The organism is Akkermansia biwaensis (assembly GCF_026072915.1).
GTDB lineage: Bacteria > Verrucomicrobiota > Verrucomicrobiia > Verrucomicrobiales > Akkermansiaceae > Akkermansia > Akkermansia biwaensis.
The window spans coordinates 1,268,308-1,498,993 of the sequence record NZ_AP025943.1 but is presented as its reverse complement, the minus strand read 5'-3'; the positions used below and the strand labels follow the sequence as shown (position 1 = coordinate 1,498,993).

General features: G+C 55.9%; 194 protein-coding genes, 3 tRNA genes, 1 other RNA gene and 1 pseudogene (1 of these 199 cut by a window edge). 103 read left to right on the top strand and 96 right to left on the bottom strand.

Features of this window, described 5'->3' with window-relative positions; translation table 11 throughout:
- Positions 1–11 precede the first annotated feature (11 nt).
- The 5 genes from rplL to OQH67_RS06105 all read left to right on the top strand — a co-directional run bounded on the left by rplL (position 12) and on the right by OQH67_RS06105 (position 10,530).
- Positions 12–386, top strand: coding sequence for a 50S ribosomal protein L7/L12 (gene rplL, locus OQH67_RS06125; RefSeq protein WP_067570727.1), 375 nt, complete (start codon positions 12–14; stop codon positions 384–386).
- 203 nt (positions 387–589) lie between these two features.
- Complete coding sequence (rpoB, locus tag OQH67_RS06120) at positions 590–4,528, top strand: DNA-directed RNA polymerase subunit beta (RefSeq protein ID WP_067570729.1); 3,939 nt, start codon at positions 590–592, stop codon at positions 4,526–4,528.
- Between the two features lie 72 nt (positions 4,529–4,600).
- Positions 4,601–8,794, top strand: a complete 4,194-nt coding sequence (rpoC, locus tag OQH67_RS06115) for a DNA-directed RNA polymerase subunit beta' (RefSeq protein ID WP_215434223.1) — start codon at positions 4,601–4,603, stop codon at positions 8,792–8,794.
- Between the two features lie 295 nt (positions 8,795–9,089).
- Positions 9,090–9,794, top strand: a complete 705-nt coding sequence (locus tag OQH67_RS06110; RefSeq protein WP_215434225.1) for a PEP-CTERM sorting domain-containing protein — start codon at positions 9,090–9,092, stop codon at positions 9,792–9,794.
- A gap of 100 nt (positions 9,795–9,894) precedes the next feature.
- Complete coding sequence (locus tag OQH67_RS06105) at positions 9,895–10,530, top strand: GyrI-like domain-containing protein (RefSeq protein ID WP_215434227.1); 636 nt, start codon at positions 9,895–9,897, stop codon at positions 10,528–10,530.
- Between the two features lie 18 nt (positions 10,531–10,548).
- Here the strand turns inward: OQH67_RS06105 and OQH67_RS06100 are convergent, their stop codons facing one another.
- Positions 10,549–10,752: a hypothetical protein gene (locus OQH67_RS06100; protein WP_067570482.1), complete on the bottom strand. Its 204-nt coding sequence runs from the start codon at positions 10,750–10,752 to the stop codon at positions 10,549–10,551.
- A gap of 261 nt (positions 10,753–11,013) precedes the next feature.
- Here OQH67_RS06100 and lepA point away from each other — a divergent pair, with 261 nt between their 5' ends.
- The 12 genes from lepA to OQH67_RS06040 all read left to right on the top strand — a co-directional run bounded on the left by lepA (position 11,014) and on the right by OQH67_RS06040 (position 24,393).
- A complete protein-coding gene (lepA, locus tag OQH67_RS06095) occupies positions 11,014–12,813 on the top strand; it encodes a translation elongation factor 4 (RefSeq protein WP_067570480.1) in 1,800 nt (599 codons plus the stop codon).
- Positions 12,814–13,031: 218 nt separating this feature from the next.
- On the top strand, positions 13,032–13,355 hold the full coding sequence (locus OQH67_RS06090; RefSeq protein ID WP_215434229.1) for a hypothetical protein: 324 nt from the start codon (positions 13,032–13,034) through the stop codon (positions 13,353–13,355).
- A 44-nt stretch (positions 13,356–13,399) separates the two neighbouring features.
- Complete coding sequence (locus OQH67_RS06085) at positions 13,400–13,798, top strand: hypothetical protein (protein WP_215434231.1); 399 nt, start codon at positions 13,400–13,402, stop codon at positions 13,796–13,798.
- Positions 13,726–14,139: a hypothetical protein gene (locus OQH67_RS06080; protein WP_215458921.1), complete on the top strand. Its 414-nt coding sequence runs from the start codon at positions 13,726–13,728 to the stop codon at positions 14,137–14,139. The genes OQH67_RS06085 and OQH67_RS06080 overlap by 73 nt, the downstream gene beginning before the upstream one ends.
- Complete coding sequence (locus tag OQH67_RS06075) at positions 14,136–15,083, top strand: hypothetical protein (protein WP_215720005.1); 948 nt, start codon at positions 14,136–14,138, stop codon at positions 15,081–15,083. The genes OQH67_RS06080 and OQH67_RS06075 overlap by 4 nt, the downstream gene beginning before the upstream one ends.
- Before the next feature lie 90 nt (positions 15,084–15,173).
- Entirely contained in the window at positions 15,174–16,148 is a 975-nt protein-coding gene (locus OQH67_RS06070) for a thioredoxin fold domain-containing protein (RefSeq protein ID WP_215458920.1), read from the top strand.
- Positions 16,149–16,417: 269 nt separating this feature from the next.
- Positions 16,418–18,160 carry a sulfatase family protein gene (locus tag OQH67_RS06065; protein ID WP_215434237.1) on the top strand — a complete coding sequence of 581 codons (1,743 nt, stop codon included), beginning with the start codon at positions 16,418–16,420 and terminating at the stop codon, positions 18,158–18,160.
- A gap of 109 nt (positions 18,161–18,269) precedes the next feature.
- Complete coding sequence (locus tag OQH67_RS06060) at positions 18,270–19,826, top strand: beta-N-acetylhexosaminidase (protein ID WP_215434238.1); 1,557 nt, start codon at positions 18,270–18,272, stop codon at positions 19,824–19,826.
- Positions 19,827–19,945: 119 nt separating this feature from the next.
- Entirely contained in the window at positions 19,946–21,361 is a 1,416-nt protein-coding gene (gene cysS, locus OQH67_RS06055) for a cysteine--tRNA ligase (protein WP_215434239.1), read from the top strand.
- Between the two features lie 448 nt (positions 21,362–21,809).
- Positions 21,810–22,604: a LamG-like jellyroll fold domain-containing protein gene (locus OQH67_RS06050; RefSeq protein WP_215458919.1), complete on the top strand. Its 795-nt coding sequence runs from the start codon at positions 21,810–21,812 to the stop codon at positions 22,602–22,604.
- Positions 22,605–22,802: 198 nt separating this feature from the next.
- Positions 22,803–23,690, top strand: a complete 888-nt coding sequence (locus tag OQH67_RS06045) for a DMT family transporter (RefSeq protein WP_215434242.1) — start codon at positions 22,803–22,805, stop codon at positions 23,688–23,690.
- Positions 23,691–23,952: 262 nt separating this feature from the next.
- Entirely contained in the window at positions 23,953–24,393 is a 441-nt protein-coding gene (locus tag OQH67_RS06040; protein ID WP_215434244.1) for a PEP-CTERM sorting domain-containing protein, read from the top strand.
- A gap of 103 nt (positions 24,394–24,496) precedes the next feature.
- On the opposite strand, the gene OQH67_RS06035 is transcribed toward OQH67_RS06040, so the two are convergent.
- The gene (locus OQH67_RS06035; protein WP_215434246.1) at positions 24,497–26,473 is read right to left on the bottom strand and encodes an ABC-F family ATP-binding cassette domain-containing protein; all 1,977 of its coding nucleotides are present in this window, start codon (positions 26,471–26,473) and stop codon (positions 24,497–24,499) included.
- A gap of 88 nt (positions 26,474–26,561) precedes the next feature.
- A complete protein-coding gene (locus OQH67_RS06030) occupies positions 26,562–27,065 on the bottom strand; it encodes a peptidylprolyl isomerase (RefSeq protein WP_215434248.1) in 504 nt (167 codons plus the stop codon).
- Between the two features lie 526 nt (positions 27,066–27,591).
- On the opposite strand from OQH67_RS06030, the gene OQH67_RS06025 reads away from it, so the two are divergent.
- The 9 genes from OQH67_RS06025 to OQH67_RS05985 all read left to right on the top strand — a co-directional run bounded on the left by OQH67_RS06025 (position 27,592) and on the right by OQH67_RS05985 (position 33,842).
- Positions 27,592–28,380, top strand: a complete 789-nt coding sequence (locus tag OQH67_RS06025; RefSeq protein ID WP_251828201.1) for an Hsp33 family molecular chaperone HslO — start codon at positions 27,592–27,594, stop codon at positions 28,378–28,380.
- Between the two features lie 117 nt (positions 28,381–28,497).
- Positions 28,498–29,070, top strand: coding sequence for a hypothetical protein (locus tag OQH67_RS06020; RefSeq protein WP_067570456.1), 573 nt, complete (start codon positions 28,498–28,500; stop codon positions 29,068–29,070).
- Positions 29,067–30,125 (top strand): hypothetical protein, encoded by a 1,059-nt coding sequence (locus OQH67_RS06015; RefSeq protein ID WP_215434250.1) that lies wholly within the window; start codon positions 29,067–29,069, stop codon positions 30,123–30,125. Before OQH67_RS06020 ends, OQH67_RS06015 begins: the two co-directional genes overlap by 4 nt.
- The gene (locus tag OQH67_RS06010; RefSeq protein ID WP_215434252.1) at positions 30,122–31,159 is read left to right on the top strand and encodes a GDSL-type esterase/lipase family protein; all 1,038 of its coding nucleotides are present in this window, start codon (positions 30,122–30,124) and stop codon (positions 31,157–31,159) included. Before OQH67_RS06015 ends, OQH67_RS06010 begins: the two co-directional genes overlap by 4 nt.
- On the top strand, positions 31,156–31,563 hold the full coding sequence (locus tag OQH67_RS06005) for a hypothetical protein (RefSeq protein WP_215434254.1): 408 nt from the start codon (positions 31,156–31,158) through the stop codon (positions 31,561–31,563). The genes OQH67_RS06010 and OQH67_RS06005 overlap by 4 nt, the downstream gene beginning before the upstream one ends.
- Positions 31,564–31,657: 94 nt before the next feature.
- Positions 31,658–32,167 (top strand): GNAT family N-acetyltransferase, encoded by a 510-nt coding sequence (locus tag OQH67_RS06000; RefSeq protein WP_215434257.1) that lies wholly within the window; start codon positions 31,658–31,660, stop codon positions 32,165–32,167.
- Positions 32,168–32,203: 36 nt separating this feature from the next.
- Entirely contained in the window at positions 32,204–32,809 is a 606-nt protein-coding gene (locus OQH67_RS05995) for a MarC family protein (RefSeq protein ID WP_067570446.1), read from the top strand.
- Positions 32,810–32,824: 15 nt separating this feature from the next.
- Entirely contained in the window at positions 32,825–33,529 is a 705-nt protein-coding gene (locus tag OQH67_RS05990; protein ID WP_215434258.1) for an alpha/beta fold hydrolase, read from the top strand.
- Positions 33,522–33,842, top strand: a complete 321-nt coding sequence (locus tag OQH67_RS05985) for a DUF3820 family protein (protein WP_067570442.1) — start codon at positions 33,522–33,524, stop codon at positions 33,840–33,842. Before OQH67_RS05990 ends, OQH67_RS05985 begins: the two co-directional genes overlap by 8 nt.
- 420 nt (positions 33,843–34,262) lie before the next feature.
- Here the strand turns inward: OQH67_RS05985 and OQH67_RS05980 are convergent, their stop codons facing one another.
- The 9 genes from OQH67_RS05980 to OQH67_RS05940 all read right to left on the bottom strand — a co-directional run bounded on the left by OQH67_RS05980 (position 34,263) and on the right by OQH67_RS05940 (position 46,606).
- Positions 34,263–38,174 (bottom strand): TIM-barrel domain-containing protein, encoded by a 3,912-nt coding sequence (locus OQH67_RS05980; protein ID WP_215434259.1) that lies wholly within the window; start codon positions 38,172–38,174, stop codon positions 34,263–34,265.
- Between the two features lie 49 nt (positions 38,175–38,223).
- Positions 38,224–38,394 carry a hypothetical protein gene (locus OQH67_RS05975; protein ID WP_215434263.1) on the bottom strand — a complete coding sequence of 57 codons (171 nt, stop codon included), beginning with the start codon at positions 38,392–38,394 and terminating at the stop codon, positions 38,224–38,226.
- Positions 38,395–38,569: 175 nt separating this feature from the next.
- Positions 38,570–39,283 (bottom strand): GTP-binding protein, encoded by a 714-nt coding sequence (locus OQH67_RS05970; protein ID WP_215434264.1) that lies wholly within the window; start codon positions 39,281–39,283, stop codon positions 38,570–38,572.
- A 22-nt stretch (positions 39,284–39,305) separates the two neighbouring features.
- Positions 39,306–40,112: a phosphoadenosine phosphosulfate reductase domain-containing protein gene (locus OQH67_RS05965; protein ID WP_215434265.1), complete on the bottom strand. Its 807-nt coding sequence runs from the start codon at positions 40,110–40,112 to the stop codon at positions 39,306–39,308.
- Between the two features lie 6 nt (positions 40,113–40,118).
- On the bottom strand, positions 40,119–40,925 hold the full coding sequence (locus OQH67_RS05960) for a sulfotransferase family protein (RefSeq protein ID WP_215434266.1): 807 nt from the start codon (positions 40,923–40,925) through the stop codon (positions 40,119–40,121).
- Positions 40,926–41,074: 149 nt separating this feature from the next.
- Positions 41,075–43,324 (bottom strand): alpha-1,2-fucosyltransferase, encoded by a 2,250-nt coding sequence (locus OQH67_RS05955; RefSeq protein ID WP_215711665.1) that lies wholly within the window; start codon positions 43,322–43,324, stop codon positions 41,075–41,077.
- A 14-nt stretch (positions 43,325–43,338) separates the two neighbouring features.
- Positions 43,339–44,385, bottom strand: coding sequence for a glycosyltransferase (locus tag OQH67_RS05950; RefSeq protein ID WP_215437886.1), 1,047 nt, complete (start codon positions 44,383–44,385; stop codon positions 43,339–43,341).
- Between the two features lie 533 nt (positions 44,386–44,918).
- A complete protein-coding gene (locus OQH67_RS05945) occupies positions 44,919–46,331 on the bottom strand; it encodes a sulfatase-like hydrolase/transferase (RefSeq protein WP_215435597.1) in 1,413 nt (470 codons plus the stop codon).
- Between the two features lie 198 nt (positions 46,332–46,529).
- Positions 46,530–46,606, bottom strand: a tRNA-Met gene (locus OQH67_RS05940).
- 123 nt (positions 46,607–46,729) lie between these two features.
- Here OQH67_RS05940 and hpf point away from each other — a divergent pair.
- Positions 46,730–47,548, top strand: a complete 819-nt coding sequence (gene hpf / locus OQH67_RS05935; protein WP_306511719.1) for a ribosome hibernation-promoting factor, HPF/YfiA family — start codon at positions 46,730–46,732, stop codon at positions 47,546–47,548.
- A 212-nt stretch (positions 47,549–47,760) separates the two neighbouring features.
- The gene (locus OQH67_RS05930) at positions 47,761–47,889 is read left to right on the top strand and encodes a hypothetical protein (protein ID WP_257227018.1); all 129 of its coding nucleotides are present in this window, start codon (positions 47,761–47,763) and stop codon (positions 47,887–47,889) included.
- A 213-nt stretch (positions 47,890–48,102) separates the two neighbouring features.
- On the opposite strand, the gene OQH67_RS05925 is transcribed toward OQH67_RS05930, so the two are convergent.
- Positions 48,103–48,702 carry a hypothetical protein gene (locus OQH67_RS05925; protein ID WP_215435599.1) on the bottom strand — a complete coding sequence of 200 codons (600 nt, stop codon included), beginning with the start codon at positions 48,700–48,702 and terminating at the stop codon, positions 48,103–48,105.
- A gap of 239 nt (positions 48,703–48,941) precedes the next feature.
- On the opposite strand from OQH67_RS05925, the gene OQH67_RS05920 reads away from it, so the two are divergent.
- From OQH67_RS05920 to OQH67_RS05895, 6 genes are all read left to right on the top strand, one after another.
- Positions 48,942–50,552 (top strand): ABC-F family ATP-binding cassette domain-containing protein, encoded by a 1,611-nt coding sequence (locus tag OQH67_RS05920; RefSeq protein ID WP_215435600.1) that lies wholly within the window; start codon positions 48,942–48,944, stop codon positions 50,550–50,552.
- Between the two features lie 58 nt (positions 50,553–50,610).
- On the top strand, positions 50,611–51,141 hold the full coding sequence (locus OQH67_RS05915) for a hypothetical protein (RefSeq protein ID WP_215435601.1): 531 nt from the start codon (positions 50,611–50,613) through the stop codon (positions 51,139–51,141).
- Positions 51,142–51,473: 332 nt separating this feature from the next.
- On the top strand, positions 51,474–52,220 hold the full coding sequence (gene fabG / locus OQH67_RS05910) for a 3-oxoacyl-[acyl-carrier-protein] reductase (RefSeq protein ID WP_067572333.1): 747 nt from the start codon (positions 51,474–51,476) through the stop codon (positions 52,218–52,220).
- A 20-nt stretch (positions 52,221–52,240) separates the two neighbouring features.
- Positions 52,241–53,443, top strand: coding sequence for a formylglycine-generating enzyme family protein (locus OQH67_RS05905; protein WP_215435602.1), 1,203 nt, complete (start codon positions 52,241–52,243; stop codon positions 53,441–53,443).
- Positions 53,444–54,064: 621 nt separating this feature from the next.
- Positions 54,065–54,784 (top strand): PEP-CTERM sorting domain-containing protein, encoded by a 720-nt coding sequence (locus OQH67_RS05900; RefSeq protein WP_215435603.1) that lies wholly within the window; start codon positions 54,065–54,067, stop codon positions 54,782–54,784.
- A 410-nt stretch (positions 54,785–55,194) separates the two neighbouring features.
- Entirely contained in the window at positions 55,195–55,746 is a 552-nt protein-coding gene (locus OQH67_RS05895) for an N-acetylmuramoyl-L-alanine amidase (RefSeq protein WP_215435604.1), read from the top strand.
- A 195-nt stretch (positions 55,747–55,941) separates the two neighbouring features.
- Here OQH67_RS05895 and OQH67_RS05890 read toward each other — a convergent pair whose 3' ends face one another.
- Both OQH67_RS05890 and OQH67_RS05885 read right to left on the bottom strand, forming a co-directional pair.
- Positions 55,942–56,760 carry a TatD family hydrolase gene (locus OQH67_RS05890; protein WP_215435605.1) on the bottom strand — a complete coding sequence of 273 codons (819 nt, stop codon included), beginning with the start codon at positions 56,758–56,760 and terminating at the stop codon, positions 55,942–55,944.
- 5 nt (positions 56,761–56,765) lie between these two features.
- Positions 56,766–57,038: a hypothetical protein gene (locus tag OQH67_RS05885; protein ID WP_067572321.1), complete on the bottom strand. Its 273-nt coding sequence runs from the start codon at positions 57,036–57,038 to the stop codon at positions 56,766–56,768.
- A 233-nt stretch (positions 57,039–57,271) separates the two neighbouring features.
- Here OQH67_RS05885 and OQH67_RS05880 point away from each other — a divergent pair, with 233 nt between their 5' ends.
- The 3 genes from OQH67_RS05880 to OQH67_RS05870 are packed head-to-tail and all read left to right on the top strand — an operon-like array spanning position 57,272 to position 60,727.
- Positions 57,272–57,940 (top strand): succinate dehydrogenase cytochrome b subunit, encoded by a 669-nt coding sequence (locus OQH67_RS05880; RefSeq protein ID WP_167506753.1) that lies wholly within the window; start codon positions 57,272–57,274, stop codon positions 57,938–57,940.
- Between the two features lie 20 nt (positions 57,941–57,960).
- Entirely contained in the window at positions 57,961–59,919 is a 1,959-nt protein-coding gene (locus OQH67_RS05875) for a fumarate reductase/succinate dehydrogenase flavoprotein subunit (protein ID WP_067572317.1), read from the top strand.
- Positions 59,920–59,959: 40 nt separating this feature from the next.
- Positions 59,960–60,727, top strand: a complete 768-nt coding sequence (locus OQH67_RS05870) for a succinate dehydrogenase/fumarate reductase iron-sulfur subunit (RefSeq protein ID WP_067572315.1) — start codon at positions 59,960–59,962, stop codon at positions 60,725–60,727.
- A gap of 333 nt (positions 60,728–61,060) precedes the next feature.
- Here the strand turns inward: OQH67_RS05870 and dtd are convergent, their stop codons facing one another.
- From dtd to OQH67_RS05840, 6 genes are all read right to left on the bottom strand, one after another.
- Complete coding sequence (gene dtd, locus OQH67_RS05865; RefSeq protein ID WP_215435606.1) at positions 61,061–61,513, bottom strand: D-aminoacyl-tRNA deacylase; 453 nt, start codon at positions 61,511–61,513, stop codon at positions 61,061–61,063.
- Positions 61,510–62,286, bottom strand: coding sequence for a LysM peptidoglycan-binding domain-containing protein (locus OQH67_RS05860; protein WP_215435607.1), 777 nt, complete (start codon positions 62,284–62,286; stop codon positions 61,510–61,512). Before OQH67_RS05860 ends, dtd begins: the two co-directional genes overlap by 4 nt.
- A complete protein-coding gene (locus OQH67_RS05855) occupies positions 62,243–62,785 on the bottom strand; it encodes a hypothetical protein (RefSeq protein WP_067572309.1) in 543 nt (180 codons plus the stop codon). Before OQH67_RS05855 ends, OQH67_RS05860 begins: the two co-directional genes overlap by 44 nt.
- A 99-nt stretch (positions 62,786–62,884) precedes the next feature.
- Complete coding sequence (locus OQH67_RS05850; RefSeq protein ID WP_012420022.1) at positions 62,885–63,127, bottom strand: acyl carrier protein; 243 nt, start codon at positions 63,125–63,127, stop codon at positions 62,885–62,887.
- Between the two features lie 135 nt (positions 63,128–63,262).
- Positions 63,263–63,991: a type III pantothenate kinase gene (locus tag OQH67_RS05845; protein WP_215435608.1), complete on the bottom strand. Its 729-nt coding sequence runs from the start codon at positions 63,989–63,991 to the stop codon at positions 63,263–63,265.
- A gap of 5 nt (positions 63,992–63,996) precedes the next feature.
- Positions 63,997–65,097: an MGDG synthase family glycosyltransferase gene (locus tag OQH67_RS05840; protein WP_215435609.1), complete on the bottom strand. Its 1,101-nt coding sequence runs from the start codon at positions 65,095–65,097 to the stop codon at positions 63,997–63,999.
- 212 nt (positions 65,098–65,309) lie between these two features.
- Here OQH67_RS05840 and fmt point away from each other — a divergent pair, with 212 nt between their 5' ends.
- The 3 genes from fmt (at position 65,310) to OQH67_RS05825 (ending at position 69,237) form a co-directional block, all read left to right on the top strand.
- Entirely contained in the window at positions 65,310–66,254 is a 945-nt protein-coding gene (fmt, locus tag OQH67_RS05835; RefSeq protein WP_215435610.1) for a methionyl-tRNA formyltransferase, read from the top strand.
- Entirely contained in the window at positions 66,255–68,261 is a 2,007-nt protein-coding gene (locus OQH67_RS05830) for an ATP-dependent helicase (RefSeq protein WP_265145695.1), read from the top strand.
- Between the two features lie 679 nt (positions 68,262–68,940).
- A complete protein-coding gene (locus OQH67_RS05825) occupies positions 68,941–69,237 on the top strand; it encodes a hypothetical protein (RefSeq protein ID WP_215435612.1) in 297 nt (98 codons plus the stop codon).
- Between the two features lie 216 nt (positions 69,238–69,453).
- Here the strand turns inward: OQH67_RS05825 and OQH67_RS05820 are convergent, their stop codons facing one another.
- The 3 genes from OQH67_RS05820 to OQH67_RS05810 all read right to left on the bottom strand — a co-directional run bounded on the left by OQH67_RS05820 (position 69,454) and on the right by OQH67_RS05810 (position 74,543).
- Positions 69,454–71,511, bottom strand: a complete 2,058-nt coding sequence (locus tag OQH67_RS05820; RefSeq protein WP_343195908.1) for a sodium:solute symporter family transporter — start codon at positions 71,509–71,511, stop codon at positions 69,454–69,456.
- Positions 71,512–71,766: 255 nt separating this feature from the next.
- Positions 71,767–72,945, bottom strand: a complete 1,179-nt coding sequence (gene galK, locus OQH67_RS05815; RefSeq protein ID WP_215719876.1) for a galactokinase — start codon at positions 72,943–72,945, stop codon at positions 71,767–71,769.
- A 221-nt stretch (positions 72,946–73,166) separates the two neighbouring features.
- Positions 73,167–74,543, bottom strand: a complete 1,377-nt coding sequence (locus OQH67_RS05810; RefSeq protein WP_265145694.1) for a sugar transferase — start codon at positions 74,541–74,543, stop codon at positions 73,167–73,169.
- 398 nt (positions 74,544–74,941) lie between these two features.
- On the opposite strand from OQH67_RS05810, the gene OQH67_RS05805 reads away from it, so the two are divergent.
- On the top strand, positions 74,942–75,592 hold the full coding sequence (locus OQH67_RS05805) for an RNA-binding protein (protein ID WP_067572290.1): 651 nt from the start codon (positions 74,942–74,944) through the stop codon (positions 75,590–75,592).
- Between the two features lie 131 nt (positions 75,593–75,723).
- Here OQH67_RS05805 and OQH67_RS05800 read toward each other — a convergent pair whose 3' ends face one another.
- From OQH67_RS05800 to OQH67_RS05785, 4 genes are all read right to left on the bottom strand, one after another.
- Positions 75,724–76,458: a L,D-transpeptidase family protein gene (locus OQH67_RS05800; RefSeq protein ID WP_215435615.1), complete on the bottom strand. Its 735-nt coding sequence runs from the start codon at positions 76,456–76,458 to the stop codon at positions 75,724–75,726.
- A gap of 83 nt (positions 76,459–76,541) precedes the next feature.
- Entirely contained in the window at positions 76,542–78,446 is a 1,905-nt protein-coding gene (locus OQH67_RS05795) for a tetratricopeptide repeat protein (protein ID WP_215435616.1), read from the bottom strand.
- 18 nt (positions 78,447–78,464) lie between these two features.
- Positions 78,465–78,896, bottom strand: a complete 432-nt coding sequence (locus OQH67_RS05790; RefSeq protein WP_215435617.1) for a hypothetical protein — start codon at positions 78,894–78,896, stop codon at positions 78,465–78,467.
- Positions 78,897–78,949: 53 nt separating this feature from the next.
- The gene (locus OQH67_RS05785; protein ID WP_215435618.1) at positions 78,950–80,773 is read right to left on the bottom strand and encodes an ABC transporter ATP-binding protein/permease; all 1,824 of its coding nucleotides are present in this window, start codon (positions 80,771–80,773) and stop codon (positions 78,950–78,952) included.
- 358 nt (positions 80,774–81,131) lie between these two features.
- Between OQH67_RS05785 and OQH67_RS05780 the strand changes: the two genes are divergently transcribed.
- Entirely contained in the window at positions 81,132–81,584 is a 453-nt protein-coding gene (locus OQH67_RS05780; RefSeq protein ID WP_215435619.1) for a GNAT family N-acetyltransferase, read from the top strand.
- A gap of 30 nt (positions 81,585–81,614) precedes the next feature.
- Here OQH67_RS05780 and OQH67_RS05775 read toward each other — a convergent pair whose 3' ends face one another.
- From OQH67_RS05775 to OQH67_RS05765, 3 genes are all read right to left on the bottom strand, one after another.
- A complete protein-coding gene (locus OQH67_RS05775) occupies positions 81,615–81,839 on the bottom strand; it encodes a hypothetical protein (protein ID WP_215435620.1) in 225 nt (74 codons plus the stop codon).
- Positions 81,840–82,049: 210 nt separating this feature from the next.
- Positions 82,050–83,807: a 4Fe-4S dicluster domain-containing protein gene (locus tag OQH67_RS05770; RefSeq protein WP_265145693.1), complete on the bottom strand. Its 1,758-nt coding sequence runs from the start codon at positions 83,805–83,807 to the stop codon at positions 82,050–82,052.
- Positions 83,808–83,882: 75 nt separating this feature from the next.
- The gene (locus tag OQH67_RS05765) at positions 83,883–84,797 is read right to left on the bottom strand and encodes a DUF362 domain-containing protein (RefSeq protein ID WP_215435622.1); all 915 of its coding nucleotides are present in this window, start codon (positions 84,795–84,797) and stop codon (positions 83,883–83,885) included.
- Positions 84,798–84,962: 165 nt separating this feature from the next.
- Here OQH67_RS05765 and mnmM point away from each other — a divergent pair, with 165 nt between their 5' ends.
- On the top strand, positions 84,963–85,538 hold the full coding sequence (gene mnmM / locus OQH67_RS05760) for a tRNA 5-(aminomethyl)-2-thiouridylate-methyltransferase MnmM (RefSeq protein ID WP_215435623.1): 576 nt from the start codon (positions 84,963–84,965) through the stop codon (positions 85,536–85,538).
- A gap of 61 nt (positions 85,539–85,599) precedes the next feature.
- Here the strand turns inward: mnmM and OQH67_RS05755 are convergent, their stop codons facing one another.
- Both OQH67_RS05755 and OQH67_RS05750 read right to left on the bottom strand, forming a co-directional pair.
- Positions 85,600–86,211 carry a non-canonical purine NTP pyrophosphatase gene (locus tag OQH67_RS05755; RefSeq protein WP_215435624.1) on the bottom strand — a complete coding sequence of 204 codons (612 nt, stop codon included), beginning with the start codon at positions 86,209–86,211 and terminating at the stop codon, positions 85,600–85,602.
- Between the two features lie 27 nt (positions 86,212–86,238).
- Complete coding sequence (locus OQH67_RS05750) at positions 86,239–87,000, bottom strand: exodeoxyribonuclease III (RefSeq protein ID WP_215435625.1); 762 nt, start codon at positions 86,998–87,000, stop codon at positions 86,239–86,241.
- Between the two features lie 254 nt (positions 87,001–87,254).
- Here OQH67_RS05750 and nusA point away from each other — a divergent pair, with 254 nt between their 5' ends.
- The 3 genes from nusA (at position 87,255) to rbfA (ending at position 91,177) form a co-directional block, all read left to right on the top strand.
- A complete protein-coding gene (gene nusA / locus OQH67_RS05745) occupies positions 87,255–88,550 on the top strand; it encodes a transcription termination factor NusA (protein WP_067572275.1) in 1,296 nt (431 codons plus the stop codon).
- A gap of 43 nt (positions 88,551–88,593) precedes the next feature.
- Positions 88,594–90,654, top strand: coding sequence for a translation initiation factor IF-2 (gene infB / locus OQH67_RS05740; RefSeq protein ID WP_215435626.1), 2,061 nt, complete (start codon positions 88,594–88,596; stop codon positions 90,652–90,654).
- 145 nt (positions 90,655–90,799) lie between these two features.
- Positions 90,800–91,177 (top strand): 30S ribosome-binding factor RbfA, encoded by a 378-nt coding sequence (gene rbfA / locus OQH67_RS05735; protein ID WP_067572272.1) that lies wholly within the window; start codon positions 90,800–90,802, stop codon positions 91,175–91,177.
- A gap of 451 nt (positions 91,178–91,628) precedes the next feature.
- Here rbfA and OQH67_RS05730 read toward each other — a convergent pair whose 3' ends face one another.
- Positions 91,629–95,885 carry a sulfatase-like hydrolase/transferase gene (locus tag OQH67_RS05730; protein WP_215435627.1) on the bottom strand — a complete coding sequence of 1,419 codons (4,257 nt, stop codon included), beginning with the start codon at positions 95,883–95,885 and terminating at the stop codon, positions 91,629–91,631.
- 193 nt (positions 95,886–96,078) lie between these two features.
- Complete coding sequence (locus OQH67_RS05725; protein WP_265145692.1) at positions 96,079–96,837, bottom strand: PEP-CTERM sorting domain-containing protein; 759 nt, start codon at positions 96,835–96,837, stop codon at positions 96,079–96,081.
- A gap of 395 nt (positions 96,838–97,232) precedes the next feature.
- On the opposite strand from OQH67_RS05725, the gene OQH67_RS05720 reads away from it, so the two are divergent.
- The 7 genes from OQH67_RS05720 to OQH67_RS05690 all read left to right on the top strand — a co-directional run bounded on the left by OQH67_RS05720 (position 97,233) and on the right by OQH67_RS05690 (position 104,322).
- Positions 97,233–98,702, top strand: coding sequence for a carbon starvation CstA family protein (locus tag OQH67_RS05720; protein WP_215435629.1), 1,470 nt, complete (start codon positions 97,233–97,235; stop codon positions 98,700–98,702).
- Positions 98,703–98,981: 279 nt separating this feature from the next.
- A complete protein-coding gene (locus OQH67_RS05715) occupies positions 98,982–100,325 on the top strand; it encodes an MFS transporter (RefSeq protein ID WP_215435630.1) in 1,344 nt (447 codons plus the stop codon).
- Between the two features lie 160 nt (positions 100,326–100,485).
- Complete coding sequence (locus OQH67_RS05710; protein ID WP_215435631.1) at positions 100,486–101,079, top strand: peptidylprolyl isomerase; 594 nt, start codon at positions 100,486–100,488, stop codon at positions 101,077–101,079.
- Positions 101,080–101,110: 31 nt separating this feature from the next.
- Positions 101,111–101,368 (top strand): hypothetical protein, encoded by a 258-nt coding sequence (locus OQH67_RS05705; protein WP_215435632.1) that lies wholly within the window; start codon positions 101,111–101,113, stop codon positions 101,366–101,368.
- A gap of 62 nt (positions 101,369–101,430) precedes the next feature.
- Entirely contained in the window at positions 101,431–102,579 is a 1,149-nt protein-coding gene (gene nagA / locus OQH67_RS05700; RefSeq protein ID WP_215435633.1) for an N-acetylglucosamine-6-phosphate deacetylase, read from the top strand.
- 84 nt (positions 102,580–102,663) lie between these two features.
- A complete protein-coding gene (locus OQH67_RS05695; RefSeq protein ID WP_215435634.1) occupies positions 102,664–103,707 on the top strand; it encodes a biotin/lipoyl-containing protein in 1,044 nt (347 codons plus the stop codon).
- Between the two features lie 51 nt (positions 103,708–103,758).
- Positions 103,759–104,322: a DJ-1 family glyoxalase III gene (locus OQH67_RS05690; RefSeq protein ID WP_215435635.1), complete on the top strand. Its 564-nt coding sequence runs from the start codon at positions 103,759–103,761 to the stop codon at positions 104,320–104,322.
- Positions 104,323–104,394: 72 nt separating this feature from the next.
- On the opposite strand, the gene OQH67_RS05685 is transcribed toward OQH67_RS05690, so the two are convergent.
- From OQH67_RS05685 to OQH67_RS05675, 3 genes are read right to left on the bottom strand one after another with little or no spacing between them, the layout of a single operon-like run.
- Positions 104,395–105,501, bottom strand: a complete 1,107-nt coding sequence (locus tag OQH67_RS05685) for a glycosyltransferase family 2 protein (RefSeq protein WP_215435636.1) — start codon at positions 105,499–105,501, stop codon at positions 104,395–104,397.
- On the bottom strand, positions 105,488–106,642 hold the full coding sequence (locus OQH67_RS05680; RefSeq protein ID WP_215435637.1) for a glycosyltransferase family 2 protein: 1,155 nt from the start codon (positions 106,640–106,642) through the stop codon (positions 105,488–105,490). Before OQH67_RS05680 ends, OQH67_RS05685 begins: the two co-directional genes overlap by 14 nt.
- A gap of 21 nt (positions 106,643–106,663) precedes the next feature.
- Positions 106,664–107,749, bottom strand: a complete 1,086-nt coding sequence (locus OQH67_RS05675; RefSeq protein WP_215435638.1) for a glycosyltransferase — start codon at positions 107,747–107,749, stop codon at positions 106,664–106,666.
- A gap of 439 nt (positions 107,750–108,188) precedes the next feature.
- On the opposite strand from OQH67_RS05675, the gene OQH67_RS05670 reads away from it, so the two are divergent.
- Both OQH67_RS05670 and OQH67_RS05665 read left to right on the top strand, forming a co-directional pair.
- Positions 108,189–109,277: a glycosyltransferase family 8 protein gene (locus tag OQH67_RS05670; protein ID WP_215435639.1), complete on the top strand. Its 1,089-nt coding sequence runs from the start codon at positions 108,189–108,191 to the stop codon at positions 109,275–109,277.
- 35 nt (positions 109,278–109,312) lie between these two features.
- Entirely contained in the window at positions 109,313–110,398 is a 1,086-nt protein-coding gene (locus OQH67_RS05665; protein ID WP_215435640.1) for a glycosyltransferase family 8 protein, read from the top strand.
- Positions 110,399–110,442: 44 nt separating this feature from the next.
- On the opposite strand, the gene OQH67_RS05660 is transcribed toward OQH67_RS05665, so the two are convergent.
- The 16 genes from OQH67_RS05660 to OQH67_RS05585 all read right to left on the bottom strand — a co-directional run bounded on the left by OQH67_RS05660 (position 110,443) and on the right by OQH67_RS05585 (position 128,619).
- Positions 110,443–114,159, bottom strand: a complete 3,717-nt coding sequence (locus OQH67_RS05660; protein ID WP_215435641.1) for a DUF2135 domain-containing protein — start codon at positions 114,157–114,159, stop codon at positions 110,443–110,445.
- A 170-nt stretch (positions 114,160–114,329) separates the two neighbouring features.
- Positions 114,330–115,625, bottom strand: coding sequence for a hypothetical protein (locus OQH67_RS05655; protein ID WP_215435642.1), 1,296 nt, complete (start codon positions 115,623–115,625; stop codon positions 114,330–114,332).
- A 324-nt stretch (positions 115,626–115,949) separates the two neighbouring features.
- Positions 115,950–118,040: a polyphosphate kinase 1 gene (ppk1, locus tag OQH67_RS05650; protein WP_215435643.1), complete on the bottom strand. Its 2,091-nt coding sequence runs from the start codon at positions 118,038–118,040 to the stop codon at positions 115,950–115,952.
- A gap of 33 nt (positions 118,041–118,073) precedes the next feature.
- Positions 118,074–119,630: a Ppx/GppA phosphatase family protein gene (locus OQH67_RS05645; protein WP_067572241.1), complete on the bottom strand. Its 1,557-nt coding sequence runs from the start codon at positions 119,628–119,630 to the stop codon at positions 118,074–118,076.
- Between the two features lie 164 nt (positions 119,631–119,794).
- Complete coding sequence (locus OQH67_RS05640; protein WP_215435644.1) at positions 119,795–120,862, bottom strand: acyltransferase family protein; 1,068 nt, start codon at positions 120,860–120,862, stop codon at positions 119,795–119,797.
- A gap of 21 nt (positions 120,863–120,883) precedes the next feature.
- The gene (gene map, locus OQH67_RS05635) at positions 120,884–121,681 is read right to left on the bottom strand and encodes a type I methionyl aminopeptidase (RefSeq protein ID WP_067572238.1); all 798 of its coding nucleotides are present in this window, start codon (positions 121,679–121,681) and stop codon (positions 120,884–120,886) included.
- 13 nt (positions 121,682–121,694) lie between these two features.
- Positions 121,695–122,345, bottom strand: a complete 651-nt coding sequence (locus OQH67_RS05630; protein WP_067572374.1) for an adenylate kinase family protein — start codon at positions 122,343–122,345, stop codon at positions 121,695–121,697.
- 35 nt (positions 122,346–122,380) lie between these two features.
- The gene (gene secY, locus OQH67_RS05625) at positions 122,381–123,859 is read right to left on the bottom strand and encodes a preprotein translocase subunit SecY (protein WP_251828244.1); all 1,479 of its coding nucleotides are present in this window, start codon (positions 123,857–123,859) and stop codon (positions 122,381–122,383) included.
- A 164-nt stretch (positions 123,860–124,023) separates the two neighbouring features.
- The gene (rplO, locus tag OQH67_RS05620; RefSeq protein WP_215435646.1) at positions 124,024–124,482 is read right to left on the bottom strand and encodes a 50S ribosomal protein L15; all 459 of its coding nucleotides are present in this window, start codon (positions 124,480–124,482) and stop codon (positions 124,024–124,026) included.
- Positions 124,483–124,545: 63 nt separating this feature from the next.
- A complete protein-coding gene (gene rpsE / locus OQH67_RS05615) occupies positions 124,546–125,217 on the bottom strand; it encodes a 30S ribosomal protein S5 (RefSeq protein ID WP_082770119.1) in 672 nt (223 codons plus the stop codon).
- Positions 125,218–125,233: 16 nt separating this feature from the next.
- Positions 125,234–125,596 (bottom strand): 50S ribosomal protein L18, encoded by a 363-nt coding sequence (gene rplR, locus OQH67_RS05610; RefSeq protein WP_130084394.1) that lies wholly within the window; start codon positions 125,594–125,596, stop codon positions 125,234–125,236.
- Positions 125,597–125,631: 35 nt separating this feature from the next.
- Positions 125,632–126,171 (bottom strand): 50S ribosomal protein L6, encoded by a 540-nt coding sequence (gene rplF, locus OQH67_RS05605; protein WP_067572230.1) that lies wholly within the window; start codon positions 126,169–126,171, stop codon positions 125,632–125,634.
- Positions 126,172–126,193: 22 nt separating this feature from the next.
- Positions 126,194–126,595, bottom strand: a complete 402-nt coding sequence (gene rpsH, locus OQH67_RS05600) for a 30S ribosomal protein S8 (RefSeq protein WP_067572228.1) — start codon at positions 126,593–126,595, stop codon at positions 126,194–126,196.
- A gap of 12 nt (positions 126,596–126,607) precedes the next feature.
- Complete coding sequence (gene rplE / locus OQH67_RS05595) at positions 126,608–127,189, bottom strand: 50S ribosomal protein L5 (RefSeq protein WP_067572227.1); 582 nt, start codon at positions 127,187–127,189, stop codon at positions 126,608–126,610.
- Between the two features lie 61 nt (positions 127,190–127,250).
- Positions 127,251–127,478, bottom strand: coding sequence for a 50S ribosomal protein L24 (gene rplX / locus OQH67_RS05590; RefSeq protein WP_067572226.1), 228 nt, complete (start codon positions 127,476–127,478; stop codon positions 127,251–127,253).
- A gap of 268 nt (positions 127,479–127,746) precedes the next feature.
- Entirely contained in the window at positions 127,747–128,619 is an 873-nt protein-coding gene (locus tag OQH67_RS05585) for an NAD(+)/NADH kinase (RefSeq protein ID WP_067982108.1), read from the bottom strand.
- A 149-nt stretch (positions 128,620–128,768) separates the two neighbouring features.
- Here OQH67_RS05585 and OQH67_RS05580 point away from each other — a divergent pair, with 149 nt between their 5' ends.
- From OQH67_RS05580 to OQH67_RS05570, 3 genes are all read left to right on the top strand, one after another.
- Positions 128,769–129,278, top strand: coding sequence for a septal ring lytic transglycosylase RlpA family protein (locus OQH67_RS05580; protein ID WP_215435647.1), 510 nt, complete (start codon positions 128,769–128,771; stop codon positions 129,276–129,278).
- A 41-nt stretch (positions 129,279–129,319) separates the two neighbouring features.
- On the top strand, positions 129,320–130,774 hold the full coding sequence (locus tag OQH67_RS05575) for a bifunctional metallophosphatase/5'-nucleotidase (RefSeq protein WP_215435648.1): 1,455 nt from the start codon (positions 129,320–129,322) through the stop codon (positions 130,772–130,774).
- Between the two features lie 178 nt (positions 130,775–130,952).
- Positions 130,953–133,694: a DEAD/DEAH box helicase gene (locus OQH67_RS05570; protein ID WP_215435649.1), complete on the top strand. Its 2,742-nt coding sequence runs from the start codon at positions 130,953–130,955 to the stop codon at positions 133,692–133,694.
- Between the two features lie 138 nt (positions 133,695–133,832).
- Here OQH67_RS05570 and OQH67_RS05565 read toward each other — a convergent pair whose 3' ends face one another.
- Positions 133,833–135,254, bottom strand: a complete 1,422-nt coding sequence (locus OQH67_RS05565) for a Gfo/Idh/MocA family protein (RefSeq protein ID WP_215435650.1) — start codon at positions 135,252–135,254, stop codon at positions 133,833–133,835.
- Positions 135,255–135,419: 165 nt separating this feature from the next.
- Here OQH67_RS05565 and OQH67_RS05560 point away from each other — a divergent pair, with 165 nt between their 5' ends.
- The 6 genes from OQH67_RS05560 (at position 135,420) to OQH67_RS05535 (ending at position 143,438) form a co-directional block, all read left to right on the top strand.
- Positions 135,420–136,436: a hypothetical protein gene (locus OQH67_RS05560; protein WP_215435651.1), complete on the top strand. Its 1,017-nt coding sequence runs from the start codon at positions 135,420–135,422 to the stop codon at positions 136,434–136,436.
- A 51-nt stretch (positions 136,437–136,487) separates the two neighbouring features.
- Positions 136,488–136,581, top strand: an RNA gene (gene ffs / locus OQH67_RS05555) — signal recognition particle sRNA small type.
- A gap of 62 nt (positions 136,582–136,643) precedes the next feature.
- Entirely contained in the window at positions 136,644–137,858 is a 1,215-nt protein-coding gene (locus tag OQH67_RS05550) for a bifunctional folylpolyglutamate synthase/dihydrofolate synthase (RefSeq protein WP_215435652.1), read from the top strand.
- Positions 137,859–137,880: 22 nt separating this feature from the next.
- Positions 137,881–140,382, top strand: coding sequence for a U32 family peptidase (locus tag OQH67_RS05545; RefSeq protein ID WP_215435657.1), 2,502 nt, complete (start codon positions 137,881–137,883; stop codon positions 140,380–140,382).
- Positions 140,383–140,610: 228 nt separating this feature from the next.
- A complete protein-coding gene (locus tag OQH67_RS05540) occupies positions 140,611–142,830 on the top strand; it encodes a ribonuclease R family protein (RefSeq protein WP_215435653.1) in 2,220 nt (739 codons plus the stop codon).
- Positions 142,831–143,099: 269 nt separating this feature from the next.
- Positions 143,100–143,438, top strand: a complete 339-nt coding sequence (locus OQH67_RS05535; protein ID WP_067572211.1) for a cupin domain-containing protein — start codon at positions 143,100–143,102, stop codon at positions 143,436–143,438.
- Between the two features lie 53 nt (positions 143,439–143,491).
- Here the strand turns inward: OQH67_RS05535 and pbpC are convergent, their stop codons facing one another.
- The 4 genes from pbpC to OQH67_RS05515 form a co-directional block, all read right to left on the bottom strand.
- Complete coding sequence (gene pbpC / locus OQH67_RS05530; RefSeq protein ID WP_215435654.1) at positions 143,492–145,786, bottom strand: penicillin-binding protein 1C; 2,295 nt, start codon at positions 145,784–145,786, stop codon at positions 143,492–143,494.
- A gap of 93 nt (positions 145,787–145,879) precedes the next feature.
- Positions 145,880–151,876, bottom strand: a complete 5,997-nt coding sequence (locus tag OQH67_RS05525; RefSeq protein ID WP_215435655.1) for an alpha-2-macroglobulin family protein — start codon at positions 151,874–151,876, stop codon at positions 145,880–145,882.
- 471 nt (positions 151,877–152,347) lie between these two features.
- Entirely contained in the window at positions 152,348–152,695 is a 348-nt protein-coding gene (locus OQH67_RS05520) for a hypothetical protein (protein ID WP_265145684.1), read from the bottom strand.
- 149 nt (positions 152,696–152,844) lie between these two features.
- Complete coding sequence (locus tag OQH67_RS05515; protein WP_265145683.1) at positions 152,845–153,330, bottom strand: hypothetical protein; 486 nt, start codon at positions 153,328–153,330, stop codon at positions 152,845–152,847.
- Between the two features lie 109 nt (positions 153,331–153,439).
- On the opposite strand from OQH67_RS05515, the gene OQH67_RS05510 reads away from it, so the two are divergent.
- The 4 genes from OQH67_RS05510 to OQH67_RS05495 are packed head-to-tail and all read left to right on the top strand — an operon-like array spanning position 153,440 to position 159,364.
- Positions 153,440–157,339, top strand: coding sequence for an RHS repeat domain-containing protein (locus OQH67_RS05510; RefSeq protein WP_265145682.1), 3,900 nt, complete (start codon positions 153,440–153,442; stop codon positions 157,337–157,339).
- 30 nt (positions 157,340–157,369) lie between these two features.
- Entirely contained in the window at positions 157,370–158,137 is a 768-nt protein-coding gene (locus tag OQH67_RS05505) for an RHS repeat domain-containing protein (protein ID WP_481168433.1), read from the top strand.
- Positions 158,095–158,694 (top strand): hypothetical protein, encoded by a 600-nt coding sequence (locus OQH67_RS05500; protein WP_215458894.1) that lies wholly within the window; start codon positions 158,095–158,097, stop codon positions 158,692–158,694. The genes OQH67_RS05505 and OQH67_RS05500 overlap by 43 nt, the downstream gene beginning before the upstream one ends.
- Positions 158,624–159,364 (top strand): hypothetical protein, encoded by a 741-nt coding sequence (locus tag OQH67_RS05495; RefSeq protein WP_215458895.1) that lies wholly within the window; start codon positions 158,624–158,626, stop codon positions 159,362–159,364. The genes OQH67_RS05500 and OQH67_RS05495 overlap by 71 nt, the downstream gene beginning before the upstream one ends.
- Positions 159,365–159,498: 134 nt before the next feature.
- Here the strand turns inward: OQH67_RS05495 and OQH67_RS05490 are convergent, their stop codons facing one another.
- Positions 159,499–159,993: a low molecular weight protein-tyrosine-phosphatase gene (locus OQH67_RS05490; protein WP_215435594.1), complete on the bottom strand. Its 495-nt coding sequence runs from the start codon at positions 159,991–159,993 to the stop codon at positions 159,499–159,501.
- A 532-nt stretch (positions 159,994–160,525) separates the two neighbouring features.
- Here OQH67_RS05490 and OQH67_RS05485 point away from each other — a divergent pair.
- The 12 genes from OQH67_RS05485 (at position 160,526) to OQH67_RS05430 (ending at position 173,453) form a co-directional block, all read left to right on the top strand.
- Positions 160,526–161,488: an NAD-dependent epimerase/dehydratase family protein gene (locus OQH67_RS05485; RefSeq protein WP_215458896.1), complete on the top strand. Its 963-nt coding sequence runs from the start codon at positions 160,526–160,528 to the stop codon at positions 161,486–161,488.
- The gene (locus OQH67_RS05480) at positions 161,485–162,294 is read left to right on the top strand and encodes a sugar phosphate isomerase/epimerase family protein (protein ID WP_215435514.1); all 810 of its coding nucleotides are present in this window, start codon (positions 161,485–161,487) and stop codon (positions 162,292–162,294) included. Before OQH67_RS05485 ends, OQH67_RS05480 begins: the two co-directional genes overlap by 4 nt.
- On the top strand, positions 162,291–163,439 hold the full coding sequence (locus OQH67_RS05475; protein WP_215435515.1) for an NAD(P)/FAD-dependent oxidoreductase: 1,149 nt from the start codon (positions 162,291–162,293) through the stop codon (positions 163,437–163,439). The genes OQH67_RS05480 and OQH67_RS05475 overlap by 4 nt, the downstream gene beginning before the upstream one ends.
- 4 nt (positions 163,440–163,443) lie before the next feature.
- Positions 163,444–164,439, top strand: coding sequence for a glycosyltransferase family protein (locus OQH67_RS05470; RefSeq protein WP_215435516.1), 996 nt, complete (start codon positions 163,444–163,446; stop codon positions 164,437–164,439).
- 111 nt (positions 164,440–164,550) lie between these two features.
- A complete protein-coding gene (locus OQH67_RS05465; RefSeq protein ID WP_215435517.1) occupies positions 164,551–165,387 on the top strand; it encodes a glycosyltransferase family 2 protein in 837 nt (278 codons plus the stop codon).
- A gap of 21 nt (positions 165,388–165,408) precedes the next feature.
- A complete protein-coding gene (locus OQH67_RS05460; protein ID WP_215435518.1) occupies positions 165,409–167,265 on the top strand; it encodes a hypothetical protein in 1,857 nt (618 codons plus the stop codon).
- Between the two features lie 95 nt (positions 167,266–167,360).
- Positions 167,361–168,812, top strand: coding sequence for an IMP dehydrogenase (guaB, locus tag OQH67_RS05455; protein WP_130084132.1), 1,452 nt, complete (start codon positions 167,361–167,363; stop codon positions 168,810–168,812).
- Positions 168,813–168,822: 10 nt separating this feature from the next.
- Positions 168,823–170,346: a glutamine-hydrolyzing GMP synthase gene (gene guaA / locus OQH67_RS05450; protein WP_215435519.1), complete on the top strand. Its 1,524-nt coding sequence runs from the start codon at positions 168,823–168,825 to the stop codon at positions 170,344–170,346.
- 75 nt (positions 170,347–170,421) lie between these two features.
- Positions 170,422–171,027, top strand: coding sequence for a sugar O-acetyltransferase (locus OQH67_RS05445; RefSeq protein ID WP_215435520.1), 606 nt, complete (start codon positions 170,422–170,424; stop codon positions 171,025–171,027).
- Complete coding sequence (locus tag OQH67_RS05440; RefSeq protein ID WP_215435521.1) at positions 171,024–171,653, top strand: HAD family hydrolase; 630 nt, start codon at positions 171,024–171,026, stop codon at positions 171,651–171,653. The genes OQH67_RS05445 and OQH67_RS05440 overlap by 4 nt, the downstream gene beginning before the upstream one ends.
- A 73-nt stretch (positions 171,654–171,726) precedes the next feature.
- Positions 171,727–172,713: an AEC family transporter gene (locus OQH67_RS05435; RefSeq protein ID WP_215435522.1), complete on the top strand. Its 987-nt coding sequence runs from the start codon at positions 171,727–171,729 to the stop codon at positions 172,711–172,713.
- 257 nt (positions 172,714–172,970) lie between these two features.
- Positions 172,971–173,453 carry a hypothetical protein gene (locus tag OQH67_RS05430; protein WP_215435523.1) on the top strand — a complete coding sequence of 161 codons (483 nt, stop codon included), beginning with the start codon at positions 172,971–172,973 and terminating at the stop codon, positions 173,451–173,453.
- 134 nt (positions 173,454–173,587) lie between these two features.
- Here OQH67_RS05430 and OQH67_RS05425 read toward each other — a convergent pair whose 3' ends face one another.
- From OQH67_RS05425 to OQH67_RS05390, 8 genes are all read right to left on the bottom strand, one after another.
- On the bottom strand, positions 173,588–174,655 hold the full coding sequence (locus tag OQH67_RS05425; protein WP_067569344.1) for a 3-deoxy-7-phosphoheptulonate synthase: 1,068 nt from the start codon (positions 174,653–174,655) through the stop codon (positions 173,588–173,590).
- Between the two features lie 158 nt (positions 174,656–174,813).
- Positions 174,814–175,455, bottom strand: a complete 642-nt coding sequence (locus tag OQH67_RS05420) for a type II secretion system protein (protein WP_215435524.1) — start codon at positions 175,453–175,455, stop codon at positions 174,814–174,816.
- 167 nt (positions 175,456–175,622) lie between these two features.
- On the bottom strand, positions 175,623–176,099 hold the full coding sequence (gene secG, locus OQH67_RS05415; protein WP_082770191.1) for a preprotein translocase subunit SecG: 477 nt from the start codon (positions 176,097–176,099) through the stop codon (positions 175,623–175,625).
- A gap of 41 nt (positions 176,100–176,140) precedes the next feature.
- Complete coding sequence (locus OQH67_RS05410; RefSeq protein ID WP_067569353.1) at positions 176,141–176,479, bottom strand: aspartate 1-decarboxylase; 339 nt, start codon at positions 176,477–176,479, stop codon at positions 176,141–176,143.
- A gap of 73 nt (positions 176,480–176,552) precedes the next feature.
- A complete protein-coding gene (gene ribF / locus OQH67_RS05405) occupies positions 176,553–177,488 on the bottom strand; it encodes a riboflavin biosynthesis protein RibF (protein ID WP_215435525.1) in 936 nt (311 codons plus the stop codon).
- Between the two features lie 4 nt (positions 177,489–177,492).
- Positions 177,493–178,227, bottom strand: coding sequence for a tRNA pseudouridine(55) synthase TruB (truB, locus tag OQH67_RS05400; protein WP_215435526.1), 735 nt, complete (start codon positions 178,225–178,227; stop codon positions 177,493–177,495).
- Positions 178,224–179,237, bottom strand: a complete 1,014-nt coding sequence (locus OQH67_RS05395; RefSeq protein ID WP_215719873.1) for a DHH family phosphoesterase — start codon at positions 179,235–179,237, stop codon at positions 178,224–178,226. Before OQH67_RS05395 ends, truB begins: the two co-directional genes overlap by 4 nt.
- Before the next feature lie 86 nt (positions 179,238–179,323).
- On the bottom strand, positions 179,324–179,491 hold the full coding sequence (locus OQH67_RS05390) for a hypothetical protein (RefSeq protein ID WP_156469858.1): 168 nt from the start codon (positions 179,489–179,491) through the stop codon (positions 179,324–179,326).
- 220 nt (positions 179,492–179,711) lie between these two features.
- Between OQH67_RS05390 and OQH67_RS05385 the strand changes: the two genes are divergently transcribed.
- Both OQH67_RS05385 and OQH67_RS05380 read left to right on the top strand, forming a co-directional pair.
- On the top strand, positions 179,712–180,563 hold the full coding sequence (locus OQH67_RS05385; RefSeq protein WP_215435528.1) for a metallophosphoesterase: 852 nt from the start codon (positions 179,712–179,714) through the stop codon (positions 180,561–180,563).
- An 82-nt stretch (positions 180,564–180,645) separates the two neighbouring features.
- Positions 180,646–181,701 carry an SIR2 family protein gene (locus OQH67_RS05380; RefSeq protein WP_215435529.1) on the top strand — a complete coding sequence of 352 codons (1,056 nt, stop codon included), beginning with the start codon at positions 180,646–180,648 and terminating at the stop codon, positions 181,699–181,701.
- Positions 181,702–181,717: 16 nt separating this feature from the next.
- On the opposite strand, the gene OQH67_RS05375 is transcribed toward OQH67_RS05380, so the two are convergent.
- From OQH67_RS05375 to rfaD, 4 genes are read right to left on the bottom strand one after another with little or no spacing between them, the layout of a single operon-like run.
- Positions 181,718–182,695, bottom strand: a complete 978-nt coding sequence (locus OQH67_RS05375) for a glycosyltransferase family 8 protein (protein WP_215435530.1) — start codon at positions 182,693–182,695, stop codon at positions 181,718–181,720.
- An 18-nt stretch (positions 182,696–182,713) separates the two neighbouring features.
- Entirely contained in the window at positions 182,714–183,739 is a 1,026-nt protein-coding gene (locus OQH67_RS05370; protein ID WP_215435531.1) for a glycosyltransferase family 2 protein, read from the bottom strand.
- A 27-nt stretch (positions 183,740–183,766) separates the two neighbouring features.
- Positions 183,767–184,693, bottom strand: a complete 927-nt coding sequence (locus tag OQH67_RS05365) for a glycosyltransferase family 9 protein (protein WP_215435532.1) — start codon at positions 184,691–184,693, stop codon at positions 183,767–183,769.
- Between the two features lie 19 nt (positions 184,694–184,712).
- Positions 184,713–185,699, bottom strand: coding sequence for an ADP-glyceromanno-heptose 6-epimerase (rfaD, locus tag OQH67_RS05360; protein WP_215435533.1), 987 nt, complete (start codon positions 185,697–185,699; stop codon positions 184,713–184,715).
- Positions 185,700–186,001: 302 nt separating this feature from the next.
- Here rfaD and OQH67_RS05355 point away from each other — a divergent pair, with 302 nt between their 5' ends.
- The 5 genes from OQH67_RS05355 (at position 186,002) to OQH67_RS05335 (ending at position 191,970) form a co-directional block, all read left to right on the top strand.
- Positions 186,002–187,132, top strand: a complete 1,131-nt coding sequence (locus OQH67_RS05355; RefSeq protein ID WP_215435534.1) for a glycosyltransferase — start codon at positions 186,002–186,004, stop codon at positions 187,130–187,132.
- An 81-nt stretch (positions 187,133–187,213) separates the two neighbouring features.
- A complete protein-coding gene (locus OQH67_RS05350; RefSeq protein WP_265145678.1) occupies positions 187,214–187,987 on the top strand; it encodes a hypothetical protein in 774 nt (257 codons plus the stop codon).
- A gap of 173 nt (positions 187,988–188,160) precedes the next feature.
- The gene (locus tag OQH67_RS05345; RefSeq protein WP_215435536.1) at positions 188,161–189,447 is read left to right on the top strand and encodes a glycosyltransferase; all 1,287 of its coding nucleotides are present in this window, start codon (positions 188,161–188,163) and stop codon (positions 189,445–189,447) included.
- Between the two features lie 90 nt (positions 189,448–189,537).
- A complete protein-coding gene (locus tag OQH67_RS05340; RefSeq protein WP_215435537.1) occupies positions 189,538–190,536 on the top strand; it encodes a glycosyltransferase family 10 domain-containing protein in 999 nt (332 codons plus the stop codon).
- Between the two features lie 171 nt (positions 190,537–190,707).
- Entirely contained in the window at positions 190,708–191,970 is a 1,263-nt protein-coding gene (locus OQH67_RS05335; protein WP_215435538.1) for a glycosyltransferase family 10 domain-containing protein, read from the top strand.
- A 41-nt stretch (positions 191,971–192,011) separates the two neighbouring features.
- On the opposite strand, the gene OQH67_RS05330 is transcribed toward OQH67_RS05335, so the two are convergent.
- The 9 genes from OQH67_RS05330 to OQH67_RS05290 all read right to left on the bottom strand — a co-directional run bounded on the left by OQH67_RS05330 (position 192,012) and on the right by OQH67_RS05290 (position 199,564).
- On the bottom strand, positions 192,012–192,485 hold the full coding sequence (locus tag OQH67_RS05330; protein ID WP_215458900.1) for a hypothetical protein: 474 nt from the start codon (positions 192,483–192,485) through the stop codon (positions 192,012–192,014).
- A gap of 125 nt (positions 192,486–192,610) precedes the next feature.
- Positions 192,611–192,850 (bottom strand): hypothetical protein, encoded by a 240-nt coding sequence (locus tag OQH67_RS05325; protein ID WP_067569421.1) that lies wholly within the window; start codon positions 192,848–192,850, stop codon positions 192,611–192,613.
- 117 nt (positions 192,851–192,967) lie between these two features.
- Entirely contained in the window at positions 192,968–194,833 is a 1,866-nt protein-coding gene (locus OQH67_RS05320; protein ID WP_215711651.1) for an SLC13 family permease, read from the bottom strand.
- Between the two features lie 126 nt (positions 194,834–194,959).
- Positions 194,960–195,349 carry a response regulator transcription factor gene (locus OQH67_RS05315; RefSeq protein ID WP_215435541.1) on the bottom strand — a complete coding sequence of 130 codons (390 nt, stop codon included), beginning with the start codon at positions 195,347–195,349 and terminating at the stop codon, positions 194,960–194,962.
- A gap of 231 nt (positions 195,350–195,580) precedes the next feature.
- Entirely contained in the window at positions 195,581–195,754 is a 174-nt protein-coding gene (locus tag OQH67_RS05310) for a hypothetical protein (RefSeq protein WP_215435542.1), read from the bottom strand.
- A gap of 278 nt (positions 195,755–196,032) precedes the next feature.
- Positions 196,033–196,118, bottom strand: a tRNA-Tyr gene (locus OQH67_RS05305).
- A gap of 101 nt (positions 196,119–196,219) precedes the next feature.
- Positions 196,220–196,705, bottom strand: a complete 486-nt coding sequence (locus OQH67_RS05300; protein ID WP_215435543.1) for a bifunctional nuclease family protein — start codon at positions 196,703–196,705, stop codon at positions 196,220–196,222.
- A gap of 20 nt (positions 196,706–196,725) precedes the next feature.
- Positions 196,726–197,262, bottom strand: a complete 537-nt coding sequence (locus tag OQH67_RS05295) for a gamma carbonic anhydrase family protein (protein WP_215435544.1) — start codon at positions 197,260–197,262, stop codon at positions 196,726–196,728.
- A 139-nt stretch (positions 197,263–197,401) separates the two neighbouring features.
- Complete coding sequence (locus tag OQH67_RS05290) at positions 197,402–199,564, bottom strand: transglutaminase-like domain-containing protein (RefSeq protein WP_215435545.1); 2,163 nt, start codon at positions 199,562–199,564, stop codon at positions 197,402–197,404.
- Between the two features lie 418 nt (positions 199,565–199,982).
- On the opposite strand from OQH67_RS05290, the gene OQH67_RS05285 reads away from it, so the two are divergent.
- Positions 199,983–200,636, top strand: coding sequence for a nitroreductase family protein (locus tag OQH67_RS05285; protein WP_215435546.1), 654 nt, complete (start codon positions 199,983–199,985; stop codon positions 200,634–200,636).
- 106 nt (positions 200,637–200,742) lie between these two features.
- Positions 200,743–201,222 carry a fused DSP-PTPase phosphatase/NAD kinase-like protein gene (locus tag OQH67_RS05280; protein WP_215458901.1) on the top strand — a complete coding sequence of 160 codons (480 nt, stop codon included), beginning with the start codon at positions 200,743–200,745 and terminating at the stop codon, positions 201,220–201,222.
- A 68-nt stretch (positions 201,223–201,290) separates the two neighbouring features.
- On the opposite strand, the gene OQH67_RS05275 is transcribed toward OQH67_RS05280, so the two are convergent.
- On the bottom strand, positions 201,291–203,219 hold the full coding sequence (locus OQH67_RS05275; protein WP_215435548.1) for a beta-galactosidase: 1,929 nt from the start codon (positions 203,217–203,219) through the stop codon (positions 201,291–201,293).
- A 141-nt stretch (positions 203,220–203,360) separates the two neighbouring features.
- Between OQH67_RS05275 and gpmA the strand changes: the two genes are divergently transcribed.
- The 4 genes from gpmA (at position 203,361) to OQH67_RS05255 (ending at position 207,774) form a co-directional block, all read left to right on the top strand.
- Positions 203,361–204,125, top strand: a complete 765-nt coding sequence (gpmA, locus tag OQH67_RS05270) for a 2,3-diphosphoglycerate-dependent phosphoglycerate mutase (protein WP_067569449.1) — start codon at positions 203,361–203,363, stop codon at positions 204,123–204,125.
- Positions 204,126–204,137: 12 nt separating this feature from the next.
- Positions 204,138–205,157, top strand: coding sequence for a 2-hydroxyacid dehydrogenase (locus tag OQH67_RS05265; protein WP_215435549.1), 1,020 nt, complete (start codon positions 204,138–204,140; stop codon positions 205,155–205,157).
- Positions 205,158–205,311: 154 nt separating this feature from the next.
- Positions 205,312–206,202: a carbohydrate-binding protein gene (locus OQH67_RS05260; protein ID WP_215435550.1), complete on the top strand. Its 891-nt coding sequence runs from the start codon at positions 205,312–205,314 to the stop codon at positions 206,200–206,202.
- Between the two features lie 162 nt (positions 206,203–206,364).
- Positions 206,365–207,774 carry a DHA2 family efflux MFS transporter permease subunit gene (locus OQH67_RS05255; protein WP_215435551.1) on the top strand — a complete coding sequence of 470 codons (1,410 nt, stop codon included), beginning with the start codon at positions 206,365–206,367 and terminating at the stop codon, positions 207,772–207,774.
- Positions 207,775–207,798: 24 nt separating this feature from the next.
- Here OQH67_RS05255 and OQH67_RS05250 read toward each other — a convergent pair whose 3' ends face one another.
- On the bottom strand, positions 207,799–208,269 hold the full coding sequence (locus OQH67_RS05250; protein WP_215435552.1) for an acyl-CoA thioesterase: 471 nt from the start codon (positions 208,267–208,269) through the stop codon (positions 207,799–207,801).
- A gap of 239 nt (positions 208,270–208,508) precedes the next feature.
- On the opposite strand from OQH67_RS05250, the gene OQH67_RS05245 reads away from it, so the two are divergent.
- Positions 208,509–208,769, top strand: a complete 261-nt coding sequence (locus tag OQH67_RS05245) for a hypothetical protein (protein WP_067569467.1) — start codon at positions 208,509–208,511, stop codon at positions 208,767–208,769.
- Between the two features lie 270 nt (positions 208,770–209,039).
- Here OQH67_RS05245 and OQH67_RS05240 read toward each other — a convergent pair whose 3' ends face one another.
- Positions 209,040–209,276 carry a hypothetical protein gene (locus OQH67_RS05240; RefSeq protein WP_215435553.1) on the bottom strand — a complete coding sequence of 79 codons (237 nt, stop codon included), beginning with the start codon at positions 209,274–209,276 and terminating at the stop codon, positions 209,040–209,042.
- Positions 209,277–209,399: 123 nt separating this feature from the next.
- Between OQH67_RS05240 and OQH67_RS05235 the strand changes: the two genes are divergently transcribed.
- The 4 genes from OQH67_RS05235 (at position 209,400) to OQH67_RS05220 (ending at position 213,354) form a co-directional block, all read left to right on the top strand.
- Positions 209,400–209,969: a chromate transporter gene (locus tag OQH67_RS05235; RefSeq protein ID WP_215435554.1), complete on the top strand. Its 570-nt coding sequence runs from the start codon at positions 209,400–209,402 to the stop codon at positions 209,967–209,969.
- Positions 209,969–210,532: a chromate transporter gene (locus tag OQH67_RS05230; protein ID WP_288161574.1), complete on the top strand. Its 564-nt coding sequence runs from the start codon at positions 209,969–209,971 to the stop codon at positions 210,530–210,532. Before OQH67_RS05235 ends, OQH67_RS05230 begins: the two co-directional genes overlap by 1 nt.
- Positions 210,533–210,888: 356 nt before the next feature.
- A complete protein-coding gene (locus OQH67_RS05225; protein ID WP_218957811.1) occupies positions 210,889–211,788 on the top strand; it encodes an SDR family oxidoreductase in 900 nt (299 codons plus the stop codon).
- Positions 211,789–212,202: 414 nt separating this feature from the next.
- Positions 212,203–213,354: an acyltransferase family protein gene (locus OQH67_RS05220; RefSeq protein WP_215435556.1), complete on the top strand. Its 1,152-nt coding sequence runs from the start codon at positions 212,203–212,205 to the stop codon at positions 213,352–213,354.
- Positions 213,355–213,444: 90 nt separating this feature from the next.
- Here OQH67_RS05220 and OQH67_RS05215 read toward each other — a convergent pair whose 3' ends face one another.
- Together OQH67_RS05215 and OQH67_RS05210 are read right to left on the bottom strand one after the other, a co-directional pair.
- Complete coding sequence (locus OQH67_RS05215; protein WP_215435557.1) at positions 213,445–214,419, bottom strand: DUF8743 domain-containing protein; 975 nt, start codon at positions 214,417–214,419, stop codon at positions 213,445–213,447.
- A gap of 261 nt (positions 214,420–214,680) precedes the next feature.
- Positions 214,681–214,755: transfer RNA gene (locus OQH67_RS05210), tRNA-Asn, on the bottom strand.
- Positions 214,756–214,920: 165 nt separating this feature from the next.
- Here OQH67_RS05210 and leuB point away from each other — a divergent pair.
- From leuB to OQH67_RS05190, 4 genes are all read left to right on the top strand, one after another.
- Entirely contained in the window at positions 214,921–216,030 is a 1,110-nt protein-coding gene (gene leuB, locus OQH67_RS05205; RefSeq protein WP_215435558.1) for a 3-isopropylmalate dehydrogenase, read from the top strand.
- Positions 216,031–216,161: 131 nt separating this feature from the next.
- Positions 216,162–217,202 (top strand): NAD(P)/FAD-dependent oxidoreductase, encoded by a 1,041-nt coding sequence (locus OQH67_RS05200; RefSeq protein WP_215435559.1) that lies wholly within the window; start codon positions 216,162–216,164, stop codon positions 217,200–217,202.
- 83 nt (positions 217,203–217,285) lie between these two features.
- On the top strand, positions 217,286–218,158 hold the full coding sequence (locus OQH67_RS05195; RefSeq protein ID WP_215435560.1) for a rhomboid family intramembrane serine protease: 873 nt from the start codon (positions 217,286–217,288) through the stop codon (positions 218,156–218,158).
- Positions 218,159–218,231: 73 nt separating this feature from the next.
- Positions 218,232–219,758, top strand: coding sequence for a YifB family Mg chelatase-like AAA ATPase (locus OQH67_RS05190; protein WP_215435561.1), 1,527 nt, complete (start codon positions 218,232–218,234; stop codon positions 219,756–219,758).
- 127 nt (positions 219,759–219,885) lie between these two features.
- Here the strand turns inward: OQH67_RS05190 and OQH67_RS05185 are convergent, their stop codons facing one another.
- The 10 genes and pseudogenes from OQH67_RS05185 to OQH67_RS05135 all read right to left on the bottom strand — a co-directional run bounded on the left by OQH67_RS05185 (position 219,886) and on the right by OQH67_RS05135 (position 230,371).
- Positions 219,886–220,557 carry a PEP-CTERM sorting domain-containing protein gene (locus OQH67_RS05185; RefSeq protein WP_215435562.1) on the bottom strand — a complete coding sequence of 224 codons (672 nt, stop codon included), beginning with the start codon at positions 220,555–220,557 and terminating at the stop codon, positions 219,886–219,888.
- A gap of 466 nt (positions 220,558–221,023) precedes the next feature.
- Positions 221,024–222,313: an O-acetylhomoserine aminocarboxypropyltransferase/cysteine synthase family protein gene (locus OQH67_RS05180; protein ID WP_215435563.1), complete on the bottom strand. Its 1,290-nt coding sequence runs from the start codon at positions 222,311–222,313 to the stop codon at positions 221,024–221,026.
- A gap of 559 nt (positions 222,314–222,872) precedes the next feature.
- On the bottom strand, positions 222,873–224,120 hold the full coding sequence (locus OQH67_RS05175) for a radical SAM protein (protein WP_215435564.1): 1,248 nt from the start codon (positions 224,118–224,120) through the stop codon (positions 222,873–222,875).
- A complete protein-coding gene (locus OQH67_RS05170; RefSeq protein WP_215435565.1) occupies positions 224,113–225,174 on the bottom strand; it encodes a radical SAM protein in 1,062 nt (353 codons plus the stop codon). The genes OQH67_RS05175 and OQH67_RS05170 overlap by 8 nt, the downstream gene beginning before the upstream one ends.
- Positions 225,175–225,245: 71 nt before the next feature.
- Positions 225,246–226,064, bottom strand: a complete 819-nt coding sequence (locus tag OQH67_RS05165; RefSeq protein ID WP_215435566.1) for a hypothetical protein — start codon at positions 226,062–226,064, stop codon at positions 225,246–225,248.
- Positions 226,065–226,358: 294 nt separating this feature from the next.
- Positions 226,359–226,793 carry an exosortase system-associated protein, TIGR04073 family gene (locus tag OQH67_RS05160; RefSeq protein WP_067569511.1) on the bottom strand — a complete coding sequence of 145 codons (435 nt, stop codon included), beginning with the start codon at positions 226,791–226,793 and terminating at the stop codon, positions 226,359–226,361.
- 187 nt (positions 226,794–226,980) lie between these two features.
- Positions 226,981–227,901 (bottom strand): annotated as a pseudogene (locus OQH67_RS13125) (alpha/beta hydrolase).
- A gap of 38 nt (positions 227,902–227,939) precedes the next feature.
- Positions 227,940–228,962, bottom strand: a complete 1,023-nt coding sequence (locus OQH67_RS05145) for an NAD(P)H-dependent glycerol-3-phosphate dehydrogenase (protein ID WP_215435569.1) — start codon at positions 228,960–228,962, stop codon at positions 227,940–227,942.
- 1 nt (position 228,963) lies between these two features.
- Positions 228,964–229,620 (bottom strand): glycerol-3-phosphate 1-O-acyltransferase PlsY, encoded by a 657-nt coding sequence (gene plsY / locus OQH67_RS05140; RefSeq protein ID WP_215435570.1) that lies wholly within the window; start codon positions 229,618–229,620, stop codon positions 228,964–228,966.
- Positions 229,621–229,702: 82 nt separating this feature from the next.
- Complete coding sequence (locus OQH67_RS05135) at positions 229,703–230,371, bottom strand: hypothetical protein (RefSeq protein ID WP_215719996.1); 669 nt, start codon at positions 230,369–230,371, stop codon at positions 229,703–229,705.
- A gap of 287 nt (positions 230,372–230,658) precedes the next feature.
- On the opposite strand from OQH67_RS05135, the gene OQH67_RS05130 reads away from it, so the two are divergent.
- On the top strand, positions 230,659–230,686 hold the 5' portion of the coding sequence (locus tag OQH67_RS05130) for a DUF3313 family protein (RefSeq protein ID WP_215458902.1). The gene runs 704 nt beyond the window's last position; only the first 28 of its 732 coding nucleotides appear in the window; the start codon lies at positions 230,659–230,661; its stop codon lies beyond the right edge, outside the window.

Sequence of the window (230,686 nt, the reverse complement as noted above, 5' to 3'; positions counted from 1 at the left end):
AAAACAATACAATGGCTGATATTAATAAAATCGCTGAAGAACTCGGCACCCTGACCATTCTGGAAGCCGCCGACCTCGTCAAGCTCCTGGAAGAAAAGTGGGGCGTTTCCGCCGCTGCTCCCGTAGCCGCCGCCGGCGCTGCCGCCGCTCCTGCCGAAGCTGAAGAAGAAAAGACCGAATTCGACGTTGTGCTGACGGACGCCGGCGCCAACAAGATCGCCGTGATCAAGGCTGTTCGCGAAGTGAAGGCCGGCCTCGGCCTGGTGGACGCCAAGAAACTGGTTGAAGGCACTCCCGCCACCATCCTGGAAGGCGTTTCCAAGGACGAAGCCAACGCCGCCAAGGCCAAGCTGGAAGAAGCCGGCGCCAAGATCGACGTCAAGTAAGCTTTTTACTTCCCGCGCAACAGGAGAAATCCCGTTTTTTCTCCTGTTGCGCTTCCTCGTCTTCACATCCCGCGTGACCGACTAGAGGCTTTTTGCACATCAAATCGCTTCCAGTCGGTTCCGTCTCCCCAAGGAAGGAACCGTTCTGCCCCGCATCCGGGCAGCAAGGATGCACATTCATAACATCTCCGCCACAGCAGCCCATGTCAAAGCGACTCTACTTCGGGAATATCAAGGAAGTCATCGAACCTCCCAACCTTATTGAGATTCAACTGCAATCATACTTCGATTTTCTACAACAGGACACGCCGGCCGCGGCCAGGAAAAACATCGGCTTGCAGGGTGTTCTGAAGGAAATCTTTCCTATCAAGAGCTATGACGAAAACATTGAGCTCGATTTTCTTTCTTATGAAATAGAACAGCCCAAGATGAGCGACTACGAGGCTATCCGCGCCGGGGAAACCTACAGCGCCGCCCTCCAGGTCACCTTCAAGCTCAAATCCGACAACGAATCCAAGGAAGAAACTGTTTACATGGGTGAAATGCCCATGATGACCAACCGCGGCACCTTTGTGATCAATGGCGCCGAGCGCGTCATTGTGTCCCAGCTTCACCGTTCTCCGGGCATCTGCTTTGAAAGCGCCCAGCACCTGAACGGCAAGCTCCTGCATTCCTTCCGCATCATTCCGGACCGCGGTTCCTGGCTGGAAGTCCAGTTTGACACCAACGACCTGCTCTACGTCTATCTTGACCGCCGCCGCCGCCGCCGCAAGTTCCTTGCGACTACGTTCATGCGCTATCTGGGCTTCAAGACCGACCGCGACATCGTCAGCCAGTTCTATGATATCCGCACTCTTCCCCTGAGCGAGGACATGACGGAAGAAGACCTGCACAACCTCGTCGCCGTCGATACGATCAAGGACAAGGACCTGGTTCTTGCCAAAGCCTTCGAACAGCTCAACATGGGCGTCGTGCGCCAGTTGCTCCAGTTCGGCATCAAGGAAATCGACGTCATCAACCAGAACGAGGACGACGTGCTGATCAAGACCCTGAAGAAGGATCCCGCCCACGACGAGGAATCCGCCCTCAAGGAAATTTACAAGCGCCTGCGTCCCGGCGACCCCGCTACGGCCGCACAGGCCCGCACGCTTCTGAAGAGACTCTTCGACGATCCCAAGAAGTACGACCTCACCCGCGTGGGCCGTTACAAGATCAATCAGAAACTGGGTCTGGACACCAGCCTGGACCAGCGCCTGATGACTGCGGAAGATTTCCTGGCCGCCCTCAAGTATCTCCTGCGCCTCAAGAAGGGTGAAGGGATGGTGGACGACATCGACCACCTGGGCAGCCGCCGCGTGCGCGCCGTGGGCGAACTCATGGCCAACCAGTGCCGCGTGGGCCTCGCCCGCACGGAACGCCTGGTGAAGGAACGTATGACCCTCATCGACCAGAACATTGAAGGCGTCACGCCCAGCAAGCTGATCAACCCGAAGGCGCTCAGCGCCGTCGTGCGCGACTTCTTCGGCCGTTCCCAGCTGTCCCAGTTCATGGACCAGATCAACCCCCTCGCGGAACTGACGCACAAGCGCCGCCTTTCCGCCCTGGGGCCCGGAGGCCTGAACCGCGACCGCGCCGGCTTTGAAGTGCGAGACGTGCATCCTTCCCACTATGGCCGCATCTGCCCGATCGAAACGCCGGAAGGCCCCAACATCGGTCTGATCAACTCCATGTGCACCTACGCCCGCATCAATGAATTCGGTTTCATTGAAACGCCCTACCGCAAGGTGGAAAACGGACGGGTCACCAATACCATCGAATACGTCACCGCCGACCAGGAGGAAGGCTACCTCATCGCCCAGGCCAACAACCCGCTGGACGAACAGGGCAACTTCACCACTTCCCGTGTGACCGCCCGTGAAAAGGGCGAGTTCATCGAAGTGGACCCGGCCGACGTGCATTACATGGACGTGTCTCCCAAGCAGCTCGTCTCCATCGCCGCAGGCCTCATCCCCTTCCTGGAACACGACGACGCCAACCGCGCCCTGATGGGCTCCAACATGCAGCGCCAGGGCGTGCCTCTGATGGTGGCGGAATCCCCGTACGTGGGCACCGGCATCGAAGGCAAGTGCGCCCGGGACTCCCGTTCCGTCGTGCTGGCGGAAGCGGACGGCATCGTTGCCTCCGCCTCTGCGGAAGTCATCATCACCACGAAGGACGGCGAATTGCCCGTACGCCCGGAAGTGTACCTGTCCGATCCGGACAGCGTCCGCACCGACCGCGACAACGGCATTTACGTCTATCCCCTGCGCAAGTTCATGCGTTCCAACGCCGGCACCTGCATCAACCAGAGGCCGATCGTGCGCCGCGGGGACAAGATCAAGGCCGGCGACGTGCTGGCGGACGGCCCGAACACGGACCAGGGCGAACTGGCTCTCGGCCGCAACGTACTGGTGGCATATATGCCGTGGAACGGGTACAACTTCGAAGACGCCATCGTCATCTCCGAAAAGACGGTCAAGGAAGATACCTTCACCTCCATCCACATTTCCGAGTTTGAAGTGCAGGCCCGCGATACCAAGCTGGGCCCGGAAGAAATCACCCGCGACATTCCGAACGCCGGTGATGAAGCCCTGAAGAACCTGGACCATGACGGCGTCATCCGCATCGGTGCGGAAGTGAAGCCCGGCGACATCCTCGTCGGCAAGATCACTCCCAAGTCTGAAACGGAACTGGCTCCGGAAGAACGCCTGCTGCGCGCCATCTTCGGTGAAAAGGCTGCGGAAGTGAAGGATACTTCCCTTCGCGTTCCCTCCGGCTGCACCGGCATCGTGATGGACGTACGCATTTCTTCCACGGGTTCCGGCCATCACCGCGGCGACCTCGTGGTGGACAGCGCGGAGAAGAAGAAGCAGTTCAAGAAGATCAACGACGAGCACAAGAAGAAGAAGGAACAGCTTATTGACCAGCTGACCAAGAAGCTTTCCGACATTCTTCTGGGTGAAAAGATCCCGCTTGACGTCGTCAACGAACAGACCGGCGAAATCATCATTCCGGCCAACCGCAAGATCACCAAGACCCTGCTGCGCAAGCTGGCGCTGGTTCACGACCATATCGAAATCGAGCCCAGCCCGATCCGCAACAAGATTCTGGAAATCATCACCTCCTTCGAAGGCCGCTTCACCGAGCTGGACGACGAACGCGAACACAGACTGGACCAGATGGAATCCGGGGACGAATCCGAACCCGGCGGCCTGAAGGAAGTCAAGGTGTACATCGCCGCCAAGCGCAAGCTCGGCGTGGGTGACAAGATGGCCGGCCGCCACGGCAACAAGGGCGTGGTAGCCAAGATCGTTCCCGAACAGGACATGCCCTTCCTCGCGGACGGTACTCCGGTGGATATCGTGCTGAACCCCCTGGGCGTACCTTCCCGAATGAATGTGGGACAGGTGCTTGAAGCCCACCTCGGCATCGCGGCCCGGGCCCTCGGCTTCAAGGTGGCCACTCCGGTGTTCGACGGCATCAGTGAAGACACCATCTGGAACTACATGTCCGAAGCCAAGAAGGTGGACGGCTTCACCTGGATCGGCGACGGCAAGGACGGCACTGTGGGAGGCAAGAGCATCCTGTACGACGGCCTTACCGGCGAACCCTTCCACAACCCCGTTGTGGTAGGCCAGACCTACATGCTCAAGCTGAACCACCTGGTGGCGGACAAAATCCACGCCCGCGCCGTGGGTCCGTACAGCCTGGTCACGCAGCAGCCCCTGGGCGGCAAGGCCCAGTACGGCGGCCAGCGTTTCGGGGAAATGGAAGTGTGGGCGCTGGAAGCCTATGGCGCCGCCTACACCCTCCAGGAACTCCTCACCGTGAAGTCCGACGACGTGCAGGGCCGCACCCGCATTTACGAATCCATCGTGAAGGGGGACAACACCCTGGAAGCCGGCACTCCGGAATCCTTCAACGTTCTGATGAAGGAAATGCAGTCCCTGGGCCTGAACGTACGCCCCGGCAGCAAGGATGAACAACCTTCCCTGCAGCTCGGCGGTACGGACCTCGCCCCGGTGGACGGCATGACGGAAGGCTTTGACAGCGACGACATGGCCGGACTGGCGGATGTCGATTTCTCCGACCTTAAATTCTAACATCCATCGCATTCCCCTTCCGCCCCGCACGGTGCGGGAGGGGGCATCAACCCTTCTTAAGATTTTTAACATATGTCTGATACCCCTACCATTCGGGAAATGCACGGTCTGAGCGACAAGCCCAAGACCTTTGACCAGGTAGCCATCACCGTGGCTGATCCGGATACCATCCGCAGCTGGTCCCATGGCGAAGTAGTCAACCCGGAAACCATCAATTACCGCACGTTCAAGCCGGAAAAAGGTGGCTTGTTCTGCGAACGCATTTTCGGCCCCACCCGCGACATGGAATGCGCCTGCGGCAAGTACAAGCGCATCAAGCACAAGGGCATCACCTGCGACCGCTGCGGCGTGGAAGTGACCAACGCCCGCGTGCGCCGCGAACGCATGGGCCACATTGAACTGGCCGTTCCGGTGTCCCACATCTGGTTTTACAAGTGCATGCCCAGCCGCATCGGCCTCATGCTCGACCTGACGGCGCGCCATCTGGAACGCGTGATCTACTACGAAGATTACATCGTGGTGGACCCCGGCAACACTCCCCTGGAAAAGGGCGCCATTCTGACGGAAGAGGAATTCCGCAATGCGGAAGACGAATACGGCTATGACAGCTTTGAAGCCGGCATGGGCGCGGAAGCCATCCAGAAGATGCTTGCCTCCATTGACCTGCCCTCCCTCGTGGCCGATCTCCAGGAACAGCTGGACAACACCAACTCCAAGCAGAACAAGCGCAAGATCGCCAAGCGCCTGAAGCTGGCCCAGGGCTTCCTTCAGTCCAACACGCGCCCGGAATGGATGATCCTGAACGTGCTGCCTGTCATCCCTCCGGATTTGCGACCGCTGGTTCCGCTGGAAGGCGGCCGCTTCGCCACGTCCGACCTGAACGACCTGTACCGCCGCGTCATCAACCGCAACAACCGCTTGAAGACCCTCCTGAGCCTGAAAACTCCGGAAGTCATCATCCGCAATGAAAAGCGCATGCTCCAGGAAGCCGTGGACGCCCTGTTCGACAACGGCCGCCACGGCCGCGCCGTTACGGGAGCCGGCAACCGCCCCCTCAAGTCCCTTTCCGACATGCTGAAGGGCAAGGGAGGCCGTTTCCGCCAGAACCTGCTGGGCAAGCGCGTGGACTATTCCGGCCGTTCCGTGATCGTGATCGGCCCGGAACTGAAGCTCAACCAGTGCGGCCTTCCCAAGAAGATGGCGCTCATCCTGTTTGAACCCTTCATCATCCACCGCCTCAAGGAGCTGGGCTATGTGCACACCGTGCGCTCCGCCAAGAAGCTGATTGACCGCAAGACGCCGGAAGTGTGGGACATCCTGGAAGAAGTTACCAAGGGCCACCCCGTCATGCTCAACCGTGCGCCCACGCTGCACCGCCTTTCCATCCAGGCATTTGAACCGGTCCTGATTGAAGGTTCCGCCATCCGCCTGCACCCGCTCGTCTGTAACGCGTACAACGCGGACTTCGACGGCGACCAGATGGCCGTGCACGTGCCGCTTTCCGTGGAAGCCCAGATGGAAGCCCGCCAACTCATGCTGGCGCCCAACAACATCTTCTCCCCGGCATCCGGCAAGCCCATCGCCACGCCTACGCAGGACATCATTCTTGGCGCGTACTTCCTGACGCACACCCGTGCCGCGGAAGTGCAGAATTACCAGGACAACCACCAGCACCTGCCCCTTTTCGAATCCATCGATGAAGTGGAATACGCCATTGCCGCCCGCAAGATCGGCTACCATGACTGGATTCGCCTCCACAACCCGGACTACGGCAAGAAGCCGTCCGAAGTGGTGTACGGAGACGTAACCAAGAAGGTGATCGTGACTACGGCCGGACGCGTGCGCTTCAATGAAATCTGGCCCCGCGAACTCGGCTACATCAACCGCAACGTGGGCAAGAAGCAGATGGGCGACATCATCTGGCGCTGCTACCAGACGGTGGGCAAGGAACGTACCGTGCAGACCCTGGACGCCCTGAAGAACCTGGGCTTCAAGGAAGCTACCCGTTCCGGCTGCTCCATCGGCATTGTGGACATGGTCGTTCCGTCCCAGAAGAAGACGGAAATCGAAAAGGCCTACGCAGAGCTGGACAAGGTCACCAAGCAGTACAAGAACGGTATCATCACGGACGGCGAACGCTATCAGAAGGTGGTGGATATCTGGACCCAGACTACGGACGTGATCCAGGCGGCCCTGTACCGCAAGCTGGAACACAACGAAGGTTCCAAGATGGCCAGCCCGCTCTTCATGATGGTGGATTCCGGAGCCCGAGGCAACAAAGCGCAGATCAAGCAGCTCTCCGGCATGCGCGGTTTGATGGCCAAGCCCAGCGGCGAAATTATCGAACGCCCCATCACGGCCAACTTCCGTGAAGGCCTCTCCGTGCTGGAATATTTCATTTCCACCCACGGCGCCCGCAAGGGCCTGGCGGACACCGCCTTGAAGACGGCGGACTCCGGCTACATGACCCGCAAGCTCGTGGACGTGGCCCAGGACGTCATCGTTTACGCGGACGACTGCGGTACGAATAACGGCATCACCGTTCACGCCATCTATGACGGCGATGAAGAGGTGGCCTCCCTTTCGTCCCGCATTTACGGCCGCGTTTCCTGCGAGCGTATCGTCGATCCCGTCAGCGGCGAGATCATCGTGGACATCAACGACCTCATCAACGAGAAGCAGGCGGAACAGCTGGAAAAGATCGGCATTGAACAGCTGAAGATCCGTTCCGTGCTGACCTGCGAACTCAAGAAGGGCTGCTGCGCCAAGTGCTACGGCCTGAACCTGGCTACCGGCCAGGAAGTGAAGATCGGTGAAGCGGTCGGCATCATCGCCGCCCAGTCCATCGGCGAGCCCGGCACCCAGCTGACCATGCGTACGTTCCACGTGGGCGGCACGGCCACTACGGCGTTCAAGCAGCCTATCGTGAAGGCGAAGAACGACGGCCGCGTGATCTACACGGAAGACCTCCGCACGGTGGAAAACGTGGACGGCAACTTCGTGGTTCTGAACAAGAACTGCTCCGTTCGCATTGAAAACGAACAGGGCCGCGAGCTGGAATCCTACCAGCCCGTCATCGGCACCATCCTGTACGTTCCCAACGGCGGCTCCATCAAGAAGGATGAAACCCTCGCCACATGGGACCCGTACAACGTGCCCGTGATCGCTGAAAAGGGCGGGATGGTCGAGTTCAAGGACATGATCGTGGGGATCACCGTTTCCAAGGAAACGGACCGTGAAACCGGTACGTCCACCCTCGTCGTGATGGAACACAAGCAGGAACTCCACCCGCAGGTGGTCATCCGCGACGTCAAGACCCGCGAGGTTCTGGCCCACCACGCCATTCCCGCCGGGGCCAACCTGACCGTGAAGGACGGAGAGACCATTTCCGCCGGCACCATGGTGGCCAAGACGCCCCGCAAGGTGGCCAAGACGAAGGACATCACCGGCGGTCTTCCCCGCGTGGCGGAACTGTTTGAAGCCCGCAAGCCCAAGGACGCCTGCACCATCGCACGCGTGGAAGGCATTGTGCGCCTCAGCAGCAAGAACACCTCCCGCGGCAAGAAGGTCATCACCATTGAAACGCCCACGGGCGAACTGGTGGACCATCTGGTGCCGATGAACAAGCACGTGATCGTTCACGAAGACGACCACGTCCACATGGGCGACCAGCTTACGGAAGGCCCCGTTTCTCCGGAAGAAATTCTGGATGTCTGCGGCAAGGAACGCCTCCAGGAGCACCTCGTCAACGAAGTGCAGGAAGTGTACCGCCTCCAGGGTGTGGAGATCAACGACAAGCACGTGGAAATCATCGTGCGGCAGATGCTGCGCAAGGTTGTCATCACGGAACCCGGCAACACCGAGTTCCTGTGGGGCGACCAGGTGGACAAGACCACCTTTGACCGCATCAACGAACAGACGATCGCCCAGGGTGGCCAGCCGGCCGCCGCCAAGCCCGTTCTGCTCGGCATCACGAAGGCCTCCCTGGAAACGGAATCCTTTATCTCCGCCGCGTCCTTCCAGGACACCACGCGCGTTCTGACCGAAGCTTCCACCCTCGGCAAGACCGACACACTGGAAGGGTTCAAGGAAAACGTCATCATGGGCCACCTCATTCCCGCCGGTACCGGGTTCTCCCGCTACAGCAAGATTGAAGTGGATCCCGCGGAAGGAGCTGAAGAAATCGTGCTCGCCGGCGAAGATGATGAAATGGACTCCATTGAAGAAGTCCTGAACGATACCATCAACTTCGACAACGAACGCTAGTCCGTTCCCAAGTCATATTCCAGGGCCGCTTCCCTGCGGGAAGCGGCCTTTTTGCTGCCTTGAGATATCTTACAATCAAGGCATTTTTTCCAAAGACGGATTGCTAATCCGGCGTCAAGAAAATATTTTAAAACTTTGATCCTTGCTGTAAAAAAGCATGTTTGAAAAATCCGGGAACATTGTTCCAGGTCAGGGCATGTCCACGATAACTGTAACACATTGAATTGATTGAACCTGCTTATAGTCTCATGTGAATCCGAGCGGGTTAGCAATCCGGCATATTGAGGCTACAGCTATGAAGAAAATATTATATACCATCTGTTTGGGCCTGGTCTCTCTGGGAGCCTCCGTTTCCGCCGCAACCATTGAGCTGATGCCGGAAATCACCGCCATCACCGGCCAGAGCTACGATTCCGCAGGACGCCTTGCCAATAACACGATCAAAGCCGCCGACGTCAAGGGATGGCTGGGACGCGCCGGACGCGCGGACGGATGGTACACCACCACCGGAAACGGAAGCATGAGCTGGGGCAAAGCTTCCGTCAATACAGCCAACCAGACTATCAGCCTTCCCAACATGCCCGGCACGATCGGGGTTTGCGCCGGCCTGAAAATGACCATTGAAAACATCCAGGCTTATTCCGGACTCACTTTCAGCTTCAGCCTGACTCCTCCCGGAACGGGCCCCACGTACACCTATTCCGTCTGGTATGAAACCATGAACGGAGACCTGCTGGAACTCTGCAGGGGAAGCAGGGGCAACAACGCCTCACAGTGGAACGTTTCTTACGATGTGACCGACGAACAGCTTGCGGCCATGAAGGCAAACGGCAACGGCAAGGTTTACACTGTCATCGGAAGTTCGGGCGGCAGCGACAACTACAGCGGAACCATCCGCGATATTTCCCTGGAAGGAACGCTGGCCGTTCCGGAACCCGCTGCGGCATCCCTGAGCCTTCTGGGTCTGGCCGCCCTGATGCTTCGCCGCCGCAGGAATTGAACCGGCTCTTTCATTTTTCTTATATATGGAAGGCTGTCCCGTAAACGGGGCGGCCTTCTTTTTTCGTGCATAAGCTCCCCTCTGCCGTTAGCATGCCTCCATGCCCCCTTTGGATTACAAGAAACAGGCCAGGCGCCTTTACCTTCCCTCTGCCGTTCCCGCCGTGGTGGACGTGCCGGAAATGCAGTTTTTCATGGTGGACGGCACGGGCGATCCCAATGCTCCGGACGGAGAGTATTCACACGCCCTGGAATTATTGTACACCCTTTCCTACGCCGTCCGGATGGGAGGGAAAAAAGGAGCTTTCCCGGCTCCGGATTATCTGGAATACGTCGTCCTTCCCTTGGAAGGGCTCTGGTGGAATTCGGGGCAAAACCCTTCCGCAGATAAAAATACGTTCCGCTGGACTTCCATGATACGCCAGCCCGGCTTCATCACTGCGGAGGCATTTGAGTACGCACGCAGTAACGCCATGAAGAAAAAGCCCCATTTGAACGTGGAAATAGCGCGCATGGCCTCCTTTGCGGAAGGGCTCTGCGTACAATGCCTGCACACGGGTTCCTATGACGATGAACCAGCCACTCTGGCCCGCATGCATGTTTTCATGGAACAGTCGGGGCTGCGCCCGGATACATCAGGTGTGCGGGCACATCATGAGATTTATCTCTCGGACCCCCGGAAGACGCCTGCGGAACGGTTGAAAACCGTATTGCGCCTTCCGGTGCTGAAAGCGTAATGCCACGCTTCCCGCTTCCTATTCGTTGTCGATGAAGTAGGCCTGCAGGATGCAGATGATATGCAGGACAATGGGAACCAGGGCAAAGACGAACCAGTACAGCAGGCCGTAAGCCGCGCCCACCACCAGGAACCAGACAATGGCCTGGACGAAGTGGCCCTTGTACAATTGCCCCAGGCCGGGGACGAACAAACTTAAAACAGCTGCCAGGAATGATTTCATATGCTTAAAAAATAGAATTGATCCGGACGGCCTCTTCTGCACGCCCCTCACGCATTGAGAGCCGCTGTTCCGGCTTCCTGTTCAATATCACCGGACGCGCGCTGTCATGAATGACGGATTTCCTCCCCCGTACTGGAACGGGCATTCACGCCGCAGCCGGTGAAAACCGTGCAGCGGTCATGCTCCGGTCTTGACCGGGAGGAAGGCTGTGTTACCCTCGCCGCGCACAGGGCACTCACGTTAGAAGAGTAAGGAAGCATCATGTCCATTGAATTGACTCGCAATTTCTCCATCATCGCACACATCGACCACGGAAAGACCACCCTTTCCGACCGGTTGCTGGAAAAGACGAATACCATTTCCGACCGGGAAAAGCAGGACCAGCTTCTGGACGCCATGGACCTTGAACGGGAGAAGGGCATCACGATCAAATCCCACCCCGTCACCATCTTTTACAAGGCCAAGAACGGAAAAACCTACAAGCTCAACCTGCTGGACACTCCCGGCCACGTAGATTTTTCCTATGAGGTGTCCCGTTCCCTGGCCGCCTGCGAAGGGGCCCTGCTCATCGTGGACGCGGCCCAGGGCGTGGAAGCCCAGACGCTGGCCAACATGCACCTGGCCATGGATCTGAACCTGGCCATCATTCCGGTCATCAACAAGATCGACCTGCCGAGCGCCAACCTTCCCAATGTGTATCGCCAGCTGGAAGACATCGTTTGCATCCCCCATGAGGAAGCCATTCACGCCTCCGCCAAGATGGGAATCGGTATTGATGAAATCCTGGAGGCCGTCGTGGAACGGGTACCGGCGCCCAAAACGGAGGAAGACGGACTCCTGCGCGCCCTGGTGTTCGACTCCGTCTATGACGCCTACCGCGGCGTAGTGTCCTACGTGCGTGTCATCTCCGGCAGCGTGCAGCGGGGCATGAAGGTAAAGCTTTTCGCCACGGATGAAGTGTATGAGGTCAAGGAAGTGGGAATTTTCACGCCCAAAATGACAAAAACGGATACGCTGGAAGCCGGGGACGTGGGCTACATTATCGCGAACATGAAGTCCGCTTCCGACGTCAAGATCGGGGATACCTACACGGACTGCATGCGCCCGTGCCCCGAGCCTCTGCCCGGCTTCAAGGAAATCCGCCCCATGGTCTTTTCCGGCATTTACCCGGTTGATTCCTCTGATTTTGAAGCGCTGAAGGCCGCCATGGCCAAGCTCCAGATCAATGACGCTGCCTTTTCCTTCCAGGCGGAATCTTCCGTGGCCCTCGGCTTCGGCTTCCGCTGCGGCTTCCTGGGCCTGCTCCACATGGAAATCATCCAGGAACGCCTGCGCCGGGAATTCAACATGGATATTATTTCCACATATCCTTCCGTGATCTATGAAGTCACCAAGACCAGCGGCGAGGAAATGCAGGTGGACAACCCCAGCCTGCTTCCGGAACCCCAGGAAATCCAGGAGATACGGGAACCCATCGTCAAGGTGTTTATCATGCTTCCCGGCGAATACATTGGAGACATCATGCAGCTTGTTCTGGAGAAACGCGGCAGTGTGGACAATACGGAGACCATTGACGATACACGCGTCATGCTCACCTGCACCGTGCCGCTGGCGGAAATCCTGGTGGATTTCAACGACAAGCTCAAGTCCATGACCCGCGGCTACGGCTCCATGGATTATGAATACTCCGGCTACCAGGCCGCCAAGCTGATCAAGATGGACATGCTCATCGCCGGAGAGCCGGTGGACGCCTTCTCCATGATCGTTCACCAGGACAAGGCGGCCTCCCGCGGCCGGGAACTGGCGGAACGGCTGAAAAACGTCATTCCCCGCCAGCTTTTCACCGTCGCCATCCAGGCCTGCATCGGCGGCAAGATCATCGCCCGTGAAAGCATCTCTCCCATGCGCAAGGACGTTACCGCCAAATGTTACGGCGGTGACGTGACCCGCAAGCGCAAGCTTCTGGAAAAGCAGAAGGAAGGGAAAAAGCGCATGAAGGCCATCGGGAAAATCAATATCCCGCAGGAAGCTTTCATCAAGGTGCTGAAAACTGGGGACTAACTTGATTCCGGCTCCTGCTCTGTTTTTCCATTCCTGCGGTTCCAAATCATCCTGCCGTACAGGAAGCATGTCTTCTTGCAGATTTCATTTAAAAATCTTGATTTTATGAAAATTCAAGATAATATTCATGAAATAATAATTGAAATAAAAAATATTGATTTTTCTATTGTTTAATACCTTTTAAGAAAATTAGAGTTTTATCATAAGGCCAGATAAAAATGAAATTCATCTTTCCGTCAAGATTATTCATCATCTCGTTTTGCCTGTTATCTGGCCTCCATCATTTCGCCTTTGATGAAGAAGAAAAAGCCAAGTTGGAAATTGAATCGGAGCCGGATGAATTTTCCGCAGACTTGTGCATTGCCGAGGCCCAGGGAAAGCCTATCTCTGACGAAGAAAAAGAAAGGGAGCGAAAAAGGCCCCGCTTTGGGGCTGGTGAATTGGTAAAGTTAAGATTGTCAGGAAAGGAAGCATTAATTGAAGATCCCAAAAAACTGGTATGGAGAATTGAACCGAGAAAAGAGACAACTGGGCTCAAATAGAGGTAGACGATGGAAATAATCCCAGTTTATGGGTTCCTGTTGTTTTGACTATTAACAAAGACCTCGTTTTCGACACTTCTGAAGCACAGGATCCCGAAAAGGAAATAGGAGATACAGCTTTGCAAACGGAAGGAGAATTCAATGTGCAAGTCCTACAAGGAGAAGAAATTATAGCAAAAAAAACCTTCACTGCCGTTCTTCCCTCCAAAATTACTGCTGAACATGAAGGGCGTCCGGTTTCCGGTAAAGATGGAGAATACGGGGAAGGATTTCCGCAAGATGGAGATTGGGAGCCTGCCGGAGCATCCTCCGTTCTTAACCTGACTTTCATCCTACGGATGTCAGCTTCTGCAACCTCGCAAAAATTGAGGTGGACCATGGCTTCAAAAAATATGATGACAATGGCCAAGAGGTTGAATTTCATAAGATTCAGCCATCATTGATTGAAGTGCACCGGCCTACTCCATTTGCAACGCTCATCACAAAACAAAATGGAGGCAGGGATCATATAGGAGCACGCAAAAGCTTGGGCAAATTCATGAATCTGACGTTGCCTCTTCCCGTTGGTTGGACATGGTTGTGCGGTTTTTATACTGCCCTGGAGAATGCCGGCCATGAGGAGATCCGTTCCCGCATAGGAATTTACGAGCAAAGAATAGATTTTCTTCAACACAAACCGGGAGACGTCAAAACAATCGAAACCATTTTAAGCAAATTCGGTTGTAAAGTAAGCCGCGTTACAGGAGGAAACCATAGCTTCACAAAAGAAAAACAAGAGCCGTGAAATCTATCACTTATTGCATGCTTGCCCTGATACTTTCGCTTGCGACCGGCAGAGGAGAACCCGTCCAGTTGGCCAGGACAATTCCCATTCCATGGAACAAGGAGATTTTGAAAGATACGGAAACTGCATCCTCCCAATTAAAAAGTCTGCTTGAGGAATGGCGGCTGGAAGAATTTTATGTTTTGGCTAAAAAGAAACTGCATGATTCCCGCCAAGAACTGAAAGAAACAAACCGGTTTTCCGAGAAAGGCTATCTGGACAGACTCTGGATGCTATATTACATCACGGCAGTGCCTCTACTCACCGTGGATTATTCTCCAGATGTTCCTCATCCCCGGTTTAATAAAGACGACTATGTTTTAAAACGTGCCGCTCTCATGCAAATCGCGTTCGAGCTGATTTCCGACGAAGACTACCTCAGGTACGAACGACAGCATCACAAGGAATTAGTGTATTTATTCTCTTCCTATTCTGCAGGTCTATTAAAAAGAGTAAGGGAAAGCTACGACCCGGACCTGGGAGAAAAATTGAAAAAAATGAAATTCCAACCGCGCAAAGACGACCCTGCGGAAATAAGCAAACGCAATTATCTCTTTTTTATCAACAAACAAATTCTCAGGGATAACAGAAACAGTACCATTCCCAGTTACATCAACATGATGGAAGAGCTTTTAATGGGGCGCCTGTGGAGTTATTTTCACGGTCAGCCGCGGGAGGTGGAAAAGTATATCAAACTGGCAGGTTACCAGAGTGAAGAAGAGATTGACGAACTTATCTTCAGAACATTGGCAAGAACTCCAAAAACGGAATTCCTGTATCAAGGCGCCCGTGGGAAAAGATATGAAAGGAAGATACGTTCCGGAAAGGAGAGCAGCGTGAACGACCGGCATCTGCATTCAATTGACAGAGCTTTGAAAGCACAGAAAGCCAAAGCCGGACAATAAAAGCGGCTGACAAACGCCCCGGAACGCCAGAAGGTCGCCCGGGTAATTCCCGGATTGCATCTCCTTTCCCGTTATGTTATCAGATCGGGCATGAGTTTGTTCAGGCCCTTCATGCTCATAACGGCATCCCTCCTCCTGGCCTCCTGCGCGGGAACATCTCCGGATGCAAACAAGCCGAAAGTCCGGAAAAGCCTTTCCGAACAGTTGCAGGACAATCTGGCCGCATCCATCGCCAACGTTCCCCCTTCGCTCATGGGAAACGGCCCCGGAACGCAGCAGGCCACCCAGTTGACCGCCTCCACCCAGGAGGAAATGCTGGCAAGTGCGGACAGCGGCGCCGTGTTTTTCACGGACCCCTACAATTCAGACGCATCCATTCCCGGCCTGGATGAAGCCTTCACGCGGAAGAAGGAAAACCAGCGGTGGATACAAAGTTATTCGTCCGCCCTCCGGGAGGCCCAGAGAACCGGCTATCCCATCCTGATCTGGTTCCACCATTCCAAGGGAAGCCCCCCCAGCAGGAAACTGGCTGCGGACCTGCTCCACACGCGGGAGTTCGAGGAATGGGCCAAGGAAAATATTATCCGCGTCTGCTATGACCAGGCGGAAGAATTTGAAAGCGAGCCGAACGCCAAAAAGCGCAAGCGGATGAAGGATTATGTCAGCAAGGCCCCTTCCCTGTTCGGAGTCAGGGGGACGCCCGTCCTGCTGATCATGTCTCCGGACGGCACCAAGGTGGATACCCTCCGCGGTTATTACAACGGTCAAAGCCGCCTTTATTTCGACCAGATCAAGAACAGCGTCAAACTGGCGAACCAGCAGTATGAAAAATTCAAAGAAACCCTGATCCCCAAAGGCTACAGGACCTGGACCGGGGCAAACGGCAATACCCTGTTCGCCAAACTTTCCCGCTATTCGGAGAAGGATCAGGCCATCTGGCTTCAGGAATTCGACGGCCACCAGAATAAAACCTCCCTGAGAAGCCTTAGCGAAGAAGACAGGAAATGGGTTCTGGATCAAAAGGCGGCGCGGAAGGCTTCCGCACCCGCGACCGGAAGGCTCTAGTTTCTTTCATTCCCTCTTTTCCCAATTGAAATTTTCTCCGGAAGAGTTTCTCCATCCGGCTACTGGCTCCGGCCAATCAAACACATAGCCGGATATCGCTTCAGACTGGCCATGTCATTACAGCGTCCCTCTGGTCTGCTTTTTACCTTGCAAGAGAGAAGGGGAGTGCTAGTGTATTTCAAATGTCTCCATTTCATGGAGGACCGCGCGCCGGGAAATTCTCCGCACTGCCTCTTTCCTGGTATTTTTTCACTATATTGTCATATCCCATGCACCAATATCTAACGAACGGCCTGCTGCTGGCGGCCTGCTCCGCCTCCCTGGCATTCAGCGCCCAGACCAAGGAGGAAGACCAACGGCCCAATATTCTGGTCATTGTCACGGACGATCATTCCTACCAGACCCTGGGCACCTGTGAAAAAGATTCTCCCATGCCCTACCCGAATTTCCGCAAGCTGGCGGACGAAGGCATGGTGTTCGACCGCAGCTACTGCGCCAACTCCCTTTGCGGACCGTCCCGCGCCTGCATTTACACGGGCCGCCATTCCCACATGAACGGCTACCTGTTCAATGAACACGCCGCTCCTTTCGACGGTTCCCAGCCCACCTTTCCCAAAATGCTTCAGAAGGCCGGATACCAGACGGCCATTGTAGGCAAATGGCACCTGGAAGCCATTCCGCCGAATGCCAGGGGAGACATGTCCAAATATGAGTCCAATCCCACCGGATTCGACTACTGGGAAATTTTCCCCGGCCAGGGCAACTATTTCAACCCGGATTTCATCACGCCCGGCAAGGACGGCAAACGCGTGGTGAAGACGGAACCCGGCTATGCCACGGAGCTGGTCACGCAAAAGAGCCTCAAGTGGCTGGACCAGCGTGACAAGACGAAGCCCTTCATGCTTGTCGTGGGCCACAAGGCTCCCCACCGTTGCTGGTGCCCTTCCATCCAGAATCTGGGACGCGCCAAGCAGTATGCGGACCTTGCCGATCCGCCCGCCAATCTGGAAGACGACTTTGCCAACCGTCCGGAATTCCTGAAAATGACGGAACAGACGCTGCTCAACCATTTCAATGTCTGGTCCGACGAACACCTGATCAAGGAAGTGGTTCCGGAAGACATCCAGAAGATGCTGTCGTGCCCTGAATCCAAGACCCTGCACACCAAGTACGACTGGGAAATGCCGGAATGGGTGCGCATGGACCCGCAGCAGAAGGAAGCCTGGTATAATTACCACAAGGCTCGCACCCTCCAGCTTGTGAAAGACATCCGCAGCGGCAAGATCAAGACCAAGAATGATATCCTGCTCCGCCGCTGGCGCCATTACATGGAAGATTACCTGGGCACCGTGCTTTCCGTGGATGAAAGCATCGGGGAAATCATGGATTACCTGAAGAAGAACGGCCTGGAGAAAAACACCATCGTCCTCTATTGCGGGGACCAGGGTTTCTACATGGGAGAACACGGCCTGTACGACAAGCGCTGGATTTTCGAGGAATCTTTCCGGATGCCCCTCATCATGAAGTGGCCGGGGCACATCAAGCCCGGCGTGCGTTCCAACGCCATGGTGCAGGAACTGGACTACGCCCCCACTTTCTGTGAAGTGGCCGGAGCCGCCACCCCGGAAAACATGTCCACCTTCCAGGGGCGCAGCCTCACGCCGCTGTTCAAGACGGGAGAACACCCGGACTTCAAGGACCGTCCGCTGTATTACGCCTTCTATGAAAATCCCGGGGAACACAACGCTCCGCGCCACGACGGCCTCCGTACGGAACGCTATACTCTTTCCTACCTCTGGACCAGCGACGAATGGATGCTTTTCGACAACCACAAGGACCCCGCCCAGATGATGGACGTTCACGCCAAGCCGGAGTATGCGGAAACCATGAAGGAACTCAAAAAACTGTATCGGCAGCTCCGCAAGGATTGCCAGGTTCCGGAAGGTTTTCCCGGCGCCACGGGCAAGCTCTCCGTCACCCCCAGATGGGACTGCGGGACCGGCAAGAATTGAAAAGCCTCCGCACTCCATTGTTCCGCATCTGAAAAAGGCCGCATGGCGGCGCCCAATTTTTACAACAACTAAAATCAAACCAAACAAGACCTGACACCAGTCACTATATATGAAAGCATTCCTATTTGCGGCAGCGTTCCTCTGCTCCCTTTGCTGGGCAGGGACCAACCCCTATAACATCATTCCGGAGCCCGTCAAGGTGACGACCGCCTCCGGCACTACCAAGAACCTCAAAATCCTGAACGAACAGAAAGTTTCGGGGCTTGGCAGTGAAGGCTACACCATGAAGCTTACGCCCGGCGGCGTGGAGCTGCGCTACACCACGCCCAATGGAAAAGCCATGGCCATGGCAACCCTCCTCCAGCTTCAGGACCAGCTCTCGGATACTCCGTCCGGGTTGCCTTGCGGCAGCATCCAGGATGCGCCGGACTTCGGCTGGCGCGGCATGATGGTGGATGTGGGCCGCTATCACTACCCGATGAAGGAACTCTACAATTTTGTGGACGCCATGCACTACTACAAGTACAACGTCCTGCACCTGCACCTGACGGAAGACCAGGGCTGGCGCCTGCCCGTTCCGGGCTACGACAAGCTCCGTACCATCGGGGCCGTCCGCCCCTCCGCCCCGCCCAACCAGGGGAACGCCCTGCTGGCCAATGAAGGCATGTACACCAAGAAGGAGCTCCAGGATCTGGTGGCCTACTGCAATGCACGCGGCATCCAGGTACTGCCGGAAGTGGAAATGCCCGGCCATAATATGGCACTGGCGGCCTCCTACCCGGAATTCTGCTGCAATACCAAGCGCGCCCAGGTATGGACGCACGGCGGCGTTTCCTCCAAGCTGATTTGCCCCCAGAAACCTGGAACCAAAAAGTTCATCAAGGACACGTTTGACACGGTCAAACAAATCTTCCCCTTTGACTATGTGCACATCGGCGGGGACGAATGCCCCATGGGCGACTGGAAGAAGTGCCCGGACTGCCAGGCGGCACGCGCCAAGAAGGGCCAGGGAGACGATGTGGAAGCCCAGATGAGCGATTTCACGAAGAACCTGGGCGCCCTTCTGGCCAAAAACAAGAAAAAGCCCATCCTGTGGTATGACATCAACAAGGGTTACTACCACAAGGGAGAAACCGTCATGTCCTGGCTGCCGGGAGAATTTCCCCGGTGCATCGACAAGACGAAGGAACAGGGAATCGACCTGATCGTCACTCCCCAGTACAAGTATTACCTGGCTCGCACCCAGATGAAGTTCCCGAAGGACGACGTCCGCGCCAGGCCCGGCGGCGGCCCCATCCTGCTCAAGGACTGCTACAATTTCGATCCCCGCAACGGACGGGACAAAAACGACGTCAAGCACATCAAGGGCATCAACCTGTGCATGTGGGCGGAATGGATTCCTTCCGGGGAACTGCTGATGTACATGACCTATCCGCGGGCCATGGCCGTCTCTGAAACCGCCTGGGGCAACCACAAGAACCGCCCCAGCCTGGAAGACTTCGAGAAGAAGATGGAAACCCACAAGAAGCACTTCCAGAAGCGTTTCGGCTATACGCTGGAACGCACGGTCGAGAACAAGCCCTACCGTGAAAAGTTCATCACCCAGGAGCAGATCGACCGCATTAACGAGAACTACAAGAAGGGTCAGCAGAACGCGGACAAGTAGTTTTTCCACCCTTTCAGAGCCATTCGATTCATTCAGGACGGGGACACGGGCAACCGCATGTCCCCGTTCTTTTTTTCCCGCTTGACCGGACGCGGCTCTTCCCTTCTAATCGTCCCGCCATGTTACACCTTTACGATACCCGCACCCGGAAGGCACAGGAGATTTCCCCAATGGACGGAAAAACGCTGCGCTTCTACTGCTGCGGTCCCACGGTGTATGCTCCCGCCCACATCGGCAATTTCCGCACCTTCATCATGCAGGATGTGTTCCGCCGCGTTGTGGAACTGGGAGGAACGGCCACCACACATGTCCGCAACCTGACGGACGTGGATGACAAAACCATCCGCGACTCCCGCAAGGCGGCCGTCACTCTGGCGGAATTCACCGCCACATGGGCGGACAAGTTCCACCGGGACTGCCAGGCCCTCAACTGCCTCCCCCCGCATGTGGAACCCTCCGCCGTCGCCCACATTCCGGAGCAGATAGAAATGGTGAAAGCCCTTGTGGAAAAAGGCCACGCCTACCCTTCCGAAGACGGGTCCGTGTATTTCAGGATTTCCTCTTTCCCGGAATACGGCAGTCTTTCCCATCTGGACAAGCGGGAACTGGACCTCGGCAAAACCGCCAACGCCCGTTCCAATGCAGACGAGTATGAAAAGGATTCCGTGGCGGATTTCGTGCTTTGGAAAAGCCGCCGGCCGGAAGACGGAGACAACTACTGGCCGTCCCCGTGGGGAGAAGGACGCCCTGGCTGGCACCTGGAATGCTCCGCAATGATCCATAAATACTTCGGCAATGATTTCGACCTTCATTCCGGCGGTGTGGACCTCGTCTTCCCCCATCATGAGAACGAAGTAGCCCAATCGCGCTGCGCCTGCGGAGGCGGCTTTGCGCGCCTGTGGTTCCATATTGCCCACCTGCTGGTGGACGGCGGCAAAATGTCCAAGTCCCTGGGCAACATGTACACGCTGGAAGATCTGGCGAAGCTGGGTCATAAAGCGGAAGCCGTACGCTACGTGCTGGCCGGCGGCTACTACCGGCGGCCGCTGAATTTCACTCTTTCCTCCCTGGAGGATGCAAAAGCCGCCCTGAACCGCATGGCCAAATTCGACGCACAACTCCGGACCGCCGCGGGAACGGACACCGTCCCTTCCTATGACGAGTTCCGCACGCTGCGTTCCGAACCTGGGATTTTCCAGCCTGCCTGGGACAGCCTGAACGACGACCTGAACACTCCGGAAGCCCTGGGTCACGTTTTCACCGCCATAAAAAAGGCGGACGTTTCCTCCCTGTCTCCGGAAGAAGCGCTTCATATGCGGCACGCGTTCCATTTCATCCTGAATGCCTTCGGCATCATCCTGCCGGAAGAGGAGAAGGAAGAAGCACCGGAGGAAGTGCGCACGCTGGCGGAACAGCGCTGGCAGGCCAAGCAGAACAGGGACTGGGCGGAAGCCGACCGTCTCCGGGCGGAAGTGACGGCCCGGGGCTGGACCATCAAGGACCGGAAGGACGGCTACGACATCGTCAGGAACTAAGACGGGATATTCCTGACAATTCTTTAAGCACCAATCATGAATCCGGGTAATACTTTTCCAGTATTGCCCGGATCTTTTTCGATCAGGACAAAAAGAAGCTGACCTGCACCCTTCCTTTCGTATTCATTACTTAATTGATTACTTCAATTAAAACACTTTAAACGGGTTTTCAGGCTCATAACCAAAAAACAAAACCGTTCTTTTTCGGAAAGGTTCTCTTTTTCTTAAATATTAAAATCACTTTCCATCAACGAATTTGTAATCCGGAGTCAACGACAATTTTTGATGCAAAGCGCTTTAAAAAAGTTGGAAAAAGCAAAATAAAAAACTTGTGAAACAGGAAGGGATTATGGGGATGAATATTCAATAACATTATCATCAATGTTTTATATGTTTTTTAAATTAAGTTGAAATCTTTTCCGGATTACAAATTCGCTTTGATCCGGCCATGCGCAAAAGCTTGGTGACTATATTTTTCTCCAGCGTCATGGTGGCTGCAACATTCCTGGCTTCCAACGCCGATGCCTCCACCCTACTTTATGGTCTGGATTTCAATGATTTAAATGAACAAAATTTAACCAATCTGGGGAGCGGAACAACCGCCATAGGCAGAACAAACGGATACATCAACTGGAGTGGAGACGATCTTCCCCTTGCCGATGGAGGCTATGCCCACCGGGTCAACGGCGGAACATTCAATATCAGCAGCAGCAGCGGCATTGACGGCATCAACCTTTCCACCGGGTTCAGCGTCGGTCTCCATCTGAAAAACGGCAACAATCCCGTCTGGCAGAATGCCCTTTCCATCACATTCGGCACCACAACCATCAGGGTGGAAATGACTTCTTCCAACCAGTGGGTGATTTACAACGGGGCCGACATAGGTATTCCGCAAGGAACTCTTCTCTTCCAGGCAGACCCCGGCAACTGGGATTACCTGGGTCTGACCTTCCAAGGCGACAAAATGAATGTGTACAAAAACGGCCAGTTGACTAATTCCATCACGACCGGTCTTTCAGATTCCACCCTCGTTACCGGCATCAGAGGCGGAGGCGAACATGCCGCTACTAATTCCCAGGTCTATATAGACAACGTGGCCGTTTATGACGGCGTGCTCAATGGCAACGATTTCGCCTACCTGAGCCAGCATGCCATGCCTGCCGAGCTGGTTCCGGAACCGGCCTCCGCTTCCCTGAGCCTGCTGGGGCTGGCTTCCCTGCTTATGCGCAGGAGGAGAAAATAGATTCCCGTCTTTGAAAATTTCAACGCCGTTTTCTCCCACGGGAAAACGGCTTTTTCTTTTCCGTCAATAAAGCACTCCCTGACGAATATTCCGGGATGACTGAAATATCAGTGCCCTTTCCAGAGCTCAGGAATATTTGTGGTTGATCATGCCCGCAAGGGCCTACAGAATGCGCCGAGCTTTTTCCGCCCCTTTTTCATGCCGCGCCGCCAAAAAACCCTTGGGCACATTGCCGCCCTGCTGACTATCCTGATCTGGGGCACAACCTTCGTCTCCACCAAAGTGCTGCTGCAGGACTTCACACCCGTTACAGTGCTCTTCACGCGCTTTGTTATCGGCTATGCCTTTCTCTGGTGCCTGAAACCTCGCTGGATGCCTTTCTCCGGCTGGAAAAAGGAATTCCTGTTTGCCGGGGCCGGTTTGACGGGAGTCACCCTGTATTTCCTGCTGGAAAACATCGCCCTGACGTACACGCTGGCTTCCAACGTGGGAATCATCGTGGCCGTGGTGCCGTTCTTCACAGCCCTCCTGGCCCACTTCCTGATCAAGGGGGAACGGTTCACGCCGCGATTCTTCCTAGGCTTTGTCGCCGCGTTTTCAGGCATTTTCCTCATCATGGCGAATGGGGCTTTCGTTCTGGAATTGAATCCGGCAGGCGACCTGCTGGCCCTGGGAGCAGCCTTTGTCTGGGCGGTTTATTCTATCCTGATGAAGAAAATCGGTGTCAACACGTCCAACATGGTAACCTGCACGCGCCGCATTTTCTTCTACGGCATCGTGATGATGGTGCCGGCTCTGTTCCTGCTGCCGGTGAACTTTGACTGGGATCTGTTCATCCGGCCCGTCAACGCCGCGAACCTGCTGTATCTGGGCTTCTTTGCCTCCGCCCTGTGCTTCCTGGCCTGGAGCCGGGTGGTGGAAGTGCTGGGAGCCGTCAAATCCAGCGTTTACATTTACATGGTCCCTGTCGTGGCCGTGATAGCTTCCGCTCTCATCCTGGGGGAAACCCTGACATGGATTTCCATAACGGGGATTCTTCTGACCCTTTGCGGCGTCATGATTTCCGAATACAGGAAAAAAGGCTGAATACAGCAAATCAGTAAGGCCCTTTCGAGAAAGACCGCTGAATTCATTTACATATTGATATATAGAAGAGAACAGCAGGGATTTTCTTTCCCCGGATTCTAAATCTGGAATCAACATTAAATGATGAGAAAAAGGAAATTCTGTAGGATAAACAGGAAGATAAGAAAAAATACCATGCAACTTCCTGTCCATGGTTAACGTCGGCGACTCTACTAGTCCGTCTGACGGAGTTACTCTGGTGACTGGCGGTTCTCCGAATAACATGACGTCTGTAGCAGGCGGCATTCACTCCACCCTGGCGACATGCACCGGAGATTTGACCTTTTCCTTTGATCTCAAGCTTACTTCCGCAGGAAACAACAACAAAAATCATGCCTTCAGTTTCTTCCTGATGAATGGGGGCGAAACCCTGCAATCCCTTACTTACAACAGTAAAACGGGAGACAATCTGCTTTCTGTTTCTAGTTCCATTTATGTTCAAATGACATTTACGGCGGAAGAGGTATCAGCAATGAGAGATGCCGGAATCGACCAGGACCTGGTATTTCTGGCTTCCACCGATAGCGTTACCGGCAGCAACCAGGGTGTGCTGATGAGCAACTTCCAATTGTCCGGAGAAGGCCTGGCTGTCCCGGAACCGGCCACCGCTTCCTCAGGTCTGGCCGGAATGGCTTTTCTGCTGATGCGCCGCCGCAAAAAATAAATTCATCTTATAAAAGCCTTTGTGAAAATCCGCTCCAGGCTTGGAGCGGATTTTCCATTCCCGGGGATTTCTCCACAGGAATCCGTGTTTGATAAAAACTGCCTCAGACGGTTTCCGCCTCAATGCGGGCTTCCGTCTCCTCAATTTCTTCGGAAAGTTCCGCCCATTGGGAGAAACAGGCTTCCAGCTGGCGGTCCGCCTGCTGGAAACGCATGGTCAATTCCATCACCGCATCCGTGTCCGCCGCTGTTTCCGGCTGTTCCAGACGGGTCGTAATGTCCGTTTTTTCCGTTTCAAGACGGCTTATTTCCGCTTCCAGGCCTTCCAGTTTTTCCTGGAGGGGACGAAGCAGGCGCGTCTTTTTCTGGCGGATTTCCGCCTCCATGCGCCTGCGTGCCTTCCGATCCCCTCCGCCGCCCTGCTCCGTTCCTCCGGCGGCGGCAGAACGCGCTGCAGCGCCCAGGGCCTGGTCGCGCTCCACCTTTTCCAAATAATCGGATACGTTGCCTATGTACAGGCGCGGCTTTTCCCCCGGCACGAATTCCAGCACCTTGGTAACAATGGGGTCCAGAAAGCTGCGGTTGTGGGAAACGATGCAGTAGGAACCCGGATATTCGGCCAGGGCTTTTTGAAGAACCTGCTGGGACTGAATGTCCAAATGGTTCGTCGGTTCGTCCAGAATCAGGAAATTGGCGGGATGCAGCAGCATGCAGACCAGGGCCACGCGGGAGCGTTCTCCACCGGACAGCACGCCCACGCTTTTATGCACGTCGTCCCCCCGGAACAGGAAACAGCCCAGCAGGTTCCGCACCATGGGGGCGGATTCCCGCGTTGCGGCCGCTTCCACGCATTCCAGCACCGTCTTGTCCGGGTTCAGATCGTCGGCGTGGGTCTGGGAAAAGAAGGCGATCCGGGTGTGGTGGCCCATCGTGACGCGGCCCGCAGTCGGTTCCTCTCCGCCGGAGACAAGGCGGGAAAAGGTGGACTTGCCCGCTCCGTTCACGCCCACGATGGCAATCCGGTCGCCCTTGACGATTTCAAAGTCGAAGTTGTCCAGAATGGAAATGGGGCCGTAATTTTTGGAAACCTTTTCCAGCTTGACGACGGAATGACCTCCCGCCGGGGGAGTGGGGAAGTGAAAGTCCATCACGGCATCGTCTTCCTCCACCTCAATCAGTTCCACTTTTTCCAACTGCTTGATGCGGGACTGCACCAGAGAAGCCTTCGTGGCCTTGTAGCGGAAGCGGTCGATGAATTCCTTCGTTTTGGCTATTTCCCGGTCCTGGGCCTTTTTCTGGCGCAGAAGGATTTCCTTCCTCAGCTCGCTTTCCTTCAGGAAGTAGGAAAAGTTCCCCGCATATTCCTCCGCACGGCCATGATAAAAGGCGATGGTCCGGGAAACCAGGGAATCCAGCAGGGCCACGTCATGGGAGATGATTACGATGGCTCCGCGGTAGGTGCGCAGGTATTGTTCCATCCATCGCTGGGACTGGATATCCAAATGGTTGGTGGGTTCGTCCAGCAGCAGCACTTCCGGCTCCCGGAGAAGAAGCTTCGCCAGCGCGATGCGCATTTGCCAGCCGCCGGAGAATTCCCCGCAGTCCCGGTCGAAATCCCGGTCCTTGAATCCGAGGCCGCGTAGAATGGATTCCGTCCGCGGCCGGAGACGGGCGGTGTCATGGGCGTGCAGCACGAGTTCCAGCTCCCCGATTTCATTGAGCACCTCGGAATAGGCGGCTGAACGGGGGTCCAGCCCGGCCATGTCCTGCGTCAGCGCATCAATACGCTGCTGAATGTCCATCAGGTCCGCAAAAGCCGACATGGCTTCGTCAACCAGTTTGCGCCCCCGGACGTGAATGCCCTCCTGCGGCAAATAACCCACCTGGCAGTGTTTGGAATGAATGATGGAACCGGAGTCCGGCTCATTGAGGCCGGCAATGCATTTCATCAGCGTGGACTTGCCCGCGCCGTTATGCCCCGCCAGGGCAATGCGCTCCCCGTCCTCAATCGTGAAGGAGAGATCGTTGAACAACACGCGCGCGCCATATTGCACGCGCAGATTTTGAACGGCCAGAACCATGTGCCGGAATCAATCATCGGGACAGGCGGCGCGGAAAACGTTCCAAGAACGTTTTCCGCGCCGCCTCCACCGTTTTTCCTTTTAATCCTTATTTGCCGAGGACCTTGTTCCATGCGGCGATGCGGTCGGCCTGCTCCGTGAACAGGTCGGCGGTGTCGTCTTCAATCGTGATGCGGGAAATAGTATCCCCCTGCTTGATGGAGTCCACCACGTCCTGGCCTTCCGTCACTTTGCCGAAGACGGTGTGCTTGCCGTTCAGCCAGTCGGTAGGCACATGAGTGATGAAGAACTGGGAGCCGTTGGTACCGGGACCCGCATTCGCCATGGAAAGTACGCCAGGGCCGTCATGCTTGAGGTCCGGGCGGCATTCGTCTTCAAAACGGTAGCCGGGACCTCCCATGCCCGTTCCGGTGGGATCGCCGCCCTGGATCATGAAATCCGGAATCACGCGATGGAATTTGAGGCCGTCGTAAAAGCCGCGGGAAGCCAGGTTCAGGAAGGAAGCCGCCGTCACGGGTGTCTTGGAAGCGAACACCGTCAGCTTGATGTCTCCCTTGGAAGTATGGATGGTAATATTCTTGTCGGTTGCCATGCACACATGTTAAACGCATGGAAAGGCATGGTAAAGGCTGTATTGCGTGCAAATAGAGGGCCTGTTTCTTATTGGTCCCTCGCAATTCCTTTTCACTTTCCCACGCTGGTGCGCAGGGATTTGTCTCGCGTTTACGCGCCTCTTTATGGTGCCGCCTCCGGTCCATGTTGCGGAAGATCATTTGCCGCATTTCATGGATGAAAAAAGAAATGGCGCAGGGACTGCGGCGGTCCCATCCTCACTCCGGAGAATACGTTAGTTCATCCGTCGGGAATGCCCGATTCCGAACGCAGCGTCCCGGAAATCCCCAAGGTTCCCGGCTTTCCTCCCTTCCTGCCCCCCCTTGTTTCAACCGTTCCATCATTAAAAGGAACCTGCCAGGTACTTCCGGAAAGAATTCTTTTTCATTTTTCATCTTCCTTTTCAGGAGGGTAACATACCCGCAATTTCCCCGGAACAGGCCGTTCCGGCCTGTCATGATAGCCGGCGATGACAGGAGGCATGATTGATTTTCCCTGTAAAAGGGATGAATTTGCATTATATGAGCGAAGAAATGGTAGAAGAATTCGTTACGGTTGAATCTATCTTTGTGCGCGGACGCAACTGCCTGGCGCTTAGGGCGAAGTTCTCACCCCTGTTTACGGACTACTATCTTCATCTCATGCAGTACGGCCTGCGCAATGAAGAGATTTACGACAGCCTGCTGAAAGAGCTGATGGCCTATTTTACGCTGTACATGGTTGCCCGCCCGTGGGCGGAACAGCATGCGTGGACGGTCAATTTGAATACTCCGGTCGTGGCCAACCTGTTTGTTTCCGGTTCATCCCTGACGGAATCCGTCGTGGGCCGGGTCTTCACGCAGGACGTGAAAGAACCGGAAGAGAATACGCTGTATTCCACCATGCTCTGCAAGGGTCAGGAGCCGCGTTATTCCGTCGTTCCCATTCCCGGTGCATCCCCTGCCCAGTGGGTGGAGGAATTTTACAAGCAGAGCGAACAGAGAACGGCGCGCTGCATCGAGCTGCCGGACGAATGCTATACGATGGTGACGGCCCAGCCGGACGCCGACGAGGAATGGCTCAATTCCCTCAACCAGGAAAAGATGGCCCACCTGGAAGAAAACGAAAATACGCGCGTGCTGGAAACCCGCCGCTTCCGTTTTTACTGCGGCTGTACCCTGGACCGCATACTCCCAACGCTCAAGGCGCTCCAGGAGAAGGAGAAAGATTTGTTCCAGGGGGAAAATGAACTGGAAATCACCTGCCCCAGATGCGCCGCCATCTACCGCGTGACGAGAGAAAATCTGGAAGATTGAGACATACACGATTTCTTTCTGACAATTAGCCTTTTCGGCAGCGAAATTCGTGCTTAAACTTTCCTCGTGCCGACTTGTCCGAAGTGTTTACATAATTTCCACCGCGGGGCGGAATCATTGTGCCCTCACTGCGGCTTTTCCCTGGAAAATCTGGACAAGAAATACGGCAGGGATTCCATCCCCTACCGCCGCGTGTGCGACAACGCGGGAGCGCTCCGTCAGCAGGACCGCGTGAAGCTGAACGCCCTGCTGGAAAAACTGGAACGCCGCATTCCCCCCGTTCTTCTTTCCGTCTATTTTCCCAATATTCTGGAGCCCTTTTCCCTGATTCCGCACAGCTTCTGGATGATGAACCACCTGACGGTGGATGAAGCCGGGTTCCCCAACCACCAGGGCCCCCTCGATCCTCAGTGGCTCCTGGTTCTGGTGCTGGATGTGCGGACGGATACGGCGTGCTTCATGTGGGGTTATGAACTGGACCCCTATGTGGAACCGGACCTGATCAACAAGTCCATCATGAAAGCCCGCATTCCCCTCCGGGAAAGCATGCTGCTGCACGCCGCGGGCTCCATCATGAAGGACGCCGTCCATCTGGTGGCCCGGAAGGCGCGTTCCAAAGTCAGGCATCCCATGAGGTACGGCCTTACGCCGCCACCTCCGCCGGAAAGGAAAGGAGGCGGTGCGGCATGAAAAAGCTCCTGCCCGCGGCCCTGTTCCTCATGGCGGTCCTGACGGCCCCCGCCCAGGAACTTCCCCTCCTGAAATGGTCTTCCAAAGACCAGCAGTCCCTGATGAAGGGGACATGGTGGGAAACCCACGCCCCCGTCCTTCCCCCCGTGGAGGCAGCCGTTTCCCCGGTTCCCTCCGCTCCGGAAACGCCTGCGGACGCGGATTCCCCCGCCGTGGACCCCATTCCGGAAGATTTCACGGATGTGAACGAATATTTCCTGCCGGAGTATATCCGGACCACGACAGGGCTGATAGATCCGCAAAAGCTGCTTGGAGAAGTGGAGAGGAACGACGTCATTGAACTTATCCGGCTCATCAAGGACCGCTACAACGTCAATCTGTTTGTCAGCATCTTCGCCGCCGGGCAGAAGGTCCCCCCCTCCGTCAACGCCCCCACCATCGCGCGCCAGATTTTCAAGGACAAGGAGCGCAACCTGCTGCTGCATTTCCATATGGGGGATATCAAAAGCGCCCAGATAGCCCTGGATCCCGACCTCAGCTCCCATCTGGGGGATACCGGACGGCGCGATTTGCTCTACCAGGTGAAGCAGGACGCATCCCGCTTCACCCATCCGCAGGACGAACTGGTCACAGCCATGATTTCCCTGGCCCGGAGAACGGAAGCCAACATGGCCGCCGTTCCCAAGCCCGCACTGCCCGCCCTGGAAGCGGACAATCCTGACAGCATCCCGGAAGCCAATATCACCATCCTGGAGACGGAGGAAGCCCCGGAATCCCACCTGCACATCCTGATGAAGGCCTGGATGTCTTTCGCCCTGGCGAATGTCGCGGGCATCATCCTGCATGTCTCCGCACTGGTTTCCCTGGTGGTTCTCTGGCTGGTCTGGAAAAACAAGCGGGTGGTGCGCCTGCTTCCGTCGGAACCGGATAAAAGGCTCGGTGCGCCGCACGGGGCCTCCCAGAGCCGCCCCGTCAATTACTGCATGCAGGAAGGCCGCCATCCCGACTCCATCGGCCGCAGGCAGATGCGGCAGCACATGCGCGACGTATCATGACGGCTGTCCCTCCATCCCCTGAAATCCGCGCCATTCTGAACAATGCCGGAGAACTGGAACTTGCCGCGGTCCATGCTCCGGACGGGGCCGTCATCCGCGTGGACCTTAATGCAGAGTCTCCCCGCATGCTGTGCACGCAAGGGCAGTACCTGGCTCCCATCCAGGCGCCTCCGGGGACGCGCATACGCTACCGTCTTTTTATCGGCAAAAAGGGTCTTGGGGAACCGGAAACCTTCGTCATGCCGGGCATTCCCGACGTTCCGCCCATTCCCTCCACGCTGATTCCGTGCACCCAGAACAGGGATTTCCTGATCTATGACTGGGCCGCGCGGCATGAAGCGGTCTGCCGCCTGGTGCGGAAGACGCAGCCGGAATTGCTCTTCATCGGAGATTCCATCACCCATTTCTGGGGAGGAAATCCCGTGGACGAGCCGCACCGCGATATCCTTCAAAAGTCCCCGGAAACCTGGGCCGCATGCACGGAAGGCATGAGGGCCGCCAATCTGGGCTTTGGCTACGACCGCGTGGAAAACGCCCTGTGGAGGCTCCGCCACGGCGAGCTGGACGGCGCTGCCTCAAATGCCGTATGCGTGGTGCTGATCGGTACGAACAATCTTGCGGAAAACACGGATGAAGAGATTCTGCTGGGCATCCGCGCCGTATGCGGGGAAATCAGGAACAGGCTCACCGGAGCTTTCATCATTCTCCAGGGTTTTTATCCGCGCAACAGCGTCCGGGAGGGAACGACGGAGCGCATTGCCGCCATCAATCTTCGGCTGAAGGCCCTGGCCTCGGAACAAGGCTTTGTTTATACGGAACCGGGGCGGCTGATGACGGATGAATCCGGCCGCGTTCCGGAGGAACTTTCCGCCGACGGGCTGCATCCATCCGCTCCAGGTTATGAACGGATAGCCTCCGTTCTCGCCCCTGTCATCCGCCGGGCGGCGGAAGAAAGAAAAAATGACGCGGCCAAGAAACCTTTCCTCCCCTCCGGGGTTTCTGTAATAGAACCCCCAATGGAACAATCACGATGAACGAACAGGACGATACAAAACTCTGGCAACTGCTGGGCCATGCCTCCCAGGCGGCTCCGGGGGATGATTTTGCCCGCAAGGTCATGATGCGTATTGCCGAAGAGGAACGCACCCAGCCCGTTCCCGTGGAATCCATCCGCAGCTTCAAGTGGAATTCCTTCCGCATCTGGGCCTCCTCCGCGGCGGCGCTGATAGCCGGGGTCATCGGCATTTCCGTACTGATGGAGCCTGCGGCGCCGGAAGTTCCCTTCATATCCGTCGCTTCCCTGGACATCGACGATGTACTTGTGGAAGAAGCCGGGCTGGCTTTGGGCCAGGAAAACCTGGTGGACGCCATTTGCACGCTGTCTTCCACGGAAACGGGCATTATTTCTTCCGACAGTATTCAGGACCTGCTTTTGTAGCCCTTGAAAAGGAAACACGGAAGAGCCGCGCACCCGGTCCGGCTTCCCTGCAGTCTTTTCCAAAAAGCAGTATAGGTTTTTTATCCGCCGTCCGATGCCTGCCCAGCCCATCCATTCCCCGGCTTTCATTCGTCCGGCCGTGCCTGCGGATTTTGCCGCCTGGATGGAAATGGCCGCGGACGTCCGGGACGATTTCCCCGGCATGACTTCCGCCGACCACCGCGACGCCATGGAACGGTGCATTGCCAGAAATACGGCCCTTTGCGCCTGCGTGGAAGAGGAGTTTGCGGGAGGAACGGCGTTCTCCCCGAAGTACGGCGGGATCGGTTTTCTGGCCGTCCGTCCGGAATACAGAAGGCGCGGCATCGGAAGCCTGCTGATACGGGAGGCTCTTTCCTGCATGCCGCAGGACCGCGGAGTGTTTGTCCACGTTTACCCGGGCGTTTCCGCAGCCCGTTTCCTGTACCTTTCCCTGGGCTTCCGAGAGGATGAATTCATCCGGCAGGAGGACCAAGTTTACCAGATTCTGGTTCTCTCTCCCGAACGGTTGAAGGGAATAGTACGCCAACGCCGGAATTTTTCCGCTGCCGGCGGTTGCCTTTGACGGACGCTTCCGCATGGGTTAAAAAGAAGATATTCCATGCAGGACTTTCTTTCCACCGTCATTCTTTTGTTTATCGTCATTGATCCCGTGGGATTGGCGCCGATGATCCAGGGAATGCTGAAAAAATACACGCCGGAGAAGCAAAAGGCCATTCTGAAAAGGGAACTGGTTTTTGCTCTGGGCCTGCTGCTACTGTTCTTTTTCTCCGGGAAATTCCTGCTGAACCTGCTCGGCCTGGAACCGGCCACCCTGAATATTTCCGGCGGAATCCTGCTGTTCCTCGTGGCTCTGGGAATGGTATTCCCCGCCAAGGATATGCTCACGTCTGCGGCCCATGCGTCCGGACAGGACGAACCTTTCATCGTTCCCATCGCCATGCCGCTGATGGCAGGCCCCTCCTCGCTGGCCATCATCATGCTGCATGCCTCCCAGAGTCCGGACAGCATTTCCCAGATGACTTACGCCGCCGCCATCGTCACGGCATGGCTGCTTTCCGGACTGGTCCTTTTCATCGCCCATAAATTCCTCCGCCTGCTGGGGGAAAAGGGAACGATCGCCCTGGAACGGATGATGGGCATGGTGCTCATCATGATTTCCGTCCAGATGTTCATGAATGGCCTGGCGGGATACGGCGTCAAATAGAACAGGAATTCGACCATGCTCTGGCTCCTTCACGGCAATCTGGGATCTCCGGCGGACTGGAAGCCCGTCATGGACGCGCTGCGTTCCAACGGAATCGAATCCCGCGCCCTGAACCTCTGGAAATACCTGGAATGCTGCCCTAAAAGCCTTCCCGAAATGGGCCGCGTGCTTTGCTCTGAAATCGCCGCGCAGGACAAGCACCCCCATATCTGCGGCTATTCCCTGGGAGGAAGGCTGGCCATGCACGCGGTTCTGGCGCATCCCCCCCTCTGGAAGGGAGCCGCGTTCGTCAGCGCCAATCCCGGCCTGGAGAATGAAGCGGAACAGGCTGCCCGCCGCGCCGCGGATGCGGAATGGGCCGTCAAATGCCTCTCCGCCCCGTGGGAGGATTTTTTAAGGGAATGGGATGCCCAGGGAATCTTCCGGGGGGAGGAAGGGCGCGACCGTTCCCTGCTGAAACCGTGGCGCAGGTCCATTTCCCGCGCGTTTATCGACTGGTCCGTGGGAGCACAGGCGGACCTGGCCCCTTCTCTGAAGCAATCGCCCGTCCCCCAGTTGTGGATAGCCGGGGAACGGGACTCCAAATTCACCGCCCTTGCCCGCCGGGCAGCCGGGGACAAGGCGGCGATCATCCCTCATGCCGGCCACCGGATTCCCCTGGAAGCTCCGGAAAAGCTGGCGGAATGCCTGCAACAATTAATCACTGCAACTTATGAATGATTCAGGAATCCCGGACGCGGAAGACTTGAGAAAACTGGTGGAGGAAATAGCCCAGACCCACATCCCGTTCGGCATGTACGGTCCGGCCAAATACCCGCCCAAGGGGTGCCCCCTGATGGATGTGCCCCAGGAATATCTGGCATGGTTCCAGGCCAAAGGGTTTCCCAAGGGCAAACTGGGACGCCTGATGGAGCAATGCCTGCTCCTGAAAGGGAACGGGCTGGACAACCTTTTTGACCCTTTCCGGAAGGCCAACGGCGGCAGGACAAAGAAGAACGCCCGCCGCCGCGTGTGGGATTTTGAGAATGAATGACGCTGCACGGATTGCGGGACAGGCCTGATTTTCCAGCTTGTCTCTGCCGCAGCAAACTGCATCCAGTATATAAAAACTATTCTCCACGTCGGAAATCTCCGACAGCCTGCTTCCGGAGATGGCAATACGGTTTTCCCTCCGCATGGCGGGAAGCACCTTGCCAACGCCAGGGACGGCCTCACACTCGCAATATTTCAAAATGGCCTCATTCAGCAGGCATGAGCCGCCTCTTGTTTTTCCAATTTTCTTATCGGCGGCACTTAGAAAAAGCTGTCCATTGGTCTCAGAAATGACGGGAGCGGCGGCAATCCGCATCATGCAGGGTTCTCCGCCGTCATGATGCTCTGCCGGCAAAAACAATACGGCCCCGTCTTCCGGCAATCATTCAACCGGAAAACGGGGCCGTGAAAATAGGGGTTTTTACAATTTTTTGGTATTCAGTTTTTTGTCCACCAGCATGCCGTCCTTGAGTTTTAAATCAAATTTGACATCTCTTCTGGCCTTGAATTTCAACACAAAGAGTTCCTTGGTTCCTTCCACCGGCTCCTTGTCGCCGATGTTGACAAAGGTGGGATACAAGGCCTTGTCTCCACTCGTATGGAGCCTGTCGTTCGTCAGGTTTTCCATCTTATTCATGTCCTTGACCTCCACACCCACGAATTCATAATCCTTGGGATCATACGGGAGGGCAAAGCTCAAGGCATTCACCAGACTAAGCTTTTGGCCCTTGACGGTAACCTTGGCGATGTCTCCCTTGGCGTATCTCTTTTTGTCCGCACTGATCAGAAGTTTTCCGCCCAGTTCCTCTTTCTTTTTCTCGGTTGCGTCCTTCTTCTCTTCGGCATCCCCCTTATCCTGGCCGGCATCCTCCTGCGGCTGGTCGGAGTCATCTTCCAGCTGGGTGGCCACGACGGAGATGTCATAAGCGTCAATAAGGCCGTTCCTGTTGATGTCCCCATTGCTGATATAGCCCTCGAAGTCGGAATCCCCTTTCCTCAATCCCGTGTAGTTGATGTAGGAGGTAAGGTCGTTCCTGTCGATCTTGCCGTCATTGTTGATATCGCCCGGAAGGTAGCTTTCCGTTCCCGGTACCTTGAAGACGTAGATTTCCCGTCCTGAACCGTATCCTCCCACGCCTTCGGTTATATTCAGCTTAATGTAGCGGGCGGTGGGAGCGTCCTTGAACCCGAAGATTTTCACTTCGTTGTTCTTGTCCCACTGGAAGGTTCCGGCCTTCGTCCAGTTTTCCTTGTCCATGCTGTAGAAGACGGTACCTTTCAGAAGGGTGCCGTTCCCGGCGTCTTCACGGGGGACGTAATGGAATTTTTCAATCTTGTTGATCGTTTTCAGATCCATGACCAGATCAAACGGGAGGGCATTCGCACCATATTTCGTGTGCCAGGCATCCTTTTCCTTGAAGTCAAACAGCTTGGTCAGGGAATTGCCCTGGTTTTCCGCAGTCGTTTCACCGACAATTCCCTCAATGGCAAATTCAAGCGGATTAGCCTGCGTTTTGGCATTAAAGGCCGTCCAGTCCGAATGGCCGTCGCGGTTGACGGCGCGCAGTTTGAAGGAGTAGGGGGTTTCGGCTTCCAGGTCCTCGAACAGGAATTCCGTTCCCTTGATGGTGGTGTACAGCATGCCGCCGAACTCAATTTCATAGTAGTCCGCATTGGCTGCTGCATTCCAAGTGGGTTTCAGCGTGTAGGCCGTCGTGTTTTCTTCCGTGACCCCGGCATTCGCAGGAGCGGAAAGAGGACCGGATGAAAGACGGTATTTTTCGGCAGGCTGGAACTGGAAGCCTTCCACGGAAAGCACCACGGGATTTGCCGTGACGTCCGTCGCGGTCAGTTTCACCAAAAGCTGCGGGTTCTTGGAAATCACCTTCTTTTCAAAGTCGCTTCCCTTCGTGGCGAATTTGTTCAGGTTGGGAGCGGCGTCGTAGAAATAAACGTTTTCCCCGGACAGGAAGTCGTCTTTGGACGCCGCTTCCGCCAGTTCCAGATTATCCTTGCCAATCCGGGCGGAAACCTTGTCCGGCTTCCGTGTCACGTTGATACGGAATTCCGTCGACTTTTTCTTGTCGAATCCGTTGAAGTCGCCAACCGACGGATGAACGGTGACGGTGACGTTATTACTGCCGTCAAGGGCCGATTCAATCCGGGTTTTGACGCCCCTGCCCTGACGGTATTCCTCCGTTACGCCGTCGTCGTCGTACGTGGTGAAGGAAGTGCGGCCATGGGGGTAAATTTCATATATCCTGTGGTTCGGATTTATTTCCGACACGTTGTTGTTCGGGCCCGTCATGGGAATGATAGCCCCGTTTTTCACGAAGACGGGCAATTTCCAGACGGGGGCGTCAAAACAGTTGTAGATTTTACCCCCTTCGTACAGGTCGCCCGTGAAGTAGTCGATCCACTGGCCTTCCGGCAGGTAAATGCCGTGGCGCACGTCGTTGCCCTCCTTGTCCGCGTTCGTATCCTGATAGACGGGAGCCACCAGGAAATAGGGGCCGAAGAGGAACTGGTATTGCGTTGCCTTGCCCAAGGTATAGGGATTGGGATATTCCAGGAACATGGCCCGGACCATGGGCATTCCGCTGACGGATTCTTCCGCAATGCTGTAGGCGTAAGGCATCAGTTCCGATTTGAGCTTCAGATACCACCGGTTGATGGAGGTGGCGGGTTCCCCGAATACATGGGGATATTTTTCATTGGCTCCCCATCCGTCCATGTTGAGTTCCATGGGGGTGAAGGTTTTCCATTGGAAATCGCGGATGTTGACCGCGGGATTTTTCCCGCCGAAGATGCCGTCCATGTCCGAACAGATGTTCGGCTGGCCGGAGAGGCCGGAGCCGATGTAGGTAGGAATATGGAAACGGATGTATTCCCACGCTCCGCCCGTCTGGTCGCCCGTCCAGATGCCGGCATAACGCTGGGTCCCGGCCCAGCCGTCCAGGGAGATGATGAACGGGCGGCTGTTGTTCCCGTAATAGGTCATGATCTGGGCAACATCCGTAATGCCGTTCAGGCCGAAGGAATAGCCGGCTCCGACCCAGGCGACGTCCGTTTTCAATACGCGCACCCCGGCATCCCTGACTTCCTTGACGATGTCACGCTGCAAAAGGGCGCTTATCTCCGGTTTGGGGTGCAGGTCCGACTGGGTCCACAAGCCTATTTCCACCCCGTTTTTCAGAGCGTAGTCTGCCAGGCTTTTCAAGTTTGCAATGTTCCCGTCCAGAGTATCCGTCTGTCCGTACCCGGCGCCGTAGCCGTCGTTCGGGAGGAGCCAGCCCAGCGGCATGTCATGGGCCTTGTAACGGTCGATCACGGCGCGGGCGGAAAACTGGTAGTTGTCCAGCTCTCCGTTCAGGGATTCCCTGATTCCCCCGTTGTCCTTCTGGCTTTCCTTGTATCTCTTGCCGTCTTCAAACAGGATGCCTTTTTCATCTTCCTTCCAGTAGTCCCTGTTGTAGGCATTCAGATGACCCTGGTAGAAGGCGAATTTGGGCAGCAGCACGGGATTTCCCGTCAATTGGTAAAACTTTCTCAGCAGGTTGACCGCTCCGTCGTCAACCATGAAGAAGACATCCAGATAGTTTTCATCATGGCTGAGATTGACGGTGCCTTTTTCTTTGGCGCCAAAGTCATACTGCCCCTTCTTGAACGTATGCCACAGAAGGCCGTAGCCGTTCGTGGACCAGTAGAAGGGAGTGGGGGAGGCTACGCCTCCGTCCGTCCAACTGTTCTGGTTTTCAATGGAAATTACTTTTCCCTTGTGCGAGAAGCGGCCGTTCTGCACGCCTCCTCCGTAGAAGTATTCCTCCGGCCCCGTTTTCAGGGACAGGGTGGTTTTGCCTTTTTCAAAGAGGACGGGAGCCGCCTGCTCAACAGCCACGGCTTCGGTTTTCAAGTCAACGATTTTGATGAGGGAAGTCTTCTTGTCAATTTCCACCCTGATTTTTCCCGTGGTGATCGTGACCGTATCCCCTTCGGTGCCGACATCCAGTCTGGAAACGGGCTTCCTGGGCTGGTCGACCAGTATTTTAGCTTCGGGCTCCGCCTTCGGATCCCGGATAATTCCTCCCGAATCGTCGCGGAAAAGGCGGAAGATGTTGTCCCCGTAAAAGTCGAAGGTCATCCGGTGGTCTTTCCCGAGCAGCACCTCGACTGCTGAAGGATTGATTTTCCTGGCATTCTCCACCATCGGGGACTGCGACCCTTCCTGCGGACCGCTCTGGGCGGAAAAGGCAAAGCCGGAGAAGAAGAGAGATAGGCCGCAGGTCAGTAACACCGTTTTCCTCAGCATGCCGCTGTCAGTTGATTTTCCCATTATCATATCATTTTTATCACGTCAGCCGGAACACCGTCTCAAAATGAACTCAAATAATCAATCCAAAGGTGAATGGCATCCCCTTTTTTTCCACCATGCGGTTTCCTGTACAGGCTGTGCCCGCGACATCGCATGTGTATTGAATCATACAAAAAAGAGTCAGGTGCTCCGGCATTTTCCAGTTGCCAGATATACCGGCGGTTTCCTGCGCTTTTTTCATACTTTCCCCTGCCTGCATTCCGTCCGGCCAAATCCGCTTTTGAATTATTTCACAACGCCCTTCCTGGTCAATGTAATAGAAAATCCGGACATTATATTGAAGAGCGCCGCAAAATGCGGCATGCCGCCGGCTCTTTCACCAAGAACCGACGGCATGCAGGTTATTCCCGAATGTTTCAGGCGGCGCATCCCACGCCCACGATATTTCCCTTTTTGGCGCGGCAGACGAGAAAACGGCCGGAGAGGGAAGGCGGCAAGCCGTCAATGGGAGAACAGTCCCCCGGATCATGGCTGCCTTCATGGGACCAGTCCAGAGCATGACCCGCGGAGTCATATAGAACGTACCGGGCCGTTCCGTCCAGGGAATCAAACCATACGACGCGGGATTCGTCTGGCGGAACCTGATGCTCCTTCCGGAGAAAACGGTCCATGATTTCCAGCAGCCGATCCATGGCGGCATCAAAGGAAGGCTGTTCCGTATCATAATGGATTTGCTCTGTCTGTTCCTCCATGGAATGGCTGTGGACCACGGCGATGTTTTCCACGCCGATGGCGGCGGCAATTTCTCCCAGCTTCCGCTGGTAGGCTTCCGACTGTTCCCTCCGATTTTCATCAATGATCAGGATATATCCCCTGGAGGCGCACAGCCCCGACACGATTTCCGGAAGGTATTCCAGATGCCCGGGGCAGTCACAGAAGACCAGATCGGTATGGTCATTGACGGGGCAGGCGATGCGGGTCCCCGTGATCGTACGGCCCGTGGCCTGTTCAATGCAGAGGGCATCCGGTTCAATCACGCGTCCGGTGTTCTTCCGGAGAAGGCTCTTGATGAGCGTGGATTTTCCACTGTCCATCAGGCCGCATACGGCTATTGTGGCTTTTGATTTCATATGTTTGAATGTGGGGGATGAATCAGCAAAAACCGTTGCGGCGGAGCATTTCCATGCAATGCGGCACGGCTTCGTCCTGGCGCGCCCTGCTGGCGCGTTCCGGAACCAGAGTCACGGCTACTTCATCAATGATTTTTTCAATGGTATCCGCCCCGGAATCAACCGGAGTGGTTACAGGCATGCACCCGAGGGAACGGTAGCGTTTGCCGTCAACTGCAAGGTAAAGGGGGCACAGGGGAAGTTTGTGTTCCAGGGTATATTGCCAGATGTCCAGTTCCGTCCAGTCCAACAGGGTATTGACCCGGTAATGCCCTTTTTCCGGAGAGGAAATATTGACTCCTTCAAAGGGGTGGAATTCCGGATTGTTGTCCGACGGTTCATAAACGCCCTGGGCGTCCCGGTAGGAGAAGTAGCGTTCCTTGGCCCGAGAACCTTCTTCGTCCCGGCGGATTCCCGTGAACAGGAAGTCGATTGCTTCATCACGGATAACCTGCTTGAGGGGTTCCGTCTTGAGGGCAGCCGTCACTTCGAAAACAGGCGTGTTTTCATAGTTCATCCCGGAATTGAGGGCAGCCGTATTGGTCACGGTGAGATCACCGGAACCAATGCCGAATTCCTTGATAATGCTTTTCTTGTAGGCATAAAGCTGCGGAAATTCAAAGGTCGTATCGACGTGAATGACCCTCAGCCGGTCCAGGTTGACGTGCTGCCGGAGCAAATCCAGCAGGACGATGCTGTCTTTGCCGTAGGAGCAGAGGACGGCCGGGCGCTTTGCCTTGGAAAGAGCCGTTTCAATGATTCTGTGCGTTTTTTCTATCCAGTCAGTCATGGTTTGTTATTTCGTAGGGTTAATCCAGAAAAGTTCCTTGAAGCGTTCTTCAAGCAGGAAATCACCGGCCCAGTTTTCCCTGATCCTGGCGATGTCTTCCTCTGTCAAATCGTCGCGCGTCAGTTCGTATTTGCCGTCCACATTGCAGTTGTACGGCTCCACGTTCATGACGGTTTTCATATAGTCGGTCAGGTCTTCAACGCGGACCACCGTGTCAATGCGGGGGCAATGGTCGTAATACCAGGCCTGCCCTTCAAGATGCTGCTCAAATCTGCCGGGATGATTGGCTTCATTCATCCGGACAAGCAGATGCATGGTGTCCAGCAGCTGCCTTTTGCTTTTGCAGGATGAAGTGAAGGGAGAAAACATTCCCCGGTTGATGCACCAGGCATAATTGGCGAGGTTGACAAACCTTTCGACAGGATCGCGGAAAACGACCAGATGAGTGTATTTCCCGAATTTGTCCGCATCGTAGTCCTCATTGTTCAGGCAGTGACTGTAGGCATTGCCGTTCCAAACCCTCGACGGGCTGCCCGCTGCGGGCCTGAATCCCAATTCGTGAAGCACGGTTCCCATTTGCGTACTGCACGCGTTTTTGGGGATCAGGTACATCAATGTTCTGCTCGGTTCGTGAAGAACATATTTCGCACCGGTTACGCTTGCAGCACAATGCCGGGACTGCCACTGCCCCGCCGCCCCCGTTGCAAAATACTCATCGGTAGCCGGGTTGTAGATGAGCAGTTCGACACTTTCGTATCCGGGCCAGAACAGGGCACGGGGGTCTTCTCCGTCCCCTTCCGTAATGATAGCCATGTCGTTCCCTTGTTCGCGGAAAAGCCGGAGCCCCTCTATGCGGCAGTTTCCCTGCCATCGCGAATGAATAACGCGTATGTTTCGTTTTGTTTTTGTATTCATGGTGAATTGATTCCAAGTTTCATATTATTATATTAAGGTGCTGAAACTTAAATTTTTATCCATTTGTTCCGATAGACATCCTGATAATCCGTAATTTTACCTGCAAACCACTCCTTCTGGATAAAGACTTTGTCCTGATCTCCCAAATAAGCTCCCCACCAGGAGAAGGAGGAACAGGAAAGAACGAGTTCCTGCATGGATGTCAATTCCCGAAGGGCGCCCAGCGTTTCATGTTCATCCATCACTATTTCAAAACGCCGGGCCTCAGGAACATTATCCATTAGTTTACGGGCAAGTCCCGGAGAGTCGGAGAAAATGACCAGCTTGCTGATATTGCCGGACAGCCTTGCAAGCGCTTCATTCAGGAAGGGCACATCCGGAGTATGGTAGAGGGAGGTCAGATGGAGGTAATCGCCCATCCTTAAATGGACACCCGCCCTTCCCTCTCGGATGGGAGCGATTAAATTCCCGAAGAGGGAGCGTATTTCGTTTCCATATTCCTCAAAATATTTTTCACTCTGAAAATAACCTTTTATGGCTCCCTTCCGAATCATGCCGGGAATGGCGCGATAGGAAAAACACGGCTCCTTGTAAACAACGGGAAACTCGTATCCCCCTTCAGGACAGCATGAACAGGAGTCCCCCAGCCACGCCCTCAACTTCACGGTTTCTTCCTTCCGTTTCCAAGGGATTCTGCATTCAAGCCCATGGCGGAGGGCGTGAGCGTAAATAGCGGCAATCTGGAAAAGGTGGTTCCCCGTGCGTGTACAATTCGTGAAGAAAGGAGCCACGCAATCATTCCACTTATCCGTGGAAAGGACACGGAAATCGGCGGGGGCCTGTCTGACTTGGGTTCTGTATGCCGGCTTTTTCGCCTCCATGCAAACAGTTCCCAGCAGATCGAAAGGATGTTCATCCCGGTCGGAACGACGTTCCAGCGACTGCAAGTGGGTATGCTCCGACACGCCCGGATCCAGAACCTCCACTTCAAAACCTGCGGATTTCAGTATTTCCGTCAGTAAATCAACCGTCCACAAGGATTTTTGCCTGTAGAATGCCAGGATGGCCCCCACTTCATTGGAAGGGATGAACGTGTCCGGATACTTGTTTTTCATATACCGGCGGAATGCAGGGGTAACGGTCCCCGCCAGAGACAGCACATCCCGGAATGCAAGTCTCAACATGCCGCCGGGCTTCAGGGAGCGAAACGCCTCAAAAAAGAAGCCGCAGACTTTCTCCGAGCTTACCTTGTCAATGACATGTTCCAAATAATAAGCATCTACAGATTCATTTTCCCAAGGCAGAGGGCGGGATATATCATAATTGGGAACATCCAGATTCAGCCAGCCGCTTAAACGCCGATCTCCGCAGCCAAGATGGACATACAATTTGGGCGAATGCGGAAATCCGGCATTGCTCCCATGTTCCTGACGCCATTGTTCCAAGGGCATCATTCCGATACGGAATTGAATTGTGATGGATGACCCCACATATTTTCCATGCTGAGGCAGTAGTTGTTCCATGGGCCAGACGAGCCATTTCAGTATCAGCTCTCCCTGGCTGCCCATACTCCACCACCCATAACAGCCGGAAGATTTGCGGCGGAATACTCCACTGGCATAAAAATGCAGTTCATCCTTCCATTGAGGATGGCAGGCATCCCCCACCACATCCGGCCGTGAGTAGTTGAATTCATGCAGGGCACGCAGAATGGCGGGCGTACACCAGTGCGCCGTCACCATGTCGTTGTCCTTATACGGATAATGAACATTGCTCGTGTAAAGACGGCCGGTTGACTTCATCCGGCCTCCCAGCCTTCCTGCCAGTTCACCCACGATCAGGTCTTCCGCTCCGCAGTCAGGAAAACCGGGCGCCTCCACAAGCTTCTCCACCATGCTTCTCTTCAGAAAATAACCCGCTCCTCCACTCGGTGAGTTGCGCGTCGATACCAGCACATCCCCGATCAGGTCATACTCATCATCAACCAGGGATTCCAAACGTCCCAAGTCCACATACGTGTCGTCATCGCACTTGAACAACCACTCAAAGTCGTAGTTCTCCAGCGCATACACAAAGAAAGATTTCACCTTCCCCGGAAGCTCGTTGTAGCCGTCCGCTGTGTCCAGCACCACCGTATCCCTCCTTTCCTCTTCCACTCCTTCCTTTCCTCCCACGAAGAACACGCATTCTATCCCATCCGCCGGATGCCTCAGCCACGTCTCCCTCACCGCATCCCTCTTTTCCTTCATCCGCTGGCACGAGCAGATTCCTACCAGTATCTTCACTTGCTTTTTCATGTCTTTTCTCCTTTCTAGGCAGGAAGCTGTTCCACCGCTTCAAAGATTTCCTCCCAGCTGGCTACCGACGATTCCAGCCCCCCCAGCTCCATACCGCGCTCCCGAGCCGCCTCCGCCATGTCCCTCCTCAGGTTCGGTTCGTAGGCCATCTTGCTGGCGTAGTAGATGAAGTCCCTTTCATGGTCGCACAGCCATCCGGTTTTGCCGTGCTCCACCATCTGGCGCCAACCTCCGCGGTTGTCCACCACCAGTACGCTTCCGCTGGCCATGGCCTCAAAGCCCACTCTCGGCCAGTTTTCCGTCGTGTCCGTGGGCTGAAGCACTATTTCACAGTGCTTGTAGAAGTCCTGCTGGCTCACCTCCCTCTGGTCGCGCGCCGTGCGTATCCACCCGTAGGGTTCTCCGATTTTCTCCCGGCTCCTCTGGTCGAAGCCCAGAAACAGGCCACGCTTGAAGAGGGGGGAGACGAAGTATTCGTAGATGTGGAGCGTGTTGGCGGCGAATTTGTCCGCGTCCTGCCGGGAGATGCGCCCGCAGCCGAAGTATTCCCCGCTTCTCTCGGCGATGAAGGGGAAGGAGTCGTTGTGGAAGTAGGGCTTGAAGGTCATGAACGCAATGGAGGGGTCGTCGTTGCAGCGCTTGAGCAGGGGCATGTTTTTCTGCCTGACTTCTTCGTTCTGGTAGAGGAACATGGCAATGAGCCCCTGCTTCATGAGTTCCTTTTCCTTGTTGAAGAGCCAGGTCATGCAGTTGACGAAGATGGTGCGCCTGGTTTTTTGGCGGATGGCGGGGAGGTTTTCCAGGTATTCGCCGTTGCAGAATCCGATGATGGCATCGCCTTCTTCCAGAACGGACCAGTCGTTGGGAGCGTGGATATGGACGCCCAGCCTGACCATGTCCAGATAGAGGATTTCGTTTTGGAAGCCGTCGTTGGTGGGGATGATGTGGACGTCAATGTCCATGTGTTTCCAGACCAGGATCTGGTGGTGGAGTTCGGTTCCCGCTCCACCGTAGAGGCTGGGGAAGCCGTTGACATAGATTTTCTTTAAGGAGGTGCTCATGGGTTAATTCTCAAGTGGATTCACTGAGCGACGCTAGCACGCAAACTTTTATCCTGGCAATGGACAAGTTTGGATATGATACGACGGAGTTACATGCCACTTCTTTCTTCTGTTTCAATCATATGCAACGCAAGAACCGGGAAAAGGCAGCGCATCATGGAAGGAGCGTGAAGAATTTCTTTTACAGGCCATCAAGGGACTTCCCTGGAAGGCTTTCCCTGATATTCCGGGTATTTCCTCAATTACCCTGTTCGAGAAAAAAGACCTGCAAGATGTCAACTTGCAGGTCTTTTTAAAGGATGGCAGCAGCAGGAATCCCAAACACGTATGGCAGTCTTTACTCAAAGAAACCACTGCGTTCCCCGGCTGGAAGAAAGACAGCCATGCTTCAAGCCGGGGGATAGCCTTCCGGCAAAAGACCAGGCATCCAAACACTCGTCAACCCTGAGGATGCCGAAACACGCATCTACTCTGAAACAATCCGGCAGACATGACCTCTCCGGGAACCTCAGCGAATGTACGGAATAGAAAAATTACTTATTTGCACCGGGCTGGACGGCCGGGCGCGCATGGTCGTATTGCCGCATCAAACCGGAAGACCAGGAAATGGTATCCGGAAAGCGGGAGGCGGGTGTCGTCGTCAGATAAGTACCCAGTTTGCGGGCCAGAGGAGCCGCCTTTTCCATGTGCTGAGGATAAAGGTCGTTCATTTCCTGATAATCTTTCACGACATTATATAACTGGGGAGCCCGGTCGGGCACGAGCAGGTATTTCTCATCTCCATCCAGTATGGCGGAAGTATAATCCGTGCACCAGTAAAGCGTCCGCGGCACTTTGTTTTCCTTCGCGGCGAGCAGCGGCAGCATGTTCATGCCATCCAGGTTTTCGGGAATGGATGCCCCGTTTTCCGCAAGCATCGTAGGAAGCACGTCGACGGCGGAAATGACCTGCTCACAAACGGAACCAGGCCTGATCCGGGAATCGGCAGGATAGCGGACAATCATGGGCACGCGAACGCCGCCTTCAAAATGCATGCGTTTTTCTCCTTTGAAAGGAGCATTGCAAGTGGGAATATTAGGTTCACCTCCGTTATCGGACAAAAAGACAACGACCGTATTGCGTGCCAGTCCTGTCTCATCCAAAGCTGTCAAAATACGCCCCATGGCCCTGTCAAGAGCATGCACCATGGCGCAATAGGTCCGGCGGTTCTTGGACTTGATATGCTTGAAGCGTTCCAAATCCTCCGGCAACGCTTCCAAGGGGGCATGGGGGGCGTTGAACGAAGCATAGAGGAAGAATGGCTTCCCCGCTTCCTTCTGTTTCCGTATGAAGCGGATACATTCGCGTGCGATATCGTCCGTCAGATAGCTTACCTGCGTTTCCTCCGTATAATTGGATACAATCTTCGACGGGTTCAGCCCCTTTTTTTCCGGCCGATTGGGAAAATAATATCGGGAACCTCCAAGAAAACCCCACCAGGCATCGAAACCGCGGTCGGTGGGCTGGTATCCCTCCGTATGTCCCAAGTGCCATTTGCCGATCACGGCGCTGTTGTAACCAAATTCGGCAAGATACTGGGGAAGACATTTTTCCGTCTGGGGCAGCCCGTAATGGGATTCCGGGAGATAGTCGATCTTTGAATTAGGATTCGTCGTGATGCCATATCTTTTGGGAAATCTTCCCGTCAGCAGCGCCATTCTCGATGGGGCGCACATCGGGGCGGACACATAGGCCCGGGAACAGAATACACCCTGTTTAGCCAGATTATCAATGTTGGGCGTAGGTATCTGGAGAGAGCCCGTACAACCCAAATCACCGTAACCGAGATCATCCGCCAACAATACCACGAGGTTGGGAGGCTGGGACTCTTTCCCTTTTTCCGCCCGAAGTCCCGGTGCGCAGACTGAAAAAAGAACGACAAGAAAAAGAGAGATTGAAACTTTCATATTCAGTTTATTCATCCGGTGTATTTCAAAAGCAGGGGATATTTAACAAACTTTTTCAAATATACCTAATTATACCCGGAATTTCTTTCACGCAGCAGCGACAATTTTTATTTCCCTTGAAAATATTCGAAGGGAGAAAACCAAGATTTTGGTCCAAATAAAACCCTGCAAGGTTTTGACTTGCAGGGTTTTTGAAATTGGTTACGGGAGCAGGATTTGAACCTGCGACCTTCAGGTTATGAGCCTGACGAGCTACCTGGCTGCTCCATCCCGCGATTTGGAGGGCATCCGTAGAGGAGTGCGGAATCTTTATAGTCTATTTTTGCAGGATGTCAAGTTTTTTTATATAAAATTTTTAATATTTCCTGCCGCATGACAAAGGTCCGCAGCGCCTCCACATGCTTCCTTTTTTCGCTCCGTGCCAGGGCTCACCCGCGCCGCAGACTGGAAAACAACCGCTAGGCGCAAAGAACGGGCCTTGCAAACAGAAGGAGGAACAGATGGCTTCCGACATCACGGGCGGAAAAAAAGAAAGGATTCCTCGACAAACATTGTCAAATCTGTATATCTTGAAAGGTGCGGACAGGGTTCCGCAATCAACATCAATAGAAAGAGGTACGACAATGCAAAAGGTAAACGTAAATACACCTATTACGATCACGGGGCGCCATGTGGAAGTAACCGACGCGATCCGGGAATTCGTAACGAAAAAGATTGAAGGGATCCGTCTGGATTTCCCGCGCATTATGGAGGTTAAAGTCTTACTTGATGTGCAACGCGACCGCATGATTTCCGAGGTTATCCTGTTCTGCTCGGACCACATCACCATTGACGCTTCCACGGAGGGAGCGGACATGTACGCCTGCATCGACGAAACGATCACCAAGATCATGCGTCGCATGCGGAAGCACAAAACACGCCTGATGAAGAAATTCCGCCCTCATCATCAGGAAACCATCCGCAAGCTGGATGAAACCGTGTATGACGATTCCGTACTCGATTACCCGGAAGATTCCAAGGAAGACCCGGAACCGATGCTGATTCACCGCGAAAGCTACAATCTTAAGAAACTCTACAAGGAAGAGGCCATTATGGAACTGGAGCTTTCCGACAAGCCTTTCGTGCTGTACCGCAACGCGCGGCGCGACGTTCTCCAGATCGTGTACAGAAGGCCGGACGGGGATTACTCCATTATTGAGCTCGGCACTACTTTATAGAGTGAAGCCGCCGGCCGGATACGGACGTTTTCCGTACCATGCGGCACAGGGCGGGATTCCTTATGAGGGAGTCCTGCCCTTTTCTGTAATGCCGTGACATGGAACAAGAAAATCTCTTGATTTCTACTTGCCACCATTTACATTGGTCCCAGCAAACCTCCGTGGATGCGGAGGTTCCAGTAGTTAATAAACACTGTAATTTAATTCGAATTATGAAGAACATCGCTATCCTCGCCATCGCCGGCGCAGCTTGCCTGGTTGCTTCCTGCTCCCAGCAGCAGCAGCAGCAACAGCAGCCTGTGCAGACCACCACTACGGTCGTCCAGCCCATGAAGAAGTAAGTTTGCTGCAGGGCGCGCCCTGCTACTTAGCAAATTATCATTTAATCCGCACTCGGTGTACGCACTGAGTGCGTTTTTATTTTCCCGGAAGACGTTTCCTCCCATTTAAAAATGGCCGCCCTTCCGTCCATGGAATAAATTTGCCGCCGGCTGGAAAAACGGCAGCTTTCCGCGGTTTCACCGCAGGTTGTCGGATATGCACGGACAATTCCGTCAATTTCCGGAAGCTGACCCGGCAGCAGCGGGTTCAGGAGCCTCCTTCTGGGCCTGCATTCTCTGGAACATGTTGCGCTTGCGAGTCCAGCCGGGCCAGACGAGATGGTACTGCATGTCATAGGAATGGCCCTCCGGATACGCGGAGGAGACGTAAGGCTCCCGCCAGTCTTCCTCCCATTTGTCGCCTTCCCTGTCCTCCTGGGTCAGTACAACCAGGTAGCCGCAGTTTTTCCAGGCATCCAGCACCAGGGAATCCTTCAGCCCTTTTCCGGCCGCATTGATGTACACGCAACTGTGTTCGCGCCCCGTCCCGCGGTCCCGGATAGCCAGCCCTACGCGGAAATACTTGACCGGACGGCGGCGTAAATCCCGGTAGAGGTCCTGCTGAACTTCCCAGCAGAGGCCACGGTCTCTCAAATTGGAATTCACCAGAATATTGTTCAGCCAGCCGAACAGCACTACCTTGTTTTTCCGGGCGATGGAGGCTGACTGCGCTACCGCCGTATCAGCCAGCCATTTGGCTTCCTCCTGCGCCGCCGGACGGGAAGCCTGATTTTCCGGCAGCAAGGCCAGGAAGGATTCCTTAAGACGGGACATCTGATGCTGTGCATAAGGTTGTTGCACATAATCTTCATCAGGTGGAGTGCAGCAGGAACTCCAACCGCCCAAAAGTACGGCAGCAAGAAAAAGCCTGAATGTGTGCATGGCTGGCATAGCGCGGCAAGGCTATCAAACTGCGCGGGAAAATCCAGCAAAGCTTTTAAAATTCCCGGCAACAGCCTGGCCGCTCTTGCCTTCTTCGCGTCTGACCGGTAGAATGCGCCCCTTCTTCCACCATGCTGACCATTAAAAAACTTACGAAAGCCCACGCCGGACGCACCCTTTTCAGAGAAACGGAAATGACCATCAATTGGGGAGAAAGAGTCGCCCTGGTGGGACCCAATGGCGCAGGCAAATCCACCTTGTTCCGCATGATTCTCCGGGAAGATACGCCGGACGAAGGTTCCATCAGCCTGGACGAATATGCCATTGTGGGCTATCTGCCCCAGGAGGCCAGCGAACCGAAGGACGAGACCGTGCTGGAAATAGCGATGGGTATCACGCCTGAAATGGAACGGGCAATCCATGTCATCCGGATGAGCGAGAATGCCAATAAAACGGACACGCCGGAGTACGCGGAAGCAATTGACACGTTCAATGCCGCCAACGGCTACCAGCTGGAGCCCAAGGCCAAGAAGATTCTCAAAGGGCTTGCCTTCCGGGAAAGCGATTTTCACCGTCCCGCGCGGGAAATGTCCGGCGGATGGATCATGCGCGCCTATCTAGCCAAACTGCTGGTTCTGGAGCCGGACCTGCTGATGCTGGACGAACCCACCAACCATCTGGACCTTCTTTCCCTGCTCTGGCTCCAGCGCTACCTGAAAAATTATCCCGGCGCCATCCTGATGATTTCCCACGACCGGGATTTCATGGACGAGCTGGTGGAGAGCGTGTACGACATCGACAACGAGGAATTGGTGGAGTACCGCGGCAATTACACGGATTTCCTGAAGCAAAGGGATGTCCGCTTTGAACAGCTCCAGGCCGCCTACCGCAACCAGCAGAAGGAAATTGCGCACATTCAGGAGTTCATTGACCGTTTCCGCTCCATCAACTCCAAGGCGGGTCAGGTGCAGAGCCGCATCAAGCAGCTGGAAAAGATGAAAGTCATCCAAAAGCCGGTAGCACGCAGAAAGGTATTCAAGTTCAACTTCCCCCAGCCGCCGCGCAGTACGCAGAAAGTGATTGAGCTGGAAAAGGTGTGCCAGTCCTACGGCGACCACAAGGTCTATGAAAACCTGGATCTGCTGGTGGAAAGAGGGGAAAGGACCGTACTGGTGGGCCCCAACGGTGCGGGCAAATCCACCCTGCTGAAAATTCTCGCCGGCATCATCCCCATAGACTCCGGCAAGCGCATTCCCGGCACCACAACGCGCATCGGGTACTTTTCCCAGGCCCGCACGGAAAACCTGAATCCGGAGAATACCGTTCTGGAGGAAATCATGAAGTGCAATGCGGAAATCCGGGAGGAGGAAGCGCGTTCCATCCTGGGTTCCTTCCTGTTCCGCCGCCTGGATGTGGAGAAACGCGTCAGCGTGCTCTCCGGGGGAGAAAAATCGCGCCTCAGCCTGGTCAAATTCCTGGTGGACCCTCCCAACCTCCTGTTGATGGACGAACCGACCACCCACCTGGACCTCCTTTCCGTGGAGGCCCTCGTCCAGGCTCTGAAGCATTATGAAGGCACGCTGGTCTTCATCTCCCACGACGTGCACTTTATCCGCTCCCTGGCGGAAAAGACCCTGCACGTCAACCGGGGAACCATCACCACCTATGCAGGCGGGTACGATTATTACCTGGAGAAATCCGGGATTCTGGACGACGAGAAGGGCGGCATTACGGCGGAATAGTCCCCGTACGTCTTCTTTTCTCCTTGCTCCGCGTTCCTCCCTGCCTTACAAAGAGTAAATGAAGACTTTTTCCATTCCCGTCTTAAGTTTCGCCCTTCTGTCCGCCGCACCCCTGCTGGCTGATACCCCTGCCGCTTCCCAGGCTCCGCCGACATCCACCCCGGCTGCAACTGCCACCGGAAAGGAGTCCATCCCTTCGGTCGATTCACTCGTTAATCAGTCTTTTTCCCTGCTGATCAACATACAGCAGACCCTGGCCGCAGCGCAGGACAAGGAAAGCGCAGACAAAGCCGCCAAAACCCTGGAAGGCATTCAGAAAGACATCAAGCATTTCCAGGATATCATGAACAAACTCAACGACGCGGAACAGGAAAAGGCATTCGAATTGTTGGAAAAGATGGAAGAACGTGGAAAAAGGCTGGAAGAAAGCTGCAAACAGGAAGGCAAGCGCCTGGTGAAAGCTGATTTTTACAACTCCACCGCCCTGAAAGATGTGATGAATAATTCGGACGAATTCAGCGAATTCATTGAGCAGGACGAAGAAGAGGGAGGGCCTGCCGCCGGAGGGGACGAGCAGGAAGAGGAATAACACCCCGCATCTTCCGCGTTGCCCGGAAAACGGCCGTCCTCATCAAAAGGCCAGTCACGGAAATACGGTTCAAGCGGACCTGTCTGCCTGGGTAACATTGACCCTGGCAGCGCGGTTGACAGCCAAAAGTCCTAGCCAAGGGGCAGACTATCCGTTACACGGTTACGACGGATGGAAGGATTATCGTGTTTTGAATCTACGGCGTGATTAGGCAAGGGAGGCGAGCAAGGGACAGCCTACCCTGAGAGAAACGGAAACACCGGGTTCAGCTTCTTATTCCGCTCCATTTCAAGCTTGCCGGATAGGCGGAAAACGGGTTTACTGAAGGCAGCATGCAACAATTAGCAGGTAAAACAGCAATCGTCACCGGCGCAGGCCGCGGCATCGGCAACGCCATTGCCCGGCGCTTCGCTTCGGAAGGAGCCACGGTCATCCTGATCAGCCGCAGTGCGTCCAGCTGCGGAGGAGCCGCGGAAGAAATCAACAAGGAATTCCCCGGTTCATGCACGGCCTATCCCTGTGACGTGGCGGATTACGACGCGGTTCAGGAAACCGCGGCGGCCATCCTGGCAAACTTTCCGCAGATCGACATTCTGGTGAATAACGCCGGAATTACGCGCGACACCCTGATGCTCCGCATGAAGGAGGAAGACTGGGATTCCGTCATGGCCACCAACCTGAAAAGCGCCTTCAACATGGTGAAGGCCTTCCAGCGCGTTCTGATGAAATCCCCTGCGGGCCGCATCATCAACATGAGTTCCGTCGTAGGCCTCACGGGCAACATGGGACAGGCCAACTACGCCGCCTCCAAGGCAGGCCTCATCGGCTTTACCAAGTCCCTTGCCCAGGAATTCGCCAGCCGTAAAGTGACGAGCAACGCCATTGCGCCCGGCTTCATCGCCACGGACATGACGGACGCCATCCCGGAAAAGATCAAGGAGGAAATGCTCAAGAAGATTCCTCTGGGTTCCCTTGGAGAGCCGAATGACATCGCCTCCCTTACCGCTTTCCTTGCCTCCGACGATGCCCGCTATATCACCGGACAGGTCATCACCTGCGACGGCGGCATGACGATGTAAGGTCCGGATATCACTTTTCCATGCGCGGCATTTTCCTTGTTTCCTGCCTCCTCGGAGGAGGCGCCCTGCTGACAGGGTGCCGGGATGACGGCGGCCCCAGGCCGGCCACGGAAGATGCCGCGCGCATTACCGGCGCGCGCCAGTGGGGGGAAAGCCGCTCCGCTCTGCAAAAACGGGAACTGGAACGCGCCGCGGGACCGGCACTTCCCATCCCCGACGACCTGCCTTCTCCAGAACTGGTGGGAACCACGCGCCAAATTCATCAACTGATTGAATCAACGGGAACGCCGGCCCGGTTTGAATCCTATACGGAGGCCGTGCCCGCGGCGGGAGCTTCCCTGCGCATGATTGCCATTCCGGGGGGCTCCTTCCTGATGGGAAGCCCGGAGGACGAACCCCACCGCAAGCCGGACGAAGGCCCGCAGCATGAAGTGAGCATTTCTCCCTTCTGGATCTCGGAAATGGAAATCCCCTGGGAGCTTTATACTGCCTTCATGGAAAACGGACGCCCGCGTGCCAAAGACGGCCAGCTGCTGGAAGAGCAGCCGGACGACGAGCTCTGGGATGCCGTTACGCAGCCCACGGCGCCCTATACCGCCATGAACCTGGGCATGGGCCACGGCTATGAACACGGCATACCGGCCATTTCCATGTCCCATCACGCCGCCAGCAAATTCTGCGAATGGCTGAGCGCCCAGACGGGGCATTACTACCGTCTTCCCACGGAAGCGGAATGGGAATACGCCGCCCGCGCCGGAAATTCCGGCGCTTATTGCTACGGCAGTGGAGAAGACCGGCTGGACCGGTACGCATGGTATTGGGACAACTCCAACGACCGCTACCAGCGAACGGGAACCAGGGAACCGAATGCCTGGGGCCTGCGCGACATGCATGGAAACGTGGCGGAATGGGTTCTGGATTCCTACGTACCTGACGCTTACGGAAAAAGAGCCGGGAGTTCCGTGAAAGACCCGCTTGTCATCCGTCCCGGAACGCCCCACATCGTCCGGGGCGGTTCATGGGAAGATGATCCGGACCGCCTGCGGAGCGCCGCACGCCGCGCCAGCACGCCTGCCTGGAACCGGCAGGACCCGCAGAACCCCAAAAGCATCTGGTACCTGACGGACGGCGGAATGATCGGCTTCCGCGTGGTACGCCCCCTGCACATTCCGGACGTGATCACCATGCACCGCCTCTGGAATTTTTCCAAAGGGGAACCATAGGCAACTCTTCTCCGTGCACCGCCGCTTCAATCGGCGAATGACTGCACATCCGGAGTGCTCCAACATATTCCTCCGACTCGTTTATGGAATAATGGCCTATCCGGTACCTTATCCTTGCCTGGCTTTCGGATCAACAATCCGGGGCTGAAGGATAATCCATCAATGGAGCGTTCATGCACGCTGCGGCAAGGCATCAGCAGCGCAGCCGGATCTGGAAGATTCAAAGCTGCCGTGGCAGATTCCAAAGCCGTTTCCCACAGGTTTCCATAAAAAGGAATGACCATCTCTTGATTTTATCAAGAACTCCGTCCCTTTAATATCAGCAGGTTGATCAATATTTTCTTCATACTGTTCCTGCTGTTCCAGATGAAATAACGCATTTGAAATTCACTCATGCGAATTTGGAATCCGGCCTGTTTTTCATGCAGACTGAAGAAATTATGAAATCTATGTAAAACGAGGGATAACAAGCCCTCTGAAAGAAAGAACCAGTTCTACAACAAGCCAATGAATGTTAATTTTTTATGTAAACATAATATTGACAGTTAATATTTTTGGTTGTTGGCGGATTCCAAAACCGTTATGTAGGCAGGAAACAAGCAACCCTTCTTAAAGCCAGCCATGAAGAAAACATTGTCCATTCTAATGCTTACGGCAGGTCTCAGCGTAGCCGCCTCCGCAGCCACTACTCTTCTGGATCAGTCGATCGTGGGATATTCCGATTTTGATTCCCGCATTGCCGATTTCGGCACCCAGCGGGACTCCGTCACAATCACCACAAGTGGCGACAACTTGCTCCTGTCCGGTCCCGACGTCAAATTCAGCACGCCCGTTTCCGGTTCCGGCACGCGCAACAACATGACCGTTTCCATGGTCCTGGATTTGTCAAAACTCAATACCCCTGAAAGCTACACCGCTCTGTTCAACGCCAAAGGCGGAAGTACGAGCTGGGGTGTGGGCCTCAATTCAAACCGCACCTTGCAGGGATTGTGGAACAATGGAGCCTATTCCGGCGGCCCTACGACGACAACCCTGGGTACGGAAGGCACGCTGACCATTTCCGTGGTTACCGGAGAATCCGGAACCCGCATTTATCTGGGGGACGAGTCCGCCTATTATACTGCTGGTGCTCTGAAATTCGGCAATGTGGATATCACCCAGCTCCTGATTAACGCGGGAATGGCGGACGCCATTGAACAGCTCTATGTGCATGATTCCGCGCTTTCACAAGAGCAGATAGGCCAGCTCATGGCTGAAATAGCAAGCGTTCCGGAACCCGCCACTGCTTCCCTGAGCCTGCTGGGACTGGCCGCCCTGATGATGCGCCGCCGCAGAGCATAGGCTTTCCATCCTTTTTAATCTTTCTTTCGGGACTGCTCCGCCAAATACGGGGCAGTCCTTTTTTCATCTCTAAAAATGTTTACGCAAGGCAGGCGATACTGAAGGGTATTCTTTTCCGGTACTGTTTGCATTCATGCACAGCTGCTCTTCTTCCGTTCCGCACATTTCCAAATGCCGCGGTACATTCCCAGGCGTTTCCTGAACCAGAAAAGCGGAATTTTTCTTTTCATACCGTCCGTTTATTCCTGCGGTATCTTTAACGGAAAAATTTCCTCCTGAAGGGCTTCCGCTCCGGCGGCAATATCTTCAAAACGTGTTACGCACATTGATTTCCCGCCGTCTTTATCCTAGTCTGTCATTCATGGGTCCAAGGAGCCCGGCTCAATTAACAATCCCGACAACACATCGCCATGAAAATTGCCTTATCCATCGGCCACTCCCCAAAAGACGGAGGAGCGGAAACATATGATAAAAAATATTCCGAATATTCTTTCTGGAAGCATCATTTGCCCCTGCTGCAGGAGGAACTTCAGCAGATGGGGCACCAGGCGCCCATTGTCAACCGTTTCGATGCCGGAGGCACCACTCCGGGACATGCGGCCGCGGCCTGCAACAGCACCGGAGCGGACCTGGCCATTGAATTCCATTTCAACAGCGCGGATTCTCCCGCCGCCACCGGCACGGAGACCCTGTACTGGGAAAGTTCTCCCAAAGGCAAACTGGCAGCCGCGCTGGTAAACGATGCCATGGTGAAAGTTCTGGAACTGAAAAACCGGGGATTAAAACCGGTCAACAGACACAGCGCACGAGCCGTTTCCTACTTCGCCAAAACCAGAATGCCCGCCGTTCTGGTGGAACCGGCCTTCGCCGCTTCCAACCCGCAGGACAATGAACGGCTCCAAAACCGCGTCCGCGAATTTTGTGTGGAAGTCGCCCGTGCCATCAACGAGTGGAAGCCTTGACCGGCATCCTTCTTTTTCTGCGCTAACGGAAAGTCTTAGAGTTTTCCGGACCCGGCAGACAGAGCCGCCGGGCACTACAGCAACCCTGCTGATAGCTCATTTCCACCGCTTCCCTCCCGTTTTCAGAAACGGGTAAATGCCGCTATTCCCCCCTGCCCTGTTTCCAGGCAGGGACAGGGGGAACGGAAATTTTCCCTAACCCAGCCGGGCGGACACCTTCCGGAACTTGGGAGATTGGCTCATGAACGCCTCCGGATTGGACAAAAGAAGGCGATCCACTTCCGGCCGGGAAAAACCGCGCCCGTAAAGTTCGCAGGCCAGAGCAGTCAGCGCCAGAGGATCGGAATCTCCCCAGTCCGCCGCCGAATTGGCCCAGACCCGGTCCGTTCCGTACATTTCCAGAATATCCGCCGCACGTTTGGGATTGAGCTTGCTGGTCGGGTACAGGGTCAGGCCTGCCCAGTAACCGGCATCCTTCACCAGCGGGAACGTGTGTTCCTCGCAATGATCAATCAATACCCGGCCCGGCTCCAGTTCCGGACGATTTTTCAGGGCATCCAGAATCATGTTGGTCCCCTTGAGCTTGTCTTCCAGATGGGGAGTGTGAATCAGGACAAGCTGGTTGAGGCGGATGGCCAGGTCCAGATGCTCTTCAAAAATGGCCAGTTCCCGTGACGTGTTCCTGTTCAGTCCGATTTCCCCGACGCCCAGGACATTGGGCCGGTCAATGAACTCGGGAATAAGTTTCATCACTTCCCGCGCAAAGACTACGTCCTGCGCTTCCTTCGGGTTGATGCACAGCCAGGTATAATGATCCAGGCCGAATTTGGCTGCCCTGGCCGGCTCGCATTCCGTAAGCTGGACGAAGTAATCTCGGAACCCGTCCACGGAAGAACGGTCATACCCGGCCCAGAAGGCGGGTTCCCCCACGGCCAGGCATCCGGCCTGGGCCATGGAGCGGTATTCGTCCGTGGTGCGGCACACCATGTGAATATGTGGTTCAATGAAAGCCATGACGGTTATTTGTTCGGGTTCGGTGCTCCGCAGGCAGCCTTGGAGGCGGCGGTTTCAGCTATGGCGGCATCCCGGCAGGAAAGCGCTTCCAGCACGGCGCGGGCTCGCCCGGGGCCGGGGACGGACAGCAGCGGGAGTACTTCCAGCAATGCCCGGTAGCGGAAATCGGCTTCTCCTTCTCCTCTATCCACACGGTCCAGAAATGCGGCTACATCCAGCACGCCCGCACGCGCCGCGGCAAAGTCCGCGTCCAGAACCTCTTTTTTGCTCCTTTTCATGCAGTGACGATACGCCCGTGCGGAAAGCCCAGTCAAGCCGGAATGGGTAACAAATTTATAACTATTCCAAACTAGTGATTTGCAAGGGGTTCCCGCGCCTTTGCGAAAATCCGAAAAGCACCGGGAATTCAAGAAGAGGCTTGCCATCCGAACCTGAATCCGTCATCCTGTGGAGACGCATTTATTTCATTAGAGCGCCTATGAATGCACTAGTAAAAACCATATGTACATTCGTGACATCCTCCATCGGCCGCAAAATCATTGTGGCTCTGACGGGGTTATGTTTAGTCTTGTTCCTTGCGGGACACCTGGCAGGCAACCTCCTCATCTTCGGAGGGCCTGAGTGGATCAACACATACGCCCACGGCCTGCACTCCATGCCGGAAGCCGCCCTGTGGGGCATCCGCCTGGGCCTTGCGGTGATCTTCATCATCCACATCTGGCTGACCATCCAACTGAAGCTGGAGAACAACGCGGCCCGTGAACCCTATGTGTTCAAGAACACGATCAAGGCGACGCTCTCCTCCCGCTACATGATCTACACCGGCCTGACCATCCTGGTGTTCCTGATCTACCATCTCTACCAATACACCCTGCGCGTCGGCTATGATCCCGCACAATACGTCGCCTACATCTCCGACGGCAACGTGGAGACATTCGACGTTTACAGGATGATTGTCAACGGGTTCAGCAACGTATGGTGCTCTGCGTTCTACATCCTGGCCATCCTGATGCTCTTCAGCCACCTGCGCCACGGCGTGCAGTCCATCTTCCAGACGGTGGGCCTTGACTCCCGGAAAATCCGCCCCGTGTACAACTTCATCGCCATCGCTTACGGCGTGGTGATCTGCGCCGGCTTCATCTCCGTGCCGGTGTCGGTTCTTTTGGGTATCATCAAATAACCTCAACTCACTGCAAAGACATGATTAATTTTCCCGTAAGCGATTGGATGCCGGACGCCAATATCCCCTCCGGCCCTATTCAGGACAAATGGTCCAAGTACAAGCTTGAAGCCAAGCTGATCAACCCGAACAACAGGCGCAAGTACACCGTCCTGATCGTGGGTTCCGGCCTGGCCGGCGGTTCCGCCGCTGCGACTCTGGCCGAACTCGGCTACAACGTGAAGTGCTTCTGCTACCAGGACAGCCCCCGCCGCGCCCACTCCATCGCGGCCCAGGGCGGCATCAACGCAGCCAAGAACTACCAGAACGACGGCGACTCCGTGTACCGCCTGTTCTACGATACCGTGAAGGGCGGCGACTTCCGCGCCCGCGAAGCCAACGTGTACCGCCTGGCGGAGGTATCCTCCAACATCATTGACCAATGCGTCGCCCAGGGCGTTCCCTTCGGCCGCGAATACGGCGGCCTGCTGGACAACCGCTCCTTCGGCGGCGCCCAGCTCAAGCGCACCTTCTATTCCCGCGGCCAGACCGGCCAGCAGCTCCTGCTGGGCGCGTACCAGGCCATGGAAAAGGAAATCGCCAAGGGCCACATTGAAATGTTCACCCGCCATGAAATGATGGACCTCGTCATCGTGGACGGCGAAGCCAAGGGCATCGTAACCCGCGACCTAGTGACGGGGGAAATCAAGTCCTACGCCGGCGATACCGTGCTGCTCTGCACGGGCGGCTACGGCAACGTGTTTTTCCTGTCCACCAACGCCATGGGCTGCAACGTGACCGCCGCCTACAAGGCGTACAAGCGCGGCGCATTCTTTGCCAACCCCTGCTTCACGCAGATCCACCCCACCTGCATTCCGGTGAAGGGGGACTACCAGTCCAAGCTGACGCTGATGTCGGAATCCCTCCGCAACAGCGGCCGCATCTGGGTGCCCAAATCCCGCGAGACGGCGGAAAAGATCCGCAAGAAGGAAATCAAGCCCTCCGACGTTCCCGAAGAAGAACGCGATTACTATCTGGAACGCAAGTACCCCTCCTTCGGCAACCTCGCTCCGCGCGACATTTCCTCCCGCGCCGCCAAGGAGGCCTGCGACGACGGCCGCGGCGTGGCCATCACCGGCAAGGGCGTATTCCTGGACTTTGCTGACGAAATCAAGCGCATGGGCCGGGAATGGATCGACGGCCAGTACGGCAACCTCTTTGACATGTACGAGGAAATCACGGACGACGATCCCCATGAAACGCCCATGATGATCTACCCCGCCTCCCACTACACCATGGGCGGCCTCTGGGTGGACTACAACCTCATGTCCAACGTGAAGGGGCTGCACGTCCTCGGTGAAGCCAACTTCTCCGACCACGGCGCCAACCGCCTGGGCGCTTCCGCCCTGATGCAGGGCCTGTCCGACGGCTACTTCGTCATCCCCGCCACGCTGCCAACCTACCTGACGTCCACCAAGCCCGGCGCCGTCACTACGGCCGCTCCGGAATTCAAGGCCGCGGAAGACGCTGTGAAGGAACGCATCAACAAGCTGCTCAACGTCAAGGGCACCAAGACGGTGGACTCCTTCCACCGCGAACTGGGGCTGATCATGTGGGACGACTGCGGCATGGCCCGCACGGAAGAAAGCCTCATGCGCGCCATTGAACGCATCCCGCAGCTCCGGAAGGAATTCTGGGAAAACGTACTCGTTACGGGCACGGCGGAAGGCATCAATGCGGAACTGGAAAAAGCCTGCCGCGTAGCGGACTTCCTGGAATTCGCCCAGCTCCTTTGCTACGACGCCCTGAACCGCCAGGAATCCTGCGGCGCCCACTTCCGCGTGGAATACCAGCTGCCGGACGGCGAAGCCAAGCGCAACGACGAAGAATACGCCTATGTGGCCGCCTGGGAATACGCCGGGGTGGACGAACTGCCGATTCTTCACAAGGAACCGCTGACCTTCGACAACGTGCACCTTGCCATCCGCAGCTACAAGTAAAAATAGCCACTACATTAACACTTAAAAGAAAGATTATCACATGGCTAAAACAATCAATCTCACCCTCAAGGTCTGGCGCCAGGAAAACAAGGATGCCAAGGGCCGCATTGAGACTTACGCCGCCAAGGATATCCCGGTGGACGCCTCCTTCCTGGAAATGCTGGACATCGTCAACGAAGGTCTGGTGAAGGAAGGCAAGGAGCCCATCCACTTTGACCACGACTGCCGGGAAGGCATCTGCGGTATGTGCTCCCTGACGATCAACGGCATCCCCCACGGACCGGAACGCCAGGTGACCACCTGCCAGCTTCACATGCGCAAGTTCAAGGACGGCGATACCGTCTGGATCGAGCCCTTCCGCGCGAAGGCATTCCCGATCCTGCGGGACCTGATGGTGGACCGTTCCGCCCTGGACCGCATCATTGCCGCCGGCGGCTACATCGACGTGCGCACCGGAGCGGCCCCGAATGCCAACAACATCGCCGTGGAAAAGGTGAAAGCGGAAGCCGCCTTCGACGCCGCCGCCTGCATCGGCTGCGGCGCCTGCGTGGCTTCCTGCAAGAACGCCTCCGCCATGCTGTTCACCTCCGCCAAGATTGCCCACCTCAACCTTCTGCCCCAGGGCCAGCCGGAACGCACCAAGCGCGTCCTGGCCATGATGAAGCAGATGGAAGCGGAAGGCTTCGGTAACTGCACGAACCAGTATGAATGTGAAGCGGCCTGCCCGAAGGGCGTGAGCGTGGACAACATTGCCCGCCTCAACCGCGACTTCATCCGCGCCAATGCCAAGGAAGGCCTCTGCTACTAAGAGGACTTTCAGCAAAATCCCCATCAAGGGGCTGTTCTGCCAAAAGCGGAACAGCCCCTGTTTTTTTAAATCCCTTTTGAAACACCGCCGTCTTTCAGCGATGACGGTTACTGAGAATAGTATTCAATCATGCCGCCTTCACCGGAAAGGCAGGAAATTCTTTCCCCGTCCTCCGCACGGACGGAGCCATGCAGAGTCAGCCGGGATATCCACCACGTCTTTTCCCGCTTGTCTGCGGAACGGGAATCAAGCTCTCCCAGTCTTAACGGCTATCCGTCCCAAATGAAACGCGAGACTCCTCTCTGAACAATGCGCTCGCCAGGGAGGAAAAACTTACTCCCTGTTCCGGGAATCCATGAAGATTGTCACGGGGCCGTCATTGACCAGGGAAATCTGCATGTCCGCACCGAATTCCCCGCTCTCCACCCGGCCTTCCAGCAGTGCGGCCAGTTCCTCCTTGAACCGTTCATAGAGGGGAACGGCATGATTGGGTCTCGCGGCGCGGATGAAGGAGGGTCTGTTCCCCTTTTTGGTGGAAGCGTGCAGCGTGAACTGGCTGACGACCAGGGCTCCTCCCCCGATGTCCTTCACAGAGAGGTTCATCTTTCCCTCTTCATCGGAAAAAATGCGCATGTCAGCCGCCTTTTTGGCCAGCCAAAGCGCGTCCTCTTCCGTATCCGCCTCCTCAATGCCTATCAAAATCATCAGCCCGCGGCCCGTGCGGCCCGCACAGACTCCCCCGATATGGACGGCGGCTTCCGTCACCCGCTGGACGACCAGCCTCATTGTTCCGTTCCCTTCTCCCTGATGATAGTTACCTTGGTGCCCGGCCTCGTCAGCATGGCCAGTTCATTGCAGTCCTGCCGGTTCAGATAAAATCCGGGGGAACGGGGAGCTCCGTTTCCGGCTTCGATGACATATCCTCCGGCGGCCAGCAGAAGGGTCTTGTCCGCTGCGGGATAGTGCTTGTCGTAAATGGAAAAGGAAGCCTGTTCATCCTTGACGGTCGTCTCAAAATTCTTTCGCCCCGTGTCCTTCATGGCCACCATGGAATAGGCCTTCACAAAGTTTTCCCCGTCGTACAGGCAGACTTCCTTTTCAGGCACGTTGACCACCACATGAAAGTTAAGGGGACGGTATTTGAATACATCCCCGGGCTGAAGGGAAGGAACATCCATCAGGCCGTTCAAATGCACCAGCATGGCCGGGGAACATCCCAGCTTTTTGACCATGCGTATCCAGGTATCTCCCCTTTTGACGGTGTATTCCTTCACGTCCGGCCCATTGGGGTCCAGAACCTGGCGGATGCGCAGCGCCCCGATGAGATCCTTGGCCTCCCGACCCACCACGCCGCCCTGGTTCACCAGGGGCTGGAGCAGTTCCAGGGCTTGCGCCAGACTGCCGCGATCCATCAGCCTGCGCGCTTCTTCAAGGGCTGCCGGACGGCGCGGCCAGAGGGAGTAATTCTCCCCGTCGGCCAAAGTGGCCTGGGCGCAGAATACCGCTACCAGAAGGCTACAGCAGGCCCTTGCGCTTGAAGTCGAAAATGTTGATCTCATGGGATTTTTGTATCATTTCCACGGTGAATTTCAAGAGGGAGACCTCCCATGCGTCATCCACCCCTTCCACAAGGGCCATGAACGTGTCCTCTCCGTTGCGCACCTGGTCCAGCAACCGGCCGCGAACGGATTCAAGCGGTTCATGCAGGATTTCCTCCCGCACCTCCGACCTCTTGAACCGGAATCCATATTCCAGCAGGGTCAGGAAACCGGGACCATTTTTGGACAGCCAGTCAAAAAAGCGTTTGGCCTCCCCGGAAAAACCCTCCGTACTGACTTCATTGTAAATGGAGGGGCGTATGATCTTGGGCTTTTCCGCCTCCACCCAGCCGCTGCGCACGCGCACCACGTCAATCTCGTCCATCACTTCGGAGATCAGGAGGAAATTGAACCGGGTATCGCCGAACGTGTCTATGCGGCGGTCCGGTTCATACACCACGCGGGTCATTTCCGCCGCGTAGCGAATGTCGTCACGGGAATAGGGGGGCAATTCACTCATGGCAGAAAGGCGGGAACCGGGCTTATCCCATGAAAAAGCGGCTCCCTTGCAGAATTACAGGGAAGCCGCTTTTTGTATAAAGGATTTCAGCAGTTCAACTTAGCCCTGAACTTTTTCGATGTAGGCAACGACGTCTGCCACGGACTGAAGTTTTTCCGCTTCTTCGTCAGGCACTTCGATGTCAAAGTTTTCTTCGAAAGCCATCACAAGTTCAACGGTATCCAGCGAATCAGCACCGAGATCCTCGATGAATTTCGCATCAGCAGTCACTTTATCGGATTCAACGCCAAGTTGGTCAACGATGATACTTCTTACTTTTTCTTCGATGCTGTTATCAGACATGATATTTATTGTTAAGGTTCATGGATACTACATGCGGCATGCACGTTTTGCAATACCTATTTATGAGTTTTTACGTGTCATCTATCATGCCACCCGGAGGAAAATCCCTTCTGAAGCAGGCTCTTGCACCACTTTTCAAAGATTAAGCCCGGCAACCATCCGCAGGCCGTTCAGCGTAATATCCGGGTCCACATGGTCGATGCGCGGCACTCCCCGGGCAATCAGGGCCGCATCTCCGCCGGTAGCCACCACCGTGGGACGCTTCCCCATTTCCTCTTCCAGCTTCGCCAGAATTTCCTTCACCATGCCGCGGTAGCCGTACACGGCGCCGGAATGCATGGCTTCCACCGTGCTTGTTCCGATGGCATGTTTCGGCTCATGGGGTTCGATGGCGGGCAGCAGGGCCGTATTGCGCGCCAGGTAATCCCCCATGCTGGCCAGCCCGGGGGCAATCGCTCCGCCCAAATAAGTACGCTCCGGGCCGATCACGTCAAACGTCACGGCCGTTCCGAAGTCAACCACAATGCACGGATAACCGTAATAGGCCACAGCCCCGGCGGCATTCGCCAGCCTGTCCGCACCGATCTGGCGCGGGGAAGGATAGTCTATGCCCACGCCCAGCCGGGAATCGCAGGAAAGAAAATGGCTCGGCCTGGTGAGCCAGTTCCGCAGAACATCCGCCACGCGGGGCACCACGGAACACACGACGGCGGCATCATAGTGAAGTCCCTTGAGGGCGTCGTCCAGCCGTTCCTCGCTCACTTCCCGGGTGGGAATCATGCGCCGCTCCTTCAGCAGGGCCTCCGGGGTGGAGAGCACGAATTTGGTGCGCGTATTGGAGTTGTCGATCAGCAGATAGGTCACGGGAATCAGTTAGTACGTTCCGCCGCCAGATTCAAGGCCAAATCCGCTATCTTTCCGCTTCCTCCGGTCATATCCGCCTTCAGCAGGTTTTCATGCAGGAGCCTCCATGGCGCTCCTCCGTCCGCCATCATGTTCTTCAGGGCTTCCGCCAATGCGGCGGCATCCTGCACATGGCCGCCGCCGCCCAGGGTCTCCAGCAGGCGGGCGTTTCCCTCTTCCTGTCCGGGCAGAAGAAAATTCACCAGCATGGGCCTCGCGGCGGCCAGCACCTCATGCACCGTAGCGCCTCCGGCCTTGCCGACCACCACATGGTTTACAGTCAGGTACGAGGGTACGCAGCGCGTCCAGCCGCGCACGGTCAGCCTTTTACCGTATTTCGCGCGCAAATCGCGGATATGGGGATAAATCCTCCTGAATTTGCGGCCCAGGATGCAGGTCACATACACGGCGGGGTCGGCCTCCAGCATGGCCTCCAGCTCTTCACGGGCATGCCGGAAAGAACGCTGGGCAAAATAAAGAACGCGGAACGGTTCCCCCGGCTTCCAGCAAATGGGATGCTTCCGGACCGCCTCCAAACAGGGATTTACGGGAAAACCGGTCACGCGAATTCTTTCCGGATCAATTCCCTTTCCCGCCATGACGTCCCGCGTCCATGAATCCGTAACGGCAAAAAGAGGAGAATCCGCACACAACCACGACTTGTTGATAACAAAGGAGTCCGTCACCACGGTGATATACGGCACGGCGCGTCCCGTACGCGCGGCGATGGAATCCAGCATGTAGGGATACACCATGTATGTGCAGACAACGGCGTCCGGCTTCCATTCCAGCAGCAGCCGTTCCAGCAGCCCTTCCACCGGGCCCAGGCCCTTGACGGGCTTTTCCGCCATGTTGCGCCGGTCGCTCACGTCGTACATCAGCTTCCAGAGGCCGGGCATGCGGGAAATGATCCAGAGATATCCCGCGCGGGTCATCCGGAACGTAGCGGGCATGGCCTCCGCGCACAAGTCAACGAGGCGCGTTTCCGCCCTGCCCCTCATCGCCTCTTCCACGCCGCGGGCGGCGGAATTGTGCCCCTCTCCATACCCTGCGGTGATGATCAACATGCGCGGCAGCCTTCCATGCTCCATGGGTAAACATATACCATATTCCTTCCAATCGGAAAGAACTTCTTTCCCCACGAACCGGGCCGCCGGGAGGCGGACGACGGCGCACCGCCGCGGCATAACGTAAAAAACCGGTTCCCCGCAGCGATATTCCCTTCCTGTCTCCCGATTTAACATTGACCTGCGCAGGCCGGCAAGGCAATCTCCCTGCCATGCGCATCGTCTTCATGGGCACGGGCGACATTGCCATTCCCGCCTTCCGCAGCCTGATCCGGCACACGGATCTGGTAGGGCTGGTCACGCAGCCCGACCGTCCGGTGGGCAGGCACCAGATTCTCACGGCCCCTCCCATCAAGAACATTGCCCGGGAAGCGGGCATCACCGTGTTCCAGCCGGCCTCCCTGAAGGCGCCGGAATCCCTGGCGGGCCTCAGGAGGCTGAATCCGGACCTGATCGTGGTCATGGCGTACGGGCAGATTTTAAGCCAGGAAGTAATCGACATGGCCCCCATGGGCTGCATCAACGCCCACGCCTCTCTGCTCCCGCGCCACCGCGGAGCCGCCTGCATCCAGTCCGCCATCAAATCGGGGGATTCCCATACGGGTGTAACGATCATGCACATCGTCAAAAAACTGGATGCCGGAGACATTATCGCCCAGATCAGCATGCCCCTGGACGGCACGGAGACCGGCGGCAGCCTGCACGACAAACTGGCGCAAATGACCCCGGACATTCTTCTTCCCGTTATCCATTCCATTGAAAAGGGAACGGCCGCACGCGTACGGCAGCAGGAAATTCTGGCCACATACGCGCCCAAGCTTCTGCGGGCGGACGGCAAAATAGACTGGACCGTTCCCGCCGAGGAAATCGGACGGATGATCCGGGCCTACGATCCCTGGCCGGGCACCTTTACCAACTATTGGAACCGCAAGGGGCGCATCCGCAACATGAAAATCTTCCCCGGCTTCACCATCGTGCCGGAGGTTTCCGGCAAACCGGGCCAGGTGCTTTCCGCCGGGGAGCAGGGATTGCTGATCGCCTGCGGTGAAGGAGGCCTGCTGGTGACGGACGTTCAACTGGAAGGCAGCACGCGCATGAACATTGCACAGCTCATCGCGGGGCACCCGAATTTGAAAGACATCCATTTCGACGTGTAAATGGCCAAGTCATTTTCCATGGAAAGCCTGAACGCGGCCCAGCGCCGGGCCGTTCAGACCCTTCAGGGGCCTGTCCTGATCCTGGCCGGAGCGGGAACGGGAAAAACGCGCACCGTCACCTGCCGCATTGCCCACATGGTGGACAGAGGCATCAGCCCGAAAAGCATCCTGGCCGTTACGTTCACGAACAAGGCCGCTCTGGAAATGAGGGAACGCGTAGGCCAGATGGTGGACCGGAAGGCGGCGCGCCAGATCATGGTCAGTACTTTCCACTCCCTGTGCGTGCGCATCCTGAGGGAGGACATAGGCCGTCTGGGCTACAAGACCAACTTCACCATTTACAGCGGGTCCGAGCAGAGCGGCCTGATCCGCCGCCTCATCGTCCGTCACGGAGGCATTAAGGAAAAAATCGGGCCCAAGGATGTACTGTCCGCCATGAGCCGGATGAAAAACAACGGCCTCGGCATTGACTCCATTGAAGACAACCTGACGGCCAACATCGCCGCCTCCTACCAGCGGGAGCTTCAGGCCCAGAATTCCGTGGACTTTGACGACCTGCTGATTCTGGCGGACAAACTGCTGAAGGAACACCCGGATGTCCGGGCGGCCTGGCAGCAGCGCTTCCGGTACATCACCGTGGACGAGTTCCAGGACACCAACAGCCTGCAAATGAGCCTCCTCGGCCACCTGGTTGGCCCGGATCACAACGTCTGCGTAGTGGGGGACGACGACCAATCCATTTATGGATGGCGCGGCGCCCAGATCAGCAACATCCTGGAATTCGAACGCTTTTTTCCAAATCCCTCCGTCATCAAGCTGGAGGAAAACTACCGCTGCACCGCCCCCATCCTGGACACGGCCAACGCCCTGATACGGCACAACCTGGGCCGCAGGGACAAGACGCTGCGCGCCCACAAGGGCGGCGGAGACCCCGTACGTCTCATCTCCATGCCCGGCGATGCGGAAGAGGCGGAATTCATCATCACGGACATTGAAAACGTCCGCAGGCAGGAAGAACGCCCCTGGGAGGATTTCGCCATCCTGTTCCGGGCCAATACCCAGAGCCGCGTCATTGAACAAACCCTGCGGGAACACAAAATACCCTACCGCATGGTGGGAGCGCAGAGTTTTTTCGACCGCAAGGAGGTGAAGGACCTTATCTCCTATCTGGCGACGATTGAAAACCCGCAGGCGGACGAATACCTGCTGCGCATTCTCAACACCCCGCCCCGCGGCATCAGCGACCTGACGGCCCAGCTTGCCATCGACTGGAGCCGGGAACACGGCAACAGCGTCTGGGCCGCCCTGCAGGACGAGGAATTCCTGGAAACCCTGACCACCCGCGCCCGCAACAGCATTCAGGAATTCAATGAGCTGATCACCAAATACATCGACATTTTCCAGGACAGGGAAACCAACTTCGGAGATGCCATGGAACAGCTCATTGAGGAAACGGGATTCAGCGACTACGTTACCCGGCTGTGCAAGACGGAGGTGGAAACACAGAAGCGCCTCGTTTCCATCGGAGACGTGAAGGCCTCCCTCCGCAATTTCTGGCAGCCGGAAAAAAGCCTGAGGGACTACCTGGCCCAGGTTACCCTGGACAAGGAGGACAATGACGACGATGTGGAAAACAAGCCGGGCGTCTGCCTGATTACCATGCACGCCGCCAAAGGACTGGAATTCCCCGTCGTTTACCTCGTAGGACTGGAGGAAGGAATCCTGCCGCACAAACGCTCGCTGGAAGACGGCAACTGCGACGAGGAACGGCGCCTGCTTTATGTGGGCATCACGCGTGCGCAGGAAAGGCTCATGCTGACCTACTGCGCCACGCGCCTGCGCTACGGAGACCGCATGCCCTGCCAGCGTTCCTCTTTCCTGAGCGAAATTCCCCCCCACCTGATGGAATATTCCAAATGGGAAGACCTGATGAATGCGGAAGCTACGGAAGAAGAATCGGAGAACTTCTTCGACTCCCTCCGCAGCATGCTTCTGGAAGATGAATAGCATCCGGCACAGCCGGGATCCCTTCATGAATACAAAGGTTTGCCTTAATTAACGAACGCGCGGCGCATCAGCAGGAAGAGCGCTCCCAACAGGCACGGACCAGCCGTTGCGGGCTCAAGAAGGGTCAAGACGGAAACACCGTCGGTTACCGCCATGGAGGGGATGCCGCCCTTGGCATCCAGTCCAAGCAATCCGTTGGAAAAATCCGTATTGATAAAGGACTGGCACGCAGAATCCGTTTCCCGCTGTCAGGTCGTCACGAAGGGGGCTCCGGACAATAGAATCTCCGGGCCGCCGCTGCCGATATGCGGCAAGTCCACAACCTGTCCGTCCCTATCCGGCAGACAGGTGCCTTGAATATGGAATTCTGTTCTCTCCACATTCACGGGATGATCTGAATGCCATGGAGAGAGAGGGGACATACCGCTCCCGGTGAAGGCAGGGGAAATGGTATGGGAACCGTTTTTCGGCAAACCTCCAGGAAAAACATCCCCGGCATCAACCGGGCCGCTCACATTCCACTCCGGTTTTTCCTTCCTTCCCCGGATCGTTTTCCCGGAATCAAGAGAATAGCCATGAGCTTGCTTCTACAGGTTCAAACTTCCGGTATCGGTTTCCATTCCGGCAAAAAACAGGGATATGCCGGAAAGTTCGGTCCATCCGGAATTCCCGTCCGTCCATGTCCCCTGGATCGCGAAAAGAGAATTGTCCGTTGTTTCAGCGCGCGGGACATATGGCCGGAAATAAAGGTTGCTCCGGCTGTGCCGTTTGCCATGTTCCAATGGCCGGAATAGACATTCCCATTTTCTCCGGACGAGGTCATCGCTGTTTTGGACCGGCCAAGGGAACAGCACAGAAGCGCAAGGCATGGCATTACATAGAAACGCATTTTCATATTATCAAGGAACAGGGGCTGTTATTTACTATTGCTCTCTCATCGGCAGGCAATGAAATCTTTGACTCCAATCTCTCATGAAAATTAGGGAGACTGGCAAAAAGTACGGGGGACAATCTTACGAGAAGCCATCCCCATCTATCTTTCAACAGATTGAAAAAACAGAACCTTTGTCCTCAGTTCCACCATCATGTGATTTTCACTTCCGTTTATTCCAATGACGGAAGCATTCCGGGCACAAAAAAATCCCCCCGGCGCAACCGCCGGGAGGATGAAAGAAATTCCTGTCGCCTTACATCACCAGAAGATGATGTACAGGGCAACCGTTGCGGCAACCACGAACCAGCCAAAAACCTTGGCACGGGAAGAAGATTGCAAGGCTACCACTCCCCTGTCGGGCAGGACGATGGCCTGGCCCCCGCGGGCGGTATTCACGGCCGTAAAGATGAAGCCGATGATCACCACAGTGATGAAGCAGATGGCCATGCGGTTCAGGAACGCCATTTCCGGCTGCCAGATCTTCAGGAAGCCGTATAGGGCGGCATTGATGACGATACCCAGCCAGCCAAAGATACGCGGACACTTGGGCACAAAGAAGCCGAAGAGGAACACGCACAGGGCGCCCGGACTCAGGAAGCCCTGGAATTCCTGAATGAAGTTGAAGATGCCGCCGAAGGCCGGGCTGTCCAGGAACGGGGCAATGCACAATGCAATCAGGGCGCACACCAGCAGGCCTATCTTGCCGACGGTGACAAGCTCCGTAGGTTTCGCATTCCGGCGCAGCTTGTTGTAAATATCCATCGTAAAGATGGTGGATGCGGAGTTCAGCATGGACGCCAAGGAAGACACCACTGCCCCGAAAAGGGCGGCGAGTACGAACCAGGTCCACCCCGTACCGGGCAGCAGTTTCCTAATCAACGTGCCGAAAGCGGAATCATAGTCAAAACCTACCAGCGTATCCGTCAAATAATAATTGTCCGTATCGCTTGCAGCAGGCTTGATGATCTCGTCATTGAGAGTGGCGATTTTTGCCACAAAGGGAGCGCGTTCCGCCAGCGTGGTTTGTTCATTGGCGGCGTCCGCCTTGAGTTCGTCACAGGCCTGTTTCAACTCGGTCATCACGTCTTCACCGGCCTTCATGACCGTAGCGTTGTGCAGGGCGTGGGCGCACCCGGCTTCCACGTTTTCTACCAGGAAGCTGTCCGTGATCCTGTAAATGACGGGACGCCCCTTGACGACGGCGGCATCCTTCGTCTTATCGATTTGCTTCTCATACTTGACTTCCGCCTGTTCCTTCAGATCATTGCGGTACAGATTGTAGGCCAGAATGCCGGGTACCACCACCACGAACGGGATGATCAGCTTGAGGAAAGCGGCGAACACGATGCCCATCTGTCCTTCCGCCAGGGACTTGGAAGCAAGCGTACGCTGCATGATGTACTGGTTGAGGCCCCAGTAGAAAAAGTTGGGAATCCACAGGCCCAGGCAAAGGGCCGTCCACGGGATTTCGGCATCGTCCGCCGGACGAATCATGTGCAGCTTGCCGCCCACGGTATTCACACCGCTCGTGGCATCCCCGGAGTTGAGCTCAAAGAAACGCGTCACCCCGTGCCAGAGGCTGTTGGAGGGGTCTCCCAGAGAAGCCACCGTAGCGCCGGAATTGGCGGCTGCGGACTGCACCAGGTGGTTCGGGTCGGCCCCGCTCAGGGCCATCAGGGCAAAATAGGCCACCACGCCGCCGCCTACAATCAGGGCGGCACCCCAGAACAGGTCCGTCCAGGCGCAGGCCTTCAAACCGCCCACGAACACATACACGGTACTGCAGAACGCAATGATGATGCAGCCGACGGTAATGTTGCCGAAGTCGATGCCCATAGCGGTGTACCCGGTAAAGAATACGGAAATCACCTTGGCCCCGGCATAAATGACGCCGGCGGTCGGCACGCCCACCAGAATAAGCAGCGTGGCAATAGCCATCAGGGAACGCGCCGCAGTATCATAGCGCTGTTCCAGGAATTCCGGAATGGTGTACACACCGCCTTTCAGCAATTTGGGAAGGAAGCAGAAAGCCACGATCACCAGCGTAATGGCGGCCAGCCATTCATACCCGGCAATCGCCATGCCCACCCAGTTGGCGGCCTTGCCGGACATGCCCACGAACTGTTCCGTGGAAATGTTGGCGGCAATCAGAGAAAAGCCGACGAGCCACCAGGTCAGGCCGCGGCCGGCCAGGAAATAGTCGGAAGCACCCTTCGTCTTCTTCTCTTCCTCCGTCTCCTGCGGATCACGGCTCTTCCAGATACCCAGGGCAATGACGCCCACGACCACCACGCAGAACAGAATGACTTCCGGCATGGAAAGAGGTGCCGCCGTCACCGGTTCCTTGGGTTCCTCAGCCTTTTGGGCGGCGTTTTCCACAGCCACGGGAGAGGCTGGCTGGATTTCAGCGGCTGGCTGCATTTCCGCAGCAGGCGTCAAAGCCGGAGCGGACAGCGTGGGCTGGGCGTCCGGAGCTGTTGCAGGAACGGCCCCCTCCTGGGCGGCGGCGCCCCACGTCATCAGGGCCACAGCCCCGAGTATGGTTGCTAGTTTTCTCATAATCAGTGTGGATTAAGCTTGGTACAATACACGGGCGCCTTCACCGGCGCTCGTCACGAGGTAGGTGGTTTCAATCCCTGTTTCCTGGCAATAGGCCTGGAGCAGTTCCTGCGCTACCTTGTCCACGTCTTCCGTCTTGACCAGGGCGACGATGCAACCGCCGAAGCCGCCGCCCGTCATGCGGGCGCCGTAAACGGAAGAAGCGGAAGGAATGCGGTCACAAAGGGAAACCAGAGTATCCACCTCCGCACAGGAAACTTCATAATCATCGCGCAGGGAGGCATGGCTGCCGCGCATGGCTACGCCGGCTTCATCCCAGTCGCCGCGGGCGAGGGCATCCGCAAAAACGGCCACCCGGGCGTTTTCACCGATGACGTGGCGGGCACGGCGGTAACGTACGTCGCCAAGCTGTTCCTTGAAGGATTCCAGCAATTCCAGGGAAGCTTCGCGCAGGGAAGGCACCCCCATGATGGCGGAGGCTTCCTCGCACTGCTTGCGGCGCTGGCCGTAGGCTCCGTCCGCCAGGGAATGCTTCACGGCACTGTCCAGAACCAGCACGGAAACGGAATCGTTATTCATCGGCACCAGCTCATATTCCAGAGTGGCGCAATCCAGCTTAAGGGCCATGCCCTTCTTGCCGTTGGCGGAAATGAACTGGTCCATGATGCCGCAGGGCACATTCACGAACTCGTGTTCCACGGCCTGCCCGATCAAGGCTACCTCCTTGGGATCAATCCTGACACCGGCAAAGGCGGCCAGTGCGGTGCAGACGGCGACTTCCAGGGCGGCGCTGGAAGAAAGGCCGCCGCCGCGAGGCACGTTGCTGTCAATCAGCATGTCCACCGGGCCGATTTCTATGCCGCGCCGATGCAGATTGGCCAGCACGCCGCGCACGTAATTGGACCAGAACGGCTCGCCGGGAACCAGGGCATCCTCCACGGCAATTTCATGTATCTGGTCTCCCAGAGAACCGCAGAAGCGATGTTTGCTGACAGGGGAAGGAGCTACTGCGACGACACAATGATTGTCCAGAGCCATGGGCATCACAAAACCATTATTATAATCCGTGTGCTCGCCAATGAGGTTCACACGTCCCGGTGCCGCTGCCACATGAGTTGGAGCCTGACCGAAATACTCGATGAAATACGGAGTCACCGTTTCTTTAGAGATTTCTCGCTGAACTAAATCCATAGTGGGCTGATTCTGCCCCAACGCCTCCCGCACCTCAAGGTTAAAGTCTCCGCCCGGCCTCAAATCACTTCATTTTTCACCAAACTTTTGAGGTTTTCTCGAAAAAGATCGGCCGATGCCATGACGGGCATGGGACAGACCGCGGAAAAATACACTTACAAACGCATGCCGGGCTTGTAAACAGGGCATCCCCGCACCCTCCCGGCCGCCGGGGGAAATCCTTATTTGGCCCCGCGGGCAAACAACACGGCGGGAACTGTTTTCAGCAGCAGTTTAACGTCCAGCCACAGGGACCAGTGGTCGATATAATACATATCCAGCTCCACCAGTTTCTCAAATTCCTTGATGTTGCTGCGCCCCGCTATCTGCCAGTATCCGGTGACACCGGGCAGCACGCTCAGCCTGCGGCGGTGCGCATCACTGGTAAAAGCCTCCGTTTCATAAACGGGCAGCGGCCGGGGGCCTACCAGGCTCATCTCCCCTTTCAGCACATTGATGAGCTGAGGCAACTCATCAATGCTGAATTTGCGCAGAATGCGACCGAAAGGAAAGACGCGGGGGTCATTCTCCAGCTTGAAAAGGGGACCGTCCATCTCATTGCCATGGCTGGCCTTCACTTCATCCAGCCTTTTCTCCGCATCCTGATACATGGTGCGGAATTTCCACATGCCGAATTCCCTTCCATGCAGTCCGGAGCGCTTCTGGCGGTAGAAAACGGAACCGGGAGCGGACAGTTTGATGCCTGCGGCCGCAACCAGCCACAAGGGCGAAGTAATCACCAGCAGGGCAAGAGAACCGAACCAGTCCAGGGCTTTCTTGATCTGCCAGGACGTGGTGTAGGGAATGGGGGTGGACTTGTACACCAGCATCCTGACTTCGCCCATCACTCCAAAGTAAGTTTTGTGTACGGTTGGCATCCTCACCATCATGGAAGCATAAAAGTCCACTCCCATCTTGCCGCAAAGATCCGTCAGGCACTCCGCCACGGAAGCATCCACCCCTTCCGGCAAAAACACGACTTTGCTGATGCAATTCCTGATCAGTATATCCCGCGTTGTGACGGAATCCACGGATTTGGGAGAAATCACCGTCAGGGCTCCCTGAATATCCACGCGGTCCCGTTTCATCTGCTTCAGGAATGTATCCACATGTTCCGGAGCGCCTACCAGAAGCATGGGGGCCTCTTCCTCCAGCTTCTTTTCCGACCGGAACCGGAAAATGCACAGCCACAGAACTCCCAGAAAAGTCAGCAGATATGCCAATATCTGGACGACAGGGTCTCCGGAAAAGGGGACGAGATACTTCCAGATGATGGAACTCAGCACCACAAAGCACGCGTAGGCCAGCGCCAGCCGCCAAACGGTGCCGCTCAACGTCATGCAGCGGTAATACACGCCAAACTGGTCACAGCAGAAATACAGCAGTAGGGACATGGTCAGGGGAGCAAGCACCAGCGTACGGAGCCGCCAGGGTTCAGGCTGCACGCCCAACGAACTCCAGGAAATAAACCCGACAACCATAAAAACGACAAACGCCAGAATGGTGACCGCCATTTTATTGATTCCGTAGGTTGTACGGTCTGCGTTTTGAATAAGCATCGAGAGTGAAGGAGCTAGTGAACCACATAGTTAATGATGCCAAAGTTTTTGTCAAGTTCCATCCGATTCCGGCCTGGCTTCCCGTCACCAGTCCGGGCTTCGCCAACGGGTTTCCGCTTCCTGAGAGCTGGAAAGCCCAAAATGACGGGATACCGGCTTGCAAGAAACGGTCTCCGTGTGCATTGGTATACGCGTCAATCCGCCGGACTGACACCGCACACAGCCGGATCTCCCCTTATCAGACCATGCACGGACCGTTGATCGGGGCACGGGGCATCCGCACTTCTGGTTTTCCTTACGGAAACGGAACACCCCGGCGATTCGCCGGACGGAACCTATTGCATGGAGCATGAAAATCCGGCATGACACCAACATAATCATCAACTTAGCATATAAGTATGTCTCAACACCACACACAGGGAAGACAGGGCCAAGGCCCCCGTCGCCGCTATCACAAGGGCGGCCATTCCTATGGCAATGACCGCCGGGAATCCGGCGGATACCGTCCCAAATATAAAAAAGAAGCTCCTGCCAAGCTCTCCTTATGGCAGCGCTTCCTGGGCATTTTCGGCATCCGCCCGGCCAAGGGCAAGCCTGCCGTCAAAGACAAAAACCCCGCCAAAACGAACACCAGGGTGGCCCGCCCCAAGCAGGAGCGCGTCGCTACTCCCAAGCAGCCCGTCTCCAACCGCAGGCTGTACGTGGGCAACCTTTCCTACGAAGCTACGGAAAGCGACCTTGAAGACGTGTTCAAGGGCATTGGCGAAGTAACCTCCGTGGAAATCATCTACAATCCCCGCACCCACAAATCCAAGGGTTACGCCTTCGTGGAAATGAAGAGACTGGAAGACGCCGTCCGTTCCGTGGACATTCTTCACAACCAGCCTTTCATGGGCAGAAACCTGCTGGTCAGCGGCGCCAACGAACGCCAGGAACAGTCCAGGCCGGCCCGCGAGCCCCGCGCTCCGCAGGAGGAACAGAACTCTGTGGAAGAAATGAAGGAAACTTCCACCCCTCTGATTCAGCCGGAAACCCAGCCTCAGGCATAAGACAAGTTTTTACAAACCAAGAGCCGGCTCTCCTCAGAGGGGGGGGCCGGCTCTTTGCTTTCCTGCCGCTCACGCCGCTTCCAGAAACTGTAAAGCTGCGGAGAGAACCCGCCGCACGAACGGAACCAGCTTCACGGCAGACCCCATGCCTTGCGCAGCCGCAGGTACTCCCTGGAAGGGAGCAGGACATACAGGGGATGCTTGGAAGGGTCCAGCCATGCGATCATGGCACGTAAATTCTCCTCGCTCATGGCGGTGCATCCGGCCGTGGGAGCCTGACCGTCCCTCCTCCAGATATGGAAGAAAATGGAAGACCCTCCCCCTGCTACGGGGTGCCCCTGATCTCCGGCGGCGTTATGCCTGATGAACAGCTTCAGGCTGTGGGCGTAATCGTTCAGCTTCATCTGCTGCTTGAACTCCCAGGGCGTCACGGGATCATGCTTCAATACGAAATGCTGATTGTAAAGGGGGGAGGACGGGTCATCGACCCACATATCCCGGGGCGTGATGCGGCGGTACGGCATGGAACGCTTCTTTTTGGGAACGGGCACGGTGCCGTACACCCCGCCCAATTCAAAAATTCCGGCGGGAGAACGCAAATCCCCCTCCTTCTTCACGGGACCCTCCGCGGGAGGGCTGCTGACACCCCTGCCCCATACCAGTCCGGACTTCCCCAAGCGGGCCGGAAACGGCCCCTTCACCATCATCCACCCCTGGGGACCTTTCTCCAGAAGGCTCAATTTCACATGCGAACTGTTCCAGCCGTCGGACGTCCCCACAATTACCTGGCGGCAGTCTTCAGGCAGGGCCATGGCCGCAGCGCAAAACGCCGCCAGCATGCACACGCATACATAGATACCCTTCATGCGCCGTAGCATACCGGGGAAGCCCCGGAAGGGAAGCAAATACTCCGTCCTTCCCCGGCATCCGGCAGACGTGCACAAGCGGCCTACTTCAACGGAAGCACCTCGTCCAGCAGGGATTCTATCCCCTCCTTGGCAAATCGGGAATGCAGATAGAGCTTCTTGGCTTCCATGTACTTGCCGAGGGCGGAACCGACTTCTTTGGCATTCCGCGCATTTTCCGCATCGTCCAGCAGCTTGACCAGCCTGCTTGCCTTGGTCGTCAGGTCCAGATACTGGGAATTCAGCTCCTGGTCATTGACGAACAATTCCTGGTCGCGCAGGCGCAGCTGCTGCAATTCCTCCCAGGCGCCGTAAACGTCCTGCATGGCCTCGCGCTGGCGCGCCGCGCCCAGGGCCCGCTCAATGACCGCCATTTTAGCCAGGTCATCCACAAACTGGGCCTGCAGTTCCGGGTCATCCTTCACCAGCACGGCAAACTCGTGCTGATTGTCGAAAATACGCCGGTAGTTCTTGTTCTTGTGGAAACGCTTGAAATCCTCCAGGGCATGGGACTGCTGGCCTGCGGCCATCATGGCATTGCGCAGGGGGAGCAGGCGCGGATTCTTGGGCCAGATCTCAATGGCCTTCTTCAGGCATTCCTCCAGCTTGGCGCGGTCCCCCTTGGCAAGGGCTTCCTGTCCCTGGGCGATATAGGCGTCGCTGGCGAACACAGCGGCGCTGATGGCGGATTCCGCCCGGCCCGTGCTGAAATCCCGGGAAGTCTTCTTGAGGTCCTCCACCAGTGTGAGGGCTTCCTCGTAATCCTTGCCGTTCATCAGCTCAAAAAGTTTCTCCACATCCCGCTTGAACGCATACAGCTTCTGCTTCTTCTCATACGGGAACGTACTGACGGGTGCCATGAATTCGCCGATCAGGAGAGCTTCATTCAACCGCTCCAGGGCATCCACGTAATGGTGAGAATCCACCAGATTGTTCACGGCCTTCATGTGGCGGTCCGAATCCCGCGCCAATTCCCGGGAAAGATTGTCCAGGACAGACACGGTAGGGGGTACGCCCAGCGTACCTCCGAACATCTTGGCGGCATCGGACCCCTTCTCCAGGCGCAGTTTCGTATCGCCGTCATTGAACAGGCGGCTGTACACGCCGCAACCGATGGACACATGGTCAAAACGGCGCTGGGCAAACAACTGAACGAGTGTGGACTGGAACACGATTTTGGCTTCCGTTACGGTAAGCACCTGCTCGGTTTCCAGTTTCAGCTTGCGGGCCTGCATCTCCACCACGCGCTTTTCCAAATACTTGTAGCGCGGATTGTCCCGCGCCGGATTGGAATCGGAATTCCCCTTCTTGCCCCCCTTCTGGTTGGAGGCAGAACCGGAGGACGTCGTCACACCGCTTTCCATCAAGCTCATTTTCTGGGTATTGGTACGGATTTCGCGTTCCATCGCGTCCATCATCTTTCCCTTGTTCTTCCCGTTGGTCTTGGCCTGCCATGCGGTATAGATGGCCTGGCACAGAGCGTCGGAAACACCGCCGTCCAGCGGATTGCTGGAAGCGGCGGTCAGCAGGTCCACCACCTGCCGCAGAACATTGTCCGCCGCCAGCCTTTCCTTGCGCATGGAAAGCACATCGTGAATCTTGTTGAAAATCTTCTGGTACTCACGGGCATCCTCCGTATTCTCCTCCGGCTGGCTCAGGTACTTATTGAAGCGGGCCTCAATTTCCCGGAAGCTGCCCATGTTCAGGGTCTGCCCGTTGATGGTTACCGTGCCGTCCTGAGGATTCAGAAACGGCAGTTCGTTGCCGTACAGGGATTTGGCATCCCCCTGGCTGCCCGGCTGGTAGGCGTTGGGCTGAATGGAGCCGGATGGATTGGCCGGCTGTGGAGACGCAGGAGCGGGGGTTCCTCCCGTTGCCGGAGGATTGTACATCATCTGCCCCATTGCAGGAAACGTACAGGCCAAGGTCAGAAGAAAGCAGTATTTCATGGATCGAAAAAGCTCGGGTTATTTAGGCAGGATGGAGGTAGCCATACACACGCCGCGCACGTTCGGGTTGATATCCTCCACCCGGAATTCTATTCTGTATTGCTGGTCTCTGTTGATGTTCAGTCCATTTCTGGCTTCTGCGGAAACGCAGATGGGAATAATGTATTCCCGTCCGGACGCATCCTTGTACAAAAAGGAAATCAATTCCGATTCGCCGCGGGGAAAACGGTCAATCACGGTGCCGTCCAGCACGTAATTGTTGTTGGAAAGCTGGGAGGCGTTCATCGCCAGAATATCCAGCGGGATGTCGGATCCCGCCTGGGCCTTGTTGCTGGAGCGCGTCACGGCATAGCCGATGACAAGCGCCAGCACAAGAACCACCGCCCCGATGACCAGCATCGGAGCAGATGATGATGAACTCTTCTTTTTCGCTGCACGTCGTCTCGCCATAATCTCTTGTCGAGAAAATGTATAACGAACACGCAGCGATTGCACGCATTAAATTACAGTTCCCAACTGGAACGGCGGATGCCGATGTAGGAGGCGGCGATGCCGCATGCAACATGCGCGCCGAGAACGATATAGCAGATCAGGGCCGGAGTCAGTCCCGTATCCAGCACATTCTTGACCGCGTTGTACACGTCCGGCTTCAGTGCGGAAATGCTTCCGGACCAGGACCAGTACGCGGAAATAAACGGCCGGATGAAGCTTTCCACCTGCTCCGGGAGAGCCAATACCGCCCCTGACAGGGGAAGCTGGAAGCCTACCAGGTAAATGCTCAGCAGGGAGGCCTGGTCCGCGCTCTTGGCCAGGGAGGAAATGCCCAGGCAGACAAACGTCATGGCGGCATTGGCCAGTATCAGGAAAAACAAATGCGTCAGGCTGCCGCCCCGGTCCCAGAAGAAATCCACAAAGGCGAACATCCACACGGACTGCACCAGCACCAGCACGCTCAAATACGCCAGCTTGCTCGCCAGATAGGAAGATGGCCGCATGCCAGCGTATTTCTCCTTCTCCATGATGGCCCGTTCCCCGGCTACCTCTCTTGCGGCGTTGTTGGACCCCATCAGCCCCAGCAGGATCACCTCAAACATGATGATGCCGGAAACGGCGGAACCGGTCTTCATGTTCAACTGCTGCGCCTCAATATCCTTCTGCAGCGTCTGCACGTCCTGCGTGGCGGAAAGCCCCACGATTTGCCCGGTTCCCTTGTCCGTGAACATGGCTACCAGTATGGGAAACAACAGCACCATCACCAGTTGAAGGACAAGCTGGGAGCGGTCGCGGAAGAAAATGCGCCACCGGCGCCCCAGCAGGCAGAAAAACTGGGTGAAGAACCCGGGCACTTCCGGAATGGCTTCCTCCCCGGTCTCAGATGCGGCGGCAGTTTCCTTTCCAGAGGAAGCGCGTTCAGAAGAAATCCCTTCCCCATCCGCCTCTCCGGCAGGAGTCGAGGTCCCTTCCTTCTGTTCGTCTGTGGGACCGGCATTCGGATCCGGCAACTCTCCGGAAAGCATCTTCTGCTCCCGTTCCTTTTCCAGCCGGGCGTAATAGGACTCCCGGTGCTTGGCCCAGGAACGGCACCAGGAAACCCCGTTCCGGTCCTGAAGCTTGGGGTAAATCTCCTCCAGCGCGGAAACGCCGAAGTAATGCAGGATCGTCTTGGGGGAACCGTGGTAGGCAACGCATCCCTGATGCATGACCAGGATGGAATCATACCTGTCCAGATGAGCCAGGCTGTGCGTAACGGAAATGACGATGCGCCCGTCGGAACGGGAAACCTCATGCAGAAGGTTCACGATATCGTGCTCGGACCGCGGGTCCAGGCCGGAGGTCACCTCGTCGCAAATCAGGAGCCGGGGATTGGACACCAGTTCCATGGCCAGCGCCAGGCGCCGCTTCTGTCCCCCGGAAAGAATCTTGACGTCTCTGTCTGCAATCCCCTCCATGCCCGTTACCTCCAGGGCGTTGTCAATGCTGTCGTCCAGATCGTCAAGGGACTCGAACTTGCAGCGGAGCTTGGCGGCGCTCTCCACATTTTCATCCACGCTCAACTGGTCATAGGCAATGCTGAACTGGGGGACGAACCCGATTTCCGTCGGTTCAAAATCCTCTTCCGCCAAATCATGCCCATTCCAGAAAAAACGGCCGTCCGTCTCCGCAATCATGCCCGCAATGGCCTTCAACAACGTGGTCTTTCCGCAGCCGGACGGCCCCACGACCGCCATGAAATGCCCCTTGGGCACATTAAAGCTCACATTGTCCAGCAATTTCAAAGGACCGTCCTGGGTCTCTATCTCGTACGTAATGCCGTCCGCCTGCAACATAATACATCTACCTTATCCCATCAGTCTCTACATCATCAAGGAAAATCGGGCCTATTCCTCCTCATCCTAAATCCATACGCAAACTTGTTATTTTGAAAAGGTTCCGCCCCGGATGGCGAAACACCTGACTACCCTCATGTTGTGGATTTGCGGCCTCTGCGCCGGAAAGCATCCTCCCTGCACTCCCTCCCTGTCCTTCAGAGCTACTTGTGATTCCTGCAGTGTCCTTTTTTCACGGATCCCCAGGGCGCCGGGACTCCGGAAAAAGAGTTTCATGACCACCTCCAGATTGAATCGGAAGAAAAAGACCGGACCTTTTTTCCTCGCTTCCCCGCCCTGACGGAGGCATCATGGTCTTATGATCAGCCGGGCGGTAAAAGACGATCTTCCGGAAATCCTGGACCTCCAGCTCCGGGCCTTCGGAGAAGTTGCGCAGCGCCTGAACGCTGCCAGTCTGCCTCCGCTGGAACAAACCATTGAACAATTGCTGGAAGAAGAGCAGAATGCCGTATTTTACAAATATACGGAAAACGGGCATATCATTGGTTCGGTCAGAGGAAGTCTGGATGCCTCCGGCACCTGCCATGTGGGCAGGCTGATTGTGGACCCGTACTGCCGGAACCGGGGAATCGGGCGGCAGCTCATGCAGGCGCTGGAAGAATACTTTCAGGGAAAAGCTTCCCGGTACCTCCTGTTCACGTCGGAGGAAACTCCGGAAACCCTGCACTTGTACGGCAAACTGGGTTACGAAAAGCTGTACACGCGGAATACCGGAAGCACCGTCATGGCGTTTCTGGAAAAGAAGGTTTGAAAAAACGGCCCCCGCAGGAAGAAGAATACTTCATTCCAACATTTTCCCTACGGCCAGCCGGATCAAGTACCCGGCCAGAAAAATCCCTGCCGCCACCCAAAAGGAAAACCATTCCAGCAATACCCCGCATACCAGGAATATCAGCGCACACCACAGCAAAAACGTGTTGATCACACGCATCAGGCTCCATTCCTCCGGGTAGAAGGGAGAAATAAGGAAAACCTTCATCAGGATGTCCTCCAAAAAAACCATCATGTGCCGCAAGATGAATTCCAAAACACTCATGGACTTTAATATTAATAATTAATCACACGGCCCATTTTACACCCCTCTCCGCAAAAGCACAAGCAGGGACATGGCGCGGGGACATCATGCCTTTCATCCTCTCCTGCCGGATAGGAGAACAAACCACGAAAAACAACGGATAAATGAACAAGGCCCAAGTGCCGCCCTACTGCAACCGCATCAGAACGGGAAATCCGTATCGCCCACCGGGTCCACGGCTTTTTCCTCAAATTTCTTTACGGCCTTCTGCTGGGGATTCACGGCCCGCACCACGATGGCTCTCGGGGGCACCGCTTCCCGCTTCTTGAATTCGCACTTTTCCTCGCACAAATTGCAGGGGCCTACCCGTACGCGTTCCTCCGGCTTTTCCGTCGTAACGGGGCAGGCGTGTTCACACGCCCCGCAGCCGATGCACAGGGAGGGGTCCAGCTTCGGCAGGCGGTGTTCCTGGCCGTCGCGCCCGATGTAGGGCACCGTGTAAAGCGCCTTGGTAGGACAATGTTCCGTACAGGCGCCGCAGTCCATGTCCTCCCTCCTGACCAGGCAGCGGCACACGTAAAACTGGGCCACGGCAATGCGCGTGGTGTCCTTCGTGATTTCCGTCGCATCCTTTTCCGCGGTAATGGGGAGCTTGCGGATAGCTCCGGTAGGGCACACTTCCGCGCAGCGGTGGCAGTCGTAAAGGCAGTACTTGGTGCTGAAATCCATCCGGGGCTTCATGAATCCCTTGATGCCCAACTGGAAATAGGCGGGCTGGAGTACGTGGGTGGGACAGCTGGCAATGCACATCTGGCAGCCGGTGCATACGTCCAGAAACCGTTCCAGGGAACCGGCTCCGGGCGGAAGAACGCACTGGGTGGGGTCCAGTCTCTGGGCGGCGTCCCCGCGGCATCCCGACAGGGCGGCGCCGGCAAGCCCGGCAGCGGTAGCCCCCAGGAATTCACGGCGGGAACTTTTCACGACAACGGGAGAAGACGCTACCGCCGAAGGACGGGAAGAAGCCTCTTTCCTTTCCTTTTTGGCAGGAATCAATCTCCGGGCCCTGGTGAACCAGCGGTAGCGGATTCCTCCCTCATCACAGGCGCGCACGCAATCGTAGCACGCCACGCAACGGGAGGCGTCTATCCGGTATTCCTTGAGATTCAGGCACTGGGCCTTGCAGGATTTGATGCACTTGCCGCACTTTCTGCAGGATGCGGGATCAAAACCCAGCCGGAAAAGAGAAACGCGGGAAAGGAGCCCCAGCAGAGCGCCCACGGGACACACCGTGTTGCAATACAAACGCCCCTTCCAGGCGCTCATGACGACCACCAGCCCGAGCATCCCGGCGGAAGCCAGCAAGGCGGGAAGCGCGACGGGATAATAGTCCATGCGGACCAGGTCCGCGGAAGCGCTGTCCGCCGCGAGCAGGTTGTTGCCCCAGACGGCGGCAGGCCATGCAAGCGCGTACATGATGCGCCCGAAAATGCTGTACGGGTCCAGCCAATTGAGCGTCAACCCGGCAAAACCGGTCACGCAGCAGACGACCAGCGCCGCCAGAATGATATACCGCACCCACGGCACCGGCCGGGAAAATTTCAAAAAAACTTTCGGTCTGATCCATCTGCGTATCCTGAACACAATGTCCTGCAAAATGCCCAGGGGACAGAGGAACGAGCAATAAACGCGGCCGAAAAGCAAGGTCAGGGCCAGCAGAATGGCCAGAGCGGCCACGGAAACACCCACCCAGTTCAACGTCCCCAGCACGGAAGGGACAAACTGCCACTGCGCCAGCGCAAAGGAATCTTCCATCCCCTCCCCGCCTCCAGTCATATTCGGTACATTCCACGCGGGAATGCCGCGCAGGAAAGCATAGGCAATCCCCACGAAGAAAATGACGGCCACGGTTACGCGGAGCCACTTCAACGGACTCACAAAAAAAGCTTTGATAATTGACATACCAATCTATGAAACACCGCCCGCAGCGAAAAGTTGGCGTCCGTCCGCAATATTTGCGGACGGACGGAAAAAATATCAGGCCATGTTGATGCGGCGGATATTGAGCTTGGTGAGGTCCGCCGTTCCCAGCCCCATTTCCTCTCCCAGCAATACATGGCGGATCTTGCCCGCCTTGTTCAGCAGGGCCGCGCCCGCAGAATCAATCGCCACGATATCGCGGGAGGCAAGCAGAGTCTTGCGCTCCACCAGATCGTTCGTGTCCTTGCCTACGGGACCGTTGCGCACCATGGGCATATAGGCGTCCAGCACGCACAGGTCCGGTTTGCGGAAATACACGGCATCCGCAATGCACTGGTGCAAGTCGTTCTTATGCATGGCGCCGCGGTCCCATACGGTGCCCATGACGTTCTTCATGCAGGCGGTCATTTCAGATCCGCTGTGGTGCTTGAGCGGAGGGCAGGTGATATAAACGTCCGCTTCCAGAACGGCCTTGTGCACCTTGGCTGAAGTGAATTTTTTGGCCTTCGGGTTTTCCGTCTGAACGTATTGCCCTTCATTGCCGCCGTCCACCATCACGCCTCCGGCTTTTTCCACGGCCTCTTTCACACCGCTGCCTTCATACGCGCCATTATGGCAGCAGTGGTCAAAAACCTTCACTTCCTTCGCGCCGGCCTGCTTGCACAATTCCACCAGCGTGGCGACGGTTTCCGGGTGGGTGTTGGACCCGAACTCCGGCGCCTTGTTCCAGCCGATGTTCGGCTTGATCACCACGGTCTGGCCCGGCTTCACGAATGCCTGCATGCCGCCGAGCGTTTCCACGGCCTTTTTAACCATTTCCGCGCGAGTCCCGTTGCGGACGGCAACGAGGTCGGGAATGCCGGAAGCCGCCTGGGGGGACGCCTCCTGGGCGAAGAGGGTTTCCATGTCCGTAATGGCCGCTAAAGCGCCCACGGCGGCGGTTCCCTTCAAAAATGTACGTCTGTCAGTCATATTGGTGCAAAGTCAAATGTTCATCTTTCCGGCAACGGAGCATTTCCGATGCCTTAGTGCCTACCTTATCATACGGAAAATGGAAAAACAACCTGTCAATCATTTTCCCTGCGGGAAATTCACAAACTAATTGTCATACACGCCGGGCTCCTATAAAACCCGGTCATGAAGTGTTCCCTGCTCAGTCGGCCCATGACCTGCGCGCACGACTGGATCAGCCGTCTCGTCCTGCCCGGAGACACGGTGGTGGACGCCACAGCGGGAAACGGGCACGATACTGCGTTTCTGGCACGCCTGGTCGGCCCGGGAGGGAAAGTGCACGCCTTCGACATTCAGGAAGAGGCGTTACGCTCCGCCAGGGAACGCCTGAGGGAAGAGGGGCTGCTTACGGATGCCGTCTGTTTCCATCTGGCCAGCCACTCGCGCCTCGCGGAACTGGTCCGCGGCCCGGTCAAAGCAATCATGTTCAACCTGGGCTACCTGCCCGGCGGGGACAGGAACCTCATCACCCGTACGGATTCCACTCTGGCGGCCCTGGAACAGGCCGTGAACCTGACAGCCCCCAACGGAATCCTCAGCGTCATGTGCTATCCGGGCCACGAGGGAGGAAACACGGAGGCCGCCGCCGTGGAACAACTCCTTTCCCGGCTTCCCCATCACTTGTGGAGAACAGGCAAATACCAGCTTCTGAACACTTCCACGCCCGCACCGTTCCAAATCTGCGCATTCAGGCTGGATTGACATCCCTCAGCCCTCACGAAAGGCGGACGGAGACCGGGACATGTTCAAGAAACTGCTTTTCTCACGCCCGGCGCATCCACTCCACCACCTGCGCCAGCGCACGGCCCCGGTGGGACATGGAATTCTTCACCTCCATGGGGAGCTGGGCGAAACTCTGCCCATACCCTTCCGGCACAAACAGGGGATCATATCCAAACCCCCCTTCCCCGGTCAATTCCGTCAGCATGTGCCCTTCTACAGAGCCGGAAAATTCCGCCAGTACCGCGTCTTCGCGGGCCAAAACCATCACACAGCGGAAGCGCGCGGCAGGCTTGTCTCCCGGGCGCACTCCGGCCTTCCGCAATTCTTCCAGCATACGGCGGTTGTTCCGCTCATGATTGCCTTCCTCTCCCCCAAAGGAAGAGGACCAGACGCCCGGACGGCCACCCAGAACATCCACCTCCAGCCCGGAATCGTCCGCCAGGACAATGCCGGGAATGCATTTGGAGGCGGAGACGGCCTTGAGCGTGGCGTTTTCCGTAAACGTAACGCCGGTTTCTTCCACGGGAGGAGCCTGGGGATAGTCGGAAAGGTCCCTTACCTCCCATTTCCCGGCCAGCATGGCACGGATTTCCCCGGTTTTATGGGCGTTGCGCGTGGCAACCACCAGCAATGGCAATTCCTGCTGCATCATGTTGAAATTCTCGTATCGTGTTTTTTCTCAGCAGTCAATCTCCAGGCTTACGGGGCAATGGTCGGAACCCATCACGTCCATATGGATGGCCGCGCTCTTCACCCTGGGAGCCAGAGAATCGGAAACGCAGAAATAATCAATGCGCCAGCCGATGTTCCGGGCACGCGCGCCCCCGCGGTACGACCACCAGCTGTACCAGGACGATTCCTCCGGATGCAGCAGGCGGAACGTATCGGTAAATCCGGCTTTCAGCAACTGCGTGAACCCGGAGCGTTCTTCGTCGGTGAACCCGGCGGAGAAACGGTTGTCCTTGGGCCGCGCGATGTCGATCTCCTGATGGGCCACGTTCAAATCGCCGCAGAAAACGACCGGCTTGACGGCCGCCAGGCCGGCCACGTAATTGCGGAACGCCTGATCCCACTGCTGCCGGTAGGGAAGCCTTGCCAGTTCGCTCTGGGAATTGGGCGTATAGCAGTTGACCAGGTAAAACTGCTCGAACTCCATGGTGCACACGCGCCCTTCCCGGTCGTGTTCCGGCCAGCCGATGCCTGTGGACGTAGACAGGGGCTTCACGCGGCTGAGAACCAGCACTCCGGAATAACCCGCCTTTTCCGCCGGATTCCAGAGCTGGTACGGCCAGGAAGACAGCCACAAATCATCCACCTGTTCCGGACGCGCCTTGATCTCCTGAAGGCAGAGAATGTCCGCCCCAAGCGCATCCGCGGCTTCTCCCAGCCCCTTGCCCAGAATCGCGCGCAATCCGTTCACGTTCCAAGAAACGAGTTTCATGCGGGCATACTTCCCGTTTTTCCCCTTCCCGTCAAGCCCTCAAACTCCCCTTCGGCGCCCCTGTTGCGTCCCTCCGTGCAAACCCTTCTTCCGGAATCATCCCCAGTATCTTGCATGTCGCACGGAACAAGTGTTTTTTCTTGCCAACCGGCAGGGGCCATGCTTACTTAGATAGGCAAACACCCCGAGAGGCACTCGAGAGTGGGTCTGTCGACCCGCTCTTTTTTGTCTATCCATCACACATCTCTACGCTCATGACAAACGACATTAAAGCTTTGATCGACTACTACGAGAGGGAAAAAGGGCTCTCCCGTGAAAAAATTCTCCTCGCTCTGGAATCTGCCTTCCTGTCCGCCTACCGCAAAATGGTCCCCGGCTCCGGCTCCATCAACTACCTCCGGGCTGAAATCAACGTGGACAAGGGCAAAGTGCGCATTTTTGCTGATCTGGAAGTAGTTCCGGACGAAGAATACAAGGACAAATTCAACCAGATCCCCCTCTCCCTGGCCGTCAAGCTGGACCAGAATGCCGTCCTGCACGACCTGCTGGCCACCAACATCACCCCCAAGGGCTTCGGCCGCATCGCCGTGCAGACCGCACGCCAGACGATGCTCCAGAAACTGCTGGATGCCGAAAAGGAAATGCTGTACGACGAGTTCAAGGACCGTGCCGGCGATCTGGTCACGGGCACCATCCGCCGCTTTGAGAAAGGGGACATCTTCGTGGACCTCGGAAAATTCGAGGGCGTCATGACCTCCCGCGAGCGCGTGCCCAACGAAGACTACAGCGTAGGCGACCGCATGCGCTTCTACGTGGTGGAAGTGCGCACGGAAGGCCGCGGACCGGAAGTCATCCTTTCCCGCAGCCACCCGAACCTGGTGCGCCGCCTCTTTGAATCGGAAGTGGTGGAAATCGGGGACCAGACGGTGGAAATCCACGGCATCGCCCGCGAAGCCGGCTATCGCACCAAGGTGGCCGTCATCAGCCACGACGACAAGGTGGACCCCGTGGGAGCATGCGTGGGCATGCGCGGAGCCCGCGTTAAAAACATTGTCCGGGAACTCAACAATGAAAAGGTGGACATCCTGGAATGGACGGAAGACCCCGTCGAATTCGTCCGGGAGGCCCTCAGCCCCGTGGAGCCCCGGGAAATCACCGTGGACGAAGACGCCAAGAGAGTCTTCGTCATCGTCCAGGACGACAAGGACCTCTCCAAGGCCATCGGCCGCAGGGGCCAGAACGCCCGCCTCACCTCCCGCCTGATGGGCTGGGATGTCCAGGTGCGCGTCTTTGACGTTCAGGAAGCTGAAAAACTCCAGAGCCAGGCAGCCGCTGAAGAAGTGATGCGCCAGTGCCAGGCCGCGGCGAAAACCCTCAGCGAACAACTGGAAATCCCGGAAGAAACCGCCATGGGCCTCGTGACCATGGGGGGAACGGACCTGGTGGCCCTCACCGGATTTGAAGCTTCCGACATCGCGGAAAGCATGGGCATTCCCGCAGAGGAAGCCGCCCAAATTCTGGACAAGGCCCGGGACCTCATTTCCCAATAAACCATTGAGCACGGCGCTCAATATCTAACCAATTTAAAATCAAATGCCTAATAAACAAGAAGAGAACGAACCCAAAAAAGAAGTGCTGGATCTGATCGGCGGATCTCCCAAAAAGAAACGCGCACCGCAGCCCGAACCCGTTCCGGCTCCGGCGCCCACCCCCCGTCCGGCTCCGGCCAAGAAAGAAGCTCTCGACTTGCTTTCCGGCCCCAAGAAAAAAGCGCCTGCTCCCGTTCCCGCCGAACCGGCTCCCGAATCCGTCCAGCCAGCCCCTGCCGCCGCACCCGCGCCGCAGGAAGAGGAACCGTCTTCCGGAGACAAGGTCATCAACCTCAAGCCGCCCGTTTCCGTCTCGGAACTGGCCGCTCTGCTTCAAGCCAAGCCTTTCCAGATCATCAAGGACCTGATGGGCATGGGCATCTTCGCCAACCCGAACACGCCGCTGGACGCTGACGCCGTCAGTGCCATCTGTGACCTGCACGGCTACACCTTCGCCCGTGAAAAACGGGAAAAAGGAGGCGGAGTCAAGGCCCAGCAGGAACCGCTGAAGGAACCGGAACCCGTCCCGGTCGTGGAAGAACCCAAGGCCACCCTCATCACCCGCACGCCCATCATCACGGTCATGGGCCATGTGGACCACGGGAAAACCTCCCTGCTGGACTATATCCGCAAGGCCCACGTGGCCAAGGGGGAAGCCGGCGGCATCACACAGCACATCGGCGCCTATACGGTTGACTACAACGGCAACACCCTCACCTTCCTGGACACGCCCGGCCACGCCATCTTTACGGAAATGCGCGCCCGCGGAGCGGACGTGACGGACATCGTCGTGCTCGTCGTAGCCGCCAATGACGGCATCATGCCCCAAACGCGGGAAGCCATCGCCCATTCCAAGGCGGCCGGCAAGACCATCATCGTGGCCATCAACAAATGCGACCTTGCTGCGGCAGACCCCATGAAGACCAAGAGCGGCCTGATGGAAGAAGGACTGGTTCCCACGGACTTCGGCGGCGATGTGGAATGCGTGGAAGTCTCCGCCCTGACCGGGAACGGCATCGACGACCTGCTCGGCCTCCTTTCCCTCCAGTCGGAAGTGCTCGAACTCCAGGCAAATCCCAAGGCCAACTGCCGCGCATCCATCATTGAAGCCCGCGTAGAGCCCGGCACCGGAAGTTCCGCCACGGCCATCGTGGAAAGCGGCACCATCCGCATCGGCATGCCCTTCATCTGCGGTCCTTACGCCGGCAAGGTGCGCGCCCTGGTCAACGACCACGGCGAACGCGTCAAAAAGGTCGGCCCCGGGATGCCCGTGGAAATCATCGGCTTTTCCGAAACCCCGAACGTGGGCGACGAACTCGTGGAAATGGAATCCGAACGCGCGGCGAAGAAACTGGGCGAGGAACGCCAGGAGGAACTGCGCAAGCAGCGCCTGGCCCAGCCCCGCAAGGCCCGCATGGAGGAATTGCTTGCCATGATGGGCGACGGAACCCAGAAGGCCCAGCTCAAGATTCTCTTGAAGGGGGACGTGCAGGGCTCCGTGGAAGCCATTAAAAAGGCAATCATGGACATCCAGTCAGACAAGGTGGAATGTGTCTTCCTGAACGCCGCCGCCGGTCCCATCTCGGAATCGGATGTGCTGCTGGCTTCCTCTTCTAACGCCGTCATCCTGGGCTTCAACGTCAAGGTGGAATCCAACGCCGTGAAACTGCTCAAGCGTGAAGGCGTGCAGGTGAAACTGTACTCCATCGTGTACGAACTCATCGACCAGGTGAGGGATGCCATGCTGGGCCTGCTGGAACCGGAAACGCGTGAAACCATCATCGGCCATGCCAAGGTTCTCCAGGTCTTCAAGCTCAACAAGGGCCGCGCCGCAGGGTGCATGGTTGAGGACGGCAAAATCCTCCGGAGCTGTGAAGCGCGCGTCATCCGTGACAAAACCCCCGTTTTCGACGGCAAGATGTCCACTCTCAGGCGCTTCCAGGACGAAGTGGAAGAAGTCAGGGCCGGTCTGGAATGCGGCATCCGCCTGGGTGACTTCAACGAATACGAAGCTGGCGACATCATCGAATGCTACACGCTGGAAAAAATCCAGCAGACGCTTTAAGCCAGTACATACCTCTCCCGAAGCGGAGATGGAACCGCCCCGCAGGCCTCCTGCAGGACCGATATGGGGCTTCCATCTCTGCCATTCGCGTATCATCCTCCCTTCCGATTGAACGATCGGACAGCCCCTTACTCTATTTCTTCATATGAGCAGACGCACAGACAAGGTTAATGAACTCCTCCGCCGGGAAATAGGCACCACCATCCAGCGGGACTTTGAATTCCCCGGCACGATTGTCACCGTGATTGAAGTGGAAGTGACGGATGACCTGAAAGAAGCCCGGGTCTGGGTGGGCGTCGTGGGACGCATGGCTCCTTCCCAGGTGCTGGAAAAACTGAACTCCCGCCACGGTCTCATTCAGTCGGCCGTGGCCAAAAGAGTCGTTCTGCGCAACACTCCGCGCCTCTCCTTCCGGCTGGACGACTCCGCGCAGCGCGGAGTTGATCTGGTCAACCTGCTGGACGACATTGACAAAAATCTGCCTAAAGCCCCTCCCGCAGATCCGGAGGAAGAACAGGCCTGAATCCTGTGGTCCCCCTGGGATAACACTCCGGATACTGGAAATCAGGGATTCCCCTACCCGTTGAAGGCAGAAAAAAATCTGTCCGTCAAAAACAGGATACTCTCACCCCGGACACCGGAGCCGTGACTCCCGGCAAACAGGGATTTCCGGAGGTATCTTTCCATAAGCGCCTTTGGGAGTACACGTTTGGTCACTGCTTCCCACAGTCGCTTTACCCTTCGTGAATCTCGCGCTGCGCAATCCGTGCAGCCGGACTTGCGGCCCCTGCCGGATTCTTTGCTTTCGGCCGGAAATAGACCTCGGCAAAGAGAAGAAATTCCGGAGAAATCTTCCGAAAGGCTCCGGAACGATGATTCGCTATTAATAAAAGGTAACCGGATCACAAAAAATCCCGGTATGGAGTACCGCCTGTATCGGCATTCAATTTTCGATGCCAATACAGGCCCAGATTCTACTCTCTCGTTACCTTCAAACGCAGGAAGCGGCGTTGCGGCGCATTTTCATCAATGGCCACTGTATCCCGGTATTCTCCCTTGCCACCTGCCGGAACTGCCGTTTCCTCCTCATTCCAGGTCTTCAGGTCCGCGGAGCTTTCCACGCTGAAAACCACATCCACGGCTTCCGTATTGACCGGCCAATCCAGCACCAGGTACTCCCGGCCCCCTTCTTCTTTCCGTACCGCCAGCGTTGTCACGCTGCCGCACGGTTTCAAGGGATCGAGTCCGGTAGCATACTTCATCAGGTTACTGATTCCGTCCCCTGCGGGGCTGGCTTCCGGAGCCATGTCGTCTTCCGTCGTTCCAGGCGGAAACTTGTCCTTCTTCCATTTATCGTATCCGGTCAATGGCGGTGCGGCACTCTGCGTCAGCGTGAAAGTCCTCTGTTCGCCGTCACAGGTAACGGTTACAACCGCCGTACGCTGCGTTTCCTGGTTATTGGCATCCACACTGACAGCCAGCGTCGCGGTACTGTTCCCGGAGGCGGGCGTGACCGTTACCCAGGACTGGTCGCAGGAAGCGGTCCAGGGGAGCTGGGTCTGCACGGTCAGCGTCGTTTCCGCTGCGGCAAAGCCTACGGCTTCCTCCGTTTTATCGACATTGAAAGGATTCACGTATTCATAGGAAAACGCGCTGGCGGGGATGTCCTGCTTGGAAATGCCCGCATCGGCACTTTCCCACTGCATGGAAAGGGAAGACGACGAACCCTGGCCCACATAGCCGATGCGGATCGGGTGGACGCCTGCCGTGAGCTTGACCGTCTGTACGGCATTGGGCTGCACATCGCTGGAAACGCCTTCCCGCGCATTGGAGGCAATTTCCGTTCCCGGCGTATAGGCATAGTCCGCGTCAAGGAGCTGCATGTCGTGTAAATGGACAAAGGCTTTGGAACCTTTATCGGAATCCGTTTTCAGGTAAAATTTATATTCCCCCGTAACAGGCACGGTAAGATAGCCGGTAAGTTCCACGCCCTTCGGACCGGAAATTCCCGGGTTGACGTCAAGAACGCCGGAAGCGTCCGTAGCCCCCGTGACGACCGGGGCTTCATTCATCTGGCGGAAATCCGGCACCCAGTCAAAGCTGCGGTTCCACACACGCTGGCGCAACCTCCCCTGCCGGAGACCGGAAGGAGCCGTAACGGGTGTAACGTACGCGGAGTCGAAGTTCGTGGTTGCCGTGGGAGAAGGACGGCGCATGCGCAATGCCTGCGCCTTCATTTTTTCCTGAAGATCCGGACGGGAGGAAGCCAGATTGGTGGACTCCTGCGGGTCCTTTTCCGTATCGTAAATTTCAAAATCCATACCGGGGGCGGCATTTCCCATACGCACTCCCTTGAAACCGTCCACAAAGACAATTTGCTGCTGGGTACGTCCCCTTCCCCTGTGCGCGGCCAGGAAATCGTCATTGGAAGGAGTGCTGCCGCCGGGATTGGAATATTCCGAGTAAATCACTCCGTTTCTCTGGCATTCCGGAACTCCTACCAGCGTAGGCAGCAGGGAAACGCCATCGCAGCGGGACGGAACGGGAACACCCGCCGCATCCGCAAAAGTGGCCATCCAATCGTGGAACTGGCTGGCGTGCAGGCTGATGCCGTTGGACGGAATCACTCCGGGCCAGCGTACTATCGTCGGCACGCGCATGCCTCCTTCCCAGCAATCGCGCTTGATGCCGTCCATCATTCCATAGCTCATGAAGTACCGCGGGTTTTGGGCCCCGTTGTTGTAATTTCCCGAACCCGACTCATTGTGGGGGCCGTTGTCGGACGTGAAAACGATCATCGTATTGTCGTCAATGCCCAGATCCCGGAGCAATTGGATCATGTCCTTCATCACGTCGTCCACCCGCCGGATCATGGTGGCGTGCCGGGATTCCGTTTTACCAAAAGCCTCATGTCCGGGATAAATATAGGTATCCGGCCCAAAAGAGCCATTCACGCCCGACCAGCCGGACGCAGCCGTATTGGAAGCTTCATATCCGTCTTTTTTCTCCCATTGCAGGCCGCCGGTTTTTCCCAATCCGGCAGGATAGGCGCAGGCAGGAGCGGACAGGCACCCGTGGGGGGCGGGGAAGGCCAGATACAGGAAGAAAGGCTGTGAGGAAGCCTTGGCCTGGTGGTCCATGATCCACTGCTTGGCACGGGCTCCGAACAAATCCGTATCATAGGCTGTACCGGGAACCCTGGAATTGACGGATGTCCATGCGGGAGAGGAAGCCTGGTCGTCATATTCGTAAATATCCTGATTGCCCGCCGTCAAATAATGGTAGTGGCCTGCCAGATGCTTGATGATTCCGTAAAAATAATCGAAGCCGCGCATATGGGGTGCGCCCGTCAGCGCCTTGCCGCTCTGCCCTGCTCCGCCCACGCCCCATTTGCCGATGGCTGCCGTATGGTAGCCCGCGCTCTTCAGCAGGGTTCCCAGCGTATGGGAATTTTCAATGGGAAAATCAAAAGTGTTGTTGCGCACCACCCGGGAATGTCCCTGGTGCACCCCGAGAAGCAGGGAGGCTCGCGCCGGGGCACATACGGGAGCCGCGCTGTAATGGCGCCGGAGCTGCATCCCTTCCGCCGCCATCGTATCCAGCGTGGGAGTTTCAAAGCTGTTGCGGCGGGTGACCTGGCGCCCGTTTTTGTCCTGCTGCGTCCAGTTGACATTTAAATCCCCCCATCCCATGTCATCCACCAGAACAAAGATGATATTGGGTTTGGAGCCGGATACACCGGAGGGCAGGGAAGGCTTTTCAGCCACATTCGTCACCAGGTTCAGCCTTCTGGAAGCGCGGTCATAGCTCCAGGAAACGGCTCCCTTCGGAAGGTCCTTCACGGTAATTTCCGCTTCCATCCCTTCCGCAAACTGCACCGTCAGCGTATGGCTTCCGGGCCATTCGGCAATCAGGTCTTCAAAAGACGAATCAAACTGAATGACGTACTCCTGCGCCTGCAGGGAGGGATTTTCCGGCGGCACGGCTCCGGTCTGCGGCACACCGTCCAGGGCGGTTACATGGGAACGGCTCAAGGTCAGGGAAGAACTGGGAAGGGTAATCTCCCCTTTCACGGCGAGAGTGGCGCCCGGAGTGTATGTAATCGTGCCGCTGAAATTTCCGCTTCCGGCCAGGGTGCAATTGCCCTGGACGACCAGATTCACTTCCGGAACTTCTCCATTAAAATCAACGGAGGAATTGTTCAAGGTAATGGTGACGTTCTTCCCTACGGACTGAATTTCGCCCGGCTTGCCCTCCCTGTCCGTGTAGGTAATCAGGGCATCATCCAGAATCGTCTGCTTCAGCGTGCCCTGGGAACCGGAAATTCCGGCTGTTCCGGAAAGAGTCGCCTCCGCCTCCACTCCCGCCTCAGACATGTCCAAGGTGGAACTTTCCAGCGCGATGGCCGTGTTTTTCCCGATATTCCATAAGCTGGAAACCTTCGCCGTAGTCCCGGAGAAAGTCACGGAAGAATTCTCCCGGGTAATCAGGGAACCCTGATACAGAGCCATGCCTTCCAGACACCCTGTATCCTGAACCGTGATGGTGTTGGCCATTCCCCGGTCCGCCAAATCCAGTGTGGGCGTTCCCTGTCCGGCACTCATCACAAAACCGATCATGCCGGAAATATTGTTCAGCAGCATTCCCTCCCCGATGCGCACGGCGCCGGCGCCCGTCAGCGTTACCAGCCGGGCGTCATCGTTTTCAGAAGTCAGGGAGTAGAGACCGCCGGCGGGGGCCGTTTCATCGCTCCCCACATAAAAACTGCGGCCTTCGTCCACATGCCAGGTCTGATCCGAGGCTACGCGCAGCTGGGCAATCCCGAAATCCGCATTGTATCCCCCCGTGCTTGTGTTTGATACGGTGATTCCGCCATCCTTAACACGAAGGTAAACCTTTTCGTTTGTATTCTTGATGAACAACTGAATTTTCCCTCCGGGCTGGTTATTGACACCCTCCACCCGGACACCCTTAAGATACCTTCCTCCGGAACCCAGGCCCCCCACATCCGTTCTTCCCACGGAATCCGCTCCATTAGTGGTCATCCAGTGCGTGTAGGCGGAAGACTGGGCTCCCGGAGCAACTGACGGGGTACTTACCCCTACGCTCCAATTGGACAAGGTCTCCCAAGTGTTTCCTGCCGTTCCCCTCCAGGTATATTCTACATCCTCTCCTTTTACAGGAGACAGAATCAGCAGGGAGGGAATCAGGACAGATAAGAAGCGAAACATGAACATGACAGTCAATGGAAAAAAGACCCCGGATGAAAAGAACCGGGACAGGAAATTCTAGCGGAGAAAACGGATTGGATGATGGCAACAAGCATCAGTTAAGCAAACAACATGTGAGAGTCCCGTTTGAAAGAAAAAAGCCGCCTGCTTCGGAAAATCCACAGGACGGCTTGATTAAATTTTGCTGATATGGTCAGGCCCTGCGGCGGCGCACCATCAATGCCGCCAGCCCCAGAAGTCCGAGGGACGCCGTGGCCGGTTCGGGAACCAGCTCCCCATTGATCTGAATGCCGGACAACCCTGCAAAACAGCCCTTGTCATAGGCCTCATGCTTGGAAGCGTCAATCGTGATCGTCAACGACTCTCCCGCCTTCAGAATAAAACCGTTGAAAAAATCATATCCTCCCGTTTTGGTCATGTTCCAGTTTCCTGAACTGGATCCACCCGTGGCAGCATTGAAAACAAGCGTTTGCGAACCACTCCCTTCTATGGAAAGGGTCAGGTTGACAGGCTTGTTGCCTGTGGCCGTACCGCCGATCCATCCTTCCTGGCCTGCTACGCCATTACCCGTGTTCTGGGCAGCTCCACTGCCGGTCACCCCTATCATGGTCAGGTCAATGGAAGAAATCTGCATGTCCTGGGAAGCGGTGTTGGTGAACGTAAAGGACATGCTCCAAGAGCCGCCGCTTGCTACATTGGAATTGGGAGTCACCACCGAGGCCGGAATGGAACTCTGTCCCAGTAGATCTCCTTGACCGCCGGCCGGGCTTCCGCCTTTGTTGAAGTTGGAAATGGAGGTGGAACTGGTCAGCCCGTATTCGGACTGGGTATTAACCGTTACCGTATCAAGACTGCCGCCCGTACGGTTGAATGTCGTCGTGCACAAGACTGCAGCCTGAGCTGATGCCGCAGCCAGGGCAAACGATGAGAGCAGGAACAAAGTTTTCTTCATGATACTGCAAAGTAAGTTAAGGTGCCAAATAGTCAGCCTCATCTTCTTAGCGGATTAGAAATTCGAAGTCAACATGTTTTTTTCAGACAAAACGATTTATAACGATTGGCTCCGAGAGAATAGTCAGGTCATCCAAATTTTATTTTATCATTTAATCACTATACATATTGTTTATTATTAAAATATTATATAAGTTTTCAAACAAGAATACATCTTGGACGAATTTCTAATCCGCCCAGATTATCCGGAAACTGGTCTTGCGTTTCTTTTCAGTTTCCGGGTAAAAAATCCGGAATCTACAGATCAATAACGTCTTGCCAGAATGCAGTGGAAAAGCTACGTTTCACACGCGGACGGCCTCTTGTTATTTCTGCCCGGGAAGCCGCCTTTTCAACATGAACGGTTACTGCTACTTCATTCTGGGAATACTGGTCCTGGCGACCGGATATTTCACGTACGGACGCGTGCTGGAGCGGATTTTCCAGCCGGACGCGGAACGCCGGACGCCGGCCGTGGCATACACGGACGGCGTGGATTACGTGGTCATGCCGCGCTGGCGCATCTTCCTGATTCAATTGCTGAACATCGCAGGGCTGGGCCCCATTTTCGGAGCCGTGATGGGGGTGCTGTACGGCCCTGCCGCCCTGCTCTGGATCGTGTTCGGCTGCATCTTCGGCGGCATGGTGCACGACTATTTCTCCGGCATGATCTCCCTGAGGCACAAAGGGGAGAACCTTCCGGAAATCCTGGGCCGCTATCTGGGAAGCCAGGCCCAGTGGATCAGCCGCGCGGCCTGCATTGTGTTCAGCGTGCTGGTGGGGGTGGTGTTCGCGGTAGGGCCTGCCGCCATTCTGGCCCCGATGACGGGGTGGAGCGTCTCCACATGGGTCTGGATCATCTTCGGCTACTATTTTCTGGCTACCATTCTGCCCATCCAGGCCATCATGGGGCGGGTGTACCCCCTCTTTTCCGTAGCGCTGATTATCATGGTGGCCGGCATCCTGGGCGTGATGCTGCTGATGCCCTTTGCGGAATCCCTGCCGTACTGGATGCACATCCCCCGCATGGAGGTGCTGCCGGACATGGACCTTTTCCACAACCGCCATCCGGCGTACTTCCCGCTGTTCCCGGTCATGTTCATCACGATTGCCTGCGGAGCCGTGAGCGGCTTCCACGCCACCCAGTCCCCCCTGATGGCCCGCTGCCTGAAAACGGAAAAGGAAGGCCTGCCCGTCTTCGGCGGGGCCATGATTACGGAAGGCATCATCGCCTTCATCTGGGCCGCAGCCGCCCTGACCTTCTACGGTTCTCCGGAAGCGCTGGGCATAGCCACCGCCAACGGGAAAGCCCCTGCCCTGGCCATCCAGATGATTTCGGAATCCTGGATGGGACATGTGGGGTCCATTCTGGTGATGATCGGCGTCGTGATCCTGCCCATCAGCACGGGAGACGGAGCCCTGCGGGTAACGCGCCTGATGATTGCCGACTGCTTCAAGCTGAACCAGGAACAGTTGAGCCGCCGCCTGATGATCGCCATCCCCCTGTTTGCTGTGGCCATCGCCGTGAGCAGCATGGATTACAACATTATCTGGCAGTACTTCGGCTGGGCCAACCAGCTCCTGGCGGCGTCCACGCTGTGGGCCGTTTCCATCTATCTGCGCAGCAAAACCCGCTGTTGCTGGATAGCCGCCGTTCCCGCCGCGTTCCTGAGCCTGGTTGTCCTCCAATACCTGTTTTCCAGCCCGGAAATGTGCGGGTTCGGTTATGAGGCGTCGCTTATCGCCAGCGTCGTGGCGGTGGCCGTTATCGGTGTTCTCTGCCTGTTCCGCAGCTCCGGGCTGAGGGAATCGGAAGAAATTGCATAAAATACCGGAAGCCAAAACGGGAGGTCCCATGAGCTGAAGGTACGGAGCCTCCCTTCTGCGTTCCTCCACGGCATCTCCCCCGGGAGCGGCATCCCTTCCACCTACAGCCCCCGGATACTGATGCCCCCCCTGGGATGCGGCCCCCAGGGCTCTTCCGGCTTGCCAGCGACACGGGGAAAAGTTAAGCTCCGCGGACAGGCGCCCTTTGCCGGGCCGCCCTGCCTGGTCCGGAATCCCGTACTGAATCCAGAAAAACGGAGGAACCAAGCATATGATTTCATGAAACATGACTCCCACACCCCCGGACCGGTTGACAAGGTGCCTTGGGGCGCCTTCTGGCGGCTCGTGCTGATCCAGGCGCAGAACTCCTTCAACGAAAAGGGGGCCCAGTTCCTGCTGATTCCCCTGGGCGTATGGCTGTACGGTACGCGGGGGGACCTGGAATATCCGCTGGGGGCCATCATCGTTCTTCCCTTCATCCTGTTTTCCCCCTTTGTCGGGTGGCTGTCCGACCGCTTCTGCAAGGCGCGCATCATTCAATTCATGGCCCTTCTCCAAATATGCGTGCTGGGGGGAATGTACTGGAGCCTGCGCTCCCACAACCTGAACGGAGCCATTCTGTGGTTCTGCGTCTTTGCCTTGCAGGCCACCATTTTCAGTCCGTCAAAAAAGGGAATCGTGAAGGATATTGTGGGAACGTCCCGCATGGGATTTGCCAGCGGCATTGTGGAAATGGCCTCCATCCTCAGCCTGCTGATCGGGCAGATAGGCGTCTTCGTCTGGTTCCGCTACCTGCTGGAACCTTCCACGGACACCGTCTGGCATCATTTGCTGGGGGAGGGCTTCTTCCAGTGGTTTGACGCATGGCTGAAACCCTCCGGCCTCAGCGACGGCTGGTACGCCGCCTCCTTCCCGTGCCTGGTATTCCTTCTGCTGGCCATTCCCGTGGCGATTTCCAGCTTCTATCTTCCGCGGTACGCTCCGGAAGGGTTCAGGCCTTTTTCCTGGTCTCTGTTTTACGAGCACTTCCACCAGCTTTCCAAAATGTGGAAAAACAGGAACTTGCGCGTCAGCGAAATGGGCATAGGCTACTTCTGGTTTTTTGGGGGCACCGTGATGCTGATGACCATCCAGATGGCCAAGGAAATCTCCGGCGGCGGCGACGATTTCAGCTCCGTCGGGGCCGTGCTGATGGCCTGGATGAGCGGCGGTACCGTACTGGGGGGCATCCTCGCCTCCCTGATGTGCAGGCACCACATCCGCATGAAAGTCTCCGTGGCGGGGGGTGCGCTGATGGCGTTGAGCTGCCTGGCCCTTTCCACGGTTTCCATGACTTCATCCGTCTTCTACGCCCTGCTGATGGCGGCCGGCATCTCCGCCGCCCTGTTCCTGGTGCCGCTGAACGCCTTCTTTCAGGACCGGGCGGACAACGACAAGCGCGGCGACATGATTGCCGCCGGAAACCTGGTGGACTGTGTTCTGGGTCTTGCGGCCGTGGGATTCCAGTACGCCATGATGCTGGTCATCCCCCCATCCTGGCAGTTCGTCGTGATGGGCGTCCTGAGCCTGTGCATGACCTGGCTGATCTTCCGTTTTTCCCGTGCAGCCGGGGGAGTGGTATGAAAAATCATTTAAAAACAGCATATTGAGATTAAAAATGCCTTTGACGCCTCTGATCCCGCGCCTTCAATTCCCATTGGCGTGCGGCACTCTCCCGCCAGGGCACGCGATTTACTTGCAAACCGGCCTCTCTTAGGGCAACATGGGGGAACAACAAGAAGCCATGAAAAAGTATTTTACCCTTCTGCTGTGTTCCTTGTGCGCCCTGGCGGCCTTTACGGCCTGCGCCGACTCCACCGCCGGACTCAAGGACGTGAAAGTGGTCATGTCCACCACCAAGGGGGACATTGAACTGGCCCTCTATCCCTCCAAGGCGCCCGTCACTGTCGCCAACTTCCTGAACCTCATCAACAGGGGCTATTATAAGGGAGTAACCTTCCACCGCGTGATTCCGGACTTCATGATCCAGGGAGGCGATCCCCAGGGCACGGGCATGGGCGGTCCCGGCTATGAGTTTGAAGACGAATTCTCCCCCGACCTCAAACACGACGGTCCCGGTATCCTTTCCATGGCAAACCGCGGTCCCCGGACCAACGGCTCCCAGTTCTTCATCACCCACGTGGCTACGCCCCATCTTGACGGACGCCATACCGTCTTCGGGAAAGTGCTGAAAGGGCAAGCCGTCGTCAACGCCATTGCCCGCGGAGACAAAATCAAGGACATCCGCATTCTGGACAAGGCCGAGGCAGACGCCGTTCTGAAAGCGGAAGCCGCCCGGGTGGCCGAGTGGAACAAGACGCTGGACGCACAGAAGTAATTCATGCCGACCGTCCCGTATTGCCCCTCCCATGGCTCCCAACATCTTCACCCGGCTGATCGACTACATTTCCACTCCCAGGGAAGTGGAGGCAACGCCGGAAAACCTGGCCAAATGGGAGAAAAGGGCGCCCGGCTGGGTAATGCACTGCAACAAGTGCAGTCTGGAAGAACCCTTCGGGAAATACGGCATCCTTTACAAATCATCCGGCAGGAAGAGGAACTTCGGCCGTTGCCCCCGGTGCCGCAAATGGTCCTGGCTTGTCATTGACAAAAGAAAGGAACTGTAACATCTCTTCCCCATCATTCATCAAACATACTTATCCATTCCACCAAACAATTATTTATTTTTATGAAAACACTCATTAAAAACGCACGCATCATTTCCCCCGGCATCGACCTGCCCGGGGCAGCCGTGGAAATCGAAGGAACGGTCATCACCGCCGTTTATCCCGCCGGGAGCGAACTTCCCGCGGTGGACAAGGTGGTGGACGCGGAAGGCAAGATGCTCCTTCCCGGATTCATCGACATCCACAGCCACGGCGCCGGCGGCTGCGATACCTGCGACGCCAAGCTGGAAAGCCTGCGCACCATCGCGGAATGCAAAATGAAGGAAGGCGTCACCTCTTGGCTGCCGACCACCCTCACCCTGTCTCCCAAGGTACTGGAAAACGTATGCGCCACCGTGGCGGAATACATGAAAAACCAGGAATTCGCGAAGACCCCCGGCGTTCATTTGGAAGGGCCGTTCATCAATCCCAAGTGCTGCGGTGCGCAAAACCCCGCCTTTGTTCGCCAGCCGGACTATGATGAAGTAGCCAATCTCAATTCCATCGCCAAGGTGCTGCTGGTCTCCCTGGCTCCGGAAATGCCCGGCGCCGTGGACTTCATTTCGAAAGCATCCGCCGCAGGCATCCGCTGCTCCGCCGGCCACAGCGCGGCTACCCACGAGGATTTCAACAAGGCAAAAGCCGCCGGCCTGGTTCACCTGACCCACTACTGCAACCAGATGTCTCCCCTGCACCACCGTGAAATCGGACTCGTAGGTTCCGGACTGCTGGACAGGGAAATCAAGATCGAAATCATTTGCGATACCATCCACCTCTGCGCGGACATGCTTAAAACCGTATTCAAGAACAAGGAAACGGACCAGATGATGATGATTACGGACTCCCTGGCCTGTTCCTGGATGCCGGACGGCCCCGGCGACCTCGGCGGCCTGCCCATCATCGTGAAGGACGGCGTGGCCCGCCTGCAGGAATCCGGCGCCCTGGCCGGCAGCACTCTCAAATACGCCCACGGCCTGAAAAACGTACACCGCCTGACCGGCAAGCCCCTCAGCGAGCTGGTCAAGGCCACCTCCTGGAACCAGGCCCAATCCCTGGGACTGGAAGGCCTCGGCAAGATCGCGCCCGGCTTCACGGCGGACATGGTCCTGCTGGACGATGATTTCAACACCTCCAGGGTGTTCATCGACGGCGTAGAAAAATACAGCGCCTGAATGCGCACACTTGTGTGATGGAGCGGCAAAGCCGCTCCATCACACAGCACTTTCCCATATTCCAACATTCAATATTCACTCTCCATGGCCATTACCATTGAAATGCCCCGCCTTTCCGATTCCATGCACGAAGGAATCGTGCTGAGATGGATTAAAAAAATAGGAGACTTTGTGGAAGTGGGAGACCACCTGGCCGACATCGAAACGGAAAAGGCCCACGTGGAACTTCAGGCATGCGAGGACGGAACCCTGACGGAAATCCTGGTGCCGGAAGGCGCCACAGCCGCCGTGGGCACTCCCATTGCCCTGCTTCAATCGGAATTCGGTGCGGCCTCCTGTGACTGTCCCCCTTCCTCCCCCGCGGTAAAATTCAGTCCTCTGGCCGCCAAACTGGCGGCGGAAGCCGGGATGGACCCCGCCGGCCTGCACGGCACCGGTCCGCACGGCAGAATCATGGCGGCGGACGTACGCGCCGCAGTCCGCAGGACCGAAGGCCCAGCCCGGAAGGTACAGACCCCCCTGGCGCCGAAGGATACGCGCCATGCCACGCGCGTGGACAACTTTTATCTTTATACCCTGGGGGCCAACATGTCCTACCTGGCCGCCATCAGCACGCCCATTGCCGTCCAGTGTGAAAAGCTCATCGGGGGGCGCTACAGCCTGTTCGACTACGTCGTGCGCGCCGCCGTAAAGGCATGCCTCAGCGAACCGGAATGGCTGGCGGGAGACGCTTCCGCGGAACTGCTCATGGTGCTGGACAAGGGAGAAAAATACGTTCTCATTGAAAACGCCGGCGCCAAGACCATCTACAACATTGCCATGGAACGGTTCGCCGCACCCAAATCCGGTGCTCCCGCTCCGGGGACCGTGGCGCCCAACATCCTGCTCTGCGACAGCGGCGTGAATGTGGAAGCCCAGCGCTCCGTCATACGCGACATGCCCCACAGCATCATCAGCATCGGAGGCACGACGCCGAAGACAGGCATTGAAGCGGGGCGTCCCGTTTCCAAGCTCATCCTGCCCGTCACCCTGTACGTGAACGCCAACATCCTGCCGGAATGCAAGGCGTCCAAAATCGCAGCCGAATTCAAGACCCTGCTGGAAAACCCGGTCTTGCTGCTCCTGTAGCGGCCGCCCGTTTCCTTGAACGTTCCATCCCGCCACTCTGTCTCATCAAGCATGAAAAAAGTCGCCATTCTTGCCGCGCCCGGATTTGAAGAAATCGAACTCATTGCCCCGCTGGACATCCTGCGCCGGTTGAACATGGAAGTCATGCTTGCCGGTGTGCAATCAGACAAGGTGGTCAGCGCCCACGACGTAACCGTCACCACGGACACCATGCTGGATAAGCTCCATGCCGACAAGCTGGATGCTCTGGTCCTGCCCGGCGGGGCGGGCTCCTGGATTCTTCGGGATACGCCGGAAGTCATTCATCTGGTAAAAAAAATGCATGAAGCGGGCAAGTTGGTGGCCGCCATCTGCGCCGCTCCCATCGTTCTGGCAAAAGCCGGACTGGTCAAGGACAGGGAAATTACCGCCTACCCCGCCCAAGACGTGTACCGGGAACTCAACGAGGCGGGAGCCCGCATCGTCAAGGATGAAAACGTCGTTCTTGACGGCAACATGCTCACGGCCAACGGCCCCGGAGCTGCTATGCTCTTCGGCTACTCCATCGGGGAATACCTGGGAGAAGACCTCCAGGTAGCCCAGCTCAAGGAGCAAATGTGCTACACCGGGGTGTAATTCCCGGTAGCAGGAACAGCGGGTGCACGGCAGAAAACCAAAAGGCCATGTTCTCTTGCGGAAGAGTATTCCTCAGGATAAACTGGACATCAGGGACTTGAGGCGGTAGTACCGTCCGCGCCTGCCGCTGCATGCCGACATGAGCCTGTTGTAAATTTCAGCAACCGGATTGGCTTTCACAGGCTCTGTGCGCAAAAGGCGGCAAAAAGCGCGGTCCCACTTGTTTAATCCCACAGGGTCCGCGCCTGTTTCCATGCCGTGCAGCCATTTCCGGCAGCGCTGCACCAAAGCTTGGCTTTCCTGCTTATCCAGCTTTTGGAAAATTTCCTCTCCGGAAGTGACGTGGGACAACAAATAACGCTTCATGATATGGGCCAGCCATCCCCGGCTCACAGCGGTATCCAGCCAGCCGATCTGCTCCCAGCAGGCGGTTACGTATTCCAGCCGGGCCATATCCAATGAATAGGGGCATCCCTGTTCCTCCCACGCATGGGAAACGGTGCCTTGCCTCTTCCTGCGGTACCAGTACAACCGGTCAGGTACCACAACGAGGCACCCGGCATACGGCAGCACCATCAGCCAGAATACGTCATCTTCCCCCCTTCTGAAGGAAGGTTCAAAACGAACTCCGCACTTATTCAGGAATTCCTTTTTATACAACTTATTGCACGTAACGACGTCCATCTTCATCCAGACGGAATCCGCATGGAAAAAACTTGACCGCGCCTCCTTCTCCACACCGAAACCGGGGGACCTGCTCAACTCTTCCAGCACGGAGCCGTTTTCATCGGAAAAACTTGTATATCCGCAAGCCACAACATCAGCATCATGCGTGCAAATTTCCTCCATCAGACGGCCATACATGGAATGTTCCACATAATCATCCGGGTCGGCAAACGCGATGTATTCGCCAGAAGCCATATCCATGCCAACATTGCGGGCAGAGGCCTGCCCGCCGTTTTCCCGGTCAACTACCCGGATGCGGCGGTCTCTTGCCGCCCACGAGTGAAGCACGGCCGATGTCCCATCCGTGGAGCCGTCATTGATACAGATGATTTCCAGGGACTCCCAGGTTTGGCGGACCAGGCTTTCCAGGCACTGGTCCAGATACGGAGCTACATTGTAGCAAGGCAGAATAACGGAAACCGTACCACTTATGGTAGACTCAACTCTCATCATTCAGGTCCTCATGCTCTTCACCGGCAGCAATTTCCAGGGCCGCAGTTTTTTCCCTCCCTTCCGGGAGAGACAGTCTCCAGCATACTTCGTAATAACGGCCGCGGCGCCCACGGCAACGGGAAAGGAACTTCCACAATGCGCGTGACAGCCAGCCGGCTCCTTCCGGCGGAGCGGCAAGCAAACGGCAAAAGGCAAAATCCCATTTTCCCAGGGACCGGAAAGCATCCATATTTCCCACCATCGCAAACCACTTCCGGCATCTGGCGCGGAGCAAGGCCCACTCCGCCTCACTCAACTGCGGCAAAGGATAATCCTGGGCCAGAAAATGGCCCAGCAAATAAACCCGCAATGCCTGGGAAACCCAGCCCTGAGCCAGCCCGGAATCCAGCCAGCCGACCTTCTTCCAATACTCCGTCGCATGCATCAACCGTTCCACAGCAATCATGAAAGGGGCTCCCCGCTCGTCCCACGAGGAGGAAATGGAACCTTCCCGCTGCCTGCGGTACCAGTACAGGCGGTCCGGAATCACAGCTACGCGAGTTGCATGCGGCAGCAGCATCAGGCAAAAAACATCATCCTCCGCGGCCCGGAATGAGGTTTCAAACCGGAGATGGTGCCTGTTTAAAAAGTCTTTCCTGTACAACTTGTTCCAGACGACGACATCCGTCCGCATCCAGAGGGCGTTCAGATGGAATGAACTGGATTTCACGTTTTCCTCCACTCCGGCGGCCGGAGACCGGCTCCATTTTTCCAGCAATTCCCCATCATGGTCGGAAAAACCGGTATAGCCGCACGCCGTGATGTCCGTATCATGCCTGCGGGCCTCTTCCAGCAGGCGTGCATACATGGAATGCTCTACATAGTCGTCCGGATCTGCAAAGCCGATATATTCCCCTTCGGCCACATCCATGCCGGTGTTGCGGGCCGCGCCCTGTCCCCCGTTTTCACGGTCAATGACCCGCACGCGGCTGTCCCGCCCCGCCCATGCACTTAAAAGGGCCGGGGTATCATCCGTAGAACCGTCGTTCACGCAGATAATTTCAATATCCGGCATGGTCTGGTTCACTAAACTGTCAAGGCAGGCATCCAGATACGGAGCTACATTATAACAGGGAACGATAATGGATACGGCAACAGTCATGAATGTAAAAAGATAATTGTTTCATTTATGGGCAGTTAAAAACATCCTCAGGGTATAATAGCGGCCCCGGCGACCGCGGCGGTGGGAAAGAAGTTTCCATCGGATACGGGCCATCCAGCCGGGATGTTCCGCGGGACAGCCCAGCAAATGGCAGAAGGAAGTTTCCCATTTATCCAGCTTTCCGAGCCTTTCCACATTCCCCACCAAAGAAAACCACTCCTGGCACTTGCCGTGCAGCCATTCCCATTCCTCCCCACTTAAATGTGGAAGCGGCTTGTGCGCAGGCACCAGGCGTTTCAAAAGATAATACCACAAGGCATGCAACACCCATCCTCTCTCCAACCCGGAATCCAGCCAGCCGACTTTCTTCCAATAAACCGTTGCATGGACCAGGCGCTCCACATCCAGCGTGCAAGGGCAGCCACATTCTTCCCACGCACGTGAAATGGCGCCCTCCCTCTGCTTGCGGTACCAGTAAAGCCGGTCCGGTATCACAGCCAAACGGTTTGCATGTGCAAGCAGCATCAGATAAAATACATCATCCTCCCCCTTTCTGAAAGAAGGCTCAAAACGAAGGCCGTATTTGTCCAGAAATTCTTTTTTGTACAGTTTGTTCCAAGCTAAAACGCCCATCCTCTTCCAAACGGAATCCTCATGAAACACACTTGACTGCAATTTTTCTTCCACTCCGGCAACCGGAGTCCAGCACCATTCCTCCAGTACCATTCCATCGCCATCGGAAAAACCAGTATAACCACATCCGGTGATCTCCGCATCATGCCTGCGGGCTTCTTCCAGCAGACGGGCATACATGGAATGTTCCACGTAGTCGTCCGGGTCCACAAAGCCGATGTATTCCCCGGACGCCAACTCCATGCCGGTATTACGGGCCACGGAAAGGCCACCGTTTTCCCGGTCAATTACCCGCACGCGGCTGTCCCGTTCCTCCCAGGCGTGCAGCAAGACCGGGGTACCGTCCGTGGACCCGTCGTTCACACAAATAATTTCAATATCCCGGAGAGTCTGACGCACCAGGCTGTCCATGCAGGCATCCACATAAGGAGCTACATTATAACAAGGGACAATGATGGATACGCTTACCGCCATGCAATGCAATCCTCATGTAACGGATTAGAAATTCGGAAGGTTGTTTTCGATTTTTCCCAAGGTTGATTACCAGTTGTTAATAAAACAATTATGTTAAATTCTGGAAAGAAGCTCCTAGGAAAATCTTTTTTCAGGAATGTGCCTCTGGCAGTGTGTATGCCCTTTTCAGCCCGGCTGTTTGGTTTGACTTCGGATTTCTAATCCGTATGATTAATTCCGTATCATGAGCGTTTTTGCCGCAGAAGTTGTCCTATGCTGTGAATAACGGAAAAAGCAGTTGCAGACGTGTTTTTACGCTTCCTCCCCAGCGCACCGGGATTCATCCTCATCATGAAACTGAAACTTCCTTCTTCCACCATTCCCTGCATAAGGATTCTTCACAGGCAACGGAACCTCTCCTCATTCCGCCCATTTTTCGCTTCCTGTTGAAATCCAGCCCATGCCGACTTCATCTTCTCCTTGCCAGAAAAAGGGGCATCCCGTTCCCGTCATGTTTGCCGTCACTTCCTCCTGGCTTGTTCCTTTGGCGGTGACCCTTTATTCTCTCTGCCTTCATTCCAATCCCCGCCGCCTTTATGAAATCCAGATCGTTCATGACGGCTTGAGAGCTTCAGAAATGAAGGAACTGCACAAGGCCATCTCCGGCCATCCCCATATATCAATTCATTTTGCCACGCTCCCGGAAAAACTGTTCCAATCCCTCCAGAACAGGGATTGCGGCCGATTTTCCTCCCTGTCCTACGTCCGCCTTCTGGCTGCCGGCCTGTTTCCCCAGTATGACCGGCTCCTGTATCTGGATGCAGACATCCTGCTGAACGGAGACGTGGCTGAACTTTACGATACCGAACTTCAGGGGAAGCCAATAGCCGCCGTCCGGGATTGCGCCGCCCTGCAGAGCATCTGCACGGGAAGGCTCGCGCCCCATCTGGAATGCCTGGCTGGCACGGGCGTAACTTTCCCGCTGCTGTACTGCAATACAGGAGTAATGGTCATGGATCTCCGTCAAATGCGGCAAAAAGACATGGAAAATACTCTTTTCCGGATACTCCGCTCCCGCCCGGATTCTTTTCCGTACGGGGATCAGGACATTTTGAACATCGCCTTTCACGGCAGCATAATGCCCCTGCCCGTAGAGTGGAATTACCACTTCCAATTCGAACTGCACCACAAAGGAATGCAGGCTCTCATCACCGGAACCGAATTCGAGAAAGTGCAGGCTCTGTTCAACAACCGTTCATGGAAGCTGTTCCATCTGGTCGGCGACTACAAGCCCTGGCTTCCGCCGGACATGGGAAAGACTTACCACCGCCTCTACCTCTCCCTCTGGTGGCCGGCCGCCCGCCGGACTCCCGCATTCCACGCCGAACTGCGTTCCCTCTACCGGGAATTCACATGCCCCATCCGTTCCCGGATGCACCGCCACCAATGGAGGCTGCTCATCTCCTCCCCCAAAGTCTTCCGGAAACGCCGGATAAAGATCAAAGGTCTTCAAAGACTGCTGGCTGTCTTTGACGGCAGCTGGCAATAATACTATATTTTCAAAAATTTCCATTTTTTACCCTTATGCAATCTACATCAATCCATTCCCCGCACGGACAGGCTGCCGTTGCTGTCATGTTTGCCGTTACTGCACCATGGACCGTCTGCCTGGCCGTCACCCTTCACTCCCTGTGCGCCCATGCCAATCCGGACCGGAGCTATGAAATCTGGATCGTCCACGACGGCCTGACCGGAGAAAACATACAGGAATTGCGTAAAGCCGTTGCCGCATACCCTCATGTGCTCCTGCACTTCAGCACGATGCCGGACAAACTGGCGGCTGTGCTGGACCACCGGGACGTCAAACGCTTCTCTTCCCTGGCATATGCACGTCTGCTGGCCGCCAGCCTTTTGCCCTCTCACAACCGAATAGTGTATCTGGATGCGGATACGGTCATCTATGCGGATGTAGCGGAACTTTATGATGCCGACCTCGGCGGAAATCCTCTGGGTGCCGTTCGGGACGTATCTGTACTGAGCAGCCTGATTGCAGGCTATCCGCGCCTCCAGCTCAGAAAACTGGAACCGCTCGGCCTGAGCAATCCCCGCCATTACTTCAACTCGGGCGTTTTGGTTCTGGATCTGGCCCTGATACGGGCGGAAAATGCGGAACCGCGCCTCCTTCAGGTGATTGAAGAATACAACGAACAACTGGAGCATCCGGACCAGGACGCCCTGAACATCGTGTTTCACGACCGGATATCCCCTCTCCCCGTTGAATGGAATTATCACTTCCAGTTTGAACTGAAAAAAGACGGCCTGGAAGCCGCAGCGGAGGGAACGGAATTCTCCGGCATTTCCACGATTTACGCCAACCGCTCATGGAAGCTCTTTCATATGATCGGCTCCAAAAAACCCTGGCTTCAGCCTGAAAAGACGGAAGAATACCTTATGTCCACGAATGTCTGGTGGGAAGCGGCCATGGAAACCCCTTCCCACCAGCCCTACGTAAAGAATTTGCTGGATGAATTCACACGCTGGACGCGCAAGCAGCTCCGCTACAACCAATGGCACCTTCCCTTCTCCTTCGGAAAGAATTTCCGCAAACGCCAGAAAAGAATCCGCTTGTTGAAACGCCTGCTGCACGCTTTTGAAAACGGCAGGGCATGATCGGGCATGTATGGGATGTACGGAACACGCTCCATCATTTTTCTTCACTGGGGAAGCTTGATGATTTCTCCTGCCTTCGGCTCCCGTTCCTTTAATTCTGGATTCAACCGGATGATCTCCTTCTTCCGTTCCTTATCTCCCAACTGATCCGCTGCAATGGAAGAGCGCGTTTCCCCGGCTTTCACCTGGTAATCGCGTGTCATGCCCTCCTGCTGATTCCGGCCATACGTCACATCTCCCACGTGAACCACCTGCTTTCTTCCGTCCAGACGGAACACGGACGTTTTGCGGGTTTCCTCCGGGCGGCCGTAGTCCGTATATACCTCCGCATAGAGGGTAACGGGCGCCAGCATTTTTTGCGAATGGGTTCCGTAATAGTCCGTCTGGATTCTGTAGGGACCGGGAATTGCCTTGCGCACGAGGTATTCTTCCGGACCGTAGCCCTGCGTCACGTCACGGGAAAGATGACCGCCGGACTTGGTCAATTTATTACTGTAATAGCATTTTTCCCCGGTGGCGTCCGTCACCCACAAGTCCATGTCCGATGCGTCCGTATCCCAATTAATAACCACGCGCAAATCCGCTTCAACAGGCCTGATGAAGGCGGGGTCAATTCTTCTGGTATCCAAATCCAGCCCTTGGGCCTTGCTGCGGGAAAGCAGGCGGTTCATTTCCACCAGTACGATTTGCTCTATACCGGTAAAACGTTCCGGCATCGGGCGGTCCAGCACCTCCTTGTACATATCGAACGCCGCCTGGGCTTCTCCTAGTTCGTCCAGCACCAGAGCCAGGTCCCGGTAAGACTGCGGTTCTTCCGGAAACAGGTTTTTTACAATCTCAAAAATGTATTTTGCCTGTTCCAGTTCCCCCATGTAGCGCAGCTTGTAGCCCAAAACCCGGAGCAGGGAACGGTTTTCCAGCTCCAGTTCTGCCAAATTGGAGAGAATTTGAATGGCAAGCGCCTTCTCCCCCTTTCCGGCAAACCAGTCCGCGCAGTCCATATAAAATCCGGGACTTTCTCCATACTGTTCCTTAAGCCTCATATACACTGCAACAGGCCGGTCGGCTGCCTCCAGGGCAGCCAGATACGGAGCCTTGGAATTCCATGCCTTCACATTGACCACGGGGGAACTGCCGGAACGGCTCTTTCTCAAAGCCCCTGCATTTTCGCTTAAGCTGCCAAACCCTCCGGCCGCACCGGAAATCGTCGGCAATGTTATTTTATCCGTATTTCCCGTAGCACTACCGGAGAAAAAAATTTCCTCTTCCAACCCCAACTCGGCGCCCTCTTCCAACATAGGCGGTAAAAGGTCTCCTTCTTCGACAACCGTGCTGGCGGGTGCTCTTTCTGGAACTCCATTGGCGCTATCAACCGCGAAATCGGCTCCAAAAGGATCCGAATTCTCATCGTTACCGGAAAACTGCATCACAGGAGAAGAAACAGGAACAGGAACAAACATGAAGGGATCGTCAGACGCGCCATCCACAGCTTCCTGCATGGCGGTCCTGGCTTTGTCAAAGGCGGCCCTGCAGGAGAAAACCATTCTGCGGCTAATACTTTCCAGCTCACGGCGGGCTGCTGCGTTATCAGGATCTTTTTTCAGCACATTGCCAAACAGAAGCACCGCTTTTTCATAATCGCCGACATCGCGGAATCCGGACGCCAGGGACAACATGCCCTGAACGCTTTCCGGCATCCCTACGGCATATTCCTTTTCCAGTTTTCTTTTCAAGGTCTGGCGTTCTTCTTTCGCCTTCGCGGCCTTTTTCACACCTTCCAGAGTATTCCTGAACTCTTTCAGGCGTTTCATGGCATATCTGTTTCCGGCATCCTGCTTCAATATTTTCTCATATGCATCAATAGCTTCCTCCATTTTTCCCTGCTTCCACAAAACTTCCGCCGGAACATATTTCAAGCTGTCGTACCACTTCTGCAGCCGCTCCCAGGAGGCAAGATAAGTTTTCAATCTGTCAAGCCGGGAGCTTTCTTCTTTCAAGACTTCCCTCTTTTCTCCTTCCATCATCATTCTGTCATATTCAGCACGCAATTCCGGAGAAGAGGCAGAAGGCCGGACTCCGTATTCCAGGTACTGGTCCAGGGAATCCAGCACCAGCAGGGATGTGCCGGGAGTTACCATGCCGTATTCCATTCCCAGTTCCCTGACTGCCTCATCCCTGCCTCCGGAAGCTGGCTGGCGCATCAATTCGTTCAATTTGGCCTGGGCATACAAGGACCGCAACATGGTGCCTGGAAGGGCCCGATCCGTATCTACGCTTACCGGGATGTTCCTGTCCGGAACACCACCGCCGGAAACTTTTATTCCTCCCGTAAACACGCCTTTCCCTTCCAGTTCCGCCACCAGCAGAACGGAGCCCGCCGGAAGCCCGGGAGATTCATACCGGAGAAAAGCACCCCAGGGCATGTCTCCCTTGTCGTCAAAACCGGCATGTACCTCTCCGGAACGGACCTTTTCCATGGCCTGCTCCACCGTCTGGGTACTCAGGTCAAGAATCCGAAAACCCATGCTCTTGAACAGGTTGACATCCTTGCGGGGAACGGCCACCACGGCATACGCCTCTTCTGGAAGAGGTGTGGTCCGCCCGGGAGCAGCGCTGAAATTGACCAATCCGTCACTCACAACCATGCAAGCCCCCTTGCGGTCCGCATAGAGGGCCGCGGCCACACCCAAATCCCCGGTAGCCCCGTCATAATCCAGGGCCTTCAATTCCCTGGACAAATCTTCCAGCCTGTCAGGAGCCACCGTGAAGGTTTTGGACGGCAAAACCCTGTCCCTCACTACGGTCAAACACAGTTCCACGCCTTTCCCAACGTTGCCGTAAGAAAGATAACTCTTTAAAAAATCAAGGACTTTCGTTACATCGATATCCTTCATGGAACCGGAGGCATCCCAAACCAGATGGATGAAACCGGGACATGCCCGGGCTTCCGTATTCACAGCCGCCTGGGACGGAGGGAGAAAAACGGCCGCATAAGACTTGCCGTCTGAAGACTCTACAAATACGGAAGCCTCTTCCGCTTTTTTTCCTTCCGCACGCGGCAGGGCTATGAACAAATCTTCCGTTAGGGACAGGCCTTTCCATTCCTTTTCCGCCAGAAACGCGCTGCTCCAGCCCTTGAATTCCACATTGTCCAGCGGGGAGGAAACGACGACCGGCTTCCGGCTGTTGAGTACTTCCATCCTCAACTTGAGGGAGTCCAGCTTTTCCTTGAAATTCATCGGAATCTGGAAGGAGGGAACGCCTTCGGCATTCTCTGGAAGAACACAGGAATAACGTAGCCGGATGGTGCGCGTGCCCCCCGCGGGAATGGGATAAACGCGCGTCTTGAACATGTTACCGCCGGACCATTCCACCAATCCGGGATCAATCTGCCTGCGCACTTCATTTTCAAAGATGACACGGGCCTTTTTCTTGGGTACGGGGACGCCGTCCACCATGCGGCCGTTGATGTCCAGGGCATATCCCTGCACCGTGGCGCCGGCAGGCAGGGGATAGGCCAGTTCGCCTTCCATCACGCGGCTGTTGGGATTGCGGAATACCAGAGTCACTTCCGTTTCCGCCAGGTTTTCCATCACACGGGATTTGATTTCCGCCTGAACGACGGAAACGGGACTTTCCCCCTGGCGGCATTCCGTCTTCATGAAAGGGGGAGGTAGGGAAGGCAGGCGGGAAGCCGCCGTCTGGGCGGCAGCCACACAAACGGCAACAACAGGCAGGCAGAAAAAATACAGCAGTTTCATGTCCAGGGTAGTCAGGGTGAGGAGATGAAAGAAGAACCGACCTTCTTACAGTCCAATCCCGTTAACACATAAAGCCCCACATGACAAGTTGTTTGTTACAAATGCATCCCGGATTCCGCTGCAGGCTGTCCGTAATCCAACTTCATGGAGAAGGAGGAAGGCCATCCCGTTCAGAAATGAAAACGGACGGCGGTGAACCAGGTCCAGCCGTTGAAACATTTGGCTCCGCCGCGCGCGCCGCTGGTAGCGGTGTATTCGCCGCCCACCATGAATTTCAGCATGTCCGGGTCTTTCGGGAACACATAATAATTCAACCCAAAGTAAAACGAGTTCATCGTACTCACCCATTTGGGGTAGGTTGTCACGGCGGGAACGTAACGGGCGAACATTTTGACCGCATCCCTTCCATGGGAAAGCTGATACCGGAAGATGCCCTCCAGATGGGGGGAAAACCTGTAGGAAGGCAGAAGGACAAGCCCGTAAACATTCTCTCCGTAGGCATCCCCTACCACGCGGAATCCGGACATCAGCTCCGTCACCATGGAAAACTTCCCCTGGGACATTACCCAGTCCATCGTCACCACATCCCTGGCCCCCAGCCCCGAATAGTAGGAGTCTTCCGGCAGGGCGCGTCCCGCGTAATGGGTGAAATTATGCGCATAAGTCAGCCAGACACGGCTTTTCTCCCCCGGCAGAAAGCCACGGGCATCCATATGGACGGAGGCTTTCGCAAAGGCGCTGTCCTCCGTATTGAACTGGATTTCATGAGCCAGGCTGGTACTGGTGTCATTCAGGAAAACAGCCGCTTCCCACCCCACGGGAACATCCTGCCGCGGATTTTCCAGCACGACGCCCCAGTTGGAAATGCTGCCGAGCTGGTTGACAAGGTCCGAACGTTCCAGAGTCTTGATTTCGCTGGCCGTCTCCCGGAACTCGGTCATCATCTTCGTCGTGATTTTTCCGGTGCGCACGAAAAATGAAGGGTTGACCTTGTACTTGAGATAAAGTTCAAAGATGCTCCAGTCCGTCTTTGTCCGGCTCCACCGGCCATTTTCCAGTTTGTACATGCCGTCCGTCTCCCCCATGTTGGTCAGACTGTGCAGAGTCAGGCGGTTTTTCAGGAAAACGGCTTCAAAGCCGATCTGAAGGCGCCGCCACTCATCCTCATGGCCGCCGGAGCCCTTCCGGAATTTGTTGGCTCCGGACGGAACCACCCACGCCGCCTGATACTGCCCGGTCAGCAGAAGCTTGAACTGGTTCAGAAATTCCGAATCCTTGTTCTTGTAAAGATAGGGCATCTCCTTCAACCGAGCATAAAGCCCGTCCTCCGCCGGATGCTCGGGAGCCTTCACGGCAGCACCCGGCCCCGCAGGGCCGGAAGCTTTCCAGGCGGAGCCGTCGGCCTTTGCGGAAACAGGCCCCAGAACCAGGCCCGCAAGAAGAAAACAGAAGATGCGGGTACACATGTCTTCCTAAGAAGACACATCCGCGCCCTTTTCCTGTTGAACGCATGCCGGAGGATGCCAGACCTCCCGGCCTGAGAAATCCGGACAAAATTCTCCATTTCCGCCCTGCCATCAGGAAGGAGAAAATCACCCGGCAGGCACGGTCTTACGGAGGCGGAGACGGACATTCTCCAACGGGGCGGCATCAAGGCCGGATATATCCAACATACTCATTATCAAAAAAAGAAAAAAATCATGCCGGCTCCCGTGTACCTGCAAACAGACGGAAACAAGGCAAGCACGCTTCCCCGCTCCCAGCTCTTGCGAAACGCGTAGAATCATCCGCTACTCATGCGGCTTGTGCGGCTCCAGCATCTGCTGGCGCTCCCGCTCCTTATCCTTGGCAAGCCGACGCGCCTCCTTGGTCAGGTACTGCTGCAGGCGGAAGGCCTTCTGGCCCTTTTTGCGCACAACGTGCTCGGAAGAGCCGTCCGGCAGAATGTTGCACGCCTGCACGTTATCCCTAAAGCACGCATCCAGAATGGACTTGAGCCGCCGCGCCAGCCTGCCGTTGATCACCGGGACCATGAGTTCCACCCTCTTATCCAGATTGCGGGTCATCCAATCCGCGCTGGCGATGAAGAGCTGATGATTGCCACCGTGGTGGAAGAAGAAAATGCGGGCATGTTCCAGATAACGGTCCACAATGCTGACGACGCGAATGACTTTCCCGTTGGGACGCGGCCCCGTTTTCAGGCAGCAGATGCCGCGCACGTTCAGTTCAATGTCCACTCCGGCATCGGCGGCCCTATACAGGGCGTCAATGATTTCCACATCCTGAAGGCTGTTCATCTTGGCGGAAATGCGTGCGGGCTCACCCTGCCGGGCACGCTCCGCCTCCCCCTCAATCAGCTCAATGAGACGGGCCTTCATCAGCGCCGGAGAGGGGTACAGCTTGCGGAACCGCATGAGCTTGGTGCGGCCCGTCACGGAATTGAAGAACTGGGAGGCGTCCGCCCCGAGCTGGTCATCGCAGGTGAGGTAGGAAATATCCGTGTAAATCTTGGCCGTGACTTCATTGTAATTTCCCGTGCCGAAATGGCAATAGCGGCGCAGCATGCCCTGTTCTCTGCGTACGACCAGGCAGATTTTTGCATGGGTTTTCAGCCCCTTGACGCCATAAACCACCTGCACGCCGGAGCGCTGGAGTTCCTCTGCCTTTTCCAGATTGCGCGCTTCGTCGAACCTGGCCTTCAATTCCACCAGCGCCGTCACCTGCTTGCCGCTCTCCGCCGCCTTTTTCAGTGCGGCCACGATCCGGGAATTCCTGGCGGTACGGTACAGCACCTGCTTGATGGCGATGACGTCCGGATCTTCCGCCGCTTCCTCCACCAGACGCAGAACCGGCTCAAAACTTTCATAAGGATGGTTGAGCAGAATGTCCCCATTGGCGATGTTCTCAAAAATGCTGACGGCGGGATCCACCGCGGGCGACGGCTGCGGAGACCATTGCTCCACCTTGAGCTGGTCATTGCCGGGGGCAAAGGCCATTTCCATGAAGTCGGAAAGCATCAAAGGCCCCTTGAGATCGTAGGTCTCCGCCTTGCCTGCGCCGACGATCAGCATGATCCGGTCATGAAGGGGAACGGGAGCGGAAGATTCTATTTCCAGCCGCACGCATTCGGAGAATTTGCGGGCTACAAGCACTTCCTCCATTTCATCCGCCAGGTCCAGCGCATCTTCCTCCTGCACGGCGATATCTCCATTGCGCGTGACGCGGAACACGGCGGCGGAAAGAACGGTTTCTCCCGGGAAAACGGAACCTATGCATTCCCGCACCAAGTCTTCCAGCATCACGTAGCGCTCCGTCTCCGCAGAGGGCACGGGAACGCGGCGCGGCAGGCCGTCCGGGAGGGCTACCACGCTCACGCGTACGTCCCCGGTCTCATTGTCGCGCAATTCCACCCCCATCAGGAGCTTGAGGGACGGAAGGGCCGGCGCTTCCGGCGCATCCATGTCCAGCGGCGTCAGGAGGGGGAAAATCTGGTTGTTGAAATATTGTTCCAGCGTCAGTTTCTGGGAGGTGCTGAGGTCTTCCAGAGCCAGGGGATTAATGCCGTTGACTTCCATCCACGGCAGGATTTCCTCATGGAAAAGCCGGTACTGGTCCTCAATCATGCGCCCCACACGAGTACGGATGGCTTTCAACTGGCGGGTCGGAGTCATTCCGGAAATGTCCTTCACGCGGGAACCGGAATGCCTGAGCATTTGGAGGCCGCCCACGCGCACCATGAAAAATTCGTCCAGGTTGGAGGCGGTAATGGCCAGAAACTTGAGCCGTTCCAGAAGAGGAAGGTCCGTCCGCACGGCCTGGTCCAGCACGCGCTGGTTGAATTCCAGCCAGGAAAGTTCTCTGTTGATGTATTCGTTAGACATGGGAAAAAGAAAATGAGAATTACTGCAGCAGGGTCACCTCTGCGGAACCAGCACGACGTCATAGCCGAAAATGTCCGCAAACAAGTCGCCCTTCAGCCGCAGGGCCAGGTCTTCCACGGCGGTTTCCCGCACGCCTTGAAGTTCCAGCTCCAGCATCCGGCCGCGAATATGGGCCCTGACGCCGTTTACGCGCTGGGCGTGCCCGCGTTCCAGGGCATCCGCCACGCGCAGGATGGCGGCCATTTTCGCCACGCGCATGCGGTCCGTGAGTTCCAGCTCCCCGTACATGGGATCGGAATTGGAAGGGACTTCATGCCGGTGGTAACGGGCCAGCAGGGCCACGGTTTCCACGTCGTCGCGCGAAAGACCGAAGATTTCACTGTTCAGAATGATGTATTGGGAATGAAGCTGGTGGTTCTGCTGGCTGATGAAAGACCCCACTTCATGGAGGATGGAGGCCACCTCCAGCAACAGCCGGTCATGCTCCGAAAGGCGGTGCAGGTCCTGAAGCTGGTCGAACATTTCCATGCACAGGTGCGCCACATGTTCCCGGTGCCCCTTGTCTGCCTTGTACCTGTCCGCCAGAATGCCGGCAAAATGCAGCACTTCCGCCTCCAGATCCTCCGGATGCCGTTCCGCGCGAATAAGACTGCCGAGAAATTCCTCGTCATAGCCGCTGTCGGGAATAATGACGTCATTCAAGTCCAGGCTGCGGGCGATCATCTCCGTCATCAGCACGGCGGGCAGCAGGGAATCCACCCCGGCAAAGTCGGCGCCGTAAACGTTCATGCGCTGCTCCATGGTGGTGCGGGACATTTTTTCGGCTTCCGCCACCAGCGCGGGGCAGGAAACCTTGCCCTCCGCAGACGGATTCAGGCGCTCCCGCAACTGCTGCATTTCCTGCCCGATGACAACCAGGCCGGCCAGTCCCTTGACGCCGCCGTAATCCAGGCAGATCTGGTCCACCTGCCCGCGCATGTGCTCCCGGAGCAGGGAAAGTTCTGTGACGTCGTCCCCGTATTCGATCTCTCCGACGGCCTCGCCCGTGCGGTGCGTTCCCAGACGGTAACAGGAATAGCGCATGATGCGCCCCTTCTGGAACAGAAGCACGCGGGTATTTCCCGGTCCAGTATGGACCACCAGCACCTTCTTCTTGCTGAATCCGGGATACCGTGCCAATGTTTCCTGCACCTTCACATAAATGAGGCGCGTCATCTTGCCGTCGTCAATGCGGCGGCCGCGCAAGCCGTGGGCCACATGCATCCGGTTCACGAATACGTCCACATTGTCCGCTTCCGAGATGATGTTGGAGATCATCAGCCGGACGGAAAGCCGGGCGCCGGTTCCATATTCCTTGAGAATTTCCAGGTAATCCCCGATGATCTGCACGCAGCGGTCCATCGTATGGCGGGAAATGCGGTGAAGGCGGAAAATATCCCGCGCCATGGGAACGGGCTGCTGGAGGAAATCCAGCATGCGCATCCTGTCCTGGACCACCTCCGCCACCATCAGGCTCATGGAACTGGGCCCCAGGTAGATGACCGCCTGCGTTGATATTTCAGAATCCTGAACCTGATCGCCTTGCATCATTGCCTTACCATGTATTGTTTCCCCTGCCGTACGACAAGAACGGCAGCGTGACAACAATGTCACGCCGGCCCTTCCAGCAAATGGAAGAATAAGGGATTTGCCATTTGACGGCAAGAGATAAGCGCGGCTCCTTTTTCCGGCGGGGCCCCGTCTCTTCCGGGGGCCTACTTCCCATAGGCGGCCAGCACAGGCACCAGGCGCGGGACAAGCCGCCTCATGCAGAAGAACAGCCCCGCCAGTACGCTGAAAATGACAGGCACCAGGCAAAGCCAGAAAACGTCCCAAGAGGTTCCCTTCAACGTGATCCAGCCGCTTTCCCGCAGCAGGATGATGACAATGTAATGCGTCCCGAAGATGAAGAAGCAGGCCGGAGCAAGCCCCGCGACCCAACGGGCGGCGCGCGGGAACCACTCCGTGAACAAAATGGCGAGGGACATCAAACCCAGCATGCCCAGCGCAATGAGCATGGAATTATGCTGGTCCCTGTGGCCTACCAGCCACCAGGTAAGCACCAGCGTACAGAGAAGGAAAGATACGGCGTATCGGCGCACGGCGGCCGTCAAATCCGGCAGGGGATAGCGGGAAATGAACATTCCCAGCAGAAAAAAGCCGAGACTGTTGGCAATGGGATAGTCATGGTCCGCCAGGTCCAGCGCAAAATAATTCAGGGAAAGCATGAGCAGCCCCACCCAGAGCAGATAGCTTCCCAGCCGGTGCAGGAGAGGAGCCACGGCGGTATAAATGATGATGTCCCGGAGGAACCACATGGGGGCGTCCACAGGATGCCCCGCAATGCCCATGCAGCGCGCAAACGCCGCCAGAGCAGACCAGAAGCCGCTCCCCGGCTCCCCGCGCAGCCACGCGTACAGGGGAACGTAGGATTCATAATATTCATGCAGGGGAGACCAGCCGATCAGGACAGCCGCCGCCATTCCCCAGATCAGATAGGGACGCAGCAGAAACCAGCTGCGCTTCCACAGGAAAAGACGTCCGTCCAGGGAACCGAACGAACCGCGCCCGACAAAATATCCGGCAACCAGCAGAAAGAAAGGGGTGCGCGCCGCCAGAAACTCCGCCCAGACCCAGCGGTAGAGTTCCGCCGAATAAAAAGCCATGTGATTGGCAATGATCAGGATGCAGGCAACGACCCGCGCCACGTCCACCCAGACCATGCGGTGAGTGGCCGTTTTTTCAAAAATCACGGAATCGGGAATGGGGGCGGCGGGCGTCATGATTCCCTTTCCGTCAGGATTTTAGAGGGGAGCAATCCCGAGCTGTTCGGGAAGCGCAATCCGGGGACGCTCCGTCACAATGAGGGGTGCGCCGTCCGTCACGATGACGGTATGTTCAAAGTGGGCGGAGGGCTTGCCGTCCGCCGTGATCACCGTCCAGCCGTCATCCAGGATTTTGACGGAAGGCCTGCCGGCGTTTACCATGGGTTCAATCGCCAGAGCCATGCCCTTTTTCAGGCGCGGCAGTTTGTAATGGGGGCGGTAATTCGGAATCTGGGGCTCCTCGTGCAAATGGCGGCCTATGCCGTGGCCGACAAAATCCCTCACCACCGTAAAGCCGCGGGGGCGCACAAAGGCTTCCACCGCGCCGCACACGTCCGCCAGCAGAGCTCCGGGCCTCACCAGTTCGATGGCGCGGAACAGGGATTCCTCCGTGGCGGCCAGAAGGCGGAGCGTTTCAGGAGCCACCATGCCCACGGGCACGGTCATGGCGTTGTCTCCATACCAGCCGTCCACAATAGCTCCCACGTCCAGGCTCACAATATCGCCGTTTTCAATACGGCGGGGGCCGCCGCTGCCGTGTACGACTTCCTCATTCACGGAAATGCAAAGCTGTCCGGGAAAACCGCGGTACTGGTAAAAGGCGTTGCCTACCTTGTGCTTCTTGAAAATCTCACGCGCAATGTCGTCTATTTCCCGCGTCGTACGGCCCGCATGGACCTCCGCCCCGATCTCCATCAAGATTTCCGCCGTGACGGCCCCGGCTTTCTGCATCTTGGCGATTTCGCCGGGAGACTTGATGTGGATTCGTTCTGCCATGAGATTCGGTTTTCTATTGTCGGTATTCCTCCAGCTTGCGGGCCAGATCGCGGGAAACCTCGGAAGGCTCCCGTTCCTCGGTCACGGTCATCTTGACCACCATGCCGCGCGCTTCGTAATATTTGGCCACCGGGAGGGTCATGGCCTCAAAGTCTTTCCAGCGGCGCGCGAAAGATTCCAAGTTGTCATCCTTGCGGGAGACCATCTTTCCGCCGCACCTGGTGCACACTTCATCGGGGGTCTGTACCACGTAGCCGCAGGTGGAGCATTCCCGGCGGCGCAGGATGCGCTGTTCGATAAGCTCCCTGGCTACGTCCATCCAGACGACCACATCTACGGCGGTTCCGCGCTGGGTCAGAAAATGGTCCAGGGCCTCCGCCTGGGCGACGGTACGGGGATAGCCGTCCAGCAGCCAGGCATCGTTGTCCACCTCGGAAAGCCAGCCGCGCACCATGTCGTTGACGATCTCGTCCGGCACCAGCATGGCCTTGTCCATATAGCTGAGCGCCTTGCGGCCCAGCTCCGTGCAGGATTCAATCTCCCGCCGCAGCATGGAACCCGTGCTCAGGGAATTCAGATTGAAAGTATCGGTCAGGAACCGTCCCTGGGTTCCTTTGCCGGATGCGGGAGCCCCAACCAGAATAAAATGCTTGAGATCCTTCATGTCTGTCACTTTCAGAAAGGTTGTGAAGCGCTGCTTCAATGCATGGCATTATATGCTACGGCCCCGGCCAGTACAAGCACGGCGATGACGATCCACATCGCAGCGACCGTGCGGCTGCCTGCGGCGGAGCCGGTGCCCTGGACATGGCCGTATTTGCCCTTGAGCTTGCCTTTCTTCAGGAAGCCGTCGTAGTTGCGGGAAAGGAGCGTGGTTTCCACCTGGCGCATCATGTCAAGCAGCACGCCGACGAGAATCAGAAGGCTGGTGCCGCCGAAGAACTGGGTGACCAGATAGGGGATGCTGCCGCCGATGTTCAGCAGGGACGGCAGGAAATAGATGAGGGTCAGGAAGGCGGACCCGGCAAAGGTCAGCCTCTGCATGGTCTGGTCCAGGAAAAGGGCGGTGGGGGGACCGGGACGAATGCCGGGGATATAGCCGCCGTTGCGTTTCAGGTCTTCCGCGATCTGGGAGGGCTGGAACATGGTAGCCACCCAGAAGTAGGAGAAGAAGAAGATCATGAGGCCGGAAATGATGTAGTAGCCGGAGGAAGCGGGGTTCATCCAGTCGTTCATCTTGGTGGCGATCCACTGCAGCGTGGTGTTGTAATGGGCGATCTGGGAGAAGAGTACCTGCGGCAGGGACAGAATGGCCGTGGCAAAGATGACGGGCATCACGCCGGAGTAGTTGAGCTTGAGCGGCAGGTACTGCGTGGCTCCGCTGAACATTTTATTGCCCATGACCCGTTTGGCGTACTGCACGGGTATTCGCCGCTGGGCCTGTGTTACCGTGACGACGAGGGCCACGACGATGATCAGGAAGGCTATCAGGGCCACGAGCAGCATGGCGCCCATGGGAACAACCGCTCCGTCCTTGTACACGAGGGTCTTCCACGCCAGGGTGACCGCACCGGGAAGGGCGTGAATGATGTTCACGGAGATAATGAGGGAGACGCCGTTGCCTACGCCACGCTCTGTGATCTGGTCACCGATCCACATCAGGAACATGGTGCCGGCCACCATGATGAGTACGGTCATCAGCGCAAACTGCATGCCGGGGTTGATGACAAGCTGGCAGTCCGCGGGAATGTTGAGGCCCAGGGATTTCAAGCGGTCAGGATGCTCCAGGGTACCTACCAGGAACCAGCCCTGCACGATGGCAATGACGATGGCAATGGCACGCGTCCATTTGGTCATTTTCTGGCGTCCGCCTTCCTCCCGCACCATCTTGGCCCACTGGGGAACCACGGCGGAAAGAAGCTGGGTCATGATGGAAGCGGAGATATAGGGCATGATGCCGAGGGCAAAAATGCCGCACTGCTGCAAACCGCCGCCGGAAAAGATGGTCAGGACGGTAGCCAGTCCCGCGCCGGGGCCGCTGGCATTGGCGGAGGCTTCAATCACCTTTTGCAGCTCCATGACGTCAATGCCCGGCAGGGGTATCTGCACCCCGAGGCGGACAACGACGATCATCGCCAATGTGAACAAAATCCGGTGCCTGAGCTCCGGTACTTTCATGGAGTTTGCAAATGCGGATATCATGGTCCTGTTATATAAAAGTTGTCGCGCAGCTTTAAGTCCCTGTCGCGGCGGCTTGTACCCGGGGCATCCATGGGGGCCGCAACAGTAAACACAATGATGCGAACCGGGTCAAGCTGCATGACCCGGTTCGCCAAATGTGATTAGGCCTCGCTAAGCACAGTGACGGAGCCACCGGCCTGGACGACCTTTTCGCGGGCGCTGGCGCTCACGAAGTCCACGATCACGTTCAGGCTCTTGGTCAGAGTCCCGTTGCCGAGAAGCTTCACGGCGTCACAGGGGCCCTGGACGAGCTTGGCGGCGCGCAGGGAGTTTTCATCAACCGTGGCACCGGCTTCAAACACGCGTTCGAGCTGGGAGAGGTTGACGATGAGGATTTTGTCCTGGAAGCGGGTGTTGTTGAACCCCTTCTTGGGCAGACGGCGGTGAAGGGGCATCTGGCCGCCTTCAAATCCCGGGCGGATGGTGCCGCCGGAACGGGCCTTCTGGCCCTTGTTGCCTTTGCCGCAAGTCTTGCCAAGACCGGAGCTTTCCCCGTTGCCAAGACGCTTCTTGCGGTGCTTGGCGCCCGGATTGGGCTGGATAGAATGAAGCTGTAACATGTTATTTACAATGGTTGGGTTGTCGTGGAGGCGGCGGCGCGGGGCTGCCGCCTCCTTGTCAAATTAGATGGCCTTTTCCTTCTTCTTGCCGCGGTCGGCAAGCACCTGGTCGCTCGTACGCAGGGAAGCGAGAGCCTGCAGGGTGGCCTTCACCACGTTGGCGTGGTTGGAGGAGCCGAGAGACTTGGCAACAATGTCGCGCACGCCGGCTGCTTCCAGCACGGCACGGATGGTGTTGCCGGCGATCAGACCGGTACCGGGGGAGGCGGGCTTCAGGAGCACCTTGCCTCCGCCGAATTCGGAATAGACTTCATGCGGAATCGTGCCGTTGACGATGGACACGGGACGCAGCTGACGCTTGGCGGATTCCGTAGCCTTGCGGATGGCGTCGGCCACTTCGTTAGCCTTGCCGAAGCCGAATCCTACGCGGCCTTCCATGTCGCCGCTCACGACGAGGGCGGAGAAGGAGAAGCGGCGGCCGCCCTTGACGACCTTGGCGCAGCGGTTGATGAACACAACCTTTTCAGCCAGCTGGGGACCTTCTTCAACAGGAGCTTCAGCCTGGGGGCCACGGCGTCCGTCACGGCGCGGGCCACGGGGGCCGCGTCCATTCTGACCGTCACGACGGGGACCGCGGGGGCCGCGGAAGTCGCGACCGGCAGGTGCGGTTTGCTGCGCTTGGGCGGGAGCGGGAGCTTCCGTGGCAGGAGCAGTGTTTTCCGTTTCGTTATTCATTTAGGGAATCTTTCAATTAGAATTTCAAACCAGTTTCACGGGCGGCGTCGGCCAGGGCCTTCACCTTGCCGCAGAACTTGAACCCACCGCGGTCGAAGACGACTTCGGTGACGTTGGCGGCCTTCGCACGTTCGCCGATCAGGTTGCCCACCTTGACGGCGGAAGCGCAGTTGGCGAGCTTGGAAGGATCGGCGATGGAGGCATCGGCCGTGGACGCGGAGCAGATTGTCTTGCCTGCCGTGTCGTCGATGATCTGGGCATAGACGTGACGGTTGGAGAAATAGACAGCCAGCCGGGGGCGGGAAGCCGTACCGGAGAGCTTTCTGCGGATGCGGCGGTGCACCTTGGCGCGGACGGCTTTGCGATTGATAGTACTCATCGTGTATAAATATGTTGCAATAGTTATTACCTGAATTACTTACCGACGCTCTTGCCTTCCTTGCGGCGGATAACTTCACCGGCGAAGCGCACACCCTTGCCCTTGTAGGGTTCCGGGGGATAGTACGCACGGACTTCAGCGGCAAACTGGCCTACGACCTGCTTGTCGATGCCTTCGACCGTCACTTTCGTGTTTTCGGTCACGGTCACCTTGAGGCCTTCGGGAATCACCTGGTTGATCGGATGGGACTTGCCCAGGTTCAGGTCCAGGATGTTGCCCTTGACGGCGGCACGGAAACCGACGCCGACGATTTCAAGGTTCTTGACGAAGCCTTCGGAAACGCCGATGACCATGTTGTTCAGAAGAGAACGGTTCGTGCCGTGCAAGGCGCGAAGCTGGCGGCTTTCGCCGGCGCGGTCAACGGACAGCTGATTGCCTTCAACGGTAGCGGTAATGCCTTCCGGGAGAGTCCAGGAAAGCTTGCCCTTGGGGCCTTCCACCTGTACGGAGGAGCCGTTAACCTTTACCGTTACCTTGTCCGGCAATGTGATGGATTTTTTACCAACTCGGGACATATGATTTAGGAAATGTTAATGGTTACCAGACAAGGGCGAGAAGTTCGCCGCCGATGCTCTGCTTGCGCGCCTGCGCACCAGTCATCACACCACGGGAGGTGGAGACGATGGCAATGCCAAGCCCACTGAGGACGCGGGGAATGTCCTGGGAAGAAACGTACTGGCGGCGGCCCGGCTTGGAGCTGCGCTTCACGTCGGTGACAACCGGCTTGCCCTGGGGGGTAAACTTGGTCTTCACCTTGATTTGCTTCTTCACACCTTCACCGATCACTTCGTAGCTCCAGATGTAGCCTTCTTCCTGAAGAATACGGGCGATTTCCACCTTGATGCCGGAGCAGGGTGCGGTAAATTCCTCATTGCCGGCCAGGCTGGCGTTCTTCAAACGGGTGAGGAAGTCGGAAATAGGGTCACTTAATACGGCCATAATAAGAAATAGTTAAGCGTTAGCGGTTTGAGTTTCTTCAGCCTTCTTCGCTTCGCGCATGGGCACGCCCAGGGCACGGAGCAGGTCGCGACCTTCATCGTCCGTGGGAGCGGACGTCACGAAAATGATATCGAAGCCAATCTGGCGCTTGATCTGGTCAAGTTCGATTTCAGGGAAGATGGACTGGTCGGAAATACCAATAGCATAGTTCCCGTTGCCGTCAAAGGACTTGTAGGGAAGTCCGCGGAAGTCGCGGATATTGGGGGCGGTGATATTGATGAAGCGGTCCAGGAATTCCCACATGCGGACGCCGCGCAGCGTTACGCGGGCACCCAGAGGTTCGCCTTCGCGCACCTTGAAATTGGCCACGCTCTTGCGGGCATAAGTGATGGACGGCTTCTGGCCGGTGATTTTTGCGATTTCGTTGACGGCATCTTCCACGGCCTGCTTGCGGTCCGGGTGCTTGCCCATGCAGGAGGTGACAACAATCTTCTCCAGGCGGGGAATCTGATGCACGTTCTTGTATGCATGCTTCGCTTGAAGGCCGGGAACGACCTTTTCACGGTAGTATGTTTGCAGTGTTGGTGTACTCATTGTTTTAGCGGGTCAGCTCTTGATAATGATTATGGCTTAAGCGCAGGGTCAGGCAAAAAGCCTAGCCTACTTTCTTCACGTTGGAGATGTGAATCGGGCCGTTGATCTCCTGAATGCCGCCTTCCGGATTCTGTTCGGTCGGGCGCACGGCCTTTTTCAGCGTGCGGGCGCCTTCTACGATGACAGTACCTTTAGCAGCATTTACGGCGAGAACGGTGCCGCGCTTGCCCTTGTGGTTACGTCCGGTGATGATTTCTACTTCATCACCTTTTTTCACGTGGGTCTTCATATATGACTATTTCTTACGCGTTTATGCGATTAAGATCTACCACTCCCTTGGTGGCAGGGCAGGAAGAGTATTATAGGATGGGCCTTTTCGTCAAGCCCGCATCCTAAAAAAATCGTTTTTAGTTCTTGAACACGAAAAACGCACGCAGAAAAAGGAAAACTCCGCCCGTCCGTTCCAATTCCTTTTTTCCAGCTCCGTTTTTCATGGAGAGGAGACCTTCCCGCAACGGGCGCACGCCGCCGGATCATGGCCGGCCGCTTTTACTTTATCAGTCCTCATCGGAAGGAATTTCCGCACCCTGCCAGCGCAGCTTGGCGCGCAGGAGAGCGCCGAAGTTCTGCTCCCGGAGATGCACCAGGGTCAGACTTTCCGGAGCCTTGCGGATAAGCAGGCTTTCCCCCACTTCCATGGGATAGGCGGAACGGCCGTCCAGGGAATACACCATGGAATCGAAGCGGCCGCGCCGCTCCCTCGGCCTCAGGCGGATGGTCATGGTATCCGGCAGGACCACGGAACGGTTCGTGAGGCTGTGCGGGCAGATGGGCGTAACGCACACCACGCGGGACATGGGCCATACCAGCGGACCTCCGGCGGAAAGGGAATACGCCGTGGAACCGGTAGGGGTGGAAACCAGCACGCCGTCCGCATGGTAGCGGTTCAGCAATTCTCCGTCTATTTCCGCATCCAGGTCCACCATTTTTCCCGTCTGCGCACGGATCAGGGAAACCTCATTCAGGGCCAGCTTGCGTATGGATTCCGGAACGCCGTCCACCCTGATTCTGGTCACTTCCAGCATGGCGCGCTCATCCGTCTGGTAGGAACCCTCCTGGAGGGCATACGCCAGCAGCGGAAGCTCCTGCACGGAACAGGTAGTCATGAAGCCCAGCCTGCCCAGATTTACTCCGGCCAGGGGAACATGATGCATGGCCGCCAGCGAAGATACGGTGAGCATGGTCCCATCCCCCCCGAACGTCACCAGCATGCTGCACCGGCCGATCGTCTGTTCCAGCACTTCCGGCGTCTCAATAACGCAGGAGTTCAATCCGTGGCGGGAAAGTTCGCGGCGCATGATGCGCAGCGCTTCCACCAGGCCGGGTTTTTCCGCCAGAGCAACCAGGCCAATTACCTTGGGAGGGTTCATACGCGCAATGTACTCCATTTCCCTTCCCTGCTCAACTGGTAAACCGCGGCCGGGCAAAGATTCCCGCCAGCCCCGGAAAACCACTAATTTCCAATTCCTCGTTCTTTTTTGTTATACAGGATTATAAATATGTGCTAAGGGTGAAAAACGTGAAATGGCCCATCCTTATTCTGCTGTCCTGCCTGCTGCCCGCCTGTTCTACAACAGGAAAAAGCCCGCATGTCCGGAATACGGATCCGGCCGTGCAGGCAACGGAGGCACATGTAAAAAATGCTCCCTACAAAGTCGGAGGAAAGAGATATGTTCCCATGAGCGTGCAGGAAGCCCTGAACTACAAGGAAACGGGATATGCCTGCTGGTATGGCGGAACAAAACACCGCCTCAGGACTTCTTCCGGAGAATATATCAATCCCCGGACCTCCCTGACGGCGGCCCACAAGACACTCCCGATGCCATGCAAAGTAAAGGTTACCTGTCTGAAAACCGGGAAATCCGTCATTGTGAGGATCAACAACCGCGGACCATTTCACAGCAATCGTCTGATCGACCTGACCTCAGCGGCCGCGCACCGTATCAATCTGAACGGCCGCGGCATAGGAAAGGTTCGTCTGGAAGTAGTCTCCGTGGGCGACGGCAACTATGAAATCTTCGCCCGTTAGCCATACATTTCCATTACTTTTCTCCGCATTTCCGTTCATCCATGATCTCTTCCCGCATTCTCCTTGCCGGACTCTTCTGCCTGTGTCCATTTTCCCTGGCACAGAAAATTGAACCGGACCCCAAAAATACGCTGATCATCATCTCCACCAGCGACATCCACGGCAATCTGGATAAATTCCCGAAACTCGCCACTCTGGTGAAAAAATACCGTTCCAAATTCCCTCATGTGCTGCTGATGGATTCCGGAGATTATTTCATGGGCAATCCCTTCGTGGACGACTGGGAAAAACCCGGACTGCCCATCACCATCCTGATGAACAAGCTGGGATATGACGCGGCGACCATCGGCAACCACGACATGGATTACGGACAAACGGCCCTCCGCGACCACATCAAGGGAATGCCGGGAACAAAATTCGTCGTTACCAACCTTTCCCCCTCCCCGCCTCTGGAAAACTGCTTCCTTCCCTATGCCTCCATTCCCATCAAGGGGACTCCCATCTCCGTAGGCGTCATCGGGCTGGTGGACATGCAGACCACGGATATCCTGAAGATGGACGGCATCACCTGGAAACTGCCAAATGAAACGGACTACAAAGGCGTCATGGACAGGTTCCGCCTGCATCACAACACAATCAATGTCATCCTCAGCCACATGGGGTATGATCACGATTTGAAAATGATGAAATATTCCCCGAACATCGACGTCATTCTTGGCGGTCATACCCATGTCATGCTGCCCAAGGGCCATCTGCGGACCGGCACCCTGCTCAGCCACACGGGGCACAGGCTGAGCTACGCAGGAGTCACCAAGATCATCTTCTCCACGGATAAAAAGCCGGCCGTCCTCTCCAAATCTACGGAAGCCGTATCTCTGGACCCCCTTCCGGACGATCCGGAAGTGAAAGAGATTGTCAGGCAGTTTACCTCCAACCCGTTTTTCAACCAGCAAGTTGCCATTGCCAAGGAAGAAATCACGCACGTCACCATAGGCCGGTATTTCTGCAAAGCCATCCAGAAAGCGGCAAACGCAGACATCGCCATTTACAACCGCGGCGGAGTCCGGGCCAAAACCCATCTTTCCAAAGGCCCCGTCACCATCAAGGACGTCTATGAAATGGAGCCGTTCCGGGAAACGGTCGTCACCTGCAAAATGACCAAGGCGGACATCGAACAACTGATCCTGACCAAATTCATGGCTCCCATGGAAAAGGAAGGCGGCATGCTGGAAGTTTACTGCGCCGGCTTTTCCTACCAGATCATGGACGGCATCAACCCAAGCATCACCAGTACGTTGAGGGACGGAGTGATATACACCGTCGCCATGGGCGACTACCTGTGCAACAACTTCAACTTTCCCCAGCAGGGAGAAGGTTGCGCCGTCGGGAAATCCGTACGCCAGGCGTTAATCTCCTACCTCATGCAGCTCAAGGAACTGGTGAATCCCCCGCCTACCCAGCTTCCCATCATTCGGAAGACGACATTCTCCCTGTAAACACGGAAAACATGCCGGAGGAAATGGAACATTCCTCCGCTTTCCGGCAAGCTGCGGCATCCAACACACATGCGGCGCCGGAATCATTTTCCGAACGCCATTTCCGCAGTCGAGAGACTCCGGCCTCAGCATCTTTTCCCAGGCCGCGTTTCCGTCTCCGTTCTTTTTTGCGGCAGCCTTGCAGAAACACAGGGAGCGGTTGAACGCACCGCAGGCCCATGTTATCATCAAGACAGCCATGCAGCCGGAATCCCATCACGCAACGCCGGAGCGGAACAGGAACACGGACGATCTCCATATCCTGCCATCCGGAGCGCCAGCGATGGCCAGTCCGCCTTTTGACCGGCTGTTTGAAGCAGGCGCCGGCCAGGGATTGTACGCTCTTGCCACTTCCAACTGGGAAACGCCTCTCGGTACGGCGGCCTTTTTCCTGAAAACCATGGGAAGGCAGGCCCTCACCCGCATGGCCCATGCCGCCGCCGAACGGCCCGACGAAGTGGACAGCGTGCTGGACCACCTTCTGCCCAATGCAGCGGAAAGGGTTTCCCTGGCGGAGCAGTTCCCTCCCGTGCCGGGCGGCGAATATATCACGCCCACTGTCATCTCCCGATGGTTTGAAGACTTCCGCCGCCTAGTGAAAAAGGAAACCGGCACACGCGGCATCACGCCCGCCGCCTGGCTGAAGGCCCTGGGAGCGCCCTGGGACCAGATCGGCAAGGTGTTTTTTCATCTGGCGGAAAACCGGGACGATTCCACGGGACTGCGCCCTTTCGCCTTCATGGCCACTTTCGCGCACCAGAGCGCGGCGGACAATCAGATACGGCACTTGCCCCTTTCCTCCGCCCTGAAACTTCACGAAGGCAATCATACGGCCCTGCTGGCCGTCCTCCAGCCTTTGCAGGAAGCCGCCCGTGAAAGCCGGCTGCTCCAAAACCTGCTGGAAAGCGGAAAAATATACTCCCCCCTGGCCTGGAGCGCTTCGGAAGCCAGGGACTTCCTGCAGGACAGCCCTCTTTATGAGCGGGCGGGAATCATGGTCCGCATGGTGAACCTGTGGAAAAAGGCGCCTCCCAAACTTCAGGTGAAAGTTACGGCGGACACGGCGGACGGAGAAAAAGCCGTCCATTCCTCCGGCCTTTCCCTCTCCACCCTATTGAAATTTTCCGTTTCCGCCACGCTGGACGGCAGGGACCTCACGCCGGAAGAGCTGGAAGAACTGCTCAATAACGGAGACGGCCTTATCCGTTTCAAGGGAGAGTGGGTGCGCGTGGACGCCCAAAAGGTTAAAGACCTCATGGAACGCTGGAACAGGGCGGCGCGCATGATGAGTTCTCTGGGCATTCCCCTGGTGCAGGGACTGCGGCTGCTGGTGAACGGACCTGCGGACCGCCTGGCGGAACTCCCGGAGCCGGACGAAGACTGCCTGATGGAACCAGGCGGCAATCTCCGCAGCATTCTGGATGTGCTGGCGGGAAATTCCCCCGTACCCGTGCCGGAACTGCCGCCGCATTTGGACAGGATTCTGCGGCCTTACCAGAAGGAAGGCTTCTCTTTCCTGTACAGAACCACGGAAAGAGGGTTCGGCGCGTGCCTGGCGGACGACATGGGGCTGGGAAAAACCCTTCAGGCCATTGCATGGCTAGACACGCTGAGACGGCAGGGAAAACTGGAGACCGTCCCGGCGCTCATCGTCGCCCCGGCCTCCCTGCTGGGCAACTGGAAGGAGGAAGCGGAACGCTTCGCCCCGGAACTTGTCCTGCGCATCATGCACCCTTCCGCTCCGGATTCCTGGCAGCCGTCCCCAACACGGATGGACACCCCATGCCACGCCGTTATCACAACCTACGGCATGGCCGTGCGCACTCCGGCGTTGGCGGACCTGCATTTTCCCGCCATTGTTCTGGATGAGGCGCAGGCCGTTAAAAACGCTTCTTCCGCGCGTTCCCGCGCCATCCGCGCCCTGCACGGGGAGAGGCGGATTGCCCTGTCCGGAACTCCCGTGGAAAACACCCTGAATGAAATCTGGAGCCTGATGGAGTTTCTGAATCCCGGACTGCTGGGAAACAAAAAAAGTTTTGAGAAATTCACGCGCTCCCTGGAACGGGGATACGCCCCTCTCCGCCGGCTGATTCGCCCCTTTATATTGCGCAGAATGAAAACGGATCCGGCCCTGCTTCCAGACCTGCCGGACAAGACGGAGATTCCCGCCTACTGCCAATTGACCCCGGAACAGGCCGCCCTGTACCATCACCAGATAGAGACCCTGCATGCAATGCTGGACGAGCCGGACCCGGCCAAACGCCTCATGCTCGTTCTTCCTGTGCTGGCGCGGCTCAAGCAAATCTGCAACCATCCCGCCCAATTCCAGGGCACGGACGACTATCTTCCGGAACGCTCCGGAAAATTCCTCCGTCTTCAGGAACTGTGCTCCTCCATCGCGGCACGGCAGGAAAAAGCCATTTTGTTCACCCAGTTCCGTTCCGTCATCCCCCACCTGCACGACCTGCTTTCCCGGGTTTTCGGCCGTCCGGGCCTCACGCTGCACGGAGGCACGCCCATTCCGGAACGTCAGAACATTGTCTCCTCCTTCCAAAAGGAATCAGGTCCTCCCTTCTGCATTCTGTCCCTGAAAGCGGCGGGAACCGGGCTGACGCTGACGCAGGCCTCCCACGTCATCCATGTGGACCGCTGGTGGAACCCCGCCGTGGAAAGCCAGGCGACCGACCGCGCCTACCGCATCGGACAGCACCGCAACGTTCTGGTGCACCGCCTGATTTGCCGCGGTACCATTGAGGACCGCATTGACGCCATGCTGACTGAAAAACGCCGCATGGCGGACGACCTGTTCTCCGGAGGACCGGAACAATGGCTGATGAACATGAGCCCGGAAGAATTGAAGAAACTGCTCTGCCAATCCTGAACAACGGCTTTGCCGCCGGCGGCGGACAAGCCGGGCATTCCGTTATTCCGCCTGCACGGGCAAACAAACCTCATGGCCCGCATGATGGCGTCCATGAGGCTTATTCATATGTAGTGATGCTCCGGAAAAACTCCCGGTTCAGGAAATAACCCCCAGCGGAGCCGTGGTCTTCCAGCCGCCGCGGGTGAAATCCGGGAACTCCACGGGAACGCCGCCCTGCGCGATGGAATGCGCCGTCAAGGGCAGCAGGGAGGACCAGTAGGCTCCTTCATAAACGTTCTGATCCATCGGCTCTCCGCGGCGCAGGCATTCCACCATGCGATACAGCATCACGAAGTCCATGCCCCCGTGGCCGCCCATCTTCATGGCCAGATCCCCTATGCGCTTCCAGAGAGGATGGTCATATTTCTCATAAACAGCTTTCAGCCCGTCCTTCCCCTGAATCCATTCGTGATAATTACCGTTGCCCAGCTTCTCCCCGGCTATGCGGGTGGGAAAACCCGCCAGGGTGCCGGCAGTTCCCTGAATCAGATTGGAACGCGAATAGGGGCGGGGGGACGTTTCGTCCAGTTGAACGACGATGGTCCGTCCCAGGTTCGTTTTCACAATCGCCGTATTCATGTCTCCGCACACAAAGGGCGTGCGGTTCCAGCGGTGGTCGGGAGGAAGATGCTTTTTGGCGTAGGCCGTACGCCCCAGAGCCGGGGAGGCAAACGCCGCCAGACGGCTGAAATTGTCGTCCTTGCGCGCCAGGCTCATGTACTGGGCTACCGGGCCCAGACCGTGCGTGGGATACAGGTTGCCGTTGATTTTGGTATGGTACTCCGGCCGCCAGGCTCCCTCCCCGCGGGTATCCCCCAATTGCGTCACCAGGCAATGGATATAGGAGGCTTCCCCGTGAAGCAGATCCCCGATCACTCCCTGCCGGACCATGTTGAGGAACATAAGCTCGTCGCGCCCGTAATTGACGTTTTCCATCATCATGCAGTGCTTCTGCGTCGCCTCGCTGGTATCCACGATCTTCCAGAGTTCTTCCAGAGAAACGGCCATGGGCACCTCCACAAAAGCGTGCGCTCCGTTCCGCATGCTGTCGCATGCGATGCGGGCATGGGAGCTCCAGTCCGTGCTGATAATAACTGCATCCGGCTTCAGTTCGCGGAGCATGGAGAGGTACTCCCTTTCACCGCCGGAATATCCCGCGGGCTTTTTCCCCGTTTTTTTCAGCACTCTGTCCACGCCGCGTTCCGTCAGATCCTGCTTCAAGTCGCACACGCCCGTGATCTCCACCCCGTCCATCACGCACATCTGCGCCAGATGGGAGAAGCCGCGGCCGCCTACGCCGATGAAAGCTATCCTGACCCGGTCCAGCGCGGGAGCCCGGAACCCGCCCATGTACACGGAGCCGGAGGGACGGGAAGGCGCCGGAACGCCGGTACTCCAAAGACGCTCCTCCGAGGGAATGTCCAGAGCCTGAGCCGTGAAACCGTTCCCGACCGCAGCCGCGCCGGCTGCCAGCCCCAGGGATTTGAGAAATTCTCTGCGAGATGAAAAAATAGACATAATCTGCAAGTATAATTCAATGGAAAATACGCCTATCCCATACCGGATTTATCACCTTTCCGGAAGAGAAGGAAAAAAGAGGCGGATGCCTCATTTTGTGATTTGCAAAGTCCGGGCAAGCTTCCACTATGACAGAACCTACTGCCCACTGTCCTACTTCAAGTTATGCGCTACTTTCTTCTCATTCTGCTGCTCGCCGGAGGCTATTACGGCTGGAATTATTATCAAACCGACCTTCTGCCCCGGCATGAGGAGATCAAGGCCATGGAAATGGAACCCTATCCGGAACTGGATGCGGCCCAAATGCGCTTTGACGAACTGGCGGAACTCCACGAACAGCAGGCGGCGCGCCTCCAGTCGGCCATCCAGCGCAAGGAGGAAGCCGTCCGGAAATACTGGGACGGCCAGATGGAAAAGGCGGACAAAGCCGCGGCGGTTTCAAAAACGTCCCGGGCCGCTTCCGGGACGCCCCAGGCCCGTACTGCGGAAGACCGGATTGCCCGGCTGCTGCAACAATACGACAGACGCGCCGCGGATGTGGAGGAACTCCAGAGCAAGCTAAATACCACCAAACAACAGCTTTCCGCCGCCCAGGCGCGCCTTCAGGAGCAAATACGCCAGGTGGAAACCCGGCTGGATATCGACCGCATTCAGCGTGCGGAAGCCTCCAACACGAAGAGCAGGGAATTCAAGGTAACGGAAAACAGGGAGGAATTGCTCAAGCTCCAGGCCAGCCTTCCCCAGGAACTGGAACGCATTACCCGGAAGGGCGAGACCATGATCCGGGAAAAGACGGAAGCCTGGGAAAAGGCGAAAAGGGAACTCTCCCTGTTCCAGAACAAGGTGGACAGGCAGATTGCCAGCATCAGGGACACGATGAATTCCCCCCTGGCGGAGGAATATGACGATACGGCCATTCTGGCGGAGGACCCCGAATTCCAGGCCATGATCGCCCCGTTCGACCGGGCTGTAAGCCATGAAGAGAGCCTGACCATGAGGACGGAGGCGAACGTGGAGGAACAGGCCAAGGTCGTGCACAACCTGCAGCGGATCAGGGACGGGAGCATTGAGGAAAGCCGCAGCCGCCTGAAGCAGGAGGAACAAATTTTCTTCACGGCTGCCACCGTTATCGGCGCTATCCTTCTGGTCTCCTTCCTGCTCTCCTTCACCAGGAGGAAATGAACTCTTTGATGGTTGACACTGCACGGCAAACCTAGTTTACTGTCCAAGCCGCCGGGAACCCGTGGAGGCACGACTGGCAAACCCCGCCAGGACCGAGAGGTAGCAACGGTAGCTTGTTCGTGTTTGCCGCGTCCGTTCCCGGCGGTATTTTGTTGAACGGCCCACGCCGGGATTGAACCGGGGCCCTCTCATGGTAGAATGCCGCCCATGAACGCGTCCGCCGCCCTTGACTGGCTGTTTTCCACCCAATTCTTCGGAATCAAGCTGGGACTTGAAAACACCCGGAAACTGCTGACGGCGGCAGGCGCAGACCGGCCGGACGCCACCGTGGTTCACGTGGCCGGCACCAACGGCAAGGGCTCCACCTGCGCCATGATTGAAGCGCTGGCGCGTGCAAAAGGCTATAAAACCGGCCTGTTCACTTCCCCCCATCTGGTGGAATTTGCCGAACGCATCCGCGTGAACGGGGAAATGATTCCCCGGGACACTCTGGCGGCAGAAATCTCCTTCATGAAAAACCTTGCGGAAGGATGGGAACAGCCCCCCACTTTCTTTGAACTGGCCCTGGCCGTCGCCCTGCGCCACTTCATCAGCAACGGGGCGGATTTCATCATTCTGGAAACGGGCCTGGGCGGCAGGCTGGACGCCACCAACGCCCTGCGCAAGGACATCTCCGTACTGGCTCCCATCGGGCTGGACCACCAGCAGTATCTGGGAAACACCCTTGCGGAAATTGCCGGAGAAAAGGCGGCGATCATCGCCCCCGGAAAACCCGTCGTTACCGCTGTTCAGGAACCGGAAGCCATGGCCGTCATCGAATGGACGGCACGGGAACGGCTCTCCCCGCTCACTGTGGCGCGGGCGAACTCCGGAACTCCCCGCCCCTCTCTTCCCGGACCGCACCAGATTGAAAACGCAGCACTTGCACTGGAAACCATGAAACAACTGAATGCCCTCCCGGAAAGCGCCCTGATAGAAAGGGCCCTGAAATCCGTGCAGTGGCCCGGCAGGTTCGAGCGCATCGGCACGCCGCCCCTGGTGCTGGACGGAGCGCACAATGAACACGCCGCACGCGTTCTGACCGCCACATGGAACGAGGAGTTTCCCGGACAAAAGGCGGCCCTGGTCTTTGCCGCGGCCGCGGACAAGCAGATTCGGGACATGATTCCCGTTTTCCGGGAAATTGCGGGAGAATGGCACCTGGTGCCCTGTTCATCCCCGCGCATCATGCCTGCGGAAGACATGGTCGCCCTGCTGAAAAACCTCGTATCCGAACCTGTTTTCATTCATTCTTCCCTCTCCGAAGGGCTCCGCAAAGCAGTGGAATCCCCGCTGCCTGCCCTGGCCGCCGGGTCTCTCTTCCTGCTCGGAGACTTGAAAGCCCTGCTCCACCGCACGGAAAAGCGCACTACCTCCCAGTAAACAGAACTTACCTACGGCTGTGATTCCCGAAGACGACACCACCCTTTCCTCCCTGCGCCCCGGCGATGTTCGCCCCGAACTGCTGGCCCCCGCCGGAGACATGGACTGCGCCCGCGCCGCCGTCGCCAACGGCGCGGATGCCATCTACTTCGGCCTGGACCGCTTCAACGCCCGCCTGCGCGCCAACAATTTCACACTGGATTCCCTGCCGGAGCTGATGCGTTTTCTCCATGCGCACGGGGTAAAAGGGTACGTCACGATGAACACGCTCATTTTCACTTCCGAGCTTCCGGACGCCCTCGCCTACCTGGGGTATCTGAATGCCGCCGGGGCTGACGGCGTCATCGTGCAGGACATGGGGCTTGCCCGCTGCCTCACGGAATGGAGCCGCCGGGACCCGGCCATGAAACTGGAATTGCACGCCTCCACCCAGATGACGCTTACCTCCCCGGAAGGGCTGGAGTTTGCCTCCCGCTTTCTGGACCTGAAACAGGCGGTGCTGGCAAGGGAACTGAGCCTGAAGGAAATCGAGCAATGCGCACGGCACACGGACATTCCGCTGGAGGTCTTCGTTCACGGCGCTCTCTGCGTGGCTTATTCCGGGCAGTGCCTTACGTCGGAAAGCCTGGGCCAGCGCAGCGCCAACCGGGGGGAATGCGCCCAGGCGTGCCGCATGCCCTATGCCCTGATTGTGGACGGCAGGCACGTGCCGCTGGGGGAAAAGCGCTATCTGCTCAGTCCGCAGGACCTGTGCGCCCTTGACCGCATTCCGGAACTGGTCCGGATGGGAGTCAGAAGCTATAAGATAGAAGGCCGCTTGAAGAGCCCGGAATACGTGGCGGCGGCAACGGCCGCCTACAGGAAGGCGCTGGATGCCGCCTGCGCCGGAATTCCCGTGGACCGCATGGTCACCGCACGGGACCGCTACGCCCTGCAAATGGTGTTTTCCCGCGGATTCTCCACAGGCTGGCTGGACGGGACGGACCATCCGCGCCTGACTCATGGCCGCCACGGCAAAAAACGCGGAGCTTATGCGGGCGTCATCACCGCCTGCGGCCAGGGCTGGCTGGAAATCCGGCAGGAAGCGGACATTCCGCTCGCTCCCGGAGACGGATTCGTCATTGACGCCGGAGAAAACCGCGACGAAGAACAGGGCGGCCGCATCTGGAAAGTGCAGAGAAACCGCCTTTTCTTCCACGGAAAAGCTTCCCATATTGACTGGAACAGGGTCATGCCGGGCCAGAAACTCTGGAAAACGGACGATCCGGCGCTGAATGCGGAATTGAAGAAAATGCGGGAACATATGCCGGAAGCGGAAACGCCCATTCATCTGGTTTGCACCGGAGCCGCCGGAGAGCCGCTCACGGTATTTTGCCCGGAATACGGATGTTCCGTGCAGTCTTCCCAGCCCCTTCAACGCGCTGAAAACCGCCCCCTAACTTCTGAAACGCTGGAACGGCAGCTTGGCAGGCTGGGCGGCACGGGATTCCGGCTTTTTTCCTGCGAAAACCGTTTGGAAGACGGGGTGATGATTCCGTTGAGCACCCTCAACCAAACGCGCCGGGCCCTTGTGGAGCGGCTCCAGGCCGCGCAGGCTCCTTCCGGAGAAACCCGCCGGGCTCCCGCACCCTACAGCATCCCCGTCATGGCCGCGGAACAGGATGTCCGGGAAACACGGGGGAAACTTTCCGTGCTGTGCCGCAGAATGGACCAGATTCCCGCCGCGGTGAATTCCGGGGCGGATGCCGTTTATCTGGACTTTGAAGACATCCGGGACTATGCGGCAGGCGTCCGCGCCGTGAAGGAGGCAGGCAACCGGGTTCCCGTCTTCCTGGCGACGCCCCGCATCCAGAAACCCTCGGAAACGGGCTATTTCAAGGTCATGGAGAGGGCGGAACCGGACGGCGTGCTCATCCGCAACCTGGGAGCGGCCGAACATTTCCGCCATTCCCCTCTTCTGCGCATCGGTGATTTTTCCCTGAACGCGGCCAATCCATGCAGTTCCGCCATTCTGAAGGAACAGGGGAATCTGGAATACCTCACCATTTCCTATGACCTCAACGCCACCCAGGTAACGGACCTGCTCCATGCCGCCCCGCCGGAGTGGTTTGAACTCACCATTCACCAGCATATGCCCATGTTCCATATGGAGCACTGCGTTTTCTGCACTTTCCTGTCGGATGGCACCAGCTATAAAAACTGCGGAAGGCCCTGCGAACAATACCGGGTTCAGCTGCGCGACCGCGTGGGCCACGTCCATCCCCTTCTGGCGGACGCCGGATGCCGGAACACCTTGTTCAACGGAAGGGCCCAGACCGGAGCCGGCTTTTTCCGGGAATTCCGTCAACTGGGCCTCTTCCGCTTCCGCGTGGAACTGCTGGACGATTCCCCCGCCAAAACACGCCGCCTCGTCTCCCGCTACCGCGGCCTGCTGGACGGGTCCTGTTCCGCCGCCCGGCTCGTCAGGGAACTGGATGTCGCGGAACAGCTCGGCACGACGGAAGGAACGCTTCGCCCGAAATAGCACGCCGCGCCGTCCCCCTCAACCGAAGGGATGTTTCGGAAAACAAGTCCCGGAAAAAACGGGAATGAAAAATGCACCGCCCGTGTCTTGAAGCACGGTGGAAACGGCATTATCATGGTAAAAAAGGGAGTAATGGAACTTTTGGAGGATGATTAATCCCCTCCTTTTCCATGCTTCCGACCCTTTTGCAGTATGAGCACCTCCCTGAAAGACCGATTGATCCGTCACATGAAAGACGGGCATTATGAACCGCAGAGCAAGTCAGAGCTGGCCCGCGCCCTGAATGTGGATTCCCGCCAGCGCCTGGACCTTCGGAATCTGGTGGACCAGTTGGAGGAAGAGGGCATGCTTGTACGCCTGCAAAAGGGCAAATATGCCCTGAAAAGGGAGCGGCGCGATTTGGTACAGGGCAAAGTCCGTATCCTGCGTTCCGGTAAAATTCTTTTCCTCCCCCAGAAGGGAGATTCCGCAGCGGCGTCCATGGGCTGGGATCTGGATTCCATTCCGGAGCTGGAACTCAAACCCGAACGGCTGAATACCGCCCTGGACGGAGACCAGGTGGCCGTGCGCGTGGAACGCAAGGCAGCCAAAGGCAGGCGCAACGACCGCAGAAGCCGTTCTTCCGCGTCAGACGCAAATTGGAAAGCGCGCGTGGAGGAAGTGACGAAACGCGCCAGATCCCGCTGGCTGGGCGTTTTCCGCACCGGAAAGAACAAATTCGGGCGCGTCCTGGGAGACGGTTCGGGGTCTCCGGCATACATTGAGGTGACGGAAGCCCCCGCCATGGAAGTACTGCCGGGGCAGCTTGTCTCCGTGGAGCCGGTCACCTACGGCGGCGACAAGAAATCACCGCGCGGGAAAATCGTGGAAGTGCTCGGTTATGCGGACGAACCCCATGTGGATATGGAAGCCGTCATCAGAAAATACGACCTGCCCGTGGAATTCCCCGCCGAAACGCTTCAGGAAGCGGACGCGCTGCCCGCAGAGCCCTCCGCCAGGGAACTGGCCAGGCGGGAAGACTGGACGGACCGCACCGTCATCACCATTGACCCGGCAAGCGCCAAGGATTTTGACGACGCCATTTCCATCAGAACCACGCCGGAAGGGTGGGTGCTGGCCGTCCACATTGCGGACGTCTCCCACTTTGTTCAGCCAGGCGGCGCTCTGGACCGGGAAGCGCGCAAACGGGGCAATTCCACCTACCTTCCGGACCGCGTGCTGCCCATGCTTCCCCCGCGCCTTTCCGACGATTTGTGCAGCCTGAGGCCGGGCGTCGTGAGGCTGACAAAGGCATGTGAGATGAAATTCAACAAAAAGGGGAAAATGCTCCACGCCCGCTTTGCGGACGCCTATATCCGCAGCAGCGCCCGGCTTACCTATCAGGAGGCGTTTGCCATGATGAACGGCCGCGACAAGGCGGAAATTCCCGCCCTGGTCAGGGAGGCATGGAAGCTGGCCTCCATCCTGCGCCGCAACCGTTATGCGAAAGGGGCGCTGGACCTGGACTTCCCGGAAGTGCGCGCCGTCATGGACAAGGACGGCCGCGTAACGGGCATTGTCACGGAGGAATACGACGAAAGCCACCAATTGATTGAGGAATGCATGCTGGCAGCCAATGAGGCCGTGGCCCTGACCCTGAAAAACCGCAACCGCCCCACAATTTACCGTGTTCATGAGGAACCGGACTCCGCCAAATTGTTCGAATTCGGCCAGCTCTGCAAGCTGTACGGTCATCCGGTTCATGACATCGGCCAGCGCCAGTACCTGAATGAACTGATGCAGTCCATCAAGGGTTCTCCGGATGAACAGCTTCTCAAGCTGGCCCTGCTGAAAAGCCTGATGCGCGCTAGATACGATACGGAGCCCCTGGGGCACTATGGGCTGGCTACCCCCAATTATTGCCATTTCACCAGCCCTATCCGCCGTTACGCGGACCTGGTGGTGCACCGTTCGCTGGATCCCCTGCTGGCCAACCCGCCGAAAGGGGCAAAAGGCCCCGGCAGTGTGGCGGCTCTGGAGGAAGCGGCGGAACATATTTCCGAAACGGAACGCGTTTCCGCCAGTGCGGAAAAGGATGCCAACCGCATGAAACTTTTTGAATGGCTGGAAGGCCAGTGCTTCGCAGACCATCCGGAAGTGCACGATGCCCTGATTACGGACGCGCGCCACTTCGGCATTCTGCTGGAAATTCCGCGCCTCCAGATCAAGGGGCTGATCAAGCCGGACAAGCTTCCGGGCGGACGATGGGTGTATGAAGCCTTCGCCAACCGCTGGAAGAACGATCAGGGGTTCGTTCTGTGTGCAGGCCTGCGCGTGCCCGTAATTCCCGTGAAGGTGGACCGGGAACAGCAGTGGGCTGACTTTGCAATCGTTCCCAGGGAGAACCAGGAAAGTCCGGGCAAGAAAATTGTGAAGAGAAAAAACGGGCGGCACCGCCCCCGGAAATAATCCGGCAAGTCCTGTGTCCGGAGCCTTCCGGCCCCACCTGCGGCGATTCTTCAGAATTAACTTGAAACAGCGGAGTTATTTTATGTATAAGGTGATTGCTGTTTACTAACTACCGACCCCACGCCTATGAAATCAGGATGTTGAATCTGTAAGCACGCACCATATGAATGCTGAATGCCAAGGCCCGCTCTTGGGTCAGGAGCGGGCCTTTTTCCAAAAAGCTCCGTCATGAAGGAAACAGGGGAGAGCCCTGAAAGTGTCCAACCTGCATGACGGAAATGCAGCATATCCCTGAACAGTCGCCTTTTAATTATGCGGATCTGATCGATTACCGCGAGGGGCAGATCACCAGCCTGGCCCTGTTGCGCTCCAAGGGAGTCAACATAACCATTCTCGCCTTTGACGATGAACAGCTCCTGCCGACCCATCAGACTCCGGGGCCTGCTCTCGTCCAGGTCGTGGACGGTACCGCCTACTTCACCATCGGCAATGCGGAAGCAGATTTGTCCCAGGGAGAAGCGCTGATGATCCCGGCCGGAGTTCCCCACTCCGTCATAGCCAGGGAGCGCTTCAAAATGCTGGTTACCTCCATTCTGCCGCTGGACTGAACGGCATTCCCGTCCGGGAGGGCCCGCGCCGGGAACCATTAAATGTGATCAAGTCACAATTCCCTGACGGAAAAGGTTGAACTTTGTTCCAGATTCAATTCCGGATGCCGCACGGTAATGACGTGCGTACCGGGCGCCAGCACCGCATGGGCTTCATCTCCGTATTGCACGATTTCCAGAGTGGGACATGACCAGAGAGCTCCCGTGGGCAGGTTGGACCGCAATTTGAGCATGCGCCCGCCCCCGGGCATTTCCGGGTCCAGAATCAGGCGGGAGCCGTACAGGGGAACGAGGACGCGGGGCGGTTCTCCGGACCAGTACTCGGGAAGCAGGCACCAGGCGTCCGCCGCCGTGCAGGACGGACTGGTGAACCATTCCGTATAACGGCTGTCCAGATATGCCCTTCCCCGCGCATCGTAATCTCCGGGGGAAGCTTCTCCCGGCATGTTCGCCGGGGATGCCCATTCTTCCCGCACATAGGCGGCGGGTATTTGCATGGCCCCGGTGCGCTTTCCGGTGCGGGAATCAATGAGGATGCGCACCAAGTCCGCACCGGGCTGTGGAAAGGTCGCTTTCCTGTTCCGGTGCGCCAGTTTCATCACTCCGGCAAAAATAGGCCCCGCGCCCGTCATTCCCCCTACCTGCCTCATGGGGGAAGCGTCAAAATTGCCCACCCAGACGCCAACCGTAATTTCACGGGTAAAGCCCACGCACCAGTTGTCGCGGAAATCGGAGGAAGTGCCCGTCTTGCACGCGTAACGGAAGGGAAGATTCATCAACTCATGATCTCCGAACGTAGCCCGGCGCGCTTCCCGGTCCGCCAGAATGTCCGCTACCAGAAAGCACGAAGCCGCGGGCAACACGGACCGCTCCGGAGAAGATTCTCCCGCTGGAGCCTTCTCCAGATTCAAAGTGACGGCCTTTCCCTCGCGGGCCAGACAGGCGTATGCGGCCGTCAGGTCCCTCAGCGTCACTTCCGCATTTCCGATAGCCAGCCCCAGGCCGTAATGCAGGGCATTCCCGTCAATGCCCTGCATACCCAGGTCCTTCAACAATTTCAACAGGCGGGACGGGCCGCCGAACGAGCCCAGCGCCCGCATGGCGGGAATGTTCTGGGAGCATGCCAGCGCCTTTCTGATGGAAATGGGCCCCATGTACGTCTTGTTGTAATTCTGCGGCGCTTCCAGGCCGTGCGCACTCCTGTACGTGGTCGGAACATCCGGCAGAACGGTTCCCGGATACGCACCCAGGGTGAATGCCTGAGCATACACGAACGGTTTCAGGGCGGACCCGGGGGAGCGCGGCATGGATGTTCCATCCAGAAGCCCCCCCTGCGGATGCTTTCTGTTCGCGGAACCAACCAGGCAGAGAATGTCTCCCGTAGCGTTTTCCACCACCACCACGGCAGCCTGGGTCACATGGTGATCCTCAAGGTTGGCCAGCTCCCTCCCTACGATTTCCTGAACTCCGCGCTGCAAGGCGGAATCCAGCGTGGTATGAACTTCCCCGGTCCGGAAGGCTCGGAGAAAGGAGGCCGTCACGTGGGGAGCCAGGGCCTGCCGGCGCTTTTCCGTTCCGGAACTGAACAGGGGTTCCTGCAAGGCGCGGTCCAGCATCTCCACAGGAAACATGCCTTCCTCCTTCATTCTGCGGAGAACGCGGTTCCGGCGTTCCAGGGCCCGGTCCGGGTAGTTGAGGGGATTCAGACGCGACGGCCCCTGGGGCAGACCCGCCAGCAGGGCACATTCCGCCAGGGAAAGATGGTCCATATCCCTTCCAAAGTAAAAACGGGCCGCAGCCGCAGGCCCGCGGCGCAAATTGCCGTAATCCAGACGATTGAAGTAAGCCTCCAGAATCTCCTCTTTGCTCATGGTCATTTCCAGACGCCGGGCTTGAAAAAATTCCCTCATTTTTGAGGCCAGATTTCTTTTGCCTGGAGGATTGGCATTTTTGGCAAGCTGCTGGGTGATGGTGGATGCGCCGGACACAATTTCCCCGCCTGCGGCATTCGTCACGACAGCGCGGCCCAATGCCAGAAAATCCGCCCCTCCGTGGCTGTAAAACCGCTTGTCTTCCGCGGCCAACGTGGCTTTGACCAGCATTTCCGGCACGGCACGCAGCGGAACAGGTTCACAATGGTAATAATCCCGTCCCGGCAGGGTGGCGATTCTGCCTCCGTCCCTGTCCAGCACGACGGCTCCCGGCTTTTCCGGATGCTCCAGACCTTCGGGTCCGGGAAAGAACCACGGAAGCACGTACCAGACAAACAGCCATGCAACGGCAAGCCCAGCCACTGTGCAGAGCAGTTTTTTCCTTTTAAAAAGCCTTCTTGCAACCAGAGTCTTCATGGCCCTTTTCACGGCAGAGGGGTGCCGCGATGACGGCACCCTTCCGGGTTATTAAGAAAAAACGGGCACAGGAGCTTATTCCCGCAGCGATGTTTACTTCTCCTCACCATGCAGCACAGTCAGTTTCTGGGGAATGCTCAAGCCGTACACCTCCGGCCTGTACATCAGCTCCGCCTTGGCGGATGGGGCAATGACGGTGCCGGACTTGGTTACCCGCGCCAGGTAGCGGGCCGTAAAACGTTCGCGGCTCCAGGTATCGGCAAAGAAGCGCACCCTGTCTTTCAGGAACTCCCGGTGCGATACCCAGGAATTCCAGTAGAACCAGCGGTCTCCCTGGCTGGCAGCCTCGTTCTCCCGGCCTCCCGGTATTTGGGAAAGCAAAGCCGGATTGACGGCTTCCAAGGCGGAAGGGAGATAATCTTCCATCACCACATAGGAAAGGGGGGTAGGCCCTTTGTCCACATGCAGCGTAATTCTCACGAGGTCTCCCACCGCAAATTCCGCGGCAGGTTCCCATTTGCCTTCGGAATTGAGTTTTTCATACACGCGGGAAACGGCAAAGCCCCGGTTGACGGCGGCGCCATCTTCCTGGGTCTTGCTGCGCCCGTGGGCTTCCGCAGTACCGTAAACGGTGGAACCGGCATCAGGAAGGCTCAGCACGGCCTTTTCCCCCACTGCCGTACGGAATTGCGCGGGGGAAGTCAGGGAGCATGTTCCGCTCGTCACCTGCGCCCCCCGGTCCACCCGGAAGGGTGCGGAAACGGAAGATTCCTTCACTCCCTTGAGATACTCGCCCAGCAACATGACGTCCCATCCGGAAGACCAGGTCGTGTACAGAGGCCTTTCTCCAAAGGGGCGCGACGTCCTGTCCATGATCAACCGGGCCAGGCGGATCCGGGCGGCGGCATCGCCGGAAGACAGGGACATGTCCGCCAGACCTCTTAAAAGCTGAACATGGGACGATTCCTTCTTCTCCGGTTCCGTATTTATCAGACGAAGCCCCAGCGTCCCGGCATCCGGCCGCGAAGACAATGCTACGGCCAAAGCCAGATACATCCGGTTTTCCGGACTCAATGAACCGGACCTGTCCAGCAGGCGGTTCAGCAGGGAGTCCGGCAGGCGCTTTGCCCGCGCAAGAACCCATGCTCCCAGCAAATCCCCCTGGGGATTATTGGACAGGCTCCTTGCCAGATAACCGTATAACTTGTCCAGGGGCTTTTCCGGAACGTCAATTCCGCTTTCCCGTGCCAGAGTAAGCACCAGGGCGGCATAAGGGCAATACTCGCTCACCGAAGTTCCGCCCTGCCAGTAGGCCAGTCCCCCGTCGGGAAGCTGGTTTCTCAGAATCTTCTGGATGCCTCCCCTCAGAGCCTTGCTGCGTTCTTCCTTATTCTTTCCTTTGAAATCAGGCAGATATTTGGCCAGCAGCGGTTCGTAAATCCAGGGCAAGGTGGATGAAGAAAGCTGTTCCAGGCAGCCGTAGGGATAACGCAGCAGGAAATTCACGCTTCCGTTCGCATAAATGAGCGGCGATGTGCTGAGAGTCACCTGTACGGGAGTGCCCGGCAGGAAAGGCGTAGACAGCATGCCGGGAACATCCAGCGTGCTGCCGGAAGAAAGGGAGAAACAGCGCAACTCACGCAAATCCGGGAAGGGAGGAACCACCTCAAACGTATTGGCTGTGGCATCCCGCAGCAGGGAGTAAACACCGGAGGAATACGGCACTCCTTCCGCATCCGCGGCACGAATTTCCCATATCAGCCGGGCCTTTCCGGACTTATTGAATTTAACATTGAAAATCAGTGTTTTCGGCTGATTTCCCTCCAGCGCCAGCGTCTGGGTGGGCTGGGGAACAGCGGCAATATCATTGGACTTCAGCGTTACCGTCCATTTCCCTTTCCTGGTACCCGTCTGGCTGACAGTCACCGGAATATTCAGGGAATCCCCTACTGTGGCGGTAAAAGGAGGAGCAGGTTCCAGCATGATGGGCTTGTTTACCACATAGGCCCCTTCTCCGTTGCCGAAGTCGGAATTCCCCGCCAGAACGACGGCCATGACCCGGTAGCGGGTCAACGTGTCCGGATTCCTGTAGGAGGCCTTGAAACGTCCCTGTTCATCCGTCCGGATGGAGGAAAGCCAGACCGCGCAAGGGTTGAAATCCTCCCTTAAATACACCGCCTGCTGCGCCGCAGCGTTCATGGGTGAACCGAAAACGCCGTCCCCACCTCCGATGAACATGCCCTTGTTATCCGTGGAACGGCTTCCCCAGTCCTCATCCAGAATTTGCTCCAGCGTCGTCCAGGTGCCCACTGACAAGGGACGGTCCGCATAAAAATACCGGATGGGCTGCGGCGTCCGGTAACCGATGACTTGAAGGGTGCCTTCATCTTCCGCAAACAGACATACGTCCGCATTGCGGACAGGCTTGCCACGGTGGTCCGTGATCACGCCGCTGACTGTGGCGGTGGAGCCCGGCAGGGACATGCCGGCGGGAACCTTCATCTCCACATTCAGCATATTGTCTGCCGGCTGCACCTTCAGCGCGGCATATCCCAACTTCAACTGGGGATTCTGAACCTTGCGGCTGCTTAAATCCGCTCCCTTGACCAGAAAAACGGACACATAAACATTCGGAGCATCCACGTTTTCCAGCGGAATTTCTATAACGGGATTGTCCAGCGTCAGCGTCCTGGTAAAGCTCCGCAGTACTTTCTCGCGTTCCACCGTCACGACGACCTCTCCTTCAATCGGCGTCTGGACCAGCAGGCGAGCCGTATCTCCCGGCTGGTACAACTGTTTGTCCGGAATAATCTTCACCTTCAGGCCGTCATGATATTCCCACGGGGAAACGTCGCTGCCGTACACCCAGTACTTCACGGCAGTCCGGAATTCCCTGCCTTCCGGATCACGTCCGGACAGCGTTACTTCATAAATACCGTCCTGCCCTGTAGGGATGGATACGGGCTTGCCGCCTTCCTGAAGATTGGCGGAATCCGACGGAGCGAGAATCAGTTCCTTCTTCTCAACGGTGCTTGTCAATGGTTCGTTGCGCACGGTGGTGGTATGGTCTCCATCATAACGCGTGGACTGGAAGGCGGTGCGGGTTACCTCCAAATTCAACGGCAAATCCCCTCCGGCGTAAGGCTTGCCGTCCAGACCCACGGCAATCAGCCGCAAATCCAGCGGCGTACCCTGGCGGCAGATGGAGGAAATATTCTTCACGCCCACGAATACGGAGGCGGGATTCCACGTGGCATTGCGCGCAGCCTTGATCAACTGCTCATTCCCGTTGGTAACGGAAGCGGTCAGTATCAATTTCCGGACGCGCGGAAAAGCCTGCCCGTCCAGGGAAAACTCCACGGCATTCTTCCCGTTCGCGTCCAGAACAGCGGACTGCTGCTGCATTCCTGACGAGGGACTTCCGCCGGAATAACCGTAATAAGCGTCCCAATACCCGTAATCCTCATTCCGGTAATCACCGAAACGGTAATCCTTGTATCCTGCCGGATAAAAATTGGAAAAAATGCTGCGCAGCCCCCAGTTCACCTTGCCTCCGGAAACGGGCGTTCCGGTGAAATTCGTGGCTTTCACGTCGGCCTTCAACACCTTGTCGCCGGGTTTGAGGTCATGAATCACGGATTCCACTTCAAACTCATTGCGCTTGAACTCCGCCACCTCCACGGAATAGCGGAACTCCCGGTTCTTCCGGTTGAACTCCCTGCGGTAATAGCGGTTGCTGTCGTACTCGCCGTCGTTGTCTTCATCGGAATCTTCCTCCGCATCTCCTTTCAACCGCAATTTGGCGGTAATGGAATACATCCCCGTTTCCCCTTCCGGGAAGGTGAAATCCAGATCAAACGTACCTGCATCCGACGGTTTTACCTGCCTGACGGCAACTTCACGCTGCCGACCGTCCCGGATCGTCAGCTGCACCTCTTCCACGGGCGTCACGCTGAGCTTGTTATCCAGCAAGGTACGCATGATCCCTTTCAAATGCATTGTCTCCGCCGGACGGTACAGATTCCTGTCCGAAAACATGAACACCTTGTTCTCCGCCGTGGTGGCAGGGTTCAGGCCAAGTTCATTCCACCAGTAAGGCAGCGTCTCCACGTCAAAAGACCACAGCCCCACGCGGCCGTTCCAATCCTTTAAGGGGCTCAGATAACTGTCCGCCCCGGACTGGACGCGCAAATAGGCGGCCTTTCCGCTCATGGGCAGGCGTACCGTGCCCTTCTCCACGGAGGCGGATGCAAGAAGACTGCCGTCCGCATCCAGAAGCTGTGCTTCCGCCTTTTCCGCCGCCTTGCCCGTAGCCAGAGAATATACGTACACGAACATGTCATCCGCCGTCTTCTTGTGCAGGACGCCCAGGTCCGTCACCTGCACGACAGCCTGTACGGCGTAGGCGGCCTGCTTCTCCTTGTTGAACTCCTTCCTGGTCCCGTCCGGTCCCGGCACGCCGAAAAGCTTGTACGCCGCCAATACCGGATCGCTCACCTGCCCTTCCACCTCAATGAAGTACATGCCCGGGTCCGCCTTCCCGCCGAAAAGCTCATCCAATCCGATCACGGCTTCCGTCTTGCCGCGCACATCCACCTTCATCATTTCCTTTCTGTCTGCGGAAAGGAGTTCGGCAGGAAGAAAATGCCTGTCGTCCTTGTCCGTGACGGTACGCGGCAGCGGAGCCGCCTGGTCCCGTTCGTAAATCTTCTTGTAGGCTGTGAGCGTCCGGTGCTGCGCATCTTCACGAATGCGGTAACCGCGTACGGTCAAATCCTTCAAATTGCTGACGGAAGCCTTCAATTTGCGCGCCCCGGCAGACATGATGCCGTTATTCCCCGCATCCAGAAACAGGGAGGGATTTTCCGGGCGCACTTCCACATGGGAGCCGGCATTTGTGCCTTCCAGCCTCTGGCCGTCCACGGAACGGACGTTTTTCCACCTCCATTTTAAATTAAAGACGGGATTGCTTCCGCATATCAGCACGGGCAGGGAACCGTACCAATCCGGCCGCACGAGCTTCATTTTTGCCAGACGTTCATGATCCGGGCGCATCACTACCTCTTGATTCTGTCCCGTAACCTCATTCTCCACCATGGCGGTAAAGCCGCGGGCCTTTTCATCATAAGGCATGGGGTTGTTATTTTTCCCGATGAAAAACTCGGCATGGTCACGGAAAAATTGATCCACATTCTCTATCTTTACCGGCTGCGTCCATTTCATGGTCAGACGACCTTCCTGATCTGACACCGTGCCATAATACGCGGAACAGGAAAATTTGGCCACCTTGCCCAGCCTCGCATCCCACTTCTCAGGCTCTTTGCTCTGCGGAAAGGCCTCTCCAACCTCCGGGATGACGAAATGATAAACGCCGTCATAAGAAAACAGGGTTTCCGGTTCCACCACGTACACGCCTGGAACGGGCGTATCGTCCGGTTTGCCCTGGAATTCTCTGTCCCGCACGCGGGACCTTACCCGGTACGCCTCCGCCTCCCGAACCTCCTTCAACAGTGCCGGCCTCATTCTGGAAGCAATCGTATGGGGTTCCACGCCGGATTTTTTCTGCTCATCCGTCGGAATCGTCGTAAAATAAGTCTTATTCAGCAGGGCCTCTTCTCCCGGAACGTAATCGGGTAGCACCAGGAAGAAACTCTCCCAAGGATAAACTTCATCATTCCTCCAATAACGGCTTGTAGATTCCAAATAGGCATTCAACTTCCTGCGTCCTGTCAGACGGACGGCATCCTGCGGAATGAGGGAGCCGTCCTGAAAACGCGCTCCTTCCTCCGGTTTCCATTCATAACTGGCCCTGAAAGGGATGGTATCCTGCGGACGGCATTCTAAAACATTAGGGGCAATCCATTTGGAAGAAAACTTCAAGTCTGGAGAAACACTCAGCAAGCCCGGCTTCAACGGCTTGCCAACCTCGGAGGACGCCACCACGGCCTTGTCAAACACGAGCTGGAACGGCTGTCCCGCCGCCAAATGGGAAGGAGCGGAAGACGGATAGCGCACCGTTGTGGCGGCAAGAGAGGAGACGATACCGCAAATACTTAATAGGCAGGCAGCAATAAAAAAATGAGGTTTCATGCAGGGAGGGGATTCTATACACTCCATCTTCTCTCCCTTTTAGGTTCTCAAGACAAGAAGAAAATCCGTGAATGGCAAAAAACACACGCAGCAAAGCAGGAGCTATTTGTTAGATGACATCGGCCCCTTGTTCCGCTCTCGTGAAAGGTTCCTCTTAAAACACGTTGAAAATTGCCAGTTCAACACCAATTAAAAGGGAGATTTTACAATTGCTCCAGTTCATACAGTTCCCGCCTTGTTCAAAAATCTGTTAATAAGAAAAAGCTGTTTTCCTGGTGTCCCTACTTCTCCCAAAAACCTGGACATTCGCACGTAAACGTATAAGGCGTGGAAACCATTGTGACACAAACTATTACCACAATCATTCAAGGTAAGTTGCCTGTAACATTCTCTCCCTTTTCTCTCTTGTACGGTTGAATAAAACAACTAACTCCGATCCTGATTTTTACATTTTACAAATCATTCAAAAACCTAAGTTACAAGACAATGAACAATACCCAAATTACCCAGGAACCCCGTTATCCCTTCGTTCCCATGTTCGCCAACGGCCTCCCACAGGCCGACTTCTACGTCAACGGCATCACCGCTCCCGTTCTCATCTCCCCTCGCTCCGCTTCCGATGACACTCGCCATGAATGGACCGGGTACCTCAAGATCATGAAACGCGGTACCTATTTCCTCTCCCTGGACGCCGATTCCTCCATCTCCCTGTCCATTCCCTTCAAGAATGTGGAACTGACCAGCGAAGCAAAGGACCTTTCCGTGAAGCCGGAGAGCGTCGTGCTGGAACAGGGGTATTACTGGTGCCAAATCGTCCATGAATACCACCCCGCCCTGGGCTCCGGACAGGAGTTCTGCATCGCCGTTCTTTCCGACAAGGCGGAGGCGCCCGATATCAATTCCTACCTCAATCCCAATGCGACTCCTCCGGACAAGGAAGGGGAGGAAGTCATCACCCTGGTCAATCTTTATCGGGATGAAGAGGATGAGGGTACTTCAAGCAGTTCTTCGGAAGGAGGAGGGTTTGATTTTGGGTTTGATCCCAAGTCAAGCAGTTCCAGTTCCAGTTCCAGTTCCAGTTCCAGTTCCAGTTCCAGTTCCAGTTCCAGTTCCAGTTCCAGTTCCAGTTCCAGTTCCAGTTCCAGTTCCAGTTCCAGTTCCAGTTCCAGTTCCAGTTCCAGTTCCAGTTCCAGCTCCAGTTCCAGTTCCAGTTCCAGTTCCAGTTCCAGTTCCAGTTCCAGCTCCAGCTCCAGCTCCAGCTCCAGCTCCAGTTCCAGTTCCAGTTCCAGTTCCAGTTCCAGTTCCAGTTCCAGTTCCAGCTCCAGTTCCAGCTCCAGTTCCAGTTCCAGTTCCAGTTCCAGTTCCAGCTCCAGCTCCAGTTCCAGCTCCAGTTCCCTCTCTTCTTCCTCCAGCGGACCCGAAGAAGAAGGCTGCCCGTGCCCCTGTTCCTGCAAATGCGAGGAGGAAAGCGCTCAATCCGAGTGTGACAAGAATGGAGGACCCAACTCTGCCGGAGGCCACTCCTTCGGCGGCAACCCGGATGATGCCGACGACTGTGAAGGCATGCTGGAAGTCGGCGGGGAAAACTCCGGAGGCGGGGGTGAAGGAGGCGGCGCAGCTTCCTTCAGTTTCCGGGCCAATCCTCAATGCTCCATTGGACTGCGCTACAAGCATCCCCTCGAATGGACCTGCTCCTGGGACTCCGCTTCCCGCCAGGCAACTGTCAAGCGCCCCACCGGCAGCTCCATCTCTTTCCGCGCCGCCGCCGGAAGCGCCGACGCTCCCGTTTCCGGAGGTTCTCGCAAGCTCAACTACAGGGTCCGGCTGCTCAACCAGGACAAGTCTCCCTGTACGGACGGAAATCCCATTTATCTGGACATGGTCCAGAGCAATGGAAGCACCCTGCGCTTCTCGGCTTCCACCGGCAAGGTTGTTTCCCTGATTTCTTCTTCCGGGGTGGAAACCACGGCGGAAGCCTATGCTGCCAAACTCCAGGTCAACCGCCATCCCTCCACCGGCGCCATCCAGAGCATCTGGTCCCAGTCGCAGGGTCTTCTCCAGGCAGTGCCTGAGGGCAACAAACTCACCCTGGAGTGGTACTCCCCCTCCCAGGTGAACAAAACCGCCCGGAGCGTAACTGCTTCCGGGACTCCCTACAAGACGGTCAGCTATGAAAATACTCTCAAGGATGGAGCACCCGTGATGCTCATCACCGAGCAGAGGCAGGGCATGGCCGCCTTCCATACAGAACGGAAAGTGGAAGGCAACAATGTAACCATCACCCAGGGTGAAGGGGACGAGCGCATCGTACGGCGGATTGAGCGCAACTCGCTGCCCGGGGGCAAGTGGGAGATGATTGAGAGCTACCGCAAGATCAACGAGGAAACACCCGTATCCTGCGTCCGCACCGTCCAGAAGAGCACGGACGGCGGCTGGCTGACCATCAGCAGGACGGAAGGCTACAATACTCCCCTGGCCCAAACGACACTCTACACGTATAACGACCAGTTCCGGGTATCTCTGGAAATCCAGCCCGACGGAGGCTACACGCGCTACGAGTACGACGACCAGGGACGCGTCATTCTGCAAGCAACACCGTGGGCCGGAGGGGGAGAAAAAGGGACGCGCACCACGTATGCCGACCTGCGTTTCAACGATTTCAGGCCGGCAACGGAAAGGGAAATTATCATTGCCCAGGACGGAACCGAAACCGTTCTAAGCCAAAGGAGCTATACCTATGAAGATAGCGTTGAAATCAACCGGACCACAGTGACAGAAACGGCTTTGGGTTCCGACCAGGTTCACACAAGCGTCTCGGAAACCTACGGAGAAGCAGCGCAGTACCCTTATGCCCGGGGGAGACAGAAGATGAGCCAGGGCATCAACGGCGTTCAGACCGTCTATACCTATGAAGCCTCTTCAGAATACGGAGCCATCCACAAGGTAACGACAACCGTCCAGGCAAACGGGAGCATTGTTCCCGGCCAAAGTACCCGGAGTGTTGAGTACATTGCTGAGAACGGTACAATTACCAGACAAGAACAGTATGTTCATACAGGTGAAAATTGGTCTCTGATTTCTTCCGAAGACTACCAATACGATGCCGAGCTCAAACTTGCCAAAACTACAAGAGGTAATGGCAGAACCAGCACGACGGAGTGGATGTGCTGTGGGCCTCTGAGGGAAATCGATGAAGACGGAGTGGTCATCAGCTACGGCTACAACTCAGCCAAGCAACTGGTGGAGACCATCCGCTCGGCCACGGAAACCACTCCTGAAACTATCATTTCCTATATCAGGGATGCAGATGGCAGGATTATTTCCACACGAAAGGATGTCGGCGCTCTGACGACGGTTGAAAGTACCCAATACGACGACTTGGGAAGGGTTGTTTCCACAACCGATATCCTTGGACGTGTGACCAGTACTCAATACAACGAGGATCTACTCACCACTACTGTAACCACTCCTTCAGGTGCTACCTTGATTACCAAAACTTATTATGACGGCACTACCATTCTGCAGACAGGAACCGGACAGCGGGAAATGGAAACCCAGCTTGAGTTGACGCAAGAAGGGATTCTTACCACCACCCTGTCCCAGGGAGTCGTTCTTTCCCAAACTCTTCAAAATGGATTCGGTCAAACTATCCGACAGGAACAGCCCAATACTTTGGAAGGTTTCATTGTCACCAGTAACACTTATAATAGCAAAGGACAGCTCATCTGTACCCAGACAGAAGATATGGCACCTACAATGACTTCCTATAATGAAATTGGTTACGCAATTAAAGAAACCATTCTTTTGGATCAGTTTAACCCGGACAATGTCACGAAGAACAGAATATCGGAAAATACAATATGTCATCAAATCAGGGAAGATGGCGTATACCAATTACAAACATTCATAACGTACAATACTGCAGGTTTTCCTCTTACACAAATCAAAGAAAGTTTAATTTCTGAATTGAGTTCAGTATTAAAAAAGAAAAATATTACTACAGACATTTATGGACATCAGAGTATGCGGTGGACAGAATACGGAGGCCCTACTCAATGTATCCATTACAGTCAAATCCCTACCTCCGACATCGTGGCTACATTTCTTGCTGTAGATAATTTTACGGTAACTCAGACCGACCATGCCGGTATCCATTTCTCACAGGAAAGATCCTACACCACTAAAGGCATGATTTTACAGCAAACCGATGCCCGAGGAAATGTCACCACAACAGAATTTGATATTGCCGGACGCTCCGTCAAGGTTACCAATCCTGCTGGAAACGTAACAGCGATCCGCTATTCATCTTATTATGATTCTCCAATCTGCATAACCAATGCTCTGGGAGACACCATCTGCTATTCCTATGACATTCGTGGTAGAAAGACGGCTGAATTCGGAACTGCTACACGCCCCCTTTGTTTTGCTTATGATGAAACCGACCATATGGTAACTCTCACCACTTTCAGAACGGGAGAAGGAGATATCGCAACTGATCCTTCTGACCGTACTGATGGAGATAGTACTACATGGCTATATGATACGGCTACGGGGTTCGAATTGAAAAAGACCTATGCGGACGGCTCCTGTACCGTCAAAACTTATGATCGGCTCAATCGTCTGGAAACCGTCACCAAAGCACGTGGTATCATTACCAGCTATGCATATGCACAACTTACCGGAGAACTCATTTCTGTCACCCATAATGACGCCACTCCTCCTTGGCACTTCAACTACAACCATCTCGGACAGATAATTTCTATCACTGACGCTTCCGGTATTAGAGAACTTTCCTACGACGCCTATGGCAAAATGATCCAAGATACTTCCTTTGGAACTGTAGAAAATTGTCTTCAGGAAAATTTCGATTCTTTTGGCCGTTCTTCTGGATATTGTTTGATGCTTGGAACACGTACTGTTCAACATTCCTCTCTTGGTTATAACCACAAAGGAGCTATCACTAGAATGGATTTAGAAGAATTGACATCTCCCTTCACTTGGGAATATGATAATGTTAGTGGTTTCCTTAAACAATTATCCTATCCTAATGGTCTCGTCCGCAAGAACATCTATCATCCCACTCTCAACCTTTTTTCATCCATCAACTATGAGGACTTGGAAAATGGCGATATGATTGCCGGACATACCTATCAATATGACGAACTGATGCGTCCAATACAACGCCAAAACTTCTGGGATGCAACCACAAGTACAACAAGAAATTTTACCTATAATAGTAGAAGTGAGTTGGTCAATGACCAGTTCTTAGCAGGAGAGAACTTTGTATACCAATACGACAATATAGGTAACCGCAAAATCTCCCGGGAGCAGGAAGGAGAAAGATACTATAATACCAACCGACTCAACCAATATATAACTATCAACCGAGAAGAAACGTCATTCATACCTTCTTACGATGCAGACGGCAATCAAACACATATCAAAACTTCAACAGGCGTTTGAAACGTTTCCTATGATGCTAATGACAGACCTATCTCCTTCACCAGTGAAGATAACCGTCTAGTGATTTCTTTTAAATATGATTGCATAGGTCGATGCTTCGAAAAAAAAGTTGTAGTCAACAAAATAACAGATAGTCACATTTATTATCTCTACCGGGGTTATTTACAAATCGCCGAACTAGATTTGATGCATCCTGAAGCTATGTTGGTAAAAAGCTATTGGTGGGATCCAAATGAGCCATTAACTACACGCCTTCTAATGATGAAATGCTGGAAAGAAAACATGGCAGCCAAAAAAGAACATTTTTACTATCTATACGATTCCTTAAAAAATGTTACTTCTATCTTTGGAGAACAGAAGGAAAGAAAGGCATTATATGAATATAGTTCCTTCGGACAAGTTCTTAAATCAGAAGGTGATATTGCTCAATTTAATAAGTTCCGTTTTTCCTGTGAATATATGGATGATGAATTGGGACTCATCTATTACAATTATCGGCATTTCAACCCTACAGACGGCAGGTGGATCAACAGAGACCCCATTACCGAACGGGGAGGATGGAATCTATATGAATTCGTATCCAATGCCAACAACAAAATAGACTATTTAGGATTGAATAACTGTTACTGGAGTCCAACTGCAAATATGCCCCTACCTAGACCAACTTCTTCTACGCCCGAACCGGATGAGCCAGATGGTCTAGAAAGTTTTGAAAAAGCACTAAATGAAAATTTAAAAACACTTTCAGAGTATAAGTGCACCTTTTTAATCACTATTCACAACATGGGAATATTGTAGGCGAAAAATTTGATACCAAAGCTGTTGTAGAAAAAGTGAAAATGTTGATACAGAAAAAATTCGATAAGGACTGTTTAACAATCAAAGAAGTACCGTCTCACACACCTGAATGTCTTATAGAAACAATGAAAAAAGAAAAATGTTTGTGTGGAATTGTATACATCGGTCATTCGTCTACGAATCCCTCTAGAATGATTTTTGACCCGGCTGCAAATGGTCAAAAAAGTATTGCGTCAAGTCAAACAGAAGGAAATCCCCATAGATATCCGCCCACCTGTCTACCTGTAGACAATCTTCTTCCGTGTAATACTTCTGCAATTTTTGGATGTCAATCCGCAAAGGGTGAAAATTCTATTTCTGAATCCATAAGTAAACATTTTTGTAGAACAGTAGTTGGTTCAAAGGGGAAATTAAATTTTGATGGAGGCAATCCATATACACCTTCATTCTTGTGGATGGGTGGCAGTGAATTTGTCAAATTCAAAAATGCTAAAGAAAAAGAAAAAGAAGTGCCAAAAGAATGTTGTTGCACAAAAGAAAAAAAAGATGTTGAATAATAATATGTTTTTTAAAGTAATAAAAATCGTTTCTTTTAGTTCATTGATGCTCACCTCGTCTTGCAAAGAGAATCAATCTGGTACTGAAAAACCTCAAAGTCAAAATGGATCTATGGAAAACACTCTCAAGGAAGAAAGAAAAAAAGCCATCATTGACGTGATTGCTACTACTCTTCTCGCGATGAATGGTGAGGAATGTTTTACTTGGAAAGGACTAGCACCTGCTGCATTTTATCGAGGCATTTTATTTTCTATCAATTTAAAAAACACTACCCAGGAATTTCAAAGAGAATATGCAGTGATGATGCTGAATTTATCAAAAATATCCGACCATGAAAAAGACATGTCCCATGCTGAAATGAATAAAAAAATGGCGCCAGTATTTCGCCAATTCAGGGATTATCTTAAAAACAACTACAGAGATATAAATATTGATTATATTATAGAACAATTTGGCAATTTTAAAAATAGGAGTCATGAATATGCAATGTTAAAATTTGAAGGTGTTGAAAATAAAGATAAAATATCCATAAAAGAAGAAGAAAAATATTCTTTTCTTGAAATGAGATGTACAACATTGAAAGAGCAATTAGATTATTTAGAAAAGTCCAACAAATTTAAGGAAGAATTCATTAATGAAATGATGCATGACCGCAATGTCAGTCAATAATAAGTCTATAAAAATTACGATACCCTTGTAATTTCATTTAAAAGCATGAGGGACAGCGACTCCTATTCATTTCTCCCAACAGCCGTCATATCGGCAGTCTTTTGACATCATGAAATAATAGCCTTAGACACCTCTCAGGGATTCATCTGTTTTTTCAAATGTCCCAGTAAACCGGAGCAGGCATCTTCCAGAAGTTTCACGACGTGTTCAAATCCTTCCCGGTCGCCATAATAGGGGTCCGGTACCTCTTCATCCAGAAAATGGGTTGCGAAAAAGCACATGGGTACGATTTTTCGTTCTGCGAGCCCATTCTTGTCCATCTTCTTCAAATCGCGCAGGTTTTCCCGGTCCATACCCACAATCAGATCAAACTCTTCCAAGTCATTCTTCCGGACAGGGCGTGATTTGAGTCCTGGATTGCTGTAGCCGTATTTTTTCAAGGCTTCCAGCATCCGGGCATCGGGAGGACATCCCCGATGGTAGCCGATCATGCCGGCGGAGTCGCTTTCAATCCTTCCATCCAACCTCTGCTTTCTTACCATGGTCTTGAAAATGATTTCCGCAGCGGGAGAACGGCAAATGTTGCCCAAGCAGACGAAAAGGATACGGCAGGGTGCAGAAACATCCATCGGGAACAACTCATTTTCCATCGGCGTTTCATAACCATGCGTACTATTTAAATCAAGCTAAAACTTTCCTTATTTCAAACAAAGATAAAAACAGTTCGTCTCTTTGTAAATTATATGCTAACGGATTTACAATCCGGCTGGCATTTTTATAAGAATCATTGAATCCTTCATCAATTGATGTGACATCTTATGATTCGCCATATTGATGATGCATTTCATCATCAATAATACTCATATATTATTAACAATAAGTGATTTATTATTATAAAATATAAAGAAAGAATGGAAGAATTTCTTCTGTGTTTCCCTTGAGGATTAATTTAATTCCAAACTAGAAAGGCCCCATTCCTCCGTAATATGGAAGTCGTACAAATAAGAGAGAAAATTATCTCAAATGTTTTTTCCTTAGAACTGTAGCTTGACTCCGGATTGTAAATCCGTTAGCATTGCTCCCGGTTCACAAATTTTATTCCATTTCGAAACAAGAATAGGGGCCTTCCATATTTACTAACTGTCAGTTTAAACTCACCTTATGGATGCTCTCATCGGTCATACAGGTTTTGTTGGAAGCAATCTCCGGGAGCAGCACGAGTTCGATGTATTCTTTAATTCCCGGAATATTGAAGAAATTAAAGGTGGGGAATTTGACCTGCTCGTATGCGCCGGAGTAAATGCCGTCAAATGGTATGCCAATTTACACCCGGAGGAAGACAAGGCGGCCATTCAAATACTGATGGACTGCCTTTCTACGGTAAAAGCCAAACACTTCATTCTCATTTCCACGATTGATGTGTATTCCTCCTTTATTCCCTCTCCGGATGAATCTTCAATTCCTGACGAAACACGCCAGGATGCCTACGGAAAAAACCGCTACCAGCTCGAATGCTGGGTGAGAAAACATTTCCCCTCTTCATTAATCGTTCGCCTTCCAGCCCTCTTCGCCAACGGGTTAAAGAAAAACTTCATCTTTGATTTGATGCATCCTCTTCCCAGCATGATTTCCGCCGGCAAATGGATGGAGCTGGTATCTTCCCTTAAGGACGAAGAGGTAAAACGGCTGGAAGCTGTCTATGAGGAAGAAGGGGACCACAACCATATCATCAACAGAGAATCTCCGGCAACTAAACAAAAAGCGGCTCTCGATATACTCAAAAGATCCAATTTCACGGCATGGCACCTTACAGACAGCCGCAGTGTCTTTCCTTTTCTGGATATTTCAGATATCTGGCCATTAATCAAACGCGGTCTGGCAGAAGATTGGAAGATACTTAACATGGCCGTCGAACCACTTTCCTGTGCAGAAGTGGCGGAGGAATGTCTGGGACTTACCCTGCACAATCACATTCCCGGAAAAAAACCTGTTTACTATAACATGAAAAGCCGCCATGTGGAAGGAGGTTACTTTCAAGACCGTGAAAACGTTCTGAGGAGGCTGAAAGCCTTCCTTCATCAGCAGGCGGAACGCGTCCGCAACACAAAAGGAGGAATCGCATGAAACTGGCGGTCTCCAATATAGCGTGGAAGGAGCAACACGATGAGGCGGTTTATGCCCTCATGAGACATTACGGCTTCACTGGGCTGGAGATTGCACCAACCCGTTTTTTCCCTGAAGTCCCCTACTCCCATCTTATTCCGATGCAAAAACTTGCTGCCCGGCTGCGGGAGCACGGATTTACTTTGCCAAGCATGCAGTCATTACTCGCAGGACATCCGGAACTACGATTGTTTGAAGGAACAGAAAAACGGGAGGCACTGTTTGCCTACCTCAAACAGGCCGTACTTTTTGCTGAAGCAGGGGGTATCCGCAACCTTGTCTTCGGCAGTCCTAAAAATAGAATTTCCCACGATGAAAAAGACTGGGAGACTGCTATTGATTTTTTCACTAAGCTGGCCCATTTCGCTTCAGCCCATGGGTGCGTGATCGGCATGGAACCTAACCCGGGCATTTATGGCGGCAACTTCGTAACCTCCGTAAAAGAAGCCATTCATCTCTGCCAGGCAATCGCACATCCCGGCTTTAAATTGAATTTGGATACGGGCTGCGTAATTACCAACGGAGAACTGCTCAGCCTGGTCGCGGATAAGGTCCATATGATCAGCCATGTTCATCTCAGCGAACCCATGCTTGCTCCCCTTACTCCGCGTAAAAGACTGCTGACAGATTTAAAGCGAATTCTGGAAGATGGGGGATACGAGCACTTTGTTTCCATTGAAATGAGCTGCCCGGCAAAAGGATATCCTATCCAGAACATGGAAAATAGCCTCTCTCTTGTTGCCGGTATCTGGAACCAGACCCCATGAAAAAAGACATATACGACAGTATCATCATCGGAGGAGGGTTTTACGGGCTTTATATTGCTGATTTTATTGCCTCTCAGGGCAAGAGAGTCCTGTTGTGCGAGTACGAAGACTCATGCATGACTCATGCCAGTTACAATAACCAGGCTCGCATCCATTCAGGGTATCATTACCCGCGCAGTCTTCTGACCGGCATGCGCTCATGCCTTTCCTTTCCACGGTTCATCAAGGAATTCCCAGATTGCGTCATTGATGATTTTGCAAAATATTACGCCATTGGCCGGATTTTAGGTAAAGTGACGGCTCAGCAGTTTCAAAACTTCTGCCAGCACATCGGAGCTCCCTGCCAGCCGGCTCCCTCAAACATTTGCAGGTTGTTCAACTCCCATTACATTGAAGCGGTTTTCGATGCCCGGGAATTTGCTTTTGATGCCACTATTCTCCGTGACAATATTCTTCAGCGCTGCGCTTCAAATGGCGTAGAAATCTGTACAGGCACGCAGGTTCTGGAATTCCGCCAGATCGCAGGGGGAGGCTTGGAGACAGACATTACATCAAAAAAAGAAGGTGGGCTTTTTACCATTCGCTGCCGCAATCTCTATAATTGCACCTACGCCCGCATCAATAAACTGAATGCCGCCTCGGGAATCAGGCTAATTCCCCTCAAGCATGAAATGACTGAAATGGCCCTCGTCGAAGTACCGGAAGAAATTCAAAACCGGGGATTTACTGTCATGTGCGGACCATTCTTTTCCATCATGCCCTTTCCCAGTCGTCAGTTATATACCCTGAGCCATGTACGGTATACACCTCATTATGAATGGTATGATAAAGAGGAAAACGATACTTATACCGACGCCTACCGGATATTGGCTGAAGATCCAAAACACAGTTCCTACCAAGCCATGGTACATGATGCCGCCCGTTACATGCCCAGCATCGGCAAAACCGTATACCGTGATTCTCTCTGGGAGGTCAAAACCGTCCTTCCCATAAGCGAAGTAGATGACAGCCGCCCCATTCTCTTTAAATCCAATTACGCAGGCATTTCCGGCTACCACTGCATCATGGGCGGAAAAATAGACAATATCTATGACTGTATGGATTTCATCCGCCAGATTGAACGGAACGGCCCCTCCTCTAGCTAACATCATGAAAAAAGACATTTTCATCTCCCTTGTTTTCAATGTGACCCGTCCGATGCAAACAGAAGAATTCCTTCTTCTATCGGATTTTCTCAATGCCCGCTATACGAACTCTGAAATCGTCATCTGCGATCCGCGCCGTCTGCTCAGCCGCAGCATATCGGAAACACTTTCTACCGTTCCCAGGCTGAGATACCTTCTTTTTTCCCACCATCTTGCCGACGACATTTCTCTCGCGGCCGGCATGGAAAATGCTATTGGCGACATCGTCATTCTGGCCGACAATGAAAATTTTTCCACGGACGCACTGGAACGGGGAGTAGATATCTGCTGTCAGGGAAGCGACATCGTCTGTGGATGTGCGGATGTAAGGAAAAATACCTGCTACAGAATAGGATCATTCATCTTCCGCAAGATTTTCGGCCATATAGTCAAATATGAAATCCCCCCAAACGATACCGGTTTCCGAGTCATCAGCCGTCGGGCAGTCAATGCCGTCATGGAAGCTTTCTATTTCCATCACATGCTCTCTTACTGCCTCTTCCGCACAGGGTACCCCACCAATATTGTAGAATACACATTGCCCGCAGCCATCAGTCGTCAAGAAGGCATTATCGACGGGTATATGAAGGGGATGAACATCATCATTTACAACTCCACGCGCCTTCTGCGGGCAGTCAACATTCTCGCATTGTTCACAAGTTTCATAGCTTTTCTCGTCGCCGTTTATTCCATTGCCATTCGCTTTTTTTCCGATCATGTCGTCGAAGGCTGGACCACGCTGATGCTTACCTTGTCCATCTTCTTCATCAGCCTTTTCCTTATTCTTACCATCCTGGGGGAATACATACTCAGGCTCGTCATCCTCAATGCCAATGCAGCCGCATACCATATCGTCCAGGAAAGACACTCCTCCGTCATGTTGGACATGCAGGCGCTCAATGTCAGGGAAGAAAGCCAAGGCAGCCATAACAATAAAGTTCAAACCGGCCGCGACCGCTAATCAACCTTCCAAGAATCAATATATCCCTCCTTACCGGCTCCGGAAAACTGCCTCCCATCTCATGCGGCAGAAATCAACCGTTCTCCTTCAGCCAACCCAGTTACAAAAGCCATGACCAGTTCTTCAGACCCGGAAAACACTCCAGACGACTCTATATCAGTTCATTCTTCCATACCGGGAGTCCCCGCTTTTACGGTTCAAAGCTATCAGACCAAACAAAGCAAGTACTGCATTCTCATCCCTATTATCAATGAAGGAGAACGCATCCATCACGAACTGGAAAGAGCCACGAACGCAAAGATTCCATCTTTTGGGGACATAATCATTTGTGATGGGGGGTCCACAGACGGATCTACGGAAGAACACCTTCTGCGTCAATACGGTGTCAACACGCTTCTTGTCAAAACAGGCCCCGGCAAGCAGGGAGCTCAGTTGCGCATGGGACTTTGGTGGGCTCTGCAACGCGGTTACGACGGGTTCATTACCATTGACGGAAATGACAAGGACAGCATCGAAGACGTACCTAAATTCATATCCAAGCTTCAGGAAGGTTTCGACTTCATTCAGGGCTCGCGTTTTAGGAGGGGGGGGAAGGCTATCAACACGCCTTTCATCCGCCATGTCGCCCTGAAATTCATGCACGCCCCTCTCATTTCCCTGAGCGCGGGTCAATGGTTTACCGATACAACCAACGCCTACCGGGCTTATTCCCGTCATTATCTCGAGCACCCCGAAGTACAGCCCTTCAGGGATATATTCCAAACCTACGAACTGCTTGCCTATCTTTCCGTACGTGCCTCACAGCTTGGCTTGAAAGCCTGTGAAATACCCGTTACACGCGCCTATCCTCCCAAAGGAAAGGTCCCCACCAAAATCAGCTTCTTCAAAGGCAACTTCAATCTGTTTGCCACCCTGGTGAAGAATCTTTTCCGGAAGTACCACCCATAAAAATCAGCCCCCTTGTAAATCATGGCTTCTACTTATCCCGCAAACGGTCAATTCGCCAAAAGTATATGCCGCTACTTCTTTGCATTCGCCGTCATTTGGGGCCTTCTCCTTTCCCTGTTCATTCATGAACTTCCCGTCCAAGGATATATAGCCATTTCCTTCATTGCTTTTCTTGCTGCGCATCAGATACATAAACGCTATCCGGCATTCATTGAAACTTCTTTTATTCCTTCCCTTTGGGGGGCGGTAGCTTTGGCTGCCTTCCCCTTCTTTCCTTCTTCGCTTCCCCTTTTTCAGGTATTCATCGTTCCCCTATGGCTGGTTGCCTACTACTTGAAGCAACATGCCCCTCTTAAAAAAATCATACCGTTTTCGGCACTGTCCTTTTTATGGGTCTTTTTCATTTCTGCGCTTTATGGACAGAATGTCTATTTCGATATATGGCAATTGTTTGATCTCTCAAAGTCATTTGAAAATGAATTTTACAAAATAAACTATATACGGCAAAATATTTATCCGACTTTCCAGGCAATCGGATTCCCTCCTCTTTACCCATTTCTCCTTTATATATTCAATCTTGTTTTTGAACAGCAAATCAACTCCTACCTGTACGTCAACTTTATATCCGTTTTCCTCTTTGCCTATTTCATACGGAAAATTTGTATTCTAAATACCAACGACTCCTCCCTGTGGGGAATCCTTGTTTTGGCTATTTTCTGTTTCAGTCAATTTTCCCTGGAAGTCTGCTGCGGAGGCACCACATCCTGGAGCCTCGTTTATATTTTAGGTACATTTTATTTTTATCTTGATAACCGGATCAACGGATTCAAACTTAGGAATTCTTTTTTCACAGGCTTATTCCTTGGTCTTGGCGTCATGAACCGGTTTGACTTTATCGGATTCGCCGGATTAATCATCATCTACTATTTGTTCGTCTGCCTCAAAAAAAGAAATATCAAAGCAATATCAGTACTTTCCCTGACTTTTCTTCTGACCATTTCCCCATGGATTTATTATTCCATACATCATTTTGATGTTATTTTCGTTACAGACAACGCCAGACGAATCTGGACCATTGAAGATACACGCCCTTCCACATTTTTCTGTGATAGCTGCCCTGCGCACACCATTCGCGACAATTTTTCCCTGTGGATGCAGGCTTTTCTGGTCCGCATGAAAAGTTCATGCACATCGCTGGTACACATGATCATCCCCGCGGCTTTTCTTCTCCTGGTATTCTATATTGGCTCCTTATTTTTAAGAAAATCAAAAACTTATATGGAACCATCCCCCATCCCTTCCGGAATATGGATCTTTTTCTGTATCATCCTCCTTTCACTTGCTCCGATTATCATTACCGGATACTCCGACTCCCGCTATCATGTTCCCTGGATTTATACGGCTCTCATTACCATTATTCTCTTCCGTTTCCGCTTCGCCTCGGGGGAAAAGGATATTAAATTTCAAACAACAAATATCTTCATCGCACTCACCATAGCCATCGCTGCACTTTATATCAATAGAGGGCAGTTGCGCTCCCTTCTGTCGCCCTTTGACAGAGCTGAATTAATGACCATCCCGGAACCTGTCGCCCGGCAAATGGACACTTATCTGAAGGGCAATAATCCTGAAAACAAAGTACTCATGATGGACAGAAACTCGGCAATGAGTATCGCCAGATTCGCCTCTCTCTCAGGAATCCCCTTCACTCTTTCCCCTTCCAATCTCGGAAAGAAAAACGCCGTTCCCTTCTTTAAGGAATACAATGTCGGATATATCTATTTGGAAAACCCCGAAATCCTCCACGTCCTGCAGGAAGAATGCGACATGGAGAAGACCCCTGTTCCTGGCCTGTGGCGCATCATGCCGCAACGTTGATTCACCATTCCCGCGGTGCGGCGTTATCTCAAAAAAACAAACGCCCCTCTTGTGTTTCGGCTTGCGTCAGAGGGTATTTGACTGTAGATTGTCGCATGGCAGATTTCCCTCTTGGATTAAGTTTTGACGACGTGCTCCTGCTGCCCCGCCTGAGCGCGATTCTTCCCGGTGATGCGGACATCAGTTCCCAGCTCGTTCCCGGATTCAACATGAAAATCCCCGTGCTTTCCGCGGCCATGGACACCGTTTCCGAATCGGAACTGGCCATTGCCCTGGCACGTGAAGGCGGCCTCGCCGTCATCCACCGCAACAATCCCATCGACATCCAGGCGGCCATGGTCTCCCGCGTGAAACGGTTTGAGAACGCTGTCATCCCGAATCCCGTCACGGTGAGCAAGGACATGACGCTTGAAGAAGTCCACCACGTCATGATGGACCAGGGTTACTCCGGCTTCCCCGTAGTAGATGCCAACCGAAAGCTGGAAGGCATCGTCACCGGCCGCGATATGCGCGGAGTGGACGATTACGAACACGTGCTGGTGAAGGATGTGATGACCCCTCTTTCCCGCCTGATTACCGCCGCCCCCAGCACCACTATTGAAGAAGCCCGCCACATCCTTTACACGCACCGCATTGAAAAACTCCCCCTCGTGGATGAAAACGGCGTTCTTGCCGGCCTGATCACGGAAACGGACATCCAGAAGCGTGCCATGTTTGCGGACGCCTCCAAGGACGACCACGGCCATCTGCGCTGCGGCGCTGCCGTAGGCGTAGGCCCCGACTACCTGGACCGGGCCAAGGCCCTGGTCGCCGCAGGGGCTGACGCCCTGTTCATCGACGCCGCCACAGGCCATACCACACGCGTGATGGATGTGGTTTCCAATCTCCGCAAGCTGACGGACCGCCCCATCGTGGCCGGCAACGTAGTCACTGCGGAAGGCGCTTCCGACCTGATCAAGGCGGGCGTCCAAGCCATCAAGGTGGGCGTGGGTCCCGGCTCCATCTGCACCACCCGCGTCATTTCCGGCGTGGGGATGCCCCAGTTTACCGCCATTAAGGAAGTAGCTTCCGTGGCCCGCCCCGCAGGCGTAACCGTCATTGCGGACGGCGGCATCCGCTATTCCGGAGACATTGTAAAGGCCCTGGCGGCCGGCGCCGACCTGGTGATGCTGGGCGGGCTGCTGGCAGGCACGGAGGAAAGCCCCGGCAAGGTAGTCCATTACCAGGGACGCCACTTCAAACAATACCGCGGCATGGGTTCCCTCGGAGCCATGCGCCGCGGCTCCGGCGACCGGTACGGGCAGAACAGCTCCGGCAAGCTCGTTGCGGAGGGCGTGGAAGCCCGCGTCCCGTACAAGGGCATGCTGGCGGACGTCGTCTTTCAGCTCATGGGCGGCCTGCGTTCCGGCATGGGCTACCTGGGCGCCCGCAACCTGCAGGAGCTCCGGGAAAAGGCCCGGTTCGTCCAGATCACGTCCGGCGGCCTGAAGGAAAGCCACCCCCACGACATCACCATCACGGAAGAACCTATCAACTATTCCTGCTAAAACCTCTCTCATGGACGACAAACATCTCGTAGCCGTCATCGACTTCGGCTCCCAATACACCCAGCTCATCGTGCGCCGCGTGCGCGAACTGGGCTACATGGCCAAACTGTACGCTCTGGAAGACCTGGACCAAATCCACGAACCCGGAGCCGTCATCCTTTCCGGCGGCCCCAAAAGCACGACGGACGCAGACGCGCCGGATATCGACTTCAACTGGCTCCAGAGCCTGAACGTTCCCGTTCTGGGCGTATGCTACGGCATGCAGCTTCTCAACATCAAGCACGGCGGGAGTGTCAAGGCCAGCAACAAGCGGGAATACGGCCCCGCCGCCCTCATTCCGGAATCCCTCACGGGTCTGTATCAGGACATGTCCCCTTCCTCCCAGGTATGGATGAGCCATTCGGACACGGTGGACCATCTGGCGGAAGGCTGCCGGGTCATCGCCCGCAATGCGGAAGGAATTCCTGTCTCCCTGCAATGGGGGGAAACCACCTTCGGCATCCAGTTCCACCCGGAAGTGACCCACTCCCATGAAGGGCGGACCATTCTGCGCAACTTCCTTTCCTGCGCCGCCAATCTGAAAAAATTCGACATCGGCGACTTCAAAAGGGAACTCATCCGTGAAATTCGCGAACGCGTGGGCGACAAGCAGGTCGTCTGCGGCGTTTCCGGCGGCGTGGACAGCACCGTGCTGGCCGTTCTGCTGCATGAAGCCGGGGTAAACATGCGCGCCATCTTCGTGGACAATGGCCTTCTGCGGAAAAACGAGGCGGATGAAGTCCGCGCCAACTTCGCACGCATGGGTGTCAAGATTGAAACGGTGGACGCCTCCGAACGCTTCCTGACGGCCCTGGCCGGAGAGGGAGACCCGGAAAAAAAGCGCCGCATCATCGGCGGCCTGTTCATTGACGTATTCTGGGATGCCGTGGGCAATGCGGAAATGCTTGCCCAGGGAACCCTGTATCCGGACGTGATTGAAAGCGCCTCCAACGCCAAATCCAAGGCTTCCGTCATCAAGACGCACCACAACCGCGTGGAACGCGTGCTGGAGCTTCAGGCGCAGGGGAAGGTACTGGAACCCCTGGCGGAACTGTTCAAGGACGAGGTCCGCGAACTGGGAGCCTCCATGGGCATCCCCCACGACATTCTGTGGCGCCACCCCTTCCCCGGCCCCGGCCTGGCCGTGCGCTGCCCCGGCGTGGTCACCAGGGACCGGCTGGACATCATCCGGGAATGCGACGCCATCTTCATCGGCAACCTGAAAAAATACGGCTGGTATGAAAAAGTCTGGCAGGCCTATGCCGGCCTCATTCCCGTCAAGACGGTGGGCGTCAAGGGGGATGAACGTTCCTACGAATGGGCCACCAATCTGCGCGCCATCGTGTCGGAAGACGCCATGACGGCGGACTGGGTGGAACTGCCTGCCGCCCTGCTGCGTGAAACCAGCAACCGCATCCTCAATGAAGTAAAGGGCATCAACCGCGTCCTTTATGATATTTCCACGAAGCCTCCGGCCTCCATCGAGTGGGAATAAAGGCTCTACTGTCCCGCCGCCGCCCGTGCGGCAGGGTGCAGCCCCTCTCTTCAACCAGACAATCATGAAACTGACATGAAGACCGAATTGGAAAAATGCATGGCGGGTGAATGGTATGATTGCCATGACAAGGTGTTCCTCGAATTCAAGAGCAAAACCCACCGCCTGTTGATGAAGTACAATTCCCTGCCTTACGACCGGAAGGAGGAAAAATACGAGGTGCTGAAGGAAATGTTCGGCAGCATCGGAACCAAAGTCTCCATCGGCCACTCGTTCATCTGCGACTACGGCTGCAACATCCACATCGGGAACAACGTCACGGTCAATACGGGATGCACTTTCGTGGACTGCAACAAAATCACCATCGGGAACAATGTCCTGATAGCCCCGAACGTCCAAATATATACGGCTACGCATCCCATTGATCTGAATGAACGCCTCGCCCCTGTTGAAACGGATGACGGAGTTGACTACATACGCCGTACATTCGCCCTCCCGGTGACGATAGAAGACGGCTGCTGGATCGGGGGCGGTGTCATTATTCTGCCCGGAATCACGATTGGAAAAGGCAGCGTCATCGGCGCCGGCAGCGTGGTCACCAAAAACATTCCGCCTGACAGCCTGGCCGCCGGGAATCCCTGCAAAGTTATCCGTAAAATCAACGGGAACCCCGGACAATGATTAAATTGATAGCATTTGATCTGGACGGCACGATAGGGGAAACAATCCCCATGTGCATCAAGGCGTTCAAGCAGGCGGTTTCACCATACGCGGGCCATGTGCTGAGCGAACGGGAAATTGTGCAGACCTTCGGCTTGAATGAAGAGGGAATGATCAAAATGGTTGCCGGAGAAAAATGGCAGGAGGCGCTTCATGACTTTTATCCGATTTATGAAAGGATGCATGAGGAATGCCCCAAACCCTATGAGGACATTTGTGAATTGATAAAAACGCTGCGGGCCGCTGGGATACTGGTTGCCCTGATCACAGGCAAGGGAGAAAAAAGCTGCATGATCACGCTTGAAAAATTCGGCATGCAGAACCTGTTCTGTTCCATCAAGACAGGATCGGAAGACAAGCCGAACAAGGCGGACGCCATCACGGAACTGCTGCACTTTTACCAACTCAACGAAGAGGAATTCTGTTATGTGGGAGACACGGTCTCCGATGTCGCCGCATGCAGAACCGCGGGCGTAACCTGCCTGTCCGCTGCCTGGAGTGCAGGCGCAGACGTTGCCGCCTTGAAAGAGGCCAACCCTTCCAAGGTATTTTCCAGTGTCAAAGACCTGTTGCATTTTTTGTGTTGAATGCCGGATGATGTGTCGTTAAACCATCCCCCGACGCCAGTTTCCGTCCATTTCCCCCACAAAAATCCCCGCCATGGACACCAGCTCCATCATCGTCGCCTCCTTTCTCTCCACTATTCCTGTTTACCTCTTCTTTGCCACGGGGTTTTACCTGCGGCACAAGCAGGTTATCCAGGCGGACCACGACGCCCCCATCATGCGACTGGCCATGGACGTAGCCTACCCGTGCCTGGTCTTCCACAGCATCATGAAATACATGGTGCTCTCCGGCAATGAAACGCTCAGCAGCGTCTCCTTCTCCCTCCAGGCCATAGGTGCGGGCGCTTTGGAGCTCCTGCTCGGCATTGCGGCGGCATGGCTGGTAGCCAAAATGCTCCGCATGCGCATCGGCACCGGTCTGCGCACCTTCACCCTGACGGCAGGGGTGCAAAACTACGCCTTCTTCGTCATCCCCATCATCCAGATGCTGTTCACGGCCAGCAATGACCCCACACTGGGCATTCTCTTCGTCCACAACGTGGGGTGTGAACTGGTGGTTTGGAGCATTGGCGTCATCATCATTGCCGGAGGTCCCGGCAACCTGAACATGGGCGTCTTCTTCCGCGGTCCCCTGCTGGCTGTCATCGTAGGCCTGACACTCGCATGGTCCGGCCTGGGAGCCTACGTCGCCCAGGCGCCCCTGATGAAAGCCCTGGAAATGATCGGCAACTGCGCCACCCCCCTCTGCCTGATCCTGTTCGGCTGTTCCATGCGGGACCTGTGGCACAACATGAAATGGGAGCCCAAGCCTATCGTCTGCGGCCTTCTGACACGCCTGGGACTGGCCCCGGCCCTGCTCCTGCTCATGGCGTACTTCCTTCCGGTTGACGACTACATCAAGCGGGTAATCGTCATCCAGGCAGCCATTCCCTCCGCTGTCATTCCGGTCATTCTGGCCAAACGGTTCGGCGGCCATCCGGACCTGGGCACGCAAATCCTGCTGACCACCACCGTAGCCTCCTTCCTGACACTGCCCTGCTGGCTCACCCTGGGGTCCATGCTGGTGGTTCCCTTATATTGATCCTGCCAGTGGTGGACGGTACTCACCATTCCCGTGCCGCCATCCTGGATATTGTTCGCCTTTCAACCTTCATTCCCCGTCCGGCTCTGTAAACCGCCTCCAGTCCGGAGCCACTGACCGCCTGTCACGTCCGGAACGGCAGGGGCACCCGGCGGAAGGGAAAAACCGCCCCAATTCCCTCTATCCGCAAACCATGGCCCGGAGGGAGCCCTACCTTTGTGTTGACTCTCCAGGCGGATATGTATTGAATGTGCTTCATGAGATTCCCTGCCCTCTTTTGCATCGCGGCCACGGTTCCGCTTCTGTTTTCCTGTGCAGGGAAAATCACCACGATTGAACACGTGAGGGAAGTGCCTTTGAAAACCACGTCACTCCCGTCGGAAGACGTGGGCATGCACCGTTCCCAGGCTACTTTCCTGCTGTACGGAGCCGTTTCGAACAAGGAACGCGTCCAGCGCCAGGGCCAGTACTACTTCGTCACCTGGTATGATGCGGATCCGGACCAGGCGGTCACGCTGGTCATGATGTACCGCCAGGGAAAAACGGGATCCAGAATCCTGACCAAATCCATTTCCTACCCTGCCGGGCGGAAAGGCGGCACGCAATCCCCCGTCTTTGAATTCATTGGGGACGATGCCAAGGAAAACGGCCAGATACTGGCGTGGAAACTGCTCCTGAAGGACCAAAACGGCAAAACCCTGTCGGAACGCCATTCCTACCTTTGGAACGATAAAGTTTAACCCTCCGGCTCCTCGCCGAAGGGTTAATAATAAAACTGGAATCGGAACGGCCTCTCCGTCAAAAGACGAAAAACTGCCGGCTCTCTCCGGCTTTTGCCGTTCACCCGCCTCTTTTCATCCTGCCGCGGGAGGCATCAGGCTTCCTGACGCTTCGCGCGGCGCGTACGGACGGCGGCGGCGAGGTTTTCCAATACTTCCACCGTCGTGTCCCATCCGATGCACTGGTCCGTGATGCTTTTGCCGTACACCAGATCTGAACTCAAAGGCTGGGCTCCCTCTACGAGATTGCTTTCAATCATCACGGCCGCCACCTGGTCGGAACCTTCGGCAATCTGCTTGGCGATAGCGGCGGCAACGCCCGGCTGGTTGCGGTAATCCTTGCAGCTGTTCCCGTGGGAGCAGTCAACCATGATGCGGTTGTTGATACCGGCCTTCTGCAAAGCTTCCCCGGCATCCTTCACATGCATCTCATCGAAATTCGGGCCCAGAGAAGAACCGCGCAAAATCAGGTGGCAGGACTTGTTGCCCGTCGTGGAGACAATGGCTGAAACACCCTGCTTGGTCACGGAAAGGAAGCAATGCGGGCAGGAGGAGGAAATGATGGCGTCCACCGCTATTTGAAGGCTCCCGCTGGTGCCGTTCTTGAACCCCACGGGCATGGACAGGCCGGAGGCCAGCTCACGGTGCACCTGGCTTTCCGTCGTGCGTGCGCCGATGGCGCCCCACGTGATGAGGTCCGCAATGTACTGGGGCGTGATGGTGTCCAGGAACTCCGTTGCGGCAGGCACGCCCATGTCTCCCAGGCGGAGCAGAAGGCCGCGCGCCATGTGCAATCCACGGTTGATGTCAAACGTGTGGTTCATGAACGGATCATTAATCAGCCCCTTCCAGCCTACCGTAGTACGGGGCTTTTCAAAATACACGCGCATGATGATCACCAGATCCTTCTCAAAGCGCACCATCTGCTCCTTGAGACGGGCGGCATAATCCACCGCTGCCTGGGGATCGTGGATGGAGCACGGCCCCACCACCACCAGCAGGCGGTCGTCATGGCCGGAAATGATGTTCTCCGCATTCTTACGTGTCGTAGCCACCATCTTCGCGATCTCCGTGGTCGCCGGATAATCCTTGATCAGGATGGCGGGGGAAATCAGGGGCTCGATGTCTTGAATGCGTACGTCGTCTGTTTTGAACCAGTTCATGTCTGGGACTTATTGAGGGGTTTTTGACAGGGGTTGAAAAGAAAAAAATACGGTTTGGAGCCAGTATGCCTGAATAATCGCAGGGCCTTCCGGCGGCATGCCGGAAAGCCCTTTTAAAAAGAATGAACCCATTCGGAAACGAACGGATCACGAATGCGTTACCAGGACGTTACATTGTCATCCGTAAATTCCTGATTGTTGATATGTCCGTCTTCCGTGCTGCCCTGCTTGTCCTTGCCCACGCTGTAAACGGCCACGTTCTTGGTAACCATGCGGGAACCCACCTGGACGCGGGGGGAACGGTCGTCCGGATTGGCGTTCAGAACAATGTGGTAGGGAGATTCCCATGGGTCTATCAGGCTCACACGCCCGCGGCTCTCAAAAAACAGGCCGGGAGCGCCTTCCACGTCCGTGGTGGTGGTGTTGAAGTAGGCAGTCTTCTTGGGATTGAGCTTCCTGTCTTCATCTCCACGGTCCATGTAATTCGTCAGAATGCTCATGATGCGGCTGTCATCGTCCAGGGCGGTGGTCAGATAATACTGGCCGTCCTTGCGGGCCTTCCTGCTCATTTCCCGGCCGGTCCAGGCTACGGGGGGCCGGCCGTTGTCCATCATGTAATTTTCTATGGCTGTCTGCAATCCGTTGCAGTCGCTCCGCGCCGTGGTAATGCGGGATTTTTCCATCACGCCGTTCACCACGATCATGGAGATGCCGGCCAGCGTCAGGATAATGGCAATCACCACGAGCAATTCAATCAGCGTGAATCCCTTGGATTTACGGTTCAGAAAAGGTGCTTTCATACTTTGCCAAGAGTACCGCAATTACGATTGAGGGCAAGCGGAAAACTTGCCGGGCGCCCAATTTCAAAAGGCGCTTCCCGGCTATCCGGAAACACGCGCCGTTGCCTTATGCAAAAACATCCCGGGCAGACAAAAATCATGCCGGGGATATTTGGAAAAGCAAACTTCTATTGCTGGGGCGCCGGAGGCGTTTCGGGAGCCGGAGCCTCGGGAGTACCGGAAACGGGCGTTTCACTGGCCGCCGCCGCTTCAGCCTCTGCGGCGCGTCTGCGCAATTCCTCCTGCTGAAGCTCTTCCGGAGTCTTGACGGGAACGGAAGCTTCCTGCTTGGCGGCGGCTTCCTGCATTTCCGGACTCAGCAGACTTTCGGAACTCTTGACATGCTGGCGGTTGATCAGCATGGCCAGCACCAGGCAAAGAAGCATGAATGCGGACCCAAAATAAACCGTAGCCTTTTTCAGCACGTCCGTCGTGCGGGCCCCAAAAGCCTGGTCCGTAATGGCCGCGCCGAAGGCCGCGCCCAGGCCCTCCTGCTTGGGTCTCTGCATAAGTACCACGCCCAGAAGAAGAAGGGATACAACGATCAGAACGGCAAAAAGCAACTGAATGCTGATATTGAGTGAATCTGCTAGAAAAAGGTTCATGAGCGCGGGGAGTATGTGTGAATTCGAATGGTTTGTAAAGTCTAGGAAATGATTTCGTTATGCTCGTTGCAGACGATTTTCTTAGGAACAATGGGCTTGTCGGACAGGGCAAAGCTCATAATCACCACGCGTTCCCCCGTCTTGATCAGGTGGGCGGCGCCTCCGTTCATGATAATATTCCCCGTTCCCGCCGGGCCCTGCAAGGCGTATGTTTCCAAACGATTGCCGGACGTGACGGAGGCCACGAGCACTTTCTCCCCGGGCCACAAATCCACCGCCGCCATCAGATCGGCAGGAATCTCGATGCTGCCTTCATACTGAACATCGCCGCGGGTAATCATGGCACGATGGATTTTTGATTTTAACTGCTCAACCAACATGACGTGCGAACACAAAACCCCCGATCGCCCCCGCGGTCAAGCCGACATCCTTCATTTTACAGTTTTTTGTGTCTTACTCTGCCCGTTCTAGCACTTCCGCGGCCTGCCGGGCATCCAGCGCAAGCTGGCTTTTCAAGGCGTCCAGGGAAGGGAATTTGGCTTCCGGCCTCAGAAACCGTACGGGCGTCACCTCCATCTGCGCTCCGTAAATATCCCCCGGCTGGCCGAACAGATGGGTTTCCAGCAGAAGCTCACCCGCTTCTCCTTCCACGGTGGGGCGTATTCCCAGATTGGCCACGCCGCCGTAACCCGTTCCGTTCACGCGGGCGCGGACGGCGTAAACTCCCTGGGGGGGCAGCAACTCGGTGCCGGGCCTCATGTTGGCCGTGGGGTAATCCAGCAAACGCCCCAGCTGGCGGCCATGAATCACCGTTCCCTGCCAGCGGAAGGGACGCCCCAGCAGCCGCATTGCCAGAGGAAAGTTTCCGAGCCGCACGGCCTCCCGGATGCGGGTACTGCTGACCCGCTCCCCATCGCGCAGAATGGCGGGAATGGCCGTCACCTTGAACCCGTAATGTTCTCCCAGGCTGCGCAAAGTTCCCACATCGCCCGCACGGTCGCGTCCAAAATGCCAGTCCTCGCCCACGGCAACCTCAGCCACCCGGCAGGACGAACACAATTCCCCGATGAACTCTTCCGGGCTCATGGACGCCAGCGCCGCGGAAAACTCCAGGCTCAGCACCATCTCCACGCCCATTTCTTCCAGCAGGGCGAACTTCTCATGGTCCGCGGCCATAATGGCTGCCGGAACCTCCTCCGGACGGACGTGTGCCAGCGGATGACGGCGAAACGTCAGTACAGCGGGAATTCCGCCGTTCCTACGGGCGCCTTCCACCGCAGCGCCAATCACCGCCGCATGGCCGACATGCAGCCCGTCAAACATCCCCATGGCCCAGTGCACGGGGGAGGACACGTCCTTCAATTGCTTGAACTCCTGGTAAACAAACATGCTTTTACTTGGCAATCAGGATGGCCGCCAGTTCCTCCAGGGAAAGCATTGCCCGGAACAACTCCTCCCTGGGCGCGGTTTTCAGGGTTTCCACCGTAATGGCCCGGTCCAGCGTAAAGCGGCCGGACTGTGTGCGCCGCAAGGCGCTCAAATGGGCCCCGCAGCCCAGCGCCTTTCCTATATCATAGGCATAGGAACGCACGTAAAAACCCTTGGAGCACTGAACGGTGAAATCCACTTCCGGAATGGCCATGCGGGTAATCCGGTGGCCGAAAACCTCTACGGGCCGCGGTTCACGGACAACCTCCTGCCCCTTGCGCGCCAGCTTGTACAGCGGCACGCCGTCCTTCTTGATAGCGGACACCATGGGAGGAATCTGCTCAAACTGCCCGTCAAACCGGTCAAAGGCATCCCTCACCGCCTCATCGGTAACACCTTCCACGGAATACTCCGCCACCACTTCCCCCATGGCATCCTGGGAGGAAGTCTCCACGCCCAGCGTCAGCGTACCAGCGTATTCCTTGTGTTCGCACATCAGTTTGTCCTGAAGCTTGGTGGCCTTTCCCACCACCAACATCAACAGCCCCGTAGCCATGGGGTCCAGCGTGCCGCAGTGCCCGATCTTCTTGATCCCCAGGGACCGGCGCGCAATCGCCACGACATCGTGGGAAGTCATGTCCTGCTCCTTGTCGATCAGCAGCACGCCTGACGGAGTTTGTATGGAATCGGAATTATTCATGAAATCTGCTGTTGGAGCACGCGTTCCACTTCCGCCTGCATGGCCTCCAGAACAACGAAGCGCACTTCCTCAACCGGCCCCCTGATGCGCACTCCGGCAGCCATCGCATGGCCGCCGCCTCCAAAGCGGGAAGCCAGCTCGGCCACGGAAATTTCCGGTACCTTGGACCTCAGGGAAATGCGGATGCGCGGATCGTCCTCGGACTCCTCCAAATAAGCGGCCAGCCAGACGCCCTGAACGGAACGCAGCAAATCGATCAATCCTTCCGTATCTTCCGGGCGGCAGCCTATCCGGGCCTTGGCCTCATTCGTCAGGCAAAAAGTGCAAATCCTGCCGTCCGGCGTCAACTGCATGCCATTGAGCACTTCACGGAACAACTGCATCTTCACCCACGGTTTCTCCTGATAGAGCTGGCGGTTGATATCCTGCACATTGACTCCCATCCGGATCAGGTCCGCCGCCAGTTCCATCACGGCGGCGGTCGTCATCTGGTACTGGAAAGACCCCGTGTCCGTGCTGACGGCCACATAAAGGGCATCGCGCATCACCGGAGTAAAGGGAATTCCCAGGTACTTGAAAAAATAATAAAGCACCGCCCCCGTGGCGCATTCATCCGGCAGAACGCACTGCACGTCCCCAAACCTCTCATTGGTCTGGTGGTGGTCGATGTTCGCCCACACCTTGGCTCCGGCCAGGGCACGCAGGCTCCGTTCCCCCAGGCGTTTCAAGGCGCCGTTATCCACGGAAATGGCCACTTCCGCATCCACCGGCTCGTCAGGCGTGGAAATAATGTCCTCCACGCCGGGAAGAAAGGCCAGGCTGGCAGGAACGCCGTCCTCATTCATCATGACCACGTGCTTGCCCATGTTCTTCAGGGCATTCCCCAGAGCCAGCGTGGAGCCGATGGCGTCCCCGTCCGGATGGATATGCGCCACTACCGCAAAGCTGTCATAATTGCGGATCAAGTCCGCCAAAGGCGCAAATTCGGGACAATGTTTCCAATCTTCCATATGGTCTGCCCCGTTTGTATAGAAAAAGCCGCACCTGGACAATCACCAAGTGCGGCTTGAAAAGTTGTGTCAATCCCTGAAGAGGATTACTTCTTGGACTTCATGACCATGGGGACAATCTCGGTGCCCGGCTGGTTCAGGTCGTTGAACTTGGGAAGGGGAGTCAGAGGCGGAGCGCCCTGATCCTGGCAGCAGCAGGAAGCCATGATGCTTGCCGCGAAAGCGGAAAGAGCCAGAATGGTAATCTTCTTCATATGCGTGGTTAAATGATGGGTGATAAAGGATATGGAAATATCTTGGAGCATAAAAGCACACCATCCGGGCGGCCGTCAATCAAATTTGATAAAATCTGTCCCCGGAACTCCTTCCGGCGGGAAACCCGGACGGAAACGGATGGCCCAGCAAAGAGCAAGACACATAAATCTCTCGCCTCCCGGCAGAGAAAGGTATAATATTTGCAAAGCCGTTTTTGCTATGCCCTTCTCCGTCAGAATACTCCGGTTTTTCGGCATCCTGCTGCTGGGTGTTTGCGCGCTGGGGGTAGCCGGCATAACCTGGGCTTATCTGATTGAGCCCAACCTGTTGTTCGTCCGGCAAGTGGCTTACCGCATTCCCCAGTGGAATGGCCGCGGCAGACCCCTGAAAATCGTTGTCGCGGGGGACTTCCATTTCATGCCCACCCCATTTGACGAAGTGAGAGCCCTGCGCTACGTTCAGAGAATCATGCAGCTCAAGCCGGACCTGATCCTGCTGGTGGGGGATTATGCCCGCGGCTCCAGTAAAAACGCCAGCATGAGCCCGCAAAAGGCGGCCCAGCTCCTCCAGGGGCTGGAAGCTCCCTGCGGAGTATTCGTGATTCAGGGCAACCATGACTTCACGTTTGGGTGGAACAACTGGAAAAAGGAACTGACCCGGATAGGCTTCAGAATTCTTGCCGACAAAAGCGTTCTCATCACGCTTAACGACGGGCGCAGACTCCAGCTTTCCGGGCTTCGGGAATCCTTCCGCTACTCAAAAAAGCAACTCCCGCAGCGGCATTCCCCGAACATCCCCCACATCGTGCTGTGCCACCGGCCGGAAATCGACTGCATCCTTTCAGAAGGGGACGCGGACTTCATTATCAGCGGCCATACCCACGGCGGCCAGATACGCCTCCCTTTCAATCTGCTATGGTTTGAAGCCAGTCCGGACCATACCCAGCCCTATACCTACCCCTGGCACATTTCCGCCGGAAACAAATATCTGATCACCAAAGGCCTGGGCACCAGCACGCTCCCCCTGCGCTTCAACTGCCCGCCGGAAATCTACCTGCTGACCTTGCACTAACGGCGGCAACCCGTCTCCGCATGGCGGCAAACAGCCGCAGATCTGTTTTTCACTGCTTGATTTTCTCCGGGCATATGCCAGCATGCAGAGTTCACCTGCCTCTCCATCCATGCCTGTTTCCACCAATAAAACACCCGCAATAAAAAATGCCATCCTGTTCGGCAACGGGCTGATGCGCACCCTGGGAAGCCCCAGCAGCCCGGACCTCCTCAAACAGACCATTTGCAGCAGGCCCTGCGGAGAATGCGCAGGCTCCTATTGCCCTTTCACCGAGGAAAAAGACTGCCTCCCTTTTCCTCTGATCTATGAATACCTGATCTTGAAAGAGCAAAAACAATATCAGGAAAAGAACATGCGCGCCATCTCCGCCATGATGCGTGAAAAACTTAAAAAACAATTGGAACGGTTCACTCCGCAGAACCATCCGGAATCCGTCCTGCACGCCCTCGCGGACCTCCGGGCGGATGATTACCTGACCACCAACTATGATACCTTCCTGCACCGGATTCTGGAATTGAGGGATTATGAACAAGCAGCCAGCCAGAATTCGGAAACCAAATACAGCATCCGGCGTCATGTTCTCATGAGGAAACAGGAGACTTCACATTCATGCCGCCTCTGGAACATCCACGGCACCTACAATGACAGGCCGGATTCCTTCACTATCCAATATGGGTACGAGCATTATTGCGGATGCATCGGGAAAATCGACAATTATTTAAAAGGCACATACACCTATCAATTGCGCAAAAAGGAAATCTCCATTCCGCCCATGTATAAAAAATTACAGGATGACAAGCTTCGGAAAGGAGAATCATGGATTGATCTCTTCTTTTTCTCCAATGTCCATATCCTGGGCCTGAACCTTTCCCCGGAAGAAATAGACCTACTGTATATCCTGAATCTCAGGTCACGATGGCTGCGCGACCCGAAAATCAAAAACCGCATTCGGAACCGCATCGTCTTTTACGGGCAGCCGACCAATGCTGTGAAAGCCCTGCTGAAACAATTCAGTGTAGAAGTCCGTTCCTCTTCTCCCAAACCCCCTGGCAAAAACGCGGAGAAACAGGCATATGAAAATTATTACAAACGTGTTCTAAAAGTCATTAAATCCGGAATGCAGCAATCCGAAAATTGACCTTCCCACAGTTAAATCATCCCCTGTCCTCTTCATCAAACCGCTCCCGCAGCTTCAGTATCTTGTTTCCGGTCATCCTGTAAACTGGCTTGTAAAGGTATTTTTTCAGCACCGCCAGCGGAGTTCTGCCGGGAAGAGGGCCGCAGAGTAGCCCGGCGTCCCGCATGACCCGTTCATAGCGCTCCCCTTCGTAGCGCCAATTATACCGCCAGGGCTTGTGAACGCCCTGATAATGAAGAATTCCGGGCTCCAGGGCGGCTTCCACCGCCTGGCGCGGCGTCACACCTCGCCAGAACTTCTCTGCGGGATCATTTTTCAAAATGCGGCGCGTCAGCCCGTCATGCCAGTTCCACCGGGGATGCAGGGGAGCCGTCAATTCGCACAAAGCGCCGTTCAGGGCGTCCTGGTCCGGGCAGGTAAGCCTGTCCCTGTAGCTGACGGCATAATCCAGCACGGCGCGCACCAGCCCCTTCTGCCGGAAAACATCCACATCCATCAGCAGCACTCCGGAATTGAAATACCCCGTGCAGCTCAGCGGCATGTCCAGCCGTTCGTTGAAATGGGAACCGGGCTTTGAAAAATTCTCAAACACCACTCCAACCGCCCTTCCGGCCAGATCCGTGCGGAAAAGCTCCGTCAAATCCCGGCAAACCAGAACATCAATATCCAGATAAAGGACATTGCCCTTTTCCTCCTTCAGCAGCTCCGGGATAAATACGCGTCCCCAGGCGGGTACGGGCCACTGTTGAGTATGGGGAAAATCGTGCTCCTCCAGGATATTGGAAATCTCAATAAACTCCAGCCGGCAGTCGAACGGAGCCGCCAGCTCTTCCAGCTTGCTGCGGTTTCCGGCATCAATGCCGTCGGAAAGTATGTAAACCTTGTAAAAAGTGTCCGGCCCCGCCGTGTTCAACAAAGAAAAAACCGTGACGCTCAAGGGCAATATCCCCCGGTTGTCACTGGCAAGGACGACGGCGAATTCATTCTTTTTCATCGGAGGAAGCGGGTAGGATCAATGGCGGAACAGCTGAGGCACTCTCTTGCGCATCTTCTTCCAATAATAGGAAAAGCCCAGTTCGGACTTTCCGGCCAGCCAGGATTTCAGCAATTTGGCTTCCCTGGCGGTCAGGCGGCCGTCATCCTCCTGCGGGCGATACAGGCCCTCTTCACGGAGCACGCGGCACACTGTCCGGGTAACGTCCTTCTGTTCGGAATGAGGCGCATACTTGCGTACATTGCGCACGCTCATCACCAGCATCTTCAGAAAAGCCGTCCTGTACTCCTCAATAAGTCCATCCTCCTTCCACGCTTCCAGAATCAGCAAGGCCACTTTTACGTAATCCAGGGATTTCAGGGAATAGCCGGAGGTGAATTCCTCCGTAATGGAACCTGCCCGTTTGCGGTACACGTACAACGGTTCACGGACAATGGAGGCGCGCTTGCAGAAAGGATACGTCACGTAATGGAAATACATGTCTTCACAGACCAGCCCTCCAGGGAACCGCCTCCCGCACGCCTCCACCACGGAACGGCGTATCATCAGACCGTTGGTTCCATGATGAACCTTTCCGATCGTATCCGGAGTACAGAAAATCCAGCTTTTGTCCGCGTCCGTCCCGCTTCCCGGTAGAAAGAAATCCTCCCGGTCCGGTTCATCCTCGTAATAATAGCGGTAGCCACAAACAAGGCGGTCCGCATGGCAGGCGCATGCCGTCTCATACATGCGCTCCAGGGCGTCCACCTCCAGCCAGTCGTCCGAATCCACCATCATGAGAAACTCCCCTCCGGCATGTTTCATGAGAAGATTCCGCGTCCGGGAAATGCCGCCGTTCACAGGAGCGCTGACAAGCCTGATGCGGGAATCCTTTGCCATCCACTCCTTCACAATGGATGCGGACTCATCCGTAGAGGCATCATCCGCGCAAATAATTTCCAGGTCTTTCAGCGTCTGGCTGCAAATACTTTGAAGGCACGCTCCCACATAAGGAGCCACATTGTAAACGGGTATCAGAACAGATATTTTGGCAGGCCGGTCCATGGTCAACTTTTCATAAGAATATAAGGATTATCCATGTAAATAGGGTTCCAGGGAAGCCCACACCTGGTCCACCGTGATTTCCTCAATGCCTCCCGGGGAAATCAGGTTCGTGATGCGTCGGGCCGTGATGGCGGACTTGCGCGTCCGGTGGCAGAAAAGGGCTGTTACGGGTACGCCGGAATAGGCGCACATGTGCGTCGGGCCCGTATCATTGCCCACGCAGGCCAGGGAGCGCAACGCCATCTGAGGAATATCCATCAGGGAAGACTTGCCCAGAAAACTGACAGCCAGCGGAGAACAGGAGGCAATGGCCTCCACTTCCACGGCTTCCGCCCTCGTGCCGATCACTACGGATGCTATGCTTCGCTCCGCCAGGCGCCGCGCCAGGGAGCAGAAATTCTCAACCGGCCAGCGTTTGTAGGGATGGGAGGGGGAACAACCCGGAATCATCAGCACATAACGTTCCGGAAGCTCGTCAAAATGCCGGCCCTCCCCGTGCATGAAGGACAAATCCGTTAGGACGCGCTCCAGCCGATACGGCGTCCTTTCCACCCTTCCAAGCCGGAAGCTATTTTTTTTCAACAACCTGCGGCGTTCACCGGAATTGCAGGCCACCCAGTCCATATCGCGGTTAAGTAGAAAGCGGACGGCCGGATAATAGCGCTTCCTGGTGCGGGAGGATTCCTGAAGGTCATATACTACATCAAAATTGCCTTCCACAATGGAACGGATGGCCGCCCAGGTGGTGCCTAGCTTCCAGTATGGAACCCGGTCATCCACGATGAAATCGTCAAACACGCCCAGCTGCCTCGCCATCGGAACGAACATCCCCATCGTCATCAGGCTGATATGGGCATCCGGATGCAGCTCCCGGAGGCGCTTCATCGTTCCCATGGCCAGCACCACGTCGCCCAGAGCTCCGTGCTTGATGATCAAAATGCGCTGTGCAGACATGAATAAAAACAATCCGGGGTTAAACGTAGCTGTCCTCCCGGTCCAGATACTTCTGCACATACTGCCGTACGCCGTCTTCCAGGGAAGTCATGGGCGCCAAGTATCCGGCGGCGCGCAGCCGGGAAAGGTCGGCCTGCGTGTAATACTGGTATTTGCCCTTGAGTTCCTCAGGCATTTCCCGGTAACCGATTTTTTCCTGAAGGCCCAGGGCATTGAACGCCGCCTTGGCCAGATCGTAAAACGAACGCGCCTCCCCGGAACCCACATTGAACAGGCCGCCCACTTCCGGATGGTCCAGCAGCCAGAGAACCACGTCTACGCAGTCCCCCACCCACACGAAATCCCGGAGCTGCCAGCCGTCCCTGTAATCGGGATGGTAGGACTTGAACAGCTTGACGGTCTCATTCACTTTTACCTGGGGGAAAATGTGGGCCACCACGCTCTTCTGGCCGCCCTTGTGGTACTCATTGGGGCCGTACACGTTGAAAAACTTGAGGCCGGCATACTGGGGAGGAACCGGACGCCCCTCCCGCACTTCCCTGGCCACCTTCCGATCAAACAGGGCCTTGCTCCATCCATAGGCGTTCAATGGCCGTAGCGCATTGACATGCTCCAGGGACGGATTGTCGTCAAACCCCATGGAACCGTCCCCGTAAGTGGCTGCCGAAGAGGCGTAAATAAACTGCTTCCCATACAGGGTGCAAAATTCCCACAAGTACCAGCTCAATGTAAAATTCGTCCGGATGATCAGATCCGCATCCGTTTCCGTCGTCGCGGAAATCGCGCCCATGTGAATGACGGCTTCGATTTCCTCCGCGTGCGTTTCCATGTAATCAAGCATGTCTTCCGGCGGCACCACCGCGCACAACTCCCGTTTGGCTATGTTTTTCCATTTGTCAGAGGAACCCAGCGTATCCACGACGACAATATCTTTTTTGCCGGCCTTCTCCAGGGCTGCGACAATATTTGATCCGATGAACCCGGCTCCGCCTGTGACAATGATCATAACAGAAAAATAGATAAAGAAGTTGTACCGCCTTCTTTTACCACAGTCTCCCTGTGCTAGGCAACTGCCATTTGAGATGTCCCGGAAGGCGACTTTTCAACAAATTTACGGTTCGGGTACTCCAACTCCTATCCCGACAAGATGGAAATCCATGGGAATGAGACCATATCAGCCTGCTTATCGTACTTTTGCCCCGGTCCCCGGACACACGCTTACACGCTGGGAAAGTTTTCAATGACCTGCTTGCCAAAAATTACCATTGACCGCGGATTTTAAATCCGTTACACACAAGAAACCTTCTTATGCTTCCCGACGTCTCCATTATCGTTCCCTGCTTTAATGTGGCCGCTTACATAGATATCTGCCTGGAAAGCCTGACCCGGCAAACTCTTCGCAACATAGAAATTATCTGCATCAATGACGGTTCCACGGACAACACATGGAACTGCCTACTCCGATGGCAGATGAAGGATGGCAGAATCATCCTTCTGAACCAGTCCAATGCAGGCGTTTCCGCCGCACGGAATGCGGGGCTGGATGCGGCGCGGGGACGTTACGTCGGCTTTGCAGACCCGGACGACTATGCGGACCCTGAAATGTACGGGCGCCTCCTTTCCGGAGCACTGGAACATGATGCGGACGTAGTGGAATGCGGAAATCATGTTTTTTCCGATACCACGGCGGAGCTGATCGCCTCCAGAAGAAGATCGCCCGCATGGAACTTTGAACCGGATGCCTCTCCTGCCAACTTCTTCCGGGATTCCGTCTGGGGAAAGATGGATATCTGCGTATGGAGCAAGCTGTTTCGAAGAAGTATGCTGGAAACGCACCGCCTCAGGTTCCACGCCGATCTGAAACGTGGAGGGGAAGACGAAACATTTCGCCTGACAGTCCTTCCTCATGCTTCACGCCTTCTGTTCATTCCGGACTGCCTGTATTATTACCGCCTGATGCGCCGGGGCTCCCTTTCCAGACACTGCGACGACATTACCCACGCCCAATGCGTGCAGGAATTCCGCAGGCTATTGTACATCGTGGACTACTGGAAGGAACACGGCTGGTTAAACGCCGGCCTGTTTGCCTACGGCGTGCGGAAGCTCAAGCCCTTTTTCATCTCCAAGCATCCGCTTTTCAACCGGATGACCTCTCCCCAGAAGCGGATCATTCTGGCATGGTGGCATGAATTCTACCGGCAGGCCGGAGGCGACATCTTCCTATCCACCCTTTCCGAACGGGACAGGCAGCTAGCCGACCTGCTCAATGCAGTTCCTCCTCCCCCCAACGGCTTCAGCCGCATTCTGCTGCTGGCGGGTTCCTGCCTTCCTGGGCAAAAAGGAAGGTACTATTCCTGCAAACGGATTCTTTCCACCCACCTTTCCGATGTCCCTCCTTTCTCAGGCCTCCCGGAAATTTCAGGGCAAAGGCCCGATTGACAATCCCTCACCTTCCCTATATAACGCAGCACATTAACTTGCCGCTTGATGAACCATTTTATTTCATTCGCAGACTCCCGCATGACGGACTCCCTGAACCGTCTGTGCCGTCAGGCGGAGGCCCTGGAGTTTTTCGATGAAATCACATCGTTCACGGAGCACGATCTTCTCCCGGAATTCACCAGCCGCATGGGAAAATACCTGATCCCCTCCTGCAAGGGATTCGGCTACTGGTCCTGGAAACCCTGGATCATCAGCCACGCCCTGCGGAAAATGAAGGAAGGGGACCGCCTCCTGTATCTGGATGCCGGCTGCCACATCAATCCGGAAGGCAGGAAACGCTTCCGGGAACACGTGGACATTCTGGACCGGCACAGCAACGGCATGCTGGTATTCTACAATGGACAGCCGGAATACAAATGGACCAAGGGGGATATCTTCCGCCATTTCTCCATCTCCCCGGAAAATACCCGCATCACACATACCCAGCAAATCGCGGCCGGACACGTCTTCATCAAAAAAACCCCATGGACGGTAGAATTGATCCGGGACTGGCTCCATATCTTCTACAACCATCTGAATCTGGTGGACAACTCCCCCTCCGTCTCTCCCAATCTGGAGGGCTTCGTGGAAAACCGGTATGACCAAAGCATTTTTTCCATCCTGTGCAAACTGCGTGGCATTACTCCGCTCGACTGTTCGGAAACCTACGCGGAAGATTGGAACCAGCTTGCCGCCTTCCCTTTCCAGGACCGGAGGGACATGGGGCTGCGGCCGCCCGGAAAAGGAAAGTGGATAAAAAAAATCAGGAACTTTTTCTCCTGCAAATCCAGCGGATTAGGAATCCGGAAATAATCCCCCGCCTCCTTCACATGCATGTAAGTCATGTGAACGGAAAATATTATAAAATGAAAGGCCGGAACGAACCAGGCACCTCATGCGCAAGCCTTGGCAGGCCCATCATTCTGTTCCACCTCAGGCACAGCCGTTTATATTGACTCCGGATTCCTAATCCACATAATCCCCATGTGCCTTTGCATCAATGTTCAAAAGTATTTCAGGTATCTCACAGCGTTTCATCCAGTTCCGCCCCTTATCGTCTGAACGATGCCCTGGCCAGAAATATCTCCGGCCTGGAATCCGTCCTGCTGCTGAGAAGAAAAAAAGAAATAAAAGGCATTGAAATCAAACGGTCCGCCCCAAGAAGAACGGCGGACGCCCTGCGCCGCCATGCGGCGGATGCGGTTAAAAGCCTTTTTCCGGACAGAAGGAAGGACCTTCCCTTTTCCCTCAACGTGTTCGGCATGGGATTTGATCTGTCCCAAATGGAACAGGCCGACCTGATTCATCTGCACTGGATAGGGGGGCGGACGCTCGACTTCAGCAGGCTGGGCCGGATCCGCCGCCCGCTGGTCCATACCCTGCACGACTTGTTCGCCTGTACGGCGGGATGCCATTGCCCGCTGGAATGTACGGGATTTCATGAAGGATGCCGCGGCAAATGCCCGCAACTGGGAACTCCCCGTCTGTTTCCGGGCCTGCCTGCATGGCTGTTTGACCGGAAGAAAAAAGCATTCGGCAGCATCCGTTCCCTGACTCTTGTAACCCCCTCCCGGTGGCTCAGGCAGCAAGTGGAAAAAAGCTGCATGTTTCCCGGCAGGCGCATCGTACAAATCTACAACCCCGTGGATACGGAGATCTTCCATCCGGCAGAGGACAGGCAGGCCAAAAGGAAGCAAATGGGCATCAATCCGGAAGCCTTCGTCATTGCGTGCGGCGCTACGGGCCTGTTCAATCCTGTCAAAGGCGGCCGCTTTATTCCTCTCATCCTGGACGAACTGCACCGCCGCGGCCACAGGAACATCCACTTGATCCTCTTTGGCTCCCAGGAAAAATCACCGAACTTTCCGTACGCCTGCACCAGCATGGGATTCATTACAGACGCCCGTGAACTGGCGGCCCTTTACAGCACGGCAGATATTTTCCTGAATCCCAGCCTTCAGGACGTACTTCCCAACGTCGCTCTGGAATCCATATCCTGTAAAACGCCATCCGTTACATTCCGGACAGGAGGAATTCCGGAAGTGGTGCTGGACGGCCTCACCGGCCTCATTGCAGACCAGGGCGACGTCCGGGCCATGGCCAATCATTGCGAACGGCTGATGCTGGACAGAAAACTGCTCCATTCCCTTGCGGAAGAAGGCCGGAAACACGCGGAACGGGTATTCTCCTATTCCGTTATTGCCGAACGGCACGCCAAACTATACGAAGAAACGCTCCGGGAATTCCATGCACGAAAAACGGAAAACAACTAGCCGTGCCTTGCATTTCCTGCGGAAAGGGGAATATCCCTTTGGAATTGACAACAAAAGGCATCCTTCTAAACTCGTTCGTCCTGTCCTTCCATGAAAACGCTTAAAATTTCCTTTTTACAATCCACTCCGGACTTCGGAAAGGAAAGTTTCCGGCGGCTTCTTCAGGACCGGTACCACGTGGAGGAAAATGATTCCGACTTCGATTACCTGGTCGCCACGCCGTGGTTCTACGTCAATCGTGAAGCATTCTACGACTTTCTGGAACGCGCACCGGGCCATGTCACCATCATGTACGGCTGTCATGAAGCCATTGCACCCGACTTCATGCTGTTTGACTACTATATAGGAGTGGATGCCATCCCCTACTATGACCGTACCGTGAAACTCCCCAGCCTGCGGCCCCACCTGCAGGAAGTGCACGGGGCCAAGGAAGGGCTGAATGCGGAAAATCTCCTCGCCGCCAAAACGGGGTTCTGCAACTTCATTTACGCCAACCGCAAATCCCATCCCAACCGGGACGCCATGTTCCACAAGCTTTCCGGTTATAAATTCGTCAATTCCCTGGGAAGCCATCTCAACAACACGCCGGGAGACGGCCGCCGGGCGGAAGACTGGTACGCCTCATCCATTGAGATGAAAAAACCGTACAAATTCTCCATTGCCTTTGAGAATGCCTGGTATCCCGGCTACACGAGCGAGAAAATCGTCACCAGCATGCTTGCCGGCACCATCCCCATTTATTGGGGCAATCCGGACATCGGCAAGGAATTCAATACCCTTTCCTTCATCAACTGCCATGAATTTGCTACACTGGACGACGCTGTGGCCTACGTGAAAAAGGTGGATGAAAATGATGATCTTTGGTGTGAAATCATGTCCCGCCCCTGGAAAACGCCGGAACAGGAAACCCTGTTTCTGGAAGAAACGGCCCGGGAGACGGAAAAACTCTACAGGATTTTTGACCGGCCTCCGGAAGAAGCGCACCGCAAAGGGGACGGCACCTGGATATCCTACTACCAGCGTTTTCTGAAACGCGGCCACAAGGGCCGGCTGGCGTGGCACAGTCTGAAATCCCGTCGCCGGAAATAACGACCACGGTATCCCACACGGACACTCCGCGTACAAGTCTTTTATTCCTTCCTGCCATCTCTCTCGCTTCCCCTCTTCATCCCTATCTGCAAATACCTTTCTGAAAACTTTTGTTCCCCTTTTTCCCGGCAAGGCCGGGGCCCCTTCGCGGGACATACTTTCCGCCCACTGATGCCCTGCGGCACCAGGAAAACGGCCGCCAGCGCCATTGACCGGCTTTTCCCGGAATGGGAGAACACGGCATCCAACCGACCTGCCGCCATTCGTGGGAAAACGGCGGACCCTTTGACATTGACAAGGCAGGTGCTCCCCCTACACTACGGGCACGAAGGCGCTCCGCAGCTTCCCCGCATTCCGGAAATGCGGCACCTTTCCCGCCCCTTTCTTCAACACCAGCTTCATATGCAGGATTCCAGCAGCCCCATACGCATCAAGGTCATCAGAAAATCCACCAAGGCCTCTCCCGACGAGACGGACTCTCTGCTTTGGGACGGTTGCCTGTTCTGCACGGATGCCGCCATGACGGACTACGACTGGGTGCTGGTGTACGACGAATTCCCCAGGCACGACATCGGCACCATCAGGAATGAAACGGAACCCCTGCTCTGCCCGCCGGACCAAACCATCCTGATCACGGTGGAACCGCCATCCATCAAAATATACAGCCGTGCATACACGCACCAGTTCGGTACCGTCCTGACCACGCATTCCCCGACAGACCTTCCCCACCCCAACCACACGCTGGGCCGTGGTTGCCTGGAATGGCTGTACATCAAACCCATGCAGGAAATCCTGGACCAAAAGGAATTTCCCAAGACCAAAATGCTTTCCACCATCTGCTCCGCCAAGCAGCATACGCACACGATGCATAAAATGCGCTACGACCTCACGCGCTACCTGGCGGACAGACTGCCGGAACTGGACTGGTTCGGGCACGGCATCCGGGAAATAGACAACAAAACCGTCGCCATGGACGACTACAAGTACCATCTGTGCGTGGAAAACCATCTGGAACCCCACCACTGGACGGAAAAGCTTGCGGACGCCTTTGTCGCCATGACCCTCCCCTTCTATGCCGGGGATCCGCTTGCCACGGAATGCTTCCCGCCGGAAAGTTTCATCCCCGTCCCCATGGACGATCCCGGGAAAGCCTTTGAAATCATCCGCAAATCCATGGACGACGGCGAATATGAAAAACGCCTCCCCGCCATCCGGGAAGCACGCCGCCTGGTTCTGGAAAAATACAACATGTTTGCCCAGACGGCCGCAGTCATCCGCAACCATCGCGGAACGGGAATCGTCCGGCCCGGCGCCATTCTGAAAGGGCGCCACGTCCTGCGGAAAAACCCGGTCAATGCTGTCCGGGAATTGATCGACACGCTGGCCTATAAAATCCGGTCCCGCAAAAAACGTAAAACCGGAACCCCGGCATAACCCGGATTCCGGCTGTAACTTTTACGAAAAGCCTTGCTCCTTTACCAATAAAGAGAGCTGCTGGCGGGCATTCGGGAAATTGCCTTGCGGCAGGCGGAGCGCGCCGCCTCGGAACGGTGGTAGGACTCCCCGGGGGAACTTTCTCCCTGGTATTCCGCCAGCTTTTTGCCATTTAAATCATGCACGGTGACCGTGACCTTGGTCTTGTATCCCGGCCGTGTGTCAGGCCCCGGAGTAGAGACAAAATAAAGGCCCTTGCGGATCAGGGTATGTTCTTCCGCCGTTTTGTTGACGGCAACGACAGCCCCGTAATCCCCCTCTCCGGGATACATGACCCGGAATCCCTTGGCGGACAGGCCGGCCGTGGCCGTACCCCTCATGTCCCAGTCGGAGCACTGGACGCTGATATTGTGGTATGTGGCGCGGCGTTCGGCAGCGGCACGCTGGTTTTCCTCCATTTCCTTGGAAAACTGCGCCCATTCCTCCGCCGTACAGCCTGCCAGTAAAACCAGCATGCCGGCGGTACACCACCTGGTCCATTTCCCATATCTCATCGTCTTAAAATGTCCGGCTCTCCTGCGGCCTGAAACATGTTTCAGGCCGTTTTCATACGGAACACCGTGAATGAACCAGAAAAACATCAGTCGGACTTGCGGGAGCCGTGCTTCTTGGCTTCCCGTTCCTCTTCCTTCTGCTTCTTCAGGTCTTCCTTCATCTTGGCCTTCTCTTCCGCATCCAGCTTGCCGTCCTTGTTGGTATCATACTTTTCCAGCATGGCGGCCTTCTTCTCTGCGGAGGTCATCTTCTTGGGAGCGTCTTCAGCAGCCATGGACGGCAGCGCAAACATGGCGGCAGCGGCAATAAACAAATACTTTTTCATGATAAAATAAAAGGTTTTTATAACTCCTCCCGTTCTACTCCCGGACTGCGCCCTTGTCTCTCTTTTTCTTGCAAAAAAACGGGAAATCCCTGCCATACTCCCCTGCTTATGCATACCCTACCCCTTGCCGAACGGGAAAAACAGGGGAATCACAACGATCATTACCAGCCCCATGATCACCTGGAGCGGCACGCCGACCTTCACGTAATCCATGAACGTGTACTTGCCCACCGGCATCACCAGGGCATTGGGAGGCGTGGAAAAGGGAGAGGCGAAACACATGCTGGTGCCCACGGAAACCGCCAGCAGCAGCGGATAGGGGCTGATTCCCATGCTCACGGCGGACTGCACGGCAATGGGCGCCAGAAGCACCGCCGTAGCCGTATTGCTGATGAACATGGTCAGCAAAGACGCCGTGAAATAAATGCCGGCAAGTAGGGCCATGGAGCCGAACCCTCCCAGCCCCGCCACCAGGCCGTGGGAAATGGCTTCCGACGCCCCCGTCTTTTCCAGCGCCAGGGACATGGGCAGCATGGCCGCAATAAGCACGATGCTTTCCCAGTTGATCGTCTTGTACGCTTCCTGCACGTTGCGCAGGCAGCCGCACAACACCATGAGCACGGCGGCAATCAGTACGGCGGCCACGGCCGGAACCCAGTTGAACACCATCGCGACGATCATCAGGATCATGATTCCGGCGGCCAGGGGAGCCTTGTGCGTCAGCGTCACCTTGGAAGCCTCCGCCAGGGGCTGGCCCACCACCACCCATTCAAACGTCTTTTCGCTCAGTCGCGCGATGTCCGCCCACGTTCCCTGAATGAGAAGCGTATCCCCATATTGGAGCTTCACGTCCTTCAAATTGTGGAACAGGTAATGATTGTCCCTCTGGATGGCCAGAATGTTGACGCCGTACTTGGCACGGAGCCCGGAAGACTTGACCGGGGTATTGATCAAGTCGGAATTGCGCATCAGCAGCATCTCCGCAATGCCGATTTCGTCAAACTTCAACTTGCTCCTGAGCATGGAATCCGTATCTTCCGGCGTCTTCCGGTTGATCATCACGGCTCCGAAATCCCGCGCGAAACGGTCCACGTCCTCAAACTCTCCCATCACGTAAATCACATCCGCCTTCTTCACCCGCGTATCGGACCCCGCCATGGTCTGGCTGACCGTCTGCAGAAAGGAATGGCGGCCGGAATGCCTGCGGCGCACCTCCACAATGTTCACATGGTAGCGGTCCGGAATGTGCAAGTCGTGCAGGGGATGTTCCGTTAACTCGGAATCCTCCAGCACGCGCAGCCGGTACAGGTTGCCGATGATCTGGTATTCGTCTATCAACTGGCTCAGGGACTTTCCCTTGGCCTCGTATTGCGGTTCCTCCCCGCGTTCGCCCAGAAACTTCCTGCTCAGGGGAATCAGGACCAGAACGCCCGTGACAATGCACACGATGCCGATGGGAGTGAAAGAGAAAAAGCCCAGCCCTTCCAGTCCGGCTTCCTGAAGCTGGTTGTTCACCACAAGGTTGGGCGGCGTGCCGATCAGCGTCAGCATGCCCCCCATGCTGCTGGCGAAGGCCATGGGCATCAGAAGGCGGCGCGTCTGAATCCCGCCGTCCGCCGCCAGGCTCACAAGAATGGGCAGCATCAGCGCCACCGTGCCCGTATTGCTGACAAACGCGCCTATCCCGGCCGTCACGAGCATCGTCAACACCAGCAGGCGCAATTCGCTTTTTCCGGCCATCTTCACGATCCTGCCGCCTATCATTTTGGCAAGCCCCGTCCTGAAAATGGCGCCGCCCACCACAAAAAGCCCCACCATCATCACAACGATGGAGTTGGAAAAGCCGGAAAGCGCCTGCTCCGGGCCAAGAATGCCGAATACCATCAGACACAACAGGGAACACAACGCGACAATATCCGAACGAATCCTCCCCTGGACAAACAAAATGGCGGAGACTCCCAGAATAATCAGTGTGGTTAACATATCAAATCAATACAGCAGTTGGAAAAGGGAGCCTTTTCTAACATATCCGGCCCCTCCTTGTCGACCAGCCCAGAAGTCATCCATGCGGCATACTCACGGGCCTTCCGCCGGAACCGCAACGGTTTTTCACTGCGGCAAGCTCAAGCCGTGACGTCTTTTAATAATCAAATTGGACAACCGGTCCCGCAGCCGGTCAGCCACACTCTTCATGAGCTGGGTTTTGATGTGCGCCAGAAGCTCTTCTGTATTAAACGGCTTGGTGACATAATCATCCGCTCCGGTCTCCGGAAACTTCATTCCTTGCCGTGAGCATGATGATGGGAACAGCCGCCGTATGGGGAGGTGGACCTGAGTGTGCGGCAGCATGATATCCAGTAAAATAAGACCGGGAGTCCGGCTCAGCGCCGCTTCCAATCCGCTTACGCCTGAATTTTCAACGCGTACGTGGCAGTACCCGTGGTAAGAAAGAAAGAGCTTGAGTATTTTCACAATGTCAAAGTCATCTTCAACAATCAAGATTCAATCCTTATTCATCCTGCTTGCGCGGTTGGTCTGTGATTCATGGGTAGTAGGGAAAGGCCGCCGCAACATGAAAGGCAGGCAAGCGGGCATTCATCTTCCCGGCTAGCCAGCGGCGATAATTGGCGCGGCTGTTGTCCATGTGAGCGCGTTCCGGGGCGCGATGTCCAGAATGGCAAATCCTTCTTCTACCAGGGTATAAGCGCCGCTTTCCCGCGCGTAGTTGTCTCAAAAATCCAGCCTATCCTTCATGTACTGCTTGCCACGCAAAAATTTCCTCCCTGCTCTTTCCCCGGCAAGAACCTTTACCTTCTTGGCGTCCACCTGCTCCCTATTGGCGGCCTTTTCCAGCTTTTCAGCAATCAAACGGACCTTGGCTTCATTCTCCCTTCCTACAGCCATTTTACTTTTCCCTGAAGGAATAACAGAAGAAATAATAGCTATTTTTGTCGTCTTGCGGATCTGCTTCCCTGCAACACTAAAAAGGGCAATCCAGAATTTTTACATTTGATCATCCACCCCTGTTTAATAGTGTTTTTTGATGATGCACACTTGTAGAAAATGGAAATGTACACTTGAGTATACACTTGGTTCATGCGTACTCATGATAGCTCATGCAAGCAAGAAATGAAAAACCCTTGAAGAATCAAGGGCTGTGAGCAAGTATGAAAGTGATAAAGTGGTGGGTAGAGAAGGATTCGAACCTTCGAAAGCGAATGCTAACAGATTTACAGTCTGCCCCCTTTGACCGCTCGGGAATCTACCCACTTGAAGTGATGTGGGCCGAATGTATAGACTTCCCCCGCGCTTGGCAAGTTTTTTTTCAGTTAAGCCGTATCCGGATGGAACAAAAGCTCATTGCCCCTCCTACAAGTCAGCCACATATACCGGAGCGCGGCTGTCCACGGAGTCCGTCTCCAGTTGTTCAAGCTGGGGGAAAATATTTTCCATGCTCTCCCATACGGCGGGGATGATCTTGATCCCGGTTCCAAAGCGAGCGGCAATCATCAAGGCGTCGGACGGACGGGCGTCCAGTTCCACCAGCTTCTCCATGACTTCATTGACGGCTTCCACCGCCACCCGGGCATAAAAGACTTCATCCTTCCTTCCGTTAATCAGCACCAGTCTTACCCGGCATTCCATGGCGGAGAGCAGGTGCGCCAGCAGGGAGGAAGTGTCCGGCCGGGTCGGGCGTTCGCCCTTCAGCACCTGTTCCAGAGCCATGCCGTCCGGCAGCTCCATGAAAATGACGCCTACCTTGCCGGTAAGCGGATCACGCAGGCATACCCCCGCGCCTGCCCGCGTATAGAGCAGCGCATAAGGTTCCACGGTAATCAGCTTTTCTTCCGGCATGGCAGGCAAAAGTTCGGGAATTAAAAACCGGGATTGATGACCCGTTCCGTATAGCGGGTAGCCACCTTCACATATTTTTCCGCCCACTTGCGGTTGTTGGCCTGGGATTCCGGCCCCAGGTCCTTGACTACCTTGGCGGGGGAGCCCAGCACCAGGGAATTGGGAGGAATAATCGTGCCCTTAGTTACGAGGGAATTGGCGCCGACGACGGATCCGCGGCCGATAACCGCGCCGTCCAGAATGGTGGACCCCATGCCGATGAGGCACTCGTCTTCTACCGTGCAGGCATGCAGAATCACGCCGTGGCCCACGGTCACGTAATTGCCCACATAGCAGCCGTAATCGTCCGCCAGGTGAATACAGCTATTGTCCTGAATGTTGGAATAGTCTCCAATGACAATCTTGTTGATATCTGCACGCAGGGTGGTGTGATACCAGATGCTGGCGTGCTCTCCAATGGTGACATCGCCGATCAGGTCGGCGCTGTTCGCCACAAAAGCGGTATCCGTCACTTTGGGCCAGAAGTTCGCGTAAGGTTCTCTTGCCATATGGGACATGTATTAGTTGAAGATAAGACAGCATTCCAGCTTAAAAACGTTCATTCCACGGATATGCCGCAACCCGGGACAAGAGAGGCCGGCGCTCCCTTCCCGGCGGAAACGGAGCGTGCCTTCCCCACTCCGGCAATCGTCCGGATCAACGTTCCTCCCTGATGCCTTTCTTACTGTTTTTCTCCCGCTTTTCCGCGTCTTTCCGCAACAGGGCGGCCTTCTTTTCATTCCCGCCCTTCTCATAATAGCCGGCAATCCTTTTCTGAATGGAGACTTCTTTCTTCACCTTGAAATAGTCGTCCGACTTCGTCCGGATATACCTGTTGTAGGAGGATTCCGCCTCCTTGGCCAGCTGAAGCACAGCGGCCTGGTCTTCCGAAATGTAGCGGTAATACTGCCCCATCAGGGCTTCAAACACTTCCGCACGCACGGCATAGTCCTTCATGGACTTCCGGTAAAGGGCCGCTACAGCCGCCTTGTCGCCTTTTTCCATCAGGATGTCCGCCTGCCGCTTGATGGCGGCGGAGGTCAGGTCGCTGCGGCCTTCGTCCGTTTCCTTTTCCAATTTTTTCAAGTCGCGGGCCACATTGCGCTTGTTGGTGGCGGCATCGCGCTGGGGGAAGATATATTCATCCTCCACGCGCGCGGCCATGGCCAGATAGTCCGGCCGGGAGCGGAATTTCCGCTTGATCAGGGTGGCCAGCCTGTCCCATTCCTCCAGCTTTGTCCCGCTTTCAGGCCGCGCCATCACTTCAATCAGCCGTTCCCAGCCCAGGGGGCTGCCCGGTGTGTTCTCCGTGGCGGCCTCCAGCATGACCCTGACGCACTCCGGTTTCTGCATTTCTTCAAACAGGTCCGCCAGGGAGAGGTAATCCAGCGTGGCGTCCAGCCTGGCGCCGTTCACTTTCCTGTCCATTCCCTGCAGAAGAGTGGATTCATGTTTGGACTTGCGGTTGTGCGGATGGGAGAAATGGCCGGTATTGTATCCATAGCCTCCGTAGGACTGCCAGGTATCGTCCGCCGTCAGCAGGTTCACCCAGGCATGCGCTCCGCGGTTGCCGTCGCCGGTAACGTATGCGGAGGGAATGCCGTTGCATTTGGCCGTGTTGACGGCAAAATAGGCCTGGTCCATGCAAATGCCGCCTTCATCCAGGATTTCCTGGAAGGAATAGGTATTGTACGGGTCTTTGCCCAGGGCGGCGCGGTCCATGCGGTAGCGGATCATGGAGTAGGCGCCTCCCCACCCCTTGCGCGTCAGGCGCACCTTTTTGCGCGCCCAGTCCATTTCCGACCGCGGAAGGCGGACATCCACGACGAACAGCAGCTCGGACGGGCTCAGCTTGGTAATGTCCGTCAGCAGTTCATGCTTCTCGTCCATTTCCATGAAATATTCGAATACCTGCTCCAGCGTCAGGGGCGTCGTGGAAATGTTGCCGGAAGAGGATGCCCGCAATTTGGACGGACTGGAGGCAATACCGGGGTGGAGCATGGCGCATGCCAGCGCCAGGGAGGAATATTTGCTGCGGGGCATGGCAGACGTTTTCATCCAGAATTCAGCCCATTTCCGCAGGATGCCGGCCCACTGTTCCTTGGGGGTCTGTTCTCGTGCCACCGTACGCAGAAAGAGCTTTACGGGATTGGATTCATCCGAGAAAAGCCACGGATAAAAATACCTGGGCGTGCTTTCCATGGTTTGCTCCCGGATGGTGTCCGGCCCCACCTTGCTGATGAGCTGGTACAGCTCGTTGGCGCGCATGAGCATGGGGCTTTGCTTATACATGGTTTCATCAAATTTGCCGAATTTGATGACCTTTACGGCATCCCTTTCCAGATTAGTGCGCAGAAATTCCGCATATAAATCATAACGGCTCGTTTCCAGGGCCAGGTCAAAGGCGTCCTTGAACAACTTCCGGTTGGCGGCATCATTGGCTTTCAGGCTGACGAGCAGCACGGGCTTCTTGAAAATCTCCAGGCGGGGGTCCTCTTCCTGGACGATGGGCTCCTCTTTGGGCTCCACCGGAACCGGCTTCACTTCCTCCGGCTCCTTCTGCTGTTTTTTGGCGGCCTCTTCGGCGGCTCGGCGTTCCGCCTCCAGCCGGGCCTTTCTCTCAGCCTCCGCACGGGCGCGGGCTTCCGCCTCCTTCCGGGCAGCTTTGGCTTCTTGGGCTGCGGCTTCGCGCGCACGCTCGGCCTGGGCCTCCGCTTCTTTTCTAGCAGCCAATTCTGCTGTTTCCGCTTTTCTTTGTTCGGAAACGCGGTAGTACACCATGCCTCCGCCTACCAGTGCCAGTATCACGACAATCGCCATAATTAATCCGCCCGAGGATGATTTTTTACGTTTCGGCGGAGGCGGATTCCAGGAATGGGGAATATTCATAAGGCAGTTTAAGAAATTAAAGCAATTCAGGTAAATTAACAATTTGGAAGGAGCCGCAGCACCCGGTTCCGTTTGACATAAAAGCGCAATATTATTTCAAGGTCAATCTGAAACAACCTGTTTACAGAGATAAGTTTCCATTTGCCTTCCTTCCCGCGCCTGAAGCTGGGAAAACAGAAAGTCGCGGCGCCCTTTCCGGCAAGACATCCGCAGAAAAACAGGATCATTTCTTTTTTCTTGCACAACCCTATTTATTTTCTAGGATAACGGCTCCCCCCCTCTTCCCAAAAAGTCAGGGAAACATCCAACATATATTCTGTTCAAGAGACTTTACTACTGTTTATCCCGCATGAACCTCCCCCGCATCCATTTTCCCGGTCTGTTTCTCGTTTCCGCATGGCTTTCCTCCGGAAACGCCCTTTGCAACGACATTATCCTGCCGGAGCCGGACAGGAAGGGCGGCAAGCCCCTCATGGAGGCCCTGCAGGAACGCCGGTCCATCCGGACCTTCGCGGACCGGCCCATTCCTCTTGAGGTGCTCTCCTCCCTGCTTTGGGCCGCCCAGGGCGTCAACCGCGAGGACGCGGATTACCGGACCGCGCCGTCATCCCGGAACTCCAATGAAATAGAAATTTACGCGGTTCTTCCGGACGCAGCCTACCTTTACGAGCCGGAAACGCATAAATTGAAGAAAGTGATGCAGGGGGACCTGAGGGCTTCAACAGGTACGCAGGAATTCGTAGCCCAGGCTCCCCTTAATCTGGTGTATGTAGTGGACCAGTCCAAACAGCCCGGCGATTTTGACGCAAAAAGAAAATTGACGACGGCCTGCGCGGATGTCGGTTTTGTCGGCCAGAACGTTTATCTCTTCTGCGCTTCCGCCGGGCTTGGCACTGTCTTCCGCGCCATGCTGAATGAGGAAAATCTTCATGAACGGCTGAAGCTCAATATGTTCAAGAAGGTTCTGTATGCCCAGAGCGTGGGTTATCCTGCCATTCCCTGATGCCGCCATGCCTCTTAAGCCCGTTCTGTTGATGCTTTTTCTGATGGCAGGCTGCATGCCGCCCATTCATGCGGATGCAAAAATAGCAGCTGCCGTACCCGTGTCTGTGAAAAACGTTAATAACTGCTACAAGCTCAGCCGGGAATTATACCGTTCCGCCCAGCCGGACGACGATGGTTTTAAAGCCCTGGAAAAACAGGGCATCAAATCCGTGCTGAACCTGCGGGAATACCACCGTGACGACAATGAGGCGCAGGGAACTTCCCTGAACCTTTACCGCATCAGGCTGGCCGCCGGAAAGGTAACCGCCCAGGATTTGATGGAGTGCCTGCTACTGATTGATAAAGCTCCCAAACCCATCCTGGTGCACTGCTGGCACGGTTCCGACCGCACAGGCATTGTCTGCGCGGCTTACCGCATCGTCATACAGGGCTGGAGCCCGGAAAAAGCCGAGGAAGAATTGAAGGACGAACGGTTCGGACACCACAAGTCCTATTATTCCAACCTTTCCGAACTGCTGAGAACTACGGACTGGGAGGAGTTCAAGTCCGCCTTTCGCAAACGGAAGGCGGCGCAGGCGTCCTGACGGCAGAAACAACGCCGGAAGAACTCCGGATTCTTCCCTGCCGGGAAAAAGACGGCCATCATCCGCCCTTACCACTGGTTATCCAGGTTCTTCGTATTGACCTTGCCCGGTTCCTTGTTGCGCTCCGTCATGCCGCGGACGGGCCTGGGCTCCGTTTCGTGAAGGTCAAGGATGTCGATCACGTTCTCCCCTTTTTTCAGGAAAGGCGCGGGCACATACAGCCTCAACTGCGGTCCCACGTTCCAGTACCGTCCCACGTTGATGCCGTTGACCCAAACGTATCCCTTGGTATAGCGTGACATGTCCAGGAACGTGTCGTGAGGGTCCTCAATGTTCAGAACGGCCCGGAAATGGGCTCCTGCCCGATTCTTGGACGATCCCTTCCCTTTGGGAGCCTGAGTGATGGAAGCGGCTGTCAGCGGCAGCGCCCTGACCGTCCATCCCTTCAATTCGCGCGGTCCCAGCTTCACGGCGCCGTGCAATCCCTTGCGGTCGCTCTCCATGCTGATGTGGAAATTGATATGGCCCATGGCTTCCACCAGGATTTCCAGCGTCCCCGGTTTTTTGCGCTCCGGCAGAACCAGGCTTTTCTGCCCCAGGCGGCGGTCCAGCGTGCCGATGAGTTCTCCGTTCAGGTACACCTGCGCGTAATCGCTGGCACTGGACAGTTCCAGCGTTTCGGAAGGCCCCGCCGGAACGGCGGTGATGTAAATGGCCATGCCCTGGTTCTGGTTCCATTGTTCAAAGTAGGGCGGCTGCGGGAATTTGGAACGGAACGGCCTGGGCAGGTTCTCCCATAATCCGGCATGCACTTCCGGAGTAAATTCCGGTATTTCCATGGAAGGAATGTCCGCGGGAGGTTCCGGAACGGCCGCCTCCGCAGGCAGTTTGGCCAGAATGATCTCCCTCATCCGGGTATAATATTCGTTCATGCGGCCGTGTTCATCCACAGGGGAGCCGTAGTCGTAGCTGGTGAGGTCCGGCTGGTATTGCCCCGGCCCCCCGTTATTGGCTCCCGCCGTGAAGCCGAAATTGGTGCCCCCGTGAAAAACGAAGAGGCTGAAAGAACGCCCCTTGTCCATGAACCAGCGCACGTGGTCGACAATTTCGGGAGTCGGATTCCAGTTGCCTTCCCCCCAGTGCCTCAGCCAGCCAGGATACGTTTCCGAGGAGAAGACAGGGACGCCCGGATTGCACTTGTTGGCAATCTTCCAATGCCCGTCGTTCAATCCGGGGTCCAGCCCCACGGCCACGCCGGGAAGTGTGACTCCCTTCAAGTAATGTTCCCCGGCGCCGTCGGACGTGTAAAACGGCCCGAATCCCTTCCGCGTCCAGAACGTTTTCAGCCATTCCATGTACTTGGGGTCCTTGCGCTGGTAGCTGCCGTATTCGTTCTCCAGCTGGGTCATCAGGATGGGGCCGCCATTTTTGGCCAGAAACGGCTCCGCCACTCTGGCCACAGCTTCCAGATAACGGGCCTGGGCCTTCATGAATTTGGCGTCTTCCGTTGTCCTCAGTTTGGCCTTGGGGTCTTTCAGCAGGTAATGAGGCAGCCCTCCCAGGTCCCATTCCCCACAAACGTACGGCCCCGGGCGGAAAAGCACCCACATGCCTTCCTCCTGGCAAAGTTTGAGAAACGCGGCCAAATCCCGGTTGCCGGTCTTGAAATCAAAGCTGCCGTCCGGCTGTTCGTGGTCATTCCAGAAAACGTAAAAGGCGATTGTGTTCAGCCCCATGGCCCTGGCGGTCCGGATGCGGTGCCTCCAGTATTCCCTGGGAATCCGCTGGGGATGCATTTCCGCACCGCGTATCTGGAACGGTTTGCCGTTCAGCATGAATTCCTGGTTGTCCTCTCCGCCGAACTTGAAAACGGCGGGAGTTCCCCGGGAAGGAGCGGGCTTTTCCACATTCAGGACGGCTTCCGGCCCGGCCCATGCCAGGGCGGCCATGCCGGCTATCAGGGCGACGGCCCCCATGCAGCCATGTTGCTTCATCATCCCGAACTGTTACCCTTTTTGAAGACGCTTGCCAATCACATTTTCCCTTTCCGCACTGCCGGCGCGGACAAGTTCCCGAATAATGTCATACATCCCGTTTTTTGCACAATAACAGGGAAAAGTTTGTCTAAACTAACCGAGATGAAAACAATTGTTCTGCTGCGCCATGGGGAAAGCACCTGGAACCGGGAAAACAGATTCACCGGATGGACGGATGTGGACCTGACGGAAAAAGGGGTGCAGGAAGCGTACTATGCGGGCGACCTGCTGAAAGACAAGGGAATGGCTTTTGACCAGGCCTATACGTCCTACCTCAAGCGCGCCGTCAAGACGCTGAACTGCGTTCTGGACCGCCTGGACCAGGACTGGCTGCCGGTTGCCAAAAGCTGGCGGCTGAATGAAAAGCATTACGGCATGCTCCAGGGCCTGAACAAAAGTGAAACGGCTAAAAAATACGGCGACGAACAAGTCCTGGTCTGGCGCCGCAGTTATGACGTAGCACCCCCTCCCGTGGCGGAAGACGACATGAACAACCCCCGCTGGGACCCGCGCTACAGGGAAGTGCCGGACGACGAACTGCCGCGCACGGAATCCCTGAAATCCACCATTGAGCGCCTGATGCCCTATTGGGAAGGGACCATTCTGGCTTCCCTGAAAACATGGGACAACATCCTCGTCGTAGCCCACGGCAATACGCTGCGCGGCATCATCAAGTACCTGAAGCATATTCCCGACGAAAAGCTCCTTTCCCTGAACCTGCCCACAGCCATTCCGTACGTATTCGAATTTGACGACTCGCTGAACCTGCAGAAAGACTATTTCCTGGGAGATCCGGATGAAGTCCGCAGACGCATGGAAGCCGTCGCCAGCCAAGGGCAGGCGTCCGGAAATACCCCCGCCACCTAACCCATTCCCGACATGACCGACCATCCCTGCCGCATAGCATTCTTCGACGCCAAGTCCTATGACCGGGGCTCCTTCAACCCGATCAACGAACGCGAATACCATTACGATATCCGTTATTTCAAGGGGCATCTGAATACGGACAGCGTGCCGCTCACCAGCGGGATGGATGTGGCCTGCATCTTCGTGAACGACACGGCGGGAGAGGAAGTCATCCGTGCATTGAAGGAAAACGGCGTCCGGCTGCTGGCCCTGCGCTGCGCCGGGTTCAACAACGTGGACCTGGAAGCGGCGGAGCGCTACGGACTGCCCGTCGTGCGCGTGCCGCGGTACTCGCCTTACGCCGTGGCGGAACACGCCGTGGCCCTGATGCTGGCTCTGAACCGCAAGATCCACCGCGCCTACTGGCGCACGAGAGACGGGAACTTTTCCCTGCACGGCCTGATGGGATTCGACATGCACGGAAAGACGGCGGGCATCATCGGCACGGGCCAGATCGCCAAAATACTTATCCGCATCCTCAAGGGATTCGGCATGAATATTCTGGCTTATGATCCGTACCCGGACAAACGCTTTGCCGAGGAAAACGGCATCACCTACACCACGCTGGACGACCTGTACGCGCGGTCGGACATCATCTCCCTGCACTGTCCGCTCACGCCGGAGACGGAATACCTGATCAATGCCGACTCCATCGGGAAAATGAAGGACGGCGTCATGATCATCAATACGGGGCGCGGCAAGCTGATCCACACGGATATGCTCATAGACGGCCTGAAATCCAAAAAGGTGGGATCCGCCGGGCTGGACGTGTATGAGGAGGAAGGGGAATATTTTTACGAGGATAAATCCGACAAGATCATTGACGACGACACCCTTGCCCGCCTGCTCTCCTTCAACAACGTCATCCTGACCTCCCACCAGGGTTTTTTCACAAAGGAAGCCCTGCACAACATTGCGGAAGTCACCCTCCATAACATCCGGGAATTTGTGGAAGGGAAAACGCTGGAAAATCAGGTAGTTCTCGGCCAGTAGCATAAAATGCTTCCCTGGCTGAATGTTTTCCGTCCGTTTGCGCGTTTCCGGCTCTTCCTCACGGGGGAATTTTACGATTTACGTTAGGCATGGACTATTTCCCATTGACAACTAATGGTATTTAAAGGAGAAAAGGGATACTCCCCTCTATACGATGAAACTGTTTTTTATTCTAACCTCATCCCTTTTTCTCTGCCTGGGTGCCCAGGCCAAATTCCCGGCGGAAGGACTGATCAAGACGGCCAGTAGCGGAGCCATTCAGGGCAAAGCCATTTTGATGAAGGCGGAAAACGCGGAACTGGTCGACAGCAAGCTGGAAAGAATACACTCCAATAAATTCATTGCCGGCATGGCCAAAAAGGATTCCGGCGCCAGTTGGAAAATCAATGTCCCCAACGACGGGGAATACATTCTTGAAATCTGGTACGTTTTTCCTTGGACGGCAAGCGCTTCCGCACAATATGAACTGCAATCCGGTTCCGCCCCCTCCTTCGTGTGGAAAGTACCGACCAACGGCGGAGGCATCAATGACGCAAGCATTTACCATCCGGGGAGCATGAAACTCACCAAGGGGAAACAAACCTTTACCATCAGGAAAAAAGGAAGGGACGGCATCTATGTCCGCTACATCCGCCTGATTCCGACAGACATTTTTCCGGTGGTGCAGCCGACGGCGGGAGGAAAAATCATCCTCACTCCGGAGAACTGCTTCATTTCCCACGCACAGGCCAAGGACCTCGGAAAATTCAATGTTTTGTCTCACTTCAGTTCCGTCAGCTGGGACATTGAGACGAAAAAGGGAGGCACGTACACGGTAACGACGGATTACGCCATAGCCGCGCCTGCCTCCACCCTTCTCAAGATAGGTTATTCCGTAAACGGCAACCTGGAGGAATTCACCTTTCCGGGAACGGGCGGCTGGACCAAATTTGCCAAATACTCTCCCGGCGGCATCACCCTGCCGCCAGGGAAATGCACGCTGACCGTGAAGGGAATAACGAGCGGCGCCGAAACAAAATCCATCATGCTCGTTCCGGAAACCTGAACCAGGGTTCCATTCCCCGGCCCATGAGACAAGGGTGCCGGCGTTCTGGGGAGACATGAACACCGCCTAACCCGGGGATGGCAAGAAAGTGTTCCGAAAAAGCCGGACAGACATCGGCCTTGCCCCCGCCGGGGAGACGCCGGATACTGGCGGCCAGCATTCATGGAAAAACTGCCGACATCCTCCCGGTCCCTGCGCTACCTGCCTTTTCTGGTGGCATCGGCGTTCTTCATGCAGATGCTGGACGCCACCATCCTGAATACGGCCATTCCTACGATTGCGCGCAGCTTCCACACCCATCCGCTGCAGCTCCACTCCCTGGTCACCGCCTACATGCTGACGGTGTGCGTGCTGATACCGGCCTCCGGATGGGTCTCCGACAAATTGGGGTCGCGCCACACCTTCCTGTTCGCCATCTCCCTGTTCACGTTCGGCTCCCTGCTCTGCGCCCTTTCCACCTCCGTCGCCATGATGACGGCCTGCCGTGTCGTCCAGGGCATCGGCGGGGCGTTCCTGATGCCTGTGGGGCGGCTGGTCATCCTGCGCTCCTACCCGCGCTCCATGTTCGTCAACGTGCTGAACATCGTGACCATTCCGGCTCTGCTGGGGCCCCTGCTCGGTCCCGTGCTGGGCGGCATCATCGTGCAGTACATCTCCTGGCACTGGATATTCCTGATCAACATTCCCGTGGGACTGGCGGGCCTGTGGGCCACGCGGAAGCTGATGCCGGACCTGAAGGCCGTCAAGGAACAGAAGTTCGACTGGCCGGGGTTTCTGTTCTTCTCCGCTTCCGCCCTGCTGATCACGATGAGCCTTTCCACGGAAGGAGGGTCCCCGGACAAAACCCGGATGGGGATTCTCCTGACGGCAGGGATTCTTTTCCAGACCGTATACTGGGCGCTGGCGTTCCGGTCGGAAACGCCGCTTTTCAGCCCCTCCCTGTTCCGCATCCGGAACTTTGCCATCGGCATAGCCGGAAACATCGTCTGCCGCCTGGGCGGGAGCTGCCTGCCTTACCTGGTTCCCCTTTTCTTCCAGGTGGTGCTAGGGTATTCCGCCCTTAAATCCGGCATGTCCCTGATTCCGCTGGCCGTGAGCAACCTTCTGGCAAAGACGGTGGCGCCGCGGCTGCTCGGAAAATTCGGCTACCGGAACATCATGGTCATCAATACGTTCACGATCGGGACCCTGCTGGCGGCCTTTTACTTCATCGGCCCCGGCACCCATGAATTCACTCTTCTGTCCATGCTAGCCCTGCTGGGAGCGGCCAACTCCATCCAGTTCACCTGCATGAATACCCTGACGCTGATCGACCTGCCGAACGCGGATGCCAGCAGCGGGAATTCCCTGCTTTCCATGATCATGCAGTTGTCCATTGCCGTCAGTATCGCGACGGCCTCCTTGCTGCTGGACTGTTTCGGCGGCCATGCCGCCACCTCCGGGCCTGCCGTGGAATCGGCCTTTCACGCCACCTTCGTCACCATCGGAACGATTGCGGCGGCAAGTTCCTTCATCTTCGCCCTGGTGGACAAGGACAAGGGGAAAACCCGCAAAAAGCGGAAAACCGCGTGACATCGCGCGGAGCTTCCCTCCCGTTCAGGAACAGGAAACCTCGCCACCCGTTTCAAGGGAACAGCACTGGGCAAACTGCGCGCGCGACTCTTCCAGGTCAATCGGCTTCTTGTCCGGCCCCAGGGCCACGTAAACGAGTTCGGCTTCCGTGATCTTGGCCACGTTGTTGCACAGCTTGGTCAGACGCTCCGCATACACCACCACCTTCACCGTCAGGGACGTACGCCCCACCCTGATGATGTCCGTGTAAAAGGAGACCACATCCCCCACCATCACGGGGGCTTCAAAAGTCAGGCTGCTGACGGCACGCGTCACGATATAGCGGCTCAGCGCATAACGCATGGCCGTGCTGGCGCCCGCAAGGTCCACCTGGCTCATCACCCAGCCTCCAAACACATCGCCGTGCTGGTTGGTATCCGCCGGCATGGGTTCCACGCGCAGGGCGGGCATGCGCCCTTCCGGGAGTCTGTTCTCCTCGTATATGGTGTCTTTCATTTTAGGAATTATTATAATTAACAGAAAAATGCTCGTATATTTCCCTCCGGGTGTAAAGAGAAAAAGAGAAAGCGGGCTTTCCCCCGCAAAAGATCGTTTTCGTGGAATAGGTTCGTCCGGTATTCACAGTCCTTTTGGCCGCTATGGGAAATGTGACCGTATTGGTTTGCCGCGTGAAGTATTGCGTCTTATCGGGCTTTTTCCTGCAATGATCTTCTTCCGGAACTTGTCTCACCCTCATGCAACAGGACCACCAGCCCAAGACAAAGGAAGTGGACGGCAAGGAATACCCCGCTTCCGAATTCGCCTACGTGCCTGATCCGGAAAAACCTTCCACCTGGAAGCTCCCGATTTTTGACGCCCACCATGTAGGCGGCGCCCTGGCCGCCATGACGAGCGACTACCGCGGCAATCCGGTGGAAATCCCGGAACGCGACCGGAAGGCCGTCATGGAAAAGATCATGGCGCGCAGGGACGAACTGGAAAAAGGCCGCCGTTGAAATCCGCGAAATGCGGGGACGGCGGATTTATCAGGAACGGTATCCGGCCCTGAAAAAACAGGGGCCACCATGAATCGCTCCCGTCAGCACGGCGACGTCTGTTCCGCATATCGGAAATACAAGGGGTTCGATCCGCCGCCATAGGCGACACACGCAGACACATATCCGTCACCAGGAGTCGGAATCCCGGAAGTGCCGCCAAAAAACATACATGAACAGGCGAGATATACGGTTCATGGCGCAGGTAGATAATTACCTTGTTAAAATAAATTAATAAGTACTGCTTGATAAAAAAATGCCGCCGGTTAGTGGGTGATTACGGCCATTCCGCTGCCCGTCAAACATGAAGTATTCCGGAACAGTCTGCTGGATGCCGGTAAAAGCAGGCAATTCCGGCGGTGTTTTTCCAGACCTCTCCATTTTATCTGCGGAGGCGGGCAATTCCCTCATTTTTCCTGTGAAATCGCATGCATTTTTCTTCCGGATGTGGTAGCATGCCGTTACCATTGCACGGCGTATCGCAGAAACGGGCTTTCCGGTGTAAAGACATTTCCGGCAGCAGGAAAAAATGGAGGAAAACACCTCTTATGTACATCCCCGGCGGTACCCTGCACATTCCATTCAGGCAGCATGTCCGGAGAAAAAATAAAAACATGCCTCTGGCTCTTCTGGATCAATCTGTTCATCGGTGCGTTCACCTTTGGGGGCGGCTACATTGTGGTCCCGATGATCAGCAAATATTACGTCCGGAAAAAACACTTGTTCTCCAAGGAGGAATTGTTGTCCATGGCCGCCATCGCACAATCCACGCCCGGAGCGATCGCCGTCAATCTCTCCGCCCTGGCAGGCCACCGCACCGCAGGGCTTCCGGGCGTGCTTGCCAGTTGTCTGGGCGCCGTCATTCCCCCTCTGGTCATCCTGTCCGCCGTGGCGTCCTGGTATGAGGCATTCAGCTCCAGCACTGCGGTGGAAGCCGTCCTGCGGGGGATGCAGGCGGGCGTGGCAGCCCTCATCGTGGACATTGTGGTGGACATGTGGCGGATGATTCTCCGCAAAAAATCGGCCCTGCTGCACGCCATGGTACCGGGGGCCTTTGTGGCAAGCTTCGTCTTTCACCTCCATATAGCCGTTATTCTGGCCGTGTGCTGCATCCTGAGCCTGTGGCACGTCCGAATAAAACAGGAAAGGAGATGCGGATAATGCAGATGCTCTGGCAGCTCTTCAGCGCTTTCCTTCAAATCGGAGCGTTCAGCATCGGCGGCGGGTATGCCGTTATCCCCATGATCCGTGACCAGGTGGTCATTCATCACGGCTGGATCACACAGAAGGTGTTTACCGACATCATCACGATCTCCCAGATGACGCCCGGCCCGCTGGCCATCAACACGTCTACCTTCGTGGGATTGCAGATAGCGGGCATTCCCGGCGCCATGACGGCTACACTGGGCTGCGTCCTTCCCGGCGTGGCGGCGGCGCTGCTGCTGCACCTTTTTTTCCAAAGGCATCGGCGTTCCCTTTACATCTCCGGCGTTCTGGAAGGGTTGAAAGCGGCTTCCGTGGGCCTGATCATGTCCGCGGGCGGAACCATCCTGATGCTGACCTTCTGCGGCACCTTTGACTGGCAATCCGTGGAAAGGGTGGATATTCCCAGCTTCATCCTGTTTGGAGCCGCTCTGTTTGCCCTGAGAAAATGGCGCGTCAACCCCATCCTGCTGATGACTCTGACGGGAGCGGCCGGATACCTTGTTTACGGGCTGCGCTGAATCTCCGTCAATCCGCTCCTTTCTCCGGGGAAAAGGCATGGCGGCGGAAAAAACAGGCGGCCTTCTTCCCGGCCTAATCTGCCCGGCGAATTTGTGCAGATCACGGAAAAGGTACGGTTGAGCCTGTAATCCCAACCAAGGCACAATATTGTTCAACTTGGCAAAATCCTTGAAATATCAATGACATGGAACGCTTAAACAGCGTTTTCAATTGAACGGTCGTCCGTCTTTCAGGCCTCCACGCCTATGGGAATGCATGCAGGAGCAGCAAGCCCTGAGCAAGCTCCGGCATCAAATTTGTCCGGACTTTCCCCGGCCCGCGGTATTCCCCTCTGAACATCACGATTAATGGAAAAATGAGCAGTAAAGACATTCACGACATGCAGGACCCCCGCCATCAATTCTATGACGGGAAATATGAAAAACAGCAGCAGGAAGCGCCCGGCCTGCAATCTGACATGGCCCCCGTTCCCGATTCCGGTGAAAAGAGCTATAAAGGATGCAACCGGCTGGCCGGCAGGAAGGCACTGGTGACCGGAGGAGATTCCGGCATCGGGCGGGCGGCCGCCATCGCCTACGCCCGGGAAGGTGCGGACATTGCCCTGAACTATCTGCCGGAAGAGCAGAGCGACGCGGAGGAAGTGGCCCGGCTGGTGGAAGCGGAAGGCCGCAATATCGTCCTTCTTCCGGGCGACCTCAGCGACGAGGAATTCTGCAAAAATCTTATTCACGATGCTCTGGAAAAGCTCGGCGGACTGGACATCCTGGCCCTAGTGGCCGGCAAGCAGGTAGCGACCGAGGACATTCAGGACATTACCACGGAGCAGCTTGTCAAAACATTTGAAGTCAACGTTTTCTCTTTATTCTGGATTGCCAAGGCGGTCCTCCCCCACCTCAAGCCGGGAGCCAGCATCATCACCTGTTCTTCCATTCAGGCCTACCAGCCGGGCAAAAACCTGATTGACTACGCCTCCACCAAGGCGGCCATCATTGCCTTCAGCCGCGCCCTGGCCAAACAGGTGGCCTCCAAAGGCATCCGAGTCAACGTCGTGGCTCCCGGCCCCGTCTGGACACCCTTGCAGGTAACGGGAGGCCAGTTGCAGGAACACCTGCCGGAATTCGGCCAAAAGACGCCTCTGGAACGGGCGGGACAGCCCGTGGAACTGTCCGGCCTCTATGTTTTCCTGGCCTCCCAGGAATCAAGCTTCATCACGGCTGAAGTCTTCGGCGTCACCGGCGGTATGCATTTGGCCTGATGCGGATTCCTTGTCCGCAAAAAAATGCGGACTGCCGGATTTCCGTCGGCGCCGGGTGTTCCTGGCATCCACGGATCATAAATCTCTACCGGCTTCCCTCTCCCAACAGGGGGAAGGGAAGCCTTTACTTCTTCAAAAACGGCGCAGGCAGGATAACGAAGCGTGCTTTCTTTCCCATTTCAAACGGCACGTTTCCCGAAGCTCCCGGACAGAAAGCATTCGTCGCCCCTGGAAGAACTTTCCCTGTCCATCCTCCGGAAAAGAAACCGTACAAAATCATCGCTTTTCTTTCTTTACTCTGGGGTATCAAAAAATATGATTGTGCCTTCGTACGTTTCCCCCGCCGACTCTCTCGCGGCGGCGGCAAGCCTTCTCCCTGTAAGAAAACAATCCCTGTTCACGTACATTCCGACCATGAGCACCTCTCTCTCCAATGGTACCTCCCTGCTGGCGCCCAAGCCCCATTACGCCATTCTTGACGGCCTCCGGGGAGTGGCGGCCGTCATGGTCGTGCTGTTCCACCTTTTTGAAGGAAGCCTGAGCGACCGGGAATTCCATACCGACCAAATCATCAACCACGGCTATCTTTGCGTGGACTTCTTCTTCATGCTTTCCGGCTTTGTCATCGGCTACGCCTACGATGACCGCTGGGGCAAAATGAGCCTGTGGGACTTCTGCAAGCGGCGCCTGGTCCGTTTGCAGCCCATGGTGGTGATGGGGATGCTCATCGGCGGCATCTTCTTCTACTTCCAGGACTCAGAAATCTATCCGGCCATGGCCTCCACGCCCATGTGGGAAATGCTGCTCGTGATGACCATCGGCTTTACGCTTCTTCCCGTTCCCACCTCCATGGACGTCCGCGGCTGGGCGGAAATGCATCCGCTGAACGGCCCGGCGTGGTCGCTCTTCTTTGAATACATCGCCAACATCCTGTACGCCACCGTCGTCAGAAGGTTTTCCAACACCTGGCTCTCCATCCTGGTCTTCCTGGCGGGCTGCGCCCTGATTCACCAATGCTTCAGCCAGGGCAACAACATCGGCGGCTGGACACTGGACCTGGAACAACTCCAAATCGGCGCGACAAGGCTGATCTTCCCGTTCTTCGGCGGCCTGCTCCTGTTCCGCCTGGGGAAACTCGCCAGCATCCGGAACGCCTTCTGGTGGTGCAGCCTGATGCTCGTCGCGGCCATTTCCATGCCCCATGTGGGAGGCGCGGAATACTTCCGCCTGAACGGCCTTTACGATGCCTTCTGCATCATCGTCATCTTCCCCCTGATCATCTTCATGGCCGCCAGCGGACACACGAAAGACCGCTTCTCCTCAAAAGCCTGCAAATTCCTGGGCGACATTTCCTACCCCCTCTACATCACCCACTATCCCATCGTCTACCTCTATACGGCATGGCTCTACAACAACAAGGTCCCCCTCTCCCAGGCGCTCCCCGTCATCGCCGGCACGCTCGTTATCTGCATAGCCCTGGCCTATGCCTGCCTGAAACTGTACGATGAACCCGTCCGCGACTGGCTGAAAAAACGCGTGCTGATGCGTACCTCCAACCGGAAGTGAAGAAAAAGGAGGAGGCTTTTTTGGTCATCATCAACCAAGAATCGGCACAAAAATATTATGCTGGTACAAGCTATCTGATATTTCCACGGATTAACAAAATACCTGCGAAAGTTTTTTGGCTTTCAGTAACTGATCTATAGCGGTATACCGAGGCGCTTGAAGTGCTAACCTTTTATTATTCGCATCCAGCGGTATAGGTTTTATTTTTTTCAAATTTTTCACATACAGCAAGTATTTATTTGTATCCTGATATTTTTCCATAGATACGATTTCAGCATAGCAGGTGATTGCTGATACAGGAGAAACCTGGTAAATAGCTATATATTTTAACCGATCTATCATGGATGCACTAATACGTATTGCATACCAACGATTATTGCCAAGAAATTCTTTTTCAAATCCTTCTTCTCTTGCAGGTACGACCACGGTATTCAATGTCTCAGGCTTAAGGATTCTACCTTTTTCTATGACGTCCCTCACCTCTGCATTAAATGGAGTAAATTGATGAATGTAATCATTTCTATATTTAAATGTCTTAAATTCAACAATATCCGTATTAAGAGTCAATTGGCCAAGAACATTTTCCAATTCTGGAGAAGACTGATCAATAACAACGACAGCGTTCAACGGTTTCTCAAAAATAAGACTTTCAAGAAAAGCATCTATATTCCTGTATCCTGCACGAAGAAAACCTGCCTCAACACGTCCTCTCATGCTTTCGTCTTTCATTAAAGCATCAAGCAGAAATTCTTTTATTTTTCTGCCACTGGCCTTATATGAAATAGCAAACTTTAAAAGCTGAGAACCTATGTGTTTATAAGGATCATGGCTGGATAATTCATTTTCAATAATGTGTAGCCTGGGTTCAACCTCAAGAGAAAAATCTATCAAGTATCCATCCGGAATTGTGATGATGCTTTCGCCGATTTGTTTCTTAATATCAATATAGATACTGTTCTCTCCAAAAATATGAGGCGCTTGTTCAATGACAGCCGATTCAAAATCTTTTTCCAGCAGATACTCGTGACAAACGTATAACTTGTTATTGTACAAAAGTTTTTCCATATTTTATAGTATTCTGGCGATTTCACTTTATAGGGAGCTCCCGGAATTTGCCAGTATAATCATTGGAGCACTTTATTATCAAACTCTTAATAATTACTTCCCCATATGGGGAAATAGCCTTAAAAAGGGTTCCTGCCTATTCTTCCAGAATAGCTAGAAATTCCTGATAATCTCTGTAAATGTAAAACCATTCCGGCATCAGATCTTCTATTCCTGCCAAAAGAAAAGCCCTGCAAGCTTTTGGCTTACAGGGCTTATTAATGGCTCCCCCGGTTGGGCTCGAACCAACGACCTAGTGATTAACAGTCACCCGCTCTACCGCTGAGCTACAGGGGAGTTTGCGTTCCATAGAACGCGGAGGGGTTTTTAGCGGAGACTCAGACGTTTGGCAAGTACTTTTTTGTTCCTGCACGTTTTTTGACGCAAAAAGGACTCCGCACCGCAGGCATGGCAACGGTGCTTCTTGACCTTTGGGGGGAGAACGCTCAGTCTGTCAGCGACATGAGTGAACATCACCATCATATTGCTGTTCTGGCCGGCGACGGCATCGGGCCCGAGGTTATGGCGGAGGCCCTGAAGGTTCTGGACGCGGTGAGCGCCAAGTTTGGATTTACCGTGAGCCGCAAGGAGGCTTTCGTGGGCGGCGCGGGCATCGACCATTGCGGCAAGGCCCTTCCCGAGGAGACCATCCGCGCCTGTGAAGAGGCGGATGCCGTTTTGTTCGGCTCCGTGGGCGGTCCCAAGTGGGAACACCTGCCCGCCAATGAACAGCCGGAACGCGGCGCCCTGCTGCCGCTGAGAAAGCATTTCGGCCTATATGCCAATTTGCGTCCCGGCGTTTGCCTCCCCGCCCTGACGCATGCTTCTCCTATCAAGAACGAGCTGATTGAAGGCGGCTTTGACATTTTGTGCGTGCGGGAATTGACGGGGGGCCTTTATTTCGGCCAGCCCCGTTTCCGCGAAGAGGAAGGGGACGACGAAGTCGTCGTGGATACGATGCGCTACCACAAGAGCGAGATGGTGCGCATTGCCAAAGTGGCTTTCGAGGCAGCCCGCGGCCGCCGCAAGCGCGTCACCAGCGTGGACAAGGCGAATGTCCTGACCAATTCCCTCCTGTGGCGTGAAACGATGACGGAGGTTGCCAGGGACTACCCGGACGTGGAGCTGCTTCATATGTACGTGGACAATGCCGCCATGCAACTGGTGCGCAATCCCCGCCAGTTCGACGTGCTGGTCACGGAGAATCTGTTCGGTGATATTCTTTCCGACGAGATGGCCATGATTTGCGGCTCCCTGGGGATGCTGCCCAGCGCAAGCCTTTGCCAGGGCGCCAAGGATAACGGGCTGTTTTTCGGCCTGTATGAGCCTTCCGGCGGCTCCGCTCCGGATATTGCCGGCAAGGGCATTGCCAATCCGATCGCCCAGATTCTTTCCCTGTCCATGCTTCTCCGCTATTCCCTCGGAGAAAAGAAGGCGGCGGACGCGATTGATTCCGCCGTCCGCAGCGTGATTGACCAGGGCTACCGCACGGGAGACCTGGCTACGGGCGCCGCCGGGGAAATCCGCGTGAATACCGCGGAGATGGGGAACGCCGTCGTGGCGGCCCTGTAAATGCTCCTTTTACCGTTCGCAGGCGCTTCATGCACCTGCGGACCTTTTCCCTTCCAGGAAGGGAATGGAGTACTACCGCCTTTCTTTTCCATTTATTCCGGCTTATGTCCGGTCCCTTTTCACAACAAGTCATGAAAGTTCTTATCATCGGCCAAGGTATTGCCGGCAGTTGCCTGGCATGGGAGCTGAAACGGCGCGGAGCGGATTTTACGATTGCCGACCGTCCCATTGCGGAAACGGCATCCCGCGTAGCCGCCGGACTGGTGAATCCGCTGACAGGCCGCGCCTTCCGGCCCGGGTGGCGGCAGGAGGAGTGTTTTTCCGCCCTTTCCTCTTTTTACCCGGAAACGGAACGGGAACTGGGAGGTTCATGGTGGCAGAAGACTCCCATTTTCCGGGAGCTGGAAACGGAGGATCAACTTGAGATATGGCAGGAACGCCAGACGGCCCCGGAGTCCTGCTCTTACGCCGGTCCCCTGTTTCCGTGGCCGGAGCACTGGGAGGGCAAAGGACAGGCGGCCTACACACGCGGTTCCGGCGTCCTGCATGTGGAGACGATGGTGAATGCCATGCGCCGCTTTTTCTCGGAAGAGGGCCGGTTTGTAGAAGCGGAGGTGGCTCCCGGCGATATTCAGCCGGGTGCAGACGGCTTTTTTCACTGGTGCGGGGACTCTTTTTCACATATTGTGTGGTGCACTGGCTGGGAGGCCGGAATGCATCCGGACATGGCCCCCCTGAAGGGCAGGCCATCCAAGGGAACGATTCTGGATCTGGAGCTGAAGGATCTGGAATGGCACGCCGGCATTCTGCATTTCGGGCACTGGCTGGTTCACAACGGATTTTTCTGGCGGTTCGGCGCCACGTACGCCTGGGCCTGGGATGCCCCGGGCGTTCCGGAAGCGCCAGCCGTCCAGGAACTGATGCTGGACATGGTTAAACGCTATTCCGGGGAAATGAACGTTATCCGCGCCCGTGCCGCTGTTCGTCCCATCATCCGGCGCAGCCAGCCCGTAGCCGGACCCATTCCCGGTTTGGAAAGGCAGTTCGTCTTTTCCGGGCTGGGAAGCAAGGGTGTTACGACATCCCCCTGGACTGCGGCGCAACTGGCGGAACACCTGGTTCACGGAGCGGTACTGCCTCCGGACCTGCTCCCCGCCGCTCTGTGGAAGTAGTATTCCCTCTTTCCGGCCTACCTTGAACGGGACATGCATTTTCCTTGTCAAAGCGCCCTGAACACGTTTACATACGGTCTTATATGCGAGCAGAGCAGGAAAATTGGGGAAATACGGTGAAGGAGCGCCTGTTCGACCAGCGCGGCGCCGTTGTCGTGCACTGGCTGATCCTGCTCAATGTGGTCATTTTTTTCCTCGGGTTCTTTTTCCAGGTAGAGGTTCCGCGGGATATTTACCCGCCGGGGCGCCTGGACCTGGTGCAGCTGTATGGGGCCTACAGCGAGTATATGTGTTTTCACGAGGGGGAATTGTGGCGTCTGTTCACCTACCAGTTTCTGCACGCCAATCTGGGCCACATCCTGTTCAACATGATCGCCCTGTGGTTTTTCGGCCCCGTGGTGGAAGAACGTTTCGGGCATTTGCGCTTCCTGCTGTATTACCTGTTCTGCGGCGTGGCTGCGGCTTTGTTTTCCTCCCTGCTGGGTTATATGGGCTTTTTTGACCCGGAATGGCGCTTTATCCCGATGGTGGGCGCTTCCGGCTCCATTTACGGCATCATGGCCGCCTGCGCCGTGCTTTTCCCCCATGCACGGGTCCAGCTTCTGTTCCCCCCCGTGAACCTGAGCGTACGCCAGTTTGCGCTGGTCGTGCTGGGTATTGCCTGTGCCGTGGTGATTTTCCAGTGGAATAATGCGGGCGGCGAAGCCGGCCACCTGGGCGGCATGCTGGCCGGGTTTATTTTAACGCTGCTGATCCTGCTGAAGGAGAAGCTGTCTTCTCCCCGACCCGTTTCCTACAGCCGCCGACCCGCTCCGCGACCTTTCCCTTCTTCCGAAAGGGAGCCCTACCCTACGGAAGCAGAAGTGAATGAAGTAATGGACAAGATTTCCCGTTCCGGCCTGTCCAGCCTGACGGAGAAGGAGAGGGAAATCCTCAAGCGTGCCTCCCGGCGCTGAAGATTATATTGGAGTTTCCCATATTTAATTCCATTTTTCTTTATTTTTCCCCGTTTCCGCCTAGGATACGGGCATGATGACGCGGTTATATTCCTCCACCGTCCTGGGCGTGGAAGGCGTAGAAGTGGAGGTGGAAGTGGATTTCCGCCCCATGGCGGAAAAACGCACCTTTATCGTGGGTTTGCCGGATACGGCCGTCAAGGAGAGCGGGCAGCGCGTGGACACGGCCATTCAGAACAGCGGGCTGCCGTTCCAGCAGGGGATTTTCGTGGTGAATCTGGCTCCCGCGGATTTGAAGAAACAGGGCCCCGGTTTCGATCTTCCCATTGCCCTGGGAATGATTGCCGGAGCGGCGGAGAAGCTTGTTGACGCTTCTCTCTGGTGCATCATCGGGGAGTTGGCCCTGGACGGAACCGTGCGCCCCGTACAGGGCATCCTGCCGCAGGTGATCGAAGCGCGGCGCATGGGCAGGAAACGCATCATGCTGCCTCACGCCAATGCGCATGAGGCCGCACCCGTTCACGGCGTGGAGATTTTTCCCGTTTCCACCTTGCAGGAAGCCTGGGAATTGCTGACGTCCGCCGCACTGCCTGCGCCTTTTACGGCACCGCAAAAGGCCGGGGATATTTCCGAAGCGAATGTCGATTTCGACGAGATCAAGGGGCAGGCTTACGCGCGCCGCGCCATGGAGATTGCGGCGGCGGGCGCCCACAATATCCTGCTCAGCGGTTCTCCGGGGTCCGGCAAGTCCATGCTGGCTCAAAGGCTCCCGACCATTCTGCCGCCTCTGAACCGGGAAGAAGCCCTGGAAACCAGCAAGGTCCATTCCGTGTGCGGCCTGCTGAAACGCGGAAACGGCTTGGTGACGCAGCGGCCATTCCGTGCCCCGCACCACACTATTTCCGACGCAGGCCTGATGGGAGGGGGCAACAATATCACGCCCGGAGAGGTGTCTCTCGCCCATAACGGCGTGCTGTTCCTGGACGAGTTGCCGGAGTTCCGTCGTGCGACGCTGGAAACGCTGCGGCAGCCTCTGGAGTCCGGCCACGCAATCATTTCCCGTGCCTCCGGGACCATGACTTTTCCGTGTCGTTTCATGCTGGCGGCAGCCATGAATCCATGCCCCTGCGGCTATTTGGGCGACCGGCGAAGAACCTGCATCTGCTCCCCGGCCCAAATAGCGCGTTACCGCCAGAAGATTTCAGGTCCCCTTCTCGACCGGTTTGATCTTTTGATGGAGGTTCCCGCCGTAGATCCCGCCATGCTGGCGGCGGCTCCTTCCGGCGAATGCTCCGCCAGCATCCGGGAACGTGTCGTGGCCGCGCGGGAACGCCAGCAGAAAAGATATGCAGGCACCGTGATCCGCAGCAATGCCGCCCTTTCCGGAAAAGCCCTGCACAAGCATTGCCGCCTGCGGCCGGAGGGGCAGGCCATCCTGCTGCGCGCGGTAGAGGAACTGGCCCTTTCCGCACGGGCGTACGACCGTATTCTGAAAGTGGCCCGCACCATAGCAGATCTGGCGGACAGCGCGGAAATCCAGGATCACCACTTGTATGAAGCCGTCCAGTACCGGACCTTTGAACGTTCCCTCCGGGAATGACCTCATCCCGGAAAACGCGCGGCCTTTAGAAGGTCACGTTCCGTTCCAAAGGATAGCCTCTCCCGGACAGGGAGAGGAAAAAGGGACGGCTTTCGAACAAGTTTCTCCCGATGGGCACGCTTGCTGCTCACCGGCCCCGATGACGCCGGATAACCAATGCTCCCAGACCAAGCAGGCCCAGAGAGACGGTGGCCGGTTCCGGAACAACTTCATAGGCTACCTGAATGTTGGTGAGCGTGTAGGGAGAGGTAGCGCTACCCGCACCGCCGCGTACCCCGGCAACCAGCTTGTACCCTTCACCCCACGTCAGTGGAGAATCCGCCATGTTCAAGGAAACGGACGTGGTTCTTGACGTGGAATCAAAGGTAAAGCCTTGCACGGTGGAAAGGTTCTGGACAAGCGTTCCGGAAGAGTCATAAACCGCCAGAACCATGGTGTAGCTGGTGATGACGGAGGTAGGCGTATCACAGGAAAAGACGATGGAGGAAACAAGGTCTCCCTGTTGGGGTCCGCCCAACACCATGGCAAAGGAATCGCCCGCCACTCCGCTTCTGCCACAAAGGATGATGGAGCCGATATTATCATTGTTGATCCAGGTTCCCTCCCCGTTCTGGGGCCAATTGGCCAGACTGTTGTTGTTGCCTCCCGCATAGACGCCAATCCCGCTGTTTTTTACCTTATTCAGCAGTTGCTCTCCTGTTTGCGGCGCCATCGTCGCAGTTTGCGACAGATTGACGGATTCAGGCAGTTCGGCAATGATGGTAGCGGCATTTGCAGCCACCACACTGGTACAACTCATTAATACAGCACAATATCTACTTTTCATAAGTACCACACTGTAATAAATTTATTACGGTATGTCAATTTACAATTACGAAGAAAAGAAGTTGAAATTTCCTCCTTTTCTGAAATCAATCACATCCTGTTGAAACTGAAAAGACAAGCCATTTCCGGGGAAACTCCGTTTCTGTCTTTCTCTGCACAACGTCATTAAAATCCGTTTTTTACGTAAAAACAAACTTTCCAACAAAGAGAAGATGAAATTATTGCCCCTTCATGACTTTCTGCAAGATTTTATAAGAGGTGACCGGCCTTCGTTGCCATAGGTCCGTTTCTTGCAGCGGGGATGGATGTACCGGCTATTTTTTCAGGTGTACCGTTTAACGTTCCTCCGCCATCCCGTCCGCTTCATCCATCACAGATGAAAAACAGCCGTTCCGGACATTTCCACGGAACGGCTGCATGTACAGGAAGGTAAGACAGATTTAACGGATGGCTTCCAGAGCCTGGCTGAGGTCGGCAATAATGTCTTCCACCGCTTCCGTCCCTACGGAGAAGCGGATGAGATCCGGCCTGACTCCTGCTTCCATCAACTGTTCGTCCGTCAACTGCCGGTGCGTGTGGCTGGCGGGATGGAGCACGCAGGTGCGGGAGTCCGCCACATGGGTGACAATGGCGGCCAGTTTCAGGCTGTCCATGAATTTGATGGCCCGTTCACGGCCTCCCTTGATGCCGAATGTCACCACCCCGCAGGACTGGCCGCCGCGGAACTGCTTTTGGGCCAGATCATGGTACTTGTTGGAAGGCAGACCGGGGTAGTTGATCCAGGCCACGTCTTCCTGTTCCTGCAGGAATTCGGCTACTTTCTGCGCGTTCTCACAATGGCGGGGGACACGCAAATGCAGGGTTTCCAATCCCAGGTTGAGCAGAAAGGCGTTTTGCGGAGACTGGATGGAACCCAGGTCGCGCATGAGCTGGACGGTTGCCTTGGTGATGTAAGCGCCCTTGCCGAAGCTTTTACTGTAGGAAAGACCGTGATAGGACGGATCCGGTTCCGTCAACCCGGGGAATTTGTCCCTGTGGGCTTCCCAGTCAAAGTTGCCGCTGTCCACGATGGCGCCGCCCACGGCGGCGGCATGGCCGTCCATGTATTTGGTGGTGGAATGGGTGACAATGTCCGCTCCCCATTCAAAGGGGCGGCAGTTGATGGGCGTGGTGAACGTATTGTCCACGATGAGGGGCACGCCGTGGGCATGGGCGATGTCCGCAAATTTATGGATGTCCAGTACGCAGAGCGTCGGGTTGGAGACGGTTTCCGCAAACAGGGCTTTCGTGTTGGGGCGGATCGCTTTGGCAATTTCTTCCGCCGGGGCGTCCTGGTCCACAAAGGTGACTTCTATGCCCATTTTCCGGAACGTAACGGCGAAGAGATTGTACGTTCCCCCATAAATGGAAGCGGCACTGACGATGTGGTCACCGGCCTCGCAGATGTTGAAGACGGCAAAGAAGGAGGCTGCCTGGCCGGAGGAAGTGAGAATGGCGGCCACGCCGCCTTCCAGGTCAGCTATTTTCCTGGCTACCGCCTCGTTGGTGGGGTTTTGCAGTCGCGTGTAGAAGAAACCAGGTTCCTCCAGGTCAAACAGCTTGGCCATCTGTTCGCTGGTTTCATATTTGAATGTCGTACTCTGGTAAATGGGAAGCACGCGGGGTTCGCCTTTTTTCGGCGTCCAGCCCGCCTGCACGCACAGGGTTTCCGGTCTCAATTCCTGACTCATGATGCAGGGATGCTATGCGATGCTCCCATCCTTGTAAAGCAGGGAAAAACAGGACGGGAATGCGGTGGTTTCAAATGGGCCGGGGAACAAAATATTGCGATTGCTCAGGGACGTCCCGCAGAGTGTTTTTACTGGAGTTTCCCTCCTTCGCCGGACATTGGGTCCGTGCATTTATTGAGAAGAAATTTCTACGGTGAATTGTTCCGCCGGCGCCTTCTCCGCCGGAGTGGAGAGAAGTGTTCCATTCATCAGGGAGGAACACCGGATTTCCGGAAAACAGAGCCGCAAAGCCACTTTTACTTATTATCTAAAGCACTTCCGAAAGCTGTCTTTTTGCCGAAAATTGGGACTGGAACGGATCTGCCCGTTCCGGAGGCTTTACACTACGCAACTGTCAACCGGAGAATTCCCGGGTTTCCATGCCTTCAAGGCCATTTCCTTTTCACAACGGAATATTTTCTTCCATGCAGAACGTTTTCTGCGGTGAAAGATTGTTTTCCGCCCATGGTTTCAGGGGGCAGGAGCATATGCCGCTCCGCCCCTACCGGAACCAATAGGATTATTTGATTTCCGGAAGCGGAGTGGAGATTTCTTCTTCCGTCAGATAACAGCCGGGGTCGGAACCGTACCAGTGCCCGTTGGCAAAGGCGGCTCGCGTGCGGAATCCGCCGCCGCACAGGGCAAAGTGGACGCAACGGCCACAACGGCCTTCTATTTTTTTCTGCCGTTCCAGCGGGTCGTCGGACCCGCGCAATTCGGGCAGCATTTCCGCCGCGGCTCCCGCCTTGGCGTCCCACAAGTCGGAGAACAGGTTGTTTTTCACGTTGCCGAGCGTCACGGACTGCCAGAACTGATCCGGATGCACCATGCCCTGCGTGTCGATGTTGGCAATGCCGCGGCCGGAACTGTTCGCTCCGCCGCCGTTCCATTGAAGCAGTTTCAACGTTTCCTCCGCCAGAGGGGAACCTTCCCGGAGCTGGCGCAGCAGCAGATAAATGCCGTCCGCAGGCTGGGTAACGGTAAGCACTTCCCGGTTTTTGCCTTTCGCCTTCCATTCTTCCACACGGGCAATGAGGGTGTCCATGGCATGGCGGGCTTCCTCCCGGGTAAGCGTTTGCACTTCCACGCCGCGGCCGGTAGGCACCAGATGGTAGAAGCAGACGCGCTGAATGTCGTTGGCGTCAATGAAGTCCAGAATCTGCTCCATGCATTGCACGTTGTTGCGGGTCAGAGTCAGGCGCAGGCCCGTTTTCTGGCCCACGTCGCTGCACAGCTTGAACCCGCGCACCGCCTGGTCAAAGGAGCCTTCCACCCCCCGGAATTGGTCATGAACGGCGCCGATGCCGTCCAGAGAGATGCCTACATACGCCACACCCAGTTCCTTGAACCGCGCGGCGGATTCCGGCGTGATGCGGGTGCCGTTCGTGGAGATGGTGACTTTCATCCCTTTTCCCGTGGCCCGTTCCAGCAGGTCCATGAAACGGGGATGCACCAGGGGCTCGCCGCCGGAGAACAGGAGGGCGTTTACCTTGTAGTCCGCCAGATCGTCAATGACGGTACAGCATTGGTCCCAGTCCAGCTCTCCGTCAAATTTCCGGGCGGACGCGTCCGCATAGCAATGAACGCATTTGAGGTTGCAGGTACGGGTGATGTTCCATACTACAATGGGCTTGCGGACGCGGGAAGAGGCGGGAGCGCAGGATTCCACGGCTCCCCCGGCGGAACGGCCGTGCCCGTGGCCCTGGCCGTATCTCAAATGGTCCGCGGGCTGTTCCGCCCCTGTCCAAAGTCTGGTGATGTTAATCATGGTGTTGTGAAAGCCTGGGTTGATAGGGGCAGAGGTTGTCTTCTGCCATCATGTCTCCGTACACGGCGTATGCCCGGGAGCGGGAGCCGCCGCAAATGGTGCGGTATTCGCAGCGGCCGCATTTGCCCAGCAGCGCGTTGTCGTCCCGGAGCTTGAGAAAGAGAGGGTGCGTGCGGTACACTTCGCCCACATCGTCCGTGCGGACATTGCCCGCCGTGATGGGGAGGAAGCCGGAGGGCTGGATGTCACCGGTGTGGGAGATGAACATGATGCCTTTTCCGTCGCGCGTGGGAATGGCGCGCCGCGCCGGCGTGGCTCCCTGAGCACGTGCCTCCTGAAGGGCCACCCGGCGGTAATGGTGCCCTTCCGTGGTCTTGACGCCGAAGGAGACTTCCCGGCTGACCTCGCTGAGTTTTTTCCAGACGGCTTCCACCTGCTCCGCGGCGGGCATTTCATCCATTGCCGCCCGGCCCGTAGGAACAAGCAGGAAGACGCTCCACATGCCCGGCTGCATTTTTTTCATCAGCTCTACAAAGTCGTCGAACTCACCCAGCGTGCTCCTGGTAATGGTGGTGTTGATCTGGAGGTGCATGCCCGCCTCCTTGGCCATTTCCGCCGCGCGAAGGGTCCGTTCATACGTGTTCGGCACGCCCCGGAAGGCGTCATGCGTGGCTCCATGGGCGCCGTCCAGGCTCAGGGACATGCTTTGCACCCCCGCTTCTTTCAACGCATGAAAATCCGCATGCACCAACCTGGCCGTGGCGGCAGGGCTCAAGGCCACATGCAGCCCCTTGTCCGCCGCCGCGCGGATCAGTTCCAGAATATCAGGCCTCATGATGGGGTCCCCTCCCGTCAGCACGAGCATGGGCGGCCGGAGTTCCGCCAGCCGGTCAATGAGCCGCAAGGCTTCTTCATGGTTCAGTTCCTCAGGATGCGGACGCGGCTGGGCTACGGCCCTGCAATGTTTGCACGCAAGGGCGCAAGCGCGCGTCACCTCCCAGAAAACCAGAAAGGGACGTTCATTGAGATCTGTTTCACTAAAAGTCGGTCGCATTCCTCAGGACTGCCACTTTAGAACAATTATTATCTTTGACCAGCCCAAAAGGAGGCATTTTCCAAAAATGGCTACTTGGCCGCTTCTTCCCGAATTTTCTGAACTTCCCTGGGCAGTTCGGAGAGGGATTTCATGGAATCCTTCAGGTTCTGCGTGGCATTGGGAGAAAGCATGACAGCCGCCATGTGTTTGATGATGGGCTGCATCATTTCCACAAGCTGCTGCTGCGTTCCCATCAGCTTGGCCTGCTGGTTTCTGGTCAGGGGCGGCAGGGCGGCCTGCTTTTTGGCAATGTCCAGCAACGCAGCCCGGTAGTGCTTGACCTGCTCCTCGGCAGCGGCGCTGGTTTCCGCATCTTTCACGTTCGCCAGCGCTTTATCCAGCTTCTTTGCTTCTTCCACGGTTTTTTCCAGCAGGGTTTCATGCGTATTGCCTTCCGCATCCTTCGGGAACGGCTCCGCCTGGGCAGCCTTGTCTTTGGAAGCCTGCGCCAGTTCCGTCTGAACGGACTGCAAATTCATCAAGGCTTTCTGCAAGTCCGGAGTAAGCAGGTTTTCCTTTTTGAGACGGGCAAGGGATTTCACCAGTTCTCCGGAAACTTTCTGTATTTCCACCATCTGTGCCGCAATCTGGGCCTGTTCCTGGGGAGTGGCGCCGGGCAGCTCCAACTGCCGTTTTCCCAGGTCCACCAGCTTTTCATGCACTTTCTTGACGGTTTCCACCGCGGCGGCAGCTCCGGGCTCATCCGTCACCTTGTCCATTGCGGCGGTGATTTCCTGCATGCAGGCCACGCTTTGCTTGGTCAGGGAAGTATGGGTATCCTGGGCAAATGCAGGCGCCGTGATGCAGGCTGCCGCGCCCAGGCCGATGAAAGCAACTGTGTTATTCATGGTATGGAAGCCTTTCCGTTGTGAAAAGGTACTTCTTTCCCTGTCTTCCGTCAACCGTGACGGCCGTCACGTGATGTAAAACGCTACCGGCCCTGTTTTCTTTTCTCCGAAAGTCGTCGCTGTTTCCGGAATAGCGTTTCTCCCGGGCTTGTTTTTCATTCCCTCAAGGGAGAGCGCAACTTTCCTTTCCGGAACAAAAAGGGTTCTCCGCCCGGCAGGGACAAGGCTGCCATAAAAAAGGGCTGCCCGCATGTACAGGCAACCCTTTTGAAATTGATCAACCAGCTTCCCGGCTTAGTCGCGCTGCTGGCGGGAGTAGTTATAGTAGCTCTGGAAGCTGAGTTCCGCAGGGAATTCGCTCAGGCCGCCATTGGGATTGTATTCCTTGAGGCCGCTCATGCCGCAACGGCCCTGATAGGGAGGCCTGTAGGTGCACTTGTAGGTAGGCGCCCAGAAAGTGACAAGTTCATAGATGCCGTAGCCCATGCGTTCAAACATGGTGGCGGTGCCATCCACAATGCCGACAGAGAATCCGGCGTAGTCGCCTTCGCGGCTCGTCCAGTTGATGATCCCCAGCGGGATTTCTTCAACGGAGTAAATGATGTTGGCAAGGGCGCGGCCCAGCTTGCGGGTGGGAGTGTATTCGGAAGCGGGCGGAGCCTGGATGTCCGCACTGGCAACCCCAAGGGCTCCGGCGGCGAAAAGAGCGGAGATGATGGCACGTTTCATACTGATTGTTTATATAGTATAATTTGTCGAGGAAAAGCAACTCAAAAAAACAAAAAAACATCCGTCCCCTGTACCTGGCTCCCCTGGAAAGGGAAAAGCCGGGGGCGGCAGCCCGTTTCTCCCCGTTTCCGGCACAGGTTCACGGCAAGGCATGCCGCAAAAGGAAGAGAAAGGCTTCCGGCCACAATTAAAGATGATTTTTGAAAAAGGAGGCCAGAACGGAGGGGGTTTCATCCACATATTCCGGCACATCATATAACGACATGTGGTCGGCGCCTTCCACGACATGGTAATTTTTGTCCCCGCTTGCCGCGCGGGCATACAGGTCATCGCTCATCCATTTGCTCCCGGCTGCGCTGCCCGCCACAATCTGCAGGGGCTGCGTCAGAAATACGTCCGCCATGTTGAACGCATCGTAGGTAACGAGCTGGGTCAGACTTCTTGACGCGGCAATGCTTGGAGCCGTGGAGCACGCGCAGCGGGGAGTCCGGTAATATTCCCATGCCTCGCGCAGTTCTTCGCTGAAGGCGTCTTCCTCCTTCAGCGGAGCAAGGGGGAATATCACCTGGGCGGAACCGTTCGCCTCCGTCGTTCTGGCCTGGGAGCCGGCCTCCAGCAACGGAAAGGCGTCCCTTGAACTGCCTTTCCCTTCCCAGCCATTCCGTAGCATGGCGCCTATATTGACGGCGCTTACCGTTTCCAGCGCCTTGATGCGGCGGTCATTGATTGCGCATTGGCCGCATAGCCGCCTCCGGCGCAAATGCCCATGGCTCCTATCCTGCCGTTGTCCACATAGGGAAGCATAGTCAAATAATCAATCACCGCGCTGATGTCTTCGGTCCTGACGCAAGGATTTTCCAGATGCCGCGGTTCACCCGTGCTTTCACCCTGGTAGGAGGCATCAGAGGCAATGGTGACAAAAACCCTGTTCCGCCAATTTCCGGGCGTACAGTCCTGCCGTCTGTTCCTTGACGCCGCCGCCGGGATGGGCGACGATGACGGCGGGATCTTGCAGGGAGGCATCAAACCCGTCGGGAAAATTGATGAAGGCCGCCATCGTGACACCCTGGCCGTTCCGGTTCGCGAACGAAATTTTTTGCTGCTCCATAGCAAGCCTGTGCCGGCTCACCCCCACCACAGCCCCGATCAATGATCGTCTGCATCCATTTCCGGTCTGGGGTCCCGCGTCATCAGTTCCGTAAGGACCTCCATCGGCGCCTTGGATTCATAAAGCACAGCATAAACCGCATCTATCAGGGGCGTGCGCACTTTCAGCTTCCGGGCGATTTCATATACGGAGAGCGTGTTGGGCACCCCTTCCGCCACCATGCCCAGGGTATCCAGGATTTCCTGGAGGCTTTTTCCTTCCGCCAGCCTGCGCCCCACCGTCTGGTTGCGGGAATGGCGCGAATAGCAGGTGACAATGAGATCACCCACGCCTGAAAGACCCATGAAAGTTTCCCTTCGGCCACCGCTGGCTACGCCGATGCGCGTCATTTCAGCCAGACCGCGGGTCAGCAGGGCGGCCTGGGCGTTATCCCCCAGGTTCAGCCCCTCGCACAATCCGGCGCCAATGGCAAAAACGTTTTTGATGGTTCCTCCGAGCTGCATTCCGATGATATCCGTAGCGGAATAAACCCGGAAGGTCTTGGAGGCAAATATTTGCTGCACCCAGTCCGCATATTGCGGATCCTCAAAACCAATCAAGGACGCGGAGGGAAGGCCCAGACAAATGTCCTCCGCATGGTTGGGACCGGAAAGCACGCCGATGGGGTTTGAAGGGAGATATTCCTGGAGAATTTCCGTCATCCTTTTATGGGTGCCCTGTTCAATGCCCTTGGTGCAGGAGACAATGACGGCATCCGGCCGCACGGGCAGATCACGCAGCTGCTGCGCTACGGAACGCATGGCTACGGAAGGCACCACCACCACGATCAGTTCCGCATCTTTCACCAGGTTCAGATCACAAGTGGGATGAATGTTGGGAGCCAGGGGAGCGGCGGTTTCAGATAGAACAGGGTTGCGCCTCGTTTCCGCCAGTTCCCTGGCCTGGGCCTCCACGGGAGTCCACAGCACAACCTCGCATTCTCTGGTTGCCAGCACCATGGACAAAGCCGTGCCCCAGGAACCGGCGCCGATCACCGCTATTTTATGTAACCGATTTATCATCTTACTTGGACTTTTTGGAGTAGAAGGAGTGTTCCGTTCCGTTGAACAGTCTTGCCATGTTGGAACGGTGTTTGAAAATGACCAGCAGGCCGATCAACGTAAAGAAGGCAATATAGAGAACCTGGGACGAGATGCTTCCTCCCTCGGCGAGCGGATACATCCACCATCCCGCCACGATCATCGCAACCGCCGCCAGAATGCTGGCCAGGGAGACGATGCCGGATATTCCTACGAGCACCAGCCATGTAGCCAAAGCCGTACAGGCCACTGCCGGATTGAGGGCAAAGAGAACGCCCGCCGTTGTCGCCACGCCCTTTCCCCCCTTGAATCCGAGAAAACAGGTGTACGTATGGCCCAGCACCACGGCAAAACATACCAGGACCACCGCCGTGTTGAAGTCCCATCCGGCACTGTCCCCGGTCAGAAACGGCAGCCAGTGCAATGCGCCGAATACGGGAATGAACCCTTTCAGAAAGTCCAGGGCAAATACCGGTGCGCCCCACCGCCAGCCCAACACGCGCCATGCGTTGGTAGCGCCAATGTTGCAAGACCCTTCCTTTCTGAGATCAAGCCCCCTGCACCTGCCGGCAAGGTAGCCGAACGGAACCGCTCCCACCAGATAGGAGGCCGCAATGTAGAGAACTATCCAGGCAGTCATTTCGTGTGGAAAGCATTCTACCCCTGCACCGGGGAAATGACAATTGAGAATTTCCCGGCCCCGGACGCCGGAACGGCCTTCCCTACCTGGCGGGGCCTCCGAGACCCACTTTCAGGTCAAGAGGCACCTGTACTTCCCTGCCCGTCTTTTTGAAGAGCACCACTTTAAGTTCCGCATCCGTAGAAGGGATGACATATTCGTATTCAACCGTATAGTTCTCATTTGCCATGTGGACTTGTTTCGGATTGCCCTCCGCTTCAAGCGCGGCCCCATCCATTTTCTGAAAGAGAATTCTATCTACCGGAACGTCCCTGTTTTTCCGGGATAATTTCAAGTTCAACGTGACGGAACCGTCCTTGACAACAGCGTTTTCCACCGTGAGCGCCACATGGCCCGCGGAAGCAGTTGCCCCCTTTTTCATTTCAAGCGCGACAGGCTCCATTTGTTCCTCTCCGTCCAGCACTTGCACGGGCAAGGTTCCCTTGACATGAATCCATTGCGCTTCCGGGGCAGGCGCTTCCCGGGCAGCCACGGCGCATCCGTATTGCGGCGGCAGGACAACCCCCATGGAATAAACGGGGATCATCATTACCTTGCCCAAGTCCTTTCCTGTGGAATCCGTACAAACAAGGCGTCCGTCCTCCCTGCCGGCGGCCAGCTGTACCTTTTCCCCGGAGGGAGTCAGGATCAACCCTACTTCCACACCGGGAAAAGGCTCGCTTACAAAAATAAAGCCGGGGGAGTTTTGCATATCAAACCGTACAACGACGCCGGAAGGAGCCACTCCAATGGAAACAGGGGCAGCAACGGCAACGGAGGAAGCCAGCAATAAAGAGCAAAGGATAGTTCTCACAGGATTGTATCATTAGTCCGTTTTTTCGTGATTTCAACCCGAATTCTCATATTCCCGGTTTCCGGAGCGCGAACCGTGCCGTTTCCGCACAGTCCGCAGCATTTTTCTTCACCAGAGGGATTCCCTTGCCGATTTTCCCGAGCTTTGCTAGTCTTCACACAAATTCCGTCCTCATGAAAACCCTGATGAAATCCTTTTTCCCGCTGGCATTCG

Excerpts from the sequence above, each read along its gene's own strand:
- rplL (WP_067570727.1), top strand. The coding sequence starts at position 12 with ATGGCTGATATTAATAAAATCGCTGAAGAACTCGGCACCCTGACCATT.
- rpoB (WP_067570729.1), top strand. The coding sequence starts at position 590 with ATGTCAAAGCGACTCTACTTCGGGAATATCAAGGAAGTCATCGAACCT.
- rpoC (WP_215434223.1), top strand. The coding sequence starts at position 4,601 with ATGTCTGATACCCCTACCATTCGGGAAATGCACGGTCTGAGCGACAAG.
- OQH67_RS06110 (WP_215434225.1), top strand. The coding sequence starts at position 9,090 with ATGAAGAAAATATTATATACCATCTGTTTGGGCCTGGTCTCTCTGGGA.
- OQH67_RS06105 (WP_215434227.1), top strand. The coding sequence starts at position 9,895 with ATGCCCCCTTTGGATTACAAGAAACAGGCCAGGCGCCTTTACCTTCCC.
- OQH67_RS06100 (WP_067570482.1), bottom strand. The coding sequence starts at position 10,752 with ATGAAATCATTCCTGGCAGCTGTTTTAAGTTTGTTCGTCCCCGGCCTG.
- lepA (WP_067570480.1), top strand. The coding sequence starts at position 11,014 with ATGTCCATTGAATTGACTCGCAATTTCTCCATCATCGCACACATCGAC.
- OQH67_RS06090 (WP_215434229.1), top strand. The coding sequence starts at position 13,032 with ATGAAATTCATCTTTCCGTCAAGATTATTCATCATCTCGTTTTGCCTG.
- OQH67_RS06070 (WP_215458920.1), top strand. The coding sequence starts at position 15,174 with ATGAGTTTGTTCAGGCCCTTCATGCTCATAACGGCATCCCTCCTCCTG.
- OQH67_RS06065 (WP_215434237.1), top strand. The coding sequence starts at position 16,418 with ATGCACCAATATCTAACGAACGGCCTGCTGCTGGCGGCCTGCTCCGCC.
- OQH67_RS06060 (WP_215434238.1), top strand. The coding sequence starts at position 18,270 with ATGAAAGCATTCCTATTTGCGGCAGCGTTCCTCTGCTCCCTTTGCTGG.
- cysS (WP_215434239.1), top strand. The coding sequence starts at position 19,946 with ATGTTACACCTTTACGATACCCGCACCCGGAAGGCACAGGAGATTTCC.
- OQH67_RS06050 (WP_215458919.1), top strand. The coding sequence starts at position 21,810 with ATGCGCAAAAGCTTGGTGACTATATTTTTCTCCAGCGTCATGGTGGCT.
- OQH67_RS06045 (WP_215434242.1), top strand. The coding sequence starts at position 22,803 with ATGCCGCGCCGCCAAAAAACCCTTGGGCACATTGCCGCCCTGCTGACT.
- OQH67_RS06040 (WP_215434244.1), top strand. The coding sequence starts at position 23,953 with ATGACGTCTGTAGCAGGCGGCATTCACTCCACCCTGGCGACATGCACC.
- OQH67_RS06035 (WP_215434246.1), bottom strand. The coding sequence starts at position 26,473 with ATGGTTCTGGCCGTTCAAAATCTGCGCGTGCAATATGGCGCGCGCGTG.
- OQH67_RS06030 (WP_215434248.1), bottom strand. The coding sequence starts at position 27,065 with ATGGCAACCGACAAGAATATTACCATCCATACTTCCAAGGGAGACATC.
- OQH67_RS06025 (WP_251828201.1), top strand. The coding sequence starts at position 27,592 with ATGAATTTGCATTATATGAGCGAAGAAATGGTAGAAGAATTCGTTACG.
- OQH67_RS06015 (WP_215434250.1), top strand. The coding sequence starts at position 29,067 with ATGAAAAAGCTCCTGCCCGCGGCCCTGTTCCTCATGGCGGTCCTGACG.
- OQH67_RS06010 (WP_215434252.1), top strand. The coding sequence starts at position 30,122 with ATGACGGCTGTCCCTCCATCCCCTGAAATCCGCGCCATTCTGAACAAT.
- OQH67_RS06005 (WP_215434254.1), top strand. The coding sequence starts at position 31,156 with ATGAACGAACAGGACGATACAAAACTCTGGCAACTGCTGGGCCATGCC.
- OQH67_RS06000 (WP_215434257.1), top strand. The coding sequence starts at position 31,658 with ATGCCTGCCCAGCCCATCCATTCCCCGGCTTTCATTCGTCCGGCCGTG.
- OQH67_RS05995 (WP_067570446.1), top strand. The coding sequence starts at position 32,204 with ATGCAGGACTTTCTTTCCACCGTCATTCTTTTGTTTATCGTCATTGAT.
- OQH67_RS05990 (WP_215434258.1), top strand. The coding sequence starts at position 32,825 with ATGCTCTGGCTCCTTCACGGCAATCTGGGATCTCCGGCGGACTGGAAG.
- OQH67_RS05985 (WP_067570442.1), top strand. The coding sequence starts at position 33,522 with ATGAATGATTCAGGAATCCCGGACGCGGAAGACTTGAGAAAACTGGTG.
- OQH67_RS05980 (WP_215434259.1), bottom strand. The coding sequence starts at position 38,174 with ATGGGAAAATCAACTGACAGCGGCATGCTGAGGAAAACGGTGTTACTG.
- OQH67_RS05975 (WP_215434263.1), bottom strand. The coding sequence starts at position 38,394 with ATGAAAAAAGCGCAGGAAACCGCCGGTATATCTGGCAACTGGAAAATG.
- OQH67_RS05970 (WP_215434264.1), bottom strand. The coding sequence starts at position 39,283 with ATGAAATCAAAAGCCACAATAGCCGTATGCGGCCTGATGGACAGTGGA.
- OQH67_RS05965 (WP_215434265.1), bottom strand. The coding sequence starts at position 40,112 with ATGACTGACTGGATAGAAAAAACGCACAGAATCATTGAAACGGCTCTT.
- OQH67_RS05960 (WP_215434266.1), bottom strand. The coding sequence starts at position 40,925 with ATGGCTATCATTACGGAAGGGGACGGAGAAGACCCCCGTGCCCTGTTC.
- OQH67_RS05955 (WP_215711665.1), bottom strand. The coding sequence starts at position 43,324 with ATGAAAAAGCAAGTGAAGATACTGGTAGGAATCTGCTCGTGCCAGCGG.
- OQH67_RS05950 (WP_215437886.1), bottom strand. The coding sequence starts at position 44,385 with ATGAGCACCTCCTTAAAGAAAATCTATGTCAACGGCTTCCCCAGCCTC.
- OQH67_RS05945 (WP_215435597.1), bottom strand. The coding sequence starts at position 46,331 with ATGAAAGTTTCAATCTCTCTTTTTCTTGTCGTTCTTTTTTCAGTCTGC.
- hpf (WP_306511719.1), top strand. The coding sequence starts at position 46,730 with ATGCTTCCTTTTTTCGCTCCGTGCCAGGGCTCACCCGCGCCGCAGACT.
- OQH67_RS05930 (WP_257227018.1), top strand. The coding sequence starts at position 47,761 with ATGAAGAACATCGCTATCCTCGCCATCGCCGGCGCAGCTTGCCTGGTT.
- OQH67_RS05925 (WP_215435599.1), bottom strand. The coding sequence starts at position 48,702 with ATGTCCCGTCTTAAGGAATCCTTCCTGGCCTTGCTGCCGGAAAATCAG.
- OQH67_RS05920 (WP_215435600.1), top strand. The coding sequence starts at position 48,942 with ATGCTGACCATTAAAAAACTTACGAAAGCCCACGCCGGACGCACCCTT.
- OQH67_RS05915 (WP_215435601.1), top strand. The coding sequence starts at position 50,611 with ATGAAGACTTTTTCCATTCCCGTCTTAAGTTTCGCCCTTCTGTCCGCC.
- fabG (WP_067572333.1), top strand. The coding sequence starts at position 51,474 with ATGCAACAATTAGCAGGTAAAACAGCAATCGTCACCGGCGCAGGCCGC.
- OQH67_RS05905 (WP_215435602.1), top strand. The coding sequence starts at position 52,241 with ATGCGCGGCATTTTCCTTGTTTCCTGCCTCCTCGGAGGAGGCGCCCTG.
- OQH67_RS05900 (WP_215435603.1), top strand. The coding sequence starts at position 54,065 with ATGAAGAAAACATTGTCCATTCTAATGCTTACGGCAGGTCTCAGCGTA.
- OQH67_RS05895 (WP_215435604.1), top strand. The coding sequence starts at position 55,195 with ATGAAAATTGCCTTATCCATCGGCCACTCCCCAAAAGACGGAGGAGCG.
- OQH67_RS05890 (WP_215435605.1), bottom strand. The coding sequence starts at position 56,760 with ATGGCTTTCATTGAACCACATATTCACATGGTGTGCCGCACCACGGAC.
- OQH67_RS05885 (WP_067572321.1), bottom strand. The coding sequence starts at position 57,038 with ATGAAAAGGAGCAAAAAAGAGGTTCTGGACGCGGACTTTGCCGCGGCG.
- OQH67_RS05875 (WP_067572317.1), top strand. The coding sequence starts at position 57,961 with ATGATTAATTTTCCCGTAAGCGATTGGATGCCGGACGCCAATATCCCC.
- OQH67_RS05870 (WP_067572315.1), top strand. The coding sequence starts at position 59,960 with ATGGCTAAAACAATCAATCTCACCCTCAAGGTCTGGCGCCAGGAAAAC.
- dtd (WP_215435606.1), bottom strand. The coding sequence starts at position 61,513 with ATGAGGCTGGTCGTCCAGCGGGTGACGGAAGCCGCCGTCCATATCGGG.
- OQH67_RS05860 (WP_215435607.1), bottom strand. The coding sequence starts at position 62,286 with ATGAGATCAACATTTTCGACTTCAAGCGCAAGGGCCTGCTGTAGCCTT.
- OQH67_RS05855 (WP_067572309.1), bottom strand. The coding sequence starts at position 62,785 with ATGAGTGAATTGCCCCCCTATTCCCGTGACGACATTCGCTACGCGGCG.
- OQH67_RS05850 (WP_012420022.1), bottom strand. The coding sequence starts at position 63,127 with ATGTCTGATAACAGCATCGAAGAAAAAGTAAGAAGTATCATCGTTGAC.
- OQH67_RS05840 (WP_215435609.1), bottom strand. The coding sequence starts at position 65,097 with ATGTTGATCATCACCGCAGGGTATGGAGAGGGGCACAATTCCGCCGCC.
- fmt (WP_215435610.1), top strand. The coding sequence starts at position 65,310 with ATGCGCATCGTCTTCATGGGCACGGGCGACATTGCCATTCCCGCCTTC.
- OQH67_RS05830 (WP_265145695.1), top strand. The coding sequence starts at position 66,255 with ATGGCCAAGTCATTTTCCATGGAAAGCCTGAACGCGGCCCAGCGCCGG.
- OQH67_RS05825 (WP_215435612.1), top strand. The coding sequence starts at position 68,941 with ATGTCCCCTGGATCGCGAAAAGAGAATTGTCCGTTGTTTCAGCGCGCG.
- OQH67_RS05820 (WP_343195908.1), bottom strand. The coding sequence starts at position 71,511 with ATGCCGGAAGTCATTCTGTTCTGCGTGGTGGTCGTGGGCGTCATTGCC.
- galK (WP_215719876.1), bottom strand. The coding sequence starts at position 72,945 with ATGGATTTAGTTCAGCGAGAAATCTCTAAAGAAACGGTGACTCCGTAT.
- OQH67_RS05810 (WP_265145694.1), bottom strand. The coding sequence starts at position 74,543 with ATGCTTATTCAAAACGCAGACCGTACAACCTACGGAATCAATAAAATG.
- OQH67_RS05805 (WP_067572290.1), top strand. The coding sequence starts at position 74,942 with ATGTCTCAACACCACACACAGGGAAGACAGGGCCAAGGCCCCCGTCGC.
- OQH67_RS05800 (WP_215435615.1), bottom strand. The coding sequence starts at position 76,458 with ATGAAGGGTATCTATGTATGCGTGTGCATGCTGGCGGCGTTTTGCGCT.
- OQH67_RS05795 (WP_215435616.1), bottom strand. The coding sequence starts at position 78,446 with ATGAAATACTGCTTTCTTCTGACCTTGGCCTGTACGTTTCCTGCAATG.
- OQH67_RS05790 (WP_215435617.1), bottom strand. The coding sequence starts at position 78,896 with ATGGCGAGACGACGTGCAGCGAAAAAGAAGAGTTCATCATCATCTGCT.
- OQH67_RS05785 (WP_215435618.1), bottom strand. The coding sequence starts at position 80,773 with ATGTTGCAGGCGGACGGCATTACGTACGAGATAGAGACCCAGGACGGT.
- OQH67_RS05780 (WP_215435619.1), top strand. The coding sequence starts at position 81,132 with ATGATCAGCCGGGCGGTAAAAGACGATCTTCCGGAAATCCTGGACCTC.
- OQH67_RS05775 (WP_215435620.1), bottom strand. The coding sequence starts at position 81,839 with ATGATGGTTTTTTTGGAGGACATCCTGATGAAGGTTTTCCTTATTTCT.
- OQH67_RS05770 (WP_265145693.1), bottom strand. The coding sequence starts at position 83,807 with ATGTCAATTATCAAAGCTTTTTTTGTGAGTCCGTTGAAGTGGCTCCGC.
- OQH67_RS05765 (WP_215435622.1), bottom strand. The coding sequence starts at position 84,797 with ATGACTGACAGACGTACATTTTTGAAGGGAACCGCCGCCGTGGGCGCT.
- mnmM (WP_215435623.1), top strand. The coding sequence starts at position 84,963 with ATGAAGTGTTCCCTGCTCAGTCGGCCCATGACCTGCGCGCACGACTGG.
- OQH67_RS05755 (WP_215435624.1), bottom strand. The coding sequence starts at position 86,211 with ATGATGCAGCAGGAATTGCCATTGCTGGTGGTTGCCACGCGCAACGCC.
- OQH67_RS05750 (WP_215435625.1), bottom strand. The coding sequence starts at position 87,000 with ATGAAACTCGTTTCTTGGAACGTGAACGGATTGCGCGCGATTCTGGGC.
- nusA (WP_067572275.1), top strand. The coding sequence starts at position 87,255 with ATGACAAACGACATTAAAGCTTTGATCGACTACTACGAGAGGGAAAAA.
- infB (WP_215435626.1), top strand. The coding sequence starts at position 88,594 with ATGCCTAATAAACAAGAAGAGAACGAACCCAAAAAAGAAGTGCTGGAT.
- rbfA (WP_067572272.1), top strand. The coding sequence starts at position 90,800 with ATGAGCAGACGCACAGACAAGGTTAATGAACTCCTCCGCCGGGAAATA.
- OQH67_RS05730 (WP_215435627.1), bottom strand. The coding sequence starts at position 95,885 with ATGTTTCGCTTCTTATCTGTCCTGATTCCCTCCCTGCTGATTCTGTCT.
- OQH67_RS05725 (WP_265145692.1), bottom strand. The coding sequence starts at position 96,837 with ATGAAGAAAACTTTGTTCCTGCTCTCATCGTTTGCCCTGGCTGCGGCA.
- OQH67_RS05720 (WP_215435629.1), top strand. The coding sequence starts at position 97,233 with ATGAACGGTTACTGCTACTTCATTCTGGGAATACTGGTCCTGGCGACC.
- OQH67_RS05715 (WP_215435630.1), top strand. The coding sequence starts at position 98,982 with ATGAAACATGACTCCCACACCCCCGGACCGGTTGACAAGGTGCCTTGG.
- OQH67_RS05710 (WP_215435631.1), top strand. The coding sequence starts at position 100,486 with ATGAAAAAGTATTTTACCCTTCTGCTGTGTTCCTTGTGCGCCCTGGCG.
- OQH67_RS05705 (WP_215435632.1), top strand. The coding sequence starts at position 101,111 with ATGGCTCCCAACATCTTCACCCGGCTGATCGACTACATTTCCACTCCC.
- nagA (WP_215435633.1), top strand. The coding sequence starts at position 101,431 with ATGAAAACACTCATTAAAAACGCACGCATCATTTCCCCCGGCATCGAC.
- OQH67_RS05695 (WP_215435634.1), top strand. The coding sequence starts at position 102,664 with ATGGCCATTACCATTGAAATGCCCCGCCTTTCCGATTCCATGCACGAA.
- OQH67_RS05690 (WP_215435635.1), top strand. The coding sequence starts at position 103,759 with ATGAAAAAAGTCGCCATTCTTGCCGCGCCCGGATTTGAAGAAATCGAA.
- OQH67_RS05685 (WP_215435636.1), bottom strand. The coding sequence starts at position 105,501 with ATGATGAGAGTTGAGTCTACCATAAGTGGTACGGTTTCCGTTATTCTG.
- OQH67_RS05680 (WP_215435637.1), bottom strand. The coding sequence starts at position 106,642 with ATGACTGTTGCCGTATCCATTATCGTTCCCTGTTATAATGTAGCTCCG.
- OQH67_RS05675 (WP_215435638.1), bottom strand. The coding sequence starts at position 107,749 with ATGGCGGTAAGCGTATCCATCATTGTCCCTTGTTATAATGTAGCTCCT.
- OQH67_RS05670 (WP_215435639.1), top strand. The coding sequence starts at position 108,189 with ATGCCGACTTCATCTTCTCCTTGCCAGAAAAAGGGGCATCCCGTTCCC.
- OQH67_RS05665 (WP_215435640.1), top strand. The coding sequence starts at position 109,313 with ATGCAATCTACATCAATCCATTCCCCGCACGGACAGGCTGCCGTTGCT.
- OQH67_RS05660 (WP_215435641.1), bottom strand. The coding sequence starts at position 114,159 with ATGAAACTGCTGTATTTTTTCTGCCTGCCTGTTGTTGCCGTTTGTGTG.
- OQH67_RS05655 (WP_215435642.1), bottom strand. The coding sequence starts at position 115,625 with ATGTGTACCCGCATCTTCTGTTTTCTTCTTGCGGGCCTGGTTCTGGGG.
- ppk1 (WP_215435643.1), bottom strand. The coding sequence starts at position 118,040 with ATGTCTAACGAATACATCAACAGAGAACTTTCCTGGCTGGAATTCAAC.
- OQH67_RS05645 (WP_067572241.1), bottom strand. The coding sequence starts at position 119,630 with ATGATGCAAGGCGATCAGGTTCAGGATTCTGAAATATCAACGCAGGCG.
- OQH67_RS05640 (WP_215435644.1), bottom strand. The coding sequence starts at position 120,862 with ATGACGCCCGCCGCCCCCATTCCCGATTCCGTGATTTTTGAAAAAACG.
- map (WP_067572238.1), bottom strand. The coding sequence starts at position 121,681 with ATGGCAGAACGAATCCACATCAAGTCTCCCGGCGAAATCGCCAAGATG.
- OQH67_RS05630 (WP_067572374.1), bottom strand. The coding sequence starts at position 122,345 with ATGAAGGATCTCAAGCATTTTATTCTGGTTGGGGCTCCCGCATCCGGC.
- secY (WP_251828244.1), bottom strand. The coding sequence starts at position 123,859 with ATGAAAGTACCGGAGCTCAGGCACCGGATTTTGTTCACATTGGCGATG.
- rplO (WP_215435646.1), bottom strand. The coding sequence starts at position 124,482 with ATGTTACAGCTTCATTCTATCCAGCCCAATCCGGGCGCCAAGCACCGC.
- rpsE (WP_082770119.1), bottom strand. The coding sequence starts at position 125,217 with ATGAATAACGAAACGGAAAACACTGCTCCTGCCACGGAAGCTCCCGCT.
- rplR (WP_130084394.1), bottom strand. The coding sequence starts at position 125,596 with ATGAGTACTATCAATCGCAAAGCCGTCCGCGCCAAGGTGCACCGCCGC.
- rplF (WP_067572230.1), bottom strand. The coding sequence starts at position 126,171 with ATGTCCCGAGTTGGTAAAAAATCCATCACATTGCCGGACAAGGTAACG.
- rpsH (WP_067572228.1), bottom strand. The coding sequence starts at position 126,595 with ATGGCCGTATTAAGTGACCCTATTTCCGACTTCCTCACCCGTTTGAAG.
- rplE (WP_067572227.1), bottom strand. The coding sequence starts at position 127,189 with ATGAGTACACCAACACTGCAAACATACTACCGTGAAAAGGTCGTTCCC.
- rplX (WP_067572226.1), bottom strand. The coding sequence starts at position 127,478 with ATGAAGACCCACGTGAAAAAAGGTGATGAAGTAGAAATCATCACCGGA.
- OQH67_RS05585 (WP_067982108.1), bottom strand. The coding sequence starts at position 128,619 with ATGAACCCTCCCAAGGTAATTGGCCTGGTTGCTCTGGCGGAAAAACCC.
- OQH67_RS05575 (WP_215435648.1), top strand. The coding sequence starts at position 129,320 with ATGATCTCTTCCCGCATTCTCCTTGCCGGACTCTTCTGCCTGTGTCCA.
- OQH67_RS05565 (WP_215435650.1), bottom strand. The coding sequence starts at position 135,254 with ATGTCTATTTTTTCATCTCGCAGAGAATTTCTCAAATCCCTGGGGCTG.
- OQH67_RS05560 (WP_215435651.1), top strand. The coding sequence starts at position 135,420 with ATGCGCTACTTTCTTCTCATTCTGCTGCTCGCCGGAGGCTATTACGGC.
- OQH67_RS05550 (WP_215435652.1), top strand. The coding sequence starts at position 136,644 with ATGAACGCGTCCGCCGCCCTTGACTGGCTGTTTTCCACCCAATTCTTC.
- OQH67_RS05540 (WP_215435653.1), top strand. The coding sequence starts at position 140,611 with ATGAAAGACGGGCATTATGAACCGCAGAGCAAGTCAGAGCTGGCCCGC.
- OQH67_RS05535 (WP_067572211.1), top strand. The coding sequence starts at position 143,100 with ATGACGGAAATGCAGCATATCCCTGAACAGTCGCCTTTTAATTATGCG.
- pbpC (WP_215435654.1), bottom strand. The coding sequence starts at position 145,786 with ATGAAGACTCTGGTTGCAAGAAGGCTTTTTAAAAGGAAAAAACTGCTC.
- OQH67_RS05525 (WP_215435655.1), bottom strand. The coding sequence starts at position 151,876 with ATGAAACCTCATTTTTTTATTGCTGCCTGCCTATTAAGTATTTGCGGT.
- OQH67_RS05520 (WP_265145684.1), bottom strand. The coding sequence starts at position 152,695 with ATGGACGATTTGGCACCAGTAATACCCCTGTTCCAGCACGACGCTCTC.
- OQH67_RS05510 (WP_265145682.1), top strand. The coding sequence starts at position 153,440 with ATGCTGGAAGTCGGCGGGGAAAACTCCGGAGGCGGGGGTGAAGGAGGC.
- OQH67_RS05495 (WP_215458895.1), top strand. The coding sequence starts at position 158,624 with ATGCTAAAGAAAAAGAAAAAGAAGTGCCAAAAGAATGTTGTTGCACAA.
- OQH67_RS05490 (WP_215435594.1), bottom strand. The coding sequence starts at position 159,993 with ATGGATGTTTCTGCACCCTGCCGTATCCTTTTCGTCTGCTTGGGCAAC.
- OQH67_RS05485 (WP_215458896.1), top strand. The coding sequence starts at position 160,526 with ATGGATGCTCTCATCGGTCATACAGGTTTTGTTGGAAGCAATCTCCGG.
- OQH67_RS05480 (WP_215435514.1), top strand. The coding sequence starts at position 161,485 with ATGAAACTGGCGGTCTCCAATATAGCGTGGAAGGAGCAACACGATGAG.
- OQH67_RS05475 (WP_215435515.1), top strand. The coding sequence starts at position 162,291 with ATGAAAAAAGACATATACGACAGTATCATCATCGGAGGAGGGTTTTAC.
- OQH67_RS05470 (WP_215435516.1), top strand. The coding sequence starts at position 163,444 with ATGAAAAAAGACATTTTCATCTCCCTTGTTTTCAATGTGACCCGTCCG.
- OQH67_RS05465 (WP_215435517.1), top strand. The coding sequence starts at position 164,551 with ATGACCAGTTCTTCAGACCCGGAAAACACTCCAGACGACTCTATATCA.
- OQH67_RS05460 (WP_215435518.1), top strand. The coding sequence starts at position 165,409 with ATGGCTTCTACTTATCCCGCAAACGGTCAATTCGCCAAAAGTATATGC.
- guaB (WP_130084132.1), top strand. The coding sequence starts at position 167,361 with ATGGCAGATTTCCCTCTTGGATTAAGTTTTGACGACGTGCTCCTGCTG.
- guaA (WP_215435519.1), top strand. The coding sequence starts at position 168,823 with ATGGACGACAAACATCTCGTAGCCGTCATCGACTTCGGCTCCCAATAC.
- OQH67_RS05445 (WP_215435520.1), top strand. The coding sequence starts at position 170,422 with ATGAAGACCGAATTGGAAAAATGCATGGCGGGTGAATGGTATGATTGC.
- OQH67_RS05440 (WP_215435521.1), top strand. The coding sequence starts at position 171,024 with ATGATTAAATTGATAGCATTTGATCTGGACGGCACGATAGGGGAAACA.
- OQH67_RS05435 (WP_215435522.1), top strand. The coding sequence starts at position 171,727 with ATGGACACCAGCTCCATCATCGTCGCCTCCTTTCTCTCCACTATTCCT.
- OQH67_RS05430 (WP_215435523.1), top strand. The coding sequence starts at position 172,971 with ATGAGATTCCCTGCCCTCTTTTGCATCGCGGCCACGGTTCCGCTTCTG.
- OQH67_RS05425 (WP_067569344.1), bottom strand. The coding sequence starts at position 174,655 with ATGAACTGGTTCAAAACAGACGACGTACGCATTCAAGACATCGAGCCC.
- OQH67_RS05420 (WP_215435524.1), bottom strand. The coding sequence starts at position 175,455 with ATGAAAGCACCTTTTCTGAACCGTAAATCCAAGGGATTCACGCTGATT.
- secG (WP_082770191.1), bottom strand. The coding sequence starts at position 176,099 with ATGAACCTTTTTCTAGCAGATTCACTCAATATCAGCATTCAGTTGCTT.
- OQH67_RS05410 (WP_067569353.1), bottom strand. The coding sequence starts at position 176,479 with ATGTTGGTTGAGCAGTTAAAATCAAAAATCCATCGTGCCATGATTACC.
- ribF (WP_215435525.1), bottom strand. The coding sequence starts at position 177,488 with ATGTTTGTTTACCAGGAGTTCAAGCAATTGAAGGACGTGTCCTCCCCC.
- truB (WP_215435526.1), bottom strand. The coding sequence starts at position 178,227 with ATGAATAATTCCGATTCCATACAAACTCCGTCAGGCGTGCTGCTGATC.
- OQH67_RS05395 (WP_215719873.1), bottom strand. The coding sequence starts at position 179,237 with ATGGAAGATTGGAAACATTGTCCCGAATTTGCGCCTTTGGCGGACTTG.
- OQH67_RS05390 (WP_156469858.1), bottom strand. The coding sequence starts at position 179,491 with ATGAAGAAGATTACCATTCTGGCTCTTTCCGCTTTCGCGGCAAGCATC.
- OQH67_RS05385 (WP_215435528.1), top strand. The coding sequence starts at position 179,712 with ATGCCCTTCTCCGTCAGAATACTCCGGTTTTTCGGCATCCTGCTGCTG.
- OQH67_RS05380 (WP_215435529.1), top strand. The coding sequence starts at position 180,646 with ATGCAGAGTTCACCTGCCTCTCCATCCATGCCTGTTTCCACCAATAAA.
- OQH67_RS05375 (WP_215435530.1), bottom strand. The coding sequence starts at position 182,695 with ATGAAAAAGAATGAATTCGCCGTCGTCCTTGCCAGTGACAACCGGGGG.
- OQH67_RS05370 (WP_215435531.1), bottom strand. The coding sequence starts at position 183,739 with ATGGACCGGCCTGCCAAAATATCTGTTCTGATACCCGTTTACAATGTG.
- OQH67_RS05365 (WP_215435532.1), bottom strand. The coding sequence starts at position 184,693 with ATGTCTGCACAGCGCATTTTGATCATCAAGCACGGAGCTCTGGGCGAC.
- rfaD (WP_215435533.1), bottom strand. The coding sequence starts at position 185,699 with ATGATCATTGTCACAGGCGGAGCCGGGTTCATCGGATCAAATATTGTC.
- OQH67_RS05355 (WP_215435534.1), top strand. The coding sequence starts at position 186,002 with ATGCTTCCCGACGTCTCCATTATCGTTCCCTGCTTTAATGTGGCCGCT.
- OQH67_RS05350 (WP_265145678.1), top strand. The coding sequence starts at position 187,214 with ATGACGGACTCCCTGAACCGTCTGTGCCGTCAGGCGGAGGCCCTGGAG.
- OQH67_RS05340 (WP_215435537.1), top strand. The coding sequence starts at position 189,538 with ATGAAAACGCTTAAAATTTCCTTTTTACAATCCACTCCGGACTTCGGA.
- OQH67_RS05335 (WP_215435538.1), top strand. The coding sequence starts at position 190,708 with ATGCCCTGCGGCACCAGGAAAACGGCCGCCAGCGCCATTGACCGGCTT.
- OQH67_RS05330 (WP_215458900.1), bottom strand. The coding sequence starts at position 192,485 with ATGCTGGTTTTACTGGCAGGCTGTACGGCGGAGGAATGGGCGCAGTTT.
- OQH67_RS05325 (WP_067569421.1), bottom strand. The coding sequence starts at position 192,850 with ATGAAAAAGTATTTGTTTATTGCCGCTGCCGCCATGTTTGCGCTGCCG.
- OQH67_RS05320 (WP_215711651.1), bottom strand. The coding sequence starts at position 194,833 with ATGTTAACCACACTGATTATTCTGGGAGTCTCCGCCATTTTGTTTGTC.
- OQH67_RS05310 (WP_215435542.1), bottom strand. The coding sequence starts at position 195,754 with ATGGCTGTAGGAAGGGAGAATGAAGCCAAGGTCCGTTTGATTGCTGAA.
- OQH67_RS05300 (WP_215435543.1), bottom strand. The coding sequence starts at position 196,705 with ATGCCGGAAGAAAAGCTGATTACCGTGGAACCTTATGCGCTGCTCTAT.
- OQH67_RS05295 (WP_215435544.1), bottom strand. The coding sequence starts at position 197,262 with ATGTCCCATATGGCAAGAGAACCTTACGCGAACTTCTGGCCCAAAGTG.
- OQH67_RS05290 (WP_215435545.1), bottom strand. The coding sequence starts at position 199,564 with ATGGCGATTGTCGTGATACTGGCACTGGTAGGCGGAGGCATGGTGTAC.
- OQH67_RS05285 (WP_215435546.1), top strand. The coding sequence starts at position 199,983 with ATGAACCTCCCCCGCATCCATTTTCCCGGTCTGTTTCTCGTTTCCGCA.
- OQH67_RS05275 (WP_215435548.1), bottom strand. The coding sequence starts at position 203,219 with ATGATGAAGCAACATGGCTGCATGGGGGCCGTCGCCCTGATAGCCGGC.
- gpmA (WP_067569449.1), top strand. The coding sequence starts at position 203,361 with ATGAAAACAATTGTTCTGCTGCGCCATGGGGAAAGCACCTGGAACCGG.
- OQH67_RS05265 (WP_215435549.1), top strand. The coding sequence starts at position 204,138 with ATGACCGACCATCCCTGCCGCATAGCATTCTTCGACGCCAAGTCCTAT.
- OQH67_RS05260 (WP_215435550.1), top strand. The coding sequence starts at position 205,312 with ATGAAACTGTTTTTTATTCTAACCTCATCCCTTTTTCTCTGCCTGGGT.
- OQH67_RS05255 (WP_215435551.1), top strand. The coding sequence starts at position 206,365 with ATGGAAAAACTGCCGACATCCTCCCGGTCCCTGCGCTACCTGCCTTTT.
- OQH67_RS05250 (WP_215435552.1), bottom strand. The coding sequence starts at position 208,269 with ATGAAAGACACCATATACGAGGAGAACAGACTCCCGGAAGGGCGCATG.
- OQH67_RS05245 (WP_067569467.1), top strand. The coding sequence starts at position 208,509 with ATGCAACAGGACCACCAGCCCAAGACAAAGGAAGTGGACGGCAAGGAA.
- OQH67_RS05240 (WP_215435553.1), bottom strand. The coding sequence starts at position 209,276 with ATGGTAACGGCATGCTACCACATCCGGAAGAAAAATGCATGCGATTTC.
- OQH67_RS05235 (WP_215435554.1), top strand. The coding sequence starts at position 209,400 with ATGTCCGGAGAAAAAATAAAAACATGCCTCTGGCTCTTCTGGATCAAT.
- OQH67_RS05230 (WP_288161574.1), top strand. The coding sequence starts at position 209,969 with ATGCAGATGCTCTGGCAGCTCTTCAGCGCTTTCCTTCAAATCGGAGCG.
- OQH67_RS05225 (WP_218957811.1), top strand. The coding sequence starts at position 210,889 with ATGAGCAGTAAAGACATTCACGACATGCAGGACCCCCGCCATCAATTC.
- OQH67_RS05220 (WP_215435556.1), top strand. The coding sequence starts at position 212,203 with ATGAGCACCTCTCTCTCCAATGGTACCTCCCTGCTGGCGCCCAAGCCC.
- OQH67_RS05215 (WP_215435557.1), bottom strand. The coding sequence starts at position 214,419 with ATGGAAAAACTTTTGTACAATAACAAGTTATACGTTTGTCACGAGTAT.
- leuB (WP_215435558.1), top strand. The coding sequence starts at position 214,921 with ATGAGTGAACATCACCATCATATTGCTGTTCTGGCCGGCGACGGCATC.
- OQH67_RS05200 (WP_215435559.1), top strand. The coding sequence starts at position 216,162 with ATGAAAGTTCTTATCATCGGCCAAGGTATTGCCGGCAGTTGCCTGGCA.
- OQH67_RS05195 (WP_215435560.1), top strand. The coding sequence starts at position 217,286 with ATGCGAGCAGAGCAGGAAAATTGGGGAAATACGGTGAAGGAGCGCCTG.
- OQH67_RS05190 (WP_215435561.1), top strand. The coding sequence starts at position 218,232 with ATGATGACGCGGTTATATTCCTCCACCGTCCTGGGCGTGGAAGGCGTA.
- OQH67_RS05185 (WP_215435562.1), bottom strand. The coding sequence starts at position 220,557 with ATGAGTTGTACCAGTGTGGTGGCTGCAAATGCCGCTACCATCATTGCC.
- OQH67_RS05180 (WP_215435563.1), bottom strand. The coding sequence starts at position 222,313 with ATGAGTCAGGAATTGAGACCGGAAACCCTGTGCGTGCAGGCGGGCTGG.
- OQH67_RS05175 (WP_215435564.1), bottom strand. The coding sequence starts at position 224,120 with ATGATTAACATCACCAGACTTTGGACAGGGGCGGAACAGCCCGCGGAC.
- OQH67_RS05170 (WP_215435565.1), bottom strand. The coding sequence starts at position 225,174 with ATGCGACCGACTTTTAGTGAAACAGATCTCAATGAACGTCCCTTTCTG.
- OQH67_RS05165 (WP_215435566.1), bottom strand. The coding sequence starts at position 226,064 with ATGAATAACACAGTTGCTTTCATCGGCCTGGGCGCGGCAGCCTGCATC.
- OQH67_RS05160 (WP_067569511.1), bottom strand. The coding sequence starts at position 226,793 with ATGAAACGTGCCATCATCTCCGCTCTTTTCGCCGCCGGAGCCCTTGGG.
- OQH67_RS05145 (WP_215435569.1), bottom strand. The coding sequence starts at position 228,962 with ATGATAAATCGGTTACATAAAATAGCGGTGATCGGCGCCGGTTCCTGG.
- plsY (WP_215435570.1), bottom strand. The coding sequence starts at position 229,620 with ATGACTGCCTGGATAGTTCTCTACATTGCGGCCTCCTATCTGGTGGGA.
- OQH67_RS05135 (WP_215719996.1), bottom strand. The coding sequence starts at position 230,371 with ATGCAAAACTCCCCCGGCTTTATTTTTGTAAGCGAGCCTTTTCCCGGT.